Annotated in this window: 199 protein-coding genes, 4 tRNA genes and 1 riboswitch (2 of these 204 only partly in view); of the genes, 76 read left to right on the forward strand and 127 right to left on the reverse strand. The window is 71.3% G+C overall.

Translation table 11 applies throughout. The annotated features are described in order from the left end of the window. Positions 1 to 373: the 3' portion of an LCP family protein gene (locus tag SS2_RS17085; protein WP_083942326.1), read on the forward strand. Its footprint begins 1,184 nt before the window's first position; only the last 373 of its 1,557 coding nucleotides appear in the window; its start codon lies off the left edge, out of view; it ends in the stop codon at positions 371 to 373. A 9-nt stretch (positions 374 to 382) separates the two neighbouring features. On the opposite strand, the gene purE is transcribed toward SS2_RS17085, so the two are convergent. Both purE and SS2_RS14010 read right to left on the reverse strand, forming a co-directional pair. Continuing rightward, positions 383 to 913, reverse strand: coding sequence for a 5-(carboxyamino)imidazole ribonucleotide mutase (gene purE, locus SS2_RS14005; RefSeq protein ID WP_066465176.1), 531 nt, complete (start codon positions 911 to 913; stop codon positions 383 to 385). A gap of 26 nt (positions 914 to 939) precedes the next feature. Then, positions 940 to 2,133: a 5-(carboxyamino)imidazole ribonucleotide synthase gene (locus SS2_RS14010; protein ID WP_369405218.1), complete on the reverse strand. Its 1,194-nt coding sequence runs from the start codon at positions 2,131 to 2,133 to the stop codon at positions 940 to 942. 77 nt (positions 2,134 to 2,210) lie between these two features. Between SS2_RS14010 and SS2_RS14015 the strand changes: the two genes are divergently transcribed. Continuing rightward, entirely contained in the window at positions 2,211 to 2,738 is a 528-nt protein-coding gene (locus SS2_RS14015; protein ID WP_083942260.1) for a GtrA family protein, read from the forward strand. A 15-nt stretch (positions 2,739 to 2,753) separates the two neighbouring features. Here SS2_RS14015 and SS2_RS14020 read toward each other — a convergent pair whose 3' ends face one another. Together SS2_RS14020 and SS2_RS14025 are read right to left on the reverse strand one after the other, a co-directional pair. Next, complete coding sequence (locus tag SS2_RS14020; protein WP_066465178.1) at positions 2,754 to 4,082, reverse strand: sensor histidine kinase; 1,329 nt, start codon at positions 4,080 to 4,082, stop codon at positions 2,754 to 2,756. A 50-nt stretch (positions 4,083 to 4,132) separates the two neighbouring features. Beyond that, a complete protein-coding gene (locus tag SS2_RS14025) occupies positions 4,133 to 4,816 on the reverse strand; it encodes a response regulator transcription factor (RefSeq protein ID WP_066465180.1) in 684 nt (227 codons plus the stop codon). 183 nt (positions 4,817 to 4,999) lie between these two features. Between SS2_RS14025 and SS2_RS14030 the strand changes: the two genes are divergently transcribed. From SS2_RS14030 to SS2_RS17785, 5 genes are all read left to right on the forward strand, one after another. Next, on the forward strand, positions 5,000 to 6,241 hold the full coding sequence (locus SS2_RS14030) for a sensor histidine kinase (RefSeq protein WP_066465182.1): 1,242 nt from the start codon (positions 5,000 to 5,002) through the stop codon (positions 6,239 to 6,241). Between the two features lie 55 nt (positions 6,242 to 6,296). After that, positions 6,297 to 7,010 (forward strand): response regulator, encoded by a 714-nt coding sequence (locus SS2_RS14035; RefSeq protein WP_066465184.1) that lies wholly within the window; start codon positions 6,297 to 6,299, stop codon positions 7,008 to 7,010. A gap of 186 nt (positions 7,011 to 7,196) precedes the next feature. Then, entirely contained in the window at positions 7,197 to 8,015 is an 819-nt protein-coding gene (locus tag SS2_RS14040) for an ABC transporter ATP-binding protein (protein WP_066465826.1), read from the forward strand. Next, positions 8,015 to 10,615 carry an ABC transporter permease gene (locus tag SS2_RS14045; RefSeq protein ID WP_083942261.1) on the forward strand — a complete coding sequence of 867 codons (2,601 nt, stop codon included), beginning with the start codon at positions 8,015 to 8,017 and terminating at the stop codon, positions 10,613 to 10,615. Before SS2_RS14040 ends, SS2_RS14045 begins: the two co-directional genes overlap by 1 nt. Before the next feature lie 261 nt (positions 10,616 to 10,876). After that, positions 10,877 to 15,388, forward strand: a complete 4,512-nt coding sequence (locus SS2_RS17785) for an FtsK/SpoIIIE domain-containing protein (protein WP_217995616.1) — start codon at positions 10,877 to 10,879, stop codon at positions 15,386 to 15,388. A gap of 76 nt (positions 15,389 to 15,464) precedes the next feature. Here the strand turns inward: SS2_RS17785 and SS2_RS14055 are convergent, their stop codons facing one another. Further along, the gene (locus SS2_RS14055) at positions 15,465 to 15,932 is read right to left on the reverse strand and encodes a hypothetical protein (RefSeq protein ID WP_066465187.1); all 468 of its coding nucleotides are present in this window, start codon (positions 15,930 to 15,932) and stop codon (positions 15,465 to 15,467) included. 339 nt (positions 15,933 to 16,271) lie between these two features. Between SS2_RS14055 and SS2_RS14060 the strand changes: the two genes are divergently transcribed. Continuing rightward, positions 16,272 to 16,520: a WhiB family transcriptional regulator gene (locus SS2_RS14060; RefSeq protein ID WP_066465189.1), complete on the forward strand. Its 249-nt coding sequence runs from the start codon at positions 16,272 to 16,274 to the stop codon at positions 16,518 to 16,520. Positions 16,521 to 16,628: 108 nt separating this feature from the next. Here SS2_RS14060 and SS2_RS14065 read toward each other — a convergent pair whose 3' ends face one another. Beyond that, positions 16,629 to 18,086, reverse strand: coding sequence for a sensor histidine kinase (locus tag SS2_RS14065; RefSeq protein ID WP_066465190.1), 1,458 nt, complete (start codon positions 18,084 to 18,086; stop codon positions 16,629 to 16,631). A gap of 90 nt (positions 18,087 to 18,176) precedes the next feature. Here SS2_RS14065 and SS2_RS14070 point away from each other — a divergent pair, with 90 nt between their 5' ends. The 6 genes from SS2_RS14070 to SS2_RS14095 all read left to right on the forward strand — a co-directional run bounded on the left by SS2_RS14070 (position 18,177) and on the right by SS2_RS14095 (position 25,106). Next, positions 18,177 to 18,698, forward strand: coding sequence for a DUF2505 domain-containing protein (locus tag SS2_RS14070; RefSeq protein WP_066465191.1), 522 nt, complete (start codon positions 18,177 to 18,179; stop codon positions 18,696 to 18,698). 298 nt (positions 18,699 to 18,996) lie between these two features. Further along, positions 18,997 to 20,313 carry an ABC transporter substrate-binding protein gene (locus SS2_RS14075; protein ID WP_066465192.1) on the forward strand — a complete coding sequence of 439 codons (1,317 nt, stop codon included), beginning with the start codon at positions 18,997 to 18,999 and terminating at the stop codon, positions 20,311 to 20,313. A 158-nt stretch (positions 20,314 to 20,471) separates the two neighbouring features. Further along, positions 20,472 to 21,488 (forward strand): carbohydrate ABC transporter permease, encoded by a 1,017-nt coding sequence (locus SS2_RS14080; protein ID WP_066465193.1) that lies wholly within the window; start codon positions 20,472 to 20,474, stop codon positions 21,486 to 21,488. Next, a complete protein-coding gene (locus SS2_RS14085; protein ID WP_066465195.1) occupies positions 21,485 to 22,396 on the forward strand; it encodes a carbohydrate ABC transporter permease in 912 nt (303 codons plus the stop codon). Before SS2_RS14080 ends, SS2_RS14085 begins: the two co-directional genes overlap by 4 nt. A 323-nt stretch (positions 22,397 to 22,719) precedes the next feature. After that, on the forward strand, positions 22,720 to 23,775 hold the full coding sequence (locus SS2_RS14090; protein WP_066465197.1) for a LacI family DNA-binding transcriptional regulator: 1,056 nt from the start codon (positions 22,720 to 22,722) through the stop codon (positions 23,773 to 23,775). Between the two features lie 74 nt (positions 23,776 to 23,849). After that, positions 23,850 to 25,106, forward strand: coding sequence for a Glu/Leu/Phe/Val family dehydrogenase (locus SS2_RS14095; protein ID WP_066465198.1), 1,257 nt, complete (start codon positions 23,850 to 23,852; stop codon positions 25,104 to 25,106). A 36-nt stretch (positions 25,107 to 25,142) separates the two neighbouring features. Here SS2_RS14095 and hemQ read toward each other — a convergent pair whose 3' ends face one another. From hemQ to SS2_RS14110, 3 genes are all read right to left on the reverse strand, one after another. Then, positions 25,143 to 25,814 carry a hydrogen peroxide-dependent heme synthase gene (gene hemQ / locus SS2_RS14100; protein WP_157607382.1) on the reverse strand — a complete coding sequence of 224 codons (672 nt, stop codon included), beginning with the start codon at positions 25,812 to 25,814 and terminating at the stop codon, positions 25,143 to 25,145. A 139-nt stretch (positions 25,815 to 25,953) separates the two neighbouring features. Further along, complete coding sequence (locus SS2_RS14105; protein WP_066465828.1) at positions 25,954 to 27,156, reverse strand: ferrochelatase; 1,203 nt, start codon at positions 27,154 to 27,156, stop codon at positions 25,954 to 25,956. Positions 27,157 to 27,277: 121 nt separating this feature from the next. Next, positions 27,278 to 28,756 (reverse strand): nitronate monooxygenase, encoded by a 1,479-nt coding sequence (locus SS2_RS14110; RefSeq protein WP_066465208.1) that lies wholly within the window; start codon positions 28,754 to 28,756, stop codon positions 27,278 to 27,280. Between the two features lie 160 nt (positions 28,757 to 28,916). Here SS2_RS14110 and SS2_RS14115 point away from each other — a divergent pair, with 160 nt between their 5' ends. Genes SS2_RS14115 through SS2_RS14130 form a run of 4 tightly spaced genes read left to right on the forward strand, consistent with a single transcriptional unit; the run spans position 28,917 to position 34,120 of the window. Beyond that, a complete protein-coding gene (locus SS2_RS14115) occupies positions 28,917 to 30,698 on the forward strand; it encodes a beta-N-acetylhexosaminidase (RefSeq protein WP_157607354.1) in 1,782 nt (593 codons plus the stop codon). Further along, positions 30,695 to 32,350, forward strand: a complete 1,656-nt coding sequence (locus SS2_RS14120; protein ID WP_083942263.1) for an N-acyl-D-amino-acid deacylase family protein — start codon at positions 30,695 to 30,697, stop codon at positions 32,348 to 32,350. Before SS2_RS14115 ends, SS2_RS14120 begins: the two co-directional genes overlap by 4 nt. Continuing rightward, positions 32,347 to 33,660 carry an alanine racemase gene (locus SS2_RS14125; RefSeq protein ID WP_245643595.1) on the forward strand — a complete coding sequence of 438 codons (1,314 nt, stop codon included), beginning with the start codon at positions 32,347 to 32,349 and terminating at the stop codon, positions 33,658 to 33,660. The genes SS2_RS14120 and SS2_RS14125 overlap by 4 nt, the downstream gene beginning before the upstream one ends. 58 nt (positions 33,661 to 33,718) lie before the next feature. Then, entirely contained in the window at positions 33,719 to 34,120 is a 402-nt protein-coding gene (locus SS2_RS14130) for a RidA family protein (protein ID WP_066465211.1), read from the forward strand. A gap of 198 nt (positions 34,121 to 34,318) precedes the next feature. Here the strand turns inward: SS2_RS14130 and SS2_RS14135 are convergent, their stop codons facing one another. Next, positions 34,319 to 34,684 (reverse strand): VOC family protein, encoded by a 366-nt coding sequence (locus SS2_RS14135; protein WP_066465213.1) that lies wholly within the window; start codon positions 34,682 to 34,684, stop codon positions 34,319 to 34,321. A 100-nt stretch (positions 34,685 to 34,784) separates the two neighbouring features. On the opposite strand from SS2_RS14135, the gene SS2_RS14140 reads away from it, so the two are divergent. Beyond that, positions 34,785 to 35,741, forward strand: a complete 957-nt coding sequence (locus SS2_RS14140) for a helix-turn-helix transcriptional regulator (protein ID WP_066465214.1) — start codon at positions 34,785 to 34,787, stop codon at positions 35,739 to 35,741. 24 nt (positions 35,742 to 35,765) lie between these two features. On the opposite strand, the gene SS2_RS18260 is transcribed toward SS2_RS14140, so the two are convergent. Beyond that, positions 35,766 to 36,566 carry a DUF2249 domain-containing protein gene (locus SS2_RS18260; RefSeq protein ID WP_066465215.1) on the reverse strand — a complete coding sequence of 267 codons (801 nt, stop codon included), beginning with the start codon at positions 36,564 to 36,566 and terminating at the stop codon, positions 35,766 to 35,768. 86 nt (positions 36,567 to 36,652) lie between these two features. Here SS2_RS18260 and SS2_RS18165 point away from each other — a divergent pair, with 86 nt between their 5' ends. From SS2_RS18165 to SS2_RS14160, 3 genes are read left to right on the forward strand one after another with little or no spacing between them, the layout of a single operon-like run. After that, positions 36,653 to 37,450 (forward strand): helix-turn-helix transcriptional regulator, encoded by a 798-nt coding sequence (locus tag SS2_RS18165; RefSeq protein WP_281178692.1) that lies wholly within the window; start codon positions 36,653 to 36,655, stop codon positions 37,448 to 37,450. After that, positions 37,447 to 38,574 carry a DUF8744 domain-containing protein gene (locus tag SS2_RS18035; RefSeq protein ID WP_245643597.1) on the forward strand — a complete coding sequence of 376 codons (1,128 nt, stop codon included), beginning with the start codon at positions 37,447 to 37,449 and terminating at the stop codon, positions 38,572 to 38,574. Before SS2_RS18165 ends, SS2_RS18035 begins: the two co-directional genes overlap by 4 nt. Further along, a complete protein-coding gene (locus SS2_RS14160) occupies positions 38,571 to 41,291 on the forward strand; it encodes a multicopper oxidase domain-containing protein (protein WP_066465216.1) in 2,721 nt (906 codons plus the stop codon). Before SS2_RS18035 ends, SS2_RS14160 begins: the two co-directional genes overlap by 4 nt. Before the next feature lie 91 nt (positions 41,292 to 41,382). On the opposite strand, the gene SS2_RS14165 is transcribed toward SS2_RS14160, so the two are convergent. Continuing rightward, entirely contained in the window at positions 41,383 to 42,144 is a 762-nt protein-coding gene (locus SS2_RS14165; protein ID WP_066465840.1) for an isoprenyl transferase, read from the reverse strand. 183 nt (positions 42,145 to 42,327) lie between these two features. Between SS2_RS14165 and trhA the strand changes: the two genes are divergently transcribed. Next, positions 42,328 to 43,059 carry a PAQR family membrane homeostasis protein TrhA gene (gene trhA, locus SS2_RS14170; protein ID WP_439646329.1) on the forward strand — a complete coding sequence of 244 codons (732 nt, stop codon included), beginning with the start codon at positions 42,328 to 42,330 and terminating at the stop codon, positions 43,057 to 43,059. A gap of 33 nt (positions 43,060 to 43,092) precedes the next feature. Here the strand turns inward: trhA and SS2_RS14175 are convergent, their stop codons facing one another. The 3 genes from SS2_RS14175 to mca are packed head-to-tail and all read right to left on the reverse strand — an operon-like array spanning position 43,093 to position 45,194. Then, the gene (locus SS2_RS14175) at positions 43,093 to 43,953 is read right to left on the reverse strand and encodes a carbon-nitrogen hydrolase family protein (protein WP_066465220.1); all 861 of its coding nucleotides are present in this window, start codon (positions 43,951 to 43,953) and stop codon (positions 43,093 to 43,095) included. Further along, positions 43,954 to 44,307, reverse strand: coding sequence for a hypothetical protein (locus SS2_RS14180; RefSeq protein ID WP_066465221.1), 354 nt, complete (start codon positions 44,305 to 44,307; stop codon positions 43,954 to 43,956). It lies immediately after the preceding gene. Next, the gene (gene mca / locus SS2_RS14185; protein WP_066465222.1) at positions 44,304 to 45,194 is read right to left on the reverse strand and encodes a mycothiol conjugate amidase Mca; all 891 of its coding nucleotides are present in this window, start codon (positions 45,192 to 45,194) and stop codon (positions 44,304 to 44,306) included. Before mca ends, SS2_RS14180 begins: the two co-directional genes overlap by 4 nt. A 163-nt stretch (positions 45,195 to 45,357) precedes the next feature. Here mca and SS2_RS14190 point away from each other — a divergent pair, with 163 nt between their 5' ends. Together SS2_RS14190 and greA are read left to right on the forward strand one after the other, a co-directional pair. Beyond that, positions 45,358 to 45,819 carry a DUF4307 domain-containing protein gene (locus tag SS2_RS14190; protein ID WP_066465224.1) on the forward strand — a complete coding sequence of 154 codons (462 nt, stop codon included), beginning with the start codon at positions 45,358 to 45,360 and terminating at the stop codon, positions 45,817 to 45,819. Between the two features lie 271 nt (positions 45,820 to 46,090). After that, on the forward strand, positions 46,091 to 46,573 hold the full coding sequence (greA, locus tag SS2_RS14195) for a transcription elongation factor GreA (protein ID WP_066465226.1): 483 nt from the start codon (positions 46,091 to 46,093) through the stop codon (positions 46,571 to 46,573). Between the two features lie 135 nt (positions 46,574 to 46,708). Here greA and ilvA read toward each other — a convergent pair whose 3' ends face one another. After that, a complete protein-coding gene (gene ilvA / locus SS2_RS14200) occupies positions 46,709 to 47,950 on the reverse strand; it encodes a threonine ammonia-lyase (RefSeq protein WP_066465228.1) in 1,242 nt (413 codons plus the stop codon). Continuing rightward, positions 47,947 to 49,374, reverse strand: a complete 1,428-nt coding sequence (locus tag SS2_RS14205) for an AI-2E family transporter (protein WP_083942265.1) — start codon at positions 49,372 to 49,374, stop codon at positions 47,947 to 47,949. The genes ilvA and SS2_RS14205 overlap by 4 nt, the downstream gene beginning before the upstream one ends. A 188-nt stretch (positions 49,375 to 49,562) precedes the next feature. Here SS2_RS14205 and msrA point away from each other — a divergent pair, with 188 nt between their 5' ends. Continuing rightward, positions 49,563 to 50,234 carry a peptide-methionine (S)-S-oxide reductase MsrA gene (gene msrA, locus SS2_RS14210; protein ID WP_066465229.1) on the forward strand — a complete coding sequence of 224 codons (672 nt, stop codon included), beginning with the start codon at positions 49,563 to 49,565 and terminating at the stop codon, positions 50,232 to 50,234. Positions 50,235 to 50,358: 124 nt separating this feature from the next. Next, positions 50,359 to 50,799: a VOC family protein gene (locus tag SS2_RS14215; protein ID WP_066465231.1), complete on the forward strand. Its 441-nt coding sequence runs from the start codon at positions 50,359 to 50,361 to the stop codon at positions 50,797 to 50,799. Here SS2_RS14215 and SS2_RS14220 read toward each other — a convergent pair. Further along, positions 50,796 to 51,683, reverse strand: a complete 888-nt coding sequence (locus SS2_RS14220; RefSeq protein WP_083942266.1) for a LysR substrate-binding domain-containing protein — start codon at positions 51,681 to 51,683, stop codon at positions 50,796 to 50,798. The two genes, SS2_RS14215 and SS2_RS14220, sit on opposite strands and share 4 nt — an antisense overlap. A 40-nt stretch (positions 51,684 to 51,723) precedes the next feature. Here SS2_RS14220 and SS2_RS14225 point away from each other — a divergent pair, with 40 nt between their 5' ends. Next, positions 51,724 to 52,143: a DUF5997 family protein gene (locus SS2_RS14225; RefSeq protein ID WP_066465236.1), complete on the forward strand. Its 420-nt coding sequence runs from the start codon at positions 51,724 to 51,726 to the stop codon at positions 52,141 to 52,143. Between the two features lie 76 nt (positions 52,144 to 52,219). On the opposite strand, the gene SS2_RS14230 is transcribed toward SS2_RS14225, so the two are convergent. The 6 genes from SS2_RS14230 to SS2_RS14255 all read right to left on the reverse strand — a co-directional run bounded on the left by SS2_RS14230 (position 52,220) and on the right by SS2_RS14255 (position 57,852). Next, on the reverse strand, positions 52,220 to 52,624 hold the full coding sequence (locus tag SS2_RS14230) for an Rdx family protein (RefSeq protein WP_083942267.1): 405 nt from the start codon (positions 52,622 to 52,624) through the stop codon (positions 52,220 to 52,222). Next, positions 52,621 to 53,826, reverse strand: a complete 1,206-nt coding sequence (locus SS2_RS14235; protein ID WP_066465846.1) for a cystathionine gamma-synthase — start codon at positions 53,824 to 53,826, stop codon at positions 52,621 to 52,623. Before SS2_RS14235 ends, SS2_RS14230 begins: the two co-directional genes overlap by 4 nt. 145 nt (positions 53,827 to 53,971) lie before the next feature. Next, a complete protein-coding gene (locus tag SS2_RS14240; RefSeq protein ID WP_066465238.1) occupies positions 53,972 to 55,369 on the reverse strand; it encodes a cystathionine beta-synthase in 1,398 nt (465 codons plus the stop codon). A gap of 19 nt (positions 55,370 to 55,388) precedes the next feature. Further along, positions 55,389 to 56,342, reverse strand: a complete 954-nt coding sequence (locus SS2_RS14245) for a hypothetical protein (protein WP_157607356.1) — start codon at positions 56,340 to 56,342, stop codon at positions 55,389 to 55,391. Positions 56,343 to 56,547: 205 nt separating this feature from the next. Continuing rightward, positions 56,548 to 56,952 carry an FKBP-type peptidyl-prolyl cis-trans isomerase gene (locus tag SS2_RS14250; RefSeq protein ID WP_066465241.1) on the reverse strand — a complete coding sequence of 135 codons (405 nt, stop codon included), beginning with the start codon at positions 56,950 to 56,952 and terminating at the stop codon, positions 56,548 to 56,550. A gap of 51 nt (positions 56,953 to 57,003) precedes the next feature. After that, a complete protein-coding gene (locus SS2_RS14255; RefSeq protein ID WP_066465243.1) occupies positions 57,004 to 57,852 on the reverse strand; it encodes a Bax inhibitor-1/YccA family protein in 849 nt (282 codons plus the stop codon). 302 nt (positions 57,853 to 58,154) lie between these two features. Here SS2_RS14255 and SS2_RS14260 point away from each other — a divergent pair, with 302 nt between their 5' ends. The 3 genes from SS2_RS14260 to SS2_RS14270 all read left to right on the forward strand — a co-directional run bounded on the left by SS2_RS14260 (position 58,155) and on the right by SS2_RS14270 (position 61,686). After that, positions 58,155 to 59,120 (forward strand): ABC transporter ATP-binding protein, encoded by a 966-nt coding sequence (locus SS2_RS14260; protein ID WP_066465245.1) that lies wholly within the window; start codon positions 58,155 to 58,157, stop codon positions 59,118 to 59,120. Then, positions 59,120 to 59,935: an ABC-2 transporter permease family protein gene (locus SS2_RS14265; RefSeq protein WP_066465247.1), complete on the forward strand. Its 816-nt coding sequence runs from the start codon at positions 59,120 to 59,122 to the stop codon at positions 59,933 to 59,935. Before SS2_RS14260 ends, SS2_RS14265 begins: the two co-directional genes overlap by 1 nt. Positions 59,936 to 60,036: 101 nt before the next feature. Then, positions 60,037 to 61,686 (forward strand): FAD-binding dehydrogenase, encoded by a 1,650-nt coding sequence (locus SS2_RS14270; RefSeq protein ID WP_174523205.1) that lies wholly within the window; start codon positions 60,037 to 60,039, stop codon positions 61,684 to 61,686. Here the strand turns inward: SS2_RS14270 and SS2_RS14275 are convergent. After that, a complete protein-coding gene (locus SS2_RS14275) occupies positions 61,683 to 63,623 on the reverse strand; it encodes a heavy metal translocating P-type ATPase (protein WP_066465249.1) in 1,941 nt (646 codons plus the stop codon). The two genes, SS2_RS14270 and SS2_RS14275, sit on opposite strands and share 4 nt — an antisense overlap. A 164-nt stretch (positions 63,624 to 63,787) precedes the next feature. On the opposite strand from SS2_RS14275, the gene SS2_RS14280 reads away from it, so the two are divergent. Then, entirely contained in the window at positions 63,788 to 65,179 is a 1,392-nt protein-coding gene (locus tag SS2_RS14280; RefSeq protein WP_066465250.1) for an NAD(P)/FAD-dependent oxidoreductase, read from the forward strand. A gap of 60 nt (positions 65,180 to 65,239) precedes the next feature. Further along, complete coding sequence (locus SS2_RS14285; RefSeq protein ID WP_066465251.1) at positions 65,240 to 66,103, forward strand: pentapeptide repeat-containing protein; 864 nt, start codon at positions 65,240 to 65,242, stop codon at positions 66,101 to 66,103. Between the two features lie 161 nt (positions 66,104 to 66,264). Here the strand turns inward: SS2_RS14285 and SS2_RS14290 are convergent, their stop codons facing one another. The 12 genes from SS2_RS14290 to mfd form a co-directional block, all read right to left on the reverse strand. Then, positions 66,265 to 69,696 (reverse strand): endo-1,4-beta-xylanase, encoded by a 3,432-nt coding sequence (locus SS2_RS14290; RefSeq protein WP_083942268.1) that lies wholly within the window; start codon positions 69,694 to 69,696, stop codon positions 66,265 to 66,267. Positions 69,697 to 69,891: 195 nt separating this feature from the next. Further along, positions 69,892 to 69,968: transfer RNA gene (locus SS2_RS14295), tRNA-Leu, on the reverse strand. Between the two features lie 107 nt (positions 69,969 to 70,075). After that, positions 70,076 to 71,521 carry an NAD(P)/FAD-dependent oxidoreductase gene (locus tag SS2_RS14300; RefSeq protein ID WP_066465254.1) on the reverse strand — a complete coding sequence of 482 codons (1,446 nt, stop codon included), beginning with the start codon at positions 71,519 to 71,521 and terminating at the stop codon, positions 70,076 to 70,078. Between the two features lie 171 nt (positions 71,522 to 71,692). Next, the gene (locus SS2_RS14305; RefSeq protein ID WP_083942269.1) at positions 71,693 to 72,733 is read right to left on the reverse strand and encodes a Ppx/GppA phosphatase family protein; all 1,041 of its coding nucleotides are present in this window, start codon (positions 72,731 to 72,733) and stop codon (positions 71,693 to 71,695) included. A gap of 97 nt (positions 72,734 to 72,830) precedes the next feature. Beyond that, a complete protein-coding gene (locus SS2_RS14310) occupies positions 72,831 to 73,352 on the reverse strand; it encodes a DUF501 domain-containing protein (protein ID WP_066465256.1) in 522 nt (173 codons plus the stop codon). Positions 73,353 to 73,431: 79 nt separating this feature from the next. After that, positions 73,432 to 74,103, reverse strand: a complete 672-nt coding sequence (locus tag SS2_RS18040) for an FtsB family cell division protein (protein ID WP_245643599.1) — start codon at positions 74,101 to 74,103, stop codon at positions 73,432 to 73,434. Between the two features lie 142 nt (positions 74,104 to 74,245). Beyond that, positions 74,246 to 75,526, reverse strand: coding sequence for a phosphopyruvate hydratase (eno, locus tag SS2_RS14320; protein WP_066465261.1), 1,281 nt, complete (start codon positions 75,524 to 75,526; stop codon positions 74,246 to 74,248). A 155-nt stretch (positions 75,527 to 75,681) separates the two neighbouring features. After that, positions 75,682 to 77,289 carry a sugar transferase gene (locus SS2_RS14325; protein WP_157607357.1) on the reverse strand — a complete coding sequence of 536 codons (1,608 nt, stop codon included), beginning with the start codon at positions 77,287 to 77,289 and terminating at the stop codon, positions 75,682 to 75,684. Positions 77,290 to 77,794: 505 nt separating this feature from the next. Continuing rightward, positions 77,795 to 79,222, reverse strand: a complete 1,428-nt coding sequence (gene pntB / locus SS2_RS14330) for a Re/Si-specific NAD(P)(+) transhydrogenase subunit beta (protein WP_066465263.1) — start codon at positions 79,220 to 79,222, stop codon at positions 77,795 to 77,797. Position 79,223: 1 nt separating this feature from the next. Then, positions 79,224 to 80,783: a Re/Si-specific NAD(P)(+) transhydrogenase subunit alpha gene (locus tag SS2_RS14335; RefSeq protein WP_066465264.1), complete on the reverse strand. Its 1,560-nt coding sequence runs from the start codon at positions 80,781 to 80,783 to the stop codon at positions 79,224 to 79,226. A 306-nt stretch (positions 80,784 to 81,089) separates the two neighbouring features. Next, positions 81,090 to 83,183 (reverse strand): acyltransferase family protein, encoded by a 2,094-nt coding sequence (locus SS2_RS14340; RefSeq protein ID WP_066465265.1) that lies wholly within the window; start codon positions 83,181 to 83,183, stop codon positions 81,090 to 81,092. Positions 83,184 to 83,327: 144 nt separating this feature from the next. Continuing rightward, positions 83,328 to 86,981, reverse strand: coding sequence for a transcription-repair coupling factor (mfd, locus tag SS2_RS14345; protein WP_066465267.1), 3,654 nt, complete (start codon positions 86,979 to 86,981; stop codon positions 83,328 to 83,330). Positions 86,982 to 87,395: 414 nt separating this feature from the next. Here mfd and SS2_RS14350 point away from each other — a divergent pair, with 414 nt between their 5' ends. Continuing rightward, a complete protein-coding gene (locus SS2_RS14350; protein WP_066465269.1) occupies positions 87,396 to 87,920 on the forward strand; it encodes a PadR family transcriptional regulator in 525 nt (174 codons plus the stop codon). A gap of 58 nt (positions 87,921 to 87,978) precedes the next feature. Here SS2_RS14350 and SS2_RS14355 read toward each other — a convergent pair whose 3' ends face one another. Next, positions 87,979 to 88,746, reverse strand: coding sequence for a polyprenol monophosphomannose synthase (locus SS2_RS14355; protein ID WP_245643601.1), 768 nt, complete (start codon positions 88,744 to 88,746; stop codon positions 87,979 to 87,981). A gap of 168 nt (positions 88,747 to 88,914) precedes the next feature. On the opposite strand from SS2_RS14355, the gene SS2_RS17790 reads away from it, so the two are divergent. Beyond that, positions 88,915 to 89,619, forward strand: coding sequence for a phosphatase PAP2 family protein (locus SS2_RS17790; RefSeq protein ID WP_217995609.1), 705 nt, complete (start codon positions 88,915 to 88,917; stop codon positions 89,617 to 89,619). A gap of 67 nt (positions 89,620 to 89,686) precedes the next feature. Further along, positions 89,687 to 90,949 (forward strand): L-2-hydroxyglutarate dehydrogenase, encoded by a 1,263-nt coding sequence (gene lhgD, locus SS2_RS14365; RefSeq protein WP_245643603.1) that lies wholly within the window; start codon positions 89,687 to 89,689, stop codon positions 90,947 to 90,949. A 20-nt stretch (positions 90,950 to 90,969) separates the two neighbouring features. On the opposite strand, the gene SS2_RS14370 is transcribed toward lhgD, so the two are convergent. Next, positions 90,970 to 92,469: an apiosidase-like domain-containing protein gene (locus SS2_RS14370; protein ID WP_157607358.1), complete on the reverse strand. Its 1,500-nt coding sequence runs from the start codon at positions 92,467 to 92,469 to the stop codon at positions 90,970 to 90,972. A gap of 137 nt (positions 92,470 to 92,606) precedes the next feature. Between SS2_RS14370 and SS2_RS14375 the strand changes: the two genes are divergently transcribed. The 7 genes from SS2_RS14375 to SS2_RS14405 all read left to right on the forward strand — a co-directional run bounded on the left by SS2_RS14375 (position 92,607) and on the right by SS2_RS14405 (position 100,502). Next, complete coding sequence (locus SS2_RS14375) at positions 92,607 to 93,668, forward strand: glycosyltransferase family 4 protein (RefSeq protein ID WP_066465279.1); 1,062 nt, start codon at positions 92,607 to 92,609, stop codon at positions 93,666 to 93,668. 67 nt (positions 93,669 to 93,735) lie between these two features. Continuing rightward, positions 93,736 to 94,953, forward strand: coding sequence for an ABC transporter ATP-binding protein (locus tag SS2_RS17095; RefSeq protein ID WP_157607359.1), 1,218 nt, complete (start codon positions 93,736 to 93,738; stop codon positions 94,951 to 94,953). Positions 94,954 to 94,956: 3 nt separating this feature from the next. After that, positions 94,957 to 95,766, forward strand: a complete 810-nt coding sequence (locus SS2_RS14385) for an ABC transporter permease (RefSeq protein ID WP_066465281.1) — start codon at positions 94,957 to 94,959, stop codon at positions 95,764 to 95,766. After that, complete coding sequence (locus SS2_RS14390) at positions 95,766 to 96,692, forward strand: hypothetical protein (RefSeq protein ID WP_066465292.1); 927 nt, start codon at positions 95,766 to 95,768, stop codon at positions 96,690 to 96,692. Before SS2_RS14385 ends, SS2_RS14390 begins: the two co-directional genes overlap by 1 nt. After that, positions 96,689 to 97,801 carry a glycosyltransferase family 2 protein gene (locus SS2_RS14395; RefSeq protein ID WP_066465298.1) on the forward strand — a complete coding sequence of 371 codons (1,113 nt, stop codon included), beginning with the start codon at positions 96,689 to 96,691 and terminating at the stop codon, positions 97,799 to 97,801. Before SS2_RS14390 ends, SS2_RS14395 begins: the two co-directional genes overlap by 4 nt. Continuing rightward, positions 97,798 to 98,943, forward strand: coding sequence for a glycosyltransferase family 4 protein (locus SS2_RS14400; protein WP_066465300.1), 1,146 nt, complete (start codon positions 97,798 to 97,800; stop codon positions 98,941 to 98,943). Before SS2_RS14395 ends, SS2_RS14400 begins: the two co-directional genes overlap by 4 nt. Before the next feature lie 83 nt (positions 98,944 to 99,026). Then, positions 99,027 to 100,502, forward strand: coding sequence for an asparagine synthetase B family protein (locus SS2_RS14405; protein ID WP_157607360.1), 1,476 nt, complete (start codon positions 99,027 to 99,029; stop codon positions 100,500 to 100,502). Here the strand turns inward: SS2_RS14405 and SS2_RS14410 are convergent. Continuing rightward, positions 100,499 to 101,476, reverse strand: a complete 978-nt coding sequence (locus SS2_RS14410; RefSeq protein WP_066465306.1) for a glycosyltransferase family 2 protein — start codon at positions 101,474 to 101,476, stop codon at positions 100,499 to 100,501. The two genes, SS2_RS14405 and SS2_RS14410, sit on opposite strands and share 4 nt — an antisense overlap. 139 nt (positions 101,477 to 101,615) lie before the next feature. Between SS2_RS14410 and SS2_RS14415 the strand changes: the two genes are divergently transcribed. Further along, positions 101,616 to 102,566: a glycosyltransferase family 2 protein gene (locus SS2_RS14415; RefSeq protein ID WP_066465307.1), complete on the forward strand. Its 951-nt coding sequence runs from the start codon at positions 101,616 to 101,618 to the stop codon at positions 102,564 to 102,566. Here SS2_RS14415 and SS2_RS14420 read toward each other — a convergent pair. From SS2_RS14420 to SS2_RS14435, 4 genes are read right to left on the reverse strand one after another with little or no spacing between them, the layout of a single operon-like run. Next, the gene (locus SS2_RS14420; RefSeq protein WP_066465309.1) at positions 102,541 to 103,935 is read right to left on the reverse strand and encodes a polysaccharide pyruvyl transferase family protein; all 1,395 of its coding nucleotides are present in this window, start codon (positions 103,933 to 103,935) and stop codon (positions 102,541 to 102,543) included. The two genes, SS2_RS14415 and SS2_RS14420, sit on opposite strands and share 26 nt — an antisense overlap. Before the next feature lies 1 nt (position 103,936). Then, the gene (locus tag SS2_RS14425; protein WP_066465311.1) at positions 103,937 to 104,575 is read right to left on the reverse strand and encodes a PIG-L deacetylase family protein; all 639 of its coding nucleotides are present in this window, start codon (positions 104,573 to 104,575) and stop codon (positions 103,937 to 103,939) included. Next, complete coding sequence (locus SS2_RS14430) at positions 104,572 to 105,453, reverse strand: sugar phosphate nucleotidyltransferase (protein WP_157607361.1); 882 nt, start codon at positions 105,451 to 105,453, stop codon at positions 104,572 to 104,574. Before SS2_RS14430 ends, SS2_RS14425 begins: the two co-directional genes overlap by 4 nt. Further along, positions 105,450 to 106,880: a glutamate-1-semialdehyde 2,1-aminomutase gene (locus SS2_RS14435; protein ID WP_066465313.1), complete on the reverse strand. Its 1,431-nt coding sequence runs from the start codon at positions 106,878 to 106,880 to the stop codon at positions 105,450 to 105,452. The genes SS2_RS14430 and SS2_RS14435 overlap by 4 nt, the downstream gene beginning before the upstream one ends. A gap of 112 nt (positions 106,881 to 106,992) precedes the next feature. Between SS2_RS14435 and rfbC the strand changes: the two genes are divergently transcribed. Continuing rightward, a complete protein-coding gene (rfbC, locus tag SS2_RS14440; protein WP_066465856.1) occupies positions 106,993 to 107,544 on the forward strand; it encodes a dTDP-4-dehydrorhamnose 3,5-epimerase in 552 nt (183 codons plus the stop codon). Between the two features lie 65 nt (positions 107,545 to 107,609). On the opposite strand, the gene SS2_RS14445 is transcribed toward rfbC, so the two are convergent. After that, entirely contained in the window at positions 107,610 to 108,854 is a 1,245-nt protein-coding gene (locus tag SS2_RS14445; protein ID WP_217995610.1) for a hypothetical protein, read from the reverse strand. A gap of 47 nt (positions 108,855 to 108,901) precedes the next feature. Next, positions 108,902 to 109,927 carry an NAD-dependent epimerase/dehydratase family protein gene (locus SS2_RS14450; RefSeq protein WP_066465315.1) on the reverse strand — a complete coding sequence of 342 codons (1,026 nt, stop codon included), beginning with the start codon at positions 109,925 to 109,927 and terminating at the stop codon, positions 108,902 to 108,904. Between the two features lie 152 nt (positions 109,928 to 110,079). On the opposite strand from SS2_RS14450, the gene SS2_RS14455 reads away from it, so the two are divergent. From SS2_RS14455 to SS2_RS14470, 4 genes are read left to right on the forward strand one after another with little or no spacing between them, the layout of a single operon-like run. Further along, positions 110,080 to 112,179, forward strand: a complete 2,100-nt coding sequence (locus tag SS2_RS14455) for a glycosyltransferase (protein ID WP_066465317.1) — start codon at positions 110,080 to 110,082, stop codon at positions 112,177 to 112,179. Then, complete coding sequence (locus tag SS2_RS14460; RefSeq protein ID WP_066465319.1) at positions 112,176 to 113,711, forward strand: O-antigen ligase family protein; 1,536 nt, start codon at positions 112,176 to 112,178, stop codon at positions 113,709 to 113,711. The genes SS2_RS14455 and SS2_RS14460 overlap by 4 nt, the downstream gene beginning before the upstream one ends. Continuing rightward, positions 113,708 to 114,784, forward strand: coding sequence for a glycosyltransferase family 4 protein (locus SS2_RS14465; RefSeq protein WP_066465323.1), 1,077 nt, complete (start codon positions 113,708 to 113,710; stop codon positions 114,782 to 114,784). The genes SS2_RS14460 and SS2_RS14465 overlap by 4 nt, the downstream gene beginning before the upstream one ends. Continuing rightward, positions 114,781 to 116,028 (forward strand): glycosyltransferase, encoded by a 1,248-nt coding sequence (locus SS2_RS14470; protein WP_245643605.1) that lies wholly within the window; start codon positions 114,781 to 114,783, stop codon positions 116,026 to 116,028. Before SS2_RS14465 ends, SS2_RS14470 begins: the two co-directional genes overlap by 4 nt. Here the strand turns inward: SS2_RS14470 and SS2_RS14475 are convergent. The 9 genes from SS2_RS14475 to SS2_RS14515 all read right to left on the reverse strand — a co-directional run bounded on the left by SS2_RS14475 (position 115,988) and on the right by SS2_RS14515 (position 125,665). Beyond that, positions 115,988 to 117,244 carry a glycosyltransferase family 4 protein gene (locus SS2_RS14475; RefSeq protein ID WP_066465330.1) on the reverse strand — a complete coding sequence of 419 codons (1,257 nt, stop codon included), beginning with the start codon at positions 117,242 to 117,244 and terminating at the stop codon, positions 115,988 to 115,990. The genes SS2_RS14470 and SS2_RS14475 overlap by 41 nt on opposite strands. After that, positions 117,241 to 119,034: a polysaccharide biosynthesis tyrosine autokinase gene (locus SS2_RS14480; RefSeq protein ID WP_066465332.1), complete on the reverse strand. Its 1,794-nt coding sequence runs from the start codon at positions 119,032 to 119,034 to the stop codon at positions 117,241 to 117,243. Before SS2_RS14480 ends, SS2_RS14475 begins: the two co-directional genes overlap by 4 nt. Continuing rightward, entirely contained in the window at positions 119,031 to 120,281 is a 1,251-nt protein-coding gene (locus tag SS2_RS14485) for a glycosyltransferase (protein WP_066465334.1), read from the reverse strand. The genes SS2_RS14480 and SS2_RS14485 overlap by 4 nt, the downstream gene beginning before the upstream one ends. A 99-nt stretch (positions 120,282 to 120,380) precedes the next feature. After that, on the reverse strand, positions 120,381 to 120,980 hold the full coding sequence (gene pth, locus SS2_RS14490) for an aminoacyl-tRNA hydrolase (protein ID WP_066465340.1): 600 nt from the start codon (positions 120,978 to 120,980) through the stop codon (positions 120,381 to 120,383). A gap of 179 nt (positions 120,981 to 121,159) precedes the next feature. Continuing rightward, entirely contained in the window at positions 121,160 to 121,774 is a 615-nt protein-coding gene (locus SS2_RS14495; protein ID WP_066465342.1) for a 50S ribosomal protein L25/general stress protein Ctc, read from the reverse strand. Positions 121,775 to 122,012: 238 nt separating this feature from the next. Next, positions 122,013 to 122,672: an SIMPL domain-containing protein gene (locus SS2_RS14500; RefSeq protein ID WP_066465343.1), complete on the reverse strand. Its 660-nt coding sequence runs from the start codon at positions 122,670 to 122,672 to the stop codon at positions 122,013 to 122,015. A 187-nt stretch (positions 122,673 to 122,859) separates the two neighbouring features. After that, a complete protein-coding gene (locus tag SS2_RS14505; RefSeq protein ID WP_066465345.1) occupies positions 122,860 to 123,843 on the reverse strand; it encodes a ribose-phosphate diphosphokinase in 984 nt (327 codons plus the stop codon). Further along, complete coding sequence (gene glmU, locus SS2_RS14510; protein ID WP_066465858.1) at positions 123,843 to 125,495, reverse strand: bifunctional UDP-N-acetylglucosamine diphosphorylase/glucosamine-1-phosphate N-acetyltransferase GlmU; 1,653 nt, start codon at positions 125,493 to 125,495, stop codon at positions 123,843 to 123,845. Before glmU ends, SS2_RS14505 begins: the two co-directional genes overlap by 1 nt. Positions 125,496 to 125,593: 98 nt before the next feature. After that, a tRNA-Gln gene (locus tag SS2_RS14515) sits at positions 125,594 to 125,665 on the reverse strand. 163 nt (positions 125,666 to 125,828) lie between these two features. On the opposite strand from SS2_RS14515, the gene SS2_RS14520 reads away from it, so the two are divergent. The 5 genes from SS2_RS14520 to SS2_RS14540 all read left to right on the forward strand — a co-directional run bounded on the left by SS2_RS14520 (position 125,829) and on the right by SS2_RS14540 (position 130,426). Then, positions 125,829 to 126,434, forward strand: coding sequence for a TetR/AcrR family transcriptional regulator (locus tag SS2_RS14520; protein ID WP_066465350.1), 606 nt, complete (start codon positions 125,829 to 125,831; stop codon positions 126,432 to 126,434). Between the two features lie 186 nt (positions 126,435 to 126,620). After that, positions 126,621 to 127,616, forward strand: coding sequence for an ABC transporter ATP-binding protein (locus SS2_RS14525; protein ID WP_066465352.1), 996 nt, complete (start codon positions 126,621 to 126,623; stop codon positions 127,614 to 127,616). Beyond that, complete coding sequence (locus SS2_RS14530) at positions 127,613 to 128,818, forward strand: ABC transporter permease (RefSeq protein WP_066465354.1); 1,206 nt, start codon at positions 127,613 to 127,615, stop codon at positions 128,816 to 128,818. The genes SS2_RS14525 and SS2_RS14530 overlap by 4 nt, the downstream gene beginning before the upstream one ends. A 53-nt stretch (positions 128,819 to 128,871) precedes the next feature. Next, a complete protein-coding gene (locus SS2_RS14535) occupies positions 128,872 to 129,378 on the forward strand; it encodes a MarR family winged helix-turn-helix transcriptional regulator (RefSeq protein ID WP_066465356.1) in 507 nt (168 codons plus the stop codon). A 181-nt stretch (positions 129,379 to 129,559) separates the two neighbouring features. Beyond that, positions 129,560 to 130,426, forward strand: coding sequence for a DedA family protein (locus SS2_RS14540; RefSeq protein ID WP_083942274.1), 867 nt, complete (start codon positions 129,560 to 129,562; stop codon positions 130,424 to 130,426). Between the two features lie 7 nt (positions 130,427 to 130,433). On the opposite strand, the gene SS2_RS14545 is transcribed toward SS2_RS14540, so the two are convergent. Next, complete coding sequence (locus tag SS2_RS14545; RefSeq protein ID WP_157607362.1) at positions 130,434 to 131,165, reverse strand: hypothetical protein; 732 nt, start codon at positions 131,163 to 131,165, stop codon at positions 130,434 to 130,436. A gap of 198 nt (positions 131,166 to 131,363) precedes the next feature. Here SS2_RS14545 and SS2_RS14550 point away from each other — a divergent pair, with 198 nt between their 5' ends. Beyond that, on the forward strand, positions 131,364 to 133,148 hold the full coding sequence (locus tag SS2_RS14550; protein ID WP_066465860.1) for an ABC-F family ATP-binding cassette domain-containing protein: 1,785 nt from the start codon (positions 131,364 to 131,366) through the stop codon (positions 133,146 to 133,148). Between the two features lie 33 nt (positions 133,149 to 133,181). Here the strand turns inward: SS2_RS14550 and SS2_RS14555 are convergent, their stop codons facing one another. The 9 genes from SS2_RS14555 to SS2_RS14595 all read right to left on the reverse strand — a co-directional run bounded on the left by SS2_RS14555 (position 133,182) and on the right by SS2_RS14595 (position 145,738). Then, positions 133,182 to 134,120, reverse strand: coding sequence for a 4-(cytidine 5'-diphospho)-2-C-methyl-D-erythritol kinase (locus SS2_RS14555; RefSeq protein WP_066465360.1), 939 nt, complete (start codon positions 134,118 to 134,120; stop codon positions 133,182 to 133,184). Further along, a complete protein-coding gene (gene rsmA / locus SS2_RS14560; protein WP_066465362.1) occupies positions 134,117 to 135,007 on the reverse strand; it encodes a 16S rRNA (adenine(1518)-N(6)/adenine(1519)-N(6))-dimethyltransferase RsmA in 891 nt (296 codons plus the stop codon). The genes SS2_RS14555 and rsmA overlap by 4 nt, the downstream gene beginning before the upstream one ends. A 46-nt stretch (positions 135,008 to 135,053) precedes the next feature. Continuing rightward, on the reverse strand, positions 135,054 to 136,397 hold the full coding sequence (locus SS2_RS14565) for a resuscitation-promoting factor (protein WP_066465364.1): 1,344 nt from the start codon (positions 136,395 to 136,397) through the stop codon (positions 135,054 to 135,056). 638 nt (positions 136,398 to 137,035) lie between these two features. Continuing rightward, positions 137,036 to 138,217 (reverse strand): resuscitation-promoting factor, encoded by a 1,182-nt coding sequence (locus tag SS2_RS14570; protein ID WP_066465366.1) that lies wholly within the window; start codon positions 138,215 to 138,217, stop codon positions 137,036 to 137,038. Positions 138,218 to 138,392: 175 nt separating this feature from the next. After that, positions 138,393 to 139,310: a TatD family hydrolase gene (locus SS2_RS14575; protein WP_066465368.1), complete on the reverse strand. Its 918-nt coding sequence runs from the start codon at positions 139,308 to 139,310 to the stop codon at positions 138,393 to 138,395. A 3-nt stretch (positions 139,311 to 139,313) separates the two neighbouring features. Further along, entirely contained in the window at positions 139,314 to 140,963 is a 1,650-nt protein-coding gene (gene metG, locus SS2_RS14580) for a methionine--tRNA ligase (RefSeq protein WP_066465375.1), read from the reverse strand. A gap of 36 nt (positions 140,964 to 140,999) precedes the next feature. After that, positions 141,000 to 143,348: a DEAD/DEAH box helicase gene (locus tag SS2_RS14585; protein ID WP_066465376.1), complete on the reverse strand. Its 2,349-nt coding sequence runs from the start codon at positions 143,346 to 143,348 to the stop codon at positions 141,000 to 141,002. Positions 143,349 to 143,351: 3 nt separating this feature from the next. Continuing rightward, positions 143,352 to 144,548: a PQQ-dependent sugar dehydrogenase gene (locus SS2_RS14590; protein WP_066465379.1), complete on the reverse strand. Its 1,197-nt coding sequence runs from the start codon at positions 144,546 to 144,548 to the stop codon at positions 143,352 to 143,354. After that, positions 144,545 to 145,738, reverse strand: coding sequence for an aminotransferase class I/II-fold pyridoxal phosphate-dependent enzyme (locus tag SS2_RS14595; protein WP_066465380.1), 1,194 nt, complete (start codon positions 145,736 to 145,738; stop codon positions 144,545 to 144,547). The genes SS2_RS14590 and SS2_RS14595 overlap by 4 nt, the downstream gene beginning before the upstream one ends. 90 nt (positions 145,739 to 145,828) lie before the next feature. Here SS2_RS14595 and SS2_RS14600 point away from each other — a divergent pair, with 90 nt between their 5' ends. Further along, complete coding sequence (locus SS2_RS14600) at positions 145,829 to 146,431, forward strand: isochorismatase family protein (RefSeq protein ID WP_066465381.1); 603 nt, start codon at positions 145,829 to 145,831, stop codon at positions 146,429 to 146,431. Positions 146,432 to 146,462: 31 nt separating this feature from the next. Here the strand turns inward: SS2_RS14600 and rsmI are convergent, their stop codons facing one another. Then, positions 146,463 to 147,323, reverse strand: a complete 861-nt coding sequence (gene rsmI, locus SS2_RS14605) for a 16S rRNA (cytidine(1402)-2'-O)-methyltransferase (RefSeq protein WP_066465382.1) — start codon at positions 147,321 to 147,323, stop codon at positions 146,463 to 146,465. Between the two features lie 26 nt (positions 147,324 to 147,349). Between rsmI and SS2_RS14610 the strand changes: the two genes are divergently transcribed. Continuing rightward, complete coding sequence (locus SS2_RS14610) at positions 147,350 to 149,062, forward strand: dolichyl-phosphate-mannose--protein mannosyltransferase (RefSeq protein WP_083942276.1); 1,713 nt, start codon at positions 147,350 to 147,352, stop codon at positions 149,060 to 149,062. A gap of 121 nt (positions 149,063 to 149,183) precedes the next feature. On the opposite strand, the gene SS2_RS14615 is transcribed toward SS2_RS14610, so the two are convergent. The 6 genes from SS2_RS14615 to SS2_RS14640 form a co-directional block, all read right to left on the reverse strand. After that, positions 149,184 to 150,290, reverse strand: a complete 1,107-nt coding sequence (locus SS2_RS14615; RefSeq protein WP_066465862.1) for a fatty acid desaturase family protein — start codon at positions 150,288 to 150,290, stop codon at positions 149,184 to 149,186. 216 nt (positions 150,291 to 150,506) lie between these two features. Then, positions 150,507 to 150,797 carry a DUF1905 domain-containing protein gene (locus SS2_RS14620; protein ID WP_066465383.1) on the reverse strand — a complete coding sequence of 97 codons (291 nt, stop codon included), beginning with the start codon at positions 150,795 to 150,797 and terminating at the stop codon, positions 150,507 to 150,509. A gap of 155 nt (positions 150,798 to 150,952) precedes the next feature. After that, positions 150,953 to 151,028, reverse strand: a tRNA-Ala gene (locus tag SS2_RS14625). Positions 151,029 to 151,159: 131 nt separating this feature from the next. After that, positions 151,160 to 152,065, reverse strand: coding sequence for a hypothetical protein (locus tag SS2_RS14630; RefSeq protein WP_157607364.1), 906 nt, complete (start codon positions 152,063 to 152,065; stop codon positions 151,160 to 151,162). Positions 152,066 to 152,498: 433 nt separating this feature from the next. Next, a complete protein-coding gene (locus SS2_RS14635) occupies positions 152,499 to 153,146 on the reverse strand; it encodes a GNAT family N-acetyltransferase (RefSeq protein WP_439646330.1) in 648 nt (215 codons plus the stop codon). A 2-nt stretch (positions 153,147 to 153,148) separates the two neighbouring features. Continuing rightward, entirely contained in the window at positions 153,149 to 154,399 is a 1,251-nt protein-coding gene (locus SS2_RS14640) for a molybdopterin molybdotransferase MoeA (protein WP_066465865.1), read from the reverse strand. A 140-nt stretch (positions 154,400 to 154,539) separates the two neighbouring features. Here SS2_RS14640 and SS2_RS14645 point away from each other — a divergent pair, with 140 nt between their 5' ends. Then, the gene (locus SS2_RS14645; protein WP_066465866.1) at positions 154,540 to 155,175 is read left to right on the forward strand and encodes a 5-formyltetrahydrofolate cyclo-ligase; all 636 of its coding nucleotides are present in this window, start codon (positions 154,540 to 154,542) and stop codon (positions 155,173 to 155,175) included. Between the two features lie 46 nt (positions 155,176 to 155,221). Here SS2_RS14645 and SS2_RS14650 read toward each other — a convergent pair whose 3' ends face one another. Next, positions 155,222 to 157,891 carry a penicillin acylase family protein gene (locus SS2_RS14650; protein WP_245643609.1) on the reverse strand — a complete coding sequence of 890 codons (2,670 nt, stop codon included), beginning with the start codon at positions 157,889 to 157,891 and terminating at the stop codon, positions 155,222 to 155,224. 177 nt (positions 157,892 to 158,068) lie between these two features. On the opposite strand from SS2_RS14650, the gene SS2_RS17100 reads away from it, so the two are divergent. The 3 genes from SS2_RS17100 to mscL all read left to right on the forward strand — a co-directional run bounded on the left by SS2_RS17100 (position 158,069) and on the right by mscL (position 159,887). Continuing rightward, complete coding sequence (locus SS2_RS17100; protein ID WP_083942277.1) at positions 158,069 to 158,440, forward strand: FmdB family zinc ribbon protein; 372 nt, start codon at positions 158,069 to 158,071, stop codon at positions 158,438 to 158,440. Between the two features lie 138 nt (positions 158,441 to 158,578). Next, entirely contained in the window at positions 158,579 to 159,310 is a 732-nt protein-coding gene (locus tag SS2_RS14660) for an SAF domain-containing protein (protein ID WP_083942278.1), read from the forward strand. 106 nt (positions 159,311 to 159,416) lie between these two features. Next, the gene (gene mscL, locus SS2_RS14665; RefSeq protein WP_083942279.1) at positions 159,417 to 159,887 is read left to right on the forward strand and encodes a large conductance mechanosensitive channel protein MscL; all 471 of its coding nucleotides are present in this window, start codon (positions 159,417 to 159,419) and stop codon (positions 159,885 to 159,887) included. A gap of 431 nt (positions 159,888 to 160,318) precedes the next feature. On the opposite strand, the gene SS2_RS14670 is transcribed toward mscL, so the two are convergent. Next, complete coding sequence (locus SS2_RS14670; protein ID WP_066465388.1) at positions 160,319 to 164,566, reverse strand: PDDEXK-like endonuclease domain-containing protein; 4,248 nt, start codon at positions 164,564 to 164,566, stop codon at positions 160,319 to 160,321. A gap of 510 nt (positions 164,567 to 165,076) precedes the next feature. Here SS2_RS14670 and SS2_RS14675 point away from each other — a divergent pair. The 5 genes from SS2_RS14675 (at position 165,077) to rocD (ending at position 168,400) form a co-directional block, all read left to right on the forward strand. After that, positions 165,077 to 165,152 (forward strand) — tRNA-Arg (locus tag SS2_RS14675). A 109-nt stretch (positions 165,153 to 165,261) separates the two neighbouring features. After that, positions 165,262 to 165,774: an OsmC family protein gene (locus SS2_RS14680; RefSeq protein WP_083942280.1), complete on the forward strand. Its 513-nt coding sequence runs from the start codon at positions 165,262 to 165,264 to the stop codon at positions 165,772 to 165,774. Further along, positions 165,771 to 166,595 (forward strand): hypothetical protein, encoded by an 825-nt coding sequence (locus SS2_RS14685; protein ID WP_066465389.1) that lies wholly within the window; start codon positions 165,771 to 165,773, stop codon positions 166,593 to 166,595. Before SS2_RS14680 ends, SS2_RS14685 begins: the two co-directional genes overlap by 4 nt. Next, positions 166,592 to 167,089 carry an SRPBCC family protein gene (locus SS2_RS14690; protein WP_066465390.1) on the forward strand — a complete coding sequence of 166 codons (498 nt, stop codon included), beginning with the start codon at positions 166,592 to 166,594 and terminating at the stop codon, positions 167,087 to 167,089. The genes SS2_RS14685 and SS2_RS14690 overlap by 4 nt, the downstream gene beginning before the upstream one ends. A gap of 33 nt (positions 167,090 to 167,122) precedes the next feature. After that, entirely contained in the window at positions 167,123 to 168,400 is a 1,278-nt protein-coding gene (gene rocD, locus SS2_RS14695; RefSeq protein ID WP_066465395.1) for an ornithine--oxo-acid transaminase, read from the forward strand. An 81-nt stretch (positions 168,401 to 168,481) separates the two neighbouring features. On the opposite strand, the gene SS2_RS14700 is transcribed toward rocD, so the two are convergent. The 3 genes from SS2_RS14700 to SS2_RS14710 form a co-directional block, all read right to left on the reverse strand. Then, entirely contained in the window at positions 168,482 to 169,399 is a 918-nt protein-coding gene (locus tag SS2_RS14700; RefSeq protein ID WP_066465397.1) for a universal stress protein, read from the reverse strand. A gap of 192 nt (positions 169,400 to 169,591) precedes the next feature. Then, positions 169,592 to 170,431: a C40 family peptidase gene (locus SS2_RS14705; protein ID WP_066465400.1), complete on the reverse strand. Its 840-nt coding sequence runs from the start codon at positions 170,429 to 170,431 to the stop codon at positions 169,592 to 169,594. Further along, positions 170,430 to 170,592, reverse strand: a riboswitch (cyclic di-AMP (ydaO/yuaA leader). (Overlaps the previous gene by 2 nt.) A 127-nt stretch (positions 170,593 to 170,719) precedes the next feature. Next, on the reverse strand, positions 170,720 to 171,448 hold the full coding sequence (locus SS2_RS14710; protein ID WP_066465402.1) for an iron-dependent transcriptional repressor DtxR: 729 nt from the start codon (positions 171,446 to 171,448) through the stop codon (positions 170,720 to 170,722). 131 nt (positions 171,449 to 171,579) lie between these two features. On the opposite strand from SS2_RS14710, the gene serC reads away from it, so the two are divergent. After that, the gene (serC, locus tag SS2_RS14715) at positions 171,580 to 172,707 is read left to right on the forward strand and encodes a phosphoserine transaminase (protein WP_245643611.1); all 1,128 of its coding nucleotides are present in this window, start codon (positions 171,580 to 171,582) and stop codon (positions 172,705 to 172,707) included. 329 nt (positions 172,708 to 173,036) lie between these two features. Beyond that, positions 173,037 to 173,966, forward strand: a complete 930-nt coding sequence (locus tag SS2_RS14720; protein ID WP_157607365.1) for a hypothetical protein — start codon at positions 173,037 to 173,039, stop codon at positions 173,964 to 173,966. Between the two features lie 177 nt (positions 173,967 to 174,143). On the opposite strand, the gene SS2_RS14725 is transcribed toward SS2_RS14720, so the two are convergent. From SS2_RS14725 to SS2_RS14740, 4 genes are all read right to left on the reverse strand, one after another. Beyond that, positions 174,144 to 175,511, reverse strand: a complete 1,368-nt coding sequence (locus tag SS2_RS14725) for an MFS transporter (protein ID WP_066465405.1) — start codon at positions 175,509 to 175,511, stop codon at positions 174,144 to 174,146. After that, positions 175,508 to 175,945 (reverse strand): MarR family winged helix-turn-helix transcriptional regulator, encoded by a 438-nt coding sequence (locus SS2_RS14730; RefSeq protein ID WP_066465407.1) that lies wholly within the window; start codon positions 175,943 to 175,945, stop codon positions 175,508 to 175,510. The genes SS2_RS14725 and SS2_RS14730 overlap by 4 nt, the downstream gene beginning before the upstream one ends. Positions 175,946 to 176,010: 65 nt before the next feature. After that, positions 176,011 to 177,240, reverse strand: coding sequence for a mannose-6-phosphate isomerase, class I (manA, locus tag SS2_RS14735; protein ID WP_066465409.1), 1,230 nt, complete (start codon positions 177,238 to 177,240; stop codon positions 176,011 to 176,013). Between the two features lie 38 nt (positions 177,241 to 177,278). Next, on the reverse strand, positions 177,279 to 178,766 hold the full coding sequence (locus SS2_RS14740) for an NCS2 family permease (protein ID WP_066465411.1): 1,488 nt from the start codon (positions 178,764 to 178,766) through the stop codon (positions 177,279 to 177,281). 122 nt (positions 178,767 to 178,888) lie between these two features. Between SS2_RS14740 and SS2_RS14745 the strand changes: the two genes are divergently transcribed. Continuing rightward, entirely contained in the window at positions 178,889 to 179,194 is a 306-nt protein-coding gene (locus SS2_RS14745) for a DUF2530 domain-containing protein (RefSeq protein WP_066465414.1), read from the forward strand. 120 nt (positions 179,195 to 179,314) lie between these two features. Here SS2_RS14745 and SS2_RS14750 read toward each other — a convergent pair whose 3' ends face one another. From SS2_RS14750 to SS2_RS14955, 42 genes are all read right to left on the reverse strand, one after another. After that, positions 179,315 to 179,800 carry a hypothetical protein gene (locus SS2_RS14750; protein ID WP_066465416.1) on the reverse strand — a complete coding sequence of 162 codons (486 nt, stop codon included), beginning with the start codon at positions 179,798 to 179,800 and terminating at the stop codon, positions 179,315 to 179,317. Next, complete coding sequence (locus SS2_RS14755) at positions 179,797 to 180,156, reverse strand: response regulator (RefSeq protein WP_066465417.1); 360 nt, start codon at positions 180,154 to 180,156, stop codon at positions 179,797 to 179,799. Before SS2_RS14755 ends, SS2_RS14750 begins: the two co-directional genes overlap by 4 nt. 93 nt (positions 180,157 to 180,249) lie before the next feature. Further along, positions 180,250 to 180,720, reverse strand: a complete 471-nt coding sequence (locus SS2_RS14760) for a chemotaxis protein CheX (RefSeq protein WP_066465418.1) — start codon at positions 180,718 to 180,720, stop codon at positions 180,250 to 180,252. Next, the gene (locus tag SS2_RS14765; protein WP_066465420.1) at positions 180,717 to 181,109 is read right to left on the reverse strand and encodes a response regulator; all 393 of its coding nucleotides are present in this window, start codon (positions 181,107 to 181,109) and stop codon (positions 180,717 to 180,719) included. Before SS2_RS14765 ends, SS2_RS14760 begins: the two co-directional genes overlap by 4 nt. Beyond that, on the reverse strand, positions 181,106 to 181,927 hold the full coding sequence (locus tag SS2_RS14770; protein ID WP_066465425.1) for a CheR family methyltransferase: 822 nt from the start codon (positions 181,925 to 181,927) through the stop codon (positions 181,106 to 181,108). The genes SS2_RS14765 and SS2_RS14770 overlap by 4 nt, the downstream gene beginning before the upstream one ends. Next, positions 181,924 to 183,033 carry a protein-glutamate methylesterase/protein-glutamine glutaminase gene (locus SS2_RS14775; protein ID WP_066465427.1) on the reverse strand — a complete coding sequence of 370 codons (1,110 nt, stop codon included), beginning with the start codon at positions 183,031 to 183,033 and terminating at the stop codon, positions 181,924 to 181,926. The genes SS2_RS14770 and SS2_RS14775 overlap by 4 nt, the downstream gene beginning before the upstream one ends. A 46-nt stretch (positions 183,034 to 183,079) precedes the next feature. Next, positions 183,080 to 184,279 carry a methyl-accepting chemotaxis protein gene (locus tag SS2_RS14780; RefSeq protein ID WP_245643613.1) on the reverse strand — a complete coding sequence of 400 codons (1,200 nt, stop codon included), beginning with the start codon at positions 184,277 to 184,279 and terminating at the stop codon, positions 183,080 to 183,082. 208 nt (positions 184,280 to 184,487) lie between these two features. Further along, positions 184,488 to 186,233: a methyl-accepting chemotaxis protein gene (locus tag SS2_RS17105; RefSeq protein ID WP_083942283.1), complete on the reverse strand. Its 1,746-nt coding sequence runs from the start codon at positions 186,231 to 186,233 to the stop codon at positions 184,488 to 184,490. A 70-nt stretch (positions 186,234 to 186,303) separates the two neighbouring features. Then, positions 186,304 to 187,986, reverse strand: a complete 1,683-nt coding sequence (locus SS2_RS14790) for a methyl-accepting chemotaxis protein (RefSeq protein WP_157607366.1) — start codon at positions 187,984 to 187,986, stop codon at positions 186,304 to 186,306. A gap of 105 nt (positions 187,987 to 188,091) precedes the next feature. After that, positions 188,092 to 188,511 carry a chemotaxis protein CheW gene (locus tag SS2_RS14795; protein WP_066465431.1) on the reverse strand — a complete coding sequence of 140 codons (420 nt, stop codon included), beginning with the start codon at positions 188,509 to 188,511 and terminating at the stop codon, positions 188,092 to 188,094. Continuing rightward, positions 188,511 to 190,850 carry a chemotaxis protein CheA gene (locus tag SS2_RS14800; protein ID WP_066465436.1) on the reverse strand — a complete coding sequence of 780 codons (2,340 nt, stop codon included), beginning with the start codon at positions 190,848 to 190,850 and terminating at the stop codon, positions 188,511 to 188,513. Before SS2_RS14800 ends, SS2_RS14795 begins: the two co-directional genes overlap by 1 nt. Positions 190,851 to 190,989: 139 nt before the next feature. Continuing rightward, the gene (csrA, locus tag SS2_RS14805) at positions 190,990 to 191,238 is read right to left on the reverse strand and encodes a carbon storage regulator CsrA (protein WP_066465438.1); all 249 of its coding nucleotides are present in this window, start codon (positions 191,236 to 191,238) and stop codon (positions 190,990 to 190,992) included. 53 nt (positions 191,239 to 191,291) lie between these two features. Continuing rightward, positions 191,292 to 192,524 (reverse strand): hypothetical protein, encoded by a 1,233-nt coding sequence (locus SS2_RS14810; RefSeq protein WP_066465439.1) that lies wholly within the window; start codon positions 192,522 to 192,524, stop codon positions 191,292 to 191,294. A 22-nt stretch (positions 192,525 to 192,546) separates the two neighbouring features. Next, a complete protein-coding gene (locus tag SS2_RS14815; protein ID WP_066465440.1) occupies positions 192,547 to 194,604 on the reverse strand; it encodes a flagellar biosynthesis protein FlhA in 2,058 nt (685 codons plus the stop codon). 94 nt (positions 194,605 to 194,698) lie between these two features. After that, complete coding sequence (locus SS2_RS14820) at positions 194,699 to 195,829, reverse strand: EscU/YscU/HrcU family type III secretion system export apparatus switch protein (protein WP_066465441.1); 1,131 nt, start codon at positions 195,827 to 195,829, stop codon at positions 194,699 to 194,701. Then, positions 195,826 to 196,584: a flagellar biosynthetic protein FliR gene (locus SS2_RS14825; protein ID WP_066465442.1), complete on the reverse strand. Its 759-nt coding sequence runs from the start codon at positions 196,582 to 196,584 to the stop codon at positions 195,826 to 195,828. Before SS2_RS14825 ends, SS2_RS14820 begins: the two co-directional genes overlap by 4 nt. A 4-nt stretch (positions 196,585 to 196,588) precedes the next feature. After that, entirely contained in the window at positions 196,589 to 196,861 is a 273-nt protein-coding gene (gene fliQ / locus SS2_RS14830; protein WP_066465444.1) for a flagellar biosynthesis protein FliQ, read from the reverse strand. 7 nt (positions 196,862 to 196,868) lie between these two features. After that, the gene (gene fliP / locus SS2_RS14835; RefSeq protein ID WP_066465446.1) at positions 196,869 to 197,786 is read right to left on the reverse strand and encodes a flagellar type III secretion system pore protein FliP; all 918 of its coding nucleotides are present in this window, start codon (positions 197,784 to 197,786) and stop codon (positions 196,869 to 196,871) included. Next, complete coding sequence (locus SS2_RS14840; protein ID WP_066465448.1) at positions 197,783 to 198,400, reverse strand: FliO/MopB family protein; 618 nt, start codon at positions 198,398 to 198,400, stop codon at positions 197,783 to 197,785. The genes fliP and SS2_RS14840 overlap by 4 nt, the downstream gene beginning before the upstream one ends. Further along, positions 198,400 to 199,134 (reverse strand): flagellar motor switch protein FliN, encoded by a 735-nt coding sequence (gene fliN / locus SS2_RS14845; RefSeq protein ID WP_066465450.1) that lies wholly within the window; start codon positions 199,132 to 199,134, stop codon positions 198,400 to 198,402. Before fliN ends, SS2_RS14840 begins: the two co-directional genes overlap by 1 nt. Next, positions 199,134 to 200,066 carry a flagellar motor switch protein FliM gene (locus SS2_RS14850; protein ID WP_245643615.1) on the reverse strand — a complete coding sequence of 311 codons (933 nt, stop codon included), beginning with the start codon at positions 200,064 to 200,066 and terminating at the stop codon, positions 199,134 to 199,136. The genes fliN and SS2_RS14850 overlap by 1 nt, the downstream gene beginning before the upstream one ends. A gap of 174 nt (positions 200,067 to 200,240) precedes the next feature. After that, on the reverse strand, positions 200,241 to 200,747 hold the full coding sequence (locus SS2_RS14855; protein WP_066465454.1) for a flagellar basal body-associated FliL family protein: 507 nt from the start codon (positions 200,745 to 200,747) through the stop codon (positions 200,241 to 200,243). A 5-nt stretch (positions 200,748 to 200,752) separates the two neighbouring features. Beyond that, complete coding sequence (locus SS2_RS14860) at positions 200,753 to 201,628, reverse strand: flagellar motor protein MotB (RefSeq protein ID WP_066465455.1); 876 nt, start codon at positions 201,626 to 201,628, stop codon at positions 200,753 to 200,755. Next, a complete protein-coding gene (locus SS2_RS14865; RefSeq protein ID WP_066465456.1) occupies positions 201,625 to 202,395 on the reverse strand; it encodes a motility protein A in 771 nt (256 codons plus the stop codon). The genes SS2_RS14860 and SS2_RS14865 overlap by 4 nt, the downstream gene beginning before the upstream one ends. Then, complete coding sequence (locus SS2_RS17110; RefSeq protein ID WP_157607367.1) at positions 202,395 to 202,757, reverse strand: flagellar FlbD family protein; 363 nt, start codon at positions 202,755 to 202,757, stop codon at positions 202,395 to 202,397. Before SS2_RS17110 ends, SS2_RS14865 begins: the two co-directional genes overlap by 1 nt. Before the next feature lie 253 nt (positions 202,758 to 203,010). Next, positions 203,011 to 204,177: a flagellar hook protein FlgE gene (locus SS2_RS14875; RefSeq protein ID WP_066465457.1), complete on the reverse strand. Its 1,167-nt coding sequence runs from the start codon at positions 204,175 to 204,177 to the stop codon at positions 203,011 to 203,013. Positions 204,178 to 204,281: 104 nt separating this feature from the next. Further along, entirely contained in the window at positions 204,282 to 204,773 is a 492-nt protein-coding gene (locus SS2_RS14880) for a flagellar hook capping FlgD N-terminal domain-containing protein (RefSeq protein ID WP_066465458.1), read from the reverse strand. A gap of 9 nt (positions 204,774 to 204,782) precedes the next feature. Continuing rightward, positions 204,783 to 206,213 carry a flagellar hook-length control protein FliK gene (locus SS2_RS14885; RefSeq protein WP_066465459.1) on the reverse strand — a complete coding sequence of 477 codons (1,431 nt, stop codon included), beginning with the start codon at positions 206,211 to 206,213 and terminating at the stop codon, positions 204,783 to 204,785. After that, entirely contained in the window at positions 206,210 to 206,938 is a 729-nt protein-coding gene (locus SS2_RS14890; RefSeq protein WP_066465461.1) for a C40 family peptidase, read from the reverse strand. The genes SS2_RS14885 and SS2_RS14890 overlap by 4 nt, the downstream gene beginning before the upstream one ends. Continuing rightward, positions 206,935 to 207,372, reverse strand: coding sequence for a flagellar export protein FliJ (locus SS2_RS14895; RefSeq protein WP_066465462.1), 438 nt, complete (start codon positions 207,370 to 207,372; stop codon positions 206,935 to 206,937). The genes SS2_RS14890 and SS2_RS14895 overlap by 4 nt, the downstream gene beginning before the upstream one ends. Next, positions 207,369 to 208,694 (reverse strand): FliI/YscN family ATPase, encoded by a 1,326-nt coding sequence (locus SS2_RS14900; protein ID WP_066465463.1) that lies wholly within the window; start codon positions 208,692 to 208,694, stop codon positions 207,369 to 207,371. Before SS2_RS14900 ends, SS2_RS14895 begins: the two co-directional genes overlap by 4 nt. After that, the gene (locus SS2_RS14905; RefSeq protein ID WP_066465464.1) at positions 208,694 to 209,362 is read right to left on the reverse strand and encodes a FliH/SctL family protein; all 669 of its coding nucleotides are present in this window, start codon (positions 209,360 to 209,362) and stop codon (positions 208,694 to 208,696) included. The genes SS2_RS14900 and SS2_RS14905 overlap by 1 nt, the downstream gene beginning before the upstream one ends. Further along, positions 209,352 to 210,365: a flagellar motor switch protein FliG gene (gene fliG / locus SS2_RS14910; RefSeq protein WP_066465465.1), complete on the reverse strand. Its 1,014-nt coding sequence runs from the start codon at positions 210,363 to 210,365 to the stop codon at positions 209,352 to 209,354. The genes SS2_RS14905 and fliG overlap by 11 nt, the downstream gene beginning before the upstream one ends. After that, the gene (gene fliF, locus SS2_RS14915) at positions 210,362 to 211,960 is read right to left on the reverse strand and encodes a flagellar basal-body MS-ring/collar protein FliF (RefSeq protein WP_066465467.1); all 1,599 of its coding nucleotides are present in this window, start codon (positions 211,958 to 211,960) and stop codon (positions 210,362 to 210,364) included. Before fliF ends, fliG begins: the two co-directional genes overlap by 4 nt. After that, positions 211,960 to 212,322 (reverse strand): flagellar hook-basal body complex protein FliE, encoded by a 363-nt coding sequence (gene fliE, locus SS2_RS14920; protein ID WP_066465469.1) that lies wholly within the window; start codon positions 212,320 to 212,322, stop codon positions 211,960 to 211,962. Before fliE ends, fliF begins: the two co-directional genes overlap by 1 nt. Beyond that, positions 212,322 to 212,726 carry a flagellar basal body rod protein FlgC gene (gene flgC / locus SS2_RS14925; RefSeq protein WP_066465471.1) on the reverse strand — a complete coding sequence of 135 codons (405 nt, stop codon included), beginning with the start codon at positions 212,724 to 212,726 and terminating at the stop codon, positions 212,322 to 212,324. Before flgC ends, fliE begins: the two co-directional genes overlap by 1 nt. Then, the gene (locus SS2_RS14930; RefSeq protein WP_066465473.1) at positions 212,726 to 213,067 is read right to left on the reverse strand and encodes a flagellar basal body rod protein FlgB; all 342 of its coding nucleotides are present in this window, start codon (positions 213,065 to 213,067) and stop codon (positions 212,726 to 212,728) included. Before SS2_RS14930 ends, flgC begins: the two co-directional genes overlap by 1 nt. A gap of 139 nt (positions 213,068 to 213,206) precedes the next feature. After that, positions 213,207 to 213,557, reverse strand: coding sequence for a hypothetical protein (locus tag SS2_RS14935; protein ID WP_157607368.1), 351 nt, complete (start codon positions 213,555 to 213,557; stop codon positions 213,207 to 213,209). A gap of 4 nt (positions 213,558 to 213,561) precedes the next feature. Then, entirely contained in the window at positions 213,562 to 214,032 is a 471-nt protein-coding gene (gene fliS, locus SS2_RS14940; RefSeq protein ID WP_083942285.1) for a flagellar export chaperone FliS, read from the reverse strand. Between the two features lie 44 nt (positions 214,033 to 214,076). Beyond that, a complete protein-coding gene (gene fliD / locus SS2_RS14945; protein ID WP_066465483.1) occupies positions 214,077 to 215,462 on the reverse strand; it encodes a flagellar filament capping protein FliD in 1,386 nt (461 codons plus the stop codon). Positions 215,463 to 215,652: 190 nt separating this feature from the next. After that, positions 215,653 to 216,867, reverse strand: coding sequence for a flagellin N-terminal helical domain-containing protein (locus SS2_RS14950; RefSeq protein WP_066465485.1), 1,215 nt, complete (start codon positions 216,865 to 216,867; stop codon positions 215,653 to 215,655). A gap of 150 nt (positions 216,868 to 217,017) precedes the next feature. Beyond that, on the reverse strand, positions 217,018 to 217,902 hold the full coding sequence (locus SS2_RS14955) for a sigma-70 family RNA polymerase sigma factor (RefSeq protein WP_066465487.1): 885 nt from the start codon (positions 217,900 to 217,902) through the stop codon (positions 217,018 to 217,020). Between the two features lie 359 nt (positions 217,903 to 218,261). On the opposite strand from SS2_RS14955, the gene flgN reads away from it, so the two are divergent. From flgN to SS2_RS14980, 5 genes are read left to right on the forward strand one after another with little or no spacing between them, the layout of a single operon-like run. After that, entirely contained in the window at positions 218,262 to 218,744 is a 483-nt protein-coding gene (flgN, locus tag SS2_RS14960; protein WP_066465488.1) for a flagellar export chaperone FlgN, read from the forward strand. Between the two features lie 6 nt (positions 218,745 to 218,750). Continuing rightward, positions 218,751 to 220,169: a flagellar hook-associated protein FlgK gene (gene flgK, locus SS2_RS14965; protein ID WP_066465489.1), complete on the forward strand. Its 1,419-nt coding sequence runs from the start codon at positions 218,751 to 218,753 to the stop codon at positions 220,167 to 220,169. Beyond that, positions 220,166 to 221,074 carry a flagellar hook-associated protein FlgL gene (gene flgL, locus SS2_RS14970; protein ID WP_066465490.1) on the forward strand — a complete coding sequence of 303 codons (909 nt, stop codon included), beginning with the start codon at positions 220,166 to 220,168 and terminating at the stop codon, positions 221,072 to 221,074. Before flgK ends, flgL begins: the two co-directional genes overlap by 4 nt. Then, the gene (locus SS2_RS14975; protein ID WP_066465492.1) at positions 221,071 to 221,457 is read left to right on the forward strand and encodes a flagellar assembly protein FliW; all 387 of its coding nucleotides are present in this window, start codon (positions 221,071 to 221,073) and stop codon (positions 221,455 to 221,457) included. The genes flgL and SS2_RS14975 overlap by 4 nt, the downstream gene beginning before the upstream one ends. A gap of 41 nt (positions 221,458 to 221,498) precedes the next feature. Further along, a complete protein-coding gene (locus SS2_RS14980; RefSeq protein ID WP_066465494.1) occupies positions 221,499 to 222,731 on the forward strand; it encodes an EAL and HDOD domain-containing protein in 1,233 nt (410 codons plus the stop codon). Here SS2_RS14980 and SS2_RS14985 read toward each other — a convergent pair. Continuing rightward, entirely contained in the window at positions 222,718 to 223,284 is a 567-nt protein-coding gene (locus tag SS2_RS14985) for a CAP domain-containing protein (RefSeq protein WP_066465495.1), read from the reverse strand. The two genes, SS2_RS14980 and SS2_RS14985, sit on opposite strands and share 14 nt — an antisense overlap. Positions 223,285 to 223,420: 136 nt before the next feature. On the opposite strand from SS2_RS14985, the gene SS2_RS14990 reads away from it, so the two are divergent. After that, positions 223,421 to 225,055, forward strand: coding sequence for a tyrosine-protein kinase domain-containing protein (locus SS2_RS14990; RefSeq protein ID WP_083942286.1), 1,635 nt, complete (start codon positions 223,421 to 223,423; stop codon positions 225,053 to 225,055). A 181-nt stretch (positions 225,056 to 225,236) separates the two neighbouring features. On the opposite strand, the gene SS2_RS14995 is transcribed toward SS2_RS14990, so the two are convergent. Further along, positions 225,237 to 225,767 (reverse strand): LAVTG motif-containing sortase-dependent surface protein, encoded by a 531-nt coding sequence (locus SS2_RS14995; protein ID WP_066465496.1) that lies wholly within the window; start codon positions 225,765 to 225,767, stop codon positions 225,237 to 225,239. A 65-nt stretch (positions 225,768 to 225,832) separates the two neighbouring features. Continuing rightward, positions 225,833 to 227,728: a DUF4012 domain-containing protein gene (locus tag SS2_RS15000; RefSeq protein ID WP_169796314.1), complete on the reverse strand. Its 1,896-nt coding sequence runs from the start codon at positions 227,726 to 227,728 to the stop codon at positions 225,833 to 225,835. Positions 227,729 to 227,873: 145 nt separating this feature from the next. Here SS2_RS15000 and SS2_RS15005 point away from each other — a divergent pair, with 145 nt between their 5' ends. Then, complete coding sequence (locus tag SS2_RS15005) at positions 227,874 to 228,473, forward strand: arsenate reductase/protein-tyrosine-phosphatase family protein (RefSeq protein ID WP_066465500.1); 600 nt, start codon at positions 227,874 to 227,876, stop codon at positions 228,471 to 228,473. On the opposite strand, the gene SS2_RS15010 is transcribed toward SS2_RS15005, so the two are convergent. Further along, a protein-coding gene (locus tag SS2_RS15010) for a sacsin N-terminal ATP-binding-like domain-containing protein (protein WP_066465505.1) crosses the window boundary here: on the reverse strand, positions 228,463 to 230,686 show its 3' portion. 827 nt of this gene lie beyond the right edge of the window; 2,224 of the gene's 3,051 nt are visible here — the last part of the coding sequence; its start codon lies off the right edge, out of view — the gene reads right to left on this strand; it ends in the stop codon at positions 228,463 to 228,465. The two genes, SS2_RS15005 and SS2_RS15010, sit on opposite strands and share 11 nt — an antisense overlap.

Consider the following 230,686-nt stretch of genomic DNA (forward strand, 5'->3'; position numbering starts at 1 on the left):
CTCCGACCCCACCGGGGACATCGGACGGGCCGAGCGGCAGCGTCAGGTGATCGGTGCGGTGACCTCGGCGCTCCAGGACAAGTCGATCCTCGTCAAGCCCGGCACCCAGCGCTCGCTCATCAGTGCGGGTCTGGACGTCCTCACCGTCGACGACGGCACGAACATCGTGGACCTGGCCAAGATGGCGCTCGCCTTCCGTGCCGCGAACGGCCCTGACGGCGTGACCGGCACCCCGCCGCTGAGCAGCCTGGACTACCGTCCAGGGAGCGTCGGGTCCGCTGTCCAGCTCGACCCCGAGCGCAGCCCTCAGTTCTGGACCGACATCCGCGAGGGTACGACCCCCGCCGGCGTGGTGGGCGGCCTCCCGCAGTAGAGCGCGTCGTCAGACTGCGAATCCGGTGCGCTGCTCGCGCCCGGCACGCAGCTTGGCGCCCTTGGCCTTGGCCTGCTCGCTCAGTTCGTCCTGGAAGTCGAGCATCGCCTGACGCAGCGCGAGCGACGTCTCGTCGGTCCCGCTGGCAAGGATCCGCGCGGCCAGCAGGCCCGCGTTACGCGCTCCGCCGATCGAGACCGTGGCGACGGGCACCCCGGCCGGCATCTGCACGATCGAGAGCAGGGAGTCCATCCCGTCGAGGTAGGCGAGCGGCACCGGGACACCGATCACCGGCAGCGGGGTCACCGCGGCGAGCATGCCGGGCAGGTGTGCTGCCCCTCCGGCGCCGGCGATGATGACGCGTAGCCCACGCCCGGCGGCTTCGCGGCCGTAGTCGATCATCTCGGTCGGCATCCGGTGCGCGGAGACGACGTCGACCTCGATCGCCACACCGAACTCGGTCAGCGCGTCCGCGGCGGCCTGCATGACCGGCCAGTCGGAGTCCGATCCCATGACGATCCCGACGACTGCGTTGCTCATGTGCGTTCCCTTGCTCGACTGGCTGGTCAGATGGTGGCTGATGGCGCGGCCGCCTCGGCGACGGTCTCCCCGCGCAGGATGGCCGCAGCCGCCATGGCTCGGCGTCGGACGTCGTCCAGGTCGGTTCCGCTGACGTTGACGTGGCCGAGCTTGCGGCCCGGGCGCACGTCCTTGCCGTAGAGGTTCACGCGGGCGTCGGGGAAGGCTGCCAGGACGTCCGGCAGCGCGTCGGTCATCTGGGCGAGGGAGCTGCCGAGCACGTTCGCCATGACCGTCCACGGCGCGGTCGGGCGGGTCTCGCCGAGCGGCAGGTCCAGGACGGCGCGCAGGTGCTGCTCGAACTGGCTGGTCACCGACCCGTCGATGGTCCAGTGCCCGGAGTTGTGAGGTCGCATGGCGAGCTCGTTGACGACGATCGTGCGCTCCCCGTCCTCGGTGACGACCTCGAAGAGCTCGACGGCGAGCACGCCCGTGACATCAAGACCTTCGGCGATGGCCACCGCAGCCGACCGTGCCTCCTCGGCCTCGGCCTCGGTGAGGTCCGGGGCGGGGGCCACCACCTCGGAGCAGACGCCGTCGCGCTGGACGGACTCCACGACGGGCCAGGTGCGGACCTCCCCGCTCCGGCGACGCGCCACGAGGACGGCGAGCTCGCGGGTGAAGGGGACCTTCTCCTCCACGAGGAGGGTCGGGCCGCCGGAGGTCACGCCGGAGAACCAGTCGGCGACGTCGTCGGGAGACGTCACCACGCGCACGCCCTTGCCGTCGTAGCCGCCGCGGGAGGTCTTGACCACTGCCTCACCGCCGGGGCTGGCAGTGAGGAAGTCGGCGAGCTGGGCGCGGGCGGTGGGCTCGTCGCGAGAGAGTTCGGCCCAGCGCGGGCATGGGGCTCCGAGCTCGGTGAGCCGGCGTCGCATGACGATCTTGTCCTGGGCCTGGACGAGGGCGTGGGGGCCGGGGTGCACGGGGACACCCGCGGCGACGAGCTCGTGGAGCAGGTCGTTGGGCACGTGCTCGTGCTCGAAGGTCAGCACGTCGGCACCCGTCACGAGGGCACGGAGCGCCTGCTCGTCGGAGGCCGCGCCGACCGGTGAGTCGACGACCACCTGCCCCGCCGAGGAGTCCGCCGCCTCGACCAGGACGCGCAGGTGCACGCCGAGCTCGGCCGCTGCGGGGGCCATCATCCGGGCGAGCTGCCCGCCACCTACTACTGCAATCACTGGAGCTGCCACAGTGAGCCAGCCTAGTCGAGACCAGCACGAACACCGACCGTGGTCATCCGCGATAATCTTCGACCATGACCATCCGAGGCCGCTCCTCCGTGGCCGCCCACGACGCTCCGGCGCCCGGTCGCCGCGCCGCTGTCCTCGCTCGGATCCGCGAGCTCATGCGTTTCGGCGCGGTGGGCGGCGTGGCATTCGTCGTCGACACGGGGCTGTTCAACCTCTTGCGCTTCGGTCCGGGCGAGGTGCTCGAGGACAAGCCCATCACGGCCAAGATCATCTCGGTCGCCGTGGCGACCGTGGTCGCGTGGCTGGGCAACCGGTTCTGGACCTTCTCCGACCGGCGCACCGACACCCAGCTGCGCGAGTTCGCCGGCTTCGTGGTGGTGAACATCGGCGGGATGGCCATCGCGATCGGCTGTCTGGCCTTCTCCCACTACGTCCTGGACCTGCGCTCCCCGCTGGCGGACAACATCTCCGCGAACGGCGTCGGGCTGGTCCTCGGCATGGTCTTCCGCTACGTCGCCTACCGCACGTGGGTCTTCACCGCCACGCCCGACGCCGCGGCGCACAGCGACACCAGCACCGCGCCGCGCCGCTGAGGCGCAGGCGACCGTCTACCAGCTCCGGCGACGCTTCGAGCGGCTCGAGATCGTGGTGCCGTGAGGCAGCACGAGCTCGGGGTCCATGGTCCGCGGCACGCCAGACAGGAACACCGAGAACACCGGCGGGCGACGCTGCGAGAGCTCCAGACGGCCGCCGTCGGCTGCCACGAGGTCGCGGGCAAGGGCAAGGCCCAGCCCGGTCCCCTTGCCCGAGGTGACCTCCCGCTCGAAGATCCGCGGGGCCAGGTCGTCCGGCACGCCGGGCCCTTCGTCCGAGACCTGGACGGCCATCGCCCCGCTCGGCCCCGAGGGCTTGGCGCGCACCGTCGTGGTGCCGGCGCCGTGCTTGAGGGAGTTCTCGATGAGGGTGGCCAGCACCTGGGCGAGAGCGCCCGGGGTGGCGAGCACGTGGACGTCCGGGGAGACGTCGACGACGAGCGTGCGACCGTGCTTGAGGAAGGTAGGAGCCCACTCCTCCTCCTGCTGCTGCACCACGTCGATGAGGTGCACGGCCTCGGTGGTCCCACCGGAGGTGCGTGAGCGTGAGAGCAGGTCGTCGACCACCTGGACCAGGCGTTCGACCTGCTCGAGGGAGATCCGTGCCTCTTCCTGGACCTCCTCGTTGTCCCCGGCAGCCAAGGAGATCTCTTCCAGGCGCATGGACAGGGCGGTCAGCGGGGTGCGCAGCTGGTGGGAGGCGTCGGAGGCGAACTGGCGCTCGGCAGCCAACCGACCGGCCATCCGGTCGGAGCTGCGGGCCAGCTCGGCGGCCACCAGGTCGATCTCCTCGACACCGGAGGGTTCGATGCGCGGGCGCACCTGCCCCGAGCCGAGCTGCTCGGCCGAGGCCGCGAGGTAGACGAGCGGGGCGGAGAGACGGTTGGCCTGCCACACGGCCATGACGATGCCTGCTCCGAAGGCCACCACGGCCGCGGCGACGACGAGCACCACGACCTGCGCGCTGCGCAGGTAGATGTCCCAGTAGGAGACGGCGATCTGGATCGTCGCGTTGGACTGGGTGCGGATCGGGCGTTCCACCACCCGGCCGGAGATCGGCTCGCCGGCAGTGGCCGTCGTGCCGTCGGGGCTGACCACGACGATGTAGGCGCCGATCCGACCGTTCTCCCCGCCGACGTACCGGTTGAGGAAGGTCTCGTCGATCGCCTCACCGCGAGCGATCCGCCCTTCCACCGCCCGGCCCAGCTCGGAGGTGCGTGACTGCAGGTCGCGCACCTCGTTGTCGCGGACCAACGAGGCACCGAGGATCGCCAGCGGCAACCCCAGGAGGATGACGGCCACAGCCACCGCGGAGACGGTGGCAAGCAGTACTCGACGGCGCATGCTCTAGTGCTCCCTACCGGGCGGTCCCCAGCGGGGCACCCGGAGCTCTGTCAGTTCTCGCCGGACTCGAAACGGAAGCCGAGGCCCCGCACGGTGGTGATGTAGCGCGGGGAGTTGGCGTCGTCGCCGAGCTTGCGGCGCAGCCACGACACGTGCATGTCGAGGGTCTTGGTGGAGCCGATGGGCTCCGACCCCCAGACCTCACGCATGAGGGTGTCGCGCACGACGACGGTGCCGGCGCCCTGGACCAGGACGCGCAGAAGCTCGAACTCCTTGGTCGTCAGGTGCAGCTCACGCTCGCCCTGGAAGGCACGGTGGGCCGCGACGTCAACCTTGACGTCCTGCGCCTGGAGCTCCTCGACGTCGGCGGGGTCGCCGTGGGTGCGACGCAGCAGCGCGCGCACCCGGGCGAGCAGCTCGGCGAGCCGGAAGGGCTTGGTCACGTAGTCGTCGGCCCCGGCGTCCAGCCCGACGACGAGGTCCACCTCGTCGGCACGAGCGGTGAGGACGAGGACCGGGGTGGTCAGCCCCAGGCTGCGGATCGCCCGCGCCACCTCGAGGCCGTCCATGTCCGGCAGACCGAGGTCCAGGACGATGAGATCGGCGACAGACGCGTTGTCGATCGCGCCTTGACCAGTTCCTTGCACAACGACGTTGTAACCCTCACGGGAGAGCGCGCGCGCCAAAGGTTCGGCAATTGCCGGGTCGTCTTCTGCCAGAAGTACGTGGGTCATTCGCCCATGCTAGGTCATGACAGAGCCGTGAGACCCATCGAGCAGCGTGCCTACCTCGTCACACATTCCCGGGGCGTGAGAAAAGGCGCAAAACGGCCGCCGACCTGAGGCGGACCCCCGTCGGTCGCCTCTCCCCCCACAGGTTGACGCCGCCGGACGGCGACCATGCCTAGGCTGGGCGCCATGAACTGGTACGACCGCTACGCGCGATGGTCCGACTCCCACCGCGGCGCCGTCGACCTCCTCGTCACCGCAGCCCTGCTCGTCGTCGTCGTCCCCGCCTCCTCCGCGCTGACCGCCTCCGGCTTCGACACGGTCAGCGGGAGCTCGAGCGAGCTCCACGCCCTGGTCGCCTTCGCCCTCATCGCCCCGCTCGCCCTGCGCCGCACCCACCCGGTGCTCTCCGCGGTCCTGGTGTACAGCGTCGCGCTGGTCCACATGGTGGTGCTCGGCATCCCGATGGTCTTCCCGGCGGACCTCTTCGTCCTCGTCTCCTTGTTCTCGGTGACGGTCTACGGCCCGCGGTGGGCGCACCGCGTCGCCATCGCCTCGAGCGCGGTCGGGTGCTTCATCCTCGGGGCGCTCATCGGCCAGGACACCGACATGATCATCGCGATCATGGCCACGACCACGGTCGCCGGATCCATGTTCCTGGCCACCTGGGCCTTCGGCCTGGTGCGCCGCGCCCGCCGGGACACCATCGGGGCCCTGCGGGACCGTGCGCTGCGCCTGGAGATCGAGCGCGACCAGCAGGTGCAGCTGGCCACCGCCGCCGAGCGGGCGCGCATCGCCCGCGAGATGCACGACATCGTCGCGCACTCCCTCTCGGTGATGATCGCCCAGGCCGACGGCGGCCGGTACATGGCCGCGACCGATCCCGACGCCGCGGCCCGCACCCTGGGCACCATCGCCGAGACCGGCCGCGCGGCGCTGGCGGACATGCGACGTCTGCTCGGGGTGCTGCGCAACGACCCCACCGGCTCGCCCACGGACCCCCGCGCGCCGTCAGCCGATCTCACTCCCCAGCCCGCGGCGTCGGACATCGAGACGCTCGTCAGCCAGGTCCGCGCCTCGGGGCTGCGGGTCTCCCTCGTGCGGATGGGCGTGGCCCGGACCCTTCCCCCAGGCACCGGCCTGACCCTGTACCGGATCTGCCAGGAGGCGCTCACCAACATCCTCAAGCACGCCGGCCCGGACCCGACCGTCACCGTCGTGCTCGGCTGGGGCGCCAACAGCGTCCAGCTCCAGGTGGACGACGACGGACGCGGCGCCTCGGCGGGCTCCGACGGCGGCGGGCACGGGCTGCTGGGCATGCGCGAGCGCGCCGCGATGTTCGGCGGCACCATCGTCTCCGGCCCCCGTCCCGGCGGCGGCTTCCGTGTGATGCTTGACCTGCCGCTTCCCGCGCAGCGCACCGGTCCCTGACCGGCCCCGCGACCGACGCCGCACACCCGCCCTCACCCAAGGAGCCGTCACGACCATGTACCTCGAGCCCGTGTCCACCCCGCCCATCCGGGTCGCCATCGTCGACGACCAGCAGCTGCTGCGGGCCGGGTTCCGGATGGTCATCGACTCCCAGCCCGACCTCACCGTCGTGCTCGAGGCCGGCGACGGCGCCCAGGCGGTGCGCCTGCTCACCGACCACGAGGTCGACGTCGTGCTCATGGACGTGCGGATGCCGAACCTGGACGGCCTGGCGGCCACGGCCCAGCTCACCGAGGTGTGGTCCGCGGCGGGGACCGCGACCGTGCCCCGGATCATCGTGCTGACCACCTTCGACCTCGACGAGTACGCCCTCGAGGCGATCCGCGCCGGGGCGAGCGGCTTCCTGCTCAAGGATGCCCCTCCTGAGGAGATGCTCGCCGCGATCCGCACCGTGCACTCCGGCGACGCGGTCATCGCGCCCTCCACCACCCGGCGCCTGCTCGACCGGCTCATCACCCCGCTCCCTCAGGAGCAGCTCGTCGAGTCCGCCCAGGCCTCCGCGATCAGCTCGTTGACCGACCGCGAGCGCGAGGTGCTCATGGCCATGGCGCGTGGTCGGTCCAACCAGGAGATCGCGAGCGACCTCTTTGTCGCCGAGGCGACGGTGAAGACGCACGTCGGACGGATCCTCGCCAAGCTCGGCGCCCGTGACCGGGTGCAGGCTGTCGTCACCGCCTACGAGACCGGGCTCATCCGTCCTGGCGAATGACCCGTGACCGGCGGTGTCCCCCTGCAGGATGACATCTGCCACCAGCACAACCCTCCCCCAGCCCGACGCTGGCGGCGAGGTCGCGTCGATAGCGTAGGCGGTGCGCCGAGGACCTGGGTCACCCCAGGCCTCGGCGACCACAACCTCGCTCGTTCCCGTCGCTCGACCCGCCGTTTGGAGACCTCCGTGGACACCGCCGCGCATCACACACCGTCGCCCGCACCCGAGACCGCACTGCCAGCCGTCCGGGCCCGCGCCCTCACCAAGCTCTACGGTCGCGGCGAGGGCACGGTCAAGGCGCTCGACGGCGTCGACGTGGACTTCGCTGCGGGTCAGTTCACCGCCATCATGGGCCCCTCCGGCTCAGGCAAGTCGACGCTCATGCACCTGCTCGCCGGCCTGGACACGGCATCCTCGGGCCAGGCCTTCATCGGTGGCACCGACGTCACGCGGCTTGACGACAACCAGCTGACCGCCCTGCGCCGGGACCGGGTCGGCTTCGTCTTCCAGTCCTTCAACCTGCTGCCGATGTTCACCGCCGAGCAGAACATCACGCTGCCGCTCACGCTGGCCGGGGCCAAGCTCGACGCGGCCACGAAGGACTGGCTGGCCACCCTGGTCACCACCCTCGGGCTGAGCGAGCGCCTCTCCCACCGCCCCGCGGAGCTGTCCGGCGGGCAGCAGCAGCGCGTGGCCATCGCCCGGGCGCTCATCGCCCGCCCCGAGGTCGTCTTCGCTGACGAGCCCACCGGGAACCTGGACTCCCGCTCCGGCGCCGAGGTGCTCAGCTTCCTGCGCCGCTCGGTCCGCGAGCTGGGGCGCACCATCATCATGGTCACCCACGACCCGGCCGCCGCCGCCTACGCCGACCGCGTGGTGCTCATCGCCGACGGCCGGATCGCCGGGGACATCGCCAACCCGACCCCGGAGTCCGTCCTGGCCGGGCTGGACGCGCTGCGCACCTTCGAGACCACCGCAGACACCGGTGCGCAGGTGAGCGCCTGATGTTCACCCTCACCCTCGCCCAGATGCGACGGAGCCTGGGCCGGTTGACGGCCGCGGGCATCGCCATCGTCATCGGCACGGCCTTTGTCGCCGCGACCCTGCTCGCCGGGGAGGTGCTCAAGCGGTCCAGCTACGACTCGATCGCCGCCAGCTACGCCGACGCGTCACTCATCGTGCAGGCCACCCCGGAGCCCGGGGTCCCCGCCTACGCCGCCGAGCTCGAGACGGCTGACCTCGACACGATCAGGTCGGTCGAGGGTGTGCAGGCCGCCGACCCGGTGCTCACCATCTCAGCGATGCTCAACGTCGGCTCGAAGTCCTCCTACGTGCCAGTGATCGGGGTGGGCAGCGACCCGTCCCTGCAGCCCCTCGAGCTCACTGGCGGCTCGCTGCCTGAGACGCCGGAGGAGATCGCACTGCCCGCCGACGTCGCCGAGCGCCTGGGCGTCAGCCTCGGTGGCACGGTCACCGAGGCCGTGGACACCCTCACCACCGGGGAGAACGGCGAGGAGGAGTGGTCGACCACCAACCAGTCGCTCGTCGTCGTCGGTCTGGTGGACGACCCTGACGGCGCGTTCTCCATGACCGGAGGCGCCGGACTCGTCTCCCAGGACTCCGTCGCTACCCGGATGGAGGCCGGGTGGGGAGCAACGTTCCGCGAGGCGACCGTCATGCTGGCTCCCGGCACGGCGATCGAGACGGCACGCAGCGAGCTGCAGGCCCTCGGCACGCCCGGGTTCACCGTGATGACCAAGGACGAGGCTGCGCTCGCGTCCGTCGCGGCGGTCACCAACGGACAGGACGTCTTCACCATGACGATCCTGGCCTTCGCAGCGGTCGCGCTGCTCGTCGCGGCGCTGGTGATCTCCAACACCTTCCAGGTGATCGTCGCCCAGCGCACCCGCACCCTCGCCCTGCTGCGCTGCGTCGGTGCGAGCAAGCGGCAGCTCCGCTCCTCGGTGCTGCTCGAGGCGTCGTTGCTCGGGCTGGTCTCCTCTGCGATCGGCTTCGCGACGGGAGCGCTGCTGGTCCAGGCCACGGTGCTGATCCTGCAGCGATTCGATCTCGACGTGCCCATCCCGCAGACGATCACCGTGACCGTCGGCTCCGTGGTGTGGCCGCTCGTGGTGGGCACCCTGGTGACCGTGCTGGCCAGCCTCGTCCCCGCACGCGCTGCCACGAGGGTCGCGCCACTCGCCGCGCTGCGCCCGGCCGAGCTGGAGAAGGTCTCGACGCGAACGAGCAGAGTCCGCCTGGTCTTCTCGCTGCTCCTGGTCCTGGGCGGAGGTGCGCTCATGGTGGCCGGCCTCCCGCTCGCGACGGACGTCTCGGTCGAGCTGGGGTTGCTGGCCGGCATGGTCGGCGGGGCTGCCTCCTTCGTGGGCGTGCTGCTGGGGGCGGTCTTCTGGGTCCCCGCGATCGTCTCGTGGGTCGCCCGCCTGCTCAACCGTTCCGGCGCGAGCGCTCAGCTCGCGGCCGCCAACACGCTGCGCAACCCGCGCCGCACCGCAGCGACCAGCACCGCGCTGCTCATCGGCGTCACGCTGGTGGCGATGATGTCCGTGGGCGCCGCCACGGCCCGCACCTCCCTCGACGGAACCCTCGACCAGGAGTATCCCTTCGACTTCGCGATCGAGGGTGCGGGGATGACCTCCGACCCTGGAGACGGCTCCTCAGCCCCGTCGGTCCTGAGCCCCACCATCCTCGGGGAGCTGTCTGACATCTCTGGCGTCGCCGTCCTGGCAGAGGTGACCACGGCGCCTGTGTCCATCACCTGGCCGGACGGCACGGTCAGCGAGGACAACGAGCTCACCATCGTCGACCCGGCCAAGGCTGCCGAGTCGGTCAACGTGGACGGGCTCTTCGCCGGTCTTGACGACACGACCGTGGCCGTCGACCGCTTCACCGCCAGCAACTACAACCTCGACTCCGAGTCCACGCTGGAGCTGCGCGGCCCGGACGGGACGGTGACGGTGGGAGTGACGGTGACGCAGGTCGGCACCATCTCCATCGTGGCGAGCCCTGTCGTGGGCGATCAGCTCGACGCCGCCGCCAGCGTCAACGGCGCATGGTTGAAGCTCACTGACTCCGCCGACGCGTCAGCGACGGCCTCCGACATCCAGGGCGTCGTGGCCGAGACACCGGTGGCGCTGGTCGGGCAGGCCTTGCAGCGGGCCGAGATGGAGGATCTCATCAACACCTTCCTCGCGATCATCGTCGGGCTGCTCGGCATCGCCGTGATCATCGCGCTCATCGGGGTGGCAAACACGCTCTCCCTGTCGGTGCTGGAGCGCCGTCGCGAGTCGGCGACCCTGCGGGCCATCGGTCTGAGCCGGCGTCAGCTGCGCGCCACCCTGGCGATCGAGGGCACCCTCATCGCCGGTGTGGGTGCGGTGCTCGGGGTGGTGCTCGGCCTGATCTACGGGTGGGTCGGGTCGATGATCGTCCTGAGCACCTTCGCCGATGTCAGCCTGACCGTCCCGTGGCGTGACGTCACCCTCGTCGTGGCGATCGCTGTGGTGGCAGGCCTGCTCGCCTCGGTGCTCCCGGCCCGCAGCGCGGCCCGGACCTCACCGGTCGAGGCGCTCGCGGTCGAGTAGCCCAGAAGGCGCAGGCACGGGGCCTGTGGATCGTCGGGATGTCCCCGACGGACCACAGGCCCCGCTGTCTGTGCGGCTCGATGCGGGCACGATCGCAGCGTGCGATCACTCTTGCCCGGCCCACTGCCTAGCCCGCAATCGGCCCAGCCCGCGACTCCTGACCCCGCCGTCCCTGCGGCCTCTCATCCGCCGTCGCGCCTGGCACCTGCGCACCTCGGACCTGCGCCCCTCGGACCTGCGCAGGACGGTGTTCCCGTGACCATGCACCCCGGGCAGCACGTCCATCTGGCGCATGCGCGCCCGCTCGGAGAGCTGCGTGCTGAGCTCGCCGCGTGCACGGGGCGCCCGGAGCTCGCCCGCTCCCCGCTCTACGTCGACGACCGCCGCCTCGACGACCACCACGTCGTCGGACAGCCCCCGCTCCTGGCGGGAGCGACCCTGCGCACCTCCCCCGGCCCGTGCCCGACGCCGGAGCTCGCCCTCGCTGCGCCCGTCCACCTCGCCGTGCTCACCGGACCGGGCGCGGGCGACCTGATCCCGCTCGATGTCGGGGCGCCGGTCACACCGCCCGGCGTGGCCAGCGTCCGGGTCCGGGTGCGCCCGGGTCGCCACGGCAGCATCCGCGTCGGGGTGCGCGGGGACGGCGCGCGGGTGAGCCTGACGGCCCCGGACGGACGCGCAGCAAGCCGCCTGCACCGCCGCGGGACGTGGGGGCATGGCTCAACTCCTGTGCGACCTTCTCGACCTGCTCCGTGGCGGCGCCTGTCGTGGCTTCCGTGGCTTCCGTGGCTTCCGTGGCAGCGGTGGAGGACAGGGCACCTGCTCACGGTCGAAGACCGCACCCACCACGCTGACTCGCCCGTCACCGTCGAGCTGCGCGAACGGCCCGTCCTGGCGGAGTGGACCTGCTCCGCGATGCTCGCAGCCCTCGACTCCCCGGCTGGGCGGCCCTCGACCGACAGCACCCGTCCGTCCGCCGGAATGCTCCTGGCAGCCCTCGTCCCCGCGATCGTGTCGATCACCCTGGCGGTGGTCCTGCGCAACCCGCTCTTCGCGATCATGGCGCTCACCGCCCCGCTGATGCTCCTCGGACCGGTCCTGGCGCGGCGCCGTCACGCCAGCGACCAGCACTCCCCTGTCTCCGCCCTCCGCCGGTCCTGGGACAGCCCGTGGGGACGGGCCGCCCTGCGTGCCGGGGTCCCGGCGGCTGACCTGCTCACCGCAGCCGCCGCCTGCGCGGCGCTGCCCAGCCTCCCGCCCAGCCCCTCGGCGAGCACCGGACTCGGCGCCGGTCCGGTGTCCGTCCCGGACCGGTCCGCCCACCTCGGGACCGGCGGCCGGCAAGGCGACCTGCCCGGCGGGCGACCGGGCGAGCTCTCGGACGGCCTGGCGGTCATCGGTCCTCGCGGGCCGGCGTCGGCGCTCGTGGCGCGGATGGTCCTCTCCGTGCACGCGACCGGACGCGGGCAGAGCGTGACGGTGCTGTGCGACCCAGGCCGCCGCGCGGCGTGGTCCTGGGTGCGCTGGCTCCCGGGAGCCGGCGTCCTCGCCCCGAGCGTCCTCACGCACCTCGATCTGGCGTCTGGACCTGGCCGGCTGCTTGTCGTGGACCGCGGTGACCTCCCCGAGCTGGCCGCCCGGTTGGGCGGCTTGCACACAGGGCACCCTGGGCAGGCAGCGCTGGCCGCGCTGATCCTCGTCGTCGACGACGTCGCGGCGGTCCCGTCCTGGTGCTCCGCCCGAGCGCACATCCAGTCCGACGCCAGGGCTGGAGGCCCTCGGGTCCTCTGGTCCGCGCCGGGCACCGCAGACGAGACCACACCCGTCGACGGCGTGCACGCCGACTGGGCCGAGGCCTACGCCCGCCGGGTCGCGGCCCTGCACCATCGCGGTCGGTGGCCTCCGCTGTCCTATGACGGCCACGGCCCCAGAGTCGGGAACCGTGGCTGGGGTCTGGCCGGCGCCGGACCGGGGGCCACACATCTCTCGTCCCGCTCGTCCGAGTCGTCTGCCCTCGGTGTCACCGACCCCGCTCACCTTCCTCGACATGCGTCCCTCGTCGACGTGCCCGGGATCGACGACGTGGCACGCCGGTGGCGGGACAACGGGCAGGGACCTGTCGCCACGGGACGGCGGCCGGGCGAGACGGGCGGAGGCAGGGAGCATCTCGAGGCGCGGATCGGTGTTGGCCCCGGTAGGAGGACGGTGAGCATCGACCTGCTCCGCGACGGGCCCCACGCCCTCGTCGCCGGGACCACCGGGTCGGGGAAGTCGGAGCTGCTGCAGACCCTCATCCTCACCCTGGCCCTCGCCTACTCTCCTGACGAGCTCGCCGTGGCGCTGGTGGACTACAAGGGTGGGGCGAGCTTCGGGGTGTGCGCCCACCTGCCGCACGTCGTAGGCCAGGTGACAGACCTCGACCCCGGCGCGGCGGAGCGCGCGCTGACCGGGCTGAGGGCCGAGCTGCGCCGCCGCGAGCGCCTGTTCGCCGAGGTCGATGCCACCGACCTCGCGGCATACCGCGCCCAGCGCACCGGCCCTCGCGGCGGTGGTCGTGGCGGTGGGCCCGGTGGGAGCGGGGATGGCGGTAGTGGTGGGGGCGGTAGTGGTGGGGGCGGTAGTGGTGGTGGCGGTAGTGGTGGTGGTGAACCGCTGCCGAGACTGCTCATCGTCGTCGACGAGTTCCGTGCCATGGCGGAGGACCACCCCGACTTCATCCCGGGCCTGGTCCGGATCGCCGCCCAGGGACGTTCTCTCGGTATCCACCTGGTGCTGGCCACCCAACGACCAGGTGGCGCGATCACCGCGGACATGCGCGCGAACATCTCGCTGCGCATCGCCCTGCGGGTCTCCAGCCCGGCCGACTCCCGCGACGTCATCGACGCCCCCGACGCCGCGGACATCCCCGGCGACCGACCGGGGCGGGCGGTGATCCGGCGCGGCTCAGGCGCCCCCGAGCTGCTGCAGACCTACCTCGCCGCCGGTCAGCCCGCGCTCGACGGTCCCGGTGTGTGGCACAGCCCAGACCATCCGCAGACCCCTGATCTGCGGGTGGGGCCTGTGCCGGCACGGTCGCTGACCGCCCCGTCGACGCTCGCGGGCCAGCCCGGCGCGGCATCGGTCGACAGAGCCTGCGGCGATGACGGCGACGACGGCGTCGGCGGCATGGGTCCGGTCGACGGCGATGCGCAGCACCTCGATCCGGCGGGTGCCCTGGTGGCGAGCGCGGTGTCCCTGGCGGCCAGTCTCGGGATCGGGCGACCGCGGGTGCCGTGGTCCCCTCCGCTGCCCACAGACCTGCGGTGGGAGGAGCTTGGTGCGACCGCCCCCGGACCGACCACGCTGCTGTTCGGGCTGGCGGACCATCCACGCGAGCAGCGGCACCGTCCCGTGGGCTGGCCACTATCCGACGGGCACCTGCTCATCCTCGGACGCGCGGGCTCGGGCCGGACGACCGCGCTGCGCACCCTGGCCCGGGCGGCGCTCTCCACGGACCTCACCGTGCACCTGATGGGCCCACCAGACCTGACGGCCGGGTTCGACCCGGGTGACCCGCAGGTCGGCACCCGGGTCCCCCGCACCGACCCGCGCCGGGTCGCCCGGTTGCTGAGGGTGCTCACCGCACCCGTCGTCCAGGGCGCTCGGGCCGTGATGACCGACGACCGGGCGCGTCACCTCGTCCTCGTCGACGGGGTGGAGGATCTGCTGTCCGCGCTCGGTGGGCTGCATCGCGGAGACGGGGTCGACCTGTTCCTTGCGGCGCTGCGTGAAGGACCGGCCTGCGGCGTCGTCTTCGCACTCGCTGGTGCGGTGCTGCCGTCGTCGACCCTCGCCGCGCTCGTCCGCCACCGCCTCACCCTCGCCGGCCGCGACAAGCACGACGACACCTACCTCGGCATCCCCGCGTCGCTGGCTGGCCTGGGTGGGTCGCCCGGACGCGCCGTGCTCGTGACTGGAGAGGAGCCGGTGCTGTGCCAGGTTGCGCGCGCGGAGATCGTGACGACCGTTCGCCAGCCCTCACGGTCCACCGATCACCCCGGCGACCTGTCGGTCCGGATCGAGGAGGTCCCCTTCCCTGGTCAGCCCAGCAGGCTCCGCGCGCCCGGTCCCGGGCTGGTACTGCTCGGCCGCGGCGGAGACGACGCCGGGCCGGTCTGGGTCCGTGGTGACAGGAGCCTGCTGGTCTGCGGCCCGCACGGCTCCGGGCGGAGCAGGACCCTCGACCATCTGCTCGCTCCATCGAGCGGGTCGGCGGGCATCGGTGCCGGGGCCGGGGCCGGGGCCGGCGTGACGGTCCTCGGCGTCGTCAGTCGTGACCCGCGCCTGGCCGCCGGCGCGCGCGCCCTGGGCGACGTTCCCACGCTGGAGAGACTCTCCCCAACCGCGGCGGAGCGCTTCGTGGCGGAGGTGACCGACCGGCTGCGCTCCCATCCGGCGGCGACGCAGCGGCTGGTCATCGACGACCTCGACGCCTTCGCGCTCTCGTGCCCTGGCGCGGCGGAGGCCTTGTGGATGATGGTCGAGGACAGCGGCGCCGCCCGCGTCACGGTCCTGGCATCGAGCACGACTGTCGCGGCCGCCGGGGCCTTTCGAGGCGCGCTGGCCGAGCTGCGCGCGGCGCGATTCGGCGTGGTGCTCTCACCCGCCACCCCGGGAAGCTCGGAGGTCTTCGGGACAGACCTCGCCTGGCATGTCGAGCCGGGGGTCCACCATCCCGGCCGCGGGGTCCTCGTGGACGGTTCGTCGTCGACCTTCGTCCAGGTCACCGGGTAGATCGTGGTGCTGGCCGGCTCAGGTCGCAGGAGCCTCAAGCCCGACCCGACGGTCAGCCCTGATGGGACCCGGAGGATCAGTCCTGGTGGAAGGAGTAGGTCGTGCGTCCGGTGAAGCGTGACACTGGCGGGCTGAGCAGACCGACGAGGGTGGCCCCGCCGACGAGGAGGAGCACAGCACCGAGGGCCGTCGCCCCGCCCTGCAGCAGGCTCGCGCCGACGAGGGCGGTGAGCACCTGGACGGTGATGGCAGGCCCGCGGACCCACGTGCGCCCAGCCCCGAGGCCGATCGCGCAGGCGATCAGGAGCCAGGCACCGAGCGCCGCGGAGATCACCAGGGCGATGCCGACCGACACCACACGGTCCGGACCGGCCAGGTCGACAAGACCGACGACGGCGCAGACGACGAGGACAAGACCTTCGATCGCCAGTGCGGACAGGGTGACCCAGACGGCGCGGGGCTTGGGCCGGGCGACCCACTGCCTGGCACGCCCGGTGACCGGTGCGCTCGGCGTCGCGGAGGGTTCGTGATCGTTGCTAGCCATAGGTAACTCTGAGACTAGCGGACCACGACAGCGCCGGAGGACGCCAGTCGACGCCCCACCGAGCCCGGCACACGAGTCAAGAAGTTGAATCTTCTACCTTCCGCACGCTATTGGCACCATTCGGCCCTTGACGCGCAGCGGGTCGACGTGCTTATAACCCATCCCGACAGCAGCCGAGACCAAAAATGTGATCAAGACCTCACTCGTCACAGAATAGAAACCTTCTCGTAACCCTTGTGCCGCAGCTGATTGAGGTGTGAACTAGTTACCAGCAGTTACCCCCCCCTCACGAGCCAGCTTCCCTTCACAGGGCTGACTCTCCCCTGCCTAGGAGATCCCATGGATTGGCGTCACCGCGCAGCCTGTCTCGACGAAGACCCCGAACTGTTCTTCCCGATCGGTAACACCGGACCGGCCATTCTCCAGATCGACGAGGCGAAGGCTGTCTGCCGTCGCTGCGAGGTCGTGGACACGTGCCTCAAGTGGGCCATCGAGTCCGGCCAGGATGCTGGAGTCTGGGGCGGTCTGTCCGAGGACGAGCGTCGTGCGCTCAAGCGCCGCACCGCTCGCGCCCGTCGCGCAAGCTGACACAGACGAGACACCGCGCCCCGCGCGACCCAAGAGCCCGGCCCCTCAGGGAGCCGGGCTCTTTCGTGTCCGGCCGCGCGACCGGTCGTCTGCCCAGTCGCCCGTAGGTCAGGAGGTGATGCCTCGCAGGGTGACGGAGACGGTCACGATGGTGCCGCCGTCGGGCCGCGCGTCCCAGACGATGTCTCCCTGAAGCTCGTTCGTCACGAGCGTCCGCACGATCTGCGTCCCCAGGCCGCCGGAGGGCCCCTTGCCCTCGCTCATGCCCACGCCGTCGTCGGCCACGGTCACCGTGAGGTGCGTGCCGTCGCGCTGGGCGTGGATCTCCACGGTCCCACCGCCCGACGTCGACAGGCCGTGCTCGACGGCGTTGGTCACCAGCTCGGTGAGCACCAGAGCGAGCGCCGTCGCGTCCTGGGCCGGCACAAGCCCGAAGGACCCGCTCTGCACCGTCCGCACGCTGACCCCGGCGGAGGCGACGTCGGCGGCGAGACGCAGCGCGCGCCCCACCATGGTGTCGAACTCGACCTCTTCGTCGAGGGTCTGGGACAGGCTGTCGTGCACGAGGGCGATGGTCGACACGCGGCGCATGGCCTCCTCGAGCGCCTCCTTCGCCTCGGGCACCGTCATGCGGCGCGCCTGCAGCCGCAGCAGCGCGGCGACCGTCTGCAGGTTGTTCTTCACGCGGTGGTGGATCTCGCGGATGGTCGCGTCCTTGGTGATGAGCTCACGCTCACGGCGGCGCAGCTCGGAGACGTCGCGGCACATGAGGACTGCGCCGATGCGCCGGCCGTGCTCGGTGAGCGGCACCGAGCGGATCGACAGGCACACGCCCTTGGCGTCGATCTCGGTGCGCCACGGTGCGCGTCCCATGATGACCAGCGGCATCGACTCATCGACGGGCACCTTGTGCTCGATGAGCTCGGTCGCGACCTCGATGAGCGACTCGCCGACGAGGGCCCCGATGACACCCAGGCGGTGGAAGCAGCTCAGCGCGTTGGGACTCGCGTAGAGCACCTCACCCTCGGAGTTGAGACGGATGAGACCGTCGCCCACGCGGGGCGCGCCGCGGCGCGGTCCGGTCGCGCCGTCCGGTGAGGGGAACTCCCCGGTCGCGACCATGTTCATGAGGTCGTCCGCGGCCTCGACGTAGTTGAGCTCGAGGCGGCTCGGGGTCCGCCCGCTGCCCAGGTTCGTCTGGCGCGCGACGACGGCGATCGCCCGGCCGTCGTGGACCACGGGCACGGTCTCCTCGCGCACCGCGTACGTCCCGAACCAGCGCGGCTCGCGCGAGCGCTGTGTGCTCTCCTCGGTGAGCGCCCGCTCGAGCTGGGGCAGCAGTCCCTCCGGGGCGAAGGAGCCGACGATGTCGTCATAGTGCACCGTGGCGCCGGTGCTCGGGCGGCACTGTGCCACCGCGACGAAGGCGCCGTCGTCCATGGGCAACCACAGCACCAGGTCGGCGAAGGCGAGGTCGGAGATGAGCTGCCAGTCACCGATGAGGAGGTGGAGCCATTCGGCGTCGGCAGGCTCCAGCCGGCCGTACTTGGACACAAGGTTGCTCATGGTCGACACAGATGAAGCCTACGCGGACCACGGGAGAGGACTGCGTTCGGTAGGCTCAGGGCTCCCTGACCCCCTCGAAGGAGACCTCCGATGCGCGCGAGCATTGACCTTCACTTCACCGTGCCCACAGATGCCGTGGTGCGGCTGGTCAACGACGTCGAGTTCATCCGGCTCAAGGCCGAGCATGTCGGCTCGCGCGTGGTGCAGGTCGATGTGACGGCCGGGCCCGACGGGAGCTTCACCTCCTCGGTGCGGCGCACCATCGCCAGCGACCAGATCCCGCCGCAGGTGCGCTCCTTCGTCGGCACCGAGCTCGAGATCCGCCAGACCGAGGCGTGGGCGGAGCCGATGGACGGACCGCAGGGGGAACGCCACGGGACCGTGTCGGTGGAGATCACCGGCGCGCCGGTACGGATGACGGGATCGATCCGGCTGGTCCCCACCGCGGAGGGCTCCGTCATGACGTACACCGGTGACGTGAAGTCACCGATCCCCCTGTTCGGGGCGAGCATCGAGACGGCTGCCGCCGACGCGATCCGCAGCGCCTTGACCGAGGAAGCGGCCTACGCGGCCGTGTGGCTGGCCGACCCGAGTCGTCGCGGCGAGGACTGATCGCGTCCATCCTGCCGGTGCGCTACGTAACGATTTCGCATACCGGATCCGTCGGGCAACGCTCTGACCTGCATAAACGCTAGAGTCACACCCGTGACCATCACGAAATGACCACACCACGCTTGACACGTGGAACCGCTCCCACCAAGATCATCCATGACGCATGGGAGCGCTCCCAGATTTCAGATGAGAGCGTGGCCAAGCACGCAGTGCGAGCAGCTCCCTCCGGGGTGGCTCGAGATTGTCACGACTGACACGAGCGGCGATGCAGCCGCACCGTTGACAAAGGAGTCCTCGAATGACCAGCAACATCCGTACCCGTCGCATGGCAGCAGTGGTTGCTGGTGCGTCGATCTTCGCCCTCACCCTCTCTGCCTGCTCGAGCAGCGAAGGTGGCAACGGCACGAAGGAGTCCAAGGACGCCTCGGGCAACGTCACGCTGACCGTCGCCACCTTCAACCAGTTCGGGTACACCCCCGAGCTGCTGAAGGAGTACGAGGCCGCCAACCCCGGCATCAAGGTCGAGCAGACCGTCGCAGCACAGTCTGGCGACGCGCGCACGAACCTCACCACCCGCCTTGCGGCCGGCGGCGACGGTCTGGCCGACATCGAGGCCATCGAGGTCGACTGGATGCCCGAGCTCTCCGAGATCGCCGACAGCTTCGAGGACCTCGCGGGCCCCGACGTCGAGGGTCGCTACCTCGCCTGGAAGGAAGCCCAGGGCACCGCCGACGGCAAGCTCATCGGGCTCGGCACGGACATCGGCCCGGAGGCCATCTGCTACCGCGCAGACCTCTTCGAGGCAGCCGGTCTGCCCTCCGACCGCGCCGCTGTCGCCGAGCTCCTCGGCGGCGCCGACGCCACGTGGGAGGACTACTTCGCGGCCGGTCACACCTTCGTCGAGAACTCTGACGCCGCCTGGTTCGACTCCTCCGTCGCCATCATGCAGGCCCAGATCGGCCAGCTCGAGGCAGCCTACGAAGACCCGGCCACCGGCGAGCCCACCGACCTCGCGGAGAACACCGTCGTCAAGGGCATGTACGACACCATCCTCACGGAGTCCGCTGACCTGTCGGCAAGCCTGAAGATGTGGGAGAAGGACTGGGAGGCCGGCTTCCAGAACAACGCCTTCGCCACGATGCCGTGCCCGCCGTGGATGACCGCGTCGATCGCCGGCAACTCTGAGGGTGTCACGGGCTGGGACGTCGCTGACGTCTTCCCCGGCGGCGGTGGCAACTGGGGCGGGGCCTTCCTGACCGTCCCCTCGAGCGGCAAGAACACCGAAGAGGCCATCAAGCTCGCCACCTGGCTGACCGCCCCTGAGCAGCAGGCCAAGGCCTTCGCCGAGGCCGGGACCTTCCCGAGCCAGATCGAGGCGCAGGAGCTGGCTGAGGTCAAGGACGCCACGAACGAGTTCTTCAACAACGCCCCGGTCGGCCAGATCTTCGCCGCTCGCGCCAACCAGATCAGCGATGTCCCGCCGTTCAAGGGCGTGCAGTACTTCAACATCCAGACGATCGTCATGGACGCGCTCAACCGCGTCGACATCGACGGTGCTGACCCGGCTGCCTCCTGGGACGAGGCCCTGTCGAACTTCGGTTCGCTCGGCTTCTGAGACACGCTACGGGTCGGTTGACGCCGCCCGGATGACAACGCCGGGCGCCGTCGGAAGGCACAATCTTCCGGCGGCGCCCAGCCGCATCACCACCCTGCTCACCCCGTGCAGACCTGGCCGGTCCACGCCAGCCGTCCGCACATCGCCGAAGGAACCCCATGGCCGTCTTGTCCCCACCAAAGCCATCAAGCGATGAAGGCCGAATCCCCCGCCGAGTCGCCTTCAGCCAGAAGCGTGGCAAGTGGGATGTGAAGCTCTCGCCGTACCTTTACATCTCGCCGTTCTTCATCCTCTTCGCGATCACCGGGCTGTTCCCGCTGCTCTACACCGGCTACGTCTCGCTCTTCGAGTGGGGCCTGCTCAAGGGCAAGGGTGACTTCGTCGGCCTGGACAACTTCACCGAGGTGCTGAACCAGCCGCACTTCTGGAAGGCCCTGCGCAACACGTTCTCGATCTTCCTGCTCTCTGCTGTCCCCCAGGTGGTCATGGCGATCACCCTCGCCGCGATCCTCTCCGCGAACCTGCGGGCCAAGACCTTCTGGCGGATGGGCGTGCTGCTGCCCTACGTCGTGGCACCGGTCGCCGTCGGCCTCATCTTCGGCAAGCTCTTCGCCGACGAGTCCGGTCTCATCAACGCGATCCTGACCAACATCGGCATCGATCCGGTGCGTTGGCACGTCGACGTGCTGCCCAGCCACTTCGCGATCGCCACGATGGTCAACTTCCGGTGGACCGGGTACAACACGCTGATCTTCCTGGCCGCCATGCAGGCCATCCCCCGTGAGCTCTACGAAGCCGCGATCATCGACGGGGCGGGGCGCCTGCGCCAGTTCTTCTCGATCACCATCCCGCAGCTGCGGCCCACGCTCATCTTCATCATCATCACCTCCACCATCGGCGGGCTGCAGATCTTCGACGAGCCGCGCATGTTCAACACGACCGGCGACGGCGGCTCGAGCCGTCAGTGGATGACCTTGACCATGTACCTCTTCGATCTCGGCTGGGGACCGCAGAAGAGCTTCGGACGAGCCTCGGCAGTCGCACTGCTGCTCTTCGTCATCATCGTCGTCATCGGCATGATCAACTTCCTCGTCACGACGAAGATCGCCACCTCGGGCCCTGCCAAGGCCAAGAAGCCCAAGTCCCGCAACTCAACCAACCGGAGGACGCGATGAGCTCCATCCCCGTCATCGCCCAGACCGCAGGCAAGGGCGCCGCACGTTCCGCCGCCCGCCGCCGCAAGATCAAGCTCGGCGGCCCGGACCGCCGACCAGGGTGGGTCACCTACGCCATCCTGTCGGTCGTGCTGCTCATCTCGATCTACCCGCTGTACTACGTGATCCAGCTCGCGTCCTCGACCAACCTGGCCATCGTGCGCAACCCGATTCCCGCGCTGCTTCCCGAGGGCAACCTGTTCACCAACTTCGGCCGGGTGTTCGACTCGAACATCCCGCTGATGAAGGGCTTCGTCAACTCTGTCGTGGTCGCCGTCGTTCAGTCCTTCACGGTGGTCATCTTCTCGACGCTGGCCGGATACTCCTTCGCCAAGCTCCGCTTCCGTGGCCGTGGTCCGCTGCTCGTCTTCGTCATCGCGACGATGGCGATCCCGACCCAGCTCGGCGTCGTCCCGCTGTTCATCGTCATGTCGGAGATCGGCTGGTCCGGCAAGCTCATCGCCGTCATCGTCCCCGGCATGGTGACCGCCTTCGGTGTCTTCTGGATGACCCAGTACCTCGAGGGGGCGCTGCCCTACGAGCTCATCGAGGCGGCACGGGTCGACGGCGCGTCGATGATCCGCACCTTCTGGCACGTCGCGATGCCGGCGGCCCGTCCGGCCGCGGCGATGCTGGCCCTGTTCACCTTCATCGGGAGCTGGACGGCCTTCTTCTGGCCGTTCATCATCCTCGGCAGCAAGAACCCGACCCTGCCGATGGTCATGCAGCTGCTCAACTCGACGTACTTCACGGACTTCTCGCTCGTGATGGCCGGCGTGCTGCTGTCCACCCTGCCGCTGATCGCCGTCTTCGCCTTCGCCGGACGTCAGCTCGTCGCAGGCATCATGGCGGGTGCGGTCAAGGGCTGATCCAGTCCCTCCGCCCCACAGCACCATCAGCATCACCAGCACCATCCGTGTCACTTCCTCGACGATCTGGTCGGTCTCGAGGGAATCGTCCGGGGCGCGGCCGCGACCGCGCCCCGGACAGCACCGTCCCGGTGCACACCCGATGCGCCCGCGTTCTACGATGGCGTCTGCCTGCACGCACAAGCGCTGCCCGCGCCCGGCTCGACGTCTCGACGTCGGGCCGCCCCCGCAACGCACCATCCGCATCGAGCTCGTTGCCTGTCGCGTCTGACCATGACCACGACAGGTCGTCAGCCGCGATGAAGCGGCTAAGAGGAGACAAGATGAGCCAGCTAGTCCCCACGCTGGAAGAGGTCGCGCTCGCCGCTGGCGTGTCGCGGTCCACCGCCTCGCGCGCGATCAACGGCGGCTCGCGGGTCTCCCCCGAGGCGCAGCAGGCCGTCGACGACGCGATCGCCCGCCTCGGATACATCCCCAACCGTGCGGCCCGCTCCTTGGTCACCCGCCGCACCAACTCGATCGCCCTCGTGGTTCCCGAGCCCGACGAGCGAGTCCTCTCCGACCCCTTCTTCGCCGCGACCCTGCGCGGCATCAACTCGGCCCTGCGCGACTGGGACCTGCAGCTCGTGTTGCTCATCGCCCAGCCGGGCGAGGGGTCCGGGCGCATCGCCCGCTACCTGCGCAACGGCCACGTCGACGGAGCCATCGTGGTCTCCCACCACCGCCGCGACGACCTGGAAGGGGCCATCGAGGCCTCCCGCCTGCCCGCGGTGTTCGTCGGTCGTCCGTTCCGCGACTTCCCGGGACTGCGTTTCGTCGACGTGGACAACGTGGCCGGCGGCGCGCTGGCCACCAACCACCTGCTGGCCCAGGGCCGTACCAACATCGCCCACGTCGCGGGCCCCTCGGACATGACCTCCGGCGAGGACCGCCTGGCCGGCTGGCGCCAGGCGCTCAGCGCGGCCGGCATGGCAGAGGGCCCGCTCGCCCGAGGCGACTTCACCACGGCCGCCGGAGGGCAGGCCATGGAGACGATCCTCGAGCTCGACCCGACCATCGACGCCGTCTTCGCCGCCTCGGACCTCATGGCCATGGGGGTCCTGCGGGTCCTCGCCAAGCACGGTCGGGCGGTGCCCGAGGACGTCGCGGTCATCGGCTATGACGACCTCGGTGTGGCCGAGGGTGCGATCCCCGCGCTGACGACCATCAGCAACCCGGTCGTGCGGATGGCACGCTACGCGACCGACGAGCTGCTCGCGATCCTCGGCTTCATCGACAAGGACGACTTCGTCGCGCCGACCGGTGAGGGTGCGCCCATCATCGAGGCCGACGGACGCATCATCTTGTCCCCCGTCCTGGTGGAGCGCACCTCCTCCTGACGCTGCGCTCCCCCGGCACTGGCCGTAGGTTGTCCTCAACGACGCACCCACGACCACCACCAGGAGCGACATCGATGTCAGCGTCCCCCGCCTCCCAGCCTTGGGTCAACGCCCTCAGCCAGCTCGCCGGAGCCGTCAAGATCTTGGACTACGACGACGGGCTGCACGAGATGCTCGCGACACCTCGGCGCGAGGTGAACGTAGCCGTCCCGCTGCGTCGCGATGACGACCGGATCGAGCTGTTCCACGGCTACCGGGTCCAGCACAACGTCTCTCGCGGGCCAGGCAAGGGCGGGCTGCGTTTCCACCAGGCCGTCGACGTCGACGAGGTCCGCGCGCTGGCGATGCTCATGACGTGGAAGTGCGCCGTCGTCGACCTGCCCTACGGTGGGGCGAAGGGCGGGGTGGGCATCGACCCCAGCCGCTACTCCCTGCCCGAGCTGGAGCGCGTCACCCGCCGGTACACCACCGAGATCATGCCGGTGATCGGCCCCGAGCGGGACATCATGGCCCCGGACATGGGTACCGACGAGCAGACCATGGCGTGGGTCCTGGACACGTACTCGGTGAGTCACGGCTACACCATCCCGGCTGTGGTCACCGGTAAGCCGATCCCCCTGGGCGGCTCGCTGGGGCGCACGACGGCGACCTCGCGCGGCGTCGTGCACGTCACCCGGGCGGCGCTGGTGCGGGCGGGTGACCGGCTGGAGGGTGCGAGCGTCGCGATCCAGGGTTTCGGCAAGGTCGGGGCGCACGCGGCGCAGATCTTCGCCACGGAGGGCGCGCGGGTCGTCGCGGTGAGCGACCAGTTCGGTGGGTTGCACAACCCCGCTGGGCTCGACGTCGACCACCTGATGCGCCACGTCGCCCAGACCGGGTCGGTGGTCGGCTTCCCGGAGGCGGACCCGATCGACAACTCGACGCTGCTCGCGCTCGAGGTCGACGTGCTCGTCCCGGCGGCTGTCGACGGCGTCCTGGACGCGGACACCGCCCACGCGGTGCGCGCACGGTTCGTGGTCGAGGGTGCCAACGGCCCCACCACGGGCGAGGCCGACGTGATCCTCGCCGAGCGCGGCGTCGTCGTCGTGCCGGACATCCTTGCCAACGCCGGTGGCGTGGTGGTGTCGTACTTCGAGTGGGCCCAGGCCAACCAGGCCTACCGGTGGACCGGCGACGAGATCGAGAGCCGGCTCGCCGACCGGATGCACTCGGCCTTCGCCGACGTGAGCGAGACGGCGGCGCGGGAGTCGCTCTCCCTGCGCGACGCCGCACTCGTCATCGGTGTCCGCCGCGTGGCCGAGGCCCACCAGACCCGCGGTCTCTATCCCTGACCTGGTGCTGGTGGGACCTCGTGCGAGGACTGAGGGTCAGTCCTCCGACAGCGGCTGGCGGGCGGCCCAGGCGTGCAGGTCGGTGCGGGGGCCGGTGAAGAAGGGGATCTCGTCGCGCACGTGGCGGCGAGCCTCGGTCGCGCGCAGGTCGCGCATGAGGTCGACGATGCGGTCGAGCTCGGCAGCCTCGAAGGCGAGGATCCACTCGTAGTCGCCCAGGGCGAAGGCCGAGACGGTGTTCGCCCGGACGTCCTTGTAGCCGGCGGCGGCCATGCCGTGGTCACGCAGCATGGTGGCGCGCTCGTCGGCGGGCAGCAGGTACCAGTCGTAGGACCGCACGAAGGGGTACACGCAGATGTACTTCTCCGGGGCTTCGTCGGCCATGAACGCCGGGATGTGCCCACGGTTGAACTCCGCCGGGCGGTGCAGGGCCGCGACCGACCAGACCGGCTCGAGGTGACGGCCCAGCTCGCTCGCGCGCAGACGCTGGTAGGCGTGCTGGACCGACTCGATCGTGGGCCCGTGCCACCACACCATGAGGTCGGCGTCCGAGCGCAACCCGCCGACGTCGTACCACCCGCGCACCGTGAGCTCGGTGTCGATGCCCGACGCCGCGCCGCCGACCGCCGCGAGGGCGTCGTCGATGAGCGCGGTGCGCTCGGCGTCGTCGGCCGGGAGCGTCTGGACGGTCGAGAACACCGACCACATGGTGTAGCGGACGGTCGCGTTGATCGGGGTGGTGTCGACGAGCTCGTCAGTGTCGGGACGGTGGTGGGCGTCGCTCTGGTGGGTCACGGGTGAAGCCTGCTCTCAGAAGGTGGGGACGGCTGGGGGAAGCGTATCGGCGTCAGGTGTACAGCCCGCTGCCGCACAGCGCGGGCACGCCGGAGTCCTCGCCGTCGCGGCGACGGCAGCACCCGGGACGGCACACGGACCGGAAGGCACCCAGCGTGCCGACGGACGCCTGCTCGACGTCCTCGCTGCGGGCGAGCGCCGCGCGCTCCAGGACGAGGTCCACCAGGCCTGCGACGAAGGGGGCGCGGGTGCCCACCGTGCCGGCGCGCACTGCGGCCAGGCCTAGCTCTTCCGCGGTGGCCAGGGCCTCGGTGTCGAGGTCGTAGGCGACCTCCATGTGGTCGGAGACGAAGCCGATCGGGGACAGCACCACAGCGCGCACCCCCCGCCCGGCGAGGTCGCCGAGCAGGTCGTTGACGTCCGGCTCGAGCCACGGCTGGCTCGGCGGGCCGGAGCGGGAGCAATAGGCCAGCGTCCACTCGACCGGGTGCCCGAGCACCGCGCCGACCTGCTCGGCGACGACCGCCGCGAGGTCGAGGTGCTGGGCGGAGTACGTGGCACCGGAGACGGCCGAGGCCGCCTCCATCGTGTCCGGGATGGAGTGCGTGACGAAGACCAGGCGTGCGCCGTCGGCCAGCTGGGCACCGTCGACTCCATCGGCACCGTCGGCGTGAGCGGCGGCGAGCTCGCGGTAGGCCTCCACGACGGCGTCGATGTTCGCCTGGGCGAACCCGGGGTGGTTGAAGTACGAGCGGACCTTGTCGAACTGGACGCCCGTGGAGCCCTCGTCGTCGAGCTCGCCGCGGGCCTGCAGCGTCACCGCGAGGTCCTCGCGGTACTGGCGGCAGCCCGAGTAGGAGGAGTAGGCGCTCGTCACCAGCGCCACAGCGCGCTGGGCACCGATGGCCTCGAGCTCGGTGATCGCGTCGTCGGTGTACGGCTCCCAGTTGCGGTTGCCCCACACGACGGGCAGCTCGATGCCGCGGGCGGCGAGCTCGGTCTCCAGGGCGGCCTTGAGCGCGAGGTTCTGCTCGTTGATCGGGCTCTTGCCGCCGAAGCCGTAGTAGTGCTCCCCCACCTCTTCGAGCCGGGCGTCGGGGATGCCCTTGCCTGCCGTGACGTTGCGCAGGAACGGGACGACGTCCTCGGGCTTGTTCGGTCCGCCGAAGGAGTACAGCAGGAGGGCGTCATAGGGAAGCGGGGAGGGGGCCGTGCCGTCGGTGGACGGTCCAGGCGCCGGAGTCTCGATGGCCATGACAGCCATCATCGCACCGGTTCCTGGGACGGCACCGAGTGAAGCCTGCGCCACGGGTTGTGACCTTGAACGGACAGGCTGTCATCTTCACTCAGCGCGCCTCGCTGGGCCCAGGTGGGTCTCAGGCCGCGGCGTCGAGCAACCAGTCGAGGGCCTGACGGGCGGTCCACGTCCCGGCGTGGCGCGCCGCGAGCCGGTTCGCGCCGTCGATGTCCGTGCCCAGAGTGAGCAGCGCACGCTCGGCGTAGCCGTCCGCGCGCTCCTGCCCGAGCCCGACGTCCGCCGCGAGGGCGTTGCACAGGCAGGCGCGGCCCACAGTGTCCGCCGCATCGCCGCCCTTGCGCTCGTAGACGTGGACCGGCTCGGCGGGACAGCGGTAGCCCACCGCTCCTGTCTCGCGCTGGAAGGGGGTGCGCAGGTACCCGAGGTCGCACAGCCGCGGTCGCGCCGCCAGGACCTCCGGGTCCGAGAGCGTCCCGGGGACGTGGGCGACCTTGAAGGGGAAGCCCGTCGGGGAGGCGAAGGCGTCGGTGCGGATCTCCAGGGTGCCAGCGCGCAGCCGGGCGAGAAGGTCGGCGCGCAGGCCCGGCTCGAGGCCGGACTCCTGGGCGAGGGCGAAGACCGTCCCCACCTGGACACCGGCGGCCCCGGCCGCGCACGCCGCGGCGAGCGCCTCCGGGGTGCCCTGCGAACCGGCCAGCCAGAAGGGCAGCCCGAGCGCGGCGACCTTAGAGATGTCCGCCTCGTCGCGCGGGCCGAACACCGGCTGGCCGCGGTCGTCCAGGACGAGCCGGCCGCGCGGCGGGGCGTTGTGCCCGCCCGCCGGGGACCCTTCCACGACGAAGCCGTCGGGGCGGATGTGCTCGTCCCGGGCGAGGTAGGCGGCGAGGGCGTGGGCGGAGACGACCGCGAGGAAGGTCGGGCGCGCCAGGGGCGCGAGGTCGGCCTCGAGCACGTCGGCGCCGAGCAGGTTCGTCGGGTCCAGGCGGACGCTGTGACCCGCAGGGGCGCCGGAGACGTCGACCGGGAGGTCGACCGTCTCGTGCTCCGCCAGCTGGTCGAGCAGGTGCGGGATGTCACGCGGGATCCCGGCGCCCATGACCACGTAGTCGACGCCGGCAAGCATCGAGCCGTAGGCCGCGCTCGGGGTGGCCATCTGGACCTTCTCGAGGAAGTTGATGCCGACCTGCCCGCCGTGGCCTTCTTTGGCGAGCCACACCTCGACAAAGCTGCCGAGGACCATGAGCTCCTGGGCGAGGCGGGTCTGGCGCAGCGCGAGGCGTGGGACAGGGGCGTAGGGCTCGCGCGGCGCGCGGCCTCCGGGGCGGAAGTAGCGACGCAGCACGCGCTGGGCGAAGGCGGGCACGGGGAAGGCCGCGAGCGCGCGCCGCACCGCGCCGTCGAGGTCGCCGTCCTGCAGGCGGCGAGCCAGGACGAGGTCGAGTGCGGTCCCGGAGACGACGCCGAGCTGGCCGGCCCGTGCGACGGCGGAGGCCAGCCGCCAGGAGGACACCGCGATGCCCATGCCGCCCTGGATCACCCGGGGCAGCGGTCGGTCGAAGGGGGAGGGCGGGATCGTCAGCACGGGCAGCGCGGTCATGCGTGTCTCCCTTGATACCTACGGTGGCGTAACTTACTGAACCGTAGGCTTTGCCCTCTGCGCAGGTGTGGGCCGAAGGTCCCGACTCGTCCGATCCGACCTGGGCGGACGTTTGTCAGTACAGTTTACTAACTCGCACTTCCTGTCTAGGCTCGACCGGGTGACCCACTCTGCAACGCCGCACGGTCTTGTCCCGGCCCCCGTCTCGGTCGACCGCCCCGATCACGCCGGCGCCCTCGTGCTCGACGACGGCGCACCGGTGCGCAGCCATCCCACCCTGCGCGCACCCGCCCGCTGGTGGCGCTCCGTCACCGAGGCGGCCTTTGGCATCGACCTGGTCCCCCAGGTCGCTGCGCTGTCCCCTGCCGGCGCACCCGACGACGCAGCCGACAGCGCACCCGCCAGCCCGCCCGCCAGCGCCCCCGGCGCAGACGTCCCGGCCGTCGTCTTCGACCTCAACCCGACCCTGCCCCCGGGCGGCTACCGCCTGCAGGTGGACCAGTCCGGCGTCCTCGTCCAGGCGGGCGGGCCGGAGGGCGCGCACAGCGCCGCCCAGACCCTGCGCCAGCTCGCCGGGCCGCAGGCCTTCCGCCGCGCCGGCGCACCCTCCCCCGTGACGCTCCCTCACCTCGTCGTCTCCGACCACCCGCGCTACCCCTGGCGCGGAGTGCTGCTCGACGTCGCGCGGCACTTCCTGCCCACGGCCGACGTGCTGCGCTTCATCGACCTGGCTGCCGCGCACAAGCTCAACGTGCTCCAGCTGCACCTGACCGACGACCAGGGCTGGCGGATGGAGATCGAGCGCTACCCTCGCCTCACCGAGGTCGGGGCATGGCGCACCGAGACCGGCGTGGGCACCTGGCGTACCGGGGTGACCGACGGCCAGCCGCACGGCGGCTTCTACACCCAGGCGGACCTGCGCGAGATCGTCGCCTTCGCCCGCGAGCGCGGGGTCACCGTGGTCCCCGAGATCGATGTCCCCGGCCACGTCGAGGCGGCCGTCGCCGCCTACCCCGAGCTCGGCACCCGCAAGCAGCCGCACACCGTGCGCACCACGTGGGGGGTGAGCACAGAGGTGCTCGACCCCTCTGAGGAGTCCGTGGAGTTCTTCCGCGGCGTGCTCGACGAGGTGCTCGACGTCTTCGACTCCCCGTGGATCGCCCTCGGCGGGGACGAGGTGCCCACCACGCTCTGGCTGGACAACCCCGAGATCACAGCGCGCGCGACTGCCCTCGGCCTGGGCCACGTCCGCGAGCTGCATGGCTGGTTCATCGCCCGGCTCAGCGAGCACGTGCTGGCTGCCGGGCGTCGCCCTGTCGTCTGGGACGAGGCCTTCTCCCCGTCCCTGCCCACCGAGGCGATCGTCACGGCGTGGCGAGGCATCACCGTGGGCGCAGCCGCCCTGGCTGCCGGGCACGACGTCGTCATGGCACCTGAGCAGGTCGTCTACCTCGACCACCGGTCCGGCGAGGGGCCGGGCGAGCCGACGCCGGTCGGGTTCTTGCGCACCGTCGAGGACGTGCTGGCCTTCGAGACCGTGCCCGCCGAGGTGGCCCGGCTGCACCCAGGGCTGGACGCCGCACCGGGGACGCTCGTCGGCGCCCAGGCCCAGGTGTGGACCGAGCACCTGGAGTCCGCCCGCCGGATCGACTACCTCGCCTTCCCGCGCCTGGCGGCCTTCGCCGAGGCCGTGTGGAGCCCGGCAGCAGACCGGTCCCCGGACACACCGGCATCAGCCGAGTTCATGGCACGTCTGGCCACCAGCCACCTGCCGCGCCTGGACGCTGCGGGCGTCGAGTACCGCCCGCTGGACGGGCCCAAGCCCTGGCAGTCGCGTCCCCGCGCCGAGGGCTTCACCCGTGACCTCGCGGCCGAGATGGCCGCCGCGGGCTGGGCCGGCGCCGGCGGATGGCACGAGGACGAGACGCGGGAGCAGCCATGACCATCATCCACGGCGCCCGCCTGCCCGACGCCGCGGCAGCTGACGGCCTCAGCGCACCGGTCGACCTGTACCTGAGCGACCGGGTGCTCTCGGTCACTCCCTCAGGGGCGCGACCGGCCAGCACCGGCGAGGTGGTCATCGATGCCGACGAGCGGGTCGCCTTCCCCGGGTTCATCGACTCCCACGTGCACGGGGAGGCCGCGGTCCTGGACCCGGCCGTCCAGCACGCGATGCTGCGTCAGGGGGTGACGAGCATCGTCGTCGGGCAGGACGGGGTGTCCTACGCGCCGTCCGCGGGCTCCTCTCGGGCGGCCTCCGCCCCAGACGCCTTCGCCTGGGCGTCGGGGTACTTCTCCGCGATCAACGGCGAGCACCCCACCTTCCGCGGCGGCTCCGTCGCCGAGCTGCTCGCCACCTATGAGGCCACCACGAGGATCAACGTGGCCTACCTCGTCCCACACGGCACGCTGCGCTTCGGCGCGCTCGGCGACGCGGCCCGTGCCGCGACGCCGGAGGAGGTCGCCGTCATGGCCGCGGCCCTGGAGCGCGGCCTGGACGAGGGGGCCTGCGGGATGTCGACCGGGCTGGAGTACGCCCCTGCCTCCTCGGCCGGACGCGCCGAGCTGCTGGCCCTCACCTCGGTCCTGGCCGGGCGCGGACGGCCACACGTGAGCCACATGCGCGGCTACGAGGACAAGGCCGGCAGCGCCATGGCCGAACTCATGGACCTCGCCCGGAGCACGGGCGTGGCCACCCACGTCTCGCACTATCACGGGCCTGCCGCCGAGCTCGCCGGCTACGTCGACTCCGCCCACGCGGAAGGCCTCGACGTCTCCTTCGACTCCTACCCCTACCTGCGCGGCTGCTCCATCCTGTCGATGGTCGCGCTGCCTACCTGGCTGCCGATCGCCGACCCGGCCCGCACCGTGGCACTGCTGCGCGACGAGGCCGTGCTGGCCCGCCTGCGCACGGAGCACTTCCCCGCACTCACCGACCTCTGGGCCCGCGTGACCATGGCCGCCGTCCCCGGCGAGCACGCCTGGACCGATGGCATGCACCTGCCCGACGTCGCCGCTCGGCTCGGCTTGTCACCTGCGGACACCGCGGTCGAGCTGCTGGTCAGCACGGGTCTGCGGGCCGGGTGCGTCTTCGCTCAGCCGCCGACGAACTCCCCGGATTCGGTCCGTGCCCTGCTGCGTCACGGCGCGCACATGGGTGGCTCGGACGCGATCTACGCCGGTGGTCGCCCGCACCCGCGCGGCTGGGGCGCCTTCGCCCGGTTCCTCGCCGAGCACGTCCGCGAGCTCGGCGACTGGTCCTGGACCGACGCCCAGGAGCACCTGTCCACCGCGGCAGCTCGCCGCTTCGGTTTCACCGACCGCGGCACGCTGGCCCCGGGGCGGGTGGCCGACGTCGTGCTGGTGGACCCGGTCCGGGTGCGCGACGAGGCCACGTACGAGGACCCCCGCCAGCTCGCCAGCGGCATCGACGACGTGCTCGTCGCCGGGGTCCCGGTGCTGGTCGGCGGCGAGCTGACCGACCGGACCCCGGGCCGGCCGTTGCGGCCGGCGCCGGTCGGCGCGTCCTCCCGGGCCGGGACCGCGGCGTGGTCCGGAGTGCAGTCCGGGGCGCGGTCCGGGGCGCAGTCGTGACCGCCGCGCTGGGCCCGCGGACCAAGGGGCTGCGCCTGACCGGCCCTGCCTCCGCCGACGCGTTGACCACGGGTCCGGGCGACGGCACTGACCCCGGTCAGGTGTCTGACGACATCACCGGGCCACTGTTCTCCTGGCCGCTGCTCACCCTCGACGAGAGCGCCGTCGAGCACAACATCGCGCTCATGGCCCGGCTGTGCGCCGACGCCGGCGTCGGGCACGCCCCGCACGTCAAGACGGCCCTGTCCGCCCAGCTCTTCGCCCGCCAGCAGGCCCGGGGCGTGTGGGGGGCGACCGTGGCCAACGCCGCCCAGCTGCGCACCGTGCGGGACTGGGGCACCGAGCGGGTGTTCCTGGCTAACGAGCTCTACGACCCGCGCGAGATCGCCTGGATCCGCACCGAGCTGGAGCAGTCCGCCGGGGTGGTGATCTGGCTGTACGTGGACTCCCACGCCGGGATACGACTGCTCACCCATGCCTTCGCCGGGGCGTCAGCGCAGGTCGTGGCGCGGCTCGGGGTGCTCGTCGAGCTCGGGGTGGACGGTGGGCGCACGGGCGTGCGCGGCGTGCGCTCCGCCGTCGACCTGGCGCGTGCCGTGGTCGAGGCGGGCCTCACCCTGGTCGGCGTGGCCGGCTACGAGGGCTCCGCGGCCTCCGGCACGACGCCGGTCGAGCTCGCCACGGTCGCTGCCTACTGCCAGGACCTGCGCACGGTCGCCGCCCAGGTGTGCGCCGCCGGTCTGGTCCCCGCGGGTCGGCCGGTGGTCGTCTCGGCCGGGGGCAGCTCCTACCTCGACGTGGTGCTCGCCGAGCTGCCCGGGGACGTCTCGATCAGCCCCACGGCCAGCTGGCCGGTGCGCGTGGTGGTGCGGTCGGGCGCCTACGTCACGCACGACCACGGCTTCTGCGCCCGGATGGACCCGTGGACACGGATCCCCGGCGCGGAGCCCATGCGCGCGGCCGCGACAGTGTGGGGTCAGGTGCTGTCCACGCCCGAGCCCGGGCTGGTGGTCTGCGGCGTCGGACGCCGGGACGTGTCCTACGACATCGACCTCCCGGTCGCCCTGACCGTGCGCCGGGCGCTGCCCGACGGCACACCCGGGCCGGTCGCTGCGCTGTCCGGCGCGCAGGTCACCGCACTCAACGACCAGCACCTCTACCTGCGCGTCACGGCGGACGCTCGCCTGGCGCCTGGCGACGTCGTCGGCTTCGGCATCTCGCACCCGTGCACGCTCTTCGACAAGTGGCGGGTCGCGGCCATGGTCGACGACGCCGGCCGCGTCGTGGAGATCATCACGACCGACTTCTGAACCGGCCCATGTCCTCACCCCCGCCAGCCCTACCAGCACCGATCACGAAGGAAGCCCCATGACCAAGACCGTTGTCAGCACCCCGAACGCGCCGGCGCCCGCGCACACCTTCCACCAGGGCATCCGCTCGGGTCCCTTCGTCCAGGTCTCCGGCCAGGGGCCGGTCGACCCCGCCACGAGCGAGTACCTCTTCCCCGGTGACGTGGCCGCCCAGACCACCCGCACCCTGGAGAACGTCAAGGCCATCGTCGAGGCGGCCGGTGCGACCTTCGACGACGTCGTCATGCTGCGCGTCTACCTCACCAAGCGCGAGGACTTCCCGATCATGAACGAGGCCTACGGCGCCTTCGTCCAGGCCAACTCCCCCCTGGGGGTCCTGCCCGCCCGCACCACCGTCTTCACCGGCCTCCCCCGCGAAGAGATGCTCGTCGAGATCGACGCCTTCGCCATCACCACCTGACGCCCCTTTCCCTCCGGAATTTCCGGAGTTCCCGGACCTCCCCCGAACTCCCGGAGGTCCCCGAACTCGTGAACTATCCGCCCAACTCGTGAACGAGCACGCGAACTCGTGAGCCAGGCGCATCTGGACCGTCCTGGCTCACGAGTTCGGGGAGTGGTTCACGAGGTGGGGGTGGGAGGGGACGGGCCTCGTGTGGGGTCAGTCGAGCGGTGAGACGCGGATGAGGTTCCCGTCGGGGTCCGCAATGAGGAAGGTGCGACCGAACACGTCGTCATAGGGTTCGTCGACCACCGTCACTCCCTGAGCGACCCATCGGTCGAAGATCTCATCGACGGCGGCGGCGGAACCAGGCACCATCAGCCCGACCTCAGAGGTGCGCGACGCCTGCTCGGTGACCTGGTTGGCCCGCCCGCTCCACAGGGCGAACAGCACGCCGGGGGCGATCTCGAAGGGGACATACCGGGGGGTGACCGTGACGGGCTCGATCTGGAACAGATCCCGGTAGAAGGTGGTCGCTCGCACGACGTCGGTCACGTAGACGAGGAAGAGGTTGGGTGCGGACATGGCTGCCTCCTAGCTGGACGGTGGCCGACTCTCGACCCCTGCACGACTCTCGCGTGAGAACATGACACGGACTGTCACATTTACGGGAGAGAGTGCAGAGATGAGCAGACCGCTGCGGCTCCTCTCCCTCCTCGCGGCTCTGCAAGGCCGGCGGCACACGATCACACAGGCCCTCGCCGAGGAGCTCGCCGTCTCCCGGCGCACCATCCTGCGTGACGTCCAGGCACTGGTCGACGCCGGATTTCCGGTCCTCACGGAGCGTGGCAGATACGGGGGCATCACCCTGCTCCCGGGCGGACAGGTCGACCTGTCCAGACTGACCACCTCCGAGGAGGACGTGTTCCGCACCGTCGGGCTCGACCTCGACCGCGCGCGTCAGCTGGGCGAAGAGGCAGCCGCGCGATCCGCCGGGGGCAAGCTCTCTGCTCGACGGCGCTCCCCCGCGCCCGCGATCACGCTGCCGCTCTCCCTCGCCGAGGTGGTCGTCGTCGACAACCGTGCCTGGTTCGCCGCCGCGGAGCCTCCCGACGTCGCCGGCCTCGTCCGCGATCTGCGCCGCGGGCACCGGATGCGACTGCGGTACCGACGCAGCGGAGCGCCCACCTCGCGGTCGCTCGTCGTCGACCCGTACGGGCTGCTGCTCCGAGCGGACCGGTGGTACCTCGTCGGAGATGTCGAGGGCCGCCCACGACTGTTCGCCCTCACCCGGTTGGAGAGCTGGGAGGTGCTCGACGAGCCGCGGGAGCTCAGAGACGGCGCGACCCTGGCAGGGGTCGCCGACGCGCTCGGCAGATCGCTGGAGTCGCTCCACGCCGTGACGGTCACCCTGCTGCTCGACGCCGACCGCATAGACATCGCGCGACGCATCCTCGGCAGCAGGCTGCTCACCGTCACAGACCACAGCGACGGACGGCTGCGCCTCACGGTCGGCTACGACCAGCTCGACGGCATCCGCCACCTGCTTCAGTTCAGCGACCACTTCGAGGTCGTCGACCCACCTGAGGCCCGACGCCTCGTCCGCGCCCTCGCCCTGAAGATCTCTCAGGCACACCTGTGAGGCCTGCTGGAAGGAGACCGCTCGTCACGCTGCGAGGAACTGGACCTTCCAGATCTCGGGACCTTCCTCGAGGTAGCTGACCTCGAAGCGGCCGGGCCAGCGGTCGGCGATCTGGCGCAGCAGCGGCAGCGGGTCGTGCGGGGCCAGGAGGACGAGGCCACCGCCGGCACTGACCGCGTCGAGGGCGCCGAAGATCGTCGCGTGGCGGATCGCGTGCGGGATCGCGGTCGCGTCAAGCTCGGGGAATCCCGCGTCATCGTGCCCGCCGCAACCGCAGGACCCGGTACGGGCAGGCGTCGCAGTCTCCGCCTCCGCAGACTCCATCTCCGCCGTCTGCGCATCCGCCGTCTGCGCGACGATGTCGGCCAGCGACACGTCGGGAGACGCCGCCAGCAGCGGCAGGACGAGGTCGTTCTCCGTGGACAGGTGACTCGCGAGGACGACCCGCAGCGCGTGCGCCTCGGCGGCCAGGGCCAGCGGAGTCCCGGCGGTGCGGATCGCCTCGACGAGCCGGGCGAGCACCCCGTTCTCAGCGACCAGCGCATCGATCAGCAGGCGTCCGCGCGGGTCGGCCCGGGCGACGGGGTACATCCGCGCCTCCTCGGCACGCGAGTGCGGCAGCAGCTCCGCCGCGCACCAGGCCAGGAGCGTGGCGCGCTCCTGGTCGGCACCGCGTGCGTCGTCGTCGGCCACGGCCCGCAGGAGCTTCTGGACGCGCGCGTCGAGCTGGCCGAAGAGCTCGGCGTGCTCGGTCACGGCGACCTCCACGGCAGCCGCGTCAGCGGCGCTGGAGGCAATGACGACGGGGTTCGGTGCGACAGGCATGACAAGGACCTCCGGTGCGACCCGCGGCAAAAGATAGGGACAAAGCCCTAGACGGGACTGCTCCGGACTTTATTACACTGGAAACCGTGAAAATCATTCGGAATGGCTCCGAGGTCGAGTACGGACCCCAGCCCTCCCTCGCGCGGCGCCGCCGGACCCGGCTCACCCCCGCGCAGGCGGCGCTGCTCGACCACCTCGCCGACCAGCCCGAGCCGTGCACGGTGACCGCGCTCGCCGAGCTCATGCACCAGCACCCCAACACCGTCCGCGAGCACCTGGACGCCCTCGTGGCCGCCGGAGCCGCCACCCGTGCCGCCGCACCGAGCACCGGCCGCGGCCGCCCGGCCTGGCTCTACACGGCGACGACCGAGTCCCGGCTCAGCGACGACGCCCAGGAGTACGCGAGCCTGGCCGCCGCTCTCGCCGGGCAGATCGCCCGCACCAGCGCCGACCCAGCCGGTGACGCCGACGCCGCCGGCATGGAGTGGGGCCGCGACCTCGTCCGCACCGTCATGGCGGCAACCGACGACGCCAGCACCGACGACGCACCAGACGCCACCGACCGTCGCCGCGCCGCACCCAGCACCCCCGGCTCCCCCGAGCACGCCGCCTCAGCCGAGGTGCGCGCCCGCCGCCGCGTCGTCGCCCTCTTCGACGAGCTCGGCTTCGCTCCTCAGGCCGACGACGACGCCGCGGTGGTCCGCCTGCGCCGCTGCCCCCTGCTCGCAGCAGCCCATCAGCACCCCGAGGTCGTGTGCGGGGTGCACCTCGGGCTGGCCCGCGGTGCACTGGCCGAGCTCGGCGTCCCCGCTGAGGGCCTGACACTCCTGCCCTTCGCCGAGCGCGGTGCCTGTCGGCTGCATCTCACAGCGGTCCCGGAGTGATCCGACGCGTGGTGTTCCTGCTGCCTGCGGGGCTGGCCATGCTCGCGGGCCTGGACGCTGCCCTTCTCCTGCTCGGACTGCCCGCCCCGCTGACCACCGACCGCCTGCCTGACATCCACGGGATGCTCCTCGTGCTGGGCTTCGTCGGCACCGTCATCGCCCTCGAGCGGGCCGTGGCGCTGCGCACCCGCCTCGGCTTCGCCGCACCTGCGCTGCTCGGGCTGGGCGCCCTGACCCTGCTCAGCCCCGCCCCGGTGCGCGCTGGCCAGATCCTGTTGATCGCCGGCTGCGGCGCCCTGATCGGTGTGTACGTCCCACTCTTCCGCCGCTCCCACGACGAGTCGGTGATGATCCAGGCCCTCGGCGCGGTCCTCGCCCTCGGCGGCGCCGTCCTGTGGGCGGCCGGGCTGCCCATGGCTGACGTGCTGCCCTGGCTCGCCGGCTTCATCGTCGCCACCATCGTCGGTGAGCGCCTGGAGCTGGCACGGGTGGTCCGCCTCGCCCCGCGCACGGTCAACCACCTTCTCGCCCTGGTCGCGTGCCTCATGGCTGCCGTCACCGCCGCGCTGCTGTGGCCCGGACCGGGCCACGCGCTGCTCGGCGCAAGCGTCCTCGCCCTCGTCGCCTGGCTCTCCGTGCACGACGTCGCGCGGCGCACCATCCGCTCCAGCGGGCTGCCGCGGTTCATGGCCGGATGCCTGCTCGCCGGGTACGCCTGGCTCGCGGTGGCCGGCGGGATCTGGCTGCTGCACGGACGCACCGTCGAGGGATTCGCCTACGACGCGGTCATCCACTCCGTCTTCCTCGGCTTCACGCTGTCGATGATCTTCGCTCACGCACCGGTCATCCTTCCCGCGGTACTGCGGGTCCGGCTGCCCTACCACCCGGTGATGATCGTGCCTGCGGTCCTGCTGCACGCCTCCCTCGCCCTGCGGGTCCTCGTCGGCGATGCCCGCCAGATCGAGTGGGCCCGGCAGGTCGGCGGGGTCCTCAACATCACGGCGGTGCTGCTGTTCGTCGTGGTGACCGTGACGTCGATCGTCGTCGCCTCCCGCAGGAGCCCGACGCCGCGGCACCCCGCCGCGTCCCCGTCACTCACCCCGGCAGCGACGGTGGCACCGTGAACCGCACCGCCTGGCACCTGCGCGCCAACCTGCCTACCGCGGTGTGGCTGCTGGCGACCTTCACCGTCGCCCTGCTGCACCGCTTCGTCCCCGAGGGCGGCTGGCTGCTCGTGCACATGCTCATGCTCGGGGCGGTGACCAACGCGATCCTCGTGTGGTCGGCACATTTTGCCGACGCCCTGCTGCACCGCCCGGTCAGCGCGGCATCCCGGCGTTGGCAGGTGGCACGGCTCGGCCTGCTCAACGTGAGCATCGTCGTCGTCATCGCGGGGGTGCTCACCGCGACGTGGCCGGTCACCGCGATCGGCGCCACGGGGGTGGGGGCGGCCGTGGCCGCGCACGGTGCGGTGCTCGGTCTGCAGTCCCGCCGCGCGCTGCCCTCCCGCTTCGCGTCGACGATCAGCTACTACGTCGCCGCCTGCGCGCTGCTGCCGGCCGGCGCGGCGCTGGGAGCGTTGCTCTCAGCCGGGCTGGACGACCGCTGGCACAACCGCGTCGTCTTCGCGCACGTCACGCTCAACCTGCTGGGCTTCGTCGGTCTGACGGTGACCGGCACCCTCATGACCCTGTGGCCGACGATCCTGCGCACCAAGATCGCCGCAGGCGCGGAGATCGCTGCTCGCCACGGGCTCGTGGTGATCCTCGTGTCGCTCGCTGTCGTGGTCGCCGGCACCCTCACCGGCCAGCGCCTGGTCGCCGGGGCGGGGGTGCTGGGCTACGCCGCCGGACTCGCGCGGGTGTGCGTCCCGCTCGTCCAAGCCGCCCGCGCCAAGCCGCCCGCCTCCTACGCCGCGTGGTCGGTGGCCGCCGGGATCGGTTGGCTGCTCGCCTCCCTGCTCACCCTCGTCGCCGTCGCCGCGATCGGTCCCACCTGGTCCGACGCCGCGGCGCGGGTGGGGCTGGTCACCTCGGCCCTGGTGGCAGGGTTCGCCGCGCAGGTCCTCTTCGGGGCGCTGTCCTACCTGCTCCCGGTGGTGCTGGGCGGCGGCCCCGCTGCCGTGCGCGCGACGTCGGCTGTGATGGACCGGGCCGCTCCGTGGCGGCTCATCGTCATCAACGGTGGTCTGGTGCTGTGCGTGCTGCCGGTGCCCAGCCTCGTGCGGGTGCTCGCTTCGATGCTGGTCCTCATGGGCTTCGCGTGGTTCGTCGCCTGCGCCGTGCAGGCCCTGCTCCTGCACCGGGCCCGAGCACGGAACCTGGCAGCAGCCGGGACGTCTCCGGTGGCCGCCGGTGCACCCGCCGGTCCGCCTGCCCGCCGCACCGGCCTGGTCGGGGTGGCGATCGGGTCCCTCGTGCTCGCGGTCGTGGCCGGGGTCAGCCTGGACCCGGCGGCCCTGGGGATCGGGACGTCTGCCGCGGGCACCGTGGCCGCCACAGGCGAGACGACGATCGTCCAGGTCGAGGCCCGGGACATGCGCTTCGTCCCCGCCTCGGTCGACGTCCCGGCCGGCAACACGCTCATCATCGAGCTGACCAACGCCGACACCCAGGTCCACGACCTCGCCCTGGACACCGGTGCCACCAGCGGCCGGCTCGCTCCGGGTGCGACCGCCCAGATCGATGCCGGCGTCGTCGGCCGGCAGGTCGACGGCTGGTGCACGGTCATCGGCCACCGGCAGATGGGCATGGTGTTCACCGTGCACGTCGTGGGCGCGGACGGCCAGCCCCTCGCAGAAGGCGAGGCGGCCGCTTCTGGCGCAACGGCGTCGGGCACCCAGGACAGCACGCAGAACGGCACGCACGACGGCACAGACGGCGCGATGGACCACTCGGCGATGGCGGGTGGCACCGCCAGCGCCGCGGACGACCTCGACTTCATGCGCAAGCCCGCGGCGGGCTTCGAGGCCCGCGACGCCACACTCGCCCCGGCCCGCGAGCCCGGGCAGGATCCCGACGCTCCCGTCACCCACGCGGTCACGCTGACCGTCTCCGAGACCCAGACCGAGGTGGCACCCGGGGTCAGCCAGACGCTGTGGACCTTCGGCGGCACCGCCCCGGGCCCGACCCTGCACGGGAAGATCGGCGACACCTTCGACGTGACCCTCGTCAACGACGGCACCATCGGCCACTCGATCGACTTCCACGCCGGGGCTCTGGCCCCGGACGAGCCGATGCGCACCATCGCGCCAGGAGAGTCGCTGACGTACCGCTTCACCGCGACCCGCGCCGGGATCTGGATGTACCACTGCTCGACCATGCCTATGAGCGCGCACATCGCCAACGGGATGTTCGGTGCGGTGATCATCGACCCGGAGGGTCTGGCGCCGGTGGACCGGGAGTACGTGCTGGTGCAGTCGGAGTACTACCTCGGGCCGCAGGACGGGGAGGTGGACACGGCGAAGGTCGCCGCCGAGAGCCCGGACATCGTCGCCTTCAACGGCTACGCCAACCAGTACGACCACGACCCGCTCACCGCCCAGGTGGGCGAGCGGGTGCGGATCTGGGTGCTGGCCGCCGGCCCCAACCGCGGCACGTCGTTCCACGTGGTGGGCGGACAGTTCGACACGATGTTCGTCGAGGGCGCGTACACGCTGCAGCCTGGGTCGGCGAGCGCCGCCGCCGGTGGCGGCGCGCAGGCCCTGGGCCTGACCACCGCCCAGGGCGGCTTCGTCGAGCTCACGCTCGACGAGGCAGGCACCTACCCCTTCGTCACCCACTCCATGGTCGACGCCGAACGAGGCGCCCACGGCCTCCTCCACCTAACCGCACCTCGCTGAGTGCTGGGTTCTGCACGCTCCACACCGGCGTGTCGCGTACACAACCCAGCACTCAGCGGGGGCTCGGGGCGGGTGAGCCGGGGCGGAGGGGTCAGCGGCCTAGGCGGCGTTCTCGGACGGCGTAGGAGCGGAGGGCTCGGAGATAGTCCACCCGGCGGAAGTCGGGCCAGTAGGCCTCGCAGAAGTAGAACTCCGAGTGGGCGCTCTGCCATAGCAGGAACCCGCCCAGGCGCTGCTCGCCGGAGGTGCGGATGACCAGCTCAGGGTCGGGCTGACCCTTGGTGTAGAGGTGCTCGGCGATGTTGTCGACGTCGATGCTCTCGGCGATGTCGGCGAGGGTGGCACCGGCCTCGGCGCGCTCGCGCAGGAAGTCCCGCACGGCGTCGGCGATCTCGTGGCGCCCGCCGTAGCCGATGGCGACGTTGACGTGGAGGCCGTCGACTCCCTCGGTCTCGGCCTGGGCCGCCCGCAGCCGGTCCGCGAGCCGGTCCGGCAGCGCGTCCAGGCGCCCGACGACGCGCAGCCGCCAGCGCTTGCTCTCCGCCAGCGCGCAGACGGTGTCCTCGATGATGGTCAGCAGCGCGTCGAGCTCGTCGGCCTTGCGGGAGAGGTTGTCCGTGGACAGCATCCACAAGGTCACCACCTCGATGCCGAGGTCCTCGCTCCAGCCGAGAAACTCCTCGATCTTGTCCGCACCTCGCCGGTGACCGTGGGCGGCGGGCTCGCCGAAGGACTTCGCCCAGCGCCGGTTGCCGTCGAGGATGACTCCCACGTGGCGCGGCAGCGACTGGTGGGCGAGAGAGGCTGCGAGGCGCTTCTCATAGAGCCCGTACAGCAGGTCAGGCATTCGCACGCGCATCCCTCCGAGGTGTTCACTGCAGACGAGGACACGGTACCGGAGCGGACCCCTGTGTGGGAAAGGTGCAAAGTGACCGGTCTTCACCGGAAATTTGAGCCTACTGACCAGTAACCTACGTCTGCGTAGGTTAATCTCGGGGGTGACGCAGAACCCCACCACGAGGAGCACTTCATGGCCATGACCTCCCCGGCCGACATGCCCGACTCCTCTCCCACCTCTCCCCAGACCTCACCGGAGACGATCGACGCAGTCGTCGACGCCGGTCTGGTCCGGCCGAGCGACAAGCCGCGCCTGCGCGGCTGGGTGCACGCCATCACCTTCCCGATCGCCCTCGTGGCGAGCATCGTCCTGGTCTCCGTCGCCCCGCCGGTGGCCGGCAAGGTCTCGACCGCGATCTTCGGGCTGAGCGCGATCCTGCTCTTCGGCACGAGCGCCGTCTACCACCTGGGCACCTGGTCGCCGCGGACCGCAGCGGCGCTGCGCCGGGCCGACCACTCCAACATCTTCCTCATCATCGCCGGCACGTACACGCCGCTGGCGGTGCTCATCCTGCCCACGGACATGGCGACCGTGCTGCTGATCATCGTCTGGGTCGGCGCCGTGCTCGGCATCGCCGCCCGGAACATCTGGCTCGGCGCCCCACGCTGGGTCTACGTCCCGATCTACCTCGCCCTGGGGTGGGTCGCGGTCGGGTACATGCCCCAGTTCTGGACCTACGGCAGCCCGGCGATCGTCTGGCTGGTCTGCGTGGGCGGCCTCGCCTACACCGTCGGAGCCGTGTTCTACGCCCTCAAGCGCCCCAACCCGGTCCCGGGCTGGTTCGGCTTCCACGAGCTCTTCCACGTGCTCACGGTGGTGGGCTATGGCTGCCACTACACAGCCATCATGCTCGCCGCCCAAGCCGCCTGACCCGGCGCTGGCGACTGCAGCTGCGCCACGGGCTCAGACAGTCCGCACCAGTGGCACGACGCCGTAGCGCCGGTTGGCCAGCGAGGGGTTGCGTTCCCGTTCCGTCATGATGCCGGCCGCGTCGATGTCAGCGCTGGTCACTGCGGCGCTGTCGCCGAGCTCGCACCCGATCGCGCCGTCCGGCCCGACGAGCAGCGAGTGCCCGCTGACGCCCTTGCCGGCCTGCCCGACGGCGAGCACCGCGCAGGTGTTCTCGATCGCCCGCGCACGGGCGAGGACCGTCCACTGCTCGACCTTGCCGGGGCCGGCGGCCCAGGCCGCCGGAACCACGAGCACCTGCGCGCCGGCGTCGACCAGGCGGCGGGCGCTCTCGGGGAAGCGCAGGTCGTAGCAGGTCATGACACCGACGGTGAGGTCGCCGACCGGCACGACGAGCGGCTCCGCGGCGGGGTCGCCGGCCTGGAAGCGGTCGGACTCACGGTGGCCGAAGGCATCGTAGAGGTGGACCTTGGCGTAGCTCCCCACGACCTCTCCCCCGCGCACCACGACGACGACGTTGCTCGCGCGCGCAGGCGCCCGCCCCGCGTCGTCGTGCACCGCGTCGTCGTGCACTGCGTCGTGCCCCGCGCCCTCGTGGTCGGCGGTGGTGACCATCCCGGCCACGATCGTCATCCCCGTGGTGGCGGTCTGTTCGCGCAGCAGCCGGACGAAGGGTCCGGTCAGCGGCTCAGCGTGCTCGACGCCCACCCCGCGCGGGTCGTACCCGCTCGCGTACTCCGGCAGCACGAGCAGGTCCGCGCGGACCCGCGCGGCCTCCGCGAAGGCCTGACGCACCACGACGAGGTTCGCGCCGTGGTCGGCGCTCACCTCGAGCTGGGCGATCGTGACGCGCACCTAGACGCCGTCGCGGGTGGTGCCGGTGTCGCCGGGCGTCCCGTCACCCTCAGGTGCGGTCTTGTCACCGAAGGTGGCCGACGCGGTGGTCTCCACCCCTGCTCGGTGGTTGACCTTGCGCAGCTTCTTCGTCATGGAGAGCATGAGGAAGATCGCCACGATCACGACTGCGAAGATCGCCAGGAAGCCCTCGAGCCCCGGGGAGACGTCGGTCACCTCGAGGTCGGGGCGCATGGTCGGGACCCCGGAGGGGTCCTCGGTGCTCGTCGTCTCAGGAGTTGCGGCCTCGGTGAGGTGCAGGGCTGCTGCCGCACCGGGGTCGGCGAAGACGAGCGTGGTCTCGGAGCCGGTCATGCGTGGTGTCCCTCATTCCCTGTGATGCCTGAAAAAAGATCCGTCTCGGGGACGGACGTGGCCACCCTCGACTCGGCGAGCTCGTACTCCTCGACCGGCCACACCTCGACCTCGAGGTCGCGCGGGATGGCGAAGAAGAAGCCGTCCGGGTCGATCTGCGTCGCGTGGGCGCGCAGCGCGGCGTCGCGGGCGTCGAAGTAGTCCGCCACGGCGATCCGGGTGGTCACCTCCCGCTCGGGGATCTCCCGGGCGGCCCGCGACTCGACCCAGTCGCCGAAGGGCGACTCCAGCCCGGCGTCGAGCATCGCCTCGTGCATCCGGCGGATGCGCTGCATGGAGAAGTCGTGGTTGTAGTAGAGCTTGAGCGGCTCCCACGGCTCGCCGCGATCGCGGTACCGCTCGGCGTCGCCGGCGGTGTTGAAGGCTTCCTTGGCCACCCGGTGGGTCATGATGTGGTCCGGGTGGGGGTAGCCCCCGGTCGGGTCGTAGGTGGTCATCACGTGCGGACGGAACTCGCGCACGATCTCCACGAGCGGCGCCGCGGCCTCCTCCAGCGGAGTCAGCGCGAAGCAGCCCGGCGGCAGCGGCGGGAGGGGGTCGCCCTCAGGGAGACCGGAGTCGACGAAGCCCAGCCACCGGTGCTGCACGCCCAGCGCCCGCGCGGCCTCGGCCATCTCGACGGTGCGGATCTCTCGCATCTCGTCGAGGTCGGTGACCTCGCGGCCGTAGCTGGGGTTGAGGACGCTGCCCCGCTCACCGCCGGTGCAGCTGACGACGAGCACCTCCACACCCTCGGCGCTGTAGCGGGCTGTGGTCGCCGCGCCCTTGCTCGACTCGTCGTCCGGGTGCGCGTGCACGGCCATGAGCCGCAACGGTGAAGTGGTCACCGTGTCCTCCTAGGGATCGTGCTGGGTGCGCCACGACCCCCGCGCACCAGGCGATTTCGGTTGCGCGGGGATCGTGACAATAATCGACTACAGCCAATGATCCCCCAGAAGACCGTCAGGTCTGCACTCTGGCGGACGAGAACCCGCCGGAAAGGCGCACGCCGTGCCCGAGCAGCTCGACCCCAGCCCCGCCCTCACCCCCGACCACGATCCCGCTGTGGACGCTGTGGCCGCTGACGCCCACGCGGGGTCCCGGTACGCACCGGCGCCCAACCCGCGCTCGCGCCGACTCAAGATCGCCGGCGCCGTGGCCGGCATCGCCGTCGGCGTCGCCGGCGCCGCCTACCTGTCCTTCGGCAACCCGGGCAGCTCGGTGCGGGGGCAGGAGGTCTCCTACGCGGTGAAGAGCTCGGAGGTGGTCGAGATGACCTTCAACGTCGCCAAGCCCAAGGACGCCACGGTGGTGTGCACGCTCAACGCGCTCAACACCAACTACGCCCAGGTGGGGACCAAGACGGTGACCATCGGCCCCTCCGACGTGGGAGAAGCCCGGTTCACCGTCGACATCGCCACGACCGAGCTCGCCGTGACCGCGGTGATCGAGTCCTGCGAGCTCAGCGACTGACCTGTTCGCCGAGGTCTGGCCGTTGCGACGAGGCAATTGCTACACTGCTCTATTCAGACGCTGACCCGGTGAGCGATCTGGCGATTCTTCATCGCCTGGTCACGGCACATGCACTGAAGCCGGGGGCAGTGCCGCAGCGTACCCAGTACGCCATCGGCCCACTCCTGCTGACGTCTACTGCAGCACAGGGGCCCGCGCGAGAAGACCACACCCGATGCACTACGGACACATTCAGCGTGTCTTAGGTTCTTAAGCAAGGAAGGAGCGACCTGTGACCGAGACGAACGTCACCTGGCTGACGCAGGAGGCACACGACCGACTCCAGGCCGAGCTCGCGCACCTCAGCGGAGAGGGCCGGGACGAGATCATCGACCGTATCGCGAGGGCTCGCGACGAGGGCGACCTCAAGGAGAACGGTGGCTACCACGCCGCGCGCGAGGAGCAGGCCAAGAACGAGGCCCGCATCAAGGAGCTCACCGCGAAGCTGCGCACGGTCCGGATCGGCTCTCCCGAGGACGACGGTGTCGTCGAGCCGGGCATGGTCGTGACGGCGCTCGTGGGCGGTGACGAGATGGTGTTCCTGCTCGGTTCGCGCGAGATCGCGGACACGGCGGACATCGACGTCTACTCCGAGCGTTCCCCGCTCGGTGCCGCGATCCACGGCAAGAAGGTCGGCGAGAAGGCCAGCTACACGGCGCCGAACGGCAAGCAGATCGACGTCGAGGTCATCAACGCCAAGCCCTACGAGGGCTGACCTCCAGCAGCACTGCACGACCACGGCGGGGCCGCACCGGGACGATCCGGTGCGGCCCCGCCGTCGTGCATCCGCCGTCGTGGACCCGGCGCCGTGCATCCGCCGTCGTGGACCCGGCGCCGCCGGGGCGCCGCGCTACTCGCTGAGGCTGTACCCCTCGGCACGCAGGTGGTCGAGGAGGGCGGCGCAGTGCTCGGGGCCCTTCGTCTCGACCTGCATGGTCACCTCGACCTCGTCGATCGCCAGGTCCACCCCGGTGCGCACGTGATCGACATGCATGACGTTGCCACCCGAGGAGGCGAGGTCCTGCAGCAGACCCGCCAGGGCCCCAGGCCGGTCGATGAGGCGCACCCGCAGCTGCAGGTAGCGCCCGGCGGAGGCCAGGCCGTGGCGCACCACCCGCAGCAGCACCAGCGGGTCGATGTTGCCGCCGGAGAGCACCGCGACCACGGGGCCCTCGTACTCCCCCGGGTAGGCCATGAGCGCCGCGACCCCGGCCACCCCGGCCGGCTCGACGACGAGCTTGGCCCGCTCGGCGATGAACAGCAGCGCCCGGGAGATGTCTTCCTCGGAGACGGTGCGGATCTGCGCGCCACCGTCGCGGATGATCTCGAAGGGCACGTGCCCCGGCGTGCTCACCGCGATGCCGTCGGCCATCGTGGAGGCGGTGGTCGCCCGGGTGGGCACCCCCGCGGCGAGCGACCCGAGGTACCCGCCCGCCCGGGCGGACTGCACCCCGACGACCGTGACGTGCGGGGCGATCTCGGCGAAGGCCGCCACGATCCCGGCGGCGAGCCCACCACCGCCGACCGGCACCACGACGGTGCGCACGTCGGGCACCTGCTCAAGGATCTCCAGGGCGATGGTCCCCTGACCGGCCACGACGTCCTCGTGGTCGTAGGGGTGGATGAGCACGGCACCGCTGCGCACGGACTCCTCGTGGGCGGCGGCGAGCGCGTCGTCGACCGAGGTGCCCACCAGGCGCACCTCCGCGCCGTACTCGCGGGTCGCCGCGATCTTGGGCAGGGCCGCGTCGGTGGGCATGTACACGACCGCCCGGATACCGAGCAGGCGAGCCCCCAGGGCCACGCCCTGGGCGTGGTTGCCGGCGCTGGCCGCGACCACCCCGCGGGCCTTCTCCTCCTCGGTCAGCCGCGCCATCCGCACGTACGCGCCGCGCAGCTTGAACGACCCGGAGCGCTGGAGGTTCTCGCACTTGAGGAACACCGGTGCGCCGACCACGGAGGCCAGCGCGCTGGAACGCTCGACCGGGGTCACCGTGACCACACCCTCGAGCATGGTCGCGGCCTCACGGATGTCGTCGATCCCTACGCGCAGGTGCGAGCGACGGACAGCGACCTGTGGGTCGTGGGTCATGAGTTTCCCTTGGGCGTGCGCGGGAGCTTGGACAGGAACTTGTCGAGGGCGGTGATGCCCGTCCCGCCCTGGTCGGTGGGGCCGTCGCCGACGAGGCGCTCGGCGCTGGTGATCATCACCGCACGCCTCCCGGCGGGCCGGATGTTCACATGGTCCTCGAAGCCGAGCTCGGGGAACTTGTCATGACCGTGGAAGTAGAGCACCACGGTGTTGAGGACCGCTGCGATCGGCACCGCGAAGAGCGCCCCGACGATCCCGGCGACGAGCGTGCCGCCGGTGACCACGAGCAGCACGGCGACCGGGTGCAGGGAGACGGCGTGACCCATCAGCCAGGGCTGGAGGACGTTGGACTCGATCTGCTGCACCAGCAGGACGATGCCGAGCATGATGAGCCCGGCCACCCAGCCCTTGGCGACCAGCGCCACGAGGACCGCGATGGCGCCGGTGACGATCGCGCCGACGAAGGGCACGAAGGACCCGATGAAGACGAGCACACCGAGCGGCACAGCCAGCGGGATCCCCAGGATCGCCGCACCGACGCCGATGCCGACCGCGTCGATGAAGGCCACCAGGATCTGCGTGCGGGCGTAGGAGGCCAGCGTGACCAGACCGCGCCGGCCCGCCTGGTGGGTGCGCTCACGCGTGTGGCGGGGCAGCAGCCCGACGACCCAGCTCCAGATCCGGCGCCCGTCGATGAGGAAGAACAACGTGCAGAACAAGGCGATGACCGCGCCGGCGAGGACCTGGCCGACGGTCGTGGTCACCGACAGCGCGCCGGAGACCAGCGTCCCGCTGTTCTTCTCGATCGCCTCGACGACGTCGTCGATGTAGGCGTCGATGGAGACGGCCTCCAGCCCGAACGGCCCGCTGGCGAGCCAGTCGAGCCCCTGCTGGATCCCTTCGGCAGCCTTGTCCCAGAGGTCGGCGAAGCCGTTGATGATCTGGTTGCCGGCGAGGACGATGAGCCCGATGATCACCGCGACCAGTCCGACCACCGAGGTGGTCGCGGCCAGCGCGACCGGGAAGCGCAGACGCACCCGCAGGAAGGCGGCGAGCGGCTGCAGCAGGACCGTGAGCAACAGCGCGATCGCGACCGGGATGACGATGACCTTGAAGATGCTGATGAGCCAGAACACCAGGGCGAGGCCGGCGGCGATGGTCAGGAAGCGCCAGGACCAGGCAGCTGCGGACCGGACGCTGGGGGCCACCGCGTCGGCGCCGACGCGGTGCTTGGCTCCGGTCGCCGCCCCGAGGGTCTGTGAGGTCACCCGGGCGGTCGTGCCGTTGTGGACCACGCCGTCAGCGGTGGTGGTCGAGGTGGTGCTGGAGGTGCTGGTGTCAGAGGCCGGCGTGGGGTCGGCGGCCGCGCCCTGCGGCGCGGCGTCGTCCTGCGGATCGGTGGTGCCTTGTGGATCGACGCCCATCGGGTGCGCTGCCCTTCGTCGGAGTGTCTTCTCGTCAGGACGGTGGCCTGAGTCCTGGTGCGCCGTGCTGACATGCACGAGCGCACCTGCAAGGCTACGACTCCTCGAGCCAGGGAACAGCCAGAACACTCCTGGTGTTCGCACTCATGGGGAGAACTCCCCCAAAGATTCACTACTGCGGAGGTCTCATGTTCGGCTCGCTGTTCGGTTCGTCCCTCAAGACGACCATGGTCACCCCCGACCGGGCCCTCCCCGGGCGGTCTGCGCCGTCGTACACCGTGCCCACCACGCACGCCGTCCTCGGGACGCCGCTGGCGGGCCCGTGGCCGGAGGGCACGCGTGTCATCTACCTCGCCCTGGGCTGCTTCTGGGGCGCCGAGAAGGAGTTCTGGCAGCTGCCCGGGGTCGTGACCACCGCCGCCGGCTACCAGGGCGGCTTCACGCCGTACCCGACGTACGAAGAGGTGTGCACCGCGATGACCGGGCACACCGAGGCCATCATGGTGGCCTACGACCCCGCGGTGATCTCCGACGCGGAGATCCTGCGCCACTTCTGGGAGTCCCACGACCCCACCCAGGGCTTCCGCCAGGGCAACGACGTGGGCACCCAGTACCGCTCGGCGATCTACTGGACGACGCCGGAGCAGGAGACCCTCGCCCGGCGCACCGCCGAGACCTTCGGCGCGAGCCTCGCCGAGCGCGGATTCGGTCAGGTCACCACGGACCTGCGCCCGGCGCAGGAGGCCGGTCCCTTCTACTACGCCGAGGGCTACCACCAGCAGTACCTGGCGAAGAACCCCAACGGCTACTGCCCGGTGCACTCCACCGGCGTGGCCTGCGCGGTGCCAGAGGGCGTCTGAGGGCGTCTGAGGGCGTCTGAGGGCGTCTGAGCCTGCGGTCCGCCGGTCTGCGTGACCGGCGGGCCCACCCGCGCCCGGCTCCGCTGGACGCGACGGCCCGAGGGCTTGGGCCTAGCCTCGAAGAATGACCACTCACCCGACGATCTTCGTCACCCTTCCCGTCGCAGAGATCACCGCCTCGCGGACGTTCTGGTCGACGCTGGGCTACTCCTTCAACGAGCAGCTGAGCGACGACACAGCGCTGTGCGTGGCGTTCAGCGACTCGATCTTCGCGATGATGCTCCGCCGGGACCGTTTCGAGACCTTCACCGACAAGCCCGTGGCCGACGCCTCGAGCACGACGCAGATGCTCATCGGGCTCACGACTCCCACCCGTGCCGACGTCGACACTCTCGTGGACGCCGCGGTCGCCGCCGGGGGGACCGAGCTGCACCTGCCCGAGGTGTCCATGGAGGTGCGGGCCTTCAGCGACCTCGACGGTCATGGGTGGGAGATCATGTGGACGGACCCCCGGACGGCCGAGCCCGCCGCCGAGACGGGTGAACCGGGCTCCGAGCCTGCCTAGCGGTTGCCGCGCTTGCCCAGGCGCTTGCCGGTGAGCTTGCCGCCGCGGGCGGCGGCCTTGCGAGCCCCGGCGGCCTTGCGGTCCGCTGCCTGACGGGCCGCCGCGGCCTTCTCCTGGGCCTTGGTCCGCACCTTGGGCGCGGACGTCTTCGCGCTGGTCTCCTCGGCCTGCTTGGCGGCGGCGACGCGGCCCCGTGAGCTGTTCGCGGTGCGGCCGCGAACGATCCCGATGAACTCCTCGACGAGGTCGGTCATGTTCTCCTCGACCCAGACGAAGCCGATCCGGGAGGACGGGGCGCCGGTCACCGGGCGGTAGGTGAGGTCCTTGCGGTGGTGCAGCCGGGCCACCGACTGGGGCACCACGACGACGCCGATGCCCGCGGCCACGAGCTCGATCGCCCCCGCCGTGGTCTCCGGGCGCTCGAGGGCCGGCTTCCCGGGAGTGGTGTCCCACTCCAGCAGGTCGTCCTGCGGGTGCAGGAACACCTCGTCCGCGAGGTCGAGCACGCTCACCTCGTCGAAGGCGGCGATCGCGTGGTCGACGGGGACCACGACGACGGGGATCTCGGTGTACAGCGGGATGACGCTCAGGCCGTCCTGCTCGAGCGGCAGGCGGAGCAGACCGGCGTCCACCTCGCCTGAGCGCAGCGTCGCGCCGCGGTCGGTGACGTCGACGGGGACGAGCGTGAGCGGCACGTCGGGCAGCCGGTCGCGCCAGACGCCGACCCACTTCGCCGGAGTCACCCCGGGTGCGAAGGCGAGCCGGAACACCGGCCCGGCGGGCGCGTCCGGGCCTGTCTGCTCGTCCTGGGACGCCTCGTCGGGCTGCTGGGGGGCTGCGGGGGAGGTGGCGTCCTGCGGGTCGTCCTGAGGGTCGTTGTGCACACAGTCAGGCTACCCGCCGAAAGGTCGATACCCTTAGACCATGACGTCCCAGAAGACCCCCCAGACCATGAAGCCCGCGACCGCGGCCAAGAAGCTGGGCGTGTATCTGCCTGCGACACCCCAGGAGTTCCAGGAGAGCGTGATCTCCCGCGACGAGCTGAACGCCTTGCAGAGCAACCCGCCCGAGTGGCTCGTCGAGCTCCGCAAGAACGGACCGCACCCGCGTCCCATCGTCGCCGCCCGTCTGGGCGTCTCCATCGCGGGCCTGGCCCGCGGCGGTGTGACCGAGGCGCTGACCACCGACGAGATCAACGAGCTGCGCGAGGAGGAGCCGGACTGGCTCGTCCGCGAGCGCAAGATCCAGCTCGAGGTCCTCGCCGAGGAGGAGCGCGTCCGCGAGCGCGACGCCAAGCTCGCTGCCAAGGCCGAGCGCCGCGCCGGCACCTCCGGTCGCTCCTGACCGCACACGCACGACGCACGTCCCGCACGACCGAACGGCCGGCTCCCCTGAAGGGTGCCGGCCGTTCGTGCGTCCGTCAGCCCCGCTGCGACCCAGCCCCCGCCGACTCCGCCGACTCCGGAGCGCCGCCACCGGCGTCGGAGTGACCGAGGCTGCGCCCGGGGGCGACCCGGTCTCGCACGAGCTGCTTGAGCACGGTGATCTCCGGGAAGCCGCCGTCGACCTTGCGGTTCCAGATGGTCTCCGAGCCCACGGCGATGCGGAACACCCCGCCGGTGGCGGGCACGAGCGCCACCTCGGCGAGGTCGTCGGAGAAGGTGGTGAGCAGCTCCTGGGCCATCCACGCCGCGCGCAGCAGCCACTTGCACTGCGTGCAGTAGGTGATCTGGACCCGCGCCTTGGGCTCGGGCGCAGGCGTCTCGAGGGTCAGGCTGATCGCCTGGGCGACGGCGTCGTCGTCGGCGCTCGTGGTGGTGGTCATCGGGCCAGCGCCTGCTCGAGGTCGGCCAGCAGGTCTGCCACGTCCTCGATGCCGACCGAGACCCGCACGAGATCGTCGGGGACCTCCAGGACGGACCCGGCGACCGAGGCGTGCGTCATCTTCCCGGGGTGCTCGATGAGCGACTCCACCCCGCCGAGGGACTCCGCGAGGGTGAAGAACTTCGTGCGGGAGACGACGTCGAGCGCACTGTCCAGGGACCCGGTGCGGAAGGAGATCATCCCGCCGAAGGCTGACATCTGCCGGGCGGCCAGGGCGTGCTGGGGGTGGCTGGGCAAGCCCGGGTAGAGCACGGAGGCCACGTGCGGGTGGGCCTCGAGGAAGAGTGCGACCTCCCCGGCGTTCTGGCTGTGCCGCTCCATCCGCACCCCGAGGGTCTTCAGCCCGCGCAGGGTGAGCCAGGAGTCGAAGGGCCCGGCGATCGCGCCGGCGGCGTTCTGCAAGAAGCCGACCGCGTCGGCGAGGGTCTGGGACCCGGTCGGGCCGGTCGCTCCCCCGGGCAGCACCGCCCCGGTCGCTGTGACCACGGCGCCGCCCACGACGTCGGAATGCCCGCCGATGTACTTGGTGGTGGAGTGCACCACGGCGTCCGCGCCGAGGGTGAGCGGGCGCTGCAGGGCGGGGGTGGCAAAGGTGTTGTCGACGACGAGCAGCGCACCGGCGGCGTGGGCCACCTCGGCCAGCGCGGGGATGTCGCTCACCCCGAGCAGCGGGTTGGACGGCGTCTCGACCCACACCACGGCCGTGCGGCCGGGCTGGATCGCCGCGGCGACCGCGACCGGGTCGGAGGTGTTGACCGGGGTGAAGTCGATGCCCCAGGCGGCCAGCACCTTCGAGACGAGCCGGTAGGTGCCGCCGTAGGCGTCGTCCGGGATGACCAGGTGCCCGCCGGGGCGCATGACGGCGCGCAGCAGCGTGTCCTCGGCCGCCAGCCCCGAGGAGAAGGCGAAGGCCCGCGAGCCCAGCTCGACCGAGGCCAGCGCCTCTTCCAGGGCGGTGCGGGTCGGGTTGCCCGAGCGGGAGTACTCATACCCCCCGCGCAGACCGCCCACGCCGTCCTGCTTGTACGTGGAGACCTGGTAGATCGGCGGGACGACGGCGCCGGTCGCGGCGTCGGGATCCTGCCCGGCATGGATCGCCCGCGTCGCAAAGCCGGCCGCGGACCAGTCTGGGTGCTCACTCAAGTTCGTCACCCACCCAGGCTATCCCCCACCCCAAGACCCCCCTCCGCTGAGTGCACGAAAAAGCGCGTGTCGCCCCGGCGTGTCGCGTGCATAATCGTGCACTCAGCGGGCGCCCGGGGCGGGGGCGTGTGGGTGGGTGGTGGGGTTAGTGGGCGAGGAAGCCGAGGAGGTCGTGGCGGGTGAGGACGCCTACCGGGAGGCCGCCGTCGATGACCATGACGGCGTCGTCGGACTGCAGGGCGGTGCGGACGGTGTCCACCGGCTCCCCCGCCCCGATGAGCGGGAGCCGGGCAGACATGTGCGGCGCCACGGTGTCGGTGAGCGCGGCCGCCCCGGAGAACACGGCGTCGAGCAGCTCGCGCTCGCTGACCGCCCCGGCGACCTCACCGATGACCACGGGGGGCTCGGCGAGCACCACGGGCATCTGGGAGACGCCGAACTCCCGCAGGATCTCGATCGCGTCGCGCACCGTCTCGGTGGGATGGGTGTGCACGAGGTCCGGCAGCGCCCCGGACTTGCCACGCAGGATGTCCCCCGCGGTGACGCCCTGCTCAGCGCCGATGAAGCCGTAGGACCGCATCCAGGAGTCGGAGAAGATCTTGGACATGTACCCCCGACCGGAGTCGGGCAGCAGCACGACGATGACCGCCTCGGCCGCAGCGGCCGGGTCCTCCTCCTGCAGTCGCCGTGCCAGGCGCAGCGCGGCGACCACAGCCATCCCGCAGGAGCCGCCCACCAGCAGGCCCTCCTCCCGGGCCAGGCGCCGGGTCATGGTGAAGGAGTCCGCGTCGGAGACGGCGATGATCTCGTGCGGGACGGTGGGGTCGTAGGCCGCCGGCCAGAAGTCCTCGCCGACTCCCTCCACGAGGTAGGGCCGCCCGGTACCGCCGGAGTAGACCGAGCCTTCCGGGTCCGCGCCCACCACGTGCACCTCACCGCCCTCGCGGCCTGCGGAGACGTCCCGCAGGAAGCGTCCCGTCCCGGTGATCGTGCCGCCGGTGCCCACTCCGGTGACGAAGTGCGTCACGCGGCCGTCGGTGTCCGCCCAGATCTCCGGACCGGTGGTCTCGTAGTGGCTCGCGGGGCCGGCCGGGTTGGAGTACTGGTTCGGCTTCCAGGCGCCCTCGATCTCGGTGACCAGCCGGTCGGAGACGGAGTAGTAGGAGTCCGGGTGGTCCGGGGCGACGGAGGTGGGCGTGACCACCACCTCCGCGCCGTAGGCCTTGAGCACGTCCCGCTTGTCGACCGAGACCTTGTCCGGGCACACGAAGACGCAGCGGTAGCCCTTGCGCTGGGCCACCAGCGCCAGCCCGACGCCGGTGTTGCCCGACGTCGGCTCCACGATCGTGCCGCCCGGGCGCAGCGCTCCGCTGGCCTCGGCCTCTTCGATCATCTTCAGCGCGATGCGGTCCTTGACCGACCCGCCGGGGTTGACGTACTCGACCTTCGCCAAGATCGTCGCCGACAGGCCCTCGGTCACCGCCCCCAGCCTCACCAGAGGAGTGTTCCCGACCAGCTCGCTGACATGCTCGGCGTATCTCATGTCCCCACGGTAGCGACCGTCACAGCCGCGGGACCACCGTGGGTCCGTCCTGGCCCAGGATCACGTCCAGGCGCAGCGCCCCGGGCACGTCCTCCTGGATCACGTAGAGGACGTGCGCGGCTCCCAAGCGCGCGGCGGGCAGCTCGACGACCGTGTAGCGCGGGCCGGCCATCAGCCGTTCCTTGAGCACGGCCCGGAAGTCGTCGGAGGAGCGCACGGTCCCCTCCATCGAGGAGATGTTCGCGCTGGACCCATGGGTGATCGCCCGGACGTAGGTGTGCACCGCGTTGCTGGGAGACCGCGGTCCCAGGCCGCTGTCCAGGGCGGGCCGGTCCGGCTGACCGTAGAGCGGCTGGATCGAGACCAGCCGCGTGCCGTCGAAGGACGGGCCTGTGACCGTCGCGCCGCTCGCGTCGACGTTGCGACCGGGGGCCCACGAGAGGGCGTACCCGGCGGAGGTGACCGTGCTGGGGCCCTCGGCGTGGTGCGAGGTCGTGGCGACCATGACCCGAGCCACCGGCGTCCCGTCCGGGGTGGACCCGACGACCGCGACGTCGGTGGCCTCGACGGTGACCGCGACGGGCCACGTCTGGGTGTCCGCGCTGACTGCGAGAGAGGTCGCCTGAGACTGGAGATAGGAGGCCTGCGCCTGGACGAAGGCCCGGGGCTGGCTGTCGAGGTTGAGGTGCTCGGAGAGCTGCTCGGGGACCTCGGTCGGATCGGCCGACGCGTCCAGGAGCGTCGGGGCGGCCTGTGGCTCGTCCGGGAGGGTCCGTACGGGGACGGCGGGCTGGAGCGTGTACCGGTCCTCGAGCGCCTGGAGCATGAGCACCAGCCTGTCGGCCTGCGTCTGCGCCTGGACCTGCGTGCGGCTGGAGGAGTCGGCGACCGGTTCGAGGGGGACCATGGACTCCGCCTCGGCGCAGCCAGCCAGCACGGTCGTGGCCACAGCGCCGCTCAGCACTGCTGACACCAACCGTATAAAAGCCCCCAGACGCCTGTTCACCGGTACAGCCTGTCGCATCATGCCCGCGCTGGCATCACACCACAGACTGATTTCCTCGTCGTACTTTCGGCCGAGAGGTGGATGGCCGTCCCAGGGGCGGAGCGTCCTCAGACGCTGTGTGGCCGCCCTCCCAGAGGGAGGACGGCCACACAGCAGGCACGAGGGGTGAGGGTCAGCCGACGCCCACGATGTCGACGACGAAGACGAGCGTGGCGCCCGGGCCGATGCCCGCCTGCGGCACGCCGCGCTGGCCGTAGCCGAGCTCCGGCGGGATGGAGAGCAGCACGCGGGAGCCGACGAGCTGACCGACCAGGCCCTGGTCCCAGCCGCCGATCACAGCACCCAGCCCGATCGGGAAGTCGATCGTGGCACCGCGGTCGTAGGAGTTGTCGAAGACCTCGCCGCCCCAGGACTGGCCCAGGTAGTGCACGACGATGTTGTCTCCGGCGGCAACCTCTGCGCCGTCACCCTGGACGAGGACCTTGACCTGCAGGCCCTCGGGGGCGTCACCGGCGGGGAAGGTGATCTGCGGCTTCTCGCCGAATCCACCGGTGGCCTGGGGAAGTTCGATCGACATGTGTCGGTACCTCTCGTTGGTTGGTCGTGCTCAAGACGATGGTGTGGTGAATCAGTTGCGCAGGATCGCCAGCAGCCGCAGGAACTCCAGGTACAGCCAGATGAGCGTGACCATGAGGCCGAAGGCTGCCGACCAGGCGAACTTGGCGGGGACGCCGTTGCGCACACCGCGCTGGATGGCGTCGAAGTCGACGATGAGCGAGGCCGAAGCCAGGCCGACCGCGATCAGACCGATGACGATCCCCCAGCCGCCGCTGCGCAGCGGGCCGAACTCGCCGCCACCGACGTTCGCGAACATCAGCACGAGGTTGATGACGGAGAAGACGAGGTAGCCGACCATCGCGAACAGCAGCCAGCGGGTGAACCGCGGCGTGACGCGCACGCGTCCGGAGCGGAACAGCATGAGGCAGGCGGCGAAGGTGCAGACCGTGGCGAGCACGGCCTGGGGCACGATGCCGTTCCACTGCGACTCGTAGAACGCGCTGATCCCGCCGAGGAACACACCCTGGGCGATGGTGTAGCCCACGATGAGCACCGGGCTGGGCTCGCGCCGGAAGGCGTTGATCAGACCGAGGACCAGACCGACGATCGCACCGGCCCAGAACAGCTGCGGCATGGTCACCCAGGTGACCGCGCCGACGGCGACGAGCAGCGCGAGCAGCCCACCGGTCTTGATGATGACGTCGTCGTAGGTGAGCCGTCCGGTCTGGACGGGGGTTGCCGAGGGCGCGTCGTACATCGTGCCCAGCGTCGCGGCGTCGGGAGCCGCGTAGCCGGCTCCGTACTGCCCGTACTGGGGCGCCTGCCCGGCGGGTGCGCCGTTCAGCGGCGCGCCGTTGAGCGTCGTTCCGTTCGACTTACCGCCGAACACGTCGCTGTTAGCAAAGACTGGGTTTCCCACTCGTGCCTCCTGGTCGCGGTTCCGGTCCGACGCCGTGGCGCCAGCCGAGGGATCCTCGCTGGCCGGATGTTTGTGCTCTTCAAGAGTAGACAACGTACAACACGCCGCCAACGTTCCCAGAGCGCGGGACTGGACCGCACCCGCCAGGCCACGGGCCACCCTCTCGCAGGTCAGCACGGAACTAGCCAGGTGGCCGACTCAAGATCGGCCACATGGCGGTGGCGACCGAGCCGTGATGCTTGAAGGATGGACATGTCGCCTCGCACCGGTTGCGCCGGCGCCCCCACGGAAGAGAGAACGACATGATCGAGGTACACAGCCTCACCAAGAGGTACGGGCACAAGACCGCAGTCGACGACGTCACCTTCACCGTCGCCCCGGGGATCGTCACCGGATTCCTCGGCCCCAACGGCGCCGGCAAGTCCACCACCATGCGGATGATCGTCGGCCTGGACCGTCCCACCCAGGGATCGGTCACGGTCAACGGCAAGCCGTACAGCGCGCACCGCTCCCCCCTCACCGAGGTCGGCGCGCTGCTCGACGCCAAGGCCGTGCACACCGGCCGCAGCGCCTACAACCACCTGCGGGCGATGGCCGCCACCCACGGCATCCCGGTCTCCCGGGTGCACGAGGTCATCGAGATGACCGGGCTGACCTCGGTCGCCAAGAAGCGGGTCGGCGGCTTCTCCCTCGGCATGGGCCAGCGCCTGGGCATCGCCGTCGCGCTGCTCGGCAACCCCAAGACGCTGATCCTGGACGAGCCGGTCAACGGCCTCGACCCCGAGGGCGTGATGTGGGTCCGCCAGCTGGTGCGGTCCCTGGCGAACGAGGGGCGGACGGTCTTCCTGTCCAGCCACCTCATGAGCGAGATGGCGATGACGGCAGACCACATCGTCGTCATCGGCCGCGGCACGATCCTCGCCGACGCCCCGGTCTCGGAGATCCTCGCGGCGGCGTCGGGCAACGGTGTGCGGGTGCGCAGCCCGCAGGCCGCACAGCTCGCCGAGCTCATCACGCCGTCGGGCGCTCAGGTGACCAGCTCCGAGCCCGGGCTGCTCTACGTCAACGGCAGCAGCGCCGTCCAGATCGGCGAGCTGGCCGCCTCGGCCGGCCTCGTCCTGCACGAGCTGACCACCGTGGAGTCCACCTTGGAGGACGCCTACATGGAGCTCACTGCCGACTCTGTCGAGTACCACTCGACTCCCACCCACCCGGCGCCGGCGCCCGCCCCCGCACGCCCGAGCACCACCGCCATCGGAGGAAAGTGATGAGCACCGCCACCCCGACCCGTCCCGCACCCAGCCCCACCACGACGCGGTTCAACGTCACCTTCCCCCGGCTGCTGCGCAGCGAGACCATCAAGCTCTTCACGGTCCGCTCGACCATCTGGTCGATGTCCGTCGCGGTGGTCCTCGTCATCGGCTTCGCCGCCATCATGGCCTTCGCGTCCAAGAGCGAGGACGTCTTCGGGGGAACCAACGTCCCGGTCGGGGTGATGGCCGCGATCGTGGGCGTCTACTTCGCCCAGCTCGTCTACGTCGTCCTGGGGGTCATCGGCATCGGGTCGGAGTACTCCACCGGGATGATCCGTTCCACGTTGAGCGCCGCCCCCGCCCGGGTCCCGGCGCTGCTGGCCAAGACCGTCGTGCTCGGGGTGGCCTCCTTCGTGGTCTCCTTCATCTCCGTGCTGCTCGCCTTCGCCCTCGTCCAGGCCATCCTGTCCTCGACCACCCTCGGCGCGAGGCTGGGTGACCCAGAGGTGCTGCGGATGCTCGTGGGCGCCGCTCTCTACCTCTCCTTCCTCACGATGTTCTCCCTGGCCGTCGGGGCGATCGTGCGCAACACAGCGGCGGGGATCTCGATCATCGTCGGTCTGCTGCTCATCCTCCCCACCTTCCTGCCGCTCATCCCGTGGAATCCGCTCAAGGAGCTCGTGAAGTACCTGCCCAGCGTCGGTGACTCCGCCTTCGCTCCCCCGGACATGGGCGTGCACTCCACGTGGACCGGTTTCGCGATCCTCGTGGCGTGGACGGTGGGCGCCACGGTCGTGGCAGCGATCCTCATCAAGCGCCGCGACGCCTGACGCAGGTCGGCGTCACGCGCCGTCACGCCCCGTCGCCCCTTCATGGCGCCCAGCAGATCGACCGCTTGCCGCATCGGCTCGCGCACGATCTACTGGGCGCCATGTCTGATGCCAGTGACGTCATCATCGTCGGAGCAGGTCTCGCCGGGCTGGTCGCAGCCACCGAGGCCGCCGACGCGGGCCGGGCGGTGACCGTCGTCGAGCAGGAGGGGCCGCAGTCCCTGGGCGGGCAGGCCTACTGGTCCTTCGGCGGGCTCTTCCTCGTGGACTCCCCCGAGCAGCGCCGGATGGGGATCTCCGACTCCGCCGAGCTGGCCTGGCAGGACTGGACCGGCTCGGCCGGCTTCGACCGACCGGAGGACCACTGGCCCCGCCAGTGGGCTCGCGCGTACCTCGACTTCGCCGCAGGCGAGAAGCGGGCGTGGCTGCACGCCATGGGCGTGCGCTTCTTCCCCGTCGTGGGCTGGGCCGAGCGCGGCGGCTACACCGCCCAGGGGCACGGCAACTCCGTGCCCCGCTTCCACATCACCTGGGGCACCGGGCCCGGGATCTGCGAGCCCTTCGTCGCCCGCCTGCTCGACCACGCCGCGGCCGGCCGCATCACGATGGCCTTCCGCCATCGCGTGGACGGCCTCACCGTGCACGACGGCGCCGTCACCGGTGTGCACGGAGCGCGCCTCGCGCGCAGCACCACCCCGCGCGGGGCCCCCTCCACCCGCGAGGTGGTCGGCGACTTCGAGCTGAGCGCCGGGGCGGTCATCGTCACCTCCGGCGGCATCGGGGGGAACCAGGACCTCGTCCGGGCAGCCTGGCCGGACCGGCTCGGGACCCCGCCCGAGCACATGATCACCGGTGTCCCCGCGCACGTGGACGGGCGGATGCTCGCCCTGACCGAGGCCGCCGGGGGTCGGGTGATCAACCGCGACCGCATGTGGCACTACGTCGAGGGCATCACCAACTGGGACCCCATCTGGCCTGATCACGGCATCCGCATCCTGCCCGGCCCGTCCTCGCTGTGGCTCGACGCGACCGGGAGCCGGCTGCCGGTGCCGCTCTTCCCCGGCTTCGACACCCTGGGGACCCTCGCGCACCTGCGCACCACCGGGCACGACTACAGCTGGTTCGTGCTCAACCAGGCCATCATCGAGAAGGAGTTCGCGCTCTCCGGCTCGGAGCAGAACCCCGATCTCACCGGACGCTCGATCACCGGTGTGCTCGGCCGGTTGAAGAAGGGCGCCACCGCCCCGGTCGAGGCGTTCAAGCGCGACGGGGTGGACTTCGTCGTCGCCGACGATCTCACCGAGCTGGTCGCGGGGATGAACCGGGTGACCGGGGACGACCTCATCACCGAGGCCGGGCTGCGCTCGGTGGTCGAGGCGCGCGACCGCGAGGTGGTCAACACCTTCACCAAGGACCTGCAGATCACCGCGATGCGCGGGGCCCGGGCCTACCTCGGCGACAAGCTCATCCGGGTGGCCACCCCGGCCCCGATCCTCGACCCGGCCAACGGTCCGCTCATCGCCGTGCGCCTGCACGTCGTCACCCGCAAGACCCTCGGCGGCCTGGAGACCGACCTGTCCGCCCGGGTCCTGTCCGACGCCGGCGCACCGGTCCCGGGGCTCTTCGCAGCCGGGGAGGTGGCCGGGTTCGGCGGTGGCGGGATGCACGGCTACCGCTCCCTCGAGGGCACCTTCCTCGGCGGGTGCCTCTTCTCCGGGCGCCAAGCCGGGCGAGCGGCCGCCGGGCGCTAGGCCGCCGTCCGCTCGATGTCCACCGCGTCCGGTCCTCGCGGCGCCGTGATCGCGGCGGGCGGGCGCACCGGCCCACGGACCGCGGCTGGTCCGGTCAGGGCGCGCAGGGCGTTGAGGATGGTCACGAGGTCGACGAGCTCCTGCAGGCCGGCGCCCACGATCGCCGGGATGGCACCGAAGGCCGCGAGCACCATGAGGATCACGGAGAGGCCGATCCCGATCCCGATGCTCTGGACCGCGATGCGGATGGTCCGCCGGGAGATCTGGACCGCCGTCGCCACCCGGACGAGGTCGTCGACCATGATGACGACGTCCGCGGACTCGCTCGCCGCCGTCGCGCCGCGTGCGCCCATCGAGACCCCGACGTCCGCGGCTGCCAGCACGGGGGCGTCGTTGACCCCGTCGCCGACCATCATCACCGGGCGACGGGACACGGCCTGCACCGCGGCGACCTTGTCGCTGGGCAGGCACTCGGCGTGCACGTCCGTGAGGCCGAGCTCGGCAGCGACGTGCTCGGCGGTGGCCTGGGAGTCGCCGGTGAGCATGAGGGTGTCGGTGATGCCGAGCCGTTCCAGCTCGCGCAGCGTGGCGGGCGCGTCCGCGCGGAGCTCGTCCGCCAGCACGATCACGCCCCAGAGTGCACCGTCGACCGCGACGTAGGAGGCCGTCTCGCCGCCGACCAGGTCCGTGTCGGTCAGGCCGGCGAGCTCCCCGGCGGCGGTCCCCAGGCTCTCGGCGACGAAGGTGGCGGTGCCCACCACCACGTGCCGGCCACCGACCGTGGCGCGCAGACCCGATCCAGGGACCTCCTCGACCAGGGCCTGCTGGTCGACCTCCAGCCCGCGGCGACGCGCCTCCTCGACGAAGGCGCGCGCCAGCACGTGCGCGGAGAACTGCTCGGCAGCTGCGACGAGGGCAAGGAGCTCGTCGGCGGTGACCGCGCCGACGGGCAGCACCCGGGCGATGCGCGGGGTTCCGTGGGTCAGGGTGCCGGTTTTGTCGAAGGCGGCGGTGCGCACCCGTGCCAGCCGCTCGAGGGTACCGCCGTCCTTGACGATGATGCCGCTCTTGGCGGCCCGGCTCATCCCGGCGATGAAGGCCACCGGGGCCGCGATGAGCAGCGGGCACGGCGTCGCGACGACGAGCACCTCGGCGAAGCGGACCGGGTCGCCGCTCGCCCACCAGGCCGCAACGGCCAGCAGATAGGCGAAGGCGGTGAACGGGACGGCGTACCTGTCGGCCATGCGGACGAAGGGCGCCCGGCTGCCCGAGGCCGACTCGACCAGCTCGACGATCTGCTGGTACTGGGAGTCCGCGGCCAGCGCGGCGGCGCGCACCCGGACCAGGTGCGGTCCGTTCACCGCACCGGAGAGGACCTTCTCCCCGGCCTGCCGGTCGACGGGAAGGCTCTCGCCTGTGATCGAGGACTCGTCGAAGGAGGCCGTCGCGGTGACCACCACCGAGTCGACCGGGACCATCTCACCGGGCTTGACCACGAGGGTCTGACCGACCTCCACCTGGGCGACGGCGCAGTCTGTCACACGTCCGTCTGGGCTCTCCACGTGCGCCAGCCGCGGCGCCCGGTCCAGGAGGTGGGTGAGCTCGCGCCGGGCGCGCCCGGCGGCGAAGTCTTCGAGCGCCTCACCGCCGGAGAGCATGAGGACGATGAGCAAGGACGCCCAGAACTCCCCCACCGCCACGGTCGCCAGGATCGCGGTGACCGCGAGGATGTCGATCCCCCACACGCCCCGGCGGATGTCGCCGATCATGGATGAGCTCTGACGCAGCGCGACGAGCACCGCGAACACGCTCACCACCCAGCGGGCGGCCTGGGTCCCGCCTGCTCCCCCGGTCGCCAGCGCCAGCGCCAGGATCGCGACGCAGAACGTGAGGGCGACGACCGGATACCGACGAACAATGCCGAGAATACGACTCATGATTCCTTTATAAGCGGCGGCGGACATTCTTTTCAAGCAAGCACAGGCTGTCCTTTCTTACGCCTCGAAGGCAATTCGACAATGTAAAGAAAGGCTAACCACACCCGAGAACTTGCGCGCCTGTCAGGTGTTGCGACGATGGATCACAACAGTCAGGAGCAGCCATGAGCGCCAGCCAGCGCACGTCAGACACCGTGGTCGTGATCGGCGGCGGTCTCGCCGGTGCGAGCGCGGTGACCACCCTGCGCGGCGAAGGCTTCGACGGGCGGCTCGTGCTGCTCGCCGCGGAGGACGAGGTGCCCTACATCCGCCCGCCCCTGTCCAAGGAGTTCCTCGCCGGCACGGCTGATCGCGAGGACACCTGGGTGGAGCCGCAGGCCTGGTACGCCGAGCACGAGGTAGAGCTGCTGCGGGGGCGCAGCGCTACGAGCATCGACGTCGCCGAGCACGTCCTCACCCTGGACGACCACTCCCGCCTGCCATACTCCGGCGCCCTGCTGGCCACCGGCGCGTCACCGCGCCGGCTGCCGGGCGATGCCTTCCCGGACCTGACCGGCGTGCACTACCTGCGGACCTTGCCCAGCTCGGAAGAGCTGCGCACCGCGCTGCAGGTGGGCGGGCGGCGCGTCGTCGTGATCGGTTCCGGGTGGATCGGTCTCGAGGTGGCCGCAGCAGCCCGCGGCTACGGCAACGAGGTCATGGTGCTCAGCCGCGACGAGGTCCCGCTGCAGGCGGCGCTCGGGGCCGAGATCGGTGCATACTTCGCGCAGGTGCACCGACGCAACGGCGTGACCCTGCGCACCGGGGTCCAGGTGACCGGGTTCACCGGCGCCCACGAAGGCCTGCACCTGGGGTCGTTGCACGCACCGCACGGCGGGCACGGCGCAGTGACCGGGGTGCTTCTGCACGACGGCGAGGAGGTACCGGCGGACGTCGTCGTCGTCGGCATCGGGGCGGTCCCCAACACCGACCTGGCCCGCGGGGTAGGGCTCGTCGAGGACGACGGCATCGTCGTGGACGCGAGCCTGAGCGCCGGGCTGGACGTGTGGGCTGCCGGCGACGTCGCCCGCGCCTTCCACCCGGTGCTGGGTCAGCACCTGCGCGTGGAGCACTGGGCCAACGCCGAGCACCAGGGCGCTGCGGCGGCCCGGTCGATGCTCGGTCAGGCGGTCAGCTACGACCGGGTGCCGTACTTCTACACCGACCAGTTCGACCTGGGCATGGAGCTCTCCGGGTACGGCCCGCTCATGAAGCAGGCGAAGGTCGTCTATCGCGGCGACCGGGCGAGCGGGGAGTTCATCGCCTTCTGGGTGGTCCTCGACGGTCCGACGGGGGCAGGGGGCCCGACGGGCGCACGGTGGGCCGGGGGCGCGCCCGGTTCTGAGGGGCTGGCGCGCCCCACGGGGTCGACCGGGCGGGTGGTGGCCGGGATGAACGTCAACGTCTGGGACGTCAACCCGACGATCGACGCCCTCATCGCCTCCGGGGGTGCTGTCGACGTCGAGCGCCTCACGGACCCCGCCACCCCGCTGGCCGACCTCGTGCCGGCGGGGTGAGAGACTGGGACCGTCCGGCCCGCTCGCTGGCGCCGGCGACCCGCTGCGACGAGGAGAAGCGTGACCACCGACCGCACCACCAGCCCGGCTGCTGCCGACCACGGCAACCAGCGCGGTGAACTGCGCGGGGACTGCTCGAGCTGCTTCGGTCTGTGCTGCGTCGCACTCCCCTTCGCCAAGTCCGCCGACTTCGCGATCACCAAGGCCGCCGGCGCCCCGTGCCCCAACCTGGAGCAGACCTTCGGCTGCGGGATCCACGCGAAGCTGCGACCGAGCGGGTTCCGCGGGTGCACCGTCTACGACTGCTTCGGCGCCGGTCAGCACGTCGCCCAGGTGACCTACTCCGGGGTGAGCTGGCGCGAGGCACCGGCCACGATGACGGAGATGTTCGAGGTCTTCCCGATCGTCCGGCACCTGCACGAGCTCCTCTGGTACCTCGATGACGCGCTCACCCGCGAGGCGACTGCGCCGATCCATGCCGATCTGCACGCGGCGTCGGCGCGCACCCGAGACCTCGCTGGCAGCCGACCGGAGGCACTGCTCGCCCTCGACGTCGACGCCTACCGCCAGGAGGTCAACGTCCTGCTCCTCCAGGCGAGCGACCTCGTGCGCGCCTGCGCGCCGGGAAAGCCGAAGAACCGTCGCGGGGCGGACCTCATCGGCGCCCGGCTCGCAGGCGCTGACCTGCGCGGGGCCAACCTGCGTGGCGCCTACCTCATCGGCGCTGCGCTGCGCGGGGCAGACCTGCGCTGGGCGGATCTCATCGGCGCGGACCTGCGGGACGCCGACCTGCGAGGGGCGGACCTCACCGACGCGCTCTACCTCACCCAGCCGCAGGTGACTGCGGCCCGGGGCGACGCGACCACGCGCCTGCCCCGCGGTCTGGAGCTGGCGGAGCACTGGACCGCGAACGGCCCCCGCTGACCACCTGCGACCGCCTCCCACGCGCTCCGGGATCGGTGCGGCAGCGGTCGAGATGGTCGGCCTGCGATCGCGGCGACCCCGGTCCGCTGACGCACCGTGGGCCCTGACCTCGGACGAGGTCAGGGCCCACGGTGTCCTCACGGCACGGCAGGTGTCACCACCTACGCACCGGTACTCACCCGGCGTCGGTACCAGACGAGGGCAGAGCCGACGCCGACGAGCAGCGTCAGGGCGAGGAGCACGCCCGTGATCTCAGCGCCGGTGATGGCGAGCGCCCCAGAGCTCGGGGCCCCTCCTGTGGTGTTCCCGGCGCCCGGAGCCTGCGGTCCGGCGGGGTCGACGACCGGCGTCTCGGCCGCCGGGTCCTCGTCGCCGGGCACGACGGGATCCGCCGGGTCGACCGGGACCTCGACGTCGAGGGTGTCGACGAGCTGCCCCACTCCCCACCGGCTCGTGTCCTGGTAGGACCTGCCCGTCGGGTCGCTCCACGACCGCACCGAGGTGCGTGCCGTGCTGCCTGGCGTGGCGTCGTTCACCTGGAGCTCGACACCGATGAACGGGCCGTCCTCGGCCGCTGCGGCGAGCGCGACGGCCTCCGGCTCGGTGAGCTGGATGGACGCCTCGACGATGTACCCCGTCTCCGTGATCGTCGTCGCGCTCTCGAGGTTGTCGCCGGTGACGGAGGGGTCACCACCGAACGACTGCTCGTTGTCGAAGTTCACGCGGTAGTGGCCGTCCCCCGGGTTGAGCGGCCCGGACTTGGCGTTGGCCGGGTCGACGAAGAACTCGACGGAGTCCTGCAGGTAGGCGTCGATGGCCGACTTGTCGAGCTCGTCGTCGGTGACCTCGAACAGGAGGTGCAGCACGCCGTCGGTCCACAGGGCGCGGACCGTGGCGCTCGCCCCGCCCTCGGCCTCCCCCTCGACCTGGGTGTCGGTCGACACGACAGCGGCGCCGGCCCAGGCCTCCTCGATCTCACCGTCGATCGTCACGGGGCTCGCCGCACGCGGGATCGCGACGTAGCCGACGGGCTCGACGAGCACCGCCGTGCCGAGCGCGGAACCGTTCTCCTGGTTGTGGGACGGGTCGTTCCACGAGAGGAGGTCCCCCGTCGCGCCGTCCGCGACGCGGACGTCGAACGGGACGGAGGAGCCGATGGTGGCGCCCTCGACGGGCAGCTCGGCGACGACGACGTAGCCGGTCGGCGTGCTGCGCACCTCGGTGCCAGCCGTCGAGCCGTCACGAGCGACCTCGAGCGTCGTGCCGCCCGCGAACAGCGTCACCGTGTCGCCGGCGTCGTCGGTGTCGTCCTGGACCTGGACGTAGGCGAGGAGACGGCCGTCGTCCCAGCGCAGCTGGAACCCGGTGGTCCCGGCCCCGCCGGAGGTGATCGGCGTCAGCGGGAGCAGTGCCCACTCGATGTCGTCGACGACGCCGTCCCCGACCGTGAGGTCGGCCTGGTTGACGGTGACCTGCTGGGTGCGTGCCGGCAGCTCGCTGCGGTCGACGATGCCCCAGTAGGCGGGCTTCGCCTGCAGGTTGCCGTCGAACGGGAGCGGGTACTCGTCGGTGCGCCACGTGCGCGAGTCGTCCGGTCCCCAGAGGGTCAGGGCGAACAGGTCCGGGTACTCACCGAACATGTCGAACAGGTCCGCGTAGAAGTAGCCCTGCTGGACGAGGCGCTCCGCGGTCGGCGCGCCGTTGATGCCGACGTCGAGCTCGGTGACGGCCTGCTCGAGACCGAGCGTGGCGAAGGCGTCGATGCTCGCCTTCATCTGCGCGATCGGCGTGGCGAGGCTGACGTGGAACTGGTGTCCCATGCCGCCCACCGGGACACCCCGGTCGAGCAGACCCTGGACCACGTTGACCATCGCCTGGCGCTTGCCCGGGAGCTCGGTGTTGTAGTCGTTGATGAAGAGGGTGACGGGACCGTCCGCGACACCACCGTTGAAGGCTTTATCGGCGTACTCGAACGCGAGGTCGATGAACTCGACCCCGAGGACGTCGAACCAGCGGCTACGACGCAGACCGTCGGACTGGGACTCGTCGATGACCTCGTTGACGACGTCGAACGCGACGATCGGGTTGCCTGCGGTGCCGAACTCGCCGTACTTCTCCCGGTAGTGGCCGGCCACGGTGTCGATGTGAGTCTTCAGGCGGTCGCGCAGGATCGCCTGGTCGGCCGCGCTGCTCGTCAAGGGCTGACCGTCGGCACCGAGGAAGAACCAGGCGGGTGTCTGGCTGTGCCACGCGAGCGTGTGTCCGTAGACGCGCAGGTCGTTCGCGACCGCGAAGTCGACGAGACGGTCGGCGGCGTCGAAGGTGAAGACACCCTCAGTGGGCTGGATCGCCTCCGGCTTCATGGAGTTCTCGGCGGTGATCTGGTTGAAGTGCTTCGTCACCAGGGTGGATGCCGGGACGACCGTCTCGCGCTCGTCGATCGCGACACCGATGGGCCAGGGAAGTTCGTCCTGCAGCGACGGGATGTCCAGCTGGACACCGCGCTGGACGGTGGTGGCCGTGATGCCGTCGACGAGGAAGGATCCCGTCCCGGCGGTCGTCTCGAAGTAGAGGAGCGCCTCGTCGGCAGGGGCCATCGGGTACGCGACGGTGACGCGCTTCCATGCGCTGCTCGTGACGCCGGTCACGGTGGTGATCGTGTCGTAGGCGGTGTCCGAGCCCTCGAGGTCGCGCTGGATGCTCAGACGGATGTCGGCGGGGTCCGCCCCGGCCGCCATCTTCACCCAGGCCGAGATCGTGTGGACACGTCCGGGCTCGAAGATCCCGGTGACGTCCGCGGCGAGACCGTTCCATGCCTGGTCGCGACCTGAGACGAGGGCCGCCTGAGTCCCGTCGTACCCGTCGGCGTCGAGCGTCGCGGTGGCCGTGCCGGAACCGCGCACGCCCCATGCTCCGAGAGCGGCCTCGAAGTCGTTGTCGAGTCCGACACCCACCCCCGGGGCGGGGGTCTCGCCGCCGTCGGCGGGACGCTCCGGGCCGGTGAGGACGACGTCGTCGATCATGAAGTCGGTCTCGGCGCTGGTCGCCTCGGCGTAGAGGATGGCGTTCGTCGTTCCGGCGGGCATCGTGTACGTGCCCGAGATCTCGACCCAGGCATCGCTGGTCAGCTCAGGCGCCTCGGCCACGGTCGTGTAGGCCTCCGGCGTCTGCGCGACGGTGAACTTCACCGTGTCGGCCGTCTCGCCGTCGGCGAGACGCACCCAGGCGGAGAACTCGTACGCCTGGTCAGGGGCGAGGAGGTCGGTGAGGGCGGTCTCGACGCCGTGCCAGGTGGCGGTGCGGCCGGAGACGAGCAGGCTGCTGTCGCTCTCGTGCCCCTCGGGGGTCAGCGCGACGGTGGTCGTGCCTCCCCGGGCGACCCAGGGGTCGGTCACGGCCTCGAAGTCGTTGCTGAGGATGGTGACGTCCGCCGCCTGGGCGGCGGCGATCGGCAGGATGCCGAGTGGTGCGGCGACCACAGCGGCTGCCAGGAAGGCGGCCGTCCTGCGTCGCCCGGAGGCCGGTCGGCGTCCGCGCGCGTGGCGCGGAACCTGGCCCTCGTCGAAACTTTCGGTTCTTGCGGGCTGGATCACAACACGCTCCTTTGCGAGTTAGATGCCCTACACTGGACAAAGGGCACCCTACGTGGGCCTTTTCACCCGCGCAAGACCCCTCCGCACAGATTTATGGAGTCGAAAGTTTCGTCAGCACATCCCACCCCGGAGCCCCCTCGGCACGAGCTTCCAGCGGGTCCGGTGCGGCACTGCCTGACTGGTCAGAGCGATATGTGGTGCCCCCACAGGGACTCGAACCCTGACTGTGCCGATTTTAAGTCGGTTGCCTCTGCCGATTGGGCTATGGGGGCGACGGCCACTGACGCCATGCCCGCAGATCACGCACGGACGTCAGGCTGGACGATACAACAACGGGGCCACACCGCGTGCGGTGTGGCCCCGTCACTGTGATCAGGACTTACTTGTCGGCCTTCGCCTCAGCGTTCGCAGCCGCGGGGGCGTCCTTCGGCTTGGCAGCCGGAGCGGACGCGGCGCGGAACTCGGCGCGCGGGTCGTGGATCGACCCGAGGGAGACGACCTCGCGGCGCAGCAGCCAGGTGCCGACCCAGTTGGTCGTGATGCGGATCTTGCGGCTCGCCGTCGGCATCGCGGCCACGTGGTACATGCGGTGCATGACCCAGGCCGGGAAGCCGCGGAGCTTGATCTTGCCGAAGAGGATCGCGACACCCTTGTGCAGTCCGAGCGAGGCGACGGTGCCGAGGTTCTTGTGGCTGTACTCCTCGAGCTTGCCGCCGGTCAGCGTGGCGTAGAGGTTGTCGGCGAGGACCTTGGCCTCGCGGATCGCGTGCTGGGCGTTCGGCGGGCAGAACGCACCGGGGTTGTACAGGTCGGGGACGGCGGCGCAGTCACCGGCACCCCATGCGTCGGCCACGACGTTGCCGTCGTCGTCTGCGACCTGCAGGGTCGGCAGCACCTGGAGGCGGCCCATGCGGTCCAACGGCAGGTCCGAGGTGGCCAGCACCGGGTTGGCCTTGACGCCGGCGGTCCACACGATGGTGTCGGAGTCGAACTCCACACCCGTGGAGGTCACGACGTGACCGTCGACGCAGGAGGAGAGGAAGGTGGAGAGGTGGAACTCGATGCCACGCTTCTTCATCTCTGACAAGGCGTAGTTCGCCATCTCGAGGGTGAGCTCGGGCAGGATGCGGTCCGAGCCCTCGATCATGACGAAGCGCAGGTCGGACTGGTCGACGCCGGGGAGGTTCTTGACTGCCGCGCGGGCCATGTCCTCGGTCTCGGCGAGCGCCTCGATGCCGGCGAACCCGCCACCGACGAAGGTGAAGGTGAGCATCCGCTTGCGCAGGTCCGGGTCCCAGGTGGAGCTGGCGAGGTTGATCCGGTTGAGGATCTGGTTGCGCACGGCAACCGCTTCCTCGACGTTCTTGAAGCCGATGGCCTGCTCGGCCAGTCCCGGGATCGGCAGGGTGCGGGCCACGGAGCCGAGTCCGACGACGAGGTGGTCGTAGGTGATCTCGTAGGGGTCGCCCTCTTCGGGGGTGATCTCGATCTTGCGCTCACGGTGGGTGATCTTGGTGACCTTGCCCTGCAGGGTGTCCACGTGCTTGAGGGCACGGCGGTGCGGGGCGACGACGTCGCGGTCGGTGATCGATCCGGCAGCGACCTCCGGCAGGAACGGGGCGTAGGTCATGTACGGGCGCGGGTCGACGACGACGATCGCCGCGTCGCGGCGCCCGAGACGCTTGCGCAGGCGGCGCGCGGAGTACAGACCGACGGACCCACCACCGAGCACGACGATGCGCGGGACCTTGCGCGGTCGGGGCGCGATGGCCGCCGCTGAGGAATTCTGGGCAGGCGTATCCGAGGTCAGGTCAGTCTGAGGCATACCTTCATCATATTGCGGGGTGTCAGATCCCGCGAAGCCCGCGGGCGTGATCCGTGGCACAGTGCCCGCACAGGGCGGCTCTGCGCCGCCCAACACCGCCCTGACCTGGACTCTTACGGCCATTTCGCCGTACGCGGACGAGCCGACCGGTGGAGCTTCCACCGCCGCCCGTCAGGCCAGGCTCCAGGCGATCCCGTCGAGGATGTCGTGCTCGCTGGTGACCACCGCGCTCAGCTCGCCGCCGTCGGCGGCGACGTCAGCGGCGACGCGCGCGACGACCTCGGACCACACCAGAGCCCCGGCGGCGATGACGTCCACCCGGCCCGGGTGCATGAAGCCCAACGACGCGCGCTCCTCTCGCGGTCGGGCGATGAGGTCCTGGCAGGCCGCGAGGGTCGCCGTCGTGGGCAGGACCGCGCCGTTGATGGCGTTGCGGTCATAGCGCTCCAGGCCGAGCGCGTGGGCGGTCACGGTGGTGACCGTCCCGGCCAGGCCGACCAGGGTCCGCGTGCGACCGAGCGGCACGTCCTGCGCTGCGACGTCGAGCGCGCTGCGCACGTCGGCGCGCGCAGCCGCGACCTGCTCCGGGGTGGGCGGGTCGGTGACCAGGTGGCGCTCGGTCATGCGCACGCAGCCGACGTCCATGGAGTAGGCGCGCTCTGGCGAGTCCTGGCCCAGGACCAGCTCGGTGGACCCGCCACCGAGGTCGACGACGAGGTACGGCCCCGGGTGACCGGCCGCCAGCACGCTCGTGGCCCCGCGGAAGGACAGCGCGGCTTCTTCGTCGCCGGAGACCACCTCAGGCTCGACGCCGATGGCGGCCCGGACGCCGTCGACGAAGTCCTGACGGTTCTGCGCGTCCCGCGTCGCCGACGTCGCGACGAAACGGATGCGCTCGGCTCCCAGGTCGCGGCAGATCTGCCCGTAGCGCGAGGTCGCGTCCAAGGTCCGGGCGAGCGCCTCGGGTGCCAGCCGCCCGGTCTTGTCCACGCCCTGCCCCAGCCGCACGACCTCCATGAGCCGGGTGACGTCGGTGAGCGTGCCCGCCGCCGGGTCCAGGTCCGCCACGAGCAGGCGGATCGAGTTGGTCCCGCAGTCGATCGCGGCTACTCGCACGCTGCCGGGTGCGGGCGGCGGAGCAGACGAGGGTGCGGAACTGAGGGCTGGGGCACCGGTCGCGGTCACAGGCGAGGAGGGGGAAGCCGAAGTCATGGCACTAGCCTGCCACCTCTGGGGACCTGCCATCCACGCGCTGCCGGTCGCGGGCCGCAGTCACAACCGGCGCAGCCGACGGCGCGCCCGGCGTGCTTCAGCAGGTGCAGCGGTCCGGACGCCAGGTGTCCTTGATGAGCTCGAGAGCCTCGTCGCCGAGCGGGTTGACCCCCGGGCCGGCCGCGAGGGCGTGGCCGACGAGGACGTGCAGGCACTTGACCCGGGTGGGCATGCCGCCAGCGGAGATCCCGGCGATCTCGTCGACGTGACCGAGGGCCTCACGCTGGGCGAGGTAGTGCTCGTGGGCACGCTGGTACGCGGCAGCGAGCTCGGTGTCCTCGAGCAGACGCTCGGACATCTCACGCATCACACCGTTCGCCTCGAGGGTGCTCGCGGCAGCGACGGCGCCCGGGCTGGTGAGGTAGTACGTCGTGGGGAAGGGCGTGCCGTCGTCGAGCCGCGGCGCCGTGCGCACCACGAGCGGACGACCGCACACGCACCGCGCCGCGATGCCCACGACCCCTCGGGGCGGCCGGCCGAGCTGCTCGGCGAGGACCTCGATGTCACCGTCGGTCACGGCGGCAGGGTCAGGTACGACGGCGGGGGCCGGGTCAGTCACGGAGCTCTTCCAATCATGGGGCGGGCAGGTTCGCTGCCCTATTGTCTCCTGCCTCCAGGGCGCCGTGCACGCACCGAGGTCAGGACGCGTTGCCGGCGATCTGGACGGACTCCCACACGGTGGAGTACCACGGCTGGGAGGCGGTGAGCCCGGTCGTCACGGCGCCGTCGGTGATGGGTTCGTTCGCGTCCACCACGGGTGCCTCGACGACGGAGTCCGGGTCGATCACCCGGTAGGGAGTCTCACCGGGGAACACGAAGGTCAGCCGTTCACGCGCCTGGGCGATCACGTACTTGGGGTCCTGCCAACGGTTGCGCTCGTTCTCCAGCTCGGCGTTGGAGGCCTGGATGGCGGCGAGCTCGGCGGCGAGCAGCTGGTTGTCGGTGCGCTGCTTCCCGTACTGCAGGGCGGTGGGCATGATGAGGATGAACCCCATGAGCGTCACGAGCAGCAGGACGGCCGCGCGGACGGTGAAGATCCGCATCCACCCGGTGGGGCGGGGCGCCGGCTGCGGGCGACGGTTCGACGTCGCGCGCGGCGCTCCCCCACGCGGGGTCGCCGACGAGCGGGCACCGCCGGCAGACGTCGCACCGGACCTCGAGCCCGAGGAGCCTGCTGACCTCCCCGTGGGGCGCGGCACGGATGGGGTGTCCCCGGTCCGCGGGGTGCGGTCTCCACGACGTCCCGACGAGCGCGCGCCGGAGCCGCCGCCGGACGGGCGGGGTGGGGGCGGACGGGAGGCGGGAGGCACCTGGCGATTGTCCCTCCGCCCCGATGACGATCGAGGCAGCGACGCGCCGCCTCCACACCCCTCACACACACGAGCGCCCGACGGACCGTGGTCCGTCGGGCGCTCGTGGCTGTCAGCTCTCAGCCGACGTGGTGCTCAGCGATCACGCGTTCCAGCGCGGGAAGGCGGAGGCGCCGGCGTAGGTGGCCGAGTCGCCCAGGCTCTCCTCGATGCGCAGGAGCTGGTTGTACTTGTTGATGCGCTCGCCGCGGGCCGGGGCACCGGTCTTGATCTGGCCAGCGTTGGTCGCGACGGCGAGGTCGGCGATCGTGGTGTCCTCGGTCTCGCCCGAACGGTGGGAGATCATCGCGGTGAAGCCGGCGCGCTGCGCGAGCTGGACGGCGTCGAGGGTCTCGGTGAGGGTACCGATCTGGTTGAGCTTGACCAGGAGCGAGTTGGCTGCGCGCTCCTTGATGCCACGGGCCAGGCGCTCGGGGTTGGTGACGAACAGGTCGTCGCCGACGATCTGCACCTTGTCGCCGACCAGCGCGACGAGCTCGGACCAGGAGCTCCACTCGTCCTCGGACAGCGGGTCCTCGATGGAGACCAGCGGGTAGTCAGCGACGAGCTGCTTGTAGTACTCGACCATCTCGGCCGGGCTCGTGGCCTTGCCCTCGAACTGGTAGGCACCGTCCTTGAAGAACTCGGTGGCTGCGACGTCGAGCGCGAGGCCCACGTCGACGCCCGGCTTGAAGCCGGCCTTCTCGATCGCGACGAGGATGAGGTCGAGCGCGGCACGGTTGCTGGAGAGGTTGGGGGCGAAGCCACCCTCGTCGCCGAGACCGGTGGACAGGCCCTCGGACTTCAGCACGGACTTGAGGGAGTGGTACACCTCGGCGCCGATGCGCAGGCCCTCGCGGAAGGAGGTCGCGCCGATGGGGGCGACCATGAACTCCTGGATGTCGACGTTGGAGTCGGCGTGGGAGCCACCGTTGAGGATGTTCATCATCGGGACGGGCAGCACGTGGGCGTTGGGGCCACCGACGTAGCGGAAGTACTCCAGGCCTGCGGACTCAGCAGCTGCCTGCGACACGGCGAGGGAGACACCGAGGATCGCGTTGGCGCCGAGCTTGCCCTTGTTGGGGGTCCCGTCGAGGTCGATCAGCGTGGCGTCGAGCTCGCGCTGCTCCTCGGCCTCGAGGCCGATGATCTCCGGGGCGATCTCTTCGTTGACGGCGTCAACGGCGTCCTGCACACCCTTGCCCAGGTAACGGGCCTTGTCTCCGTCACGGCGCTCGACTGCTTCAAATGCACCCGTGGATGCGCCCGAGGGCACTCCGGCACGGGCGGACGAGCCGTCGTCGAGCACGACCTCGACCTCAACGGTGGGGTTTCCGCGGGAGTCGAGGATCTCGCGTGCGTAAACAACTTCGATGCTGGCCACAGTTGCTCCTTCGTGGGACTTTGGGGTTACCACCCAAGAGTAGTCGGAATCGACTGAGCCCGGACAGGATGTTTGACCTATGGAACCTGAGGGTTCATGTCCTGCTCACCTGGCCGGCTGCCAGGCCCCGGATCCCGCGGGTGGTGGCGCGTCGGTCAGTAGGCGCCCTTGTGGGCGACGATCGCCTTGGCCGTCTTGGCCAGGATGACGAAGTCGCTGAACACCGTCCAGTTCTCGGTGTAGAAGACGTCCTTGCGCAGCCCCACCCGCCATTCCAGGTCAGACCGGCCGCTGACCTGCCACAGCCCGGTGATCCCGGGCTTGACGAGCAGACGCCGGGCGGCGTGGCCGTCGTACTGGGCGACCTCCCCCGGCAGCTGGGGACGCGGGCCCACGAGGGCCATGTCCCCGCGCAGGACGTTGAAGAACTGCGGGAGCTCGTCGATGCTGTAGCGGCGCATGTACCGACCGATGGTGGTGACCCGCGGGTCGTCGCGCATCTTGAACAGCGGGCCGCCCGCCTCGTTCTGGTCGGCCAGGGACGCGACCTCGGCGTCGGCGCCGGGCCGCATCGAGCGGAACTTGTACATCTGGAAAGGCTGCCCGTCCCGGCCGATGCGCTCCTGGCGGTAGAGCACCGTCCCGGGGCTGGTCACCTTGACGGCCACCGCGATGAGCAGGAGCGGGACGGACAGCACGATGACCGCGGCGAGAGCGAGCAGCCAGTCGATGACGGACTTGGCGAGGTACTTGCCGCCGCTGAACGTCGGTGCGTCGATGTGCACGAGGGACAGGCCCTCGGCCGGGCTGACCAGCACCCGCGGTCCCGCCACGTCGATGAGCCCGGGGACCACGATCATCTCGGTCCCGGTGGTCTCCAGCTCCCAGCCGAGGTTGCGCACCACCGTCGAGGTCAGCGAGTCGCAGCCGCCGACAGCGACGCTCCTGGCACCGGTCTGGCGCACGGCCGAGGGGACGTCGAGCACGTCGCCGAGGACGGGGACGCCTTCGATGACGGTCCCCGGCTCTCGGTCACCGTCGGGGATGCACGCACCCACGACGACGTACCCGGCCTGGGGGTTGGCCTGCAGCTCGCAGATGAGGTCGTGCACCCCGGCGCGTGACCCAGCGACGATCAGCGGCGAGAGGCAGTCGCCGCTGCTGCGCTGTCCTTGGAGCCACCGCCGGCCGAGGAACCGTCCACCGAGCAGCAGCGCGACGCCGACCGGGAGGGCGACGGCGACGTATCCGCGGGCGAGGTCGAACCGCAGCAGGTAGGACGCGCCGGCCACCACCGCGAAGAACTTCCAGGTGGCCTGGAACACCCTGCGGTACTCGGTCACCCCGACCCCGACGATGCGCAGGTCACGGGAGCGCTCCATGGCCAGCGCGATGAGCCAGCCGGGGAAGAGCAGCACGGAGATGAGGACGTAGGCCATCGTCGGGCGCACCACGCCGCCGCCCGGGAACCCCAGGGCGAAGCGCACGACGAAGGCGACGGTCAGCGCGACGGCGACGAGCACCGCGTCCACGACGATCAGCCGGGTCTGCACGGTCCGGGTCCACGGCGCGACCGCGGCCGCGACGACGTGCTTCATGGGGGTGGCGCGGACCGACCGCTTCATCGGGGTGGGGCGCAGCGAGCGCTGGATCGGGATGGCGCCGCTGTCCGGGCTGTTGGAGTCGCTGTGGCGCGCCTTGGAGGGTGAGGCGACGGGAGGCGGCGCGGCAGCCTGGGCGGTCGCGGTCGCCGGCGTCGGCATTGGCGAAGCGGCTGTCGCGGCTGCGGGCGAGCTGGTCTCGGGCGCCTCCGGTGCCACGGCGGACGAGACGGACGAGACGGACGAGACGGACGGTGACGGTGCCAGCAGGGAGACGGGCGCGGTCGCGCCCGACGCACGAATCAGGGACGTCGTCTTCGAGGACGAGCCGGCCGGCAGTCGCGGCCACAACGCATGGGTCATCCTCATCCTCGCTCGTCAACGCTCAGGGAGTCGGTCACGAGCCGATCGTAGGTATCTGCCCCGGGGGGGCTGCCACCCGTGGGAGCGTTGTTCATGCCAAGATCACCCCGCTCAAAAACAGCGGGTGAAATCCCTAGCCCTGCCGCTCACCCCTGCTCTCACCCCGGGCTCGGATGCCCCGGTGACCAGGGAACTGACGGCACGCGGAGAGCACGCAGACAGCACGACGCTGCCCGGTCCCCCTCGTCGGGGAACCGGGCAGCGGGTGCTCGGTGGCGATGTCGCGGCGCCTCGCCGGGTGCGGTCAGCTGCGCTCGGCGCCGACCGGCTCGGCGGCGGCCAGGGCGCCGACGATGTCGTCCACCCGGGCCTTGGCGTCACCGAAGAGCATCGCGGTGTTCTCCTTGAAGAACAGCGGGTTCTGCACGCCCGCGTAGCCCGCGGCCATCGACCGCTTGAACACGATGACCTGCTTGGCCTTCCACACCTCCAGCACCGGCATGCCGGCGATGGGCGAGCTCGGGTCGTCGAGGGCCGCCGGGTTGACGGTGTCGTTGGCGCCGATGACGAGCACGACGTCGGTCTCGGCCAGGTCGTCGTTGATCTCGTCCATCTCCAGGACGATGTCGTAGGGCACCTTGGCCTCGGCGAGCAGCACGTTCATGTGCCCGGGCAGGCGACCGGCGACGGGGTGCACGCCGAAGCGGACGTCGACGCCCTGCGCCCGCAGCCGGGAGACGAGGTCGGCCACCGGGTACTGGGCCTTGGCCACAGCCATGCCGTACCCCGGGGTGATGACCACCGAGCGCGCCTCCCGCAGCATCTCGGCCACCTCGGCGGCCGTCGTCTCGCGGTGCTCGCCGTAGTCGGCGGCGTCGCCACCCGAGGCGGGCGCGCCCTCGTCAGACCCGAACCCGCCCAGGATGACGGAGACGAAGGACCGGTTCATGGCCTTGCACATGATGTAGGACAAGATCGCACCGGAGGAGCCCACGAGCGCACCGACGATGATGAGCAGGTTGTTGCTCAGCATGAAACCGGCCGCGGCCGCTGCCCACCCCGAGTAGGAGTTGAGCATCGAGACGACGACCGGCATGTCCCCGCCACCGATCGAGGCGACCAGGTGCCAGCCGATCGCGAGCGAGACGGCCGTGAGGAGCAGCAGCGGCAGGACCGCCGGGCTGGCCAGGAACCAGGCCATGAGCCCCGCGGTGGCGACGAGGCCGGCGAGGTTGAGCAGGTTGCGTCCGGGCAGCTTGAGCGGAGAGGACTTGATCCGCGCGGAGAGCTTGAGGAAGGCCACGATCGACCCGGTGAAGGTGATCGCACCGATGAAGATCCCGAGGAACACCTCGACGAGGTGGACGGAGTCGGCGTGCGTCTCGGTCAGGTAGGAGTTGAAGCCGACCAGCACCGCCGCCAGACCGACAAAGCTGTGCAGCATGGCGATCATCTCTGGCATCTGCGTCATCTCGACGCGGCGGGCCTGCCAGGTGCCGATCGAGGCGCCGATGAGGAAGACGAGCGCGATGAGCAGCGCGGTGACCAGGACGTGGCGCTCGGAGCCGTCGAGGCTGAGCGCAATCGTGGCAGCGAGAGCCAGCACCATGCCGGTCATGCCGAAGACGGCACCCCGGCGTGCGGTGGTCTGCTTGGACAGACCAGCCAGGCTGAGGACGAACAGGATGGCCGCGATGACGTACACGGCCTGCGCGAGGGAGGCGAGCGTCATGTCAGGCGTCCTTCCGGAACATGGAGATCATGCGGTAGGCCACGAGGAAGCCACCGAAGATGTTGATGCTCGCGACGGTTGCCGCGATGAAGGCGAGCGAGGTGACCCACCAGTTGTCGCTGCCGATCTGCAGCAGCGCGCCCACCAGGATGATCCCGGAGATGGCGTTGGTCTGTGCCATGAGCGGGGTGTGCAGGGAGTGGCTCACGTTGGAGATCACGTAGTAGCCGACGAACACCGCGAGCACGAAGACGGTGAAGAAGCCGGTGAAGGCGGCCGGTGAGAAGGTGATCGCGAGGGCGAGCAGCACGGCAGCCAGACCGTAGCCGACGAGCTGACGCTGCCCCTTGCGGCGCGCCTCCTCCTTCTCCTGCTGAGCGCGCACGGCCGGGTCCACGACCGGGGCAGCCACGACGGCTGCGGCGGCCGGGGCGGCCGAGACCTGCACCGGCGGCGGGGGCCAGAGGATCTCCCCTGCCAGGGTGACCGTCATCCCGCGCTGGACGACGTCGTCCATGTCCAGGACGACCTGGCCGTCCGCGTTGGGGGTGAGCAGCTTCATGAGGTTGACGATGTTCGTGCCGAAGAGCTGCGAGGTGTGCTTGGGCAGCCGGCTCGTGAGGTCGGTGTAGCCGATGATCGTCACACCGTTGTCGGTGACGATCTTGGCGCCGGGGACCGTGAGCTCGCAGTTCCCGCCGCCGGAGGCGGCGAGGTCCACGATGACGCTGCCCGGACGCATGGCCGCGACCATCTCGGCGGTGATGGTGCGGGGAGCAGAGCCGCGCACGAGCGCGGTCGTGATGATGATGTCCGCCTTGGCGCTCTCCTCGGCGTACATGACGGCGGTGAGGCGTTCCTGCTCGGCGGTCATCTCCTGGGCGTAGCCGTCCGAGGAGACCTCCTGCTGGGCGGCCTGAGCCTGGACGAACTGCGCGCCCATGGACTCGATCTGCTCGCCCGCCTCGGGGCGCACGTCGAAGGCCCGGACCTGGGCACCGAGGCTGCCGGCTGCACCGATCGCCGCGAGGCCGGCGACGCCGCCCCCGATGACGAAGACCTTGGCCGGGGCGGTCTTGCCCGCCGCGGTCACCTGGCCGGTGAACATGCCGCCGTAGGCCTCGGCGGCCTCGACGACCGCGCGGTAGCCGGCCACGTTGGACATGGTGCTGAGCACGTCCAGGGCCTGCGCGCGGGAGATGCGCGGCACGGCGTCGAGGGCGAGGGCGCTGACGCCGCGCTCGGCGAAGGCGTCCACGAGCTCAGGGTGGGTGGCCGGGGCCATCATCGCCACGATGGTCGCGCCCGGGCGCAGCTGGGCGATCTGCTCGGGCTCAGGGGCGTTGACGCAGGTCACCACGTCGGCGCTCCAGGCCTCGGCGGCGTCTGCGACGCTCGCGCCGGCCTGGCGGTAGGCCGCGTCGGGGAAGCTCGCCTGGGCGCCGGCTCCCGCCTCGACGACGACGTCGTAGCCGAGCTTGACGAGCTGGGCCACGGTCGTGGGGGTCGCGGCTACCAGCCGCTCCCCGTCCCGGGTCTCCCGGGGGATGCCGATCCTCATCGAGTCTCCTCGTTCGCTGTTCTTCCAGTGTCCACCCGGGCACCGACAGCCAGGATGGGAGTGCTGCGCTCGATCATGTCGGCCCGCTGGACCGTACTGACCCATGATCGCGTACCCGGAACGCCTCCCGTCAGGACCAAAGCCTCACGGAGGGCCCGCTCCCGGAGTGCGACGCGCACGTCGCACCAGGCAGGACGGGTCATGGGACGAGTCGCCGACCAGGGACGCGAGAGACACCCTCTCACAAAAGGGAAGCGCTTTCCAGGCCGTCTTCCACACCGCCCTCACCACGGGCCAGCGCCCGGCTCAGCCCCGCTCGAGCACCGGCCCGATCGACTCCCAGACCCGGGGCTGCAGGGTGCGCGCGTACGCAGGGGTGATGTGCTGGGCGTCGCGATAGACGAGCACGCTGCCGATGACCGCTGGGCACACCGCCGGCGTGCAGAACCACGACGACGTGTCCACGAGCTCGACGTCGCTCAGCGCGACGGCCGCCAGCTGGTGGTCCACCGGCAGGGCGTCGGTCCGCGGACGCGCGCACGCCCCCGGGTCGCCAGGATGCTCGACGACGCACTCCGACGTGGCGTCGTCCGGGAGCATGAGCGGGTTGTCGGAGAGCACCACGACAGGGATCTCGGCCGCCGTCAGCCAGGTCCACGCCTCCGCGAAGCCGTCGACAGGGCTGGGCACCTCCGGGGAGTCGACCCAGTCCACGGCCGACCGTGCCGACGTCACGACGAGGTCGATCGAGGGGTCGGCGAGCAGCGCCTGCGCGGTCGCGGCGTTGGACCGCAGGCACGGTCCGCCGCGGGCCGCGTCGGTCTCGCGCTGGGCCGTGGAGAACGGGCAGCTGCTGTGGAAGGACGTGAGGACCCGGATTCCCTCGCTCTCGGCGATGGCCTGGAAGGTCGGCAGGTACTGCTCGATGTGGGAGTCCCCCACCAGCGCCACGACGGTCTCGGCGTCGCTCGGACCGAAGCGGCACTCCGGTGCGTGATCCGCGCTCATGTCGGACTTGCAGCGTCCGTCCGAGCCCTCCGGGAGCTCGGCGCGCGCCCGCTGGGGCGCCGGGACGACCACCGGGTGGCCCGAGGCGAACGGGGAGTAGCCGTCCGCGGTGAGCGAGGCGGCGCCGAGGTCTGCGGGCGGGTCCGCGAGCAGGGCGAGCGTGGCACGCTCTCGCTCAGCGGTCCGCGCATCGGCGACGGCGCGTGGGACCTGCACCACGACCAGGCACACCACCGTGACGGCGGCAGCGGTCAGCAGCACCTGCGCCCGGGTGGCCCGGGGACGTACGCGCCGCTGCAGCGGCACCTCCACCAGCGTGCGGGTCACCCCGGCGAGCACCAGGGAGAGGGCGAGGACCACAGCGCCGCGCACCGCTGCACCCTGCCCCACCAGCACGAACGGGGCGCACACGACCAACGGCCAGTGCCACAGGTAGACCGAGTACGACACGTCCCCGAGCCACTGGACCGGACGAGGAGAGGCCAGGCGCAGCAGCCCGGTCGAGCTCCCGGCGCGCGCAGCCCAGATGACCAGGGCCGTGCCCACGGTCGGGACGAGCGCGAGCGCGCCGGGGAACCGCTCGATCGGCACGAGCACCATGCCAGCCGCGATGAGGGCGAGCCCGGACCACGCAGCGGCTCCTCGCAGGGCCGGGCGCGCCGTCCTGGCCAGGCTCAGCGCCAGGACCGCCCCGAGGCCCAGCTCCCAGAACCGGCTGTGGCTGACGAAGTAGGCGGAGGGGTCGCCTGCCGAGGTGAGCAGGACCGAGCAGGCGAAGGACACGACGCTCAGCACCACCACGATCCCCAGGACCACCCGCCGGACCTGCCCGGCGGAACGGGCGCGGCGGCGCGCGACGAGCAGGAAGGCCACCGGCCACAGCAGGTAGAACTGCTCCTCGATCGACAAGGACCAGTAGTGCTGGAACGGGCTGGGCGCGATCCCTTGCGCGAGATAGTCCACGGAGTCCGCAGCCAGCACCCAGTTCTGCAGGTACACCAGGGACGCCGTCCCCTGCCGGGTCAGCTCGACCCACCGCAGCTCGGGCAGCACCGCGAGCCCGAGCAGGGCTGTGGCCACCACGACGAGGGAGGCGGCCGGCAGGATCCGGCGGGCCCGGCGGGCGTAGAAGGCGCCGAGGTCGAACCGGCCGGTCCGGTCGCGTTCGCTCATCATGTGGGACGTGATGAGGTAGCCGGAGATGACGAAGAAGACGTCCACGCCGATGAAGCCGGCAGGCAGCACCGACGGCCACAGGTGGTAGACGACGACGCCGGCGACCGCGATCGCCCGCAGCGCCTGGATCTCCGGCAGGAAGGTCGGCGACGCAGTGGGCTGGCGCGGTCGGTCGGTCCGGTCGAGGACGGCCGTAGGGCCCGGCGCAGCAGTCATACGCCCCCTTCCGGCCGTACCCGGCGGCCCGGAGCGTATGCCCCGGTCTCGGTCGAGCAGACTACCTCAGCCACCTCAACCACCTGAGTCACCGCTGCCACCGCGGCGTTTGGCTCAGGCCTGGGGCCGCCACGTCCGGGCAGGCTACCGGGTCCCGACCGTCGCAGCCGCCGAGACCTGCCCGAGGAGGACCGCATCGATGAGCTCGGTCGCCCACGCGAGGATCTCGCCGCCGCGCAGCGGCCGCCCGCCGATGCGGGCCGTCGTCGGGAAGGGTACGAGGATCGTGCGGGTCGCCGGCTTGATCATCGTCCCGGGGTAGAGACGCTTGAGGCGCAGCTCGGCGGACTCGGCGAGGGTGACCGGGGCGAAGCGCACGAACTTGCCCTGCGAGGTGACGTCGGACAGCCCCGCCGCCCGGGCGTGGTTGCGGAAGGCCGCCACGTCGAAGAGGTTGGACACGAGCTCGGGGACCGGTCCGTAGCGGTCGACGAGCTCGGCCCGGATGTCGGCGAGGTCGGCGTCGGTCTGCGCGGCGGCGATCTTGCGGTAGGCCTCCAGGCGCAACCGCTCGTGGCCGATGTAGTCCAGCGGCAGGTGCGCATCGACCGGCAGCTCGATCGTGACCTCGGGCGCCTCTTCCTCGACCTCCCCGCGGAAGCTCGCCACAGCCTCGCCCACCATCCGGATGTAGAGGTCGAAGCCCACGCCGGCGATGTGCCCGGACTGCTCGCCGCCGAGGAGGTTGCCCGCGCCTCGGATCTCAAGGTCCTTGAGCGCCACGGCCATGCCCGAGCCGAGGTCGGTGTTGGCCGCGATCGTCTCGAGCCGGTCGTGAGCCGTCTCGGTGAGCGGGCGCTCCGGTGGGTAGAGGAAGTAGGCGTAGGCGCGATCGCGCCCACGGCCGACGCGGCCGCGCAGCTGGTGCAGCTGGGAGAGCCCGAGCATGTCAGCGCGCTCGAGGATGAGGGTGTTGGCGTTGGAGATGTCCAGGCCGGTCTCGATGATCGTCGTGCACACCAGGACGTCGAACTTCTTCTCCCAGAAGTCCTGGATGACCCGCTCGAGCTCGTGCTCGTTCATCTTCCCGTGCGCCACCTCGATGCGGGCCTCCGGCACGAGCTCCTTGAGCCGCGCGGCGGTCGCGTTGATCGAGTCGACCTTGTTGTGGACGTAGAAGAGCTGCCCCTCGCGCAGCAGCTCACGGCGGATGGCCGCGGTGATCTGCTTCTCCTCGTAGGGCCCGACGTAGGTGAGCACCGGGTGGCGCTCCTCAGGCGGGGTGGCCAGCGTGGACATCTCGCGGATGCCGGTGACAGCCATCTCCAGGGTGCGCGGGATGGGCGTGGCGCTCATCGCGAGCACGTCGACGTTGGTGCGCAGCTGCTTGAGCGTCTCCTTGTGCTCGACCCCGAAGCGCTGCTCCTCGTCGACGACGACGAGGCCGAGGTCCTTGAACCGGATCGACCCGGACAGCAGCCGGTGCGTGCCGATGACGACGTCGACCGTGCCGTCCTTGAGCCCTTCGATGACCTCCTTGGCCTCCGCGTCGGTCTGGAACCGGGACAGGCCCTTGACCACGACGGGGAACCCGGCGTACCGCTCGGAGAAGGTGTCGTAGTGCTGCTGGACGAGCAGCGTCGTGGGCACCAGGACAGCGACCTGCTTGCCGTCCTGAACCGCCTTGAAGGCTGCGCGGACGGCGATCTCCGTCTTGCCGTAGCCGACGTCGCCGCAGACGAGACGGTCCATCGGGACGGTCTTCTCCATGTCCGCCTTGACCTCGTCGATCGTGGCGAGCTGGTCAGGGGTCTCGATGTAGGCGAAGGCATCCTCGAGCTCGCGCTGCCACGGGGTGTCCGGGCTGAAGGCGTGACCCTGGGTGGCCATGCGGGCGGAGTACAGCCGGATGAGCTCGCTGGCGATCTCCTTGATCGCCTTCTTGGCCTTGCCCTTGGTCTTGGCCCAGTCCGAGCCACCCATCTTGTTCAGGGAGGGCGACTCGCCGCCGGTGTACTTGGTCACCTGGTCGAGCTGGTCGGTCGGGACGAAGAGCCGGTCGCCGGGGTGCCCCTTGCGCGAGGGCGCGTACTCGATGACGAGGTACTCGCGGGTCGCCGCGTTCGCCCCCGCACCGAGGGTCCGCTGGACGAGCTCGACGAACTTCCCGACGCCGTGCTGCTCGTGCACCACGAAGTCGCCCGGGCGCAGCGCGAGCGGGTCGACGACGTTGCGCCGCTTGGAGGGCATCTTGCGCATGTCGCGGGTCGAGGTCCCAGCACGTCCGGTGAGGTCGGACTCGGAGAAGACTGCCAGGCGCAGCTCGGGGGCGACGAAGCCCGGACCGACCGGGGCCGGCGTGACAAGAACGATCCCGCCCTCGGGCTCGGAGGTGATCTCGCCGACGAGGCGCGCGGCGGTGTCAGCGCCGCTGAGCTGCTCGACCATCCGCTTGGCCGGCCCGTGTCCTTCTGTGGCCAGCACCAGCCGCCAGCCCGCGTGCTGCAGGCCGCGCAGGTCGTCCAGAGCCCGCTGGATGTCTCCGCGGTAGCTCTCGACGTCGCGGGCAGCTACCCGCACTGTGTCCGCGTCGGGGTCGACCACCACGGGGGCGTCGGGTTCGGTCGCCCCGGCGGCGACCTCGGCGGCCGGGTCGTCGAGGCCGAAGGGGCTCATGGTCCACCACCCCAGGCCGCGGCGGGCAGAGAGGTCGCGGGCGTCCTCGACGGAGAGGAAGGAGGCGGCGCTGAGGTCGATCGGGGTGGACCCGCCAGCGGCGGCGGAGGTCCACGCCGCGGCGAGGAACTCCTCGGTGGTGGCCACGAGGTCGTGGGCCCGGCGGCGCACCCGCTCGGGGTCGTTGATCACCAGGAGGGCGTCGTCGGGCACGAGGTCCAGGACGGGGACCATGGCGTCGACGAGGGCCGGGGCGAGGGACTCCATTCCCTCGACCGCGATCCCGGCGGCCATCTTGTCGAGCATCTCGCGGGCGCCGGGCAGCTGGTCGACGAGGGCTGCGGCGCGGTCGCGGACGTCGTCGGTGAGGAGCATCTCGCGGCAGGGCGGGGCCCACACGCCGTGGTCGGCCACCTCGAGGCTGCGCTGGTCGGCGACGGCGAACCAGCGGATCTCCTCCACGTCCTCGCCCCAGAACTCCACACGCAGCGGGTGGTCCTCGGTCGGCGGGAACACGTCGAGGATCCCACCACGGACGGCGAACTCGCCACGACGCTCGACCATGTCGACTCGGGCGTAGGCCGCGGCGGAGAGGCGGTCGGCGACCTCGGAGAGGTCGGCGCGGTCACGGACCTCCAGGCGCACCGGCTCGAGGTCACCGAGGCCCTCGACGACGGGCTGCAGCAGCGCGCGGACCGGCATGACGAGCACCCGGATCTCGCCGGTCATGCCGCCGTCGGCCTCGGGGTGAGCCAGACGCCGGAAGACTGCCAGGCGACGGGCGACGGTGTCCGAGCGCGGGGAGAGCCGTTCGTGGGGCAGCGTCTCCCAGGCCGGGAGCACCGCGACGTCGTCGTAGGGCAGGTAGCAGCGCAGGGCGGAGGTCAGCTCGTCCGCCTCGCGCCCGGTCGCGGTGACCACGACGAGGGGACGCGACCCGGGCGCACCGGTCTCGGGGACCGCCCCGCCGCTTGCCCGCGCACCGGCCATCGCCGCGAGCAACGGGGGGCGAACCCCCGTGGGGCCGACGACGTCGAGCGCGCCACGGCTGCGCACCCGGTCGACGACGGCGCTCGCCCCGGGGTCACCGAGGAGGGCGGGCAGGATTCCGGTGAGATTCATGCGCGGGAGGGTCCTTCCAGCGGGTCTGAGGCACGCGCTGCGGCGGTCGTCGCCGACGCAGCGACAGCAGGGAACAGCACGGGACAGCACGACAGGCCCGAACCGCCGTGAGGTGGTCCGGGCTGAGCAGAAACCAGCCTACGCCTGACCACCGACACGCGTGGTCCGGCCACCACCCGCACCGTGACCAGCAGTTTCACAACCTTGACCGGCGCGAGGGAGGGCCGAGGGCTGCCCTGGCGGGGCCGTCGTGGCAGATCCTCAACCAATCGTTCACGAATTCACCATTGCATCGCGAGTGGTCGCGATATATCGTTAACGTGTTCGTTGACGACAGGCCCGCACGGGCCGACCGACGAACCGGCGCGGCTCCCGCCCGGGAGCCGGCACCAGACATCACGAGAAGAGACACACATGCGATCCCACGCACAGCACCACGGCGGCTTCGACGGCCGCGGCGGATTCGGCGGACCACGCGGCGGAGGCCGCGGCGGCTTCGGCGGGCGCGCCCGCCGCGGTGACGTCCGCGCCGCAGTCCTGGCCGTCCTGGCCGAGACCGACGCGCACGGCTACCAGATCATCCAAGAGCTCGCGGAGAAGACACAGGGCCGCTGGCAGCCGAGCCCCGGCTCGGTCTACCCCGTCCTCCAGCTCCTCGAGGAGAGCGGCCTGGCCACCTCCACGGAGAACGAGGGCAAGCGTGTCTACTCCCTCACCGACCAGGGCCGGGCTGTCGCGGCCGAGGCCGCCAGCACCGCTGGACGCCAGCCGTGGGAGGTCGAGGCAGGCGAGGGACACAAGCTCGCCGACCAGACCCACCTCCTGCACGCAGCAGTGCGCCAGGTTGCCGCAGCCGGCACCCCGGAGCAGATCGAGCGCGCCATCGCGATCGTCGACGCCGCGCGTCGCGACCTCTACACGATCCTCGCCGAGAGCTGAGCGAGGACCGTCCGGCTCAGGACCGAGCGCTCAGGACCGAGCGCTCAGGACCGCGCCCTCAGGACCGGGCCTCGGGCACCTGCGACCGAGACCGGCCCAGCAGGGAGCGCACCTGGCGCACCCGACGGTCGATCCCCCACCGGGTGACCCGCGCCATCGCCTCCACGACGATCCCGCGGCTCATCTTCGACTCCCCGTGGGTGCGCTCGACGAACTGGATGGGCACCTCGACCACGTCGAAGCCCTCCTCCAGGCTGCGTCGGGCCATGTCGATCTGGAAGCAGTAACCCTGGCTCTCGATGTCCCGCGCGAGCACCTGCTCCAGGACCTGCGACCGGTAGGCGCGGTACCCCCCGGTGACGTCACGGACAGAGATCCCCAGTGCCAGGCGGGCATAGAGGCTGCCTCCACGTGAGAGCAGCGTGCGGTGCAGGGGCCAGTTGACCACCGACCCGCCCGGCACCCAGCGCGACCCCAGCACGACGTCCGCGTCGTCGAGCGCGGCGAGCAACCGGGGCAGCTCCTCGGGCAGGTGCGAGCCGTCCGCGTCCATCTCCACCACGGCGTCGTAGCCACGCTCGAGGGCCCACCCGAAGGCGGCGATGTACGCAGCGCCGAGGCCCTGCTTGCCGGCCCGGTGCATGACGTGGACCTGGTCGTCCTGCGCAGCGAGCGCGTCGGCGACGTCGCCGGTGCCGTCCGGGGACCCGTCGTCCACGACGAGGATGTGCACCTGCGGGGCCGACTGACGGGTGCGGCTCACGACCTCGGCGAGGTTCTCCCGCTCGTTGTACGTGGGGATCGCCACCAGGACCGCACGCTCCACAAAAGCACCTTCGATCTGGTCCGGGCCCGCACTCGGCGGCGAGCGAACTTCAATCCTAGGGGGCAGACCACCTCCCGGGGCCCACGCCCCTCCCCCGAGCAGGACGGCGCGCGGCCGATAGGCTCGGCCGAGGAGAACCCCGCATGCGGACCGCGCCAGGAGGCCCCGGTGGACACACGTACTGATGCCTCCGGTCGCCCCGCGCGCCCCCTCGCGCCCGGCCCGCCCACCGCGGGGTGCCGCCAGCCCGCGGGAGCCGTCGTGGCCGCGGCCGTCGGGGCGGTCCTCGCCGCCGCCTTCCTCGCCCTCTACCTGTGGGCGGTCCGGTCCGAGGACGGTCAGAGCGCGGACATCGACCTGCTCGTCACGCTGCAGAGCCTCAACCCAGCCCTGGGTCCGGCCGCGACGGTCCTGCGTCCCGGTCTCGTCGTGGGCGGGGCGCTCGCCTGCGTCGCGCTCGGGGTGCTCGCGCTCGCCCGCCGCCGGTGGCGCTCCCTCTGCGCTGCCGTCCTGGTCGTGGCGCTGTCTGTCGGCGGCACGTGGGCGCTCAAAGAGCTCGTGCTCGAGCGCCCCTACCTGGGCGCCTACGGCTACACCGTGAACACCTTCCCCTCCGGTCACGTCAGTGCGACGCTGGCCCTCGTGGCCGCTGCCGCTCTGCTCAGCCCCGCCTGGCGCACGCCAGCCAGCCGGTGGCTCTTTCGCCTGGCCCTGCTCGCCGTCGCCGTCGCCGCCTGCGTGTCCTCGCTGCTCGAGCACGTCCACCGGCCCAGCGACGTCGTCGGGTCGGTGCTGCTGGTCGGGTCCGTGACCGCGCTCGTGGTGGCCGCCGTCCGCCCTCCCCCTGCACCCAGGCCGCCCACGCCGGCCTGAGGGCACCACCAGCCTTTCTGTCCTGCGCCTATCCCGTGCCGGGTGCGGTGAGGTGTGCCACGCTCGGGTGCATCACTTCCACGAAGCCGCCTCGGCTGACGCCGACGTCGGGACAGGAGACCTCATGCGGGTGCTCGTCGTCGGAGCCGGGATCATCGGGCTCGCCACAGCCGCACGCCTCGCCCAGCGCGGGGACGACGTCCTGGTGGTCGAGAAGGAGCCTGATCTCGCCCAGCACCAGACCGGTCGCAACTCCGGAGTCATCCACTCCGGCCTCTACTACGCCCCCGGTTCCCTCAAGGCCCGCCTCGGCGCGGCTGGCGCCCGGTCCATGCCGGAGTTCGCCCGCGCCCAGGGCGTCGACGTGGAGACCTGCGGAAAGCTCGTCGTCGCGGTCGACGACGCCGAGGTGCCCCGGCTCCAGGTCCTCGCCGAGCGCGGCGCGGCCAACGGCGTCGACGTCCGGATGATCGGCCCGGCCGAGGCCCGCGACTACGAACCCGAGGTCTCCTGCGTCGCAGCGCTGCGGGTGGAGAGCACCGGGATCGTCGACTACCGCGGCGTGTGCCAGGCCCTCGCCGCCCAGGTGCTCGACGCCGGCGGCGAGATCCGGTACGGCCTCGCCTTCCGCGGGGCCCGCACCGAGGGCACCCAGGTGCGCGCCTGGCTGGACGCGGCCGGCTCGACCGACCGCCAGGACGTCGCCGCCGACGCCGTGGTGGTGTGCGGCGGCCTGCAGGCCGACCGGCTCGCGACCTCCTGCGGGGTGGACCCCGGGGCGCGGATCGTCCCCTTCCGCGGTGAGTACTTCGAGCTGGGCCCCGCCGCGTCCACCCGGGTGCGCGGACTCATCTACCCCGTCCCCGACCCGCGCTTCCCCTTCCTCGGGGTGCACCTGACGAAGATGATCGGCGGCGGTGTCCACGCCGGGCCCAACGCCGTGCTCGCCCTGGCCCGCGAGGGCTACCGGCGCCGCGACGTCTCCGTGACGGACATGGCCGACGCGCTCTCCTGGCCGGGACTGTGGCGGCTGGGAGCCCGGAACTGGGCGCCGGGGGCGCGCGAGGTCGCCCGGTCGATGTCCGCCGCCCTCTTCGCCCAGTCCTTGTCGCGTCTGGTGCCGGGGATCACCCCGGACGACCTCGTCCCCGCCCCCGCCGGGGTGCGCGCCCAGGCGCTCAAGCGGGACGGCTCGCTGGTCGACGACTTCCTGCTGCGCACCCGTCCCCGGCAGGTGCACGTCATCAACGCTCCCTCGCCGGCGGCCACGGCCTCCCTGGAGATCGCCAAGCACATCGAGAGCACCCTCGACGCGGCCGTGGCGGCCTGAGACCCTGGCGGCCTGAGGGCCTAGCCCCCGATGACCAGCAGCCAGTCCTCGTCTCCCCCGGCATTCTCACCGGGGGTGGTGAGCTCCTCCGCGAGCGCGGTGTCCTGACGCGCGCCGGACACGGGGTCGACCCACGCCGCGCTCACCCCCGGAGCGAGCCGGGACAGGTCCAGGGTGATCGTCCGGGCCGTGGGGACGTAGACCACGGCCAGGGACCCGTCCTCAGAGATCGCCGCGGTGGCCCAGTCCGACTCCAGGACGTCGGCGTAGCCGTCCTCCTGCGTCCCTGCGGTGACGGCTTCCCCCTGCCCGTCGACGAGGAAGGTCCCGTCAGCGTCCGGCACGAGGGTCCACCACGGGAAGGAACGGAACAGGTCCACGGCGACGGTCTGCTCGGCGATCGCCTGGGTCTGGCGCACGTCCTGCCACGGCGGGATGAACTGCCAGATGTGACGCTCCCCGTAGGACACGCCCACCCCGCCCGAGGTCAACGTCCACAGGGTCTGGCGACGCAGGCTCTCGTCCGTGGTCTCCGGCCCGCCCTCGTTGTTCTCGTTCTCGTAGTTCCCCTCGATGAGCACGACCGGACCTGTGCCGTAGGTGTAGGCCCGCAGCACCGTGTCGTAGGTCGGTTGGTAGGTGTAGGCCAGCTCGATCTGGGACACCCCGCGCCAGTCGACGTTGTCGTGGCTGGTGGACGGGTTGAACAGGTGGACCGTCACGAGGTGCTCGTCGCCCGCGGAGCGCAGCCCGTCGATGAAGGACATCATCATCGGGTCATAGGTGTCCCAGTCGACCTCGTCGTAGTCCATGCCGAGCATCCACACGATCCCGGGGGTGTCGGCGTACCGGGCTCCCAGCGCCTCACCGAGCTGCGCGGCGAGGCTCTCGTCGTAGTCGTAGCCGTTCTCCTCGAAGCCCCAGGTCAGGCCGATGGGAGCGATGAACACAGTGATCCCGAGGCTGGCCGCGGTCGCCAGGATCGCGTCGAACCGTTCCCAGTACTCCTCGTTGAGGTTCGCGACGGTCCCGTCGAAGGGCTCAAGCCCGTCGATCGTCTGCCGGGAGTCCGTGTCCACCCCGCTCCACGGGAAGGGATGCATGATGACCCCGTTGAAACCCTGCGAGGCACGGAGGGCCAGGTGCTCGTCGATCTCCTGCGGGGTGAGCGTCTGCATGGCCGACCAGACCGCCTCGGCCCGCAGCAGCAGCGGGTCCCCTGCCTCGTCGACGAGGTAGCGGCCGTCCTCGCTCACCCCCGAGACCAGCTGCACCAGCCCCGGTGCCGCTGGCGGCTCGGGTGATGGCGGCGAGTCCGTGGTCCCGGCCTCGGGCGAGGTGGCGGACGGCGTGGCGCTCGAGGCGTCCGGATCGGGCGTCGCGCCGCCGCCGCAGCCGGCCAGCACCAGCGTCAGCACGAGGGCCAGGGCGACGGTGACCGGCCGCGCGAGAGCCGACGCGGCGAGCGGGCGTGTCCGTGCGGGCGAGGTGACGGCCGACGTTGTCTTCGCGAGGTGCATCGCGGCTCCCGTGCGCTCGAAGAGGTTCCGATCGTAGGTCTGCCTACCGTGATCGGCCACCGCGTGCGTCGACCTGCGCGGCAGGTGCACAATCGAGATCTCACACGCACCGCCCGAACCTGAGCATCGGAGCCGCAGTGCCGCACCTGACGATCGCCACGCACGCCTCGGCTGCCCCGATGGGCCAGCAGGTCTACGAGGAGGAGCTCGCCCACCGGGCGCAGAGCGCGCTGGGGGCAGATGCCGTGGTCACCCGGGTCATCGCGCGCAGCCTGCGGTCAGACCTCGCCGGGAACACCCGGCTCCCCGAAGGGGTGCTCCGCACGGCGCCGGCCGTCGTGCGCCGCGCCGTCGGCGCCGCCGTCTACCCCCGGGCCGACGTCGTGCACCGGATGAGCCTGGCGCTGCCGCCAGCGCGGGTGCCGGAGATCCTCACCCTGCACGACACCGTCTCCTGGCGGTTCCCGGACGAGTCGCCGCCCGAGCCGCACGCCGTCCGGGAGGCACGCGGGGCGACGGCGGTCATCGCCCCCTCCCAGTTCTCCGCGGACGACGTCGGTGAGCTGTTCGGCCTCGACCACGTCCACGCGATCCCCAACGGCGTCGACCCCCGGTTCCTGGACGCACCCCCGCTCGACGCCGCCGCGCTGCAGGCCCTGGGAGTGACCGGTCGCTACGTGCTGCACGCCGGCGGGTCCACCCTCCGCAAGAACCTCGAGGGCCTGGCGGTCGCGTGGCCGCTGGTGCGCAGCGCCTGCCCGGACGTCACGCTGGTGCTCAGCGGACCGCCGTCGCGCCGGCGCCACGCCTTGTTCGCCCACCTGCCCGGCACGGTCCTGGTGGGCAGGGTCCCGGCGGTCGACGTCCCCGGTCTGATCGCCGGCGCCGAGGCCGTCGTGGTGCCCTCGGTCCACGAGGGCTTCGGGCTCCCCGCCCTGGAGGCGATGGCCGCCGGGGTCGTGGTCGTGGCGGCCGACCGGTCCTCGCTTCCCGAGGTGTGCGGTGGCAGCTCGATCCTCGTGGAGCCGGACGGCCCGGCGATCGCCGACGGTCTGGTGCACGCGCTGGGCGGCGGTGGGGAGATCGACCGCCTCACCGCGGCAGGAAGAGCCAGGGCCGAGCAGTTCACCTGGGAGGCCAGCGCCCGCGAGCACGCTGAGGTCTGGCGACGGGTGCTGGCCGCGACGAACCAGCCCTGAGAATCACCCCTGAAAATCACCCCGACTCACCCGGCACCGCCCCCAGATCCATGGTTGTGTAGCCAACGTGCAGCAAAGCCCTGAACCTGCCATCCGAGTCATAGGTCTTGGCAAGACCTACCGGATCGGCCTGTCCGGCGACCGCCCCACGACAGCGGTCGAGGCTGCGCTGCGCAAGATGCGCAACCCGGTCCGCAAGGGGTCGCACACGCTCTTCGACGCGCTCGACGACCTGACCTTCGACGTCCCCTGGGGCGAGGCGATGGGGATCATCGGCCGCAACGGCGCGGGAAAGTCGACCCTGCTCAAGGTCCTCACCCGCATCACCGCACCCAGCCGCGGACGGATCGAGCTCAACGGACGGATCGGGTCGCTGCTGGAGGTGGGCACCGGCTTCCACCCCGAGCTCACGGGCCGGGAGAACATCTACCTCAACGGCTCCTTGCTGGGGATGACCCGCAAGGAGATCCAGCGCCGCTTCGACGAGATCGTCGACTTCGCCGGGGTCGCGACCTTCTTGGACACCCCGGTCAAGCGCTACTCCTCGGGGATGTACGTGCGCCTGGCCTTCTCCGTCGCCGCACACCTGGAGACCGAGATCCTCGCGATCGACGAGGTGCTCGCCGTGGGTGACGCGGAGTTCCAGGCCAAGTCGCTGGCCAAGATGCGCGACGTCGCCAAGGACGGCCGCACCGTCCTGTTCGTCAGCCACCAGGCACAGACCGTCGCCGCGCTGTGCACCTCCGCGGTCTTCCTCGACCGCGGCCACCTCGCCTATCACGGGCCGGTGGCCGGCGCCTTCGACCTCTACCGGGACAGCTTCGAGAAGTTCTCCCTCGAGCAGAAGGACTCCAGCACCCGTCCGGGCACCGGCGAGCTGCGTGCCCGGTCCGTCGAGATGGGCGCGGACCACTTCGAGCCGGCGGGCGAGAAGACCATCCACATCTCGCTCGACGCCAACCCGGAGATGGTCGGGAAGTACTTCGTCTCCTGCCACATCAACGACCTCAACGGCAGCGTCCTCATCCAGTGCGACTCCCGCGTGGTGGGCGGCTGGTACGACCCGACGCGGACCCAGGAGGTCACGCTCACGGTGCGCACCCCGTGGCTCAAGCCCGGGCGCTACACGGTGGACCTCTACGTGTGCAAGAACGGGATCCTCGACTCCTGGGAGGGTGCGGTCGGTTTTGAGGTGCTCCCCCACAACCCGTACCCCGAGCTGGCCGGGGACGAAGCGCTCACCCGAGGGCTCGTGCTCGGCGACTTCCACTACAAGAACGGCTGAGCGATGCCCACGACGGTGATCACGCCTCCCGGCCGCGTCTCCATGCCCAACCTGCGCGAGCTGTGGCAGGCGCGGGAGGTCCTCTACCAGTTCGGCATGCGCGACGTCGTGCTGCGCTACCGGCAGACGGCCGTCGGCATCATCTGGGTGCTGCTCCAGCCGCTCGTCTCCGCCGGCATCTTCTCGATCGTCTTCGGGTCGGTCGCCCAGCTCTCGAGCGACGGCGTGAACTACTTCGTGTTCAGCTTCGTGGGCATGCTCGCCTGGAACCTGTTCAACAACATCATCACCCGGTCGACCAACTCCATCGTCAGCAGCCAGGCGATGATCTCCAAGGTCTACTTCCCCCGGATGCTCGTGCCCATGTCCGGCATCTTGTCCGTGCTGCTCGACTTCGCGATCGCGCTCGGTCTCGGCTTCGTCCTCCTGCTCATCTACGGGATCAACCCCGGGTGGCCGGTGCTGCTGCTGCCGATCTGGGTGGCGCTGCTGGTGCTCCTGGCCGCGGGGATCGGGCTGGCTGCCTCAGCCGTCATGGTCAAGTACCGCGACGTCGCCTACGTCGTCCCGTGGATGCTGCAGACCCTGCTGTTCGCCTCGCCGGTGGCCTACGCCGTCCCCAAGGACCTCCAGACCCTGTACAACCTCAACCCCCTGACGTGGTTCCTCGAGCTGTTCCGCTACTCCCTCGTGGGGCTCCCGGCACCGGAGCCGTGGAAGATCGCCGCAGCGGTCGCCGTCTCCGTGGTGGTGTTCGTCGGCGGGGCCTTCGCCTTCCAGCAGTTCGAGCGCGAGTTCGCGGACGTCATCTGATGCGGACCACCGCCTACGTGCTGGCCGCCGACCCGGCTTTCCTCACCGAGAGCCTGCTCGCGTACTACCCGCACGTGGAGCGGATCGTGGTGTCCTACGACGAGAACGCCCGCTCGTGGACCGGCACACCGCTGCCGGTCGAGGAGTGCCTGCAGGCCATCGCCCGGCTGGACACCGCCGGCAAGTGCGTCCTGGCCCCCGGGCACTACGCCCGGCTGGACCACGACCCTCTCGACAACGACACCTTCCAGCGCCAGTGCGCCCTGGACCAGGCCTCCGAGGACGCCGACTGGGTCGTCCAGCTCGACACCGACGAGGTCATGCCGCGCCCGGACACCTTCCTGCGGACCCTGCACCATGCCGACGCCGCCGGCGCGGGCGGACTGGAGTTCCCCTCCCGATGGCTCTACGCCCAGGTGGGCCCCGGGACCTACCTCGAGGCAGCGACCCGGTCTGGTCGTCTGGCAGCGAACTACCCCGGCCCCCTCGCCATCCGCGCCGGGGCCGACCTGCGGCTGTGCCGCCAGTCGGACACGCCGCTGTACCGGGTGGACGTCCGTCCGTGGAACTCCGACCCGCTCCACCCGCGGGACGTCGTGGTCCATGAGGTGATCCCCGAGTCGCATGCCGTGGTGCACTTCAGCTGGGTGCGGTCAGAGGCCGCCATGCGCGCGAAGTTCGGATGGTCCGGGCACACCGCTGAGTACTCCGAGCCGGCCGTGTACTCGCGGTGGAAGTGGCGCAAGGACCATCCCCGCGCCGCGGCGCTCACCTCCCGCCTGCGCGGGGAGGAGTGGTACCGCATCGCCCGGATCAGCGATCCACCGATCAGCGCGCCTGTCGCGCACAGGGCGCCCACCGGGCCCACCGGCCGCCCTGCCGGTGCCCGGGCAACCGCTCCGACGACTCCCCGGGATCTGCGATGACGCCCGGTCCTCAGGTCTCGGTCGTCGTGCGCGGTGGCGACAGCCCCGCGCTCCTCGTCACCTGCCTGGAGCACCTCGGCGCGCTGCGCACCGCCCCGCACGAGATCATCCTCGTCGACCCGGGAACCGACGAGAGCACCCGGCACCTCGTCGCGGAGAAGTTCCCCGACGTCGTCCACCTGCGTCCCCCACGCCGCCCCGGACGAGCCCAGACCCCCTGGCAGGCAGGGCTGTCCTACGCGAGCGGGGACGTCGTGGCCTTCCTCGGCGGCGACACCCGCGTGGACGAGTTCTGGCTCGATGCGCTGACCACCCACTACGCCGACCCGGCCGTCTCCGCGGTCGGTGGCAGGGTCGTCTCCGCCAGCCCGGCGTCGCGTGGGCCCCACGCCGTCCACGCGGCCCGGGCGGACGGCGAGGCCCTGGCGGCCCACGAGGCGACGACAGGCCTCGCCTCGATCGGCCGCGTCCTGCCGAGCGGGGAGCTGACGAGCTTCTTCGGTGCCGACCCAGGCCGCCCGGTCGAGGTGGACCACCTGCCGACGGCAAACCTGTCCTTCCGCACTGCGGCGCTGGCATCGGTCGGCGGCTTCCGGGCGCCCGGCCCAGGGACCACGGACCACGACGCCACCGACGCGGCTCTGCGCCTGAGCGCTGCCGGGCACCGGCTGGTCTTCACCCCGCAGGCGATCACGCGGCGGGACACGGCAGCCGAGGCTCCCGGTCGCACCGACCTCCGCCACCTCTTCGGCACACGCCGGGACCACCTGATCCTGCTCACCGGTGCGTACGGGTGGAGGCACCCGCTCGTGCGCCGGTACCCGGCCACCACGCTCCGCGACCAGCACCGTCACCTCCGCGCCGCCTATCGGCTGCTCCGCGCCAGGCCCGACGACCACGGCTCCCGCCCCCCGCTCCACCGGCGGGCCATCTGGCCGGTGATCTTCACCCGGTCGGTCGCCGAGCTCGCCGGCCTCGCCGCCGGGACCCTCGCCGCACTGCAGCTCCGCTCAGGACACGGCTCGGGTCACCGCTCAGGACACGGCTCGCGCCACGGCTCGCGTCACGGCTCAGGGCACCGCCCCGTCGCGACGGACCCCGGCTCATGAGGCCGCACACCCACCTGATCACCCCCGGCGACCACTACTCCCCCGGCACAGGCAGCGCGGTCCCCACCGTCGTGCACGGGCTGAGCGCAGCCACCCCGGCAGAAGAACCTCTCCCGGCGGTCCTCGTCGCGCGCGGCACCTACCCCGACCGCTACCCCAGCGCCCAGGCCATCGAGTACCCCCTGATCGCCCCTCGCCGTCACGACCGCTATGCCGACCTGGCACTGGGCCGCGTCGGCCTGGGACGGCCAGGTGCCCGCCGGGTGCTGGCCCCTGCGCTCACTGCCCTGGAGACTCCGCAGAAGTGGGCGGACACGGTGGTGCTCGCGCACAACCTGCCGCAGGCGATCCCCCTCGTCGACAGCCGCCACGTCCCCGTCCTCTACGCCCACAACCAGCTGCTGCGCACCTACACCGCCCGCGAGCTGCGCGTGGCTCTGGACCCGGTGGCCGTGATCGTCTGCGTGAGCACGGCCCTCGCCGCCACCACCGCCGAGCAGCTGCCCCCCGCGCTGCGCGGGCGCGTCGCGGTGGTCCGCAACGGCGTCGACGCCGCGGCCTTCGCGAGCGGTCCACGGCCGCAGCGGTCGACGCTGCGCGTGGTGTTCATCGGGCGGACCATCCGGGAGAAGGGACCCGACGTCCTCGTGGACGCCGTCGCACGCCTGGGTCGCCCGGACATCGAGCTGCTCGTGGTGGGCAGCACCGGCTTCTCCGCCCGCGACCCGCTCACCCCCTACGAGCAGGGGATGCGCCGGCGGGCCGTGGTGCCAGGAGCCCGCATCACCTTCCGCCCCTTCGTCGACCGCGCCGAGATCCGCACGATCCTCGCCGACTGCGACGTCGTCGTCGTGCCCTCACGGTGGGCTGAGCCCAGCGGGCTCACCGTCCTGGAAGGCATGGCCGCGGGGGCCGCGGTCATCGCCTCCGAGGTCGGCGGCATCCCGGAGACCGCTGGCGACGCGGCCGTCCTCGTCCCGCCGTCCGACGTCGCCGCCCTGGCGGCCGCCCTCGAGGCGCTCGCCGACGACCGCGCCCTGCTGGCCCGCACCGCCACCCTGGGGCGCCAGCACGCCGAAGGCAACACCTGGCGCACCGCTCGTGACCGGTTGGGGGTGGTGCTGGGCGAGCACACCCGCTGACCCGCCCGACACTTCCGCTCGTACGCCAGACCACAGGCCGTCACCGACGACGACCCGCTGCCGCCTGACCGAGAGAGAGACCCATGAGCCGGATGGACCTGACCGATCACCGTTACCTCGCCGGCCAGTTCGTCGCCGGCCCGCGGGCCGTCACCGACGACCACCTCACCCGCACACTGACCTTCGCCGACCTGCACCTGACCGTGCACCCCACCCTGCGCACCACCCGTGCCCAGCACGGGGAGACCGACCTGCTCATGCTCGGCACCGCGGTCCACCCCGAGCACCCCACCTGGCGCGACAGCGACGTGCTCGAGTGGCTCGCCCTGGCGGCGACCCCCGCCGAGCTCGAGGAGACCATGGCCGCCCTCGCCGGGCGCTACGTGCTCTTCGTGCGGATCGGCTCGCAGGCACCCCTCGTCTACGGCGACGCCTGCGGTCTGCGCCCCGTGTTCTACCTCCGGTCGGGGACAGACCTGTGGCTGGCCAGCCAGCCCGGCCTGCTCGAGCGTCACGCCGGGGCGCTGCGCGACGTCCTGCTCGCCCCGCTGCTAGACGCCTCACCCGAGGGCGACGTCTGGCCTGCGGGACGCACCCCGCTCACCGGCGTCCAGATGATGCTCCCGAACCACCGGCTGAGCACCGACGACGCCGTCGTGACCCGGTTCTGGCCCTCGGCACCCCTACCCACGGTGGACCCGGAGGTCGCCGCGCAGCGGATGGCCCGGCTGCTGCGCGGCATCGTGCTGAGCCTGGTTCGCCGCGGACCCGTGACGATCCTGCTCACCGGCGGCTACGACAGCCGCGCCCTGCTCGCCGCCGCCTGGCCGGTCCGGCGTCGCCTGCGCTATCTCACCGTCGTCGACGTGGCCACCCCCTCCCACGACGCCTCCATCCCGCTGCGGCTCGCGATGCGGGGCCGGCTCAAGCTGCGCTTCCGGTGGAGCCGGCCCGCCTCGTCGCACGCCCTCGGGCGCCAGCGCGCGGTCACCGGGCAGGTGTGGCGCGACCCGAACCAGCACCGGGACGTGGCCTTCAGCGCGGCGCTGGGGACCACCGCGCTCATCGCCAACGCCTCCGAGGTGGTCCGGTGCGCCTTCTACGAGGGCGGGAACCCGCCCGAGACCATCTCCGCCGAGCTGCTCAGCGAGTATCACGGGTGGGCCCAGGACCCCTTCGCGATCGAGGCCTTCGAGCACTGGCTCGCCGGAGTGCCCCAGGGCACCGGCATCCACCCGCTCGACCTCTACTACTGGGAGTGCCGCGTCGGGGTGTGGGGAGCGCTCAGCGCGATCTCCATGGAGCTGCAGGTGGACGCCTTCTCCCCGTTCAACTGCCGGGAGCTGCTCATCACCGGTCTGGGCACCCCGGTCACCTCCCGCAAGCATCCGTGGCTGCTGCACCGCCGGATCGTGGAGATCCTCGCACCGCAGATCTCGACCATCCCGTACAACGCCACGACCTTCACCTGGCTCAAGACCCGCCTGCCGGCTCCGGTGCGCCAGTCCGTGCGCCGGCTGCGCCGTCGCGCAGCCGGCAGCGACCTGACCTACCGCTAGGGCTCCTGCGGGGAGTACGCCCCGGTGTATCGCCCGCGGAAGGCCCGCACGAGGTTGCGCTTGACGTCGAAGGGGAAGAACCGCCAGTTCGGCACCGTCCACTCCGACAGGACCGCCCGCGCCGCTCGCCCTCGTTCAGCGACGGGGGCGGGTGCCGTGAGTGCCTCCACGAACAGCCGGTGATTGAGGTACCACTGCGGGAAGGCGACGGGCCGGCTCCACGCGGGATAGTAGGTCCGCATCTGGTCGATGACGTCTCCGCCCTGCACCTTGTTGGTCTGGGCGTCGTGGCGACGGGAGACGTAGAGCTGCTCGGGGACCTGCACCCACGGCTGGCGCATGGCCATCGCGACGCCGAGGGCGATGTCGCCTCCGTAGAAGCTCGGCAGCCCGCCCATCATCTGGAGCATGGGCGTGCGGAACACCCCACCGAAGCCGATCACCTGGTAGACGTGGCGGCGCAGGAACAGCTCGACCCGCTCGCTCGGGGACAGGACGGTGAAGTCGAGGCCCAGGTCGTCCATCTCACCGACCATCTCGTCGTGGGCGTCGACGAGCACCACCCGGGAGAAGGCGATCGAGGCGTCGGGGTTGTCGATGAGCGCCTGGCGGCAGCGCGACAGGTGACCGGACCGGACGACGTCGTCCGCGGCGTTCCACATGAAGTACGGCGCCTGGGCGAGGGAGAGCACCCGGTTGAAGTTCCACGACACGCCGTTGTTGCGCTGGCTGTGCAGGTAGCGGAACCGCGGGTCGGTCCGCGTGAAGTCCCGGGCGATGTCAGCGGTGGCGTCGGTGGACCCGTTGTCGGAGATGATCACCTCGATGTCGGTGAGGTCCTGGTCGGCGAGCGCCTGCAGGCTGCGCTCCAGGAAGCGGGCTCCGTTGTAGACCGGTACGCCGACGGACAGCTTCGGCGTGCGGCGCTGCACCGGAGCCTGAGGACTCTCAGGGGTGCTGGACGGTTCGACCATCGGGTGACTTCCTCTCGTTGGGTCGTGCAGCGTTGGCGCCACGAGGTGTGGGCCGACAGGATGTCGAGTACACCCCGCACAGACGCGGGGAGGGCCCCTCATCAGCGGGATCAGTGCATGGACGACCAGGAGGAACGTCGTGACCGAGCTGCCTGAACCGACTCCCTCCGCAGCGGTGGGGGCCGAGCCCGCCGACGGGCTCCCGCTGGTCTCCGTGGTCGTGGCGACCGACCGTGGAGGGAGCTTCCTGGCCGAGGCCCTCACCTCGGTCGCGGAGCAGACCTACCCGCGGGTGGAGACCGTGCTCGTCGACGACGGGTCCACCGCCCCGGCCGCCCTGCGAGAGATCACGGACCGCTTCCCTGACGTCCGCGTCCTGCGCCAGGACAACGCCGGGGTGTCGGTGGCCCGCAACTTCGGGGTCAGCCACACCAGCGGTGACCTGCTGGTCTTCCTCGACGACGACGACCGCTGGCACCCCGAGCGCCTCGCGCGCCAGGTCGCGGCGCTGCAGCGCCAGCCGGCGGCGGTGCTCAGCTACTGCGGCATGCGGACCATCGACGCCGCCGGACGGGAGCTGGTCGCGGCCGACCAGCTCCAGGTCCGCGACGTCCACGACGTGCTGCGGCGTCGCACGGGGATCATCTTGCCCAACGTCATGGTGCGTCGGGAGACCTTCTTGCGGGTCGGCGGGTTCCACCCCTCCTTCCGCCGCGCCCAGGACCTCGACCTCGTGCTCAAGGTGGCCCTGGAGGGCGACTTCGTCTTCGTGGAGGACACGCTCGTCGACTACCGCCACCACGGCAGCAACAACACCCGCCGTCACCGTGAGCTGTGCCGCAGCATCGACCACGTGGTCCGCCTGCACATGTGGAACGCCCAGGAGAAGGGTCGTACCGACCTGGTCCCCGACTACCGGGCGAGCCTGGAGGCCAACGACCGGTTCGCCGCGTGGAGCGCGGCTCGGGCGTCGCGACGTCTCGCCGACGAGCGCGCCTATCTCGCGGCGGCGCGGGAGATCAGCTGGGCTCTCCGGTTCGCCCCCGGTGCTCCGGTCAGCTGGCTCAAGCAACGGATCCGCCCGAGCTGACGGCCGCGGCCACCCGGTCCGCGGGCGGGGCCCCGCCGCCCCAGCGCTCCACCAGCCGGTCGAGATCGACCAGGCCGCGCAGCGCGTGGGTCCGGGCGGCCTGGACGGCCGGCGCCGTACGACGCTCGGTCCCCTCCTGCTCGGCCTGGGCGCGTGCGACGAGCTCGAGGAGGTCAGGAGCGGCAAGGGTGCGGGCCTCCAGGACGTGCTCGTCCAACCCCATGGTGTGCATGAGCGTGCGGACCTTCGTCCGGTCGAGGACGGCGATCGGCGCCCTGCCGACCATGAGCGCGGTGACGGCGTTGTGGAACCGCGACCCGACCACCGTGCGGGCGCCGGTCAGCACCGGCACCTGCTCGGGCAGCGACGTCGCGTGGACCGTGGTGACCCGACCGGCGTCGCTGCCCAGCCGGGCACGGGCCTCCTCGGCCACGAGGTCCACCGCGAACCGGTCCGCGACGTCCCCGGCGAAGATCACGACGTCCTGCCCCTGGCGCACGAGCGTGGTGGCGGTCTCCACGAGGGCCGCGAGGTAGGGGTCCTGCGGGCTGAGGCGCCCGTCGCTGCGCCGGAGCCAGTCGAAGGCCATGACCCCCAGGGCCACCAGAGGCCGGTCGGTGGTGTCGGTGGTGGCCACGTCGTCGGAGGTGGAGTCCACGCTCGTCGAGTCGGCGTCCAGGAAGGTCGCCGCGAAGACGAGGTCTGCCACGACGAGGTCGTCGCGGTGCCCGCCGCCCATCCGCGCGAGCGCCGTCTTGCTCGCCTCGTCCCGGAAGGACCGTCGCTCGGCCCGCCGCATGGCCGCGACCACGAGCGCCCGCTCCACGCGGGTGGGCAGCATCGTGCCACCGACTCCCACGAAGGCCAGCCGGTGCGAGCCCAGGCTCGAGGCGAGGGAGACGAGATAGAGGTCGGCCATGGCTCGCCACCCGCGTCCCCCGACGGTGGACTCCGCCTCGAAGATGCCGCAGCCGAGCACGACGACGGCGTCGACCGAGCGCAGCGTGGTCCACGTGCTCGCGGCCTCCCGCGCCAGGCGCCAGGCGCGCGCGCCGACCGATCGCACGGCGCCGGGGAGCACGAGCGCCAGGTCTGCCCCGCGTCCTCGTCCGGACCGCGCCGCCGGCTGCGTGGAGACCGTCGGGACCCCGAGCCGCTCGGCGACGGCGGCGGTCTGCGGCCCGTAGGTGATGAGCCGGAGGTCGAGGTCCGGGTGCGTGGCACGCAGATGCTCGACGGCGACGGCAGCGGTCGCGTCGTTGCCGGTGTTGCCGGTGCCGAAGCCGCCGTAGAGCCCTACCCGCAGCGGACGCCGCCCTGCCCGTCCTGTGCCCTGGTCAGCTGCCGCGTCTCGGCGACGGGAGAGCACGTCAGGCTCCCACGGCCAGGACGGCCTTGCGCACGACGAAGCCCTCGGCGTACCGCTGGCGGCACTCGATCCCGCGCAGCCGCATGATGCTCAGGAAGGTCTCCTCGTCCCACCAGTCCCGGCCCACCTGCGAGGGGTAGCACGCGGTGAGCAGCTCGACCTTGCGCAGGGCGTTCTCCCGGCTGACAGGCACATAGTGCGTGACCGGGCGGAGGTCACCGTCCCACTTGGGGATCTCGTACTCCAGCACGAGCGCGTCGCGCCAGACCGTCGTCACCAGCTCGGCCACGAGCCGGTGGTCCTGGTGGGCGTCGTCCCGGCTGGGGCACAGCACGAGGTCCGGGCTGATCTGCCGGGAGAGCTGCTCGAGCCCGGCCTTGGACTCCCCCCAGTGAGCCGGCAGCCGGCCGTCCGGCAGGTCCCAGAACCGCACGTCCGCCCCGGGGACGAAGGCGGCCGCTGCGGCGCGCGCCTCCTCGCGCCGGGTGGGTGACCCGGTCAGGGTCGCGAAGGTCGCACGCACCTCTCGCTGCGCCCCGAGCTCGAGCAAGAACCCGCCGCAGGCGATCTCGATGTCGTCGGGATGCGCGCCCAGGCACAGGATCTCGACCCGCCCAGGTGGCAGCCCGAGGGCGATCACAGGCCGCCGCCGGACAACCGGGACATCCACCCGCTCGGCCGCGGCAGCGGTGCCACCTCCGGGACGTCGACGACCGGCACCCGCTTCCCCGGCGCCGGGGGCGGCGGCGCCCACACCGCCCACGGGCACTGGCCGGTGCGGTACAGCTCCTCGAGCTGGGACCGTTCTTTCAGGGTGTCCATCGGCGCCCAGAACCCGTCGTAGCGGACGGCGCGGAACCGGCCGTCCTTGGCCGCGCGGATGCACGCGTCCATGACGAGGTCCTCGCCCTCCCCGAGGTAGTCGAAGATCTCCTGGCGCAGCACGAAGAACCCGCCGTTGATCCGCATCTCCATGTCAGCGACCGGCTCGATCCCCTTGAGCATCCCGTCCGCGTCGATCTTCACCACGTGGAAGGAGTCCTGGGGATCGACGGCGAGCAGGGTGCCGACCGCGTCCGTGGCCAGGAAGTCCTGGACGATCTCGTCCATCGGGGCGTCGGTGAGCACGTCGCCGTAGTTGGCCAGGAACACCTCGTCGTCGTCGAGATAGCGGCGCACGCGCCGCAGCCGCTCACCGATCGCGGTGTCCATCCCGGTGTCGACGAAGGTGATGCGCCACTCGCTGATGTCGCTCGAGAGCAGCTCGACGTCCTGGCCGCCCTTGGTGAGCACGAAGTCGTTGGAGTGCGTCTCCTGATACTCCAGGAAGTAGTCCTTGACGGCACGCGCGCCATATCCCAGGCACAGGATGAACTCCGTGTGCCCGTAGTGCGCGTAGTACTTCATGATGTGCCACAGGACCGGGCGCGAGCCGATGGGCATCATGGGTTTGGGCAGCGACTCCGTGCCGGACCGCATCCGCATGCCCAGCCCTCCGCAGAACAGCACGACCTTCATCGTTCCTCCAGCAGCTCAGCCGTCCCCAGCTCTGGGTCAGGCAGACGGCGCGGCGCGGCGCGCTCACGCATGGACGGAGCCACCGCGCGTCCGCGCAGGAAGCCGTCGGTGGTGGCCGCGTCGATCGCTCGGGCGTAGACCGCCAGGGCTCCTCGGGCGGCCTCGATCGTGTGCTCGATGTCAGCGTCGGTGTGGGCTGCGGAGACGATGAGGGACTGAGCCAGAACGCCGCGGTCGAGCAGCTCCTGGATGAACAGCGTCCGCATCGCCTGCGAGGGGTTGCCCTCGTGGTCGCGGGTGCCGAACACCATGCAGGACCCGCGCCCCATGATCGTCACCGCCTCGGTCAGGCCTTCGTCGGCGATCACCGCGGTGAGCCCGGCGCGCAGCGCCTCCCCCTGCCGCTCCATGATCCCGACGACGTCCCGCTCGGCGTAGGCGTCGGTGGCCGCGAGGTATGCCGCCAGGCCGGTGGTCTCCGCGCCGTGCGTGGTGGACAGCAGGAAGGGCCGGGCCGCGTCGGTGTTCAGCCCACCGAGCTCCATGAGGTCGCGGCGCCCGGCGAGGGCGGAGACGGAGAACCCGTTCCCCAGCGCCTTGCCCCAGGTGGACAGGTCCGGGGTCACCCCGTAGACGGCCTGCGCCCCACCGGTCGCCCACCGCATACCCGTGATCATCTCGTCGAAGACGAGGACGAAGCCGTAGGCGTCGGCCAGGCTGCGCAGCCCTTCCAGGAAGCCTGGGGCGGGCTCGACGGTCGCGGTGGCCTGCTCGAGGATGAGTGCGGCGATCTGCCCCGGGTGGGCGGCGAGCAGGTCACGGACGGAGTCGAGGTCGTTGAAGCGGAAGCTCACCGTGAGGTCACGGTGGGCGCGGGGCACCCCGGCAGCCATCGCGGTGGAGCCGATGAACCAGTCGTCGGTCGAGAAGAACGGCTGGGTGCCGCAGACCGCCACGAGCTCGCGTCCGGTCGCTGCCCGAGCCAGCTTGATCGCGGCGGTGGTGACGTCCGAGCCGTTCTTGGCGAACTTGACCATCTCCGCGCCGGGCACCAGCTCGACGAAGCGTTCCGCTGCACGCAGCTCCCAGATCGTGGGGCGGGAGAAGTTCACGCCGTCGCGCGCGGCGCGGGTGACGGCGTCGACCACCGGGGCGTAGCCGTGCCCCAGGGTGACCGAGCGCAGGCCCATCCCGTACTCCACGTACCAGTTGCCGTCGAGGTCCTCGACGCGTGCGCCGTCTCCCCGTGCGATGACCGGCGCCATGTTCTCGGGGTACTGGTCCGACCCGCGGGCGTAGGTGTGCGAGCCGCCGGGGACGAGCTCGTGGAGCCGTCGCTGGGCGACGACGGACCGGGCGAAGCTGCGCCGGGGTGCCGCGACGGGGGTGGTCCAGGCGCGGGGGATGGGGAAGTCGTGGTCAGACATGCATGCTCCTCGGGGGCTGTGGCGTGCCGTGGTCTGCTGGGTGCCGCATGCGGGATCCGGGGCCGCTGCCGACGCCGAGGCGCACCTGCGATTCGTGTCCTACGCTGGGCGGATGGAGATCATAAAGACGTCTATTCCGGATCTGATCGTGTTTCAGCCGACTCCGCACCGGGATGAGCGCGGGTACTTCTCGCGGACCTTCGATGTCGAGATCCTGGCCGACGCGGGCATCGACCCGGCCGGGTTCAAGCAGGAGAACCAGTCCAAGTCCTTCCAGGGCGTGGTGCGCGGTCTGCACGGCCGGTCCAACAAGGGAGAGGCAAAGCTGGTGCGCTGCGCCCACGGAGCCGTCCTGGACGTCGCGATCGACGCCCGTCCCGGGTCGCCGACCTTCGGGCAGATGGAGACCTTCCTCCTCGACGACCAGCTGTGCCGCCAGGTCTACATCCCGCGCGGGTTCTTGCACGGCTACCAGGCGCTGACCTCCGTCACCGACTTCGTCTACCGGATGGACGACTTCTACGGTCCGGGCGAGGACGTCACGGTCAACTACCTCGACCCTGACCTCGCCGTGCCGTGGCCGGCCCCGATCACCATCGTCAGCGAGCGCGACCGCAACGCGATGTCCTGGGCGGAGTACACGACCATCCTCGGCGTCGGCTGAGGCCGGACTGTCCACGGGCCTCGCGCCCGGCCGCCTCACGGTCGTCTCCTGCCTGGTCGTCCAGCTCAGACCTGCTCGGCCGTGCCGGCCGGCTCGGTGAGGGCTGCTGGTTCGGCAGAGGATATCGGCTCGACCTCCCGTGGCATCGGGTCGAGCACGACCCAGCGCCCACCCTGCGCCTCGACGAGCGGCAGCGCCGCCCGCACCTCGTCGAGCAGGTCAGGGACGAAGAGCAGCACGCGGTCCGGGCGCAGACCGACAAGGTCCGTCGGGGAGACGATGGGGATGCGGTTGCCCGGCATGGTGCGCCCGTGCTTGCCGGTCGAGGCGTCGGCGATCGCGACGACGTGCTCCTTCTCGATGTGCGCTGAGCGCAGCAGCGCCGAGGTGCGCGAGGCGGCCCCGTAGCCGGCCACGGTCAGCCCCGCGGCGGTCGTCCCGGCGAGGTACTCCTCGATCGCAGCGACGGACTCGTCGAGCGCGGCGCCCAGGGAGGCGACGTGGGCCGGGTCGGCGATGCCTTCGGCGAGCTCACGCTCGACCATGGCGGTGACGTCCGGGGTCTGCTCCCCGTAGCGTGACCCTTCCTTGGCGAAGGCCAGCATGACTGTGCCGCCGTAGAGCGGGTACTCCCAGGCGCCGACAGCGACCAGCCCGATCTCGCGGCCCATCTCCACCAGCGCCGGCGTGGAGTAGTAGGCGAAGTGGCCGTGCCGCAAGGCGTTCCAGATCCCTGAGCGCACGATGGCCGCGACGGTGTGGTACTGCATGAGCAGCACCCCGTCGTCGGTCAGGTGCTCGGCTCGCTCGATGAGCGCCGCACGCTGGTCGGCGGCGTGCATCATCCCGAAGATGTCGACGATGAGCTCGGCGTCGCCGTCGCTCACCTCGACCATGCTGCGCGCGGCGAGCTGGTCCACCCACGACCCGCCGTGCGGGCTCGGGTACTCCAGGACCCGGGTGCCCGGGCGGACGAACCCGGCGGCCTCCGCCTGGGCGACGGCCGCCTCGGCCTGAGCGACCAGGGCGGCGGGCTCGACGCCGCGCGGCTCCTGCGGCGTGGTGGGGTCCGTCTCGAGCTGGACCAGGCCGGAGGTGGTCGACATGACCATGCGCAGCGGGTGCTCCGGGTCCGGGAGCGGGTCGCCGGGCAGCGGGAAGAGGTCGGCGGGCGGCTGGTCACCGAGGTCGAGGACGACGGCACCGGCCGGGTCTCCCGACCACCGGCACACCCACCCCGGATCAGGCTGGGGCAGCACGGGCACCTCGGCCGAGGACCGGGCGAGCGGGGGTGCGACGGACTCGTTCACTGGGTACTCCTCGGGTCGGTGGGGTCAGACGGGCCTGCGCGCGGGCGCTACCCGATCGTGCGCAGGGTCGCGAGGTCGAGGCGGCGCGCGGCCGCCAGCTCGTGGATCTTCTCGAGCCGCACGTAGCGAGGGCCCTCGAACTCCGAGACGGTCACGCCTCGGGTGGTCATGTCGCGGTAGATCTGGCGGACGCCGTCCGGCACGGTCCACTGCGGGGCGAAGGCCGGCAGCTCGGTCCGGATCTTGGTGAAGTCGACCTGGTAGTTGCGGGAGTCGGGTCCGGCACCCTCGGCGAAGGACACGGGCGAGCCGGTGATCTCGGCGACCTGCTCGGCGATCGTGCGGATCTGCACCACGTCCTCGTCGCGGCCCACGTTGAAGGCCTGGTCGTGGACGACGTCCCGGGGGGCCTCCAGGACGGCGAGGAAGGCGCGCGCGATGTCTTCCACGTGCACGAGCGGCCGCCACGGGCTGCCGTCGGACTGGAGGCGCACCTCGTCGCGGGTGTATGCGGTGCCGGTGAGGTTGTTGACGACGATGTCCGCGCGCAGGCGCGGTGAGGACCCGTAGGCGGTCGCGTTGCGCAGGTAGCTCGGGGAGAAGGTGTCGTCGGCGAGCGCCGACAGCCCCTGCTCCGCCATGACCTTGCTCTCCCCGTAGGGGGTCACCGGATGGAAGGCACCGTCCTCGGCCACCGGGGCGTCGCCGCCGGCGCCGTAGAGCGAGCACGAGGAGGAGAAGAGGAACCGCGGGACTCCGGCGGCCTTGGCCATCTGCGCCATGTGGATGGCCCCGTGGGCGTTGACCGAGTACGTGGCCCCCGGGTTGAGGTGGCCGATCGGGTCGTTGGAGATGGCCGCGAGGTGGATGACGGCGTCGAAGCCGTCGAGATCCTCGGGGACGACGTCGCGGATGTCCCCGGTGCGCTGGACGTAGCCGGTGGGCTGGGGACCGAAGTCGCACCCGTCGTACCACCCGGCGTCCAGGCCGACGACCTCGTGCCCCGCGCTCTGCAGGAACGGGACCAGGACTGCCCCGATGTAGCCCCTGTCACCGTCGACCAGAACTCGCATAACGCACCTTCCGTCGATGTCGAAACAGTCGTATACACGACGTTCCCCTCTCGGCAGTCTCCTGCACCGTGCGGCGCTGTGCAGTGGAGCAACGGGTGAACTTGGGGTGATTGGGGAGGCGTCCTGGGGGACGTGGGGCAAGAATCGTCGGCATGAAGGTCCTCCGGGTCTCCCACAGCGCCGTCGTCTCCACCTGGCGCGAGCGCGAACGTCAGCTCCGAGACCGCGGGGTCGACGTCCGCCTCCTGAGCGCTCAGACCTGGGACGAGGGCGGCGCGGTCGTCCCGCTGGTCCCCGGACCGGGCGAGGCGGTGCGCGGGGCGAGGACCGTCGGGTCCCACCCCGCCCTCTTCCTCTACGACCCCCGACCGCTGTGGCGCGCCCTCGGCGAGCCGTGGGACGTCGTCGACATCCACGAGGAACCCTTCGCCCTGGCCACCGCGCAGGTGCTCGCGCTGTCCCGGCTCCGCTCCCTCCTCGCGCGCCGCCCCACCCCTCCCGTCGTGCTGTACTCGGCGCAGAACCTCACCAAGCGGTACCCGCCGCCCTTCCGGTGGCTGGAGGCCTGGGCCCTGCGCACCGCCGCGGCGGTGTCGGTGTGCAACGAGGAGGCCGGACGGATCTGCTCGGCCAAGGGACTGCGCGGTCGGGTGGAGGTCATCCCCCTCGGGGTCGACCCGGCACGATTCAGCCCGGCGCCCCCGCGTCCGGGCGGGATGTCCGCGAGCGCGAGCCTCCCGGCCGACGGACCAGCGGGCGGAGCAGCAAGCGGAGCAGCGGGCGGGCCGCAGCCTCGTGTGGTCGTCGGCTACGCCGGCCGCCTCGCCGCCCACAAGGGGGTGGACGTCCTGCTCCGCGCCGTCCTCGCCGACGAGCGGCTGCACCTGCGGGTGGCCGGCGGCGGTCCTGCCGCTCCCGCGCTGCGCCAGGCCGCAGCGGCGACGCCCGGCCGGATCACCTTCCTCGGGTCTCTCGACGAGGCAGACCTGCCCGACTTCTACCGAGGCCTGGACGTGCTGGCCGTCCCGTCCCTGGATACCCCCACGTGGGTCGAGCAGTTCGGCCGCGTCGCGGTCGAGGCCATGGCCTGCGGCACCCCGGTCGTGGCGAGCCGGTCCGGCGCCCTGCCCGACGTCGTCGGCGGGGCGGGGCTGCTGGTGCCGCCCGGGGACCCCGTCGCGCTGGGTGAGGCCCTGGCCCGGGTGGGGACCGACCGGGTCCTCGCCGCCCGGCTGCGCGAGGCCGGCGCAGCCCGTGCCGCCACGTGCTCGTGGCCCGAGGTCGCCCGCCGCTACCACCAGATGTACTCCGCGATCACCTCTGCCGCACCGTCCGCACCGGCCGGGCAGGTCGCGCAGGTCGCCGCGGCACCCGCCGACCCACCCGAGGTGGTGGTCGTGGCCTACGGCTCACCCGAGCTGCTGCGCACCGCGCTCGCCCCGCTCGTCGGACACTTCACGGTGACCGTCGTCGACAACTCCTCCCTCCCTCAGGTCCGCGAGGTGACCGAGGCCGCAGGCGGCCGCTACCTCGACCCGGGGCACAACGGCGGCTTCGGCGCCGGGGTGAACTACGCCCTCGCCCACCGTCAGCTCCCCGGGAACGACGTGCTGCTGCTCAACCCCGACGCCGTCGTGCTCCCCGCCGACGTCGACGCGCTGCACCGCGCCCTGCGCGTCGACCCGCGTGCCGCGAGCGCCGGCCCGGTGCAGGTGGGCACGGACGGCTCGACCGCTCGGGTGCGCTGGCCCTACCCCTCGCCGCTGGGCAGCTGGGTGGACGCCGCCGGCCTGGGGCGGCTGCGTCCGGTCAGCGACGAGCGCTCCTTCGTCATCGGGTCGCTGCTGCTGCTGCGTGCCGAGGCGCTCGCCGAGGTGGGCGGCTTCGACGAACGCTTCTTCCTCTACGCCGAGGAGACCGACTGGGCGCTGCGCGCCACCCGCCGCGGCTGGCGGCACGTGGTGGTGCCCCAGGCCCGTGCGGTCCACGTGGGCGGGGGCACCAGCGACAACCCCCAGGTGCGCGAGACCCACTTCCACGCCTCCCAGGAGCGCTACCTGCGCAAGCACTTCGGGCCGGGCGGGTGGCGGCTCGCCCAGACGGCGGTGGTCGTGGGCTCGGCCGGACGCTCCCTCGTGCTGCGCGGACCCAGCCGGGACAGCGCCCGACGCCGCCTGCGGCTGTACCTGCACGGTCCGGTGCGCGCGGAGCTGACGCTCACCGGGATCCGCCGTGCGGGTGACCCCGCATGACCGCGACCGTCGAGCAGGACCGGTCGGGCCCGTCCCGGCTGGGGTCCCAGACGCTGACCGTGGGACGGCGCGCCGGCCAGGTAGGTGTGCGCGCCGTGGTGGCCGTCGTCGTGCTCGTGGTGCTCGCCGCGATCGGGTGGCTCGTCCCCATGTACTCCCCCTTCGCCCTCGCCGGCGCCGTGCTGGTGCTGCTCATCGGCTTGACCGCGCACGAGCCGGCGGCCATCCCGCTGGCCGCCATGCCCGCCATGGTCGTGGTCCAGCGGATCGGCGGCGAGTCGGTCAACCTCACCTTCAGCGACTTCGCGCTGTTCATCGCGTTCTGGTGCGCCCTGTTCTTCGCCCGGCGTCCCTTCTCACGACCGATGCGGACCTTGCTGTGGCTCTCGGCCATCTACCAGGCGGCCACCCTGTTCACGGTGGTGGCCAACCCCTACCGGCAGAACACCGTGGAGTGGTTCCACGCCTGGCTCTCCGTCGGTGGCGCTCTCGTGGTGGGGTGGGCCATCGGGCGCGCCGGGCGTGCGCGGACCGGTCTGACGCTGTTCCTCCTGGCGTGCGTCGGCATCGCCGTGCTCACGTGCATCGACGCCGGCCAGCAGCTCGCGGACGGGGCGAGCGGGCCGGTGTACCTGGAGTGGCCCTTCCTCATGCACAAGAACTTCATCGGGTGCGTGCTGGCCTTCGCCGCGCTCCTGGCCTACGCCCGGCCGGACTGGCTCGGCTGGCCACGGGTCCTGTCCCTGACGACCTTCTGGTTGTTCGTCCTGGCGATCGTCGGGTCACAGGCACGCCAGGCGCTGGTCGGGCTGAGCGTCGGCGTGCTCGTGGTCGCCATGCGCCCCTCCCCCGGACGGCACCGGTCCAAGCTCATCCTGCTCGCGGTGGTGCCGGGGCTGTACTTCGTGGGTGCGGCCATCCAGGACCAGCTCGAGTCCACCGACCTGTTCAACTCCGCCCACCAGCGGCTCACCTGGTACCAGCAGGCCATCGAGATCTGGCAGGAGAACCCCGTCGTCGGGGTCGGGCTGCGGTGGTGGACGGCGGGACGCACCGAGTACACCTTCCAGCCTCCCAACGCCGAGCTCGAGGTGATGTCCTCAGCCGGCCTGGTGGGGCTGATCGGCTTCCTCGTCCTCATGGGCGGCGCGCTCGTCGTGCTGTGGCGGCTCGACCGACGCTTCGGCACGCTCGCCTTCGCGATCCTGCTCACCCGCCTGGTGCAGAGCCAGTTCGACCTGTTCTGGTCCGCCATCGTGGTCTCGGTGCCCTTCGTCCTCATCGGCATCTGCCTGGGTGCGCAGGCCCTCGCCGCGGAGCAGGCCGGCACTGCGGACGACGGCCTGGACCGTCCGGGGGCACGGACCGACCCGGACCGGTGGGCCGAGCACGAGGCGCAGGTGACAGCCGCTGAGGAGCCGCGGATCACCGACCCGCGGGAGCGGCCCTACCGCAGCCCGCTCGCTGACCCCTCGCCAAGGCTCGGTCCGGTGGCACCCGGCTCTCCCGCGACCGACGGCGGTCCGCGGTGAGGATCGTGCACGCCATCTGCTCGGACGCCTTCGCCGGCGTGGAACGGCACGTGGCGCGCCTGGCCGCGGCGCAGGCAGCGGGCGGCGACGACGTCGTGGTGATCGGCGGGGCACGGACCGCCATGACCGCGGCCCTCGGTGACGACGTCCGGCACCTGTCAGCCGCGACCGTGCGCGAGGCGGATGCGCACCTGCGGACCTGGGCACCGGCCGCGCACGTCGTGCACACGCACATGACGGCCGCCGAGGTGGCCGCGACGTGGGCCGCGCTGCGCCTGCCGGGCTCGGGGAGGTTCCCTCCCGTCGTCTCTACACGGCACTTCGCCCGTACCCGCGGCAGCGGGGCCACGAAGCTCCTCACCGCCGCGGCCGCCCGGCACCGGGTCGCCGCACAGATCTCCATCAGCCAGTACGTCGCGGACCACGTCGACGGCCCCAGCACGGTGGTGCACCCCGGGGTCGAGGACCGCCCGGACGGTCTGGCAGCCGCCCAGCGCGACCGCACCGTCCTCATCGTCCAGCGCCTGGAGGCGGAGAAGGCGACCGACATGGGGATCGAGATCTTCGCCCGGTCTGGGCTCGCGGCCGACGGATGGCGGCTGGTCATCGCCGGCGACGGCGCCGAGCGTGCCCGCCTCGAGAACCTGGCCGCTCGCACCGGAGCGGGCCCCTGGGTGGAGTTCCTGGGTATGCGCGACGACACCGCGGCGCTCATGGCCCGCGCCGGTCTGCTGCTGGCCCCGTGCGAGGTCGAAGGGCTGGGGCTGAGCGTGCTGGAGGCGATGGCTGCTGGCCTGCCGGTGCTCGCCGCCGCCTCCGGAGGCCATCTGGAGACCCTCGCCGGGCTCGACGCGCAGGCCCTGTACCCGGTCACCACCGGTGACGCCCCCGGTGACACCCCTGGTGACGCCCCTGGTGGGATCGCTGCGGCGGCACACCGGCTCGCGGCCCTCGCCGCCGACGCACCACGCCGTGACGCCTACGCCCACCAGGCCCGCCAGGCGCAGCGGCTACGCTTCACCCCAACGGCTCAGGCCCGTCAGACGCACGCCGTCTACGAGGAGGTCTTGTGACTCTGCGACTCCCGCCCTTCCTGCGACGGCCGCGCCGTTCTCCTGGCGCTCCGGGGCCGGACCACCCTGGGCAGGCACGGCGTCAGCTCGTCGTCGCGTCCCTGGAGGAGTGGGACCAGGTGTGGCGGCGCAACCAGTACCTCGTCGCGGGCCTGCTGCGCGCCGACCCGGACCTGCGGGTGCTGTTCGTCGAGCCCGCCGTCGACCCGCTGCACGAGCTGCGGCGCGGCTTCCGCCCTCGGTGGGGCGGCGGGGTCCGCCAGGCCGGCCCCCTCGAGGGTGTGCAGCCCGGGCAGCTGTGGTTCTTCCGGCCGACCAAGCTCCTCCCGCGCAAGATCGACCGCCGGGCCGACGACCGGATCTCTGCGGCGGTGCGCCGGGCAGCCCGGCGCACCGGCCTCACCGACCCGGTGCTGTGGGTCAACGATCCCGCCGCGGCGAACCTGCTCGCCGCCACCGGGTGGACAGCGCTCTACGACATCACCGACGACTGGCTCGCCGCCCACCGCACACCGGACGAGCAGGCGCGGCTGATCGCCGACGAGGACCTGCTGCTGGCGCGGTGCGCGGCGGTGACGGTCTGCTCCCCTCACCTCGTCGAGACCAAGGGGGCCACCCGCCCGGTCGAGCTCATCACCAACGGCGTCGACGTGGACCGGTACCGGCGGCCGGTGCCGCGGCCGGCTGATCTGCCCGCCGGCCCGGTCGCCCTGTACCTGGGGACCGTGCACCGGGACCGCTTCGACATCGCGTCGCTCACGGCGACTGCCCGGGCGCTCGGCGCAGACGGCACGGCCGTGATCGTGGGGCCGGTGCTGGACCTGACCTCGGCGGAGTTCGAGAACCTCAAGGACGCCGGTGTGGTGCCGTTGGGCAGACGCACCTGGGAGGAGGTGCCGGCCTACCTCCAGCACGCCGACGTCCTGCTCGTCCCGCACCTGGTCAACCCCTTCACCGACAGCCTCGACCCGATCAAGCTCTACGAGTACCGCGCGGTCGGCCATCCCGTGGTGTCGACCCCGGTGGCCGGCTTCCGTGACAGCGGCGACCCCCGCGTGTCGGTCGCCCCGGCGGTCGACTATCCGCAGGAGGTCCGGCGGGTGCTGCTGGATGCCCACGCCCGCCATGCCCGAGGGACAGCGGACACTGTCCGCGACGACGACATCCCGACCTGGGACGGTCAGGTGGACAGAATGGCGGCGGTCATCGACCGCGTCCGGCAGCACTCAGCCATACACCGGTGAGGTCCCGGGCTGTGCCTGCGACGGGGAACCGCGCCGTGGCCCAGCGGTGCGCGGCCTCGGCGCGCTCGGCGGAACGGGCTGCGTCGTCGAGCACGTCGAGGACGGCTGCTGCGAGGGCTGCGGGATCGCCTGGTGGGACGAGCAGCCCGCGGGCCGGGGTGCCGGATCCGACACCTGCGCCGTCGTCGTCCTCGCCGTCGTCGTCCTCGACGATCTCGGTGACCCCGCCGCCCCGGGTGGCCACGACCGGGACACCGCGGATCATCGCCTCGACGATGACCTGACCGAAGGGCTCAGGGACCGGTGAGGCGTGGACGAAGACGCTCACCCGGTCGAGCTCGGCGGCGGTGTCGTCGGTGAAGTCCACCCAGGTGATCTGCTCGCTGACGCCCAGGCTCTCGGCCTCGGCACGGACCTGGGCTGCGTAGTCCTCGCCGCCGAACATCGCCGCGCCGACGATCCGCACACGCGCCTGCGGGTAGCGGGCCAGGATCGTGGGCGCCGCCCGGACCAGCTCGAGCTGTCCCTTGGTCGGGCTGATCCGGCCGATCATCGCCACGACCGGACTCCCCGTCGCGGCCGGGTCTCGTCGCTCTCCGGCCGCGAGCGCCTGCTCGGGGGCGTAGCCCGGGTAGATGACGGTGCTGGGCACCGGCAGGGTGGCAGCGGTCGCGCGGGAGTTGGTGACCACCTGAGCCGGCAGCCGGGAGGCGAAGCGGACCAGGCGCACCATCGAGCCCGGCAGGTAGTCCGCGCTGATCCGGTCGTGCACGTGCCACACCAGCGGCCGGCGCGCCGACCACGCCGGGACCACCCCGAGCAGGTCCGCCTTGAGGGAGGTGGTGTGCACCACGTCAGGACGCAGGGCACGCACCCGCCGCGTGAGGCGGACCATGAACGGCACCATCCCCAGCAGCCGCACGACGCGGGACAGGGAGACCGGCGCCGCGCTGTGCCGGTCGAGACGGGCGACGGCGGGGTCCAGCGGAAGCACCTCGACCGGCACTCCCAGCGCCTCGAGCCGCGAGCGCAACGGCCCCTCGGCGAAGAGCAGCACGCGGACCTGTACCTGGGGGCCGAGGGCGGCGCAGGCCCGCACGAGGGCGAGCTCGGCGCCACCGAGCTCACCGGTGTGGTCCAGGACGAGCACCCGGACGGGGCGGGCCGGCGCGCCGGACCCTGAGCCCCCGGCCAGCACCTCCGCCCGTGCTGTCATCGGCTGTGCGGGCTCTCCTGGGCGGGCTGCCCGGCGGGCTCGACCGCGTCGCCACCGGGCTTGCCGCCGGCGCCCGGCCGGCCCTTCCCGACGGTGCTGACCTTGCCTGCCTGCTTCCCCGGCGCGCTCGCGCTGCTCGGCGACGCCGTCTCGGTCGCCTCCTCACGGGCCGACGTCTCGTCGGCGGCCTGCTGGGCCTCGCGTGCCCGCTGCTCGTCGCGCGCGCGTCGCTCGTCGAGGCCGAGCCGGTCACCGATGTCGCGGTCCTCTTCCGCCTCGTCCACCGGCCGGGAGCTGAGCGGCCAGCGCGGACCGCTCGGCTCGGCGTCGCCGTAGGTGGAGGCGTACAGCATCCGCCGGCTGCTGCGGACGCCGGTCAGCACCACACCGGTGATCGCGATGTTGTTGATCTGCAGTCGTGCGACAGCCTCGGTGAGCACCTTGCGCGCGGTGCGCCCCACCGAGGCGACCAGCACCGTGCCGTCTGCGTAGCCGCCGAGGATGGTGGCGTCGGCCGCGGCGAGCACCGGCGGCGCGTCGACGACCACCACCTCGGTGCTGGCCCGCAGGCCGTCGAGGATCTGCCGGGCACGGGCGGAGGCGAGGTAGTCGGCGGGGTCCATCCCCTCCTCGGCGAGGACGACGGCGCTGAGGTTGGGCACGGGGGTGGGACGAGGTTCCGCGTCTGGGCCGGACCAGTCGGCGGGGGCCGGCAGCAGCGAGTCGAGCTGGGGGCGGCGCAGGTCGCCGGAGACGATGATGGTCCGCCGCCCGCTCAGTGCGAAGGAGGCGGCGAGGTTGGCTGCCACGAAGGACCGGGCGATGCGCGGGTCCGTCGCGGTGACCACGACGACCATGTGGTCCATCCCGGAGAGGGACACCTGCACAGCCGTGCGCAGCTCACGGATCGACTCCGTGAAGGGGAGGGCGACCTTGCTGGAGACCGGGAGCTGGTGCGAGGTGCGGAACCGGCGCTCGGCCGACCGCACCCCGGTGAGCTCGGCCAGCACCGGCACCCCGGTGAGCCAGCGAGCCTCGTCCGCCGAGCGCACCCGCACGTCGAGGCTGCGCCGGATGAAGGCTAGGCCGATGCCTGCCAGCAGACCCGCCAGCACGGCGATGAGGATGATCAGGGCGCTGCTCAGCCCCACCGGGTCGGCGCTCACTGCGGAACGCTCGACCAACCCCGGGGACACGATCGAGTTGAGGATGTTCGCCTGGGTCACCAGGGCCTGGTACCCGGCGACGATCGACTCCTGCTCGGCGGTGGCGAGCGGGTCGGCCGGGTCGAGGACCAGCCGGGCGCGCACCCCTTGGATCTGCGTGCTCAGGGCGACCTTCTGGGCCTCGATCGCCGCCACCTGTTCGTCGCGCAGGGTGTCGAGCTGGGCCACGTAGGCGTTCGCGACGGCGTTCGCCACCGCGACGGCCTCGTCGCCCTCCGCGGCGGTCGCGGTGATGTTGACGAAGCGTCCGTCCTCGTCCCCGGGCTCGACCGTGATCGTGTCCGCCAGCGCCTCCAGGTCACCGGTGTAGCCGAGCGCCGTGGCCGCCGTCTGGATGACGATCTCCGAGGTCACGTCCTCGGGGCTGGAGGCCACCGTCACGACGTCGGTCTCCCCGCTGTCCCGCGGGGAGGTGGCCGTCATGAGCTCGACCGTGGCGGTCGCCGCGTAGCTGTCGTCCCGGCGGTCGAGATAGAGCATCGCGCCCGCGACGACGACGACCATCGCCGCCAGGACGAGGTACTTGCCCTCCCGAATGATGCGGATGAACTCTCGGATCGTCATGCGGTCCTGCCTTCCTGGCCTCGCGCTGCGCCTAACAGTGTCTGCTCCTCGACGAGCTCACGCAGACGGGCCGTGAACCGCTGAGCGCCGAAGGTCTCGGCATGGTCGACCAGTGCTGAGCGGTCCCACCGGGTCGCGAGCGCCTCGGTGAGGGCTCGGGCGATGTTCTCCCCGTGGGGCAGGTCGAAGAACACTCCGGTAGTTCCTTCGACGACGGTATCCAGATACCCGCCGTCGCGCAGGACGACGGAGGGCCGTCCGAAGGTGGCCGCCTCGAGCGGGGAGAGGCCGTAGTCCTCGTAGGAGGCGGCGACGAGCGCCGCGCACCCCTGGTAGAGCCAGCGCAGCTCGGCGTCGGGCACCCTGCCCAGCAGCACGACGTTGCGCAGGCCGGTCGCGGCGAGGATCGCCTGCAGCCGGGGGCGGTCCGGGCCGTCACCGACCACCACGACGCCCCGGTCCGGGTGCGAGGCCGCAGCCTCGATGACGACGTCGACGTTCTTGTAAGGCAGCAGCCGCGCCACGCACAGCACGAAGGCGCCGGGCGAGGCCAGCTCCGCGGGCAGCGCGTCGAGCCTGGCCGGGCGCTGCTGCTCACCGGCGGCCGGCAGCGCCGGCGGCGGCGCGAGGACCTCGGCGTCGATGCCGTAGGCGGCGCGGACCGCCTCGCGCGTCACGGTCGAGTTCGCCAGGTAGACGTCCGCGCTCAGGGCCGCCCGCCGGTCCCAGCCGCGCAACGGTGCGGCGACCGCGCCGAGCGCCCCGCTCACCGCGTACCGGCGGGCCCGCTGGGCGGGCGACTCCCCGGCCTTGCCCGTCCCCAGGTACCGGTCGCGCTGGTAGAGCCAGCGGGCGGGGGCATGGCAGTAGACGATCTTGCGGCCGTCGGTGGGGAAGCCGTGCGCCCAGCCGGTCGAGCTCGCGAGCACGACGTCGGCTTCGATGGGCGAGGTGGAGACCGCGCGGGCCAGGAAGGGCAGCGCACGGCGGTGGTCGCGGCGCAGCGCGCCGAAGCGGTTGAGCCGGGTGACCCGCAGGTCAAGACCGGCCATCTCGGGAAAGGTCCGGTCCCGGTCGTAGAGAGTCGTGTAGAGCGGGGCGTCCGGGAAGGCACCGGCCATGATGAGCGCGACCCGCTCGGCCCCGCCGCGCTGGGTGGCGTAGTCGTGGGCGAGCGCGATCGGGCTGCGTCCGGAGGCGGGGGCCTCGGGCGCGCCTGGAGACTCTGACCTGCTAGGACCTGTCATGGCCTACCTCGTCGTGGCTGGCTCTGATCGTAAGACAGTCACGACCGGACAACCCGCGCACCGCAGAAGTTCACCCGCGAGGCACCGCGGGCCCCTGGGTCAGGCCTTCGTGTGGAACTTCAGCTGGGCCTTGACGAGCCCTTCGGTGAGGATGAGCTCGACGGCGTCCGCGGCGTCGTCGAGCAGGAAGGGCAGCTCTTTGCGCTCGGTGGGCGTGAAGTCCTTGAGGACGAAGTCCGCGGTGTCCATGCGGCCGGGAGGACGCCCCACCCCGGTGCGGACCCGGACGTAGTCCTTGGTGCCCAGCGCCTTGGTGATGTCCCGCAGGCCGTTGTGCCCGCCCTCGCCGCCGCCGATCTTGCACCGCACGTCGCCGAAGGGGATGTCCAGCTCGTCGTGGACGACGAGCACGTGGGAAGGGTCGACCTGGAAGTACTGGGCGAGGGAGGCGACGGGGCCGCCCGAGGTGTTCATGTACGTCGTCGGCTTGGCGAGGATCACCCGCGGGCCGGGCACCCCGCCCGGCAGCACCCCGAGCCGCGCCTGCGCGACGACGGCGCGCGAGCGGTGCGCGGAGAAGGACGCGCCGCACCGGCCGGCGAGCACGTCGAGGACCATCTGTCCGACGTTGTGCCGGTTGCCTGCGTACTGCGCGCCTGGGTTGCCCAGACCAACGACGAGCCAGAGGTCATCGGACATGCGTGCACTTCCTGTCCTGGGCGCATCGTCGTGCGCCCGCTGTGGTTCCGATCTGCGCCGGACGCCCGCGGTGCGTCCGGCGGTGCTGCCCGCTCCCCTGCCCGACGACGAGGCGCCCGGCACCGTAGGGTGCCGGGCGCCAGGTCAACGCGTCAGGAGAGGCGCTGGTGCGAAGAAGATCAGGCCTTCTCAGCGGCGGAGGCGGCAGACTGGGTCGCGGAGACCTCAGCGGCAGCAGCCTCGTCAGCGGAGTTGTCCTGAGGAGCCGAGACGAGGACGACGTCCGCGTCGGGCTCGGTGATGAGGGTCGAGCCCTCGGGGAGGATGAGGTCGCGGGCGTAGACGACCGAGCCGGCGGCGAAGCCGTCGACGTTGGCCTCGATCGAGGTCGGGATCGCGGTGGCGAGAGCCTCGATGAGGACGGTCTGCGCCTCGAAGATGATGATGGTGCCGGGCTGGGCCTCGCCGGTGACGTGCACGGAGACCTCGACCTCGACCTTCTCGCCCTTGCGGACGATGAGCAGGTCGACGTGCTCGATGACCTGCTTGACCGGGTCACGCTGGATGTCCTTGGCCAGAGCCAGCTGGATCTCACCGTCGAGGTCGATCTCCAGGAGCGCGTTCTGCTGCTTCAGGGCCAGCATGGTCTGGTGGCCGGGGAGGGCGACGTGGACCGGAGCGGTCCCGTGCCCGTAGAGCACGGCGGGGATCTGGTGGTTGCGGCGGATGCGGCGAGCCGCGCCCTTGCCGAACTCGGTGCGGGCCTCGGCGACGAGCTTGTTCTTGTCAGACACGTGGAACTCCAGGGAAGGTGTTGGGGCCGACGGCCAGTGGGAAGCAGTCGGCTGTCACCTGGGGGCACAGAGTGCGAAGCTGCCTCCAGGAACGGGCGGTGCATCGGCGCGGGACACATGACGGACGCGCGAACTGCGACCGCCCAGTCGATTACGGAGGTCTGAACCGTCCTTGACCGCCGGATCTCATCCGGCCCGTCAGACGTCCCTCGCCGAGGCAACCTGGCCAATATACCCGTCAGGGTGCCTCGTCGTCGAACGCCCACCGCACGGTCACCACGGCGGCGATCTCCTGGGTGCCGGCGTCCACCCCGAAGGAGCCCCCGACCGGGTCCGCCCGCATGGCCATCATCCGGGGCGCAGCCCCTCCCCCGCCTCCCTCGACGAGGTCGACCACCCTGCCCAGCCGGCGTCCCGCCAGACCGGCGAGCTGCTCGGCCTTGGCGCGGGCGTCGGCGAAGGCACGCTCACGGGCCAGGGGCAGGCTCTGGGCCGGGTCACCGACCCGCAGGTGCATGGACTCCAGCTGCGCCACCGGCCCGGCGGCTGCCAGAGCGAGGCGCACCGCCTGCCCCGCCGCCTCGACGTCACGCAGCACGGCGCGCAGCGTGAGCCGTGCTGTGGTGCGCGGCTCACCGGACTCCGGTCGCTCGGTCCACGTGGACGACTGCGCGGTGCCCAGGTCCTCAGGAGCCACGGCGGAGGTCAGCAGGCTCGCCCGGGCGGCGGCCAGGCCGGCCGCGGCGGCGTCGATGGCCTGCTGCACGTCCGCGGCCGTGGCCTGGGCGCCGAGCTCGATCTGCACCACGTCCGGCACGGCGTCGACCACCCCGCTCCCGGTGACGGTGATCCCCTCGCCGGCGTGGCGGCGGCCTTCGTGCTCGTCCTGGTGTCCCATGGCGCCATCTTCGCCCGTTCCGGGCACAGGCGCACCTCACCCGAGCCGCACCCGCCGCATCCGGGGCACGCCCGGGCCGGACCTGGGCCGCGCCTCGGGCGGACCTGGGCGCGGACATGCCACGGGCCCCGTCCCGCGCCGGCCTCAGGAGGCCGGGCACCGGACGGGGCCCGTGTGAGCTGTCAGGTCAGACGTTGCCCTCGAAGAGCGACGTCACCGACCCGTCGTCGAAGACCTCGCGGATCGCGCGGGCCAGCAGCGGCGCGATCGAGAGGACGGTGAGCTTGTCGAACTGCTTGTCCGCCGGGATCGGCAGGGTGTCGGTGACGACCACCTCACGCGCGCCGGACTCGGTGAGGCGCTTGGCGGCCGGGTCGGAGAGCACCCCGTGGGTGGCGGCGACCATGACGTCCTTGGCGCCGGCGTCGAGCAGCACGCGGACCGCGGCGGCGATGGTGCCGCCGGTGTCGATGAGGTCGTCGACGAGCACGCAGCTGCGGCCCTCGACGTCACCGACCACGCGGTTGGCCACGGACTGGTTGGGCACGTTGACGTCACGCGTCTTGTGCACGAAGGCGAGCGGGGCGCCGCCGAGCTTGGCGGCCCACTGCTCCGCCACGCGGATGCGGCCGGCGTCCGGGGACACGACCGCGACGTTGGAGAGGTCCACGCGCGAGCGCACGTAGTCGGTAAGCAGCGGCATGGCCCACAGGTGGTCCACCGGGCCGTCGAAGAAGCCCTGCGCCTGCGAGGAGTGCAGGTCGACGCTCATGATGCGGTCGGCGCCAGCAGTCTTGAACAGGTCCGCCATGAGGCGGGCCGAGATCGGCTCGCGGCCGCGGTGCTTCTTGTCCTGGCGCGCGTAGCCGTAGAAGGGCTGCACCACGGTGATCGTCTTGGCGGACGCGCGCTTGAGCGCGTCGCACATGATGAGCTGCTCCATGATCCACTGGTTGATCGGTGCCGTGTGCGACTGCAGGACGAAGACGTCCGCGCCACGCACGCTCTCGCCGAAACGAACGTAGATCTCGCCGTTGGCGAAGTCGTAGGCCGAGGTGGGGACGAGCTCGGTGCCAAGCTCACGGGCTACGTCCTTGGCGAGCTCCGGGTGCGCACGCCCGGAGACAAATACCATGCGCTTCTCGCCGTCGGAGGAGATGATGCCAGTCATCAGTCGCGGTGTCCTTCAGTGGTGCCAGCGGTTCCAGGGCGCGGCGCGTCCTGGTTCTCGGTAGCGGTTGGGGGGCTGGGAAGGGGAAGGGTTGCCTGGTGGTCGGCCTGAGCCAGCTCGGCCCGGGCCTGGGCGCCGAGCTCGGTCGCGGTGGACTCCAACCGGATTCGCTCGGCCGCGCGGGCCGCGTCGGTGCCGGGACGACGACGCTCGACCCAGCCCTCGATGTTGCGCTGGGCTCCGGCCGAGACGGCCAGGGCGCCGGAGGGCACGTCGTTGCGGATGACCGAGCCGGCGCCGGTGTAGACGCCGTCGCCGATGTGCACGGGAGCCACGAAGAGGTTGTCCGCGCCGGTGCGTGAGAACGACCCGACGGTCGAGTGGTGCTTGTGCACGCCGTCGTAGTTGACGAAGATCGTGGCCGCACCGATGTTCGTGTGCTCACCGATCGTCGCGTCACCGACGTAGGACAGGTGCGGGATCTTCGACCCGTCGCCGATCGTGGCGTTCTTCGTCTCGACGAAGCCGCCGATCTTGCCGGCCGTGCCGAGCACGGTCCCCGGACGCAGGTAGCTGAAGGGGCCGACCTTGGCGTCGTCACCGATGACCGACAGCTGGGCCTGGGTGCGGGTGACCGTCGCGTGCACGCCGACCTCGACGTCGGTCAACGTGGTGTCCGGGCCGATCGTGGCGCCCTCGCGGATGATGGTCGCCCCGTGCAGCTGGGTGCCCGGCAGCAGGGTGACGTCCTGCTCGAGGTCGACGTCCACGTCGACCCAGGTGCTCGCCGGGTCGACGACGGTGACGCCGTCGAGCATCCAACGGTGCAGGATGCGGCGGTTGAGCTCGGCGCGCAGCACCGCGAGCTGAGCCCGGTTGTTGACGCCCTCCACGACGAAGTGGTCCGGGGTGCACACCGCGCGCACCCGGCCGCCCTCGGCACGGGCGATGGCCAGCACGTCGGTGAGGTAGACCTCGCCCTGGGAGTTGGCCTGGTCGACCTGCCCCAGGCCCCGGCGCAGCACCGCGGCGTCGAAGACGTAGATGGAGGAGTTGATCTCGCGGATCTCCCGCTGAGCCTCGGTGGCGTCACCGTGCTCGACGATCCCCAGCACGTCGCCGGTGGTCTCGTCACGCACGATCCGGCCGTAGCCGGTCGCGTCGTCGACCTCGGCGGTGAGCACGGTCACCGCGTTGGCGCCGGCGACGTGGGCGGCGAGCAGCTCGTCCAGGGTGGCCGTGTCCAGCAGCGGGATGTCCCCGGCCATGACGACGACGGGGCCGGTGAGGCCCTCTCCTCCGCCGTGGCCCTCGCTGCCCTCGGGGACGCCGGCGATCGCGGCCTGCGCCTGCGCTGCGGCGTCGAGCACGCTCAGGGCGCACTGGACGGCGCGCCCGGTCCCGGGGATCTCGTCCTGGTCGACGATGAGCAAGGACGGGTCGATCTCAGCGACGTGCGCGGCCACCGCGTCCCGCTCGTAGCGGACGACGACGGCGATGCGCTGGGGGTCGAGTCCTTGCGCGGCGGTGATCGCGTGGCCGAGCATGCTGCGGCCCGCGAGGGTGTGCAACGGCTTCGGCAGGCTCGAACGCATCCGGGTACCCCCGCCTGCAGCGAGGATGATTACTGCCGCGGGTTGAGCGGTGGTCACGTAGGACTCCCAGGAGCTCGATATCTCTGCCATGGACGCACAAGGACGCGCAGACGCGCGCACTTGCCTGTGGTGCACCCCGCCTCTCGCGACGCGCGCTCCGCCCCCAGGACTCGAACCTGGACCAAGGGCACCAAAAACCCTTGTGCTGCCGATTACACCAAGGCGGACTGAAAACCGACGAGCCGGAGCGCAGCGCGTGCCGCTGAGAGGACTGCAGGAGTTCGTGGTTCATTCTGCCAGGATTTTCTGCTGCACCAAACGCGGGTCCGAGGGCCGGTCCGGCATGATAGACCCGTGGCCTCTGACAGCAAACGCACCCCCCGCTCCCGAATGACGGCGAAAGAGCGACGCGAACAGCTCATCTCCGTCAGCCGCGCCCTGTTCGCCCAGAAGGGCTTCGAGGGCACGAGCGTGGAGGAGATCGCGTCACGCGCGGAGGTGTCCAAACCGGTCGTCTACGAGCACTTCGGCGGCAAGGAAGGCATCTACGCCGTCGTCGTCGACCGGGAGATCGAAGCTCTCACCCAGGCGCTGACCGGGGCGTTGACCGCCGGCGGGCACCCCAAGGTGCTGCTCGAGCGGACGGCCCTGGCGCTGCTGACCTACATCGAGACCCACGAGGACGGCTTCCGCATCCTCGTGCGCGACTCCCCCGTCGCCCAGGCCACGGGCACCTTCTCCTCCCTCATCGGCGACGTCGCCACGCAGGTGGAGCACCTGCTCGCCGACCAGTTCAAGCGCCGTGACCTCGATCCGCGGATCGCACCGATCTACGCCCAGATGCTCGTCGGCATGGTGGCCCTGACCGGCCAGTACTGGCTCGACGCCCGCCAGCCCAAGAAGGCCGAGGTCGCCGCGCACCTGGTCAACCTGGCCTGGAACGGCCTGTCCGGGCTGGAGCGCCGGCCCTCGCTGCCGACGGCGACGCTCACCTGAAGGATGCCCGTCTGAGCGCTGGTGGCGAAGGTCACCTCGCGGATTGTGACGACATGCCCTGGCGCGCCCGCCGAACTCGGTGATACCGGTCTTTTCTGCATCGCGCCGCGGGTCGTGCTTGCCGACGGGCCGCAGATGCGATTGGGTGAGAATCCAGACGTTCCGCACCAGACCCGGCGAGGACCCATGCCAGCGCTCGAGATCGACCGGCTCTCCAAGTCCTACGGGAGCCTGCGCGCCCTGGACGCACTGTCCTTCACCGTGCACGCCGGGGAGATCTTCGGCTTCGTGGGGTCCAACGGCGCGGGAAAGTCGACGACCATGCGGATCGCGCTGGGCGTGCTGGCCGCCGACTCCGGCGAGGTGCGCTGGGACGGCGCCCCGCTCGGCTTCGACGGCCGACGCCGGGTGGGGTACATGCCGGAGGAACGCGGCCTCTACCCCAAGATGAAGGTCGGCGACCAGCTCGTGTACCTGGCCCGCCTGCACGGCCTGGACCCCGCCGCTGCCCGCGCGTCGATGGAGCACTGGACGGAGAAGCTCGGTGTGGCAGGTCGCCGCGGCGACGAGGTGCAGAAGCTCTCCCTGGGCAACCAGCAACGCGTCCAGCTCGCCGCCGCCCTCGTCCACGACCCCACGATCCTTGTGCTGGACGAGCCGTTCTCCGGCCTGGACCCGGTCGCGGTCGACGTCATGAGCGCCGTGCTGCGCGAACGCGCCGACGCCGGCGCCCCCGTCCTCTTCTCCTCCCACCAGCTCGATCTCGTCGAGCGGCTGTGCGACCGGGTGGGGATCATCCGCGCCGGGTCCATGGTCGCCTCCGGCACGGTGGAGGAGCTGCGCGCCACCTCCGCGCCCCGCTGGCTCGTGGACGCGCCTACGGCCCCCGAGACCTGGCTCTCCGCGGCCCCGGGGGCCCGAGTGGTCTCTCGCGCCGGCTCGCGGACCGTGGTCGAGGTCCCCTCCTCCCCCGACGCTGAGCAGAGCGTGCTGCGCGCGGCCCTGGCCGCCGGTCCGGTCCACGAGTTCACCCGCCAGCGCGCCTCGCTCAGCGAGCTGTTCCGGCACGTGGTCAGCCAGAGCGAGACGCCCGACGCCGCACCCTCCGCTCCCCCTGCCGGCTCGCCCGCCGGTGTCACGACGACGTCCGCCGCCTCCCTCAGCAAAGGACCCCTCGCATGAGCGCCGACCCCACCTCCCTCTCCGGCTGGGGCGGCGTCCGCCTGGTCGCCGGTCGTGAGATCCGGCAGCGGATCTTCGCGAAGTCCTTCATCTGGAGCACGGTGGTCCTCGTCGTGCTCATCGTCGCGGGAGTCCTCGTCGCCAAGCTCATCGGCCAGGACACCACGGTGCTGCGGGTGGGTGTCACCTCGCAGAGCCAGCAGCTGGAGGAGGCCATCGAGGCCACCGCCGCGTCCTACGGGGCGACGACCGAGGTCACCACGGTGACCGAGGACGAGGGACGCGCCCAGGTGGCCGACGAGAGCCTCGACGCTCTGGTCACCGGCACCCCGGAGGCCTTCCAGGTGGTCACCAAGTCCGACCTCGACGCGACGCTGAGCTCGGTGTTCTCAGTGCTGGCCCAGCAGGCCGCCCTCGCCGACCAGATCCGTGACCTCGGCGGCGACCCGGCCGCGGTCGGCGCCGCGGTCGCCGGGGCGAGCGTCGACGTCGTCTCCCTCGACCCGCCGCCCGAGGTGGACGGGTCCCAGGTCCTCTCCGGGTACATCGTGGGGATCCTGCTGTTCATCAGCCTGCAGATCTGCGGGCAGATGGTGGCCCAGGGCGTCGTGGAGGAGAAGACCAGCCGGGTGGTGGAGCTGCTGCTCGCGACCGTGCGCCCGTGGCAGCTCATGGCCGGGAAGGTCCTGGGCATCGGCGCGATCGGGCTGCTGCAGGTGCTCGTCCTCGTGGCCGCCGGGGTCGCGAGCGCGACGCTCTTCGGGCTGACCGAGACGATGAAGGTCGACCTCGGCGCGACGGCGGCGTGGGTGATCGTGTGGTTCCTCGTCGGCTTCACCATGTACGCGCTGCTCTTCGCAGCGGCCGGTGCGCTCGTCTCGCGCCAGGAGGAGGTGGGTTCGGTCACCACCCCGATCCTCGTGCTCATGATGGTCCCCTACATCGTCGGTGTCTCGATCGCACCGTGGGCCCCGGACAGCCCTTACGTGCAGTGGCTCTCCTACCTGCCGTTCACCTCGCCGCTCATCATGCCGATCCGGGTCGCCCTGGGGGCGGTCCCCCAGTGGCAGATCGCGGTGGTGCTCCTCATCAACATCCTCATCATCCCGGTGCTCGTGTGGTTCGCCGGGCGGGTCTACTCCAACGCGGTGCTGCGGACCGGCGGGCGCATCCGCCTCCGGGAGGCGCTGCGCGCCGGATGACCTGGACCCCGGACGAGGCGGTCAAGAGTCTTGACGTCAAGTAATCTTCTGCTATGAACGATGGGCACGAAGACGAGGTCGACCGCATCATCGCGGCCTGGACCCGAGTACGCCCTGACCTGGACGTCTCCCCCCTGGCGGTGCTGTCCCGGGTGAGCCGCCTGGACCGTCATCTCGATGTGGCCCGCCGTGGCGCCTTCGCCCGCAACCAGCTGGAGCCGTGGGAGTTCGACGTGCTCGCGGCGCTGCGCCGGGCAGGCGAACCTCACGTGCTCTCCCCCGGAGCCCTGGTCACCCAGACCATGGTGACCTCGGGCACCATGACGAATCGGATCGACCGGCTCGAGGCCCGGGGGCTCGTGGCACGAGCGCCGTCCCCCGAGGACCGCCGCGGTGTGCTCGTCCGGCTCACCGAGTCCGGCCTGAGCCGCGTCGACGCCGCGTTCAGCGACCTGCTCGCCGTCGAGCACACGGTCCTGGAAGCCCTGGACCCCGCCGACGAGCACGCGATGGCGGACCTGCTGCGCAGGCTCGTGGCCCAGTTCGACACCCTGACATGAGGCTGCGGCCTCCGGCGCCCGGGCCTGCCAGGACGCTCCCCCACGCGCGGGCCCCGGTGCGCAGGGAAAGAATGAGTGACGACGGGGATGATTTCAGGCCGTCGAGCGTTGACCTGCAGGACGCCCTCACCCGTCCACTCGACCAGCACTGCGCTCTCACACCTCAGACAGGGATTCGCCCATGGTTCACGCTTCTCTCATCCCGTGGCTCGACCCTGCGACGATCATCCCGCAGCTCGGCCCGTGGGCCCTGCTGGGCATCTGCTTCATCGTCTTCGCCGAGACCGGGCTGCTCGTGGGCTTCCTGCTCCCTGGGGACACCCTGCTCTTCTTCACCGGCCTGCTCACCCACGCCGGCGTCATCAGCACCGACATCTTCTGGGTCTGCTTCGCGATCACCGCGGCCGCCTTCATCGGTGGGGAGGTGGGGTATCTCATCGGCCACCGCCTCGGACCGAAGGTGTTCGAGCGCAAGGAGTCCGGGCTGTTCAGCGTGAAGAACGTCGAGCGCACCAACGTCTTCTTCGAACGGTTCGGTGGCCGTGCGGTCATCATCGCCCGGTTCATCGCGGTGGTCCGGACCTTCGCCCCCGTCGCCGCGGGCGTCTCGCACATGAACTACCGGCGCTACTCCCTCTACAACTTCGTCGGCGCGGTGGTCTGGGCCACCGGTCTGGTGCTGCTGGGCTACCTGCTCGGCGGCGTCAGCTGGGTGGCCGAGTACGCCGAGAAGTACATGGACCTCGTCATCCTCGCGGCCGTCTCCCTGACCCTGGTCCCGACGGTGATCCACTACGTCCGCTCGACCGTCAAGGCCCGGCGTAGCGGTACCCCCGCCGTCCCGGTGGTCGCCCCGGCAGTGGCGGGCGCCACCGGAGCGGTCGCCGCGGTCCCCGCCGGCGGTGTCCCGGCCGTCGCTGCGGTCACCGTTCCCGGCGTCAACGGGCCCAGCATCAACGGGCCCGGCGCCACCCTGCCGAGCATCAGCCTGCCCAGCGTGGCTCCCGCCGTGGCGCCGACGACCACCCCGGGCGAGCCGCAGGCCTGACCTCCGCTCAGTCGGCGTCGGCGGTGCGGACAGCCACCGCCATGGTGGGGGCGATCTCGGCGACCTGCTGGGTCCACCGAGCCAGGCCGTCCCCCTGGTCAGTGCCGGCGGCCAGCACCAGGTCGACCCGGCTCTCCCCGATCCAGAACTCGACCACGGCGTCGTCGCGGACCACCTCGGCCGCCACCGCCAGTCGCTCAGCGTTGGCCGACCCCGGCCGGGACAGGTCGACCGCCCCGTCCGTGGTGCTCAGCCGCAGGTCCAGCTCGATGCTCCCGGCGGCCTCCGCCTCGTCGGCCCAGTCGGTGACCGCGGCGGCGACCTGCGTCATCTGCTCCTCACCCGCCGGGTCCAGGAGCACGTCAGCCGTGCCACGCGCGATCCCGCCGTCCTGCGGGGAGATGGCCTCGACGACCACCGCGGCGTCGCCGTCGGACACGCCCTCGAGGCCACGGGCGAAGGCCTCGAAGTCGGCGACGACCGCTGCGTCAGCGGGCGTGAGACGGTCCGTCCCCTCGTCCGTCCCCGTCGAGCTGTCGGCGTCCAGGCCGGTGACGAGCGCGATCGTTCCCCCGACGAGGATCCCGGCCCCGAGGACCACCGCGAGGACGACCATCAGCACCCAGCGCCGAGAGCGTCCGCCGCGACCGAGCCGCCTCCCGCCCGGGTCCGCCAGCCCGCCGGGCAGCACGACCTGGCGGTCGGAGTCTCGAGGGTCGGTGTCAGAGCGGGGAGCCATCTGCTGCTTCCGTCGGAGGGCGTCGTGGCGCGGGTCGGGTGCTCGCGCGGCGTCCATTGTCGCAGCGCCACCTGTGGCTCAGCCCAGCGCCGGGCCCTGGCGGCCGCAGGCAGGCCCGGCAGGCGCTGAGAGGCGCTGAGAGGCGCTGGCAGGTGGCGACGGTGCTGAGGGCTGCGGGAGCCGCCTAGGCTGGTGACCATGGCTCACCTTCTTGGCGGCGAATCGCTGCGCCTCTCCTTCCCCACCAAGCTCGTCTTCGACTCGGTGACCGTCGGCGTCAACGAAGGGGACCGGATCGGCATCGTCGGACGCAACGGTGACGGCAAGTCCTCGCTGCTCGCGATGCTCGCCGGTCGCCTCGAACCGACGTCCGGACGGGTCACCAGCCGCGGCGGCACCCGGATCGGCGTGCTCGACCAGAGCGACACCCTCGACCCCACCCTCACCGTCGCCCAGTCCATCGTGGGAGACACCCCCGAGCACGAGTGGGCTGGTGACCCCAAGATCCGCGACGTCATCACCGGGCTGGTCACCGACCTGCCGTGGGACGGCCTCGTCGGCGAGCTCAGCGGTGGCCAGCGTCGCCGCGTGGCCCTCGCCTCGCTGCTGGTCGGCGACGACGACGTGCTCTTCCTCGACGAGCCGACCAACCACCTCGACGTCGAGGCGATCACCTGGCTGGCCGGCCACCTGCGCCGCCGCTGGGGCGTCAACGCGGGCGGGCTGCTCGTGGTCACCCACGACCGCTGGTTCCTCGACGAGGTGTGCACCGCCACCTGGGAGGTGCACGACGGGATCGTCGAGCCCTTCGAGGGGGGCTACGCCGCCTACATCCTCCAGCGCGTCGAGCGCGACCGGATGTCCGCCGCGACCGAGGCCAAGCGGCAGAACCTCATGCGCAAGGAGCTCGCCTGGCTGCGCCGCGGCGCACCGGCCCGCACCTCCAAGCCCAAGTTCCGCATCGAGGCCGCCAACCAGCTCATCGCCGACGAGCCTCCCGTGCGCAACTCCGTCGAGCTCGCCCAGATGGCCACCTCGCGCCTGGGCAAGGACGTCGTCGACCTCATCGACGTGTCGGTGAGCTACGGGGACAAGCAGGTCCTCAAGGACGTCACGTGGCTCATCGGCCCGGGCGAGCGGACCGGGATCCTCGGCGTCAACGGCGCCGGGAAGTCCACCCTGCTCGCGCTGGTGACCGGTGACCTGCAACCGACCACCGGGCGGGTCAAGCGCGGCAAGACGGTGAAGTTCGCCACGCTCACCCAGCAGCTGGCCGAGCTGCAGGACATCGCCAACGACCGGGTCAGCGACGTCATCGCCCAGTACCGCACGTCCTACGTGGCCGGCGGCAAGGAGATGACCCCGGGGCAGCTGCTCGAGCGCCTCGGCTTCACCAACGCCCAGCTCTCGACGCAGGTCAAGGACCTCTCCGGTGGTCAGCGTCGCCGTCTGCAGCTGCTGCTCATCCTCCTGGACGAGCCCAACGTGCTCATCCTCGACGAGCCCTCCAACGACCTCGACACCGACATGCTCGCGGCGATGGAGGACCTGCTGGACTCCTGGCCCGGCACGCTGCTCGTGGTCTCCCACGACCGGTACCTGCTCGAGCGGGTCACCGACCAGCAGTACGCGTTGCTGGACGGGGAGTTCCGCAACGTGCCCGGCGGGGTGGACCAGTACCTGGAGATCCTCAAGGCACGTCCGGCCAGCGGCAAGCCCGCGGTGACCACCACCGGGAAGTCCTCGTCCGGGTCGTCGTCCTCGAGCGCTGAGGCCCGGGCCGCCCGCAAGGAGCTCAGCGCCGTCGAGCGCAAGCTCACCAAGACCACGGACCAGATCGCGGCGCTGCACGAGAAGATGGCTGCCCACGACCTGGAGGACTTCACCGGGCTCACTGCCCTCAACGACCAGCTCAAGGCGCTGCAGAGCGAGGTCACCACGCTCGAGGAGCGGTGGATGGAGCTCGCCCAGCTCGTCGACTGACGGACGCTCGGCGCTCGGCGCTCGGCGCTCGGGTCAGACGACGACCCGTGCGCCGGGCACCGGCCCGGAGGCGCAGACCGCCGACTCGCACACACCGGCGACGGTAAGGGCGGCGGCGATGGCCAGGGCGTGCTGGCGGCTGCGGCCGAGGGCGGCGATCGTGGGTCCCGACCCGGAGACGATCACACCCAGCGCACCCGCCGTCCGCGCGGCGGCCATCGTCTCGCGCAGGTCGGGAGCCAGGTCGAGCGCGGAGGCCTGCAGGTCGTTGGACAGCGCCGCGCCCAGCCGCTCCGCGTCTCCGGCGCGCAGAGCCGACATGAGGGCGGTGTCGGCGCCGTCGGGCATGTCGTGGTCGTTCTCGGTGATCGCGTCGAAGTGCCGGAACACCGCGGGGGTGGACAGTCCCTCGCTGCGCAGGGCGAAGGCCCAGTGGAACTGACCGTGGACCATCGCCGGGGTGAGCGTGTCTCCCCGCCCTGTCCCCACGGCCGTGTGCCCGGTCAGGGCGAAGGGCACGTCGGCGCCGAGGGTGGCACCGACCGCGCACAGCTCCTCACGCAGCAGTCCGGTCCCCCACAGCGCGTCCAGGGCGACGAGGGTCGCAGCGGCGTCGGCTGACCCGCCGGCCATCCCGCCGGCCACCGGCACACCCTTGGTGATCTCCAGGTGGGCTCCCTGCTCGACGCCGGTGTGCTCGGCCAGGGCTCGCGCTGCCCGCAGCGCGAGGTTGCTCTCGTCCGTGGGGACGAGCTCCGCGCCCGGACCCTGGACGGCGAGGGTGAGGTCCTCCGACGCCGTGGCGCGCACGTCCTCATAGAGGGACACCGCCTGGAACACCGTGACCAGCGGGTGATACCCGTCCGGGCCCACCGGCCCCACGTGCAGGGAGAGGTTGACCTTGCCCGGAGCGCGCACCAGGACCGAGGCGGGCTGCTCGCCCACGCTGCTCAGGTGCTTGAGGGTGGTCACTGGTCCGTCGCGGCGGCGCGGGCCGCGGCGGCGTCGTCGAGCGCCTCGGCGATCCGGGCGAACTCCTCGACGGTGAGCCGCTCGCCGCGGGCGCCCGGGTCGATGCCGGCCGCCTCCAGCGCCTCCTGGGCCAGAGCCGGTGAGCCGGCCAGGCCGGCCAGCGCCCCGCGCAGGGTCTTGCGACGCTGGGCGAAGGCCGCGTCGACCACCTGGAAGACCCGTTCCCGGCTCGCGCGGGTCTGCGGGTGCTCGCGGCGCTCGAGCAGCACCAGGGCGGAGTCGACGTTGGGCACGGGCCAGAACACCGAGCGGCCGATGGTCGCGGTGCGTCGCGCCGTGGCGTACCAGGCGGCCTTGACCGAGGGGATGCCGTAGGTCCGGTTCCCCGGCGGCGCGGCCAGGCGGTCGGCCACCTCGGCCTGGACCATGACGAGCACGCGGTCGAGGGTGTCGAAGCGCTCCAGGAAGGTCAGCAGCACCGGGACGGCGACGTTGTAGGGCAGGTTGGCCACGAGGGCGGTGGGCGGCGGTCCAGGCAGCTCGGTGACCGTCAGGGCGTCCTGCAGGACGACGGTGAGGTCGCCGGCGCGCTCGGGGGCCATGGTCGCGATCGTGTCAGGCAGCTGGGCGGCGAGCACCGGGTCGATCTCGACCGCGACGACGCTCATCCCGGCCTCGAGCAGCCCCAGGGTCAACGACCCCAGCCCGGGGCCCACCTCGACGACGCGCTGGCCCTCGGTGAGCCCGGCGGCACGGACGATCTTGCGCACCGTGCCGGCGTCGTGCACGAAGTTCTGGCCGAGGGTCTTGGTGGGCCGGACGCCCAAACGCCCTGCCAGGTCACGGATCTGGGCCGGACCGAGCAGGGCGTTCGAGGTATCAGTCATACGGATGAGCCTAAAGGTTCATCCGCAGTGCTGCGTCAAGGGTGCGTCACCGCAGCCCGAGCTTGGAGGAGCAGTGCGGCCACTGGCCCCAGCCCGAGCGGGCCTGGAGAGCCTGGGCAAGGCGGGTCTGCTCGGCCGCGCTGGCCTGCGAGGGCAGACCGGAGCCACCGAGGGACTGCCACGTGCCCACCGAGAACTGGTAGAGGCCGTGGTACAGACCGTTCTTGGAGACGATCGAGGGGTTGCCCCCCGACTCGCACTGCGCGAGCTTGCTCCACACGTCACCGGCGGCAGCGACCGTCGGTGCGGCCGAGGAGGCGGTCTCACCGCTCCCGGAGGCAGCCGGAGCCGGTGCCTCGGAGGAGGCGGCCGGAGCCTTGGCAGCCGGGGCTGCCGGTGCGGGCGCCGGCTTGACGACCGGACGCTCCTTGGTGCCCTTGACGACCACCTTGTTCACGGGGGCGACGGACACCTCGTCGGAGACGAGGGTGCGGGACTCCTCGACGCCGTCGACCGTGGTGACCGAGTGGACCGTGGTCTGCTGGCCCTCGACGCCCTCGACCGTGGTCACCGGGTCGAGGTCCTTGAAGCGGTTGGGGTCTTCCTCGATGACGGTCTCGAAGGGGATCGGCGTGGTGACGGTCTCCTCCGCGACGGCGACGCGGTTGATGACGATCGCCAGCTCGGTGTCGTCCAGACGCGGGTCCGCGATGACATCGCTGGTGGCGTCCTCGGCGGCAGGGGCCGCGTCCACGGACGCGGTCTCCACGCCGGCCTCGGCAGGCGCAGCCTCGGTCCCGGCCGCAGCGGCGGCAGCCGCCTCAGCCTCGGCCGCGGCAGCCGCCTCGGCGGCCTCCCGCTCGGCCTGAGCCTGCTGGGCTGCGAGAGCCTCGGCGGTGGGGACGTGCTGGACCGAGACGCGGTCCAGCTCGCCGACCTGGACGCCGTGGTCCTCGAGGACGTCGGAGACGTCCTGAGCACCGCTGGGCACCTCGGTCTCGCCTCCGTCCACCTTGAGCTTGACGGGGCCGTCGATGGACAGCCGCAGGCCGAGGTCGACACGACCGTCACCCTCGGACCGCGAGGCCACGAGGGAGACGTCGTCGGCGCGACCGGCGTAGGCGGCGAGCACCTCGTCGGCGTCGACCGCGGTGGTCGTGATGGTCGTGGGCACGCCGTCCTGCTGGATGGTGACCTCGCGGGCGTAGCGCACCACGATGTCCGCGTCGTCGCTCAGGGCGGCGTTCTGGGAGGGGGCCACCACGTCGTCCGAGCCGACGGTGATGCCACGCTCCTCGAGCAGGCCATCGACGGACCCGGCGAAGGTGGAGATGGTCTGGACGTTGCCGTCGACGTCCAGGGTGACGGTCTTGTGGGCGTTGGCGTACACGGCGGTTCCGCCTGCGACGAGGGCTAGGGCCAGTCCACCGGCGATAGGCCAGGTGCGGCGCCTCGTGCGGCCGCTGCTGCGGCTGGGTGCGTCGGTGTCGACGCTGTCGGAGGTGATGGCTGGGTCAGTGAGGTTGAGAGTCTCACCAGGCTCTGTCGGTTGCGCGCCTGAGCGCGCCGAGAAAGCACTGAAGGGATTTTTCATGAGTGTCCAGACGTCGTCCTATCCGGGCACAGAACTGTGGCTGCGGGATTGCACCGCGGCCCTCCGGCGGAGGGCGCCACGTCGATTCTGATCCGGCCGTCGCCGGCGACCCATGGACGGTGTTCCATCCAGTAGCACCGGCATCGCCACGGTCTGGGGGGTCGTGGGACCTCACAGAAATGCACCATGGCGACGTTCGACCGTAACCGATCCGTGACCCTGAGCCAACTTATCCACGGCATCTTCACGAGGTCCATCGGCGGTTCGGCTTGCGTCCAGATGCCACGAGAGACAGTGTTCTCGCTGCTCAGATCCCAGGAAGAGGGTGGCTCACGGGGTGGCTCGGCACGTCAGATCACGGTCTCGGCCGGGGCCACGATCTGCGACACACGCGGCAGAAAGGACGGTCCGTGCCGGCCATTCCTGGCGAGGGACTAGTACCAGCCCGTGCTCTTGGAGTGGGCCCACGCCCCGCACGGGGTGCCGTAGCGACCCTCGATGTACCCCAGCCCCCAGGTGATCTGGGTGGCAGCGTTGGTGCGCCAGTCAGCCCCGGCGCTGGCCATCTTCGAGCCGGGGAGAGCCTGCGGGATGCCATAGGCGCCGCTCGAGGCGTTGGCGGCGCTGGCGTTCCACTTGCTCTCCTTGGTCCACAGCGACTCCAGGCAGGCGTACTGGTCGTCGCCCCAGCCCTTCTCGAGCGCCATCGACTGCCCGAGCGCCCGTGCCGTCCCTGGGTCCACCTGGACCAGAGCCGGGTCAGGCAGCTCCATGGTCCCCAGGTGAACGATCTCGTTGCGCGCCTCGACGGTGATCTGCTGGGCCACCACGACGCGCGAGGCCTCCACGCCGTCCACGAGGGTCACGTCGTAGGTGGTCACGGCCTGCCCCACCCGCCCGGTCTGCTTGACCAGACGCTGACCGACGACGAGCTTGGGGTCCTCGATCTCTTCGACAGTGAAGGGCAGCACCTCGGTGAGCACGGTGGCGGACTCCCCGGCCCGGCCGACGGTGATGACCTGCCCTGTCTCGATGGCGCTGGACAGGTCCGCCGAGACCACGTCACCGGGGAAGAGCACGACGCCGGCGTTGGCCAGCACGGCGCGCACGGACTCCTCGGTGGTGACCACCGGGATCTGCTGACCGTCGATCGCGATGGTCACGTCCTTGAGCGTGGAGATCTTCAGCGGGTTGCGGCCCACGGCCTCCGAGCGGGAGGCGGAGACGTCGGCGCCGGCTGCGCGGGGGCCGATCTCGTCGAGGACCTCGCCGACGGTCAGTGCCGTGGACTGGATGGACTGGGGTGTGCCGTCGATCTCGACGTCGACCGTGCGCATGGTCCGCACGACGATGAGGTCACCGTCGGAGACCGAGCTGGCGGAGGAGGGGAAGACCTCGTCCTGGTCTCCCAGGACCACCTGGTGGCTGGCGAGCACGTCGTTGACGGTCGACCCGAAGGCCGTCACCGTCCGGACGTCGCCGTCGACCTCGATGGTGATGGTCTTGTGCATCGTGGTGAAGGCGGAGGTGCCGGCGACCAGGGCGACGAGGACAGAGCCTTGGATCACCCGACGGGCGGGCAGGCGCAGGGCGCTGACGTGGCGATTCGCGCTCAAGCCGGGCCTTCCTCTCGTCACGGTCACGGTGTACGCGGACAGTCTGGCACGGACGGCCCGCAGAGTCCGCATCGCTGCGACCTCCACTGATGTCATCGGCACGTCGAGGGCACGACTCCAGCACTCACCGAGACAGATCGCTGCGGCGACCGTCAGTGCCTGGCGCGAGCCCCGATCACCACTCCCCGTAGACCTGCAGGGAGGTCACCTCGACCGCCCGGCAGGCCTCCTCGAGGGAGACCTCCTGGACCGAGGCGATCGTCGCCATGGTCACCGCGGCGAGGTAGGGGGCGTTCGGCCGCCCCCGGAAGGGGTGGGGCGTGAGGTACGGCGCGTCCGTCTCCACGAGCACCTGGGACAACGGGACCGCGCGCAGCGCCGCCCGCAGCCCGTCGTTGGCGGCGAAGGTCACCGGACCGGCGAAGGAGAGGTACCAGCCCTGGTCGGCGCACAGCCGGGCCATCTCCTCGTCGCCGGAGAAGCAGTGGAAGACCGTCCGCTCGGGCGCGCCGTCCGCGGCCAGGATGTCCAGCACCTCGGTGTGGGCGTCGCGGTCGTGGATCTGCAGCGCGAGGCCGAGCTCCTTGGCGAGGGCGATGTGCGCCCGGAAGGAGGCCCGCTGCGCGGCCAGCCCCGCCTCCCCGGTCCGGAAGAGGTCCATGCCGGTCTCCCCGATGGCCCGGATCCGGTCGTTGCCGCGGGCGATCGCGGCGATCTCGGCGATCGCCTCGTCCAGCCCGACGCCGTGCCGCTCGGCGGGGCTGGGCGGCAGACCGTCCGGGCCGACGTCGAGCACCCCGGCGTGCAGGGGCGCCTCGTTGGGGTGGATGGCCACGGCCCCGACGAGCTCGGGGTGCTCGCGCACCACCGCGTCGGTCCAGCGGGCGGCCGGCAGGTCGCAGCCCACCTGGACCATCCGGGTGATGCCGGCGGCCCGGGCCGTCGCCACGTGCTCCGCGACGGTGGGCACGGTGGCCCCGTCGGGGAGCACGTGGGCGATCGACTCGAGGTGGGTGTGGTTGTCCACCACCGGCCACGGCAGCGCCGAGGGCGCCGGCGGCCAGCTCAGGTCACGCTCACGCTTCCTGGCCACGTCTCAGGCCTTGGCGGCGTCGTCCAGCCGCGGGAAGAGCGAGGGCACCTTGGTCACCTGCGTGCCTGGGGCCAGCGACCCGAAGGTCGCAGCGCTGGCCACCGGCTGGTCGGCGAGCAGGCCGAGCTGCTCCGCTCCGCCCAGCGACGTCCACAGGCCTTCTGCCGCCTTGGGGATGACCGGGTTGAGCAGGATCGCCAGGGTGCGCAGCGCCTCGGCCGCGGTGACCAGGATGGTCGCCAGGCGGCCGCCCTCCACGCCCAGGCCGTCCTCGCCGGTCTCACCGGGGAGCTTGGCGACCTTCCACGGCTCGGTCTCGGTGAGGTACATGTTCGTGGCGTCCACGAGGGTCCACACCGCGTTGATCGCCTCGTTCGGGGAGATCCGGTCGATCGCGGCCTCGGCGTCGGCCACGGCCTTGGCGGCGACGGCCGCGAGCGCGGTCTCGGCGTCCCCGAGGGTCCCGGTCCGCGGCAGCGTGCCGCCGAAGTTCTTGACGATCATCGCCGCGACCCGCGAGGCGAGGTTGCCGAAGCCGTTGGCCAGCTCGGCGTTGTAGCGCGCGGCCAGGTCCTCCCAGGAGAAGGAGCCGTCCTGGCCGAAGGGGATCGCGCGCATGAAGTAGTAGCGGAAGGCGTCCGAGCCGAACTCGTCGATGATCTGGCTCGGGGCGATGCCGGTGAGCTTGGACTTGCTCATCTTCTCCCCGCCCACCAGCAGCCACCCGTGCGCGAACACCGTCGTGGGCAGGGGCAGCCCGGCGGCCATGAGCATGGCCGGCCAGATCACCGCGTGGAAGCGCAGGATGTCCTTGCCCACCAGGTGCACGTTCGCCGGCCACAGCTCAGCGAAGCGGGCCTGGTCGGCCGGGTCGTCGGAGTCGAGCCCGACGGCGGTCGCGTAGTTGAGCAGCGCGTCGAACCACACGTACAGCACGTGGGTGGGGTCCCACGGGATGGGGATGCCCCAGTCGAAGGTGTTGCGGGAGATCGACAGGTCCTGCAGCCCGCCCTTGACGAAGGCGAGCACCTCGTTGCGGGCGCTGGCCGGCTGGACGAACTCGGGGTGCTCCTCGTAGAGGGCGAGCAGCCGGTCGGCGTACGCGCTCATCTTGAAGAAGTAGTTCTGCTCGGAGAGCATCTCCACCGGCTTGGAGTGGATCGGGCAGAGCTTGAGGCCCTCGTACTCCCCCGTCCCGTCGACGAGGTCGCCGGGGAGCTTGTACTCCTCGCAGCCCACGCAGTACGGGCCCTCGTAGGAGCCGGCGTAGATCTCACCCTTGTCGTGCAGGTCCTGGATGAAGGCCTGGACCCGCTCGGTGTGGCGCGGCTGGGTGGTGCGGATGAAGTCGTCGTTGCGCGCGTCCAGGGTCTCCAGGACCGGCTTCCAGGACGACTCCACGAGGCGGTCGGCCCACTCCTGGGGGGTGACCCCGTTCTCCTCGGCGGTACGCATGACCTTCTGACCGTGCTCGTCGGTCCCGGTGAGGAACCACACGTTCTCCTGCCGCTGGCGGTGCCAGCGGGTGAGGACGTCCCCGGCGACCGTGGTGTACGCGTGCCCGATGTGCGGGGCGTCGTTCACGTAGTAGATCGGCGTGGTGAGGTAGAAGGACTGCGCCCCAGCGGGCGCTGCGTTCTCGTCGTGAGCCATGCAGCCCATGTTAAGGCGTCCGGCGGCTCGTGCCGGTCAGCGGTCGTCGTCGTGGACAGCGCCGATGCTCGCCTCGAGCTCGTCCCACACGGGCCCGTAGCCGAGCCGGGCCTGCTCGGCGGTGACCACCTGACGGGCAAGCTGGGCCTCGCTCACGTCGACCGCGCGCACAGCCCCCGCAGCCAGGCTCGACTCGCGGACGTAGGCGTCAAAGAGCCGGGACTTCTCGGTGAGGAGCTCGCGGATCCGCTCGTCGACGCTGTCCTCGGCGAGCAGCCGGTGCACCCGGACGGTGCGGACCTGCCCCATCCGGCGGACCCGGGCGACAGCCTGGTCCTCCGCGGCTGGGGTGAGGGCGGGCTCGCAGAGCACCACCACGCTCGCGGCCTGGATGTTGAGCCCCACCCCGCCGGCCTGGATCTGGGCGACGAGCACGGCGCCCGCCGGGGCGGCGGTGAAGTCGTCGACGACCTGCTGGCGGCCGGCGGCAGGGACGTCCCCGGTGATCGGGCCGTGCACGGGGTGCCCCTCGCTCGCGGCGGTGGCTGCCACCAGCTCGATCACCTGCCGGAAGAAGGAGAAGACGACAACCTTGTGCCCGTTCTCGGCTGCGTCGGCGAGGATCTCCACGAGCCGTCCGAGCTTGCTCGACTCGGCGGGGTCCGCGGTGGCGAAGGCCGCCCGGCGCATGGCCATGAGGTTGCCCGAGGCCACGGCGCCGGCGTAGACGGCCCGCCCGGCGGGGGTGAGCTCCTCCCACTCGTCGACCTCGACGAGGTCGGGGAGCTCCATGAGCACCTCGACCTGGTTGCGGCGCAGGTACACCCCGGACATCGTCGCGCGGAAGGCGTCCGCGCCGGCCAGCCCGACGTGTCTGGGCACCCGCTCGACGACGTCAGGCTGCAGGTGGGCCACGAGCGCGAGGAACTCCTCGAGCCGGTTCTCCATCGGCGTGCCGCTCATGTAGAGCACCCGCCAGCACCGTTCCGCCCAGGCCAGCACGTCGCGGGTGCGCCGCGCCCGCGGGTTCTTGATGAGGTGCGCCTCGTCGACGACGAGCATCGCGACGCGCGGCCCGGCGGCGGGAGCCGGCTGGTCACCGGTGGGAGCAGGTTCGGCGCCGCTCGAGGCCGGTTCGGCGCCGAGAGCGGCCGGTTCGGCGCCGAGAGCGGCCGGCGGCAGCGAGAGATGCTTGAGCCCGTCGAAGGTGGTCACCGCGACCCCGCCCTCGGCCGTCCAGTCCGCGAGCGCCTGCTCCCGGCCGCTGCCGTGCACCCGGTGCGCCGCCAGGTGGGAGTGCACACCCACCTCGCGCACCCAGCTGACCAGGACGCTGGCCGGGCACACCACGACGAAGTGGGTGTCCCCCTTGGCCGCGCAGTCGGCCATGGCGGCGATCGCCTGGACGGTCTTGCCCAGGCCCATCTCGTCCCCCAGCAGCACCCGGCCCTGGTTGAGCACGAACTTCGCACCGAAGGCCTGGTAGCCGCGCAGGTGCGCCCGCAGCAACGACTCGTCCAGCGGGTACGTGCTCACCCGCTCGGCGAGCTCGTCGGGCAGCATGCCGTGGGCCGCGGCGCTCTCGGTCACCCACGGCACGATCGTCGCGAGCACCGCGTAGTACGACGCCGCCCGCAGCTCGAAGTCGTCCCACAGCCGCACCGGCCCGGGCCCGGGGGTCGCGGCCGCCGCGCTCAGCCGGGCGACGGCGTCAGGCAGGGCGGTGCTGGCCAGCCAGGCGTCCCAGCCGGGCAGCGAGGCGAGGGCCGCCGTGGCGGCGTCCTTGGTGCGCCTGCGGCTCAGGGCGAAGCCCAGGCGCCGGGTCGCCGGGCGGGCGAGCGGCAGCAGGGAGGCCATGGCGCCGATGTAGTCGGTGAGGTCCTCACGGTGCGGCTCGACGAGCGGGCCGAGCCGGCGCACCCGCTCGAGCAGCGAGAGCAGGGTGGTGGTCGCCGCGTCGGTCGGGTCCGTCTCGATCCGGGTGGACAGGCCCGACCGGATCACGTCGGCCAGCTGCTGCGCTGCGGCGACGGCGCCGCGCGCGGTGTGCGGGCCCACGCCGTCGAGCTCCTGGAGGTCGCTCACCCGGGCCTCGAGCAGCGGCAGGACCGTCGTGTACCCGGCGTCCAGCAGCGCGCGGACCCGCAGGTTCTTGTCGGTCACCTCATTGAGCCGGTCGATGGTGATCTCGGCGAGCTCACGGCGCACCCGCACGTCACGGTCCGCCTCGACGAGCCGGATCACCTCGGCCCGCGCGCCGTCCAGCTCGGCCAGCACCGCGGCGGCCTGCTCGGCGAGGCGGTGGTGCGCGGCGACCAGGTCACGGGCCGCGCGCCCCGGCTCGGGCGGGGGCGCGCCGGCGGCCAGCCCCGGGTGAGAGATCACGGCTCAGGAAGCAGGGCTGACAGTGACGGTCAGGAGGTGGTCGTCGCCCGGTCGCGGGGCGCCGCGGCCGTCGGTGTTGTTGGTGAGCACCGCGAGCGAACCGTCCTGGGCGACGGCCACGGCGCGCAGACGCCCGTGCTCGCCGGTGAACAGCTCCTGCGGCTCGCCCACGCCGCGGGCGGCCAGCGGAACCCGCCACAGCCGTTCCCCGCGCAGCCCCGCGAGGTAGACCCCTTCGTCGGTGACGGCCAGGCCCGAGGGCGAGGCGTCCGACGTCGGCCACGTGGCCAGCGGGTCGATGAAGCCGTCGTCGGCTCCCCCGGCTCCCTCGACGTCCGGCCAGCCGTAGTTGCCGCCGGCGACGATGAGGTTGAGCTCGTCGACGGTCTGCTGGCCGAACTCCGAGGCGAACATCCGTCCGTCCGCGGCCCAGCCCAGACCCTGGACGTTGCGGTGGCCCAGGGACCACAGCGGCGAGCCGGGGACCGGGTTCCCGGCCGGGACGTCCCCGTCCGCGGTGATGCGCAGGATCTTGCCGGCGAGAGAGTCTGGGTCCTGGGACAGGTCGCTGTCCCCGGCGTCGCCGGTGGTGATGTAGAGGTAGCCGTCCGGACCGAAGGCCAGCCGGCCTCCGTTGTGGTTGCCCGCGGCGGGGATCTCGCTGACGAGGGTGGTCAGCGGCCCGAGAGTCGTCCCGTCGAGCTCGCCCCGGAGCACCTCGTTCCCCGACTCCGCACGGCGGTAGACGAAGACGTGGCTGTCCTCGGCGAAGGTCGGGGACAGCGCCACGCCCAGCAGCCCTGCCTCGCCGTCGCTGATGGTCCGGTCGGCGAGGTCGTCGGCGCCCGCGCCGGTCACCGTCGTGGGCGCGGAGCCGTCAGCGGGGACCACGAGCATCGTGCGGTCGTCGCGCTGGGTGACCAGCCAGTCGCCGTCGGGCAGCTGGGCCAGCCCCCACGGCGCGGCCAGGCCCGTCGCGGTGACGCCGGTGACCGTCGCGGTGACCACCGGGACGGGGGGCGGGTCGTCGGTGGGGACGGCCGGCTCGGTCGTGATGTCCTCCGGCTCGGTGGCCGTCGCGGTCGCCGAGGCGGCGGGCGCGGACGGGGCGGCGGACCCGCCGTCGTCGTCCGAGCAGGCCGCGAGCAGGCAGACGGCGACCGCGGTCGCGAGGACGAGGGGGCGCCGTCCGAGGGTCACAGCAGGGTCAGTCCCTTCTTCAGGCCGCGGACGGCCTGGCCGATGCGGTGCTCGTTCTCGATGAGGGCGAAGCGCACGAACTCGTCCCCGCCGGCGCCGAAGCCGACGCCGGGCGAGACCGCCACGTCGCAGGTCTCGATGACGTGCTTGGCGAACTCGATCGAGCCCATCGCCCGGTAGGGCTCGGGGATCCGGGCCCACACGAACATGGTGCCCTGCGGCTTGTCGATGGCCCAGCCGATGCGGTTCAGGCCATCACAGAGCGCGTTGCGCCGCGACTCGTAGACCTCGGACACCTCGGCCGGGAAGTCCGTGGCCTCGTTGAGGGTGACCGTCGCGGCGATCTGGATCGGCTGGAAGGTGCCGTAGTCGAGGTAGCTCTTGAGCTTGCCGAGGGCGCCGACGACGTCCTCGCGCCCGACGAGGAACGCGACCCGCCACCCGGCCATCGAGTACGACTTGGTCATCGAGTACAGCTCGACGGCGACCTCGGTCGCCCCCTCGCACTGCATGATCGACGGCGGGGTCCACCCGTCGAAGCTCATGTCGGCGTAGGCGAGGTCGTGCACGAGCACGACGTCGCGGTCCTTGGCCCAGTCCACGAGCCGCTGCAGGTCGCTCAGCTGGGCGATGGTGGTGGTCGGGTTGTGCGGGAAGGACAGCACGATCACGCGCGGCTTGGGCCAGCCCAGCTCCCAGGCCTCCATGACCCGGTCGATGAAGCCTGCGGCGTCGTCGCCGTCACCGATGGGCACCTGGCGGGCGTCCGCCCCGGCGAAGTACGGTCCCCAGATGTGGATGGGGTAGCTCGGCGTCGGCACGATGGCCGCGTCACCAGGCTGCAGCAGCACCCACATGAGGTGGCTGAAGCCCTCCTTGGCCCCGATCGTGGAGATGATCTGGGTCTCCGGGTCGAGGGTCACCCCGAAGCGGCGCTGGTAGAGGTCGGCGACGGCCTGGCGCAGCTTGGGGATGCCGCGGGAGGAGGAGTAGCGGTGGTTGCGCTGGTTGTGCGCCGCCTCGGTGAGCTTGTCCACCGCGATCTGCGGGCTTGGCAGGTCCGGGTTGCCGAAGCCGAGGTCGACGATGTCGCGCCCCTCGCGGCGCGCCGCGAGCTTGAGCGAGTCGATGATCGTGAAGACGTACGGCGGGAGGCCAGGGATGCGGCGGAACTCGATCTCACGGGGCATGGGGGAAGCGTAATACCGCCCCAGGTCACGTGCTGTGAGATCTCAGCGGCGGTTCGCCGGCCGGGGGTAGGCCAGGGATACATTGGGACCATGACGACCGTCGCCACCCACCGTGCTCTTCTCGTCGTGGACGTCCAGCCCACCTTCTGCGAGGGCGGGGCACTCGCCGTCGCCGGCGGCAACGCGACCGCCCACGCCATCGCGGCCTTCGCCCAGGCCCGCCGGGGTGACTACGACCTCGTGGTCACCACCCAGGACTGGCACGTGGACCCGGGTGAGCACTTCTCCGACACCCCGGACTTCGTCGACACCTGGCCCCCGCACGGGGTGGCCGGGACGCCCGAGGCCGAGCTGCACCCCGCCCTCGCCCAGCTCGCCCCCGAGGTCAGCGTGAAGAAGGGCGAGCACGCCGCCGCCTACTCCGGCTTCGAAGGACGCGACGGCGACGGCAACCTGCTCGCCGACATCCTGCGTGCGGAGCAGATCACCGACGTGGACGTCGTGGGCATCGCGGAGTCGCACTGCGTCAAGGCCACGGCCCTGGATGCGCTCGCCCTGGGCCTGGCGACCCGGGTGCTCACCGACCTCACCGTGCCGGTCACCGCCGACCAGGGCGCCCAGGCCCGCACGGAGCTCGCAGCGGCCGGGGTGGTGCTCGCGCAGTCTGGCGACGGCGTCCTCTCCGCTGACTGAAGGCTCCGCTGACTGAGCCGCTGGTCGCTGCTCAGCTCGTGGCGCGGGGCCCCTTGGCGGGCTTCGCTGCGAGGGCCGCGGCGTAGAGGTCACGCTTAGGCACCCCGGCCGCGGCGGCGACCTCGGCGACAGCCTCCTTGAGCCGCTCGCCGGCGTCGGCGCGGGTGAGCACCTCGGCGACGAGCTCGGCCGTGGTGGCGGTGACCCGCTCTGGGGCACCGGCCACGACGACGCAGATCTCCCCGCGCAGCTGCTCGGCGCCCGCGCGCTCGGCCAGCTCGCGCAGCCCGCCGCGGATGACCTCTTCATAGGTCTTGGTGAGCTCACGGCAGATGGCTGCCGGACGGTCGTCGCCGAAGGCGTCGGCCATCGCCGCCAGGGTCACGTCCACGCGGTGCGGGGACTCGAAGAACACCATGGTGCGGCGCTCGCCCGCGAGCAGCTCGAAGGCCCGGGCCCGCTCCCCCGGCTTGCGCGGGGGGAAGCCCTCGAAGCAGAACCGGTCGGTGGGCAGCCCGGAGACGGCCAGCGCGGTGAGCACCGCGCTAGGCCCGGGGGCGGACGTCACCGGCAGCCCGCGCTCGATCGCCCGGGTGACGATCCGGTAGCCGGGGTCGGAGACGCTGGGCATGCCGGCGTCGGTGACGATGAGCACCGTGCCGCCGTCGGCGACGACGTCGAGCAGCTCGTCGGCCCGCGCCGACTCGTTGTGCTCGTGGTAGCTGATCACCCGGCCACCGGGCTTGAGCTCGAGGCGCCCGGCCAGCGCGTGCAGGCGGCGGGTGTCCTCCGCCGCGATCACGTCCGCCTCGACGAGGAGACGGCGCAGACGCGGGGAGGCGTCGTCGACGTCGCCGATGGGTGTTCCAGCAAGAATGAGGCGGCCTGTCATGGGGCAAGCCTGCCACGTCCCCTACGATGGCTGGCGTGACGGGGACTGAGAAGGCCGACGACGCGGTCGTCGCACGGGGGCAGGACGCGGCAGCAACCGGTGGCGGTCCGACGACGCCGGGCATCCCCACGCCGGGCGCCACGCCGGGCGCCACCGAGGCCGACCTGCTCACCCGGTTGTTCTCGTCGCGCGCTCTCGCCCTGGGCACCACCGCCTCGGACCGCTTCTGGTCGTGGATGGGCCCGGCGCTGGTCGCCCTGCTCGCCGCTGTGCTGCGGCTGGTCAACCTCGGCCACCCGCGCACCCTCGTCTTCGACGAGACCTATTACGTCAAGGGCGCGTACACCCTGCTCAGCGCGGGCTTCGAGGCGGAGTGGCCGGAGGACGCCAACCCCAGCTTCGAGTCCGGCAACCAAGACATCTACCTCGACTACGCCGACTACGTGGTCCACCCGCCGGTCGGCAAGTGGATGATCGCGCTGGGCATGCGGCTCGGCGGCCCGGAGAACTCCTGGGCGTGGCGCCTGGCACCGGCGATCGTCGGGGTCGTCGCGGTGTTCCTGCTGGCCCGCACGGCCCGGCGGCTCTTCGGCTCGACGGCCTTCGGCGTGATCGCGGGGGGCCTGTTCGCGATCGACGGCGTCGCGATCGTCCACTCCCGCACCGCGCTGCTCGACGTCTTCCTCATGTTCTGGGTCGTGGTCGCCTTCGCCTGCCTGGTCGCCGACCGCAGCTGGGCACGACGCCGGCTCGCGGCGCGGGCGGCCACCCTGCTGGACTCCGGGGCAGGGCTGGGCCGGTTCGGCCCCACGCTGGGCTTCCACTGGTGGCGCTTCGCGGCGGCGGTCGCCCTCGGGCTGGCCTGCGGCACGAAGTGGTCCGGGCTGTACTTCTTCGCCGTCTTCGCGGTCGTCTCTGTGCTGTGGGACGCGACGGCTCGCCGCGCCGTCGGCGTCGAGCGCTGGGTGCTCGCCGGCCTCGTGCGCGATGCGCTACCTGCGGCTGCGGTCATGGTGCCCACGGTGGCGGCCACCTACCTCGCCTCGTGGTGGGCGTGGTTCGCCAACCCCTCCTCCTACGACCGGGACTGGTGGACCGAGCACCCGGTCGCCTACCCCGGGTGGCTGCCGGACGTCGTGGCGTCCTGGGCCGACGCGCTGCGCTCGCTGTGGGCCTATCACGAGGCGATGTGGGCCTTCCACACCACGCTGACCAGCGAGCACACCTACATGGCCAACCCGTGGGGCTGGCTGCTCCAGCTCCGTCCCACGTCCTTCTACTGGGACAAGGTCGCCGACGGCACGGGTGGCTGCGGGGCGCAGACCTGCGTGCAGGCCGTGACGTCGGTGGGCAACCCCCTCATCTGGTGGCTGGCCACGGCGGCGCTGCTGCTGGCGGTCTACATGCTCGTGCGCCGCTACGACTGGCGGGCCGGTGCGGTACTGGCCGGGCTGCTCGCCGGCTGGGTGCCGTGGCTGCTGATCACCGACCGCACCATCTTCACCTTCTACACCATCGCCTTCGCGCCGTGGATGTACCTCGCGCTCACCTACGCGCTCGTCGTCGGCTGGGAGCAGCTCTCCCACGACCCGGTCCGACGACGCCGTGCCCGGTGGGCGATCGGGGTGCTGCTGGGCGTGATCGCTGCGGTCAGCGTGTTCTTCTACCCGGTGTGGGTGGGGATGAACGTGCCGTACGAGTTCTGGCACGTGCACATGTGGATGAACAGCTGGGTCTGAGCAGCTCGTCGTCGAGCAGACAGAAAGCAGACAGAGAGGCTCGGTCCCGATGATGGGACCGAGCCTCTGGTGTCAGCGCCTCAGCGCGTCCTCAGCGCCACTCAGTGGTGCTCAGCGATGCTCAGCGCGCCGACCGGTACTGGGCGGTGAGCGGGCACTGGAAGGGGTCACGCGAGGCGATGCCGACCCGGTTGAGGTAGTCGATGACGATGCGGTAGGACTCGACGAGGGTGGTCTCGGTGTACTTGATCCCGCGCGAGGCGCAGAACTCGATGACCATCGGGCGCACCTGGCGCAGCGCCGGGCTGGGCATGGACGGGAAGAGGTGGTGCTCGATCTGGAAGTTGAGACCGCCCATGAAGACGTCCACCCAGCGACCACCGGTGATGTTGCGGCTCATGAGCACCTGACGACGCAGGAAGTCGATCTTCACGTCCGGGGCGATGACCGGCATGCCTTTGTGGTTCGGGGCGAAGGACGCCCCCATGAGCAGGCCGAACACACCGAGCTGGACGCCGAGGAAGGCGAAGCCGATGCCCACCGGCATGAGCAGGAACACTGCGGCGGCGAAGCCCACCAGGCGGATCATGACGAAGGTGATCTCGATGCCGCGGCGCTTGACCGGCTCCTTGCCGAGGATCGTCTTGAGGCCGTTGACGTGCAGGTTGAGGCCTTCGAGCAGGAGCAGCGGGAAGAACAGGTACCCCTGGTGCGCCGCGAACCAGGCGCGGACGCCGGTGGTGGGCGTCTCGAGGGTCTCGGTCTCCCAGACCAGGACGCCGTTGAGCATGTCCGGGTCGGTGCCGAGCACGTTGGGCTTCTGGTGGTGCTTGGAGTGCTTGTGCATCCACCAGCCGTAGCTGAGTCCGCCGAAGAGGTTGGCGATGACCAGGCTGGCCCAGTCGTTCCACTTGCCGGACTTGAAGATCTGGCGGTGCGCGGCGTCGTGACCGAGGAAGGCCATCTGGGTGAACAGGACGCCGAGCGCTCCGGCGATGGCAAGCTGCCACCAGGAGTCGCCGAGCAGGACCATGCCGGCGCCACACGCGGCGAGCAGGACGACCAGGGCCGTGAAGCGCGCCCAGTAGTAGGCGTAGCGGCGCCGCATGAGTCCGGTCTCTTGGACTGTGCGAGTCAGCGCGGAGAAGTCGCTCACCTGGCGCTCGCGCGCCGACAGCGGTCGCGCTTGCGTGTCGTCGGGGCCCGTCACCGTGCTGGTAGCCGTCATCATCGTCCGCTCGTCGTGGGAGACGGGCGCCAGGAACGGCGCCCTGCGGCGACTCTACGGAACCGTAGGTTAGCGATCCAGGGGGTTGTCCCCCCTATCTGGCAGTAAGTTCGTGCGGCGTCCTTATAGATGCTGGACGGTCGCCAGTCGCGTCCGCGGGCGGCTGGCGCCGCACCCGTCCTGCAGGCGGAGCGCCGGAGGAACGCTAGAGGCGCGTCAGGTGAGCCGCTGCTCGAGCCTGATCCGGACCTCGTCGCCCGCGGCATCCTTGCCGATCGCCTGACGCAGGGCTGCGCGCAGCGGGAGCCAGTGCGGCCCGCTGCCCGAGGGCATGAGCGTCGCAGCGAAGGGATGGCCGTCGATGGTCCCGGTGACCTTCACCGCCTTGCGCGTCCCCAGCAGCTCGGCCGACCCGGGGACTGTGAGAAAGGTGTCGAAGGCTCCGTCCTTCTCCAGCGGCGCAGTGAACTCGTGCTTAAGGGCGAGCGGGGTCTCCAGCAGTGCCATCGCGGTCTCCTCCCGAGCAGGTCCGACGCGGCTTGGCCGGATCGTCATCACACTAGCGGCTGACGTGCGGGACGGGGAGGCATACCCGGGAACGACTCAGGGCCGCTCTCCGAGGAGAGCGGCCCTGAGTGACGATGCTGGTGATGCTGAACTGCTGGTGGAGCTAAGGAGATTCGAACTCCTGACCTCTTCGATGCGAACGAAGCGCGCTACCAACTGCGCCATAGCCCCTCCACTCACAGGAGCGAACTCCCGAAGCGTTATCTAGGTTAGCACCACAGACAGCCTGCTGAGCACCACAGCACCGACCGGTCCGGGCAGGCCCGCGCCGACGGCAGCGGACCGACGGCGTGGGAGCACCGTCACTCCCCCGCAGCGCGGCGGCGTGCGAGAACAGAGTTGAGGTTGACTCCGAGGCTGTCGCTGGACGCCTCCGACTCGGCCGAGGCTGACGCCTCGTCCTCGGGCTGCTCGACGACGAGCGTGACCACCGCGGCGCCGTCACCGGCGGCGAGCTCGGCGCGGCGCGCCAAGGTGATCTGGGCCATCTCCGCGGTGAGCGGGGCGGGCTCCCAGCGGGGTGCCGCGGACTTCATCGTGTAGACGGGGCGCGGCACCGGGACGGAGGTCCACTCGGTGGAATCGCCCGCAGCGGCGGTCTGGACCGGGGTCGCCGAGGCGGGGGCCTCGCTCGTCGCTGCGCTGCTCCCACGCTCACGGGCGGTGGAGGCTGCGGCACCTGCGCCTGCCGGGGCAGCAGACGACGCAGCCCGCGGAGCGCTGATCGTGGCCACGAGACGAGCGCGCTCGAGCGAGGGCTCGGACGCCGCGGGCTCAGACGAGCCGGCGCCCTCGCCGGGCGGGCGCACCCGGGCGATCATCTGGGTGTGGGACTGCGAGGACTTCACGGCGCGGCCGGTCACCCGCGGGCGGACCACCGGTGCGGGGCGGCCCGCGAGCCGCACGTCGTCGGACGCAGCTGCGGCTGCGCGGCGGGCACGCTCACGGGCCTCCCACGCGGCGTCGGCCCGGGCGTTGGCGCGCACGGCGCGGCGTCCCAGAGCGAGGACGGCGAGAAGGAGCGCGGCGGGGGCGAGCACGAACCAGGCGGACAGCGCGGTGGTGGCCGCGAGCACGCCGGTGACGGCTGTGAGCAGGAGCAGGGTCACGGTGAGCAGCGCGCGGCGGCGCGCGGCAGCCGCACGACGGGCGTGCAGACCTGACCGCGCAGGGACGACCGCGAGAGTCGGGGAGATCGTGTGCTCCATGTCCTGCTCTCCTTCCGGGGGGTGGCGCCTGGGCCGCACGGTCATCCCGTGAGGCGGGGTCAAGAGTGGTGCGTTGACGCTGGACGTCGTCGTGCAGTCACCGTGGGAATGCAGCGCCACAGCGGCCGAACGTCGACCGAGCTTCCGCGTCGACGCAGTCGGAGCCGCGGCGTCCGCGGTCGCGACTGCGAGCACCCGGAGGTTCCCGGAGAACCGGTCGTTGACCCGCGATTCGAGCATCTGCTGCCGTTGGCGCAGCCGGTGCGGGACCAGGTAGGCCAACCACAGACCGACCACTGCCAGAACAGCGATGCCGGCTAGTGAGTCCACACGATGACGTTAGGTGAGGCGACTCACCCTGACGCGGACGCGCCCCGGTGTGTCGCCCGGACAAGTTACACGTGTGCAATTCTTCCACAGGCCCTCTCCCGGCTCAGCGCGAACGCCACCGGGCGAGCAGCCCACCTGGGACTTCTTCGGCTGTGAGCGCGAAGGTCCGGTGGTCGCACCAGCGTCCCTGGATGTGCAGGAACGCCACGCGCAGCCCCTCGTCACGCAGACCCAGCTTGGTCACCACGCGCAGGCTCGGCGCGTTCTCGGGGCGGATGTTCACCTCGACCCGGTGCAGACCCAGCTCCTCGAAGCAGTAGTCGGTGGCCATCGCGACAGCCGTGGGCGCGACCCCGCGCCCGGCGACGTGCTCGCTGACCCAGTACCCGATGCTCGCCGAGCACATCGAGCCGTAGGTGATGGAGGAGACCGTCAGCTGCCCCACGAGCTCGCCGTCGAGCTCGATCGCGAAGGGCAGGGTCGTGCCGTCGCGGCCTGCGGCGTCGAGCAGGCGGACGTACTCCCGGAAGGTGGGGGCGGGGCGCCGGGGCGGGGCCCCACGGGTGCCCGGACGCGCCTCGGGGATGGTCGCCTCCCACCGGTCGAGCCACACCGCGTTGTGCTCGCGCAGGTCCATCCACTCGTCGCGGTCACTGCGGACGAGCGGGCGCAGCACGAGCGCTCCACCGGGCAGGTCGCGGAGGGAGTCGTCACGCAGCGTGACCGGCCACGTCCGCGACCGCCAGCGCACGCTCACGCCTCGAGGACCAGGCAGTGCACGCGGTCGCCGAACCGCACCTCGGTGTCCCCCTCGGAGACCACGGCCAGGGCGTTGGCTCCCGCGAGCGCGGCCATGGAGAGCTCCTCCAGACGCGTGGGGTCACCGACCGGTGTCACCTGGTAACCCTCTTCGGGGGTCCCGACGAGGGTCGCCGGCACGAACTGGCGGATGCCCGCGGGGCTGCGCCAGCCGACCGCCGCGTGCGCGGCGACGGAGGGGCGGTAGATCTCGGTGTACCCGGCCATCGCCCGCAGCGCCGGGCGGACGAAGACCTCGTAGGAGATCTGCGCGGCCACCGGGTGACCGGGCAGGGAGAAGACCGGGATGGTGTCCCCGGGGGCGCCGGTGTCCACCCCGATCCCGGCGTAGAGGGTGCCCAGGCCCTGGTTGCGGCCCGGGATCATGGCGACGTGGTCGAAGCGGACCGTGCCCAGCGGGGCGAGGACGTCCTTGAGCGTGTCGTGGGAGCCTTCGCTGAGCCCCCCGGTCGTGATGAGCAGGTCGGCTCGCACCAGCTGGTCTTCGATCGCGTCGCGCAGGCGCGCCTGGTCGTCGCTGACCGGGGCGACCTGGATCGCGATCGCGCCGGCGTCCTGGACCGCGGTGCGCAGCGACGGACCGTTGGCGTCGAAGACGCCAGGCTTGTTCGAGCCGGGCTGGACGAGCTCATCGCCGACCGGGAGGATGACCACCCGCGGGGCGGGGTGGACCCGGATCCGGGCGTAGCCCAGGCTCGCGGCGAAGGCGAGCTGGCGCGCGTCGAGGCGGATGCCGGCGCGCAGCGCGACGGACCCGGCTGTGCCGTCCGCCCCCACCGCGCGGACGTTGGACCCCTGACCGAACTCGGCTGTGATCCGTACCTTGGCCTCGCCGCGGTCGGTGGCCCAGACCGGCACAAGGGTGTCGGCCCCGATGGGCATCGGGACGCCGGAGCTGAGCAGCACGCTCTGCCCGGGCACCAGACGGAAGGGTTCGTCCGCGGCAGACCACACGTCATGGATCACCGGGAGCAGGACCGGCTCCTGCGCGCTGGCGCCCACGAGGTCCTGGGCGAAGACGGCGTACCCGTCGCAGGTTGCCAGCCGGCGGGCCGGGATGTTCTCGGCGACGACGATGTCTGCCGCGAGGATGCAGCCGGCCGCATCGGTGAGCACCACGTCGAGGGCCGGGACGGGCGTGGCTACGGCGAGAACAGCAGCGAGCTGGTCCTGAACACTCTTCACCGGGGCACCCGGAGGGAGACGGTCGGCAGCGGGCACAGCGTTCCTGCAGTCATGAGGGACAGGCTAGTGCAGAAAATCGCATCCCCGGCGAACATCGGCAGGAGACACCATGCGCACCATTTCTTTGAGATACTTTGACCATGAGTGGTCCAGCGCAGCCCTACCCTGTCCACGCATCTCTCGACGTCGAGGATGCCAAGATCGCCCTGCGCGGGGCTATCCGCGCCGCCCGTGACGCTCGCAGCGAGCGACGCCGGGACGAAGCCGCCCACCAGCTCGCCGAGGTGCTGCTGACCATCCCCGAGGTGCGTGCCGCGCACCGCGTGGGACTGTATGCCGCACGCCCCAACGAACCTGGCACCAAGCCGCTCATGGCGGCCCTCGACTCCCTCGGCAAAGAGATCCTCCTGCCGGTGCTCGGGGCGGGCCTGCAGCGGGACTGGGCCCTGTACGCCGGAGAGGACGACCTGCTCCAGCGGGCTCCCGGGCGCCCGCCCGAACCGTCCACCGAGGCGTTGGGCGCCGCCGCGCTCGAGACGGCCGACGTCGTCATCGCCCCCGCACTCGCGGTCGACACGGACGGCAACCGGCTGGGTCAGGGCGGGGGCTGGTACGACCGGGCACTCGCGCACGTACGACCCGGGGTCAAGATCATCGCCGTGGTGTTCCCCGACGAGATCTATGACGCCAGCGAGCGGCCACTGCCCCGCGAGGCCCACGACCACCCGGTCGACGGCGTGGCCACCCCGCTGGAATGGCACTGGATCACCCGCTGACGACCGGCGGGCGAGCACTGGTGCAGCCCGCCCGCTCTTCCTCAGGTCATGAGGTCAGCGTCAGCGTGTCCGAGCCTGCCGCGGTGACCGCGGCCTCGGTGAACCCCCAGGGGAAGGACTCCCCCGCCGCCCATGCGCCCAGCTGGTCGGCGTAGTGGGAGCTCGCCGGGTGCCCGGAGGTCCCGCTCACCACGACCCAGGTCGAGCGGTCCAGGTCGGCGAGGTCGACGACCATCCGCATGGATGGCCCCGACGTCACGTCGAAGGACCCTGACGAGGCGTCCCAGGCCGTCGCGTTGACGATCGAGGACCCGCCGCCCATCTCGACCGGGCTGGGGTTGACGAAGCCGCGGACCACCGCGGGGATGCTGTCACCGCCGAGCACCGGGTGCTTGAGAGCGAGCCGGTGCAGCTTGCCCCACTCCCACTCGTCGGCCTCACGGCCGAGCTTCTTGGTGAGCTCTTCGCGGGCTTTGACGAGCGCCTGGGTGAAGATCTCGTCCCGGGTCTCCACGACGTTGACGGTCGTGCGGTCGTCCCACCACGGGCTCGTGGGGTCGTCCAGGTGCGTGCGCACGACCTCGAGCCACCGGCTGCCGCCGTCCGGGGACGACGCCTCGGAGAGCTCGTCGTCGAAGCTCAGCGCGAGCAGCTCGACCCACACCGCGGAGAAGTACGCGGCCGCGGCGGAGTCGGCGTCCTGGGCGTAGTCCCACCCGACGAAGAGCTCTTGGCCGGCCCGGTCGAAGGCGTTCGGGATCTTCTGGGCCAGCAGGGTGGGGACGAGCACCTCGGCGTAGGGGTTGACGGTGTCGTTCTGGATCCGGGTCATCGTCTCGACCGTGACGGGACGACCGGCGTCGATCTCGGTCTGGAGCATCGACTGGATGCGCTGGGAACGGTAGCCGTAGTCCCAGTCCGACGTCAGAAACGGACCTGCGCCGGCCGGGGCGACCGCCTGGTTGGCCGCGACGATGTACCCCTGAGCCGGGTCGAGGACGGCGGGCATGGCTGCCGGCTCCACCCATCCCTGCCAGTCGTACCGCGAGTCCCAGCCGGGCCGGGGCCAGGTGCCGTCGGAGGGCACCGGGCCGGAGACCTCGCCGCGCACCGGGATGCGACCCGGTGCCTGGTAGCCGATGTGACCGTCGACGGTCGCGAAGATGATGTTCTGCGAGGGCACCTCGAAGTACTCGGCCGCGGCCTTGATGTCCTCGGCGGACGTGGCGGTGTCCATCGCGAAGATCGCCTGGGCGGTCAGGCCCGGGTTCAGGGCTGTCCATCCGAGCGAGACCTCGTAGTCGGTCCGGCGGATCGGTGTGCCCTCGGTGGTCTCCACCGGGGTGGCGTCTGCCTCGTCGAGGCTGAGCACGTCCGAGACGATGGGGCCGTGCCCGGTCGAGCGGACCACGAGCTCGATGTCTTCGCCGCCGTTGACCTTGATCGTCTCGGTGCGGCTGGTGACCGGCAGCCACGTCCCGTCCACCTCGTAGCTGGCGCCGCTGACCCGCTCGAGGAAGAAGTCCGTGACGTCCGCGCCGAGGTTGGTGATCCCCCAGGCCAGCTTGTCGTTGTGACCGATGATGACACCAGGGAACCCTGCGAAGGAGAACCCGGACACGTTGAAGGGGCACTCCTCGTTCACGGTCTCGCAGTGCAGGCCCACCTGCGCCCAGATGCTGGGGGCACCGAGGCTGAGGTGCGGGTCGTTGGCCAGCAGCGGGCTGCCGGTGTCGGTGTGGTTCCCGGAGACGACCCAGGAGTTCGAGCCGATCCCCTCTCCCTCGCCGACGAGCACGGGCACGGCGTCGATGGCCCGCGCGGCAGAGGCGACGGCCTCACCCAGGCCAGCGTCCTCGGGGTCGTAGAGAGAGGCCGCCGCGGAGGCGTCGGCGGGGCTGGCTGCGTCGGTGACGCTGGTGGTCGTGCTCGTCGTGCTCGTCGCGCTCGGAGTGCTGCTCGCGCCGGCTGCCGCGCGCTGGGAGGCTGCGAGGGCGTCGGCGTTGGCGCTCGCCTGGTCGGCGTCGAGGATCGGGGCGTTGAGCGCCTCGGGGTAGACCGGGAAGAGCTCGTTGACCCGGGCCACGTCCCGCACGCTGGAGAAGGCCTGGGCGCGGCCGAGCTCGTCGTCGTAGTTCCCGCGCAGGTCCCAGGCCATCGCCTTGAGCCATGCCAGGGAGTCGACCGGGGCCCAGGGCTCGGGTGCGGTGACGTCGACCTGCATGCCGAGCACGGTGTACTCGAAGGCCACGTCCCCGGGAGCGCGTCCGTCGAGGTAGGCGTTGACGCCGTCGGCGTAGGCGGCGAGATAGGACTGGGTCTCGGCGTCGAGGAGGTCCCATTCCTGCTCGGCGACGTCGCGCCAGCCGAAGGTGCGGATGACCTTGTCCGCCTCGATCGCGTCGGGGTTGTCCCCGACGAGCTCGGCGAGGCGGCCGGCGGTCACGTGCCGGCGGTAGTCCATCTCGAAGAACCGGTCCTGCGCCTGGACGAAGCCCTGTGCCCGGAAGAGGTCCTCCGCGGTGGAGGCGTAGATGTCCGGCACGCCGCGGGAGTCGCGGACGACGCGCACGCTTCCGTCCATCCCGGCGACGGTGACCTCCCCGTCGGCGGAGGGCAGCGGACGGCGGGTGACGACCACGGCGGCTACGACCGCCGCGACGAGGGCGAGCACGACCAGGACGGCAACCGTGACGAGGGAACGACGAAGGATCACATGGCGATGGGACACGGAGCGAGACTACTTGCTCACGCTGACATGGCGCGCTTCCACCGGGTCCGTGGTGCGGCGTATGATTAGCACTCAGTTGCTTCGAGTGCCAGGCCTCGAGCGCGTGCGACATCCTCGCCGCGACCGGTCGGCACCGACCCCTACAGGACCTCAGGAGACTTCGTGCCCCTCTACGCGTACACCTGCACCGCGTGCGGCCACAACTTCGACATCCACCAGTCCTTCGCCGACGACGCGCTGACCGTCTGCCCGGAGTGCGACGGCCTGCTGCGCAAGGTCTTCTCCCCCGTCGGAGTGGTGTTCAAGGGCTCGGGCTTCTACCGCACCGACAACAAGGCTGCCTCGAAGTCGACGTCATCGACCTCCTCCAAGTCCTCGGACTCCGCGTCGTCCTCGACCTCGACGAGCTCGGCTCCCGCGCAGTCCACCGGGTCGGCGGCCAGCTCCACGCCGTCGTCCTCCGGCTCGTCGTCCTCCGGCTCGTCGTCGGCTTCATCGTCGTCGTCATCGAGCTCCGCACCCACGTCGAAGTAGTCCGCCGACCCCTGACCTGAGCGGAGTCCTCGCGCCACCGGCTCAGGGACTCCCCCACAGCGCGGCGTCGTCGTCAGCGCGTCCCCAGGGGGACCGGCCGGCCAGCGGGCGACCAGGCAAGGCTCGTAGCGTGCGCGGATGACCCCGCTCTCGCCCCGCCCCGCCCGCCCGGTGCCTCGCGCCCTCGCCGCCCAGCGCGCCCGACGCCGGGTCCGCGCCGTGGTCTGGAAGGCGCGCTTCCTGCTCGCCGCCGGCACCCTCGGCCTCGCCGCAGCGGTCACCGTCGCCCAGCTGCAGCCGCCTCCCCCAGCACAGGTCACGATCGTCGTGGCGGACCGGAGCGTGCCCGCCGGGACCCCGCTCACCGCAGACGACCTGCGCACCGCACGCGTCCCGCCGCAGGCAGCCCCGGCTGACGCGCTGCGCGACCTGGCCGCGGCCCTCGACCGGGTCCTCGTCGTCCCGGTCTCGGAGGGCACGATCGTCAGCGAACCGGTCCTCGTGCCACCCGGGGGCGGACCGCACGGCCCGCCCGGCACGGTGGTCGCGGCCGTCCGGCTGGGAGACCCGGCCCTCGCCCAGATCCTGGGCCCGGGCATGCACGTCGACCTCCTCGCACCGTCAGCGTCGGGGTCCTTCTCCTCCGCCGAGCTCCCCTCGCCGGACGCGGTGGCGGCCCTGCACCTCGCCCGGCGGGCTCTGGTCCTGCCGGGGCCGTTCATCACCCCGCCCTCCTCCGGCGGCCTCCCGCTGGCACCGGCCCCTGACGAAGCCACCGACCTGATCCTCGTGGCGGTCACCCCGGAGGAGGCATCGTTGCTGGCCAACGCCGGAGGATGGGGTGCGATCACCGCGGTCGTCGTGCAATGATCGGTGCGACGGAGCCCGGCTTTGACGCCCGTCACGTGCCCGGGCGCCCACGGCGTGTCCCAGGTCTCACGGCCTCCGGCCCTTCACCCCGTAGAGAGGGACACTCATGAAGAACGTGCTCACCGGTTTCAAGGACTTCATCGTCCGCGGGAATGTCATCGACCTCGCGGTCGGCATCGTCATCGGTGCGGCGTTCTCCGAGGTCGTCAACGCGCTCGTCAAGGGCTTCGTCAGCCCGCTCATCGCGATGCTCTTCGGCAAGCCGGACCTCAACGGTGTCTTCAACTTCACCATCAACGGGGCGCACTTCAGCATCGGGCTCATCCTCACTGCGCTGCTGAACTTCCTGTTGATCGCGGCCGCGCTGTACTTCTGCGTCGTCCTTCCGATCAACCACCTGCACAAGCTGCGCAAGCGCGGGCTGGTCGCCGAGCCGAAGGCACCGTCCGAAGACGTCCTGCTGCTCCAGCAGATCCGCGACCTGCTCGCTGCTCAGAATGGCGGCCAGGGGCCGACCGGGCAGGGACCGACCGGGCAGGGCGGCCCCGTCGCACCGGCCCCGCCTGTCGGCTACTGACCCGCTGGCACTCCCGGCTGGTGCGCATGAGCACCGCAGCCACCGAAGTTCCTCGAGAACGAGACGAGCGGGCGACCACAGGTCGCCCGCTCGTCGTGCGTGGTGCGTGATGCGTGATGCGTGATGCGTGATGCGCTCGTCGTACGTGTCAGGCGAGTCATGCGCGTCTCAGCGCCCCCGCCCACCTCACCAGTGCGGTGGGACGTCCCGTCGCAGCTGGTCGTCGTTGCTGTCGTCGCGAGAGGCCTGCGACTCCGACCACCCGGCCGGTGTCTCGTCCCCGCTCAACCCCGACACGGCCTCGGTCTCGGCCCCCGGGCGCACGACCCGACGGTGCCGCCGCGGCCGAGCCTGCCCGGTCCCCGGCGATGCCGCCGGCCCTGCTGGTCGTTCCGCTGCTGTGCTGTCGTGCTGTCCGTCCATGCCCTCAATCATCCACCGAGCAGACGACGCACCGCGCCGGCGACCGCAGTGTCCACCCGGGTGTTGCGTCGCGTGACACCCAGCTCGGCGCGCAGCGCGCCGGCCAGCTGCTCCTCGTCGCGCACCACGTGGTCGCTGGCGATCCAGGCGACGAGCTCGTCGAGCTCGTTGTCGCCGTAGGCAGAGATCGGCAGGCCCGGCTCGACGTCCGGACGCTCAGTCCGAGCAGTCGCGCGAGCCCCCAGCGTCATCCCACCGGCCGGAGCCACCCCGGCACCGGTACCCACCGGTGCGGCGACCGGCGCCGACGGGTCGACGAGGTCCTCCGCCCCGGTGCCCTGGGCGTCCTCGAGCACGCCCAGGGCCGCGTCGTCCAAGGTGACCATCGGCAGCGCGCCGGTGACCGGCTCGAGGGCGGCACGGCGTCGGGACTCGATCTCGAAGACGGCCTCGCGGATGCGGTTCGCCTGACCCTCCGGGTCGAGGAACAGCGAGACCGACCACACCTGGATGACGTGCCAGCCCAGGCGCTCGAGCCGCTCGGCGCGCTGGCGGTCACGGACCCTGATGCTCGGTTCGTCGGTGTACCGGGCGTCGTCGGTGAGCACAGCAACGAGCAGCTCACCGGGCAGGTTGGGGTGCCCCACGACGAGCGGGATCCGCTCGCCGCCGTCGGCCCCGTGCTGGGTCTCGACGGTCAGGCCGGTGCGCCACAGCCGCTCGGCGAGGTCGATGACCAACCGGTCAGGGTGCGGCTGGGCGGGCTGAGACGCCGCGTCCTGCGACGCCTGGGCAGAGTGCGGGTCGGTGCGGTGCTCAGCGAAGTCGAGGAGCGCACCCAGGAGCTGCGCACCGGTGCCGCGCAACCGCTCAGGGTCGAGGTCCTCGGCGCCGAAGCAGCTGACCACGGACAGCCGACGGCGGGTCGCGCCGACGGCGTTGAGCAGGAGCGCCTGGCCGGAGGGACCGGAGATGTCGCCGAAGCGGTGCAGCACCCGTCCGTGCGGGGTCCGCCCGAAGCCCACCGAGAAGATGACGGCCTCACGGGTGAGACCGGCGACGCTCTTGAGGTCGGTGATGACGACCGGCTCGCGCCGACGCGGGTCGAAGAACGGCCCGAGCGCGGCGTTCTGGCGGACCTGGGACAAGATCGCCTCCCGCACCCGGTCGGCGTGCACCCGGGATCCGGTGATGATCGCGAGGGACTCCTCGGGGCGGTCGAGGGCGTGCGTGATCGCCAGCTCCACCACCCGGTCCACCTCCACCTGGGTGGACTCGACGGCGCCGGAGACGGCGTCGGGCATACCCGCGCCGTCGACTGCGTCGAAGGTGACCAGGCGTTCGGCCGAGGGCAGCGGCATGGGCCGCAGCACGCCCTCGTAGCCGTTGTCGATGAGGAATGCCGTCAGCAGCGGGTCCCGTCGTGAGGCGTCACCGGCCAGGGCGACCGTGGGCAGCAGGGCTGCCAGGGCCGGCACCGCCTCGCCGGAGGCGCAGCGGGCGTCGCCGACGACGACCACCTGACGTCCGCGGGCGATCGCCGAGAGGACCGACTCGACCGGCAGGTGCTGGGCCGCGTCGAGGATGACGAGGTCGACCGTGCGGTGGGCGGGCAGCAGGTGCGGGACCAGGGTGGGCGAGGCGATGAGGCAGGGGCGCAGCTTGCGCAGCACGTCCCCGAACTCCTCATGAGCGGCGCGCACGCTGGTCAGGGACTCTTCGACGAGCTGGGCGAACAGGCCCTCGGCCTGGTCGCGGTTGTCCCGCAGAGCGCCGTGGATCTGGTTGATCGCCGCGGCTCGCACGGGGGTGCTCAGGGAGGCCACGTGCGCCCGGTCGAGGCGGCGGAACCGGTCCGCGAGCGCCTCGATCCCCTGCCCGTCGACCTCCGCAAGGTGCGGGTCCGCGGCAAGGATCTGCTCGAACACGGAGCTCCACCAGGCGAGGTCTAGCTCGGCCTCCACGAGGCCCACCTCGACCCGGCGGGCGGCCAGGTCGTCGAGCAGCGGCCCGAGGCCCACGAAGGCCAGCTCGCGCATGAGCCGGGTGCGCTCGGGCAGGCTGGTGAGCGCGGCGCGGTCGTCGAGGAGCTTCTGCAGGCGCTCGGTGAGGTCGCCCAGCGGGAGGTCAGCCAGGCCCGCACCGCCCGGGGTGGTGGCCAGCACGGCGTCGAGCGCGGTGAGGTCGGCGACGACGGAGGCGTAGGTGGCCTCCATCCCGGCGAGCCCTTCGGGCAGGCGCGGCCAGCCGCCGCTGGGGCAGTGCGCAGCCCACGTCTCGCGCTGGGCCTGCACCTCCAGGAGCCCGGCGTGCAGGTCGGCGATGCGGGTGCCCGGGCGGATCATGTCCTTGGCGCGCTTGACCAGACGGCGCCGGTGCAGACCGCTCATCTCGATCCCGTTCTCGGTGCGCCACTGGCGCGTCGCGGTCGCCGCGACGAGGTCGTCGGCGGTCCGCTCGAAGACCATCGGCTGGAACACGTCGAGGGTGGTGCGCATGCCCGCGAGCATGGTCAGCTGCTCACCCCACTGGCTCACGCTGCGGGGCTGGAGCACCCCGGTCTCCTCGGCGACAGTGCCGAGCTGCGTGCGCAGGTCGTTGAGGGTGCGGTCGAGCAGCCGGGTGATCCGCTCCACGACGTCGGTCGCCGCCGCGTCAGTCTCCAGGTCCGCCCCGAACCACGGGGTGGACGTGGGGCGCAGGGTGAAGGCCTCGAGGTTGGCTGCCCGGACGAGGTCGCCCCCGACGGCGGCGCGGGTGGCGGCGATCCGCGCGAGCGGTCCCGCCTCGAGCCGGACCAGCGTGGCCGGGGACGGCCGCTCGGAGGTGAGGCGGGCGAGGGCCTGCAGTGCGTCGTAGGCGGAGATGCCCCACGGCGCGCGCACCTGGTGCAGGCCGTCCATCGTGCGGGTCAGCCGGGTCCGGGTCTCCACGAGCTGCAGGCGCAGGTCAGCCAGGGCAGCGGCGTCGATCGGCGGCGCCTCCAGGGTCATCGCCCCGAGCAGCCGGCGCGAGACGCCGGAGCGCCAGCTCGGCTGCGGGGTGACGTCGAGGACGAGGTCGTCCAGGCCGAGCTCGGCCAGGCGCAGGCTCAGCGCGTCGGCGGCGCGCCGGTGACCGGGGACGTAGAGGACGCTGCGCCCGATCGCGGCCGCCTCGGCGACCACCGCGGCGATCGCGCCGGTGGAGTCGGCGCCGACGGGGGCGTCGATGAACAGGTGGCTTCCGGTGGCCAGGGCGTCGAGCACGGCACGCCCGGAGGGGTCGAGGTCACCGACGCCGCGCTCCATGTTCGGCTCGGCGTCACCGGTGTGCGGGGTCTGCACCGGCTGGGAGAGCGACTCGATCGCTGCCGGGTCACCGGCCAGCGCGGCGATGATCTCGTGGCGTTCCAGCCCGACGAGCAGGTCGTCCAGGTCGTCGACGAGCATCTGCCCCGGGTGCACGAAGGTGCCCACGAGGAGCTTGTCGACCATGGCGAAGTCGCTCAGGACCGCCCCGCCGAGGGAGTTGATGCGGTCCAGCGCGGTGGACGGGTCGAAGCCGGAGCCGGTGAACGCACCGCGAGCCAGCGCGGCGGGGTCCAGCAGGGCACCGCGCGAGCGCAGCGCCCGGGCCAGGACGGGGTTGATCTCCGCGGTCGGCTCGAGGGTGAGCTCGTAGTCGGACTCCCCACCGCCGCGGGCGACGATGGTGATCGGACGCAGCAGGACCGGTGCGCGGACGGTGCGGACGGTGTCGTGAGCCGGGGCGTCGTCGTACACGCCCTGCCCTGCGGGCTGGCCGCCGGTCACCCGGGCGAGGGCCGCGACGTCGTCGGCGGCCTCGTCGACGACCTGCTCGGTCCACGTCGCGACGCCGATGGCCAGGTAGGTCGGTGCGATGCCGAACCGCTCTCCCTGCTCCTGCGACCGCTGCGCAACAGCCCGTGCCCGACGCCGGGCCACCGGCAGCGAGCTGCCCTCGCGGAAGACGTTGGCCAGGCGGGTGCTGCGGCCGGCGAAGAGCTGGGCGATGCCGGAGGGGTGTGCGGCGGTGAGGTCGAGCACGGCGTCGCCGAGCAGGGAGACGTCGGCCAGCGTCGAGCCGCCTGCGAGCGCGACGAGGGTGGTCCGCCACCTGTCGACGGCTGCTCCGACGATGTCCCCGGTGGTCGCTGGCTTGACGATCGTGGGAGCGGCGTGGGCGCCTGCTCCCGCGGTCGGGTCGAGCGGGGCGCCTGCCGCGGACTGGTCGGTCGCGGTGCTCTGAGTCATGTCGGGGTTCTCTCCGTGGACGGGTCTGGCGTGGAGGAGCGCACCCGCGTCCGGTTCAAGGAGGCGCCCCGGTGCCCCGGCGCGTGCTCGCGACCGGGACGTGTCACCCTGGCACGCTAACGGGCCGGGCGGAGAAAAGAGCCCTGACGCGCCGACGGCCGGTCAACCGGTGGCGCGGAGAGCTGCAGGCCGCTGGGGGCATCGGCTGGAGAGGAACGCCGGCGACGGATCAGCGGACGTGGGGCGGGGACGGTCGGCTGCCGCTCGACGCCACGGTGTGCGTCGCGACCGCTCGTGGCCGGCCGTCCGGGACGGGGGCAAACTCCCTGGTCAGCCAATGGTCACGTCCGGAGATGAGAACAGTGCGTGCCGCGCAGGGGGCAGGCGGCACGCACTGTCGTGTGAAAGTGTGCCCTCTCCCGTCAGCGGAGTCAATGTTGGCTGAGCGACACCGCAGAGCCCCTGTCACCCCTGTCCTGTCCGCACATCGGGTACCCTGATCAGGCTCACGCGCCCGTAGCTCAGGGGATAGAGCACCGCTCTCCTAAAGCGGGTGTCGGCAGTTCGAATCTGCCCGGGCGCACCAGGATGTTCATCGAGGTCAGGCGCGTAGATGAGGTGCCACGGGGCTCCGAGATAATCTCGGCGTCTCAAACTCTCGCCCCTGTCGCGGGTCGGGTGCAAGAATCGACTGCATGACTGATGCGACAGTGATCTCCCGCGAACCCGTCCGCGAACCTGCCCCCGAGCATCGTGCCGATCAGCCGGCCGCCGATCAGCCGGCGCTGTGGATCGAGCGGACCGGCACCCGCCGGTACGTCGGCTACTCCGAGCGTGGTGGTGTGGTCCAGATCGGTGGCTCCCAGGCCGACGAGACCTTCACCCCTGGTGAGCTCCTGAAGATCGCCCTCGCTGCCTGCACCGGCCTGTCCTCCGACGCCGCCTTTGCCCGCCGCCTCGGCGACGACTACCCCGCCACGATCCACGTCTCGGGGGTCAAGGACGCCGAGGAGGACCGCTACCCCACCCTCGTCGAGCGCCTCGAGGTCGACCTGAGCTCCCTGGACGAGGCTGCTCGTGAGCGCCTCATCACCGTCGTCACCCGCGCGATCGACCAGTCCTGCACGGTCGGCCGCACCCTCAAGGCTGGCGCGACGATCGAGCTGGACATCCACTCGGTCGACGAACCGGCAGGCGCGTCCTCATGAAGCGCGGGCGCCAGGACGCCGCTCCGAAGGCGTCGTACGCCGTCCAGGGGCAGCCACCCAAGGACGGCGATGAGTCGCGCCGCGGCGCCCTCGCCGCGTCCGCGCGGCGCACCCCGCTGCTCGACGACGCGATCGACCAGGCGGTGACCATCCCGGCGTCGACCATCCGCGCCCACGTGGACAGCCTGCGTCGGCGCAACCCCGAGGCCTCCCCGCAGCGCATCATCGACCTGCTCACCCGCCGGTACACCCTCTTCATGCAGGGCACGGGCGGGGCCGTGGGCACGGCCGCCGTGCTCCCCGGCGTGGGCACCGGGGTGAGCCTGGCTCTGAGCACAGCGGACATCGCGGCCTTCTTCACCGCGTCCTCGGCCTACGCCCTCGCCGTCGCCGAGGTCCATGGCATCGAGGTGCACGACGTCGAGCGGCGGCGCGCCCTGCTGCTCGCCGCGGTGCTGGGCGACTCGGGCGCACGCGCCGTCGCCGAGGTCTCCGGCAAGCCGGTGGCCGCCTGGGGGACGGTGCTGCTCACCGCCATGCCCACCTCGACCATCCGGCAGGTCAACCAGGTCCTGACCGGCCGGTACGTCAAGCGGATGGTCGTCAAGCAGAGCTCGCTGGCGCTGGGCCGGGTGATCCCCTTCGGGATCGGTGCCGCCGTGGGCGTGCTGGGTGGCCGGGCGCTCTCGCGCACCGTCATCCGCCAGACCACCCGCGCCTTCGGACCCCCTCCGGCCACCTTCGCCTCCCCGGTGGGACCGAAGGGCTCGAAGGACTCGACGGTGGTCGTCGAGCAGCCGCCCGCACCACCCGCGCCGTGACCGAGACGACGCCGGCGCTCCTGGCGCGGCTGCGATCCCGGGATCCCGCGCCGCGTCGCGTCAGCGTGAGCCGCGACGTCGACCTCGACGCGGCGACGACCTTCCGCATCCTCGCCGACGTGCGCAACCACAGCCGGTGGATCCCGCTCACCCGCGCCGTCCTGCCGTCGGCACCGGAGGGCCCGCTGCCGGTGGGCGCACGGTTCACCATGGTCTCCGGGCCGGCCATGCCCGACCGGATGGTGGTGACGGAGCTGACCGAGCTGTCCATGACCCTGCGCAAGGCGGGGCCGGTGCTGCTCGGGACTGCTGGCATCACCGTCCAACCGCTCGGCGAGCACCGCTCGCGTGCGATCTGGTGGGAAGATGCGTACCTGGCGGGACCGTTGCCGGCCCGGGTGACCCGGGCCGTCGTCGGACCGGTGCTGGCCGCGATGATGCGGCTCGCCCTGGCCCGGTTCGCTCGTGAGGTCGCAGCGCGTCCGCCGGGCTGACCCACCCGCAGGACCGGTCCACCAGGAGGAGACATGGCAGTCCCGCACTCCGTAGCCCCGCAGTCAGTCCCGCAGCCAGCCCCGCACGTCGCGGTGGCGCACGCCGCGCGACTGGCGCACAACTACGACCCGCTCCCGGTGACCATCGCCACCGCGCAGGGGTCCTGGGTGACCGACACCTCGGGTGAGCGGTACCTGGACATGCTCGCGGGCTACTCCGCGCTGAACTTCGGTCATCGTCACCCGGCGCTGCTGGCCGCCGTCACCGCCCAGCTCGACCGGGTCTGCCTCACGTCGCGGGCCTTCATGCACGACCGGCTGGAGCCCTTCACCGAGGCGCTGTGCGCACTGACGGCGGACTCTCTGGCCCTGGAGGGCACCTCTCCCATGATGGTGCCGATGAACACCGGCGCCGAGGCGGTCGAGACGGCCGTCAAGGCAGCCCGCAAGTGGGGGCACGAGCGCGGGGTGGCTGAACCGACGATCATCGTCGCGGCGGGGAACTTCCACGGGCGCACCACGACGATGGTCTCCCTGTCCTCAGACCCCGAGGCGCGCGAAGGGTACGGGCCGTACACCCCCGGCTTCCGGGTGGTGCCCTTCGGAGACGCCCAGGCCGTGGCCGACGCGATCGACGAGAGCACGGTGGCGGTGCTCATGGAGCCCATCCAGGGCGAGGCCGGTGTCGTCGTGCCTCCGCCGGGCTTCTGGGCGAGCCTGCGCTCGGTGTGCGACGACGCAGGCATCCTGCTCATCGCCGACGAGGTCCAGTCCGGGCTGGGACGCACCGGCACCACGCTGGCCTGCGACCTGTGGGACGTGCGGCCGGACCTGGTGACCCTGGGCAAGGCCCTGGGCGGCGGGATCGTGCCGGTGAGCGCCGTCGTCGGGCGGGCGGACGTGCTGGAGGTGTTCACCCCGGGGACCCACGGGTCGACCTTCGGGGGAAGCCCGCTGGCCTGCGCGGTCGGCCTCGCGGTGGTGGACCTGCTGGCCACCGGCGAGGTGCAGGAGCGCGCGCGGGTGCTCGGGGACCACCTGCAGACGCGTCTGGACGACCTGGTGACCGACGAGCTCGTCGCCGAGGTGCGCGGAGCGGGCCTGTGGGCAGGGATCGACCTGATGCCCGGCTGGGGGTCGGGACGGGACCTGTGCCGTGCGCTGGCGGAGGTGGGGGTGCTCATCAAGGACACCCACGGCGCGACCGTCCGCCTCTCCCCCGCCCTGACCATCGACGCCGAGGACCTGGACCTCGGCGTGGACCGGCTCCGGCAGGTGCTCGAGTCACGGGAGGCGAGCGAGGAGCTGTGACGCGGTCGCGCTGGCGTCGCTGAGACCCCACGGGACCCCGCGGTGCCGCGGCGCGCTCAGCCTGCGGCGCCAGTTCCAGGGTCAGTCCGCGGGGACGTCGCAGCGCTTGTTGACCACGAGGACCGGGCACTGGGAGTGGTGCAGCACGGCCTGGCTGGTCGAGCCGAGCAGCAGACCGGCGAAGCCGCCCCGCCCGCGCGAGCCGACGACGAGCAGGTCGCTCGCGTTGGAGAACTCGGTGAGCAGCTCGGCGCCGGTCCCGTCGAGCACGATCCGTCGGATCGTCACGCCCGGGTTGGCCGCCTCGGCCTTGTCGACGATCGTGTTGAGCCCGTCGGTGACGTCGGAGAGCACCTGCTCGTGGTCGATCGCGGCCGGCAGCCAGGCGAGCAGCCCCGCCCCCGAGCCCACCGGGACACCAGCGACAGCGACGAGCTCGGCGTCCCAGAGCCGGGCCTGCTGGATCGCCACGTGCAGCGCACCGTAGGCGGACGGCGACCCGTCGACGCCGACGACGATCCGTCGCAGTGGCTGGACCTTGGCGGTGGCGCCGGAGTCGTCGTCGCCGCGGAAGGGCACCACCACCGTGGGGCAGTGAGCGTGCGCGGGCAGGGCTGAGGACACCGTGCCGAGGAGCCGTTCGGCGAAGCCGCCCCGGCCGCGGGTCCCCACGACTGCGAGCGAGTAGCTGCGCGACATCTCCACGAGCACCCCGGCAGCGTCGCCGGTGGCGATCTGGGTGGTCACGTCCACGCCGGCGCGGGCAGCGCGCTCCTTGGCCTCGTCGAGGACCGCACGGGCCCCTTCCTGGATCGCGGAGTCGTCCAGGGCGGCGTACCCGCCGTCGAGGGACGCCGCAGCGAAGGAGGGCAAGGAGTAGGTGCACACGACGGTCAGCGGCAACCCGCTGCGGGCGGCTTGGGCGGTGGCCCAGTCCAGCGCGTGCAGGCTCGACGCCGAGCCGTCGACACCGACAAGGATGGCATCTGCGTGCGACATCGTGAACTCCCTCTGCAGGACGTATCAGTGACTGTGCTTGTAGTAGACATTACCCGGTCATGACGCTGAGCAGGGGCATTCCCGACGCCGATGGCGCCGGGAGTCCTCTCTGCTCACGGCATACCCCGCAGACGCAAAGAACCCGAGCCGCTGGGCGGCTCGGGTTCTTCACTCATGCACGGTGCTACTGGTTCAGCCGATCCGGATGAAGACCGGGTTCGACTGCCAGATGTCGCGGAACTGGATCGTCTTGCCGGGGCGCGGCGCGTCGATCTGGGTGTTGCCACCGGCGTAGATCGCGATGTGTCCAGGCGAGAAGATCAGATCGCCCGGCTGAGCCTGGTCACGGGAGATGACCGTGCCGGCGTTGCGCTGCTCACCCGAGGTGCGCGGCAGAGAGATGCCGGCCTGGGCGAAGACGTAAGACGTGAAGCCCGAGCAGTCGAAACCGTTGGGGGTGGACCCACCGGAGACGTACGGGACGCCCACGTAACGGCTGGCGATGTCGATGATGGAGCTGCCCGCTGCGGAGGCGGGTGCTGCGGTCGCCGGAGCAGCAGCCTGGACGGCCGGAGCCGCCTCGGTGGTCGCAGCTGCGGTGGCGGTGGCCGTAGAGGTCGCCGCAGCCGGGGAGGTGCGCTCGGCGGTCCGCGAGGCGGCAACCGCCGTACGCGTCGGCGTGACGACCTTGACGGGCTCAGGAGCCGGGGTGACCGAGATCTCGGTCTGCTCCACGGTCCAGGACGCGTCGGCCGCGACCGTGACGGTGGGTGCGGTGCTCAGTGCGGCGCGCGCCTCGGAGGCGAGAGCTGCGACGTCGACCGAGGCGACCGCTGCATCACTGGTGATGTTCGCTGCGGAGGCGGGGGCTGCTGCCATCAGCGAGACAAGGAGTCCCGAGGATGCAGCGACGATGGCTGAACGCTTGCCGACAGAGATGACGTTGTCGGACGCAGCGCTTGCCAGCATCGTCAGCGGCGTGATCGGCCGCCGTGCCGCGCGGTGGCGGGCACGAGTGGTGCTAGAAGTCATGTTTGCTCCAATACGCCTGCGAGGTCAGCTGTCGGGTTCGGGTAGGAGTACACCCGGCCCTGCGAACCGGAGTTCGTAGGGCTTCACCCCAAGGACGCTGCGAGCAGCGCCCAGATTTGGGTCCCCCGTCCCTGCCAGCGGGTTGTAGGCAACCTTGAGCGGTGGCAGGGTTTGGCGTCCGCTCAAGCACTTCCCCGGCGGTTAATCCGAGGAAGCAAGTCGAAGGTACATCAGGTGAACACCGGATGTCACGTTCTGATTACGACGAGTTTCTGCGTGTTGGTGCGGTCAGCGCGCCACGAAGATGTGCCGCGAGACTTCCTCGGGCAGGTCAAGCACCACATCTGCGCCCTCAGAGGTCACCGAGATGCCTGCTCCACGCTCGAGAGACTCGATGCGAATCACCCCTCCGGGCTTGACCCCGGCGGCCGCGAGACGCCCCAGCAGCTCCACGTCGGTCTGCAGCGGCTCGCCCAGGCGAGCGACCGTGGCGACCATCGGGACGGCGTCGGGCAGGGGGCCCGCCTCGACCGCGGAGCGGGCGACGAAGGCCGGGAGGGACAGCACGCCGTCGAGGAATCCCACCTCGGGGGCGGCGTCGCCGAGCTCGGCCAGCCCGGGGATCGGGTTGCCGTACGGGGAGAAGCTCGGGTGATCCAGCAGGTCCACCAGACGCTTCTCGACCCGGTCGCTCATCACGTGCTCCCAGCGGCAGGCCTCCTCGTGGACGAACTCCCAGTCCAGGCCGATGACGTCGGTGAGCAGACGCTCGGCGAGGCGGTGCTTGCGCATGACCCGCATCGCCTTGTTGTGGCCCACCTCGGTGAGCTCGAGGTGGCGGTCGCCGCTGACGACGACCAGACCGTCACGCTCCATCCGCGCAACGGTCTGAGAGACGGTGGGGCCCGAGTGACCCAGGCGCTCGGCGATACGCGCGCGCAGCGGGATGATTCCTTCTTCTGCCAGCTCGTAGATCGTCCGCAGGTACATCTCGGTGGTGTCGATCAGGTCGCTCACGCGGTCCTCCAGTGCGTCAGATGGCCTCGAGCGACGCCAAGCAGCGTCGTTCACACGTATCTACGCCCACCTTATCTCTCCTGTACGCAGGCCAGCGCGTACCTCGCGGGCGAACGCGTAAGGTGTGCAGCGTGACCGAGAACCTCACTATTCCCGCCAACCTCCTGCCCGCCGACGGCCGCTTCGGCGCCGGCCCAGGGAAGGTCCGTGACGCCCAGCTCGCAGCGCTCGCCGCGACCGGTCGATCCCTCATGGGGACCTCCCACCGCCAGGCCCCGGTCAAGAACCTCGTGGCGCGCGTGCAGTCCGGTCTGGCCGAGCTGTTCTCGCTGCCCGACGGCTACGAGATCCTGCTCGGCAACGGCGGCTCGACCGCGTTCTGGGACGCTGCGACCTTCAGCCTGGTCCGCGAGCGCGCGGCGCACGCCACCTTCGGAGAGTTCGGGTCCAAGTTCGCCCAGGCCACCACGAGCGCACCCTTCCTGGCGGCGTCGGCCATCACGTCCAGCCCGGCCGGGACGGCCGTGCTGCCCGAGCTCGTCGCCGACGCCGACGTCTACGCCTGGGCGCACAACGAGACCTCCACCGGGGCGATGGCGCTGGTGCGCCGGGTGCCCGGGTCCGCCGAGGCCGGGGCGCTGACGCTCATCGACGCGACGTCGGGGGCCGGCGGGCTCGCGGTCGACGTCGCCGAGACCGACGTCTACTACTTCGCGCCGCAGAAGTCCTTCGCCTCCGACGGCGGGCTGTGGCTCGCTGTCACCTCGCCGGCGGCGATCGAGCGGATCGCCGAGATCCACGCGAGCGACCGGTGGATCCCGGAGTTCTTGTCCCTGCAGAACGCGGTGACGAACTCGCGCGCGCACCAGACGCTCAACACCCCGGCCATCGCCACGCTCTTCCTGCTCGCCGAGCAGATCGACTGGATGCTCGCCCAGGGCGGTCTCGCGTGGGCTGCCGCACGGACCGCAGAGTCGGCCGGGCACCTGTACTCCTGGGCCGAGAGCCACAGCTTCGCGACCCCCTTCGTGGCCGACCCGGCCACCCGCTCCACGGTCGTTGGCACCATCGACTTCGACGACTCGATCGACGCAGCGGCCATCTCGCGCGTGCTGCGCGCGAACGGCGTCGTCGACGTGGACCCGTACCGCAAGCTGGGCCGCAACCAGCTGCGCGTGGCGATGTTCCCCGCCGTCGAGCCGAGCGACGTCCAGGCACTGACCGCCTCGATCGACTACATCATCGAGCACCTGGCCTGACCCCGCGGCACTCCCGCTCCGGTCTCCGCCCTCCCTGGCCGAACCCACCCTCTCCCCTCCCCGGGCCGACCCCGCCCTCTCCGCCGAACTCGTGAACCACCCGCCGAACTCGTGACCCTTCAGCCGAACTCGTGAGCGAGGGCCGTTTCTCGGGGCGGTCCCGGGCCTGGCTCACGAGTTCGCGGATCGCTTCACGAGTTCGGGGAGGGGTGGGCACGGGTGCGGGTGCAGGTGGGTACGGGTTGTGCACAGGGCGGGCGGGGGCGGCGTCGTGCACCGTGTGCCCGACGCCGGGGCTCGCTCGAGGGTGTGCGGCGCACCGTAGGTGGATGCGCACTCTCCTTCCGCTGCCGCCGCGACCCTTCGAGGGCCTCGCGCCCACCATCCTCGCGCCCGGGTCGCCGCGGCGGCCCTATCGTCCGGGAACGGTCACGCCGCTCTATCGAGGGTGGTCCTGGGTCCGGCCACCGGGGCCGTCCAAGAGCACCGGGCTCGCCGCACGGGCTCAGTCGACCGCGACGATCGCGGCCGTGCACGCCGGTCTGCGCACCGAGCACTGGTTCTACGCAGAGTCCGCCGCGCTCATCTGGGGCTGCGACGCCGTCGGCCTGGACGGGCAGGTCCACCTCGTGCAGCGCCACAACCAGCAGCGCGGAGCGCATCCCGATGTGCGGCGCCACTCGGTGACGCTCACGGCGGGCGAAGTCTGCATCGTGGACGGCTATCCGGTCACCACGCTGGGGCGCACAGTCGTCGACTGCGCCCGTCTGCTGCCCCCGCACCGGGCCGTGGTCATCGCCGACTCGGCGCTGCGACGCGGGCTGACGGTCGAGGACCTCGCCGAGTCGCTCCGCCTCGCAGCCGGGCGGCGCGGGATCTGCCGCGCCCGCGACGTGCTGTCTCTTGCTGACGGGAGAGCGGAGTCCCCCGGGGAGTCGTGGCTGCGCCTCGTCGCCGCGCACGGAGGCCTGCCCGCGCTCGAGCTGCAGATCCCGGTCCACACGCACCTCGGGCTCAAGTACGTCGACCTGGGCTGGTCGGAGTCCAAGGTGGCGGTCGAGTTCGACGGGCGGGTCAAGTACGAGGGCGGGGATGGTGGAGCGGCGTTCTACCAGGAGAAGCGGCGTCAGGACGCCTTGGAGGAGCGTGGGTGGCTCGTCGTCCGCGTCATGTGGGAGGACCTCCACCAGCCCGACGCCGTCGTCACCCGCCTCTGGGAAGCCCTCCGCTCACAGCAACGCCGTCGCGCCTCCCGCTGACCAGCAGCCCCCACGAACTCGTGAAGCGGACGCCGAACTCGTGAGTGAGCAGTCTTGCGCCAGATTCAGACGGCCCTGGCGCACGAGTTCGGCAAACGGTTCACGAGTTCGGCGGATGGCGCACGAGTTCGGGAGGGGGAGTTCGGGAGAGGGGCGGATCGGGTCGGGTGGGGCGGGTCAGGCGATGGTGGTGCGGTCTTTGGCTTCTTGGACGCCTAGGCCGTCGGCGACCTCGCGGCGCTTGCGGGGCTCGTCGGGGCGGGCCGGGCCTGCGGGGAGGGCGCCGGGGGTGGCGTAGGTGACCTCGACGTGGGGGCGGTGGAACATCTGGTACTTCACCGTGTACTCCCAGTTACGACGAGTCCAGATCGCGGCGCCCACGGCCACCAGGATCGCGGTGATCGACCCGATGCCGATCGACCAGCGTGGTCCGAAGGCCTCGGCGATCCACCCCACGATGGGCGAACCGATGGGCGTCGCGCCCATGAAGACCATCATGTAGAGCGCCATGACCCGGCCGCGCATCTGCGGGTCCGTGGTCATCTGGATGGTGCTGTTGGCCGCGGTCATCATGGTCAGGCTCGCGAAACCGACGGGGATGCTGGCCAGGGCGTAGGTGAGGTACGTCGGCATGAGCGCCATCGCTCCAGCGGCCACGCCGAAGGCGAAGGCCGACCCGATGACCAGGCGCACTCGCGGGCGCTCGCGGCGCGCGGCGAGCAGGGCGCCGGCCAGCGACCCGATCGCCAGGATCGACCCGAGCACCCCGTACTCCCCCGCACCCTTGCCGAACTCCTCGGTCGCCATGACCGCCGACGTCAGCTGGAAGTTCAGGCCGAAGGTCGAGACCACGCAGACGACCACCATGATGACGATGATGTCGGTGCGGTTCTTGACGTAGCGCATCCCTTCGCGGATCTGTCCCTTGGCGCGCGGGGCGATCGGGAGCCGGTTGAGCTCGTCGACGCGCATCCGCGTCATGGCGAAGATCACCGCGGCGAAGGTCAGGCCGTTGATGACGAACATCCAGCCCGGGCCGAAGGCCGCGATGAGCAGACCGGCGAGGCCAGGCCCCACCAGGCGCGCGGCGTTGAAGCCCGCGGAGTTGAGGCCGACGGCGTTGGAGAGCTTCTCGGCCGGGACCATCTCGGCGACGAAGGTCTGACGCACCGGGTTGTCGAAGGCGGTCACGCACCCGAGCAGCGTCGCGAAGATGTAGACGTGCCACAGCTCCGCCTTGCCGGAGAGCACCAGCAGACCGAGGGCGAGGGCGAGCACGCCCAGCGCCGTCTGGGTGAACATCAACAGCTTGCGCCGGTCGACCCGGTCGGAGACGACGCCCGCCCATGCAGAGAGGAACAGCACAGGCGCGAACTGCAGTGCGGTCACCACACCGACGGCCACCCCGGAGTGGTCGGTGAGCACCGTGAGCACGAGCCAGTCCTGGGCGACACGCTGCATCCAGGTACCGACGTTGGCCACGAGGGCGGCGCCGAACCACAGGCGGTAGTTGTAGTACCTCAGGGAGGCGAAGGTGGGACTCATTGACTGGCGATCCTCGTGAGCAGCTCGCTCGCGTCGGCAAGCGTCTGCCGTTCTTCAGGGGTCAGCTGACCCAGCTTCTTGGTCAACCAGGCGTCACGACGCCGCCTGGTCACCGCAATCTCGTTGAGCCCGGCCTCGGTGAGCTCGACGACGACGAGCCTCTTGTCGCTCTCGTGGCTGGCCTTGGCGACCAGCCCCAGGTCGACGAGAGTGTTCACGGTCCGTGTCATCGACGGCGGGCGGATGTTCTCGTGCTCGGCGAGGGCACCGGGGGTCATGGGTCCGTGGCGCTTGATGGAGGCCAGGACAGCGAACTGACCGTCGGTGAGATCAGCCTCACCGCGCTGCGCGCGGAGCTTGCGCGCGATGCGCTGGAGCGAGACCCGCAGCTGCCCACCGAGCGTTCCAGGGGTGCAGGGGTCCGATTCACTCATACCCCTTACCTTAACTCATTACCTTGGGTAACGACAAGGGTCTGGGTCGGGTGTCCGCTACCTGGTCAGGCGTATGGCACGTACGCCACCACGACCGAGCCTGCCCCCACCAAGGTGACCTGCCCGGCGTCGTGCCCGACGAAGACGGACTCCCCCTGCGCCACCCGCACGACCGGACCGAGGAGACCGTGGATCTCCAGCTCTCCGTCCAGGCACAGCGCGATCCGCGGGCCGGTGTGCGTGATGAGCGCCTCGCCACGGACCTCGCCATAGACCAGGGCGAACTCCTCCACGGGAGGCCGGTAGCCGGTGAGGCCCCCCGGCTCGGCACGCAGCACGGGGTGCTCGGGCGGGCGCGGCACGAAGGAGGCGCAGCGCAGCAGCACGTCGACGTCGACCCGCTTGGCCGTCAGCCCGGCGCGCAGCACGTTGTCCGAGCTCGCCATGATCTCGATGCCGACCCCCGACAGGTAGGCGTGCACCTCCCCCGCACCCAGGAACACCGCCTGGCCCGGCGCGAGGGAGACCCTGTTGAGCATGAGCGAGACGAGCGCGCCGGGGTCGCCCGGGAAGGACTTGGCCAGGTCGACGGCCGTCTGGTCCCCGCGGGAGGTGGACTCCCCCCGATCGAGCCGGGCGCGGATCGAGTCGATCGTGCAGGTCAGGTCCGCGGTGCAGTCACCCTCACGGGCGGCGAGGGCCACCTCGAAGGCGGCACGGACCCCGTCAGCGGTGGGCCGAGCCTGGAGGGCGGAGCGCATCTGGGCGACCGTGTCGCCGTCGAGACCGTCCAGGAGAGCGAGGATGCGCGCCGGGCGACGAAATCCGCACAACCCCTCGAAGGGCGTCAGCGCCACGAGCATCTCGGGCTTGTGCTGGTCGTCCTTGAAGTTGCGCTCGGCGGCCTCCAGAGCCAGCCCGGCGGCGTTCTCGTGGGAGTACCCGGCACGTGCCACGTGCGGCTTGGGGTGCACCTGCAGGGACAGCGGCTCCGCCGCGGCGAGGACCTTGAGCAGGTAGGGCAGGCGGGGGCCGTAGGCCTCGACGACGGAGCGCCCGAGCAGGCGGTCCGGCTCTGCGCGGAGCAGGTCCGGGAGGGCGCGCGGCCCGGGCGTCGCGTCCGGGGCGGGCACGGCGTCGGCCATCGAGGGGCCGAGCGCATGCGCGCCGAGCCACATCTCCGCGACCGGACGGCCGTCCCCGACCGCTCCGAGGAGGGCGGGGATAGCCGTCGTGGACCCCCAGGCATAGTGCTGCAGCTGGTTGGTCAGGCGGTAGATGTGGCTCGGCGTCACGGGCTGACCTTACGTCAGACCCGCAGGGGCGTGCTCGATCAGAAGGCGCCCACGGCGTCGGCCAGCGGGCCGCGCACGAAGTAGAGCACGAACATGGCGGCAGCGACCCACATGAGGGGGTGGATGACCTTGATCTTGCCCACGAACACCTTGATGAGCACGAAGGCCACGAAGCCCGCGCCGATGCCGGCGGAGATCGAGTACGTGAACGGCATGATGACGATCGTCAGGAAGGCCGGGATGGCGACCTCGTAGTTCTTCCAGTCGATGCCGGAGATCTGCATGAACATGAGGAAACCGACGACCACGAGCGCGGGGGTGGCGGCCTCGGAGGGCACCATCTCCACGATCGGGGCGAAGAGCGTGGCGAGCAGGAAGGCGATACCGGTGACCACGGAGGCCAGACCGGTGCGCGCACCGTCGCCGACACCCGCGGCGGACTCGACGTAGCTGGTGTTCGAGGACACACCACCCATGCCACCGGCCATCGCGGCGACAGAGTCGACGACGAGGATCTGGCGGGTCTTGGGCAGCTCGCCGTCCTTGTCGACGAGACCGGCCTCGGTGCCCACGGCCACCATGGTGCCCATGGTGTCGAAGAAGTCAGCGAGCAGCAGCGAGAAGACGAGCAGGATGACCGCGACGGCGCCGATCTTCTCGAAGGAGCCGAAGAGCGAGAACTGACCGAGCAGGGAGAAGTCAGGGACCGAGACGATGCTGTCCGGCGCGGTCGGGACGTTGAGCTTCCAGCCGGACGGGTTGGTGGAGCCGTCGGCACCGAACATGCCGCCGATCTTCGCGACGGCCTCGATGATCACGGCGAGCACGGTCGAGGCGACGATGGAGATGAGGATGGCGCCCTTGACCTTGCGGACCATGAGGACGATCGAGGTGAACAGACCGAAGACGAAGATGGCCAGCGGCCAGCCGGAGATGGACCCGGCGATGCCGAGCTCGACCGGGGTGGACAGGGAGGCGGGGATCCGCACGAAGCCGGCGTCGACCATGCCGACGAAGGCGATGAACAGACCGATGCCGACGCTGATCGCGGCCTTGAGCTCAGCCGGGACGGCCTTGAAGACGGCCTCGCGGAACCCGGTGAGGACGAGCAGCAAGATGATCAGACCCTCGAGGACGACGATGCCCATGGCATCGGCCCAGGTCATGTCCGGCAGGCTGGCGATCGAGTAGGCGACCACCGCGTTGAGCCCCATGCCCGCGGCCAGCGCGAGCGGGAAGTTGGCCACCAGGCCCATGGCGATCGACAGCACACCGGCGATGAGAGCGGTCGCGGCGGCGATCATCGCGATGTTCGGGCCGTCACCTCCGCCGAGGAACTGACCGGTGCCGTCTGCCACGTTGCCGAGGATGATCGGGTTGAGCACGATGATGTAGCTCATCGCGAAGAAGGTTACGAGGCCTCCGCGGATCTCCGACCCGATGGACGAGCCACGTTCGGTGATCTTGAAGAAACGGTCAATTGCGCCCTTAGGCGGCGCTTTGTCAATGGTCTGGGTGTTCGCCATGAGAAATATTGTGCCCGATTCTCGGACGCGCCGACGCCACTCCCCTCGCACATCACCCGCACATCTGGTAGAAGTACGCCCCCGAGGGCGGATCAGCCCACTAGGGTGGGGATGTGCGCTCCATGTTTGATCTCTTCCTCCACCCGGAGCGGCGCCGTCCCGGCCCGCAGCCCCTCCAGGTGGACCTCCGACGCACCATCGTGGTGGGCATCGCCCTGTGGATCGTGGCCATCATCGTCCTCGTGGTCCTCGCGCTGACCGTCGACGCCGACGTCGCGAGCAAGCTCGTGGTCTGCGCGACCGGACTGGGCCTCGGGCTGCTCGCCCTCGTGTGGGAGCACACCAACCGCCGCCGCTATCGCGCCGTCGCCGAGACCCGCGACGTCGTCATCGACCTGCCCGACGACGCCGGCACCCCGCCCGCCTGACCGCATCCGGGTGCACCGACCAGTGCGGTCGACCCGCAGCCGGACGTCAGGCAGCGGGTCGACCGCACTCAGCCACACTCAGCCGCGCGAGGGCGGCAGGGCGACTGCGGCGATGACGTGTCAGAGCACGAGCACCGAGAGACTCCCGGGACCGTAGCCGGTGATCTCGCACTCGAGGTCGATGCGGGCCACATAGGCCATCACCCAGGGAGCGACGTCCGTGGGCAGCGACGTGTTGGGCGCGTGCACGGCGTTGAGCCGCAGGTGCGGGGCGCCGTCGGCGTTGAACAGCGACGCCAGGACGTTGAGGATCTCCCCGGCGTTCTCCAGCAGCACGTCGGTCAGCTCGCCGTCGGCGACAGCCGCCTCCGAGGCGCTGGAGGGCATGAGGGCGATCGCGGCGCCCGCCCGCGCGGCCATCGGCAGGTCCATGACCACGAGCGCCGCCAGGCGCATCTGGTCGGAGACGTACTCGGCGACGACCGCTCCGCCGGGCCCGGCCGGGTCGACCATCGGACCACCGGTGAGCACGGTCATCTCGCGTCCGAGCAGCCCTTCCACGACCTCACGGGTCTGCAGGGCGTTGGGCAACGGCGTGGTGCTCATGCCAGGACCGGCTCGAGGACCTCGCGGAAGGACTCCGCGGTGAACGGCTTGGCGACGAGGAACAGCGCGCCGGCGGCCTCGGCCTGGTCGCGCATCTCCTGAGAGCCCTCGGAGGTGACGAACCCGAAGGGGATGTCACACCCGGCCTGACGCAGAGCGGTCAGCGCCTCGATCCCGGTGGCGTTGGGCATGTTCCAGTCGGAGAGGATCAGATCGGGCTGCTCTGCGAGCGCCAGGTCGTAGACCTCCTGACCGTCAGCAGCCTCGATGATCTTCCAGTCGTAGCCGGCCTGGCGCAGCGTGCGGATCACGATCTGGCGCATGACACGGCTGTCATCGGCGACGAGGACGTACATGGGGTTCCCTCCCTTGTTTCAGTTCAACAGCTTGTCTCAGCCACGCGACAGGATCGCCGCGCAGCCGACGTCGTTCCGGCGGAGCCTCGCGGCTCAGCCGATCAACCACAGCGAGACCACCAGGGTGTACCCGCGCCAGTCGACGGTGAGGTCTTGCATGAACTGGCTCTGGGCCAGCTCCGGTGGGTGCGCGGCGACCGTGGGCAGGCTGAGCACGGCCGGGGCCGCCAGCAGCGACTTCACGTTGCCGCCCACGACGTTGGCGAGCTCACCGAAGGCGTCGACGAGGTCCTCGGGGCCCACGGCCTCGTCCGGGCCCATCATGAGCAGCGCCCGCGTGAGCTCGTGCGCGGCCGCCGTCTCGGTCCGCACGACGGCGCGCGCGCCGAGCCCGAGCAGCTCGACGGTCATGTCCACCCAGGCGCAGACCGGGTCGGCGAAGTCTCCCGCCGGCCCCTCCTGCTCGGTGACCAGCACCTCGCCGCCGTCGATCATCGCCGCGAAGACGTCCTGCGTGATGGTCAGGATCTGGTCCCTGCCGACGGCTACCAGTGTGGTGCTCATGCCAACTCCTCGATCGGGAGCAGCCCGAGCAGCTCCAGCTTGTCCCGGAGCGCATCCGGGGTGAACGGTTTGATGAGGTACTCGTGCGCCCCGGCGGCCAGCGCGCGCACGATCTGCCCGTGCTCGCTCTCCGTGGTGACCATCATCAAGGTGATGCCGCGCCAGTCCCGGTTCTCCCGGACCTTGGTGACGAAGGTCAGGCCGTCCATCACCGGCATGTTCCAGTCGATGCACGCGAGGTCGAAGCCGTGCGCGTCCCCAGCAGCCGCGAGGGCGTCCAGGGCCTGCTGACCGTCGCCTGCCTCGACGATCTCGTAGCCGAGACCGGTGAGGACCGACGCCACGATCCGGCGCATGGTCCGAGAATCATCGATGACCAGTGCTTTCATGCTGCGCTCCCTGAGTTCTGATAGATCGAGCTACGGCCCACCTGGACCCGGGTCCACGCGTCGTCGACGCCGACGGTGGTCTCGGCGGCCCCCAGGACGAGGAACCCGCCACGACGCATCGCCATCCGCAGACGCCGCAAGATGTCTCGCTTGACGTCCACGTCGAAGTAGATGAGGACGTTGCGCAGGAAGACGATGTCAAAAGGTCCGCCCAGTGGCGGCGGCGAGAGGAGGTTGTGCTTGCTGAAGCGCACCATCGAGCGCACGTCGTCGCCGATCGCCCACTCGGCGCCCTGCTTGGTGAAGTGCTTGACCAGGAAGGTCACCGGGAGCCCGCGGTTGATCTCGAGCTGGGAGTAGACCCCCCGCTCGGCCTTGGCGAGGACCTCCCCCGACAGGTCCGTCGCGGTGATCTCCACCCGGCGCGAGGCCGCGAGCTGCTCCTGCACGGTCATGGCGATCGAGTACGGCTCCTGGCCGGTCGAGCAGGCAGCCGACCAGATGCGCAGCGGCGCACCGGCCGGCAGGGCCGCGACCGCCTCGGGCAGCATGTGCTCGGTGAGCGCCTGGAAGGGCAGCGCATCACGGAACCAGCTGGTCTCGTTCGTGGTCAGCGCCTCGACGATCAGCTCGGCGTCGAGCAGGTTGGGGGCCACGCGCTGCTGGCGCACGTAGTCGTCCACGCTCACACCGCGGCGCCGCGCCAACGGCATCAGGCGGCTCTCGACGAGGTACTCCTTGCCCGGGGCCAGGTGGATCGCGCTGCGCCGGCGGACGAGGTCCGCGACGAAGGTGAAGGTCTCTGCGGTCAGGCTCATCGGGTTACCTCGTTGATGGTGGAGCTGGCTTTCACGAGGCCCGTGACGGCGTGGCCGATCTCCAGGACCGGCAGGATGCGGTGGGCGAAGCCCGCGGTGGCCGTGGACCCGGGCATCCCCCACACGACCGAGCTCTGCTCGTCCTGCACGACGACGGTCCCGCCCGCCTCCGCGATGGCCCCGGCACCGGCCTTGCCGTCCGCGCCCATCCCGGTGAGGATCACCGCGAGCAGGTCCGGGCCCACCACGTCGAGGGCGGAGCGGAAGAGGACGTCGACCGAAGGACGGCAGAAGTTCACCGGTGGGGTGTGCGTGATCCGCGCCCGCAGCCGGCCCGGCTTGCCCTCGACCTGGAGGTGCGTGTCGCCCGGGGCGATGTAGATGCCGCCCGGCACCAGCGGCTGACCGTCCTGGGCCTCGTAGACCTGGGAGGGTCCGAGGCGGTCCAGGCGGCCGGCCAGCTGTCGGGTGAACACCGCGGGCATGTGCTGGACGACGAGCATGGGGACCGGCAGCGGTGCGGTGAAGCGTTCGATCACCCGGGACAGCGCCTCGGGGCCTCCGGTGGAGCAGCCCAGGACGACGGCGCGGATGGGGTGGCGCCGGATGTCCTGGCGCAGCTGGGCGACCGGCCGGGCCATGGTGGCTGCGCGCACCGGGGCGACCGAGCGCGCGGGCGCCGTCCCGGGACTCCGTCGCTGCGGGGGTACCAGCGCGCGGATCTTCGGGATGAGCTGGTCGGCGACCGCAGCAAGCGACTCGCTGATGCTGCCGACGTTGGACGGCTTCGCGACGTAGTCCGAGGCACCGGCGGACAGGGCGTCCAGGGTCGCGGTGGCACCGCGCTCGGTGAGGGTGGAGAACATGATGATCGGCATCCGGTGACCGCGCTTGCGCAGCTCACGGACCGCCTCGACGCCGTCGAGCTCGGGCATCTCGATGTCCATCGTCACCGCGTCCGGGGCGTACTGGTCGACCTTGGCCAGGGCCAGCTTGCCGTTCGCCGCCGTCGCCACGACCTCGACCTCGGGGTCGCTCTCCAGAGCCTGCACCACGAGTCGGCGGATGACGACCGAGTCGTCGACCACCAGGACGCGGATGGTCATGAGCCTGCTCCCGCGCCCTGGTCAGTCAGGTCTGCGTCCTGGGTCATCAGATCGTGAAGTGCGCGACCCGCTGGCGCAGGTCGGTGGACGTGGCGGCCAGCTCGGCGACGGCTGCGCCCACGTGTGTGACCACGTCAGAGGTGGCGGCGGCCGCGGAGGCGACGCCAGTGATGTTCGTGGCGATCTCCCCCGCACCGGTGGCCGCCTCGGTCACGCTGCGCGACATCTCGTTGGTGGTGGCGGTCTGCTCCTCGACCGCCGAGGCGATGGTGAGCTGGAAGTCGTTGATGCTCGCGATGATCGCGGAGATCTCGCCGATGGCGGCGACAGCCGAGCGGGTCTGGGACTGCACCTGCGTGATCCGGCGGGCGATGTCCTCCGCGGCCCGCCCGGACTCCGCGGCGAGGTCCTTGACCTCGCTGGCCACGACCGCGAAGCCCTTGCCGGCTTCTCCGGCGCGCGCGGCCTCGATGGTCGCGTTGAGCGCCAGCAGGTTCGTCTGGGCGGCGATGCTCGTGATGACCTTGACGACGTCGCCGATGGCCTGGGAGGACTCCCCCAGCGCGCCGACGGTGGTCGCGGTCGAGTTGGAGAACTCGACCGCCTGGCTCGCGACCTTGACGGCCTGGTTGGCGTTGGTGGCGATCTCCCGGATGGAGATGCCCATCTGCTCGGCGCCTGCCGCGATCGTGTTCACGTGCGTGTCGACCGTCTCGGCGGCGGCCGCTGCGAGGTCGGCACGCTCGCTTGTCTGGGCGGCGCCGCCAGCCACCTGGTCGTTCGCCGCAGCGAGGTCGGCTGACTTCAGCGCCACCGTGCGTGCCGCGCCGACGACGTCGGTGAGCGTGCTCCGCAGAGCCGCCCGGGCACCGTTGAAGGACTCGATGATGGACCCCAGCTCGTCGTGGTCGACGAGCGCGACGTCGTGGGTGAGGTCACCGGCAGCGAGCTGGTCGATCGAGCGACGCAGGTCGGCGATGGAGCGGCGCACCCGGCGGTTGACGGCGATAGTCAGGACGGCGCAGAGGACTGCCCCGACGACGAAGGCCACCGCGAGGATCATGAAGGTCCTGCTGGCCTCCGCCTCGGCCGCGGAGGCGAGGATCTCCGCCGCAGCGACGTCGGGCTCCTGAGAGACCACACGGAGATTGTCGGCGGAGCTGCGCAGGGCGAGCGCGCCCAGGCCGCCGACGACGGCGAAGACGACTCCCATGAGCACCAGGGGTGCGGAGAACTTCACGCCCACGGGGCGATTCCAGAACCACTGCATCGTGCTCAACTCCTGCTGTCGGACATCGAGATCCAGCCGCAGTGGTGCGGCCGGACCGGCAAAGCTGTCTTCCTATCGGCACGCACGGCTCAGGTGTGAGGATGTGCCGTCACGCGCCCGGTGTGATCCCGGTCGTCCCGCCCCTCGCCCGCCTGCTGCGGGCTCGGATCAGGACCGTGGTCGGTCAGAACGCGAACTGCGCGACCTGTCCGTCCAGCTCGACCGAGGTGCGCTGCAGGTGCTCCACGCTCACGCCCATCCGGTCGACGATCTCGCTCGACGTCTCTGCGGCCCGGGCGACCCCGGTGATCGTCTCGGCGATGTCTCCTGAGCGGTGTGCGGCCTCTCCCACGCTGCGTGCCATCTCCGCGGTGGTCGCGGTCTGCTCCTCGACGGCGGAGGCGATCGTCACCTGGTACCCGTCCACGGACTCGATGATCCGGGCGATCTCGGCGACGGAGGCCGCAGCGGCAGCCGCCCCGGCCCGGATGGCTTCCACCCGGGCGATGATCTCCTCGGTCGCCTGCCCGGTGGCCCCGGCGAGGTCCTTGACCTCCCCGGCGACGACGGCGAAGCCGCGGCCGGCCTCACCGGCGCGCGCGGCCTCGATGGTTGCGTTGAGCGCGAGCAGGTTCGTCTGGGCCGCGATCTTGGTGATCGCCACGACCACCCCGCCGATCCGCTCGCTCGACTCGCTGAGCTCGGTGATGCTCTGCTGGACGGAGTGGGCCACGGCCGAGGCGCCACGGGCGACGTCGGCGGAGGCATGAGCGTTGGTGGCGATCTCCCGGATGGAGGCCCCCATCTGCTCCGCGCCGGCCGCTGCCGTCTGCGCGCTCGCGCTCACCTCGCCGGCGGCTGTGGCGACGGCGCCGGCCTGGGCGCTCGTCTGCTGCGCCTCCCGGGCCACCGACTCGTTGGCCTGCGACAGGTCAGCCGCAGCCTCCCGCACCGTGGCCGAGGCCGCGGCGACCTTGGTTACCAGGGCGCGCAGGTTGTCCTGTGCGGTGCTCAGCGACTGGGCCAGCACACCGACCTCGTCGCGACCGGTGACCTGCGACCGCGCAGTGAGGTCCCCTTCACCCAGCGAGGTCACTGCGCTCTGCACGTCACGCAACCGGGCACGCACAGACCGAGCCACCAGGGTCGCCAGGATCATCGCTGACAGCGCTCCCACCACCGTGGCTGCAACGATCGTCCAGGTGGAGCGCACGCTCGCGTCGTGGATCTGCGCCGAGCGCTCGGCCACCCTGGCCGAGTGCGCCGCCATCTCCCGTTGGACCGGGTCGACGACGGCCGCGCTCAGCGGCTGGATCGTCGCCTCGACGTAGGCGCCGTAGGCGGTCAGGTCCGCGCCGTAGGACAGCGGGAACAGCCCGGCCCGGGCGGTCGAGTGGTAGTTGCGCAGACCGAAGGCCACCGTGTCCGCGTCCTTGGCCACGATCGAGAACGCCGAGTACCTCGCGATGAGCCCTTCCAGCTCCTCGAGGCTGTCCTTGAGCTCGGTGCGCAGCACCTCACGCTTGGCCTCGTCGGCGACCCCGTACTGGATGATCCGGGCACGGTCCGCCTGGAAGCCCTGCTGGAAGGTGGAGAGCATCTCCATCGGCACGACGTCGTGGTCGTAGAGCTCGGCGGCCTGGCGGTCCACCTGTGCGAGAGATACGGCTCCGGCCAGCCCGGCCAGCACCGCTGCGACGGCCATGACCGAGACCGCCACCATGATCTTCGTGACGATCGACAGATCGGTCCAGCGCCTGCGCCGGCCCGGGGACCCGCTGGGGGCGATCGGCTCCGCGGCGCTGCGCCCTGGGGCGCGCCGACGCAGACCAGTCCACCGCGGGCGACCCGTGCCGCGGCGACGCGGGACGGGCCACCGGCGCCGGGTGGCGAGGGCGGTGGCGGAGAACAGGGACCGTACAGAGCTCATCGTTGACCTCGGTCGTGAGTAGGACGTGCGGGACGCCGGAGGACGTCGCCGCACGGGGGACGTCGCAGGCTCAGTACGTGAAGCTTGAGACCTTGAGGCGCAGCTCGTCGGCGATCGCCGCGAGCTCGCGCACCCGCACGCTCATGTCGAGGACGACACCGTTCGACGTCTCGGCGGTGACCGCGACCCCGGAGATGGTGGCTGCGATCTCGCCGGACCCGGTCGCGGCTTCTCCGACCGACCGCGTCATCTCGTTCGTGGTGGCCGTCTGCTCCTCGACCGCGGAGGCGATCGTCAGCTGGTAGTCGTTGATCGTGGCGATGATGGTCGAGATCTCCGCGATCGCCTCGACCGCCGAGGCGGTGTCCACCTGGATCGCGGCGACGCGGCGTGCGATGTCCTCGGTCGCCTTCGCCGTCTCCTGGGCGAGGTCCTTGACCTCGGAGGCCACGACCGCGAAGCCCTTGCCGGCCTCGCCCGCCCGGGCCGCCTCGATGGTGGCGTTGAGGGCGAGGAGGTTGGTCTGCTCGGCGATCGAGGTGATGACCTTGACCACGTTGCCGATCTCCTGGCTCGACGTGCCGAGCTTGGCAACCGTGAGGTTGGTCGACTCGGCGACGGTGGTCGCGGTCTGGGCGACCTTGGTTGCTTCGTTGGCGTTGGTCGCGATCTCGCGGATGGACGCCCCCATCTCCTCGGCGCCCGCGGCGACGGTCTGGACGTTGCGGGAGACCTGCTCGGCGGCGGCCGCTACGACCCCGATCTGCGCGCTGGACTCCTGTGCGCTCTCGGTCATCTGCTGCGCTCCGGCGGCCATGTCCTGGGCGGAGTCGTTGACGTGCCGCGCCACATCCACCACGCCGGTGAGGGTCAGGCGCAGGTTGGCCCTCGCCTCGTTGAGGTCGGCAGCCATGACACCCATCTCGTCACGCGAGCTGACGGTCGCCGGCACGGTGAGGTCACCGCGCGCCATGGCCTGCAATGACGACTGGACCGCGCGGATCGAGCGACGGATCGACGTCGCCACCACGAGGCCCGCGGCGATGGTCAGGACAGCACTGACCAAGCTCACGAGGAAGATCAGCAGCTGGGTGGACTGGGACGTGCTCTCGGCGTCGTCGGCGAGGGTGCGCATGTGCGCCAAGAACTTCTCGGAGGCTGCGTCCATGTCCGCGACATAGGCGTCGATCAACGGCTGGGACACCTCCTCCTGAACCTTCATGAAGGCTGCAGCGTCGTTCTTGAGCGCGGCGGGCACGATCGTCGCGTCACGGGCGACACGCCACTTCTCGAAGTTTGCGACGAAGTCTCCCAGGAGGGGGTCGTCACCCAGGACTGTCTCGAGGTGAGTGATCGCGGCGTCGGTCTCGGCGTCGTTGAGCGCTTGCTGGTCGAACCACGTGTTGGCCGCGCTCTTGTCGGGGGACGCCGCGATCTGGGCGACGATCATCTGCGCCTTGAGCTGGTTCTGGCGGACGACGTCCATCGGCTGCGAGACCGCTGCCTGAGCATTGGCCAGCGAGGCGGACTCGTCGCTCAAGCTGCTGGTTCCGATGGTAGCGATGGTCGCGACCACCACCAGGACGAGGACGAAGGCAGCGATGAGCGCGCCGATCTGTGCGCGTATCCCGAAGCGGACCGTCGGTCGGACGGGCGAGGGCGCGACGACCGGGGAGGTCGACTCGCCCTCGGCGCCGGTGCGGTCCGGGGCCGGTGACACGACGGGCGGCCGGGTGGGTGCGGAGATGGCCATGAGGATCCTTAGGGTGACTAGGAGTGAGGGCGGCCTGTGGTCAGGCCGCCCTCGGGCACTACGACGTTGTCGTGCGTGGCGTCTCGGTCTCGAGGGGGCGAGGTCTCAGGCGGCGAGGGCCGCGTCGACGTCGAGGGTGAGCAGCAGGCCGGTCTCGAGCTTGTAGGCACCGGTGATGAGCTCGCGCAGGTCCGCGCCGAGGGTGTCCGGCGGGGACTCGAACTGGTCGTCGTCGAGGGTGAGGACCTCGCCGACCTCGTCCACGAGCAGGCTGATGGAGTCGTCGTCGACCTCGACGACGACCATCATCGACACGGCGTCGGGGGCGAGCGGGGCGAGGCCCAGACGCGGGCGCAGGTCGACCGTGAGGACGACCTGGCCGCGGAGGTTGACCAGCCCGGCGATGCCCGCCGGCGCGAGGGGCACGGGGGTGCGGGGGTGGTGCCCCAGGGTCTCGGAGATGCGCATGACCTCGACGCCGTAGAGCGCCTCACCGATGCGGAACGTCACGTACTGGGTCGACATCAGACACCCACCATCTCTGCGCTGCGTGAACCGGCGTGCAGGGCCTCGCCGGTGGTGAGGTCCACGGGGGCCTCGTCGTAGAACCGCGGGTCGACCTGGGCCAGGGCGGCCGGGACGTCGAGGAGCTCGGTGACCCGTCCGGACAGGACGATCGAGCCGAGCAGGCCCCGGTCGTCGACCGTGCTGCGCTCGGCGCCGTCGTCGGAGACGATCTCGACGATCTCGGAGACGACCATCGCGACCGTGCGGCCGCCACGGGTGAACACCACGAGCGGGATCTCCTCGCCTGCGTCGTCGTCGTAGGCGCCCAGCGTCCGGGCCAGGCGGGTGATCGGGACGATCGCGTCGCGGTACTGGATGACCTCGTGGCCACCCACCACCTCCAGGCGGTCGGGGGCGATGAGCTCGAGCCGGGTCACCAGCGCGAGCGGGATCGCCACGCGGCGTCCGGAGCCGATGCCCACCACGAGCAGCTCGGTCACCGGGACCGAGGAGACGGCCCGCCCGGAGGCGGCGTGCTGGTCGACGTCGGCGACCTCGCCGGTGAGGGTGCGGCGGGCGATGGCCTGCACGTCGAGGATGAGTGCGACCTGCCCGTCGCCCATGAGGGTCGCCCCGGCGAAGATGCCGATGGACTTCAGCTGCGCGGCGAGAGGCTTGACGACGATCTCCTCGTTGTTGAGGACCTTGTCCACCACCAGGCCGAAGCGTTGGTTGTCAGCCTGGAGCACGGCGATGACGGCGGACTCCGCCTCACCGCGAGGCTGGCCGAGCACGTCGGAGAGGCGCACGAGCGGCAGCAGCGACCCGCGCAGGCGGTAGACCTCCGCGGTGCCGATGTGCTCGATCGCCTCCTGCGTCTTCTGCGTGTCCAGGGCTACGAGCTCCTGCAGGCTGACCTGAGGGATGGCGTAGATCTCCGCGCCGCTGCGCACGGTGAGCGCCGGCATGATCGCCAGGGTCAGCGGGATCCGCAGGCGCCACGTGGTGCCGCGACCGACCTCGCTCTCCACCTCGACCGCGCCGCCGATCGACTCGATGTTGGACCGCACGACGTCCATCCCGACGCCGCGGCCGGAGACGTTCGTGACCGTCGCCGCAGTCGAGAAGCCGGGCAGGAAGACGAGGTTGAGGAGGTCGCCGGTGGCCATGGCCTCCAGCTGCTCGACCGTCTTGAGCCCTCGTTCGAGCGCCTTGGCGGCGACCCGCTGGGGGTTGATCCCCGCGCCGTCGTCGCGCACCTCGACGATGACCTGGCCACCGGCGTGATAGGCACGCAGGGTGAGCACGCCGGTGGCGGGCTTGCCGGCCGTGACGCGGTCGTCGGGGCCTTCGATGCCGTGGTCGATGGCGTTGCGGACGAGGTGGGTGAGCGGGTCCTTGACGGACTCGAGCAGCGAGCGGTCGAGCTCGGTGTCTCCGCCGACCATGTCCAGGCGCACCTCACGCCCGCAGGACGAGGCGAGGTCGCGCACGATCCGCGGCATCTTCGACCAGATGTGGTCGATGGGCTGCATGCGGGTCTTCATGACCCCTTCCTGCAGCTCGGAGGCGATGAGGCTGAGGCGCTGGGAGGACCGGGTCAGCTCCGGCTCGGCGTCCGAGCCGGCCAGCTGGGCGATCTGGTTGCGCACCAGGACGAGCTCGCCGACCTGGCGCATGAGCGCGTCGAGGAGGTCGACGTCGACGCGGATCGAGGAGTCGGAGGTGCCGCGCGAGACCGATGCTTCGGGGACGTCGGCCGGGGCCGGCGCCGGGAGCGCGAGTGCGGGCACGACCGCGGGAGCGGGTGCCGGAGCCGGAACCGGAGCCGGTGCAGCAACGACGACGACGGGCGAGACGTCGGGCTCGGCGTCTGCACTCACGGACTCCGCAGGCGCGCTGTCCGCAGGCGAGATGTCCGCAGCCGCGGCCTCGGCAGCCGGCTCGGCCACGTCCGTCCCACCGAGGTCCGTCCCGTCGAGGGCGGCCTGGATGACCGCGACGACCGCGTCGACCTCGACGCCGCTCTCCGCGCCGGTGGACTCGATGCGACCGAGCAGGTCGCGGATCGTGTCGACCATGCGCAGCAGCACGTCGGTCGTGTGGTGGTCCATCTGGCGTCGGCCGTCACGCAGCTCGACGAGCAGGCTCTCCCCCACGTGCGCGACCCTCTCGAGGTCGCTGAAGGCGAGGAAACCGCTCGTTCCCTTGATGGTGTGGATCGTGCGGAAGACGCTCGAGAGGAGGTCCCGGGAACCAGGTGCACCCTCCAACGCGACAAGGTCTTGGTCCAGCTGGTCCAAGTTCTCGTAGCTCTCGATCAGGAACTCCCGAACGATGTCGTCAATGTCATCCACTGACGCACTCCCTCCACCTCACGACGGGTGGGACTACCCGTCAGGAGAGCAGATCGGTCGAGGGCGCGCGGATATGAGGAATGCGCGCGCACGAGGGCGCGCCGGAGGGGATGAAGAAATGGGGCTCTGCGGGCCTGGCTCAGGCCAGGTCGGAGCGCGGGGGCGCGGACACGAGCCGGATGAGCTCGTCCTCGGCTGCCGCGTCACCCGTGGTGGCTGCGACGTTCGACTCCTTGACGGCCTCGACCACCTCGGCGCGGTTGACCCGCGTCGAGCGGGGGGCGTCGATGCCGATGCGCACGCCGTCGCCCCGGGAGTCGAGGATCGTGACGACGATGTCGTCGCCGATCAGGATCTGTTCTCCCACGCGTCGACTCAGCACCAGCATGGACCGAGACTACCCCAGGGCGTCCCCCTGCCCGGCGCACGACCGCCCCGGCATCAGTCCCACTGCGGGTCCGACAGGTGCTCGCTGAGTAACGCCGCCCACACCGGTGCCGAGGCGGGCAACGTGTCGATGATGCCGACGGGCGTGTCGAAGTCCAAGATCGCCGCCGGGGCGCTCGTGCTGGCGACTTTGGAGGCGATGATCGCGTCGTAGCGACGGATCTCGCTCGTGGCGGCCATCCACCGGCGCACGTCGAGGACGTTGCGGTCCGCCTCCACGACCGCCCACACCTGGTCCGGGTCGAAGGCGGCAGCGAGCGCGGACGCGATCGCCCAGTCCGAGGCGTCCGTGCCGACCCCGAGCGCGACGACGAGCGGCGACTCCGCCTCGACCGTCGCGGCTCGCAACCGGCGCGCCGAGACGCTCGTGAGCACCCAGGGCCCGTAGCCGGTGTGCGGTGCCAGGCGTCCGGCGAGGGCGATGCCGGAGTCGGTCACCCCCAGCCGGCGTGCCACGACCGCGGCCGCGGCGACCACCGCCTCCCCCTGCCCGGCGACGATGACCACGGCGGCCGGGTCGCGCACCGGTTCGGGGGCGCGGGGGACGTAGGACAGCACCTCCGAGAGCGTGTAGCGCCCCTGGGTGGGCGGCAGCAGGGCGAGGATCCGGCGTGGCACCCCGACCGTCTCGAGCTCCTTGAGCGTGGCGCCGTTGCGCCGCACGACGACGAACTCCGCCGGGGTCACCGTCTTGCCCAGGACCTCCCCGCGCACCACCGGGCCGCTCGACGGCCCACCCGTGCGGAGACCACCGGCTCCGCGACCGTAGCCGCCCGCGTCGCGGGCGCCGGCAGCGTCGGCGGCGGTCGTCTCGTAGGCGAGCTGTCGGACGGAGTCCAGCACCGTGGCGAAGGTGTCCTGCTCGGTCGAGACCTCGCGCTCCACCCCCGCTCCGGCGTCCCCGGGAGCAGGGGTGCGGGCTGCGGCCGCGCCGTGGCGGTCGGCGGCGTCCGCGGCGGCGAGCAGGGCGTCCAGCCCGACCGCGGTCACGGACTCGGCGTCCACACCCGAGGCGGGCGGCGCCGTGGTCGCCGTGGTCGCCGCGGTCGGTGCCGCGGTGAACCGGGGCGCCGCGGGGGTGCGGCCCCCGACCGGGACGTCGTCGGGCACGTCGACGGTGAGCTCGAAGCGTTCCTTGGCGAAGAACCCGCCCACCCCGCCCGAGCGCACCCGCTCCGCCTTGACCACGCGGGCCCGCGGGCCCAGCTCGGCCCGCACGCGGATCATGAGCGCCTCCAGATCGGTGCCCTCAAGCAGCAATCGCCTCGACATCACGAACCACCCCCACAGCCTCGATCGTCACACCGGATCCGGTGACCTCGGAGTAGGACAGCACCGGCGCCTCGCCGTGGTGCATGGCGATGAGCGAGCGCAGGGCCGGGCGCAGCGCCGGGGCGCACACGAGCACACCGGTGCTGCCCTGGTTCTCGATCGTGGTGCGCAGCACCGCGAAGGAGCGCAGCATCCCCTCGAGGCGGTTCGGGTCGAGCAAGATCTGGCTGCCCTGCTCCCCCGGCCGCAGCCCTTCCAGGAGGGCCTGCTCCAGGACCGGGTCCAAGGTCATCACCCGCAGCACACCCTCGCGGGCGTGCTGGGCGGTGAGCGCCGGTGCCAGGGTGCCGCGGGCGGCCTCGACCAGGCCCTCGGCGTCAGTGCTGACCTTGGCGCGCAGGGTGAGCGCCTCGTAGATCCGTCCGAGGTCGCGGATGGGGACCTGCTCGGCGAGCAGCCGCTGCAGCACGCGCTGCACCTCACCGAGGCTGAGCAGGCTCGGCACGAGCTCGTCGACGACGGCTGGGTTGACCTGCTTGACGCCTTCGGTGAGCACGCGCACGTCCTCGCGGCTGAGCAGCCGGTCGGCGTTCTCGGCGATGACGCTGCTCAGGTGGGTGATGAGCACCGAGACGCGGTCGACGACGGTCGCCCCGGTCATCTCGGCGGCGAAGCGCATCTCGGCCGGCACCCACTTGCCGGGCAGGCCGAAGACCGGCTCGTGCACCTCGGTTCCGGGCAGCGACCCGAGGTCGTCGCCGAGGGCGAGGACCCGCCCCGGCGGCACCTCGCCGCGCGCCGCCTCGACCCCGGAGATCCGCAGCACGTAGGTGGCCGAGGGCAGCTCGACGGAGTCGCGGGTACGCACCGGGGGCACGACGATGCCGAGCTCGAGCGCCACCTTGCGCCGCAGCCCACGGATCCGGGCGAGCAGGTCGTCGTCGGACCCGGCGTTGACCAGGTCGACGAGGTCGGGGGCGAGCAAGATCTCCAGGGCAGAGACCCGCATCTCCTCGATGAGCTTCTCGGGGGTGTCGGCCGCGGGGCCGACGGTGGCGATGGCGGCGTCGAGCAGGACGTCCTGGGCCTCCTTGGCCGCCCGGGCCTTGATCTGCTGCGCCGCGAGCAGCAGCATCGCGCCGGTGAGCACGAAGGGCAGCTTGGGCATGCCGGGCAGCAGCCCGAGGGCCAGGGCCGCGCAGCCCGCGATGAGCAGCGACGTGCGGGACTGGCCGAGCTGCTTGCTCGCCGAGGACCCCAGGTCGGACTCCGCGGTGGCGCGGGTGACGATGAGGCCGGTCGAGACGGACATCAGCAGTGCCGGGATCTGGGTGACGAGGCCGTCACCGATGGTCAGCAGCGAGTATGTCTCGATCGACTCGCCGATCTCCATGCCGCGCTGCAGCAGGCCGATCGCGATACCGCCGACGAGGTTGATGAGCGTGATGATGATGCCGGCGATGGCATCACCCTTGACGAACTTGGACCCACCGTCCATCGCTCCGTAGAAGTCCGCCTCGGCGGCGACGTCGGCGCGCCGTTGGCGGGCCTGGTCCTCGGTGATCAGGCCGGAGTTGAGGTCCGCGTCGATGGCCATCTGCTTGCCGGGCATGGCGTCGAGGGTGAAGCGCGCTCCGACCTCGGCCACGCGGCCGGCGCCGTTGGTGATGACGACGAACTGGATGACCACGAGGATGAGGAAGATCACCAGGCCGATGATGAGCGAGCCGCCCACGACGAAGTGGCCGAAGGCGTCGATGACCTCCCCGGCGTAGCCGTCGCGCAGCACGAGCCGGGTCGAGGCCACGTTGAGCCCCAGCCGGAACAGCGTGGCGATGAGCAGCAGCGAGGGGAACACCGAGAAGTCGAGGGGGCGCTGCACGTACATCGTGGTGAGCAGGATGACGAGGGCCCCGACGATGTTGACCACGATGAGGATGTCGAGGAGCCACGCCGGCAGCGGGACCACCAGGAGCATGACGATCCCGACGACGCCGACCGGCACCGCCAGCTTGCCTAGGTCGCGAGCCTTCATGCTCGGGCCTCCTTCAGGGAGCGGGGGGTCAGGGTCGGTCGCGGCGGCGCGTGGCCCGCGCGGTGGGCGCGGGCGGCGCGGTGCGGGGTGGGGATCATGCGGCGACCTTCGGTTCGGGCGGGGTGGGGACAAGGGTGGGGGTAGCCATGGTGCGGATGCCGTCGGTGGCCCCGCCGCGACGCTTGAGCGCCATGACGAAGGCCAGCACCTGGGCGACGGCGGTGTAGAGGTCGGCGGGGATCTCCTGGCCCAGCTCGCAGGCCCCGTGCAGGGCCCGGGCCAGGGGGATGTCGGAGATCATCGGCACCCGGGACTCGGCGGCCTTCTCTCGGATGCGGGTGGCCACGTGCCCGGCGCCCTTGGCCACCACGCGCGGTGCGCCGGTCCCGGGCTCGTACTTGATGGCCACCGCGACGTGGGTCGGGTTGACCAGCACGACGTCGGCGTCGGCCACCGCGGAGATCATCCGGTTGCGGCTCATCGACAGCTGCTTGGACCGGATCGCGCCCTTGAGCTGGGGATCGCCCTCGGAGGACTTGTTCTCCTGCTTGATCTCGTAGCGCGACATTCGCGTCTTCTTGCGGTTGCGGCGCATGATGACGATGATGTCCGCGATCGCGAGGGCGATGCCCGCCGCGATCGCGCTCCACAGCAGGGTGGCGATGCCGCCGCCGGCCGCGGAGAGGAGCGACGCGACCGACAGTCCGCCGGCGGTGAGCAGCACCGGCATGAGGTTCTGGATGGCGAGGTAGAGCACCCCGCCCACGACCGCGGTCTTGGCCAGCGCCTTGACGCCCTGCCACAGCGCCTGGCCGCCGAAGGTGTTCTTGATCCCCTTGGCGATGTTGAACTGGGTGAACCGCGGCTTGAGCTTCTTGGTGGAGATGTGGAAGCCGCCCTGGGCGCCGTTGGCGATGATCGCGGCGAGCACGACGACGACGAGCATCGGCGTCAGGGACCGCAGGATCGTGTCCAGGCCGTCCCCGAGCAGGTCGACGAGGACGAGCGGATCGGGGTTGGCGATGACGTCGCGGACCTGGATGAGCTGGCTGGAGGCGGCCTCGCTGGCGTTGGAGAGGACGGTCGGCAGCATGACGGCCGCCGCACCGATGCCCAGCCACGAGCTGAGGTCCTGGGACTTCTGGAGGGAGCCGTCCTTGCGGACCTCCTTCATCCGCTTCGGTGTGGCCTTCTCGCTCTTCTCTCCGGAGTCGCCGCCGCTCATGAGGTCACCCCCACGATGGTTGACAAGGACGTCCCGGTCAGGGACTTCACGATCCTGGGCAGCGCCAGGAAGGTCAGCGAGGACAAGGTGAGGGTGAGCAAGATCTTCAGCGGGAAGCCGAGGGCGAAGGCGTTGAGCGCGGGGGCGACCCGGGTGAGCAGGCCCAGCCCGACGTCGGCCAGGAAGAGCACGACGACGATGGGCCCGGCGATCTGCAGGGCTGCCAGGAACATCCCGGTGAGGCCTTCGGTGACGGCCGTGCCCATCCGGGCGAGGTCGAGGGTGGCACCCAGGGGCATCGCGTCGAAGGTCCGCACCAGGCCCAGGATGACGAGCTGGTACCCGTCCGAGGCGAAGAGCAGCACGATCGCGGTGAGCTGGTAGAGACGGGCGAACTGCGCGCCGTTGACCTGGGTCATCGGGTCGAAGCCCTGGGAGAGGGAGAAGCCGCCCATGAGGTCGATGAGCGCGCCCGCGGACTGCACGGCGGAGAAGACGAGGGAGACGAGGAAGCCGAGGGCCGCGCCGATGACGACCTGCTGGACGAGGGAGCCCATGTACGCGGCGGTGTCCGCCGCAGCCGGGGCGCTGACCCGTGGGGAGACCGCCAGAGCCAGGCCCATCGCGAGCATGACGCGGACCGTGGAGGGGATGCCCTTGTGCGCGAACGGCGGGGCGATCACCAGGAAGGCGATCATCCGCACGCTCACGAGCATGAGTGACTCCAGGGTGGCCAGCGACAGGCTCAGCGTCATGAGGTCAGCCGCCCAGCAGGCCGGGGATGCGCGCGAAGAGCTCGTGGGTGAAGGCCACCATCTCCGAGATCATCCAGTGCCCGGAGACGAGCAGGGCCAGGGAGACGGCGATGGCCTTGGGCACGAAGCTCAAGGTCACCTCCTGCACCTGGGTGATCGACTGCAGCAGGGAGACGGCGAAGCCGACGACGAGGGCGGTGATGAGGATCGGAGCGCACAGCTTGGCCGCGATGATCAGGCCCTGCACGCCGAGGTCGAGAACTGCTGAGGTGTCCACGGCGGGCCTATCCGTAGCTTCCGACGAGGGCGGTGACGATGAGGCCCCACCCGTCGATGAGGACGAAGAGCAGGAGCTTGAAGGGCAGCGAGATCATCACCGGCGGCAGCATCATCATGCCCATGGACATGAGCGAGGCGGAGACGACGAGGTCGATGACGAGGAAGGGGATGAAGATGACGAAGCCGATGATGAAGGCCGCCCGGAGCTCGGAGAGCATGAAGGACGGGATGAGGGTGAGCATCGGCACCGACGCGGCGTCGGCCGGGTTGGCCTGCTCTGCCGCGCGGGTGATGAGGGCGATGTCCTCCTCCCGGGTCTGGCCGAGCATGAACTCGCGCAGCGGACCCGAGCCGGCGTCCAGGGCGGCGGCGAAGTCGAGGCCGCCGTTCAGGTAGGGCTGCACGCCCAGCTCGTTCACGCTGGAGAGCACCGGGGCCATGATGAACAGGGAGAGGAAGAGCGCGAGGCCGGCGAGGACCTGGTTGGGCGGGACACCGGTGAGCCCGAGGGCGTTGCGGGTCAGGGCGAGCACGACGAAGATCTTGGTGAAGCTCGTCATCATGAGCAGCAGCGAGGGCACCACTGACAGCAGCGTGATGCCCAGCAGCACCACGATCGAGCTGGACGGCTTGGCGTTCTCACCGTTGAGGTTGATGGAGACGACGCCGGTCTCCTCGACCGGGGCGACGGGGTCCACCGGGTCGATGGGGTCGCCCGGGGCGGCGGGCAGCACCGCGGCGATGCTCGAAGCCGTTGCGGCGACGCTCGACGGGGCCGCAGCGACGCCGGCAGGGGCCGCGTACGCCGTGCCGGAGACGCTCATCCCAGCCACGACCGCGGCCAGTGCCAGGACGGCGAGCAGGAGGAGCCGTGCCGTCCGCCCGATGCTGACGCTCGGCCGGACGGGGCAGGTGGGGCTCACGAGGTGGGTCCGGTGCGCAGGGCGGCGCGGGCCTGGCGCCAGGTCGCCGGCGACAGGATCGAGCCGTTGACGCTGCGCGGGGCGGCGGTGGCCGCCGCGAACACCTCGTCGAAGTCGGGGACCACGAGGGCGGGCACCGGTTCGGTCGCAGGCGCGCCGGACGCGGTCGACGTGCTGGGAGTGCTGGGCGCGGTCGACGCCGGAGCACGCTTCTCGATCGTCATGGGGGCGAGCGCAGCGGCGTCGGCAGTCTGCTCGGCAGCTGCCTCGACCAGGGCCGGTGCCTCGACCGTCGTGAGCAGCGAGATCCCCGCCTCGCTCACGCCGAGCACAAGACGCTGCCCGCCGACGTCCACCACGGCGACGCTCGCCTTGGGGCCGATCGCCTGGCGGCCCACGACCGCCACGACCGGCGCCGGGCGCTCGGCGCGGCGTCGTCCCCGGGCCGGGGCGCGTCCGACGACGCCGCCGGCCTTGCGCACCCAGCCGGCGAGCATGCCGTCCCCGCCGCGTCCGCTCGTCGAGTCGTCGAGTCGACGGCCCGCGTACCAGATGAGGCCGAGGACGACTGCGAGCGACAGGATCGTGCGGACGGCGAGGACGAGAGTGTCCATCAGGCGAAGGCCTCCGCCTGGTCGACGATCTCGGTGATCCGCAGGCCGTAGTCCTCGTCGATGACGACGACCTCGCCGCGGGCGATGAGCCGTCCGTTGACCATGAGGTCCGCGGGGCTGCCGGCGACGCGGTCGAGCTCGATGACGGTGCCGGGGACGAGCTCGAGCACCTGACGCACGGGCAGCTTGGCGCGGCCGATCTCGGCGGTGAGGGTCATCTCCACGTCGTAGAGCAGGCGCAGGTTGTCCCCGGCCGTTCCCACGCGCGCTGTCGGAGCGGTGGCCGGTGCCACGTTCTGGTCGGCGCGCAGGCGCAGCCCGAACCAGCCACGCACCTGGCCGACGGCCTCGAGGGAGAACACGTGCACGTCGTCGGCCCCGAAGGCGCTCCCGGCGTCACGGATGTGCGCCTCCCCGAGCACGCCCTCGCCGAGGGTGGCCGCAGCGGACTCCAGCGCGGGACGCAGCGCGTCCGCGACCGAGACGAGCGCACCCGCGCCGGCGCCGGACAGCGCCTCCTCGATGGCGGACTTGGCGACGACGACGAGGTCGGCGCTGCGCGTGCCGACGAGCGAGGCGGTCACGCTCACCTCGTCGGGTGAGGGGCCGTAGCCGGGCTGCTGCGCGACGGCGGTGAGCGGCACGTCGGAGGGGACCAGCAGCGCGAGCGCGTCGGCCGCGGCCTGGGTGAGGCGGGCGGTCTCGGGGGTGCGCCCCGTGTCAGTGGTGTTCATCAGTCTGTCTCCTCAGCGTCCACGATCTTGCAGGCCAGTTGTCGTCCGTTGTTCCCGGCGACCCCGTGGGCCAGGACGAGGTCGCCCACCACCACGTCGAGGGGGCGGGAGACGGGGTGGTTCAGGTGGATGACCTCACCGACGGTGAGGTTGACGACGTCGCGCGGGTGAACGACGAGCGGGCGCATGCGCACCCCGACGTCGACCGGCACCGTGTGCATCGTGTGGTGCAGGCGCTCGCTGGAGGTCGCGTGCTCGGCGATCTCCTCCTTGGAGCGCACCACCACGCCTTCCCCCGCGCGCATCGGCGCGAGCAGCACGTCCGCGGGCACCATGAGCGTGGCTGACGTCGCCCGCTCCGCGATGACCAGCGTGAACGTCGCCACGATGACCGCGTCGGAGGCCGGGACGGCCTGCACGAACTGCGGGTTGTACTGGATGGAACGCACACGCACGTCGAGGGGGACGACGGCGGCGAAGGCGTAGCGCAGGTCGGCGAGCGCACCGGAGAGCATGTCGGTGATGAGCGTCGTCTCGATCTCGGTGAGCTCGCGCGGCTTCTCCTCGCGGACGAGGCCCGGGCCGCCCAGCACGTAGTCGACCCACAGCATCGCGGTGTCGCTGGGGAACTGGAGCACCGCCGTCGAGCGGGTCTGCTCGACGCCGCACATCACCATCGTGGTGTGCACCGGCAACCGGCGGACGTACTCGTCGTAGGAGACCATCTCGACGCCGTCGAGCGACACCCCGACCATGACCCGCAGGCGGGAGGTGAGCTGGGTGCCCCACTGGCGGGCAAAGGTCTCGAAGGACATCTCGAAGGCCCGGCCGTGCTCGCGGGCGAGGGTCATCGGGCGGCGGAAGTCGTAGGCCTCCGGCTGAGCTGGGCGTTGTCGGCGCGTCGCAGTGCGCGCTGTGTCCTGAACCGTCACGAAGGCCACCATCGGCACGTGCAGTGCGGGTATGAGGAAAAGCACGACGGACGTGCTCTCCACCCCTGACGAGGAGTCGCCGCGTCCGAGAAGGGACGGGCGGACGGTCGTCAGGTCATGCGGCGCCCTCCATGGCGCCCCGGCTCACCGGCATCCGTGCCGGTCACTGATCACTCACTGAGTGACGTAGTCGGTCAGGTAGACGCCCATCACCTCGCCGTCGTACAGCTCGGCCAGCTCGTCGGCGAGCTCGATCTTGAGCATCGCCCGGGTGGCGGGGTCGGAGACCTCTTCGACCGTGCGGCCGGAGAAGAGAGCGATGGCCGCGTCGCGTGCCTTGGCGGCGTCGACCTCGAGCGCCTCGGTGGTCAGCTGCAGGCCGAGGCCCAGGCGCAGGTAGTGCCCCTGAGCGAGGTTGATGCTCATCGCCTCGACGGCGAGCACCGCACCGGGCTCCGGAGCCGGCTCGGCGGCCTCGGTGTCCTTGGGGGCGAAGACGAGGAAGTAGGCGGCCGCCGCGATCGCGACGACCAGCACCATGACAATGATCAGCAGCTTCTTGCTCTTGCGGGCTTTCGGCTCGTCGCCCTTGCCTGCCGCGGCGGGCTCGGTGGGCGCGGCACCGGAACGGGCGCCGATCGGCTTGCGGGGGGCGTTCATCACGCGCTGTTCGATGGGCATCCTGCTCAACCCTCCTCAAGGGTAGGAATCAACGGGAGCAGCTCCCGGATACGTTCTGGTTCGTCGCTCAGCACGACGAGGTCGACCCGGCGGTTGCCGGCGAGCCCCTCGGGAGTCTCGTTGGGCAGGAGGGGGCGGGCCTCCCCGAACCCGACTGCGGCGGCGCGGCTGCCGGGCAGCCCGCCGTTCTCCACCAGCCGGCGCAGCACCTGCGTCGCGCGGTCGGAGGAGAGCTCCCAGTTGGTCAGGTAGCGCGAGGTGGTGGGTACCGAGTTGGCGTGGCCTTCGACCGAGATCTCGTTCGGCAGGACGGTGAGGTACGGGGCGACCGTGTCGATGACGATCTGCGACGTCTCGGTCAGCACCGCGCTCTCAGCGGCGAAGAACACCTCGTCGGTGACCATCCCGATGATCAGGCCGCGCTCGTTGATGCGGAACTGCAACGCCCCGTCGAGGCCGCGCTCGGCCAGTGCCGCCTCGATGCGCTCGGCGAGCGCCTCCATGTCCGCGTACTCCGCGCGTGCCGCGGCGAGGTCTGCCGCCGCGACGGACTCACCCGAGCCGTTCTCCGTGCCGGTCTGGTGCGCCGCACCGGCCAGGGTGGGCACGATCCCGTCGATCGTGGGGGCCACGACCTGGGAGCTCGTGTCGTTCATGAGGCCGGCGCCGTCGGTGAGGATCGAGACCTGCGGTGCGCCGAAGCCCGCGGCCAGGGAGGTGCGCAGCTCGTTGAACTTGTCCACGTCGACCTGGCTCATCGCATAGAGCACGATGAACAGCGCGACGAGGACGGTCATCATGTCGGAGTAGCTGACGAGCCAGCGTTCCTTGTCATCGTGCTCCTCCTCGACCTCGCGCTTGCGACGTCTGGGGGCACTCACGCTGCGGCCTTGAGCCGGAGCTCTCCCGCCGGCACGAGGGACCGCAGCCGCTCCCCGACCAGGCGCGGGTTGGCGCCGGACTGGACCGCGAGCAGACCTTCCAGGACCAGCTCCATCTGGGCGCACTCCAGGTCGGAGAGCCGCTTGAGCCGGTTGCCGATGGGGAACCACATGACGTTGGCGGAGGCGATGCCCCACAGGGTCGCGACGAAGGCCGCGGCGATCATGTGCCCCAGCTCGGACGGTTCGGCGAGGTTCTCGAGCACGTGGACGAGGGAGACCACGGTGCCGACGATGCCGATCGTCGGGGCGTAGCCGCCCATGTCGTTGAAGAACTTGTACGACGTCTTGTCCGACTGCCGCTTGGAGTGGATCTGGTCCTCGAGGATGGTGCGCAGGTCCTCGGGGTCGGTCCCGTCGATCGCGGAGCGCAGGCCGGACTTGAGGAACTCGTCGTCGATGTCGCGTGCGGCGTCCTCGAGGGCGAGCAGCCCTTCGCGGCGCGCGCGCTCAGCCAGGGAGACGATCGTGGCGATCGAGTCGTCCGGGGAGGTGGGCTTGCGGGTGAATGCGCCCGGCATGGCCTTGAGCGCGCCGACGGCGTCGCGCAGCGTGCCACCGGCGAGGGTGGCACCGAAGGTCGCGACGAAGACGAGGATCATCGGTGCGGGGAGCAGCACCGACGTGGGGCTGGCGCCCTCGATGAAGATGGCGGTGATGATCGCGCCGAAGGCGACGACCAGGCCGATCAGGGTTGCCGGATCCACTATGCGTCCTCCTTGGGGGCTGCCGTGACCAGGGACAGCTCCGGCTGGCGGTCACGACGCGATGCCGTGTCCTGTGCGGGTGCCTCGTCAGGGTCTGCGGGCAGGCTCGGAGCGCTGCGCAGGTCGGGACGGCCGTCGGCGCGGGCTGAGTCTGCTGACTCGCGCTGGATGTCCTGAGCGCGAGCGATCATCCGGGAACGGTGCTCGTTGACGAGCTCGATCACCTGGTACATCGACTCCTGGACGATGTACTTGGTGCCGTCGACCAACGTCAAGATCGTGTCGGGCGCGCTGTCGATGCGCTGCACGAGGTCAGGGTTGACCGCGAAGGGTGGGCCGTTGAGGCGCGTCACGACTATCACTTGTACATCCGTCCGTGGATACTTCTCCGGCCCGTCCATGAACCGTCTGCCTACCCTTCGGCTGTCGACGCGCTCATATGAGAACTTCCCCGCCCCTCGCTCCCCCACCCCCCAAACCCGTGAACACCCCCGCCGAACTCGTGAGCCAGGCCGGTTCCGCGGGGGGCGGACGGGCCTGGCGCACGAGTTCGGCGGAGTGACTGCGCCGGGGGGGTGGGGTCAGGGTGGGTCAGAGGGAGGGTCAGAGGGTGGGTCAGCGCTTGAGGTTGACGAGCTCCTGAAGGAGCTCGTCGGAGGTGGTGATGACGCGGGAGTTCGCCTGGAAACCGCGCTGGGCGATGATGAGGTTGGTGAACTCCGAGGACAGGTCCACGTTGGACATCTCCAGCGCGCCGCCGACCAGCGCACCGCGCCCACCGGCCCCTGCCGTCCCGATCTGCGGGTCGCCGGAGTTGACCGAGGTCGTGTAGAGCGAACCACCGGCCTTCTCCAGGCCGACCGGGTTGGCGAAGGTGCTCAGCGCGATCCGGCCCACGGCAGACTTCATGCCGTTGGAGAAGGCCCCGATGATCGTGCCGTCCGGGTTGATGGTGAAGGACTGCAGCGAGCCGGCGGCCTGGCCGTCCTTGGTGGCCACCTCGACCGTGGAGAGCTTGGCGAAGCCGGTCACGGTGGACAGGTCCACGGTGACTCCACCGATGGCCACGGACGTGGTGCCGGTCATGACGCCGGCCGCGTCGAAGGTGACGGGCTGGGTGGCCCCGCCGCCGGAGGGGGTCATGTCCCAGCCGGTCGCGGTCTTGGCGAAGGTCAGCGAGATGGTCTGGGAGTTGCCGAGGTTGTCGAAGACCTCGACGTCGCGGTTGAGGACTGTCCCCAGGGCCGCGTCGGAGGGCAGGTTGCCGTCGAAGGTGACGGTGGTGGTGGCCTGGGCGGGGTTGAGTGCGGTGACCGGCAGGCGCAGGTCGGTCAGCGGACCGTTGGGGTCCACCACACCGTTGACCGCGGCCCAGCCCTGGACCAGCGCACCTTCACCGGTCACGAGGTTGCCGTTGGCGTCGAAGTCGAAGGCACCGGACCGCGTGAAGAAGTCCTGACCGTTCTTGCTCACGACGAAGAACCCGTCACCGGAGATCATCATGTCGGTGCTGCGGTTGGTCACCTGAGCGGCGCCCTGCTGGAAGTTCGTCGTGATGCCGGCGACCTGCACGCCGAGTCCGACCTGCGCCGGGTTGGTGCCACCGACCCCGCCCTGTGCGCCACCGGCGTTGGTGAGCACCTGGGACAGGGTGTCCTTGAACTGGATCTGGGAGGCCTTGAAGCCCGTGGTGTTGACGTTGGCGATGTTGTTGCCGGTGACGTCGAGCATGGTCTGGTGGGCGCGGAGGCCGGAGATGCCGGAGAACAGTGAGCGGAGCATGTGGAGGGTCCCTTCAGGTGGAGCAGGCGGTGGTGCGCTGAGTGGTGCGGTGCTGTGCGTGCGGTGCTGTGCGAGCTGAGCTGAGCTGAGCTGAGGCGCGGCGGTCAGGCCGGGTCGGCGTCGGGATCGACGGGGGCGACGTCGCCGGGCGCGCCGGCCGGGCGCACGGAGGCGACCGCGTCGAGGGTGATCTCCTTGCCACCCACGGTGACCAGGGGCACGGAGTACTTGTAGGAGACCGATGTCGCGATCCCCTCGACCGTTGCACCGCCCTCACCGATGTAGCTGACCTGCTTGCCGATGAGGCTCGAGGCGGTGTCACGCATCTGCAGCGCGAAGCTCTCGCCCATGGTGGTGTTGAGGGAGGTGAGCTGTTCCATGCTGGCCAGCTGGGTGGTCTGGGCCATCATCTCGTTGGTGTCCATCGGAGAACTGGGGTCCTGGTACTTGAGCTGGGCGACGAGCAGCGTCAGGAAGGTCTCGGAGTCGAGGGACTTCTTGGCGTTGCTGATCCCCGCCGAGCCGGTGTACAGCCCGGTCGCGTTCTTGGTCGACGTCGTGTCGACCGGCGTGGTCATCGTGGTGTCGATGGGCATGTGCGGTCCTTAGGTGAGGATGTCGACGCCGTGGGCGCCCGAGGAGGTGGGGGTGACGGGGGCCGTCGGTACGGCGAGGGGCTCGCGGGTCGTCGTGGCTGCTGCGGGTCCAGACCGGGCGCGCCCGGAGCCGTCCCCGTTCCAGCCGAGGTCGGCGGCGGCGCCCTGCCCAGCCCGTCCCCCCGTACCAGAGTCCGCGCCGAGGGACAGGGACGCGTTCATCCCGGTGCCGGCGAGGTCGCGGCGCAGGTCGGTGAGCAGGTTCCGCAGGCCTTCCCGAGCGGCGTCGGTGGCGCCGACGAGCTCGATGCGGATGCCCTCAGCCCCGATGTGCGCGCGGACCTGGACCGGACCGAGGTTCTCCGGGGTGACCTTGAGCGTGAGCACGTGCTCCCCGGGGGCCGCGGTGCGCAGCGCGAGCACAGGTCCGCGGACCTGCTCGGCCAACGATGCCTGCGCCGTCGGGCCGGTGGCGGCCGTGGCCGTCGCCCGCTCGACGCCGGTCAGCCCGGACAGCGTCTGGGCGAAGGCTGCGGCGTGCGCGGCCGGCGCGGGGCCCGCGGCGGGGGCGGCGGCCTCCGCCACCGGCACGTGCCCGGCACCGCCCGCGGTGCCACCCGAGGTCGCGTCGCCGGAGGCGGCGCCCTGGGCGGTCGTGACCGCGGCGAGCAGCACGGGGGCGGCGCCGGCGGCCGGCACCGGGGTGGTGGGGACGAGCGGGAGCACGGGCAAGCTCTCGCCGGGGCGGGTCGTCGCCTGTGCGGTGGCACCCGCCGCCGGCTGATCGGTCGAGGCCAGCACCACGGCGGGCGTCGCCGTCGGCCCGGCGGCTGCTGCGCCGCCACCCGGGGCGCCGAGCGTCGGTTGAGCGAGGGCCGCCACGCCGGGCACGGGCTGCCCGACGACGGCCGCCGCCGCGGACGGCGCCCCACCCTGAGCGGGTGCGGCGCCGGTGAGCGCGGCGTCTACGGCTGACGCAGGAGTCGTGGCGCTGAGGTCTCCCGCACCGGTGACCGCCGCTGCCTCGCCGGGTACGCCGAGAATGCCCACGAGACCCGCCGGGACGGTGAGCACCGGTTGCACCGGCGTCTCCCCCGCGACGGCTGCGACTGCGTCGGCGGCCTCTGCGGCGGTCGTCGTCTGGGTGAGCGCGGTGTCGCCTGGACGGTCGGTCCCCCGGGTCGAACCAGCCCGGTCGCTCTGTGCTGCGCGGTCGACCCGGCGGGCGTCCAGACGGCCGGTCCGCGCGACGTCGCTGCGGTCGTCCCGGGTGCTCGGACGGTCCTCGGCGCGCGTGGTCGACGGTGACCTGTCACCTGTCTCCTTGCGCAGCGCACGCGCGAAGTCGTCCCCCGAGCGGGGTGCGGCCGACCGCTGGGCGCCCTGGACCGCGGGGGCGGTCTGCGGGGCGCGCGGGGCGGCGGGGATGAGCTGGCTCATGCGGCGTCTCCAAGTCGAAGGGTGAGGGCGGAGCGGTGGGCTGCGCTCGTGGCGAGCGCCTGCTCCAGTGCGGCAGCCGCCGAGGTCGCGGCGGTGGCTGTCGTGTCGGTCGATCCGGTCCCCAGGACCCGTCGGATGGTCGTCGGGGTCTCGTAGACGTCCCGCTGACGCACCACGTCACCGGGCTTGGGGGCGTCGATCATCCGGCCACCACCGACGTAGATCCCGATGTGCGAGCCACCACCGAAGACCAGCAGGTCGCCCGGGACCGCCTCGGCCAGGGAGGCCACCTCGGTCCCCTGGGTCATCTGGTCCCGGGCGACCCGTGGCATGTCCACACCGAGGGCGCCGAGCGACCGCTGGACAAGACCGGAGCAGTCCAGCCCGGCCGTCGTCGTGCCGCCCAGGACGTAGGGCACGCCGAGGTAGGTGCGCGCCTGCGCCACGAGGTCTGCGCCCGTCGCAGGCCGCGCGGACGCCGCCTCGATGAGCGCGTCCACGCCGGTCGCGCTCGTGAGGTCGGCCTCGGCCAGCACCGTGGCGAAGTCCGCCGTGCCCGACGCCGCAGCCACGGCGGACGCTCCACCGGGCGCCGACGCGCCGGTCATCGCGGTCCCCATCACTCCGGAGGCCGCTGCCGGTCCGGAGACGGACGCTGCGAGGGCGGTCATCCGCTCCTCGATCTGACCGATCCGGCCCGCGATCGCGGCCATCCCGGCGGTCACAGCTCCACCTCCAGGGTGTCGCGGGCAGGCCCGCGGGAGGCGATCTCGTCGAGCACGATCTGCTCCTGACGCAGGTCTTCGATCATCTCGGCCTCCTCGTGCCGCTCGGCGAGCTTCTCCAGAGGCACCGCGCGGCGGCGGGCATCCGCCCAGGCCATCTCCCGCTGGTGCACCTCGGTGGCGGCCATCGACGACGCCGCGGCGGACTCGACCGCGAGGCTGCGCAGGGACGCGCGGATCGCCACGGCGGACCGCCACGCGCCGACGTCGGTCGCGGGGTCGAAGTCGTGGTCGGCGAGGGCGTCGTCGGACCGGGACTGGCGCACGAGCGCGGCCCGGCGCGCGGCGTTGGCGGTGGCGAGGTCAGCGGCCGCCTGGTCCTCCTGGAGCCGGCGCAGCCGCAGCAGCCCGGCCAGGCGGTAGGGGCGGCTCATCCGGGCATCCCCGGTGCGTGCACGAGCGCGGAGAGCGCGGCCCAGGACTGCGCGGCCGCCGCGGGCTCGTCAACCCCCTGCTGCAGGAACGCGTCGATCGCCCCCTGGTGCGTCAGCGCGGCGTCGACCAGCGGGTTGGAGCCGGAGACGTACGCCCCGACGTCGACGAGGTCCTGCACGGACCGGCGCGCGGCCATGACCTTGCGCAGCGTCGTCGCGTCCGCGCGCTGGGCGGCGTCGGTGACGCGGGTGGCCACGCGGGAGATGGAGGCGAGGGCGTCGATGCTCGGGAAGTGGCCCGCGACGGCGAGCTTGCGGTCGAGCACGACGTGACCGTCCAGGATGGACCGGGCGGCGTCGGCGATGGGTTCGTTGTGGTCGTCGCCGTCGACGAGCACCGTGTAGATGCCGGTCACCGACCCGCGCGCGGAGGTTCCGGCACGCTCGAGGAGCTCGGCGAGCAGGGAGAAGGTGGACGGCGGGTAGCCGCGGGTGGCCGGGGGCTCCCCGACCGAGAGGCCGATCTCACGCTGGGCCATGGCCACCCGGGTGAGGGAGTCCATCATGAGCACCACGTCCTGGCCCGCCTCGCGGAAGTCCTCCGCGATCCGCGTCGCCACGAAGGCGGCACGCAGGCGGACGAGCGCCGGCTCGTCCGAGGTGGCCACGACGACGACGGAACGCGCCAGGCCCTCGGGGCCGAGGTCGTCCTCGAGGAACTCGCGGACCTCACGCCCACGCTCGCCGACCAGCGCGATGACCGAGACGGCGGCGTCGGTGCCGCGGGCGATCATCGACAGCAGGGTCGACTTGCCCACGCCGGAGCCGGCGAACAGGCCCATGCGCTGGCCGCGACCGACGGTGGTGAGGGTGTCCAGGGTGCGCACGCCGAGGGTGAGCGGCTGGCTCACGCGCTGACGCTCCAGCGGGTGGGGGGCGCGTCCGTCGAGCGGGACGGTGCGGGTCCCGGTGAGCGGGCCGCGTCCGTCGAGGGGACGCCCGAGCCCGTCGACCACCCGGCCGAGCAGCCCGTGCCCCACGGGCACGCGCAGCGCCCCGCCGGTCGAGCGGGCCACGAGCCCGGGACGGACCCCGCGCATGGCGCCCAGCGGCATGCACCGTGCGGCGGTCGGGGTGACCGCGACGACCTCGGCAAGCATGGAGGAGGTGGGGTCGTCGCCCTCGCCGAGGGCGATCACGTCACCGAGGGCGCAGTCCAGGCCCACCACGTCGAGGGAGAGCCCGACGGCGGAGCTCACCTTCCCCACGCGCTCGGGTCGGGCGGCGTGCAGCACCTGCGCCCACTCGGTCGCGGCGGTCATCACCGGCTCCCGGCGGCGCTCGGCATGAGCGCCGGGCTGTCCAGCAGCGCGGTCCGCGCGCGGTCGAAGGCGGTCTCGATGCGGGCGTCGAAGAAGCCACCCTCGAAGGTGCTCACCGCGTCTCCGGGGGCCAGCGACGGGTCGGCCACGAGGGTGACGCCGGCGAGGTCCCCGCCCGAGACCGTCCCGCCGTGGGCGCGGCCTGAGGCGGTCAGGGCCGCGAGGTCTCGCGGGTGCATCCGCACGGTCTGGACGCGGACGTCGTGGGGCAGCTGGGCGGCCCGTGCCAGGGCTGCCGTCGCGCCGTGCTCGACGTCGCGGAGCTCAGCGCCGAGCACGGCGCGAGCGAGCTCGAGGGCGCGCAGGTGCAGCAGGTCACGGGCCTCGTCCAGAACCGGGACCACCCGGTCCACAGCGGCCCGCGCCGCGAGCTCGAGGGCGCGGACGGCGGCCCGGTGGGCCTCCTCCCGCGCGGCCTCGGCTGCGGCAGCCTGGGCGAGCAGACGCTCGTGCAGGCCCTGGGTCGCCTCGGCCGCTGCGCGGCTGCCGGCGGCGAAGCCTGCCGCGTACCCGCTGACGTGGGCGCGCTCCTGGGTCTGGCGCACCCGCTCGTCGGTGACGACCGTCAGGCGCGCGGCGCCGAAGGCCTCCCTGGCCTCAGGAGACATACTCGTCTTCCCCGTCCCGACGGATGACGATCTGGCCGCCTTCCTCGAGCCTGCGGATGACCTGGACGATCGTGGCCCGGGCCTCCTCGACCTGGGACATGCGGACCGCACCGAGCAGCTCGATCTCCTCGAGCAGGTTCTCGCTGGCCCGCTCGGACAGGTTGCGCAGCACGGCGTCGCGCTCGCCCGGTCCGGCGCCCTTGAGCGCGAGAGCCAGGCTCCCCGACTCCACGCCGCGCAGCACGAGCTGCAGCGCGCGGTCTTCCAGCAGGACGATGTCGGCGAAGACGAACATGCGCGAGCGCACCTCTTCGGCCAGCTCGACGTCGCGGGTCTCCAGGCCTTCGAGGATGAGCTTCTCGGTGCCCGGGTCAGCCCGGTTGATGATCTCCACCAGCGGTCCGACGCCACCGATCGCGGAGGTCTCCCGCGGGGTGAGCACGGCGGAGGCCTTGCGCTGCAAGGACTCCGCGACGACGGAGACGACGTCCGGCGCGGCCCGCTCCATGAGCGCGATGCGGTGGGCGACCTCGCCCTGGGTGTCGTTGGGCAGCCCCGCCAGGATGGCCGAGGCGTGCTCGGGACGCAGGTGCGCCAGCACGAGCGCCATGGTCTGGGGGTGCTCGCCGTTGAGCAGCGCGAGCACCTGGCGGGCGTCGGCCTGCTGGAGGAACTCGAAGGGCTGCCCCGCCATGGAGGTGGCGAGACGGTCGAGCATGTCCTGGGCGCGGGCGCTGCCCATGGAGCCCTCGAGGAGCTGCTGGGCGTAGCCGATGCCGCCGTTGGCGATGCTCGACGTCCCGCCCAGGGTCACCGCGTAGAACTCCGAGATGACCTCGTCGGCGACCTCGCGGTCGACGCGTCCCATCTGCAGGATCTCCGCGGTGAGCTCTTCGATCGCGCTGTCGTCGAGCTGGGACATGACCTTGACTGCTCGCTCGCGCCCGATCTGCATGAGCACGAGGGCGGCCTTCTGGGTCCCGTTGAGCGTGGCTGACCTCATGCGTTGGACCTCGTATCCATCCACTCGCGCAGCAGCTCGGCGACCTGCTCCGGCTGCTCGTCGACGAGGGTGACCACGTCGGCTCGCTTGCGCTCGATCTGCAGCTGCTCCGGGCTGGGTCCGCTCGGCAGCTCGGGGAGCTCGACGATCGTCGCGCTGTCCAGGGCCGCGGCGCTGAGGGCCAGCGCGTCGTCGACGAGGCTCAGCTCGCCGAGGTCGAGGGACTCGCGGGGGTCAGCCTTGGGGCGACGACGCCTGCCGAGCATGATGGCCAGGAGCACCAGGGCGAGCAGCACGCCACCGGCGATGACGAGCGTCTGGATGGTCTTGGCCTTGGCGGCAGCGGCATCGACGGCCGCTGCGGCGTCGAGGGCGGACTGCGCCGCACTGGCCGAGGACGTGTCGAAGGCCATCCGGGCGACCGTGACCACGTCGCCGCGCTCGGCGTCGATCCCGGCCGCGGAGGAGACCATGGCCTGCAGGTCGGTCATGTTGATCGCTGCGGCGGCTTGCTGGTCCACCGCGACGGAGACGGACTGGCGGCGCACGGTGCCCGGCGCGGCGACCGTGTGCTCGGTGAGCTTGTCCACGGCGTTGTTGGACTCGGCGGTCTCGTTGCGGTAGGCGCCGTCGCCGTCCTCGCCGTCCGGGACAGCGATGTTGTCCGGGCCGAGCACGCCGGTGGCTGCAGAGTTCGTGCCGGTGTACTCCTCCAGGGTGCTGCGCTCGGTGAGCGCCGGCACTCCTTCGGTCGCGTTGAAGGTCTCCTGGGTGCGTTCGGTCGTGTCGTAGTCGAGGTCGGCCGTCACCGTGACGACGGCCTTGCCCACGCCGAGGATCGGGTCGAGCATCGACTGGATGGAGGCCGCCACGCGCTCCTCGTAGGCGAGGGTCTGCTTGTTGGCCCCGCTCGCCGCGGTGCCGGAGCCGACGGCGGAGAGCACGGTGCCGGTCGAGTCGATGACGGCGACGTCGGTCGTCTTCATGCCTTCCACGCTCGCCGAGACGAGGTGGACGATCGACTGCACCTGGTCGTCGTTGAGGACGGCACCGGACTTGGTCTTGATGAACACCGACGCGGTCGGGTCAGCCTTGGTGGAGACGAAGACGCTCTCCTCGGGCATGGCGAGCTTGACCGTGGCGGTCTCGACCCCGGCCATCGCCGAGACGGTCTTGCCGATCTCGCCCTCCAGGGCGCGCTTGTACGTGACGTCCTGCTGGAACTCCGAGGAGCTCATGCCCATGGAGTCGAGCAGCGAGTAGCCACCTTCGCTCGTGGGGGACATCCCGCTCGCGGCGATCTTCAGGCGCATGTCGTACACCGAGTCCGAGGGCACCAGGATGGTCGCCCCGCCGTTGGTCAGCTCGTAGGCCACGCCCTGCGCGGTGAGCTGGTCGACGATCGCGCTGGCGTCAGCCGGTGCGAGATCGGTGTACAGCGGGGAGAACTGGGGCCGGGACAGCCAGGCGCTCAGCCCGATCAGCGCGACCGCGAGGACCGCGACGCCGATCAGCGCGAGGGTGCGCTGGGCGACGGTGAACTCGCGGACGGAGGTGGTGATCCGTCCGAAGGCGGAGGTGATCTGCGGTGGCATCAGGCCTGCATCCTCATGATCTCGGTGAAGGCGTCGACGGCCTTGTTGCGGATCGCAGCGGTGAGCTCGAGGGTCACCTTCGCCTCGGTCGAGGCGACCGTGTAGTCGTGGATGTCGTCGAGGTCACCGGTGACCGCGCGGACCGCCAGGGCGTTGGAGGTGTCCTGCAGCCCTTGGAGGTTGTCCACCGCACCGGTGAGCACGGAACCGAAGGCGCCCGAGGATGCCGACGTCGCTGCGGCCCCGGCACTCGCAGCGAGGCTGCTCGGGTCGATCACGTCGGGCCGGGTCAGGTACCCGGTCCCGGAGACAGCGGACCCGCTGGTCAGGGCCGAGATGGCGTCGAGGGCGGGGATGGTCATCAGTTGCGTCCGATCTGGAGTGCTGCCTCGTAGGTCGCCTTGGCCCGGTCGACGACGGCGGCGCTGGCCTGGTAGCCGCGCTGCGCCATGATCATCTGGGACATCTGGCTGCCCATGTCGATGTCTGGGTACTTCACGTAGCCCTCGGCGTCGGCGAGGGGGTGCTCGGGCTCGTAGACCATGCGCCCTTCGGCGCTGCCCAGCTCGATGCCCTTGACCTGGACGCCCTGGCCGTTCTCGGGATAGCCGATGGCCGTGGCCACGACGTAGCGCGCCTGGAAGGCGGCGCCGTCGGTCGCGGTGACGGTGTTCATGTTCGCGAGGTTGTCGCTCACCGCGTCGAGCCACTTGCGGTTGACGGTCATCCCGGTGCTGGCGATCCCGATCGCGCCGAAGGTGCCCATCAGTTCGTCCTCATGGCCGTGCGAAGGGAGGAGAAGGTGCCGTCCACCGCTTGTGTGGCCAGCTGATAACGCAGGTTCGTGTCGACATTGAGCAGCGTCTCTGCGTCGAGGTTGACGTTGTTGCCGTCCAACCGGGTGGGCTCCAGGGACCGAGCCTCGCTCGCGGTGACTGCGCCGTCGCCGCGCCGGACTGCCGAGGCGAGCTCGCTCTCGAAGGAGACGCGCCCGGCGAGGTAGTTCGGGGTGTTGATGTTGGCGACGTTGTTCGCGATCACCCGCTGGCGGAGCGCGAGACCGTCCAGGGCGCTGTTGAGCGCCACATAGGTCACAGAATCGAACACGGCTGTCCCCTGAGTAGTGGGTTGGAACGGCCGATCCGTGGCCTGAGTACGCGAGCCGTCCTGGCTCACTCTGACTATCGGTTGCCTGGTGGGAGCTATGAGGACTTTCATCCGTCCGCTCTTGTCAGGACCGGGGGTGTCACCCCAGGGTGTCGAGGTAGACCGCCTGCGGGGCGTTGCGCCGGCGCAGGGTGTCAGCCACCCGCAGGTGCGCGCGAGTGGTCACCAACGTCTCGTTGAGGGTCGCGGTGAGCACGCGCTGCTGGTTGACGACGGCCTCTGCGCGTCCGCGCAGGGCGTCGGGCAGCGGGCCGAGGTCGGTCGGGGGGACCCACTGCGCTGCGAGGAGCAGGTCTGCGACGGCCGGAGCGTCGTCGCCCGGGGAGTCCTGAGCGGTGACCGTCGGCGGCCGGACGAGGAGCTGGTGCGTGCGCTGGATGTCAGTCTCGAGCTCGTCGAGAACAGCCTCCCAGCGAGCGGTCGCGGTCACGGTCTCAGCCGACACCGAGGACACCACCGACGCCAACCATGGTGGCGTTGGCCGAGGAACGGTTCGCCGCGGACGAGCGCGCAGCGGACGGGGTCAGGCTGGCGGCCGCCTCGTGCCAGGCCGCACGCAGCGGCTCGACCGTCGCACGGCAGGCCGCGGTGACCTGCGGGTCACGAGTGATGTTGGCGCGGATGAGCTCACCGAGGAGGTGGGTGTACAGAGCGTGCAGCCCCGGCCCCCCGTCCCACGCGGTCACGTCGAGGGTGACCAAGAGCTCGGCAACGATGTCCTGAGCGTGGGTGAGCTGGGTGTTGGACTCCACGAGGTCACCAGCCAGCTGGGCCTTGCCCGCGCGGTCCAGGTCGAGGACCAGCCGGTCGTAGAGCATCGTCAGCAGACGAGCCGGGCTCGAGCTGAGGACGGTGTCGTTGAGAAACTGCGCACGCTGGGCGTCGGAGCTCATCAGGTTGCTCATGACGGACCTATCGGCTCCGGGTGAGCGGGTATGAGGACTCTGGATCAGCTCGACGACGAGAGGCCGGCGAGCTGGCCGGCGAGCCACGAGGACTGCGCGTTGAGGCCGCTGAGAGTGACCTCGAGGGCTGAGTACGTCTTCTGCAGGCCTTCCTTGCGCACTGCGAGACGCCGGTCCCAGTCCTCGACCTGCGAGGACAGGTTCTTGCTGAAGCTCTCCTGGTTGACGATCTTCTGGGTGAGGCTGCCGTCGATCTTGTCCGAGGCGCGCGTCGCGACCTCGGCGACGCGCTCGGCCACGCCTGAGACGATCCGCTGGACCTTGGCCGGGTCAGCGGCCATGGCGGCGGTGAACTTAGCCTCATCGAAGGTGAAGGTCCCGTCCTTGCCGATGACGATCCCGACCTCGGAGGGCGAGAACCCGTCGACGGGATACGAGACAGCAGAGACGATCGCCTGGTTGAGCGACCGGGTCGCGCTGTCACCACCCAGCACACCAGCGGTGATGACGGTCCCGCCATCAGAGGCTGTGGTCGTGGTGGTCGCGGTGCGGGACTTGATCTCGGACAGCACCACGCCCACCGCACCGACGAGGTCGGAGGCGAGCTTCTTCAGGGCCGTGTTGTCGCGGGCCACCGTCACGGTGACAGGCGTCGGCTCGAGGGCGGAGACGGTGATGCTCACGCCGCCGAGCACGTCGGAGAAGGTGTTGGTCGCGGAGGTCACCGGCTGGTTGCCCCACAGGGTGATCTGCGCGTCGCCGGCCGCCACGATCGCGCCGGCACGGCCGATGAGCGGAGCCGGTGCCGTACCCGCCTGGATGTCCGCCTCGGCTACGGTGCCCACGTGCAGATCGAAGGCGGCGACCGCGCCGGTGTTCTTCGCGGTGAGCTGCAGGCGGGACTCGGTCTCGGAGATCTTCACCACGCTCGCGGTGATGCCCGTGTCGGCCGTGTTGAGCTTGGCGGCGAAGCCCGCGAGGTCGGTGACGTCCGTGAGGTCGACGACGGTCGCCTTGGCGGTCGCGCCGCTGCCTGTGGCGAGCGTGACGCTGGACGGGAGCGGATCGCCGAGCAGACTCTCCAGGGTGGTGACGGTGCCGCTGACGGAGGTCTGCGCGGAGGCCAGCTTGTCGACGCTGAAGCTCAGCGAGGAGGCCTGCGCCCCTGAGGTGGCCGTCGCGGTCACCGACTTCCCCGAGCTCGTAGCGGTCACGGCGTCCCAGGAGGTGGGCTTCGCCGCAGCCTTGGCCGCATCGGCGAGGGAGGCCACCCGGGTGTTGAGGCCTTGGAGAGCGGTGATGAAGGACTGGGTGCTGGTGACCTTCGACTTGAGCAGGGTCTGGGGCATCGCCTCGACCTGCATGAGCTGGGTGATCAGCGCCGTGGTGTCCAGCCCGCTGACCAGTCCGTCGATGCCCATCCCTGCCATGAGGTGCTCCTGTCTCCAGTGTCGTCGTGCATGCCCCACGGCGGGAGCAGCATGGTCGTGCCGTGCCGCGAAAGCCGACCGGCGGTGGCGGGACTGCCTGTCCCCCCACCGCCGGTCGATGCTGCGGTCGTTCAGTCGAACTGTGATGCAGTGGCGCGGTGGTGCTTCGACTCAGTCAGTGCTGACCGGATCAACGCAGGAGCGAGAGCACGCCCTGGGGGATCTGGTTGGCCTGCGCGAGCATCGCCGTGCCAGCCTGCGAGAGGATCTGGGCACGGGTGAAGCTGACCATCTCGGAGGCCATGTCCGTGTCGCGGATGCGCGACTCGGAAGCCGAGAGGTTCTCGACCGCGACGTTGACATTCTTGATGGTGTGCTCGAGGCGGTTCTGCACGGCACCCAGGCCTGCACGAGCGGTCGAAACCTTCTCGATCTGAGCGTCGATGAGCTTGATCGAGTCCTGCGCGTTGGCGGCGGAGTCGAACTTGAGACCCGAACCCGCGCTGGTGCCAGGAGCGGTGGCAGCGGCGATACCGACACCCGGAGCCGTGATAGCAACCTTGCCACCGTCGTTGGCCTTCACGGTGATCCCGGTACCGGCGCCGTTAGCGTCCTTGTTCACCGAGACCGTGAAGTTGGCTGCGAAGTTCGCGTCAGAACGGAGAGCGTTCGCGTAGTCCTCCACGCTCGTGACGGTCGTGTTGGGCACGGTACCGACCTTGCCGAAGTCCAGCGTCCCGGTAGTGACCGTGGTGGCTGTCGCAGGATCGGTGGGAAGGGGGCCGCCCTTGGTGCTGGTGAAGGTCGCTGCACCAGTGGTGAGTGCACTCACTGCAGCAATGTCGAAGGAGGTACCCGTGGCGGCGGTGGAGCCGCTCTTGAGTGCAGTCGCAACCCCAGTGACACTTGCACCGGACAGGTCGACCGTGATCTGGCTGTTGCTGTCTGCGCCAGCGCCGACCTGGAAGGTCAGCTTGGTCTGGGAACCATCGAGCAGGTTGGTTCCGTTGAAGTTCGTCGACTTGCCGATGCGGTCCAGCTCGGAGACGAGGCTGTCGGACTCGGTCTGGATGTTCTCGCGAGCCTTGGTGTTGTTCGAGTCGTTGGCGCCCTGGACGGCCAGGTCACGCACGCGCTGCAGGATCGCGTGGACCTCGGTGAGTGCGCCTTCAGCGGTCTGCACCACGGAGATGCCGTCCTGGGCGTTGCGGGCGGCGACCTTGAGGCCACCGACCTGTGAGCGCAGGCCCTCGGAGATCGCGAGGCCGGCAGCGTCGTCGGCTGCACGGTTGATGCGGAAACCGGAGGAGAGCTTCTCGAGCGACTTGCTCAGGTCGTTCTGGGTGTTGGAGAGGTTGCGGTAGGAGTTGACTGCCGCGATGTTCTGGTTGATCGAGAGACCCATGATGATCTTCTTCCGTGAAAGGGGGCCGAACAGAGGCGCCCGTCCGTGGGCTGCCACCCGTCCTATCGGCCCCGCCCACGTTCACATGAGAACTTTTCTGAAGAACTTTTCCGCAGAGGTTCTTCGGTGCCTCACACGCTCTAGGGGGCGTCAGCCGACGGCGATGAGCCCGGGCTGCCCGCCCGCCTCGACAGCCCCGTCGAGGGCCGCACCCGCGACCGCCATCCCGGCGATCGCGACACTGGATGCGTTGCGGGTGGCGCGCTCCGCGATCGCGGCGAAGTACGTCTCGCGGCGCCGCTGAGCCACACCTTCGGGCTGAGCCGCCGCAGGGACCATCGCGGGGTCGAGGTGGGTGTTGAGCCCGTCCCGCAGGAGCAGCATCGCCTCCGCACGTAGCTGGCTAACCCGAGACTGCGTGACGCCCAGGTCCTTGGCGATATCTGTCACCGACCGGTCGTGGAAGAACACCTGCTCGACGACGACCCGCAGCCGCTCCGGAAGTGTCTCGACTGCGGCGCGCAGGTAGCGCAGACGCTCGTCGACGATCACGGTCTCCTCCGGTCCCACCTCGCGGGCCGGCAGAACCTCGGCAAGCGCGCCGTCGTAGCCCTCGAGGCTGAGCACCCGGGTCGCAGCGTGCTCGCGAGCGCTGTCCACCTCGCTGACGTCGACGCCGAGAGCCGCAGCCAGCTCGGTGCGGGTCGGGGTCCGGCCGAGGTCGGCAGTGAGGTCGTCGGCGACGGAGGTCAGGCGCCGGGCCCGCTGGCGAGCACCTCGGGTGACCCAGTCCATCGACCGGAGCTCATCGACCATGGCGCCCTTGATCCGGATCGCGGCATAGCGGTTGAACGGCACACCGGTGGTCACGTCGTACGCTCGCGCAGCTTGGACCAGCGCCAACGCTCCCGCCGACGCCAGCTCGTCCCGAGAGACATGGCTGGGGACGCGCATGAGCAGCTCGCTGACGTGGTACCCGATCAGCGGGAGGTTCTGGGTGACCAGAGATGCCTGGTCTGCGTCCAAGGGCTGCATGTCAACCAATATCGGGGGTACGGCGGATTAGTTCAACCTTGAGCAATCGTTTTCACCCGCTCCACAAAGTGATCACGCAGTCTTGGCAATGGGGAGAAGTCCCCATGGGGCCTCGTCTCGCCTGACAGCGGTTTCATGCCATCCCTCGCTGACCTGCGTAAACGCTTACCAACCCGGTCAGCCGACCGCGAGGCGGACAATGGGCATGGCCACCACCTCGTCTACGCCGCGCACTCATGGGATCCTGGCCGCCCAGGTGACATCAGCATGCCCGAACACCTCATGGCCGCAGCGGATCTACCGATGTGCATGGTGTAGGCATCACTGCACCAACGATCACGACAAGGAGCGAAGCCTTCATGACCCTGCAAGCGCTGACCAGCGTCCTCTGGCGCGAACGCCAGCTCCTTGAGCTTCTGCTCTTCAAGCTCGAGGAGGAGCAGCTGCTCCTCACCAACGGGAAGACCCGCTGGCTCGGCCATGCCACCCGTGAGGTGGAGAACGTCCTCGAGCAGATCCGTGAGGTCGAGCTCGGTCGCTCCGTGGAGTCCGACGCCGTCGCCCGCAGCCTGGGCCTGGAGCCCGGCCGCAGCCTGCACGAGCTGGCCGAGGCCGCGCCGAGCCCGTGGGACGAGCTGCTGCGCGCGCACCGCCAGGCCTTCCTCGAGCTGACCACGCAGATCGACGCCCTCGCGGCCGGCAACCGTGAGCTCATCTCCACCTCGCACCGTGCCACCCAGGAGGCACTGGCGAACCTCCAGCACGACTCCCAGACGTACGATGCGACTGGCTCAGCCGCCCAGCACGAGGTCACCGCCCGCATCCTCGACCAGAAATTCTGAGACCCCATGAGCACCTTCTCCGGCCTGTCCACCGCCCTCTCCTCCCTGACCACCCAGCGCCAGGCCCTTGAGATCGCCGGGCAGAACATCGCCAACGTCAACACCCCGGGCTACACCCGGCAGCGGTTGGACATGGCGGCCGTCAGCGCCGGGCAGGGTGCCACGCTCTTCTCTCAGGGCAGCCTCATCGGCAACGGCGTCCAGGCGACGAGCGTGTCCCGTCTCGGCGACCTGTTCATGGACGCCCGGGTCCGCACCACCACGTCGTCGGCCTCCTACCTGACCGCTCGCACCGACGCCTACAAGCGCCTCGAGTCCACGATCGCCGAGCCCGGCACCAACGGGATCGCCAAGCAGCTCGACGACTTCTGGGCCACCTGGCAGGACGTAGCCACGTCCCCGGGCAGCGCCGCCGTCGGGCAGGTGCTGCTGGAGGGCGCGAACTCGGTGCAGCGCTCCATCGCGACCGGGTACACCGCAGTGGTGACCCAGTGGGACCAGACCCGGTCCAAGGCCGAGTCGTTGGTCTCCGACATCAACTCCACCGCCTCAGCGGTCGCCGAGCTCAACGACAAGATCCGCTCGATCTCGGTCTCCGGCGGCAACGCCAACGAGCTCATCGACGCACGTAACGTCCTGACCACGTCGCTCTCGGCCCTGGCCGGAGCGACGGTGCGCCACCGCGAGGACGGCACAGTGGACGTCAACGTCGCCGGCAACACCCTCGTGGCCGGCGTCACCGCGAACAAGCTCAAGCTCACCGGGAGCACCGAGATGGTCGGCGCCGCCGGCAACGCGGTCCGCGTCGAGTGGGACCGGGTGCCCGCTGGCAGCTCGGCCGCCCTCGAAGGCGGCCAGCTCGCGGGAGTGCTCAGTGTGCTGGCTCCGGCCGACGCCCAGGGCACAGGCGGACTGCTGGCCCAGGCCGCGGAGTCGTACAACGCGCTGGCCGCCAAGCTCGCAGCCTCCGTCAACACCCTCCACGCCCAGGGCACCCCCGGAGGCGACTTCTTCTCCCTGACGGCCGGAGCCCCCGCAGCCCTCGGCCTCACGGTCGCCATCACCGACACCACCCAGATCTCCACCGGGGACCCGACGCTCGGCCCCAACGACTCCTCGATCGCCAACCTCATCTCCATGATCGGCGACTCCAAGGACAAGGACGCGCCGGACACGGTGTGGTCCAGCTTCGTCGTGACCACCGGCGTCAAGGCCAAGGCCGCGCTGCAGAGCGCCACGGTCTCCGAGGTCGCCCGCATGACCGCCGAGAGCCTCCAGCTCGCCCAGGCCGCCGTGGACCAGGACGAGGAGAGCATCAACCTGCTCTCCTTCCAGCGCGCCTACCAGGGCGCCGCCCGCGTCATGACCACGATCGACGAGATGCTCGACCAGCTCATCAACCGAACAGGAGTCGTTGGCCGATGATCACTCGCGTCACGCACCAGTCCACCCAGCGGACCTCGCTGGCGAACCTGCAGGCCAACCTCACCAAGATGGCGAACCTGCAGGCGCAGGCGTCCAGCGGCAAGCTCATCACCAAGGCCTCCGACGACCCGGCCAAGGCCGCCGACGCGATGGCGCTGCGCAAGGAAGAGCGGGCCGCGACGCAGTTCGCCCGCAACGTCCAGGACGGCGTGAGCTGGCTGAACACGACGGACACGGCGCTGACGACGTCGGTCGCCTTCCTGCAGCGGGCACGCGACCTCGTCGTCCAGGGAGCCAACACCGGTGCGATGAACGCGGAGAGCCGCGAGGCGATCGCGGTCGAGCTCGAGGGCATCACCCGCGCGCTCGCCGGCCAGGCCAACACCACCTTCCTCGGACGCTCGGTCTTCGCCGGCACCGCCGACGGCGCCGCGTTCACCGAGACCGATGGCGTGTACACCTTCGCCGGAGCGGGCGGCGCCGTCGAACGCCGGGTGGGCACCGGGACCACGGTCCGGGTCGACACGGACGGGTCCAAGGCCTTCGGCTCGGACACCGACCCCAACTCGGCCGACCCCACCGTCTTCGCGGTGCTCTCCGACATCGTGAAGACGTTGCGGGACCCCAACGGTGACGTGGCCTCCGGCATCGACAAGATCGACTCCCGCATGGCCTCGATGCTCAGCCAGGCGGCCAGCGTCGGCGCACGCACCAACCAGCTGACCGTCGCCCAGGAGAACCTGACCACCAAGATCATGACCCTCAAGAGCGACATCTCCGGTGTCGAGGACATCGACCTCGCGCAGACCCTCATCGAGCTCCAGATGCAGGAGGTCGCCTACCAGGCCGCCCTCGGCGCGACGTCACGGGTGCTGCAGCCGAGCCTGCTGGACTACCTGCGGTGATCACCGACGTCACGCTCGTCGAGCCGCTCACGGGACTGTCCGCAGGGACACGCTTCACGCTCGACCCCCTCGACACCAACGGCCACCTCTTCGCGCTGCGCGGCACCGGAGCAGACCCGACGCGGTTGTTCCTCATGCGCCCCGAACCGTACTTCCAGGAGTACTCCCCCACCATCGACCCGTCGGTCCTGGCTGCCCTGCACCTCGATGCCGACGACGCACGCTGCGCCGTGCTCGTCATCGTCACCCCGCGCTCGGGTGCGACCCAGGCGACCGCCAACCTGCTCGCCCCGCTCGTCCTCAACACTTCGACCGGGCACGCCCAGCAGGTCATCCTCGACGGGGCCACCTGGCCCCTGCGAGCCCCGCTCGTCGCCGCCTGAGCTCGACTACCGGCCCTGTGCCACACCCATCGAGGAGTTCCATGAGCCACCCGAGTTCCCTGTCGCACGCTGACACCTACGCCGCGCCGGCCAAGCATGCCTCCGAGCACGCCCCGACGCCGGTGTTCAGCCGACTGGCCATCGTCGACCGCCGGCGCCAGGTCCTCGCCTACGCTCTGCCCATCGTGACCCCGAGCCTGGAGCCCGAGCACCGCTCCGAGGCCTTGCACCAGGCGTACCGCACGGTCGACCTCGAGAAGTACGTCGCCGACCGGCCCGCCTTCATCTGGTCCTCCCCGGAGATGCTCGCCGGCGAGGAGTCCATCCCGCCGAGCTCCGGCGGCGTCGGGCTGCTGCTCCACCCGAGCATCGTGCGCCGTGCCGACGGCGCGGAGAACGTCATCGCGCTGCGCGAGCGTCGTGTGCCCTCGATCCTCGTGGACTTCGCCGACGAGCCCGGCCAGCGCGCGTTGCTGCCCTTCGTCACCCACGTGATGATCGACGTGTCCGTGGCCGACCTCGACGTGCCGGGCCTGGTTCAGATCGCCCAGAACGCCGGCGTGAGCGTCATCGCCGAGAACGTCCAGGGCAAGCTCGGCCCCGCGCAGGCCTGGAGCTTCGGCGTGGACTACATCATGGGATCCATCTACCAGCACACCAAGCCCGTGGAAGCGCGAGCCCTCGACGCCGGAGAGATCCAGTGCCTGGAGGTCGTGCGGCTGCTCTCGGCTCCCGAGGTGGACACCGGCCGCATCGCCGAGGTCCTCTCGAGCGACCCGGAGATGGCCGTCCGGGTGCTGCACCTGGTGAACTCCGTGGCCATCGGGCTGCCGCAGCGGGTGGACTCGCTGCACCACGCGATCGTCATGCTCGGCCCCACCCGCCTGACCACGCTCGTCATGGCCTCGCTCATCAGCTCCCGCGTGCAGCAGATGGACGCGCTGTGGTTCCTGCTGGCACGTGCGGCGGCCTGCCGCGAGCTGGTCGGTGACGACACCGGGTACACGGTCGGGCTGCTCTCGGCCTTCTCGGAGGAGACCGGCATCCCCGTGCACGTCCTGGTGGAGAAGGCGCTCGTCTCCCAGGAGGTCGCCGCCGCCCTGGAGAGCATGGAGGGACCGCTCGGGGAGACCCTGGCGGCCGTCATCGCCCACGAGCAGGGGGACTCCGCAGCCATCGCCGCGACCGGCTGGACCGAGGAGCAGGTCGCCCGGGCCTACCTCACGGCGTTGCCGTGGGCGCTGGAGACGGTGCGCCAGCTCAACCCGGCGTGAGCTCACCGAGGAAGATCTGGGAGCAGAGCATCTGCTCGCCTCCTGCGCCGTCGCTCACGACGCAGGAGACTCCCACCTCGGTGAACTCGGGAGTCACGATGTTCTCCCGGTGCCCCGGAGACCCCATCCATGCGTCGACGACCGCCTCCGGTCCCAGGCTCGCCCGGCTGAGGTTCTCCCCGGCCATCGCCGCCGGCTGGCAGGCTTGCGTCACCGGCCCGAGCGGAGCGTGCTCAAGCTCCTCGCCGGCGTCGGCAAGGGCACGGGCGCGCACAGCGCCCTGCTCGGCAGCGCACTCGGAGACGGACATCGCCGGCAGGCCCAGGGCGGTTCGGGCGCGGTTGGTCTCCTCGACCAGCGCTGCCGCGTACTCCTCCGGCGAGCCCAGCACCGTCTCGTGGGTTGGCGTCGCCGGCGGGGGCGGCCCTTCGCCGTCGCCGCCCGCGCAGCCGGCGAGCATCACCAGCGCGATGGTCAGCGCGGCCAGGCGCCAGGGCCTCGCAGAGCTCTCACCTGCACCGTTGAGAACGAGCCCACGCGTCGAGAGAGTCACCGAGACAGCATAGACACTCGCCACGAGGACGTCGTTCCCCGGCGAGCGGGACCCGATTCGACGGGGCCACCATGAGAGAATCAACCTTCGTCACGGCTTCGGCCGGAGAGCCGAACCGACCCAGGAGCAGCTGCGCGTGGAACTTCAGGACTACATCAAGATCCTCCGAGCGCGGTGGGTCTCCATCGCGGTCATCACGGTCCTGGCCGCAGCAGCAGGTCTGGCAGTCTCCCTCGTCACCACACCCACCTATGAGGCTCGCGCCCAGGTGTTCGTCTCCGTGCGTACCGGCGGGTCGACCAACGACCTCCTCCAGGGGAGCAGCTTCACCCAGAAGCAGGTCAAGTCCTACACCGACCTCGTGACCAGCCCGCGGGTGCTGACCCCGGTCATCGAGCACCTCAACCTGGCGACCACGCCGGACGAGCTCGCCAAGGCGATCAGCGCGAGCTCGCCTCTGGACACGGTGCTCATCAACATCACCGCGACCGACGAGGACCCTCAGGTCGCCAGCGACATCGCCAACGCGACTGCTGACTCCCTGGCGACTCAGGTCACCGAGCTGGAGAAGCCCGACGACGACGCCTCCCCGGTGAAGATCAGCCCGGTCCGCCTGGCGACGGCGCCGACCGTGCCCTCGGCCCCCAACACCAAGCTCAACATCGCGCTCGGTTTGCTGGTCGGTCTGGCCCTCGGCGTCGGCATCGCGGTGCTGCGCGAGGTGCTCGACACCGGCATCCGGACAGAGGCGCACATCCGCCAGGTCACCGACTCCTCGATCATCGGCAAGATCGACTACGACGAGGACGCCCCCGACCACCCGCTCATCGTGCAGAGCCACCCCCAGAGCCAGCGGGCGGAGGCCTTCCGCCGGCTGCGCACCAACCTGCAGTTCCTCGACATCGCAGGGCGACCGCGCACCATCGTCGTCACCTCCTCCCTCCCGGGCGAAGGAAAGTCCACGACCTCCATCAACCTCGCCATCACCCTGGCCGACGCCGGCGCGCGCGTCATCCTGGTCGACGCCGACCTGCGCCGCCCGTCGGTCGCGCCCTACATGGGCATCGAGGGCAACGTCGGCCTGACGACGGTGCTCATCGGCCGGGCGAGCGTCGAGGACGTCGTCCAGCCCTGGGGCAACGGCAACCTCCACGTGCTGCCCTCCGGGCAGATCCCGCCGAACCCCAGCGAGCTGCTCGGGTCGACCTCGATGGCGAACCTGCTGGAGTCCCTGAGCAACAGCTATGACATGGTGCTCATCGACACCCCGCCGCTGCTTCCGGTCACCGACGCTGCTGTGCTCTCCCGGATCACTGGCGGTGCGCTGGTCGTCGTGGGAGCCAACTCCGTCAACCGTCAGCAGCTCGGGGAGTCCATGCGTGCCCTCGACACCGTCGGTGCCCGGGTCCTCGGCCTGGTGGTCAATCGGCTCACCCACAAGAAGGGTCAGGGGTACGCGTACTACGACTACGCCCCGCTCGACGTCGAGACGAAGAAGACACCCAGGTCAGCAGGCAAGTCCGCACAGCGGAACGCTCGCAAGACGGCGCAGCCGGCCCGTAGGCCGGCCGTCAAGGCCAGGACCGGCGAACCGGCCGGCCAGCCGGCCTCGCACCCGACGGCGGAGGGCGGCTCGCACCCAGAGCGCGTCAGTGTGGCCCAGCGGTCCCGGCGCATGCCGGAGTCCCACACGATCGCGTCGTTGGAGACCTTGATGCAGGACGAGCCTGAGGAACCACGCACCTGGCCCGGCGCCCCGATGGGGCGCTGACCCACCGCAGCAGGCACGACGACGCCGTGGCGCACCGGATCTCTCGGTGCACCACGGCGTCGTTGTCTGTGCCCTGGTGAGTTTGTGCTCTGGTGACCACGCGTGCACATGCCGCGGGTACGCAGAAGGGCCTGAGCTCCCAGGGGAGCTCAGGCCCTTCCGTGTGACTGATCGGGGACGATCAGGCGTTCTGCGAAGCCTGACGACGACGGGTCAGGACGACCGCGCCACCACCGACGACGACGAGCGCGCTGGCGCCCATGACGAGGGCGGGAGCGTTCGATCCGGTGACAGGCAGCGAGCCGGTGTCGGTCGCCGTGGTGGTGGATGCGCCACCGCCGGCAACGGTGAGGACCTGGTCGCCGAGCGAGTTGCCCGCGGCGTCGGTGGCGACGGCGGTGAAGACGCCAGCCGTGCCGAAGCTCACCGTGAAGGTCGCCACGCCGTTGGCGTCAGCGTTCTTCGTCAGGGACTTGGTCCCGGCGATGGTGATCTGGTCGTTGGACAGCGAGGCCGGGTTCGAGGTCACGGTCAGCGTGACCGGACCGTTGGCCAGCGCGCCGGTGATGGTCATCGTGACCGGGGCCGAGAGCGAAGGCGTCGCGTCGGTGACCCTGACGGTCACGCCGGGAGCCTCGTAAGCCATGGCGGCGGAGGGAAGGGCGATGAGCGACAGTGCCGCGGTCGCGATCAGGACAGAACGACGGTTCATGCGGATGGTCCCTTGCTTGAAGGCCCGTCGAGACACGACGACGGAGAGTGATTTCCCTGGTAACACTACACGTCAGAGCCACATTTGGGTACTAAATCGGTAGTCTTCACCCACAGGTCTTCGAGCGGAGTTGCCCGAATTGAGATCGGCCCGGGCAGATGCCCGGTCGTCACGTCATAACTGATCGTCACCGACGCTCCGGGTATGAGTTGTGTCGTCACGACAGCGACCGCGAGCCCGTCGTGGACGTGGGACGAGAACCCCTGCGGTCCGTCACTGACTCGGACCGCATCGATCAGTCCACCCTCAGGTGCGTAGAGGAGGACGTTCGTCCGCACCTCCCCCTCCGGGACCACGTTGCCACCCCCGGTCAGGTACGAGGGCAGGTCCGCTGCATCCGCCGGCGCCGTGCTGGTCAGGGTGACGTCCACGGTGACCGTGCGCGCGCCGGCGACGCACACGTCACTGCCCACGCTGACCTCCGCCCGGAGGTAGTGGCCCATCTTCGCTGCGGTGCCGTCGTTGAGATAGACGCCCAGCACGGGCGAGTCGCCGTCGGCGCCGCGAAGGTCCCCGGAGATCACCGTGCCGGTGAGGTGCACCTGCTCGTCCTCGTGCGCGGACCAGACCATGAGCCTGTCCTGGTCAGCCGCCTGGACGAGCGCGTCGACCATCGCCGAGGGGTCCCCCTGGCCCGAGGCGGCGGCGGCGAAGACCGTCGCGGCCGTCGCGTTGAAGAACAGGTCCTGCGCAGCCGGGTCGAAGATGCTCAGGTAGACCTGGTTGAGCAGCACCTGGCTCGCATTCTCAGCGGTCAGCGTGTCACCGGCCACCCGCGCGACGGGGCCGGGTGGCATCGGGACCGGGCCGGTGGCCCCCAGCACCAGCGCCAGCGTGCCGGGGTCCATGGACACGACCCCGTCGACCTCCCCGCCCACCTCCTGGGACCAGATCGACGCTGCGATCTGCGCCGAGCGGGGGAAGTCGGGGGTGAAGTTCACGTCTCGCATGTCAGCCCCGAGGTTGGTGCCGAACAATGACAGCTCCTCGGCGCTCAGCTCGACGACCGGGGCGGGCAGGTTGCCGAGATCCCCGCCGGAGCGCTGGTCGACGATGGTGACCGCGCCGGCGTCGGCGCGCAGCAGCAGCACCGACCCGGGGATCCCCCCAGTCGCGCGCGGTTCGGCAGTGTTCTGGACGAGCAGCAGATAGTCGCGCGGCCCCTCGGCGCCGAGCATGGCGGGCAGCAGCACGACGGCCTTGACGGCCGTCTTCATGGTCGAGTCCACCCGGGCGAGCTGACTGCTCAGGTCCGCGACGGGCTCAGCGACGGCTGTGAGCAGACCGGTCGCGGGGAGCGCGTCGATGCGCGCCAGCTGGTCGCGGACGGACGCCTGGGCGGCGAGCACGGTGGGTGCGGCAGCCGCGATGGGCGCGAGGTCGAGGCGACCGTCGACGAGCGCGAAGGACCCCGGGTCCACCTGGTCGAGCACCTCGAGCAGAGAGGGCAGGGTGCGCTGGGAGAGGTCATCGACGACCTCGCTGACCACCTGCACGGCGACCACGTTCTCCCCCAGACGCGGAATCTTCGTGGCGAGCCACCACTGCGGACCGTGCAACGCGTCACGGGCTGCAGTCGCGTGTCCCTGGAGATCAGCGAGAGTTGCTGAGCTCGTGGTGACGTCGCCAGCCAGCGCCTGCTCCTCGAAGGTCGAGACCAGCCCTGCTGCCTCCCGCAGGTCGTCGTAGGCGCTCAGTCCGTCAGCCGCCAACCATGCGCCCCAGCCGATCACCAGTACCAGCACCCCGGTCGCGGTGAGCAGCACCCGGCGTGCGGTTCCACGCCGACGCTTACGGGCGTGTCGCCGCGTGGGGGCGTGGGTCGATCCGGTGGACTGGACCGGGCTGCGACCGGCCCCCTCGGGAATCTGCCACTGGCTGCCCCACTTCTCGTGCGTCATGGCGGTCTCCAGGTGGTCTGTCATCGGGCGTACAGGCACCGCGAGTGTAGCGGTGACCTGGTGTGACCTGGGCGGTCGTCAGGTGCGGGACACTAGAGCCCCGTCCCCGGGGGCGCCGCAGCGCGGCCCCATCTGGACCTCTTGGATGACAGAACTGGAGCCTGCCGTGCCCGAGCCCGTCCCCGTCGCCCCGTTCACCGTTCTCGCGGTATGCACCGGAAACATCTGCCGCTCCCCCGCCGTCGAGAGGCTGCTGGGCGCGGCGCTCGGTCCGGCGTCTGGCATCGAGGTGCGGTCCGCCGGGACCCGCGCCATGGTCGGGTCGGCGATCCCCGCGGACATGGCCCGCCTCCTGGTCGCGGACGGCGTGTCCCCCGAGGGCTTTGCCGCCCGCCAGCTGACCGAGGCCATGCTGCGCGAGTCTCGGCTCGTGCTCGCGCTGACCCGGGAGCACCGCTCGCGGATCGTCGAGCTGTTCCCGGGTGCGGTCCGCCGGACCTTCACCGTCCGCGAGCTCGCGCGCCTCGCAGCGGGCGTGGCGCCGGGCGACCTCGGACCCGGCACGCCCGCCGAGCGGCTCGCTGCGCTGCTCCCGCTGGCCGCGGCTCAGCGCGGGCAGCGTCCCAGCACTCCCGACGACGACGACGTCGTGGACCCGTACGGGAGGTCGGAGACGGTGTACGCGCAGTCCTTCGCCGAGCTCGCACCCGCCGTGCGTCAGATCGCGGCGACCGTCAGAGGGTGATGTCCCACGCGCTCCCGGCGACCAGGTCGCCGTGGCGCTGCCCGTCGCGCAACGCGATCTCGAGCAGATAGCGATCGGCCCACCGGCCCGCGGCCTGTGCGCAGGCCCGGGCCGGGGCCGACGCCGGCGCGCCCGCGCGCACGTGCAGCCCACCGTCCGCGGCGACCCACCAGTCGACGTCACGGCCGTCGACGCTGAGCTGAGCGTGCTCGGCCCACTGTCCCGGCACGCCGGGCACGAGCGTGCCGATCCATCCGGGGACGTCGCGGACTTGGGGCTCGGCGGTCCCGTCGACGTCGCCGTGGACGGAGGCACCCGCTGCGTCGGGCACCTCGCAGTCCAGCGCATCGGCCACTGCGCTGACGCGGTGCGGTCCGGTCACCGGGACCACCGCACGCACCTGCGCCCACATCGGCTGGTCGGTGACGACCACCTCCTCGGCTGCGGTGATCCGGGCGGTCGCGCCGTGCAGAGCGATGAGGGCGTCGGGCAACCGGTCGAGCTCGAGCCCGGCGGCGCAGGCATGCTCGAGCGCTCCCCACACCACGCGGGCCAGCGCCAGGTCGACGGCGGTGCCCGGCGTCGTCTCGCCGAGCGCGGCGAAGAAGCCGTCCCAGGCCACCGGGTCCGCGGGGGCCAGGAAGCTGGCCAGGTCTGCGTCGGTGCTCACTCCTCCCAGCACCCGGAGGAGCGCGGGGTCGGTGAGCTGGTCGAGCTCGGCAGGGCGCGGCGGGAGGATGGCCGCCACCGCCTGCGCCTCACCGGTGGCCCACGGCGCCCCGAAGGTGTCCCGCAGGTACCAGGCCGGATAGGACAGCGCCTCGTGGGCTCCGCCCGTCCCGGCCCGTACGCCGGTGCCCAGCGCCCGGTGGAGGTCTGCGTCGCGGGCGAGCAGGTCCATCACTGCCGGCCAGGCGTCGTCCTCGACGACGTCGAGGTCGGCGACGCTCCAGACCGCATCGACGATCTCGTCCGGCCCGAGCACGGACTCGAGGTAGTCCTCGTAGTCGGACCACCCCGGTAGCGAGACCTCTGCGGCGTCGGGCGCGACGAGCTGAGCCGAGAGCGCGAAGCGGACGCCGAGCACCCGCGCGGTGGCCTCGGTCAGGCGCACGAGGCTCGCCGGGTCCACGACGGCGAGGTCGAGATGGTCGTCCGCCCAGCTGCCGGGCCACGACAGCTCCTCCGCGCGCTGCCAGGTGCCGTCCTCGTCCGGCAGCGGCACGAGGGAGAGCCAGCTCGGGAGGTCTGCCGGGGCGAGGTCATGGCCGGCGACCACGCGCTCGACGAGCATCAGCACGGCGGTGACGTCGTCCGTCTCGTCCGACTCCTCGACGTCGTGGCCCAGCAGCTCCTCGGCTGCCCGGCGCACCGCCCGCTCCACTGCTGGCAGCGCCAGCACGGCAGGGTCGTCGTCCGGCAGGGCGCCGAGGCGGCGCAGCAACGGGTGTGCGGCGCCCGGGTGGACCACGCGGAGCCCGTCGAGCGCTGGTGGTTCGGCGCTCTGGCTCAGCACCAGCCCGTGCGCGCCGCGGACGGTGCCGCCGTCGGCGCAGGGGACGAGGATCGCGTCGAGAGCCTCGCGGACGGGTCGGTCGTCAGCAGAGGGGGCAAGGGCGTCGTAGAGGTCGCGCCACTGCCCCGGGGTCAGGCCGTCGGGCAGCGCGTCGACGATGTCAGCCAGGGTTCGCACCTGCATGCCGAGCAGCCGGGCAGCGCTCAGCCGGCGGCGATCCACCTCGATCACCCCGAGACCCGTGCGGGCCAGCGCGGCGACCAGGGCGGGGCTGCTCTCGCCGTCGATGACTGTCAGGTCGGTGGCCAGACGCCCGGAGAACACTGGAGCGGCACGCAGCTCGGAGATCGTCGCGTCGCACAGCTCGGCGTCCAGGCGCCCGCGGGGCAGCCCCGTGGGGACGAGGTCCAGGGGGTCCGGCACCTGCCGGGCCAGCTCGCCGAACGCCTCGGCTGCGGCGCGGACGACGAACTGCGCGAGCGGTCCCTCGGCGACGTGCCGGCGCGAGGGATCGAGCGGGAAGGTGGCCAGGAGCAGAGCCGGGAGCGAGAGCGGCTCGTCGGTCGGGGTGGGCGCGTGCACCACGGCCCCGGTCACCGGGCGGCTCGGGTCGCGCGGGTATGCCCAGGTCACCGCCCACTGCGTGCGAGCCCGTTCCTCGACCGGGCGGTGCGCCAAGAGGTCCGCGGGCACGGCC

Source organism: Sanguibacter suarezii NBRC 16159 (assembly GCF_001552735.1).
In the GTDB taxonomy this organism is placed as follows: domain Bacteria; phylum Actinomycetota; class Actinomycetes; order Actinomycetales; family Cellulomonadaceae; genus Sanguibacter; species Sanguibacter suarezii.

Coding starts and splice junctions, on each gene's coding strand:
- purE (WP_066465176.1), bottom strand. CDS start 913: ATGAGCAACGCAGTCGTCGGGATCGTCATGGGATCGGACTCCGACTGG.
- SS2_RS14015 (WP_083942260.1), top strand. CDS start 2,211: ATGACCATCCGAGGCCGCTCCTCCGTGGCCGCCCACGACGCTCCGGCG.
- SS2_RS14020 (WP_066465178.1), bottom strand. CDS start 4,082: ATGCGCCGTCGAGTACTGCTTGCCACCGTCTCCGCGGTGGCTGTGGCC.
- SS2_RS14025 (WP_066465180.1), bottom strand. CDS start 4,816: ATGACCCACGTACTTCTGGCAGAAGACGACCCGGCAATTGCCGAACCT.
- SS2_RS14030 (WP_066465182.1), top strand. CDS start 5,000: ATGAACTGGTACGACCGCTACGCGCGATGGTCCGACTCCCACCGCGGC.
- SS2_RS14035 (WP_066465184.1), top strand. CDS start 6,297: ATGTACCTCGAGCCCGTGTCCACCCCGCCCATCCGGGTCGCCATCGTC.
- SS2_RS14045 (WP_083942261.1), top strand. CDS start 8,015: ATGTTCACCCTCACCCTCGCCCAGATGCGACGGAGCCTGGGCCGGTTG.
- SS2_RS17785 (WP_217995616.1), top strand. CDS start 10,877: ATGCACCCCGGGCAGCACGTCCATCTGGCGCATGCGCGCCCGCTCGGA.
- SS2_RS14055 (WP_066465187.1), bottom strand. CDS start 15,932: ATGGCTAGCAACGATCACGAACCCTCCGCGACGCCGAGCGCACCGGTC.
- SS2_RS14060 (WP_066465189.1), top strand. CDS start 16,272: ATGGATTGGCGTCACCGCGCAGCCTGTCTCGACGAAGACCCCGAACTG.
- SS2_RS14065 (WP_066465190.1), bottom strand. CDS start 18,086: ATGAGCAACCTTGTGTCCAAGTACGGCCGGCTGGAGCCTGCCGACGCC.
- SS2_RS14070 (WP_066465191.1), top strand. CDS start 18,177: ATGCGCGCGAGCATTGACCTTCACTTCACCGTGCCCACAGATGCCGTG.
- SS2_RS14075 (WP_066465192.1), top strand. CDS start 18,997: ATGACCAGCAACATCCGTACCCGTCGCATGGCAGCAGTGGTTGCTGGT.
- SS2_RS14080 (WP_066465193.1), top strand. CDS start 20,472: ATGGCCGTCTTGTCCCCACCAAAGCCATCAAGCGATGAAGGCCGAATC.
- SS2_RS14085 (WP_066465195.1), top strand. CDS start 21,485: ATGAGCTCCATCCCCGTCATCGCCCAGACCGCAGGCAAGGGCGCCGCA.
- SS2_RS14090 (WP_066465197.1), top strand. CDS start 22,720: ATGAGCCAGCTAGTCCCCACGCTGGAAGAGGTCGCGCTCGCCGCTGGC.
- SS2_RS14095 (WP_066465198.1), top strand. CDS start 23,850: ATGTCAGCGTCCCCCGCCTCCCAGCCTTGGGTCAACGCCCTCAGCCAG.
- hemQ (WP_157607382.1), bottom strand. CDS start 25,814: ATGTGGTCGGTGTTCTCGACCGTCCAGACGCTCCCGGCCGACGACGCC.
- SS2_RS14105 (WP_066465828.1), bottom strand. CDS start 27,156: ATGGCCATCGAGACTCCGGCGCCTGGACCGTCCACCGACGGCACGGCC.
- SS2_RS14110 (WP_066465208.1), bottom strand. CDS start 28,756: ATGACCGCGCTGCCCGTGCTGACGATCCCGCCCTCCCCCTTCGACCGA.
- SS2_RS14120 (WP_083942263.1), top strand. CDS start 30,695: ATGACCATCATCCACGGCGCCCGCCTGCCCGACGCCGCGGCAGCTGAC.
- SS2_RS14130 (WP_066465211.1), top strand. CDS start 33,719: ATGACCAAGACCGTTGTCAGCACCCCGAACGCGCCGGCGCCCGCGCAC.
- SS2_RS14135 (WP_066465213.1), bottom strand. CDS start 34,684: ATGTCCGCACCCAACCTCTTCCTCGTCTACGTGACCGACGTCGTGCGA.
- SS2_RS14140 (WP_066465214.1), top strand. CDS start 34,785: ATGAGCAGACCGCTGCGGCTCCTCTCCCTCCTCGCGGCTCTGCAAGGC.
- SS2_RS18260 (WP_066465215.1), bottom strand. CDS start 36,566: ATGCCTGTCGCACCGAACCCCGTCGTCATTGCCTCCAGCGCCGCTGAC.
- trhA (WP_439646329.1), top strand. CDS start 42,328: ATGACCTCCCCGGCCGACATGCCCGACTCCTCTCCCACCTCTCCCCAG.
- SS2_RS14180 (WP_066465221.1), bottom strand. CDS start 44,307: ATGACCGGCTCCGAGACCACGCTCGTCTTCGCCGACCCCGGTGCGGCA.
- ilvA (WP_066465228.1), bottom strand. CDS start 47,950: ATGACCCACGACCCACAGGTCGCTGTCCGTCGCTCGCACCTGCGCGTA.
- SS2_RS14205 (WP_083942265.1), bottom strand. CDS start 49,374: ATGGGCGTCGATCCACAAGGCACCACCGATCCGCAGGACGACGCCGCG.
- msrA (WP_066465229.1), top strand. CDS start 49,563: ATGTTCGGCTCGCTGTTCGGTTCGTCCCTCAAGACGACCATGGTCACC.
- SS2_RS14215 (WP_066465231.1), top strand. CDS start 50,359: ATGACCACTCACCCGACGATCTTCGTCACCCTTCCCGTCGCAGAGATC.
- SS2_RS14225 (WP_066465236.1), top strand. CDS start 51,724: ATGACGTCCCAGAAGACCCCCCAGACCATGAAGCCCGCGACCGCGGCC.
- SS2_RS14230 (WP_083942267.1), bottom strand. CDS start 52,624: ATGACCACCACCACGAGCGCCGACGACGACGCCGTCGCCCAGGCGATC.
- SS2_RS14240 (WP_066465238.1), bottom strand. CDS start 55,369: ATGAGATACGCCGAGCATGTCAGCGAGCTGGTCGGGAACACTCCTCTG.
- SS2_RS14250 (WP_066465241.1), bottom strand. CDS start 56,952: ATGTCGATCGAACTTCCCCAGGCCACCGGTGGATTCGGCGAGAAGCCG.
- SS2_RS14260 (WP_066465245.1), top strand. CDS start 58,155: ATGATCGAGGTACACAGCCTCACCAAGAGGTACGGGCACAAGACCGCA.
- SS2_RS14265 (WP_066465247.1), top strand. CDS start 59,120: ATGAGCACCGCCACCCCGACCCGTCCCGCACCCAGCCCCACCACGACG.
- SS2_RS14270 (WP_174523205.1), top strand. CDS start 60,037: ATGTCTGATGCCAGTGACGTCATCATCGTCGGAGCAGGTCTCGCCGGG.
- SS2_RS14275 (WP_066465249.1), bottom strand. CDS start 63,623: ATGAGTCGTATTCTCGGCATTGTTCGTCGGTATCCGGTCGTCGCCCTC.
- SS2_RS14280 (WP_066465250.1), top strand. CDS start 63,788: ATGAGCGCCAGCCAGCGCACGTCAGACACCGTGGTCGTGATCGGCGGC.
- SS2_RS14300 (WP_066465254.1), bottom strand. CDS start 71,521: ATGCCTCAGACTGACCTGACCTCGGATACGCCTGCCCAGAATTCCTCA.
- SS2_RS14305 (WP_083942269.1), bottom strand. CDS start 72,733: ATGACTTCGGCTTCCCCCTCCTCGCCTGTGACCGCGACCGGTGCCCCA.
- SS2_RS14325 (WP_157607357.1), bottom strand. CDS start 77,289: ATGCCGACGCCGGCGACCGCGACCGCCCAGGCTGCCGCGCCGCCTCCC.
- pntB (WP_066465263.1), bottom strand. CDS start 79,222: ATGACGCTCGCCTCCCTCGCGCAGGCCGTGTACGTCATCGCGGCCATC.
- SS2_RS14335 (WP_066465264.1), bottom strand. CDS start 80,783: ATGAGGATCGGCATCCCCCGGGAGACCCGGGACGGGGAGCGGCTGGTA.
- SS2_RS14340 (WP_066465265.1), bottom strand. CDS start 83,183: ATGACTGCTGCGCCGGGCCCTACGGCCGTCCTCGACCGGACCGACCGA.
- mfd (WP_066465267.1), bottom strand. CDS start 86,981: ATGAATCTCACCGGAATCCTGCCCGCCCTCCTCGGTGACCCCGGGGCG.
- SS2_RS14350 (WP_066465269.1), top strand. CDS start 87,396: ATGCGATCCCACGCACAGCACCACGGCGGCTTCGACGGCCGCGGCGGA.
- SS2_RS14370 (WP_157607358.1), bottom strand. CDS start 92,469: ATGCACCTCGCGAAGACAACGTCGGCCGTCACCTCGCCCGCACGGACA.
- SS2_RS14385 (WP_066465281.1), top strand. CDS start 94,957: ATGCCCACGACGGTGATCACGCCTCCCGGCCGCGTCTCCATGCCCAAC.
- SS2_RS14390 (WP_066465292.1), top strand. CDS start 95,766: ATGCGGACCACCGCCTACGTGCTGGCCGCCGACCCGGCTTTCCTCACC.
- SS2_RS14395 (WP_066465298.1), top strand. CDS start 96,689: ATGACGCCCGGTCCTCAGGTCTCGGTCGTCGTGCGCGGTGGCGACAGC.
- SS2_RS14400 (WP_066465300.1), top strand. CDS start 97,798: ATGAGGCCGCACACCCACCTGATCACCCCCGGCGACCACTACTCCCCC.
- SS2_RS14405 (WP_157607360.1), top strand. CDS start 99,027: ATGAGCCGGATGGACCTGACCGATCACCGTTACCTCGCCGGCCAGTTC.
- SS2_RS14410 (WP_066465306.1), bottom strand. CDS start 101,476: ATGGTCGAACCGTCCAGCACCCCTGAGAGTCCTCAGGCTCCGGTGCAG.
- SS2_RS14430 (WP_157607361.1), bottom strand. CDS start 105,453: ATGAAGGTCGTGCTGTTCTGCGGAGGGCTGGGCATGCGGATGCGGTCC.
- SS2_RS14435 (WP_066465313.1), bottom strand. CDS start 106,880: ATGTCTGACCACGACTTCCCCATCCCCCGCGCCTGGACCACCCCCGTC.
- rfbC (WP_066465856.1), top strand. CDS start 106,993: ATGGAGATCATAAAGACGTCTATTCCGGATCTGATCGTGTTTCAGCCG.
- SS2_RS14450 (WP_066465315.1), bottom strand. CDS start 109,927: ATGCGAGTTCTGGTCGACGGTGACAGGGGCTACATCGGGGCAGTCCTG.
- SS2_RS14455 (WP_066465317.1), top strand. CDS start 110,080: ATGAAGGTCCTCCGGGTCTCCCACAGCGCCGTCGTCTCCACCTGGCGC.
- SS2_RS14460 (WP_066465319.1), top strand. CDS start 112,176: ATGACCGCGACCGTCGAGCAGGACCGGTCGGGCCCGTCCCGGCTGGGG.
- SS2_RS14475 (WP_066465330.1), bottom strand. CDS start 117,244: ATGACAGCACGGGCGGAGGTGCTGGCCGGGGGCTCAGGGTCCGGCGCG.
- SS2_RS14480 (WP_066465332.1), bottom strand. CDS start 119,034: ATGACGATCCGAGAGTTCATCCGCATCATTCGGGAGGGCAAGTACCTC.
- SS2_RS14485 (WP_066465334.1), bottom strand. CDS start 120,281: ATGACAGGTCCTAGCAGGTCAGAGTCTCCAGGCGCGCCCGAGGCCCCC.
- pth (WP_066465340.1), bottom strand. CDS start 120,980: ATGTCCGATGACCTCTGGCTCGTCGTTGGTCTGGGCAACCCAGGCGCG.
- SS2_RS14500 (WP_066465343.1), bottom strand. CDS start 122,672: ATGGGACACCAGGACGAGCACGAAGGCCGCCGCCACGCCGGCGAGGGG.
- SS2_RS14505 (WP_066465345.1), bottom strand. CDS start 123,843: ATGACTGGCATCATCTCCTCCGACGGCGAGAAGCGCATGGTATTTGTC.
- SS2_RS14520 (WP_066465350.1), top strand. CDS start 125,829: ATGACGGCGAAAGAGCGACGCGAACAGCTCATCTCCGTCAGCCGCGCC.
- SS2_RS14525 (WP_066465352.1), top strand. CDS start 126,621: ATGCCAGCGCTCGAGATCGACCGGCTCTCCAAGTCCTACGGGAGCCTG.
- SS2_RS14530 (WP_066465354.1), top strand. CDS start 127,613: ATGAGCGCCGACCCCACCTCCCTCTCCGGCTGGGGCGGCGTCCGCCTG.
- SS2_RS14535 (WP_066465356.1), top strand. CDS start 128,872: ATGAACGATGGGCACGAAGACGAGGTCGACCGCATCATCGCGGCCTGG.
- SS2_RS14540 (WP_083942274.1), top strand. CDS start 129,560: ATGGTTCACGCTTCTCTCATCCCGTGGCTCGACCCTGCGACGATCATC.
- SS2_RS14545 (WP_157607362.1), bottom strand. CDS start 131,165: ATGGCTCCCCGCTCTGACACCGACCCTCGAGACTCCGACCGCCAGGTC.
- SS2_RS14550 (WP_066465860.1), top strand. CDS start 131,364: ATGGCTCACCTTCTTGGCGGCGAATCGCTGCGCCTCTCCTTCCCCACC.
- rsmA (WP_066465362.1), bottom strand. CDS start 135,007: ATGACTGATACCTCGAACGCCCTGCTCGGTCCGGCCCAGATCCGTGAC.
- metG (WP_066465375.1), bottom strand. CDS start 140,963: ATGGCTCACGACGAGAACGCAGCGCCCGCTGGGGCGCAGTCCTTCTAC.
- SS2_RS14595 (WP_066465380.1), bottom strand. CDS start 145,738: ATGCCCCGTGAGATCGAGTTCCGCCGCATCCCTGGCCTCCCGCCGTAC.
- SS2_RS14600 (WP_066465381.1), top strand. CDS start 145,829: ATGACGACCGTCGCCACCCACCGTGCTCTTCTCGTCGTGGACGTCCAG.
- rsmI (WP_066465382.1), bottom strand. CDS start 147,323: ATGACAGGCCGCCTCATTCTTGCTGGAACACCCATCGGCGACGTCGAC.
- SS2_RS14610 (WP_083942276.1), top strand. CDS start 147,350: ATGGCTGGCGTGACGGGGACTGAGAAGGCCGACGACGCGGTCGTCGCA.
- SS2_RS14615 (WP_066465862.1), bottom strand. CDS start 150,290: ATGACGGCTACCAGCACGGTGACGGGCCCCGACGACACGCAAGCGCGA.
- SS2_RS14620 (WP_066465383.1), bottom strand. CDS start 150,797: ATGGCACTGCTGGAGACCCCGCTCGCCCTTAAGCACGAGTTCACTGCG.
- SS2_RS14630 (WP_157607364.1), bottom strand. CDS start 152,065: ATGGAGCACACGATCTCCCCGACTCTCGCGGTCGTCCCTGCGCGGTCA.
- SS2_RS14645 (WP_066465866.1), top strand. CDS start 154,540: ATGAGTGGTCCAGCGCAGCCCTACCCTGTCCACGCATCTCTCGACGTC.
- SS2_RS14660 (WP_083942278.1), top strand. CDS start 158,579: ATGACCCCGCTCTCGCCCCGCCCCGCCCGCCCGGTGCCTCGCGCCCTC.
- mscL (WP_083942279.1), top strand. CDS start 159,417: ATGAAGAACGTGCTCACCGGTTTCAAGGACTTCATCGTCCGCGGGAAT.
- SS2_RS14670 (WP_066465388.1), bottom strand. CDS start 164,566: ATGACTCAGAGCACCGCGACCGACCAGTCCGCGGCAGGCGCCCCGCTC.
- SS2_RS14680 (WP_083942280.1), top strand. CDS start 165,262: ATGACTGATGCGACAGTGATCTCCCGCGAACCCGTCCGCGAACCTGCC.
- SS2_RS14685 (WP_066465389.1), top strand. CDS start 165,771: ATGAAGCGCGGGCGCCAGGACGCCGCTCCGAAGGCGTCGTACGCCGTC.
- rocD (WP_066465395.1), top strand. CDS start 167,123: ATGGCAGTCCCGCACTCCGTAGCCCCGCAGTCAGTCCCGCAGCCAGCC.
- SS2_RS14700 (WP_066465397.1), bottom strand. CDS start 169,399: ATGTCGCACGCAGATGCCATCCTTGTCGGTGTCGACGGCTCGGCGTCG.
- SS2_RS14705 (WP_066465400.1), bottom strand. CDS start 170,431: ATGACTTCTAGCACCACTCGTGCCCGCCACCGCGCGGCACGGCGGCCG.
- SS2_RS14720 (WP_157607365.1), top strand. CDS start 173,037: ATGCGCACTCTCCTTCCGCTGCCGCCGCGACCCTTCGAGGGCCTCGCG.
- SS2_RS14725 (WP_066465405.1), bottom strand. CDS start 175,511: ATGAGTCCCACCTTCGCCTCCCTGAGGTACTACAACTACCGCCTGTGG.
- SS2_RS14730 (WP_066465407.1), bottom strand. CDS start 175,945: ATGAGTGAATCGGACCCCTGCACCCCTGGAACGCTCGGTGGGCAGCTG.
- SS2_RS14740 (WP_066465411.1), bottom strand. CDS start 178,766: ATGGCGAACACCCAGACCATTGACAAAGCGCCGCCTAAGGGCGCAATT.
- SS2_RS14745 (WP_066465414.1), top strand. CDS start 178,889: ATGTTTGATCTCTTCCTCCACCCGGAGCGGCGCCGTCCCGGCCCGCAG.
- SS2_RS14750 (WP_066465416.1), bottom strand. CDS start 179,800: ATGAGCACCACGCCGTTGCCCAACGCCCTGCAGACCCGTGAGGTCGTG.
- SS2_RS14755 (WP_066465417.1), bottom strand. CDS start 180,156: ATGTACGTCCTCGTCGCCGATGACAGCCGTGTCATGCGCCAGATCGTG.
- SS2_RS14760 (WP_066465418.1), bottom strand. CDS start 180,720: ATGAGCACCACACTGGTAGCCGTCGGCAGGGACCAGATCCTGACCATC.
- SS2_RS14765 (WP_066465420.1), bottom strand. CDS start 181,109: ATGAAAGCACTGGTCATCGATGATTCTCGGACCATGCGCCGGATCGTG.
- SS2_RS14770 (WP_066465425.1), bottom strand. CDS start 181,927: ATGAGCCTGACCGCAGAGACCTTCACCTTCGTCGCGGACCTCGTCCGC.
- SS2_RS14775 (WP_066465427.1), bottom strand. CDS start 183,033: ATGACCATCCGCGTCCTGGTGGTCGACGACTCGGTCGTCATCCGCCGA.
- SS2_RS17105 (WP_083942283.1), bottom strand. CDS start 186,233: ATGAGCTCTGTACGGTCCCTGTTCTCCGCCACCGCCCTCGCCACCCGG.
- SS2_RS14790 (WP_157607366.1), bottom strand. CDS start 187,986: ATGGCCATCTCCGCACCCACCCGGCCGCCCGTCGTGTCACCGGCCCCG.
- SS2_RS14795 (WP_066465431.1), bottom strand. CDS start 188,511: ATGTCGACCCAGTACGTGACGTTCCGCATCGGTGAGGCGCTCTACGGC.
- csrA (WP_066465438.1), bottom strand. CDS start 191,238: ATGCTGGTGCTGAGTCGACGCGTGGGAGAACAGATCCTGATCGGCGAC.
- SS2_RS14810 (WP_066465439.1), bottom strand. CDS start 192,524: ATGATCCGCGTGCGGGCCGAGCTGGGCCCGCGGGCCCGCGTGGTCAAG.
- SS2_RS14815 (WP_066465440.1), bottom strand. CDS start 194,604: ATGAAGGCTCGCGACCTAGGCAAGCTGGCGGTGCCGGTCGGCGTCGTC.
- SS2_RS14820 (WP_066465441.1), bottom strand. CDS start 195,829: ATGAGCGGCGGCGACTCCGGAGAGAAGAGCGAGAAGGCCACACCGAAG.
- SS2_RS14825 (WP_066465442.1), bottom strand. CDS start 196,584: ATGACGCTGAGCCTGTCGCTGGCCACCCTGGAGTCACTCATGCTCGTG.
- SS2_RS14840 (WP_066465448.1), bottom strand. CDS start 198,400: ATGGACACTCTCGTCCTCGCCGTCCGCACGATCCTGTCGCTCGCAGTC.
- fliN (WP_066465450.1), bottom strand. CDS start 199,134: ATGAACACCACTGACACGGGGCGCACCCCCGAGACCGCCCGCCTCACC.
- SS2_RS14855 (WP_066465454.1), bottom strand. CDS start 200,747: ATGCCCATCGAACAGCGCGTGATGAACGCCCCCCGCAAGCCGATCGGC.
- SS2_RS14875 (WP_066465457.1), bottom strand. CDS start 204,177: ATGCTCCGCTCACTGTTCTCCGGCATCTCCGGCCTCCGCGCCCACCAG.
- SS2_RS14880 (WP_066465458.1), bottom strand. CDS start 204,773: ATGCCCATCGACACCACGATGACCACGCCGGTCGACACGACGTCGACC.
- SS2_RS14885 (WP_066465459.1), bottom strand. CDS start 206,213: ATGAGCCAGCTCATCCCCGCCGCCCCGCGCGCCCCGCAGACCGCCCCC.
- SS2_RS14895 (WP_066465462.1), bottom strand. CDS start 207,372: ATGAGCCGCCCCTACCGCCTGGCCGGGCTGCTGCGGCTGCGCCGGCTC.
- SS2_RS14900 (WP_066465463.1), bottom strand. CDS start 208,694: ATGACCGCCGCGACCGAGTGGGCGCAGGTGCTGCACGCCGCCCGACCC.
- SS2_RS14905 (WP_066465464.1), bottom strand. CDS start 209,362: ATGTCTCCTGAGGCCAGGGAGGCCTTCGGCGCCGCGCGCCTGACGGTC.
- fliG (WP_066465465.1), bottom strand. CDS start 210,365: ATGAGGTCAGCCACGCTCAACGGGACCCAGAAGGCCGCCCTCGTGCTC.
- fliF (WP_066465467.1), bottom strand. CDS start 211,960: ATGCCACCGCAGATCACCTCCGCCTTCGGACGGATCACCACCTCCGTC.
- fliE (WP_066465469.1), bottom strand. CDS start 212,322: ATGACCATCCCCGCCCTCGACGCCATCTCGGCCCTGACCAGCGGGTCC.
- flgC (WP_066465471.1), bottom strand. CDS start 212,726: ATGGGCACCTTCGGCGCGATCGGGATCGCCAGCACCGGGATGACCGTC.
- fliS (WP_083942285.1), bottom strand. CDS start 214,032: ATGAGCAACCTGATGAGCTCCGACGCCCAGCGTGCGCAGTTTCTCAAC.
- fliD (WP_066465483.1), bottom strand. CDS start 215,462: ATGGCAGGGATGGGCATCGACGGACTGGTCAGCGGGCTGGACACCACG.
- SS2_RS14950 (WP_066465485.1), bottom strand. CDS start 216,867: ATGGGTCTCTCGATCAACCAGAACATCGCGGCAGTCAACTCCTACCGC.
- SS2_RS14955 (WP_066465487.1), bottom strand. CDS start 217,902: ATGCAGCCCTTGGACGCAGACCAGGCATCTCTGGTCACCCAGAACCTC.
- flgN (WP_066465488.1), top strand. CDS start 218,262: ATGACCCTGCAAGCGCTGACCAGCGTCCTCTGGCGCGAACGCCAGCTC.
- flgK (WP_066465489.1), top strand. CDS start 218,751: ATGAGCACCTTCTCCGGCCTGTCCACCGCCCTCTCCTCCCTGACCACC.
- flgL (WP_066465490.1), top strand. CDS start 220,166: ATGATCACTCGCGTCACGCACCAGTCCACCCAGCGGACCTCGCTGGCG.
- SS2_RS14980 (WP_066465494.1), top strand. CDS start 221,499: ATGAGCCACCCGAGTTCCCTGTCGCACGCTGACACCTACGCCGCGCCG.
- SS2_RS14995 (WP_066465496.1), bottom strand. CDS start 225,767: ATGAACCGTCGTTCTGTCCTGATCGCGACCGCGGCACTGTCGCTCATC.
- SS2_RS15000 (WP_169796314.1), bottom strand. CDS start 227,728: ATGACGCACGAGAAGTGGGGCAGCCAGTGGCAGATTCCCGAGGGGGCC.
- SS2_RS15005 (WP_066465500.1), top strand. CDS start 227,874: ATGACAGAACTGGAGCCTGCCGTGCCCGAGCCCGTCCCCGTCGCCCCG.